This window comes from Pseudoalteromonas sp. NCIMB 1079, assembly GCF_040567695.1.
GTDB classification, from domain to species: Bacteria; Pseudomonadota; Gammaproteobacteria; order Enterobacterales; family Alteromonadaceae; genus Pseudoalteromonas; species Pseudoalteromonas distincta.
The window spans coordinates 576,714-786,964 of sequence record NZ_JBEWZA010000002.1; the positions used below are offsets into that span (position 1 = coordinate 576,714).

176 protein-coding genes, 3 rRNA genes and 12 pseudogenes (1 of these 191 only partly in view) are annotated in these 210,251 nt (G+C 39.2%); 88 read left to right on the forward strand and 103 right to left on the reverse strand.

Translation table 11 applies throughout. The features are described from left to right. On the reverse strand, nt 1–83 hold the 5' portion of the coding sequence (locus ABX891_RS19255) for a hydrolase (RefSeq protein WP_354630405.1). Its footprint begins 469 nt before the window's first position; 83 of the gene's 552 nt are visible here — the first part of the coding sequence; the start codon lies at nt 81–83; its stop codon lies off the left edge, out of view. 166 nt (nt 84–249) lie between these two features. Between ABX891_RS19255 and ABX891_RS19260 the strand changes: the two genes are divergently transcribed. Beyond that, nucleotides 250–4,749 carry an EAL domain-containing protein gene (locus ABX891_RS19260; RefSeq protein WP_354630406.1) on the forward strand — a complete coding sequence of 1,500 codons (4,500 nt, stop codon included), beginning with the start codon at nt 250–252 and terminating at the stop codon, nt 4,747–4,749. A 59-nt stretch (nt 4,750–4,808) separates the two neighbouring features. On the opposite strand, the gene ABX891_RS19265 is transcribed toward ABX891_RS19260, so the two are convergent. Beyond that, on the reverse strand, nt 4,809–5,702 hold the full coding sequence (locus tag ABX891_RS19265) for a cation diffusion facilitator family transporter (RefSeq protein ID WP_354630407.1): 894 nt from the start codon (nt 5,700–5,702) through the stop codon (nt 4,809–4,811). A gap of 382 nt (nt 5,703–6,084) precedes the next feature. Between ABX891_RS19265 and ABX891_RS19270 the strand changes: the two are divergent. The 3 genes and pseudogenes from ABX891_RS19270 (at nt 6,085) to ABX891_RS19280 (ending at nt 9,082) form a co-directional block, all read left to right on the forward strand. Continuing rightward, nucleotides 6,085–7,523 (forward strand): annotated as a pseudogene (locus tag ABX891_RS19270) (diguanylate cyclase domain-containing protein). A gap of 128 nt (nt 7,524–7,651) precedes the next feature. Beyond that, a complete protein-coding gene (locus ABX891_RS19275; RefSeq protein WP_354630408.1) occupies nt 7,652–8,605 on the forward strand; it encodes an SPFH domain-containing protein in 954 nt (317 codons plus the stop codon). Nucleotides 8,606–8,626: 21 nt separating this feature from the next. Beyond that, on the forward strand, nt 8,627–9,082 hold the full coding sequence (locus ABX891_RS19280; RefSeq protein ID WP_024605673.1) for an NfeD family protein: 456 nt from the start codon (nt 8,627–8,629) through the stop codon (nt 9,080–9,082). A gap of 20 nt (nt 9,083–9,102) precedes the next feature. Here ABX891_RS19280 and ABX891_RS19285 read toward each other — a convergent pair whose 3' ends face one another. Continuing rightward, nucleotides 9,103–9,975, reverse strand: a complete 873-nt coding sequence (locus tag ABX891_RS19285) for an SMP-30/gluconolactonase/LRE family protein (RefSeq protein WP_354630409.1) — start codon at nt 9,973–9,975, stop codon at nt 9,103–9,105. 167 nt (nt 9,976–10,142) lie between these two features. Here ABX891_RS19285 and ABX891_RS19290 point away from each other — a divergent pair, with 167 nt between their 5' ends. Next, nucleotides 10,143–10,979, forward strand: coding sequence for a patatin-like phospholipase family protein (locus tag ABX891_RS19290; protein ID WP_354630410.1), 837 nt, complete (start codon nt 10,143–10,145; stop codon nt 10,977–10,979). 9 nt (nt 10,980–10,988) lie between these two features. On the opposite strand, the gene ABX891_RS19295 is transcribed toward ABX891_RS19290, so the two are convergent. From ABX891_RS19295 to ABX891_RS19305, 3 genes are read right to left on the reverse strand one after another with little or no spacing between them, the layout of a single operon-like run. Then, entirely contained in the window at nt 10,989–11,234 is a 246-nt protein-coding gene (locus ABX891_RS19295) for a hypothetical protein (protein WP_007581829.1), read from the reverse strand. Then, nucleotides 11,231–12,826 carry a PepSY-associated TM helix domain-containing protein gene (locus ABX891_RS19300; protein ID WP_354630411.1) on the reverse strand — a complete coding sequence of 532 codons (1,596 nt, stop codon included), beginning with the start codon at nt 12,824–12,826 and terminating at the stop codon, nt 11,231–11,233. The genes ABX891_RS19295 and ABX891_RS19300 overlap by 4 nt, the downstream gene beginning before the upstream one ends. Then, complete coding sequence (locus tag ABX891_RS19305; protein WP_024600574.1) at nt 12,823–13,110, reverse strand: hypothetical protein; 288 nt, start codon at nt 13,108–13,110, stop codon at nt 12,823–12,825. Before ABX891_RS19305 ends, ABX891_RS19300 begins: the two co-directional genes overlap by 4 nt. A 236-nt stretch (nt 13,111–13,346) precedes the next feature. Between ABX891_RS19305 and ABX891_RS19310 the strand changes: the two genes are divergently transcribed. The 4 genes from ABX891_RS19310 to ABX891_RS19325 all read left to right on the forward strand — a co-directional run bounded on the left by ABX891_RS19310 (nt 13,347) and on the right by ABX891_RS19325 (nt 18,078). Continuing rightward, the gene (locus ABX891_RS19310) at nt 13,347–14,042 is read left to right on the forward strand and encodes an undecaprenyl-diphosphate phosphatase (RefSeq protein ID WP_354630412.1); all 696 of its coding nucleotides are present in this window, start codon (nt 13,347–13,349) and stop codon (nt 14,040–14,042) included. A gap of 71 nt (nt 14,043–14,113) precedes the next feature. Continuing rightward, nucleotides 14,114–15,082, forward strand: a complete 969-nt coding sequence (locus ABX891_RS19315; protein ID WP_354629755.1) for an IS30 family transposase — start codon at nt 14,114–14,116, stop codon at nt 15,080–15,082. Between the two features lie 342 nt (nt 15,083–15,424). After that, nucleotides 15,425–15,646 (forward strand): hypothetical protein, encoded by a 222-nt coding sequence (locus tag ABX891_RS19320; RefSeq protein WP_007581825.1) that lies wholly within the window; start codon nt 15,425–15,427, stop codon nt 15,644–15,646. A gap of 410 nt (nt 15,647–16,056) precedes the next feature. After that, on the forward strand, nt 16,057–18,078 hold the full coding sequence (locus ABX891_RS19325) for a hybrid sensor histidine kinase/response regulator (RefSeq protein ID WP_354630413.1): 2,022 nt from the start codon (nt 16,057–16,059) through the stop codon (nt 18,076–18,078). A 416-nt stretch (nt 18,079–18,494) separates the two neighbouring features. On the opposite strand, the gene ahpF is transcribed toward ABX891_RS19325, so the two are convergent. Both ahpF and ahpC read right to left on the reverse strand, forming a co-directional pair. Beyond that, nucleotides 18,495–20,069, reverse strand: coding sequence for an alkyl hydroperoxide reductase subunit F (gene ahpF / locus ABX891_RS19330; RefSeq protein WP_354630414.1), 1,575 nt, complete (start codon nt 20,067–20,069; stop codon nt 18,495–18,497). Nucleotides 20,070–20,223: 154 nt separating this feature from the next. Continuing rightward, nucleotides 20,224–20,793, reverse strand: coding sequence for an alkyl hydroperoxide reductase subunit C (gene ahpC, locus ABX891_RS19335; RefSeq protein ID WP_007581822.1), 570 nt, complete (start codon nt 20,791–20,793; stop codon nt 20,224–20,226). A 282-nt stretch (nt 20,794–21,075) separates the two neighbouring features. Here ahpC and ABX891_RS19340 point away from each other — a divergent pair, with 282 nt between their 5' ends. The 3 genes from ABX891_RS19340 to ABX891_RS19350 all read left to right on the forward strand — a co-directional run bounded on the left by ABX891_RS19340 (nt 21,076) and on the right by ABX891_RS19350 (nt 22,783). Further along, nucleotides 21,076–21,495, forward strand: a complete 420-nt coding sequence (locus ABX891_RS19340; RefSeq protein WP_165725021.1) for a DUF3429 domain-containing protein — start codon at nt 21,076–21,078, stop codon at nt 21,493–21,495. Between the two features lie 67 nt (nt 21,496–21,562). Then, nucleotides 21,563–21,964 carry a hypothetical protein gene (locus tag ABX891_RS19345; RefSeq protein ID WP_354630415.1) on the forward strand — a complete coding sequence of 134 codons (402 nt, stop codon included), beginning with the start codon at nt 21,563–21,565 and terminating at the stop codon, nt 21,962–21,964. Nucleotides 21,965–21,967: 3 nt separating this feature from the next. Further along, nucleotides 21,968–22,783 (forward strand): class I SAM-dependent methyltransferase, encoded by an 816-nt coding sequence (locus ABX891_RS19350; protein ID WP_165723378.1) that lies wholly within the window; start codon nt 21,968–21,970, stop codon nt 22,781–22,783. 27 nt (nt 22,784–22,810) lie between these two features. Here ABX891_RS19350 and ABX891_RS19355 read toward each other — a convergent pair whose 3' ends face one another. After that, complete coding sequence (locus tag ABX891_RS19355; RefSeq protein ID WP_354630416.1) at nt 22,811–24,415, reverse strand: GMC family oxidoreductase; 1,605 nt, start codon at nt 24,413–24,415, stop codon at nt 22,811–22,813. 102 nt (nt 24,416–24,517) lie between these two features. On the opposite strand from ABX891_RS19355, the gene ABX891_RS19360 reads away from it, so the two are divergent. The 4 genes from ABX891_RS19360 (at nt 24,518) to ABX891_RS19375 (ending at nt 28,818) form a co-directional block, all read left to right on the forward strand. Beyond that, a complete protein-coding gene (locus ABX891_RS19360) occupies nt 24,518–25,528 on the forward strand; it encodes an AraC family transcriptional regulator (protein WP_354630417.1) in 1,011 nt (336 codons plus the stop codon). Nucleotides 25,529–25,565: 37 nt separating this feature from the next. Next, nucleotides 25,566–26,552, forward strand: a complete 987-nt coding sequence (locus ABX891_RS19365; RefSeq protein ID WP_354630418.1) for a Gfo/Idh/MocA family protein — start codon at nt 25,566–25,568, stop codon at nt 26,550–26,552. Nucleotides 26,553–26,978: 426 nt separating this feature from the next. Then, nucleotides 26,979–27,722, forward strand: coding sequence for a FadR/GntR family transcriptional regulator (locus ABX891_RS19370; RefSeq protein WP_002960591.1), 744 nt, complete (start codon nt 26,979–26,981; stop codon nt 27,720–27,722). 232 nt (nt 27,723–27,954) lie between these two features. Next, complete coding sequence (locus tag ABX891_RS19375) at nt 27,955–28,818, forward strand: EamA family transporter (RefSeq protein ID WP_165723380.1); 864 nt, start codon at nt 27,955–27,957, stop codon at nt 28,816–28,818. An 81-nt stretch (nt 28,819–28,899) separates the two neighbouring features. Here the strand turns inward: ABX891_RS19375 and ABX891_RS19380 are convergent, their stop codons facing one another. Further along, nucleotides 28,900–30,096 carry an MFS transporter gene (locus ABX891_RS19380; RefSeq protein ID WP_354630419.1) on the reverse strand — a complete coding sequence of 399 codons (1,197 nt, stop codon included), beginning with the start codon at nt 30,094–30,096 and terminating at the stop codon, nt 28,900–28,902. A gap of 73 nt (nt 30,097–30,169) precedes the next feature. Beyond that, nucleotides 30,170–31,264 (reverse strand): NADH:flavin oxidoreductase/NADH oxidase, encoded by a 1,095-nt coding sequence (locus tag ABX891_RS19385; RefSeq protein ID WP_354630420.1) that lies wholly within the window; start codon nt 31,262–31,264, stop codon nt 30,170–30,172. A gap of 475 nt (nt 31,265–31,739) precedes the next feature. On the opposite strand from ABX891_RS19385, the gene ABX891_RS19390 reads away from it, so the two are divergent. Beyond that, nucleotides 31,740–34,157 carry a TonB-dependent receptor gene (locus ABX891_RS19390; protein WP_354630421.1) on the forward strand — a complete coding sequence of 806 codons (2,418 nt, stop codon included), beginning with the start codon at nt 31,740–31,742 and terminating at the stop codon, nt 34,155–34,157. A 103-nt stretch (nt 34,158–34,260) separates the two neighbouring features. Further along, complete coding sequence (locus ABX891_RS19395; protein ID WP_354630422.1) at nt 34,261–35,844, forward strand: tetratricopeptide repeat-containing sulfotransferase family protein; 1,584 nt, start codon at nt 34,261–34,263, stop codon at nt 35,842–35,844. Nucleotides 35,845–35,931: 87 nt separating this feature from the next. Here ABX891_RS19395 and ABX891_RS19400 read toward each other — a convergent pair whose 3' ends face one another. From ABX891_RS19400 to ABX891_RS19410, 3 genes are all read right to left on the reverse strand, one after another. After that, nucleotides 35,932–36,834, reverse strand: a complete 903-nt coding sequence (locus ABX891_RS19400; RefSeq protein WP_354630423.1) for a TIR domain-containing protein — start codon at nt 36,832–36,834, stop codon at nt 35,932–35,934. Nucleotides 36,835–36,986: 152 nt separating this feature from the next. Further along, the gene (locus tag ABX891_RS19405; protein WP_354630424.1) at nt 36,987–37,721 is read right to left on the reverse strand and encodes a PaeR7I family type II restriction endonuclease; all 735 of its coding nucleotides are present in this window, start codon (nt 37,719–37,721) and stop codon (nt 36,987–36,989) included. After that, nucleotides 37,722–39,380: an Eco57I restriction-modification methylase domain-containing protein gene (locus ABX891_RS19410; RefSeq protein ID WP_354630425.1), complete on the reverse strand. Its 1,659-nt coding sequence runs from the start codon at nt 39,378–39,380 to the stop codon at nt 37,722–37,724. A 415-nt stretch (nt 39,381–39,795) separates the two neighbouring features. On the opposite strand from ABX891_RS19410, the gene ABX891_RS19415 reads away from it, so the two are divergent. After that, the gene (locus tag ABX891_RS19415) at nt 39,796–40,419 is read left to right on the forward strand and encodes a tyrosine-type recombinase/integrase (protein WP_309167998.1); all 624 of its coding nucleotides are present in this window, start codon (nt 39,796–39,798) and stop codon (nt 40,417–40,419) included. Between the two features lie 85 nt (nt 40,420–40,504). Here the strand turns inward: ABX891_RS19415 and ABX891_RS19420 are convergent, their stop codons facing one another. From ABX891_RS19420 to ABX891_RS19435, 4 genes are all read right to left on the reverse strand, one after another. Beyond that, nucleotides 40,505–40,987, reverse strand: a complete 483-nt coding sequence (locus ABX891_RS19420; protein WP_010552961.1) for a hypothetical protein — start codon at nt 40,985–40,987, stop codon at nt 40,505–40,507. Then, nucleotides 40,987–41,709 (reverse strand): hypothetical protein, encoded by a 723-nt coding sequence (locus tag ABX891_RS19425; protein WP_354630426.1) that lies wholly within the window; start codon nt 41,707–41,709, stop codon nt 40,987–40,989. Before ABX891_RS19425 ends, ABX891_RS19420 begins: the two co-directional genes overlap by 1 nt. A gap of 307 nt (nt 41,710–42,016) precedes the next feature. Further along, nucleotides 42,017–42,562, reverse strand: a complete 546-nt coding sequence (locus ABX891_RS19430; protein WP_165742590.1) for a DUF7010 family protein — start codon at nt 42,560–42,562, stop codon at nt 42,017–42,019. 55 nt (nt 42,563–42,617) lie between these two features. Continuing rightward, the gene (locus ABX891_RS19435) at nt 42,618–43,022 is read right to left on the reverse strand and encodes a hypothetical protein (RefSeq protein WP_007375644.1); all 405 of its coding nucleotides are present in this window, start codon (nt 43,020–43,022) and stop codon (nt 42,618–42,620) included. Between the two features lie 255 nt (nt 43,023–43,277). On the opposite strand from ABX891_RS19435, the gene uvrA reads away from it, so the two are divergent. Beyond that, nucleotides 43,278–45,830, forward strand: coding sequence for an excinuclease ABC subunit UvrA (gene uvrA / locus ABX891_RS19440; RefSeq protein WP_165742592.1), 2,553 nt, complete (start codon nt 43,278–43,280; stop codon nt 45,828–45,830). A 120-nt stretch (nt 45,831–45,950) separates the two neighbouring features. Here the strand turns inward: uvrA and ABX891_RS19445 are convergent, their stop codons facing one another. Then, a complete protein-coding gene (locus tag ABX891_RS19445; protein WP_354630427.1) occupies nt 45,951–46,838 on the reverse strand; it encodes a haloalkane dehalogenase in 888 nt (295 codons plus the stop codon). 180 nt (nt 46,839–47,018) lie between these two features. On the opposite strand from ABX891_RS19445, the gene ABX891_RS19450 reads away from it, so the two are divergent. Beyond that, on the forward strand, nt 47,019–47,531 hold the full coding sequence (locus ABX891_RS19450) for a MarR family winged helix-turn-helix transcriptional regulator (RefSeq protein ID WP_024605653.1): 513 nt from the start codon (nt 47,019–47,021) through the stop codon (nt 47,529–47,531). Between the two features lie 72 nt (nt 47,532–47,603). Here ABX891_RS19450 and ABX891_RS19455 read toward each other — a convergent pair whose 3' ends face one another. The 12 genes from ABX891_RS19455 to ABX891_RS19510 form a co-directional block, all read right to left on the reverse strand. Then, nucleotides 47,604–48,095, reverse strand: coding sequence for a DUF2798 domain-containing protein (locus tag ABX891_RS19455; protein ID WP_354630428.1), 492 nt, complete (start codon nt 48,093–48,095; stop codon nt 47,604–47,606). Between the two features lie 284 nt (nt 48,096–48,379). Beyond that, on the reverse strand, nt 48,380–48,850 hold the full coding sequence (locus ABX891_RS19460) for a DUF4234 domain-containing protein (protein WP_149593161.1): 471 nt from the start codon (nt 48,848–48,850) through the stop codon (nt 48,380–48,382). Nucleotides 48,851–48,983: 133 nt separating this feature from the next. Further along, the gene (locus ABX891_RS19465; protein ID WP_309169290.1) at nt 48,984–49,553 is read right to left on the reverse strand and encodes a hypothetical protein; all 570 of its coding nucleotides are present in this window, start codon (nt 49,551–49,553) and stop codon (nt 48,984–48,986) included. Between the two features lies 1 nt (nt 49,554). Further along, nucleotides 49,555–50,772, reverse strand: a complete 1,218-nt coding sequence (locus tag ABX891_RS19470) for a murein transglycosylase domain-containing protein (RefSeq protein ID WP_309169291.1) — start codon at nt 50,770–50,772, stop codon at nt 49,555–49,557. A 19-nt stretch (nt 50,773–50,791) separates the two neighbouring features. Beyond that, the gene (locus tag ABX891_RS19475; protein ID WP_354630429.1) at nt 50,792–51,505 is read right to left on the reverse strand and encodes a hypothetical protein; all 714 of its coding nucleotides are present in this window, start codon (nt 51,503–51,505) and stop codon (nt 50,792–50,794) included. Then, nucleotides 51,505–52,800, reverse strand: a complete 1,296-nt coding sequence (locus ABX891_RS19480; RefSeq protein ID WP_149593165.1) for a hypothetical protein — start codon at nt 52,798–52,800, stop codon at nt 51,505–51,507. Before ABX891_RS19480 ends, ABX891_RS19475 begins: the two co-directional genes overlap by 1 nt. A 9-nt stretch (nt 52,801–52,809) precedes the next feature. After that, nucleotides 52,810–54,177, reverse strand: a complete 1,368-nt coding sequence (locus tag ABX891_RS19485) for a hypothetical protein (protein ID WP_354630430.1) — start codon at nt 54,175–54,177, stop codon at nt 52,810–52,812. Next, nucleotides 54,174–55,304, reverse strand: coding sequence for a hypothetical protein (locus ABX891_RS19490; protein ID WP_354630431.1), 1,131 nt, complete (start codon nt 55,302–55,304; stop codon nt 54,174–54,176). Before ABX891_RS19490 ends, ABX891_RS19485 begins: the two co-directional genes overlap by 4 nt. An 8-nt stretch (nt 55,305–55,312) precedes the next feature. Next, the gene (locus ABX891_RS19495) at nt 55,313–56,215 is read right to left on the reverse strand and encodes an LPP20 family lipoprotein (RefSeq protein WP_354630432.1); all 903 of its coding nucleotides are present in this window, start codon (nt 56,213–56,215) and stop codon (nt 55,313–55,315) included. After that, on the reverse strand, nt 56,215–56,943 hold the full coding sequence (locus ABX891_RS19500) for a hypothetical protein (RefSeq protein ID WP_149593168.1): 729 nt from the start codon (nt 56,941–56,943) through the stop codon (nt 56,215–56,217). The genes ABX891_RS19495 and ABX891_RS19500 overlap by 1 nt, the downstream gene beginning before the upstream one ends. Before the next feature lie 303 nt (nt 56,944–57,246). Beyond that, nucleotides 57,247–57,864 carry a LysE family translocator gene (locus ABX891_RS19505; RefSeq protein ID WP_338411068.1) on the reverse strand — a complete coding sequence of 206 codons (618 nt, stop codon included), beginning with the start codon at nt 57,862–57,864 and terminating at the stop codon, nt 57,247–57,249. Between the two features lie 71 nt (nt 57,865–57,935). Continuing rightward, complete coding sequence (locus tag ABX891_RS19510; protein ID WP_354630433.1) at nt 57,936–60,398, reverse strand: S9 family peptidase; 2,463 nt, start codon at nt 60,396–60,398, stop codon at nt 57,936–57,938. Between the two features lie 166 nt (nt 60,399–60,564). On the opposite strand from ABX891_RS19510, the gene ABX891_RS19515 reads away from it, so the two are divergent. The 3 genes from ABX891_RS19515 (at nt 60,565) to ABX891_RS19525 (ending at nt 64,129) form a co-directional block, all read left to right on the forward strand. After that, nucleotides 60,565–61,560, forward strand: coding sequence for a LacI family DNA-binding transcriptional regulator (locus ABX891_RS19515; protein WP_354630434.1), 996 nt, complete (start codon nt 60,565–60,567; stop codon nt 61,558–61,560). Beyond that, a complete protein-coding gene (locus ABX891_RS19520; RefSeq protein WP_354630435.1) occupies nt 61,557–62,786 on the forward strand; it encodes a glycosyltransferase in 1,230 nt (409 codons plus the stop codon). Before ABX891_RS19515 ends, ABX891_RS19520 begins: the two co-directional genes overlap by 4 nt. A gap of 116 nt (nt 62,787–62,902) precedes the next feature. Continuing rightward, entirely contained in the window at nt 62,903–64,129 is a 1,227-nt protein-coding gene (locus tag ABX891_RS19525; protein ID WP_002960134.1) for a threonine/serine exporter family protein, read from the forward strand. 107 nt (nt 64,130–64,236) lie between these two features. Here ABX891_RS19525 and ABX891_RS19530 read toward each other — a convergent pair whose 3' ends face one another. Together ABX891_RS19530 and poxB are read right to left on the reverse strand one after the other, a co-directional pair. Continuing rightward, nucleotides 64,237–64,566, reverse strand: coding sequence for a hypothetical protein (locus ABX891_RS19530; RefSeq protein WP_354630436.1), 330 nt, complete (start codon nt 64,564–64,566; stop codon nt 64,237–64,239). Nucleotides 64,567–64,825: 259 nt separating this feature from the next. Continuing rightward, nucleotides 64,826–66,550 (reverse strand): ubiquinone-dependent pyruvate dehydrogenase, encoded by a 1,725-nt coding sequence (gene poxB, locus ABX891_RS19535; RefSeq protein ID WP_354630437.1) that lies wholly within the window; start codon nt 66,548–66,550, stop codon nt 64,826–64,828. A gap of 321 nt (nt 66,551–66,871) precedes the next feature. Here poxB and ABX891_RS19540 point away from each other — a divergent pair, with 321 nt between their 5' ends. Then, nucleotides 66,872–68,527, forward strand: coding sequence for an RluA family pseudouridine synthase (locus tag ABX891_RS19540; RefSeq protein WP_354630438.1), 1,656 nt, complete (start codon nt 66,872–66,874; stop codon nt 68,525–68,527). Nucleotides 68,528–68,705: 178 nt separating this feature from the next. After that, nucleotides 68,706–70,625 (forward strand): tetratricopeptide repeat-containing diguanylate cyclase, encoded by a 1,920-nt coding sequence (locus ABX891_RS19545; RefSeq protein ID WP_354630439.1) that lies wholly within the window; start codon nt 68,706–68,708, stop codon nt 70,623–70,625. Nucleotides 70,626–70,661: 36 nt separating this feature from the next. On the opposite strand, the gene ABX891_RS19550 is transcribed toward ABX891_RS19545, so the two are convergent. The 3 genes from ABX891_RS19550 to ABX891_RS19560 all read right to left on the reverse strand — a co-directional run bounded on the left by ABX891_RS19550 (nt 70,662) and on the right by ABX891_RS19560 (nt 71,477). Continuing rightward, nucleotides 70,662–70,880, reverse strand: coding sequence for a DUF6500 family protein (locus ABX891_RS19550; protein ID WP_149603545.1), 219 nt, complete (start codon nt 70,878–70,880; stop codon nt 70,662–70,664). A gap of 29 nt (nt 70,881–70,909) precedes the next feature. Further along, nucleotides 70,910–71,164 (reverse strand): hypothetical protein, encoded by a 255-nt coding sequence (locus tag ABX891_RS19555; RefSeq protein WP_354630440.1) that lies wholly within the window; start codon nt 71,162–71,164, stop codon nt 70,910–70,912. A gap of 76 nt (nt 71,165–71,240) precedes the next feature. Beyond that, a complete protein-coding gene (locus tag ABX891_RS19560; RefSeq protein WP_354630441.1) occupies nt 71,241–71,477 on the reverse strand; it encodes a hypothetical protein in 237 nt (78 codons plus the stop codon). Between the two features lie 331 nt (nt 71,478–71,808). Here ABX891_RS19560 and ABX891_RS19565 point away from each other — a divergent pair, with 331 nt between their 5' ends. Next, on the forward strand, nt 71,809–72,234 hold the full coding sequence (locus ABX891_RS19565) for a hemerythrin domain-containing protein (protein WP_002960122.1): 426 nt from the start codon (nt 71,809–71,811) through the stop codon (nt 72,232–72,234). A gap of 94 nt (nt 72,235–72,328) precedes the next feature. Here ABX891_RS19565 and ABX891_RS19570 read toward each other — a convergent pair whose 3' ends face one another. Further along, nucleotides 72,329–72,742: a hypothetical protein gene (locus tag ABX891_RS19570; RefSeq protein ID WP_002960120.1), complete on the reverse strand. Its 414-nt coding sequence runs from the start codon at nt 72,740–72,742 to the stop codon at nt 72,329–72,331. A gap of 418 nt (nt 72,743–73,160) precedes the next feature. Between ABX891_RS19570 and ABX891_RS19575 the strand changes: the two genes are divergently transcribed. The 9 genes and pseudogenes from ABX891_RS19575 to ABX891_RS20590 form a co-directional block, all read left to right on the forward strand. Beyond that, nucleotides 73,161–75,521 carry a TonB-dependent receptor gene (locus ABX891_RS19575; protein WP_354630442.1) on the forward strand — a complete coding sequence of 787 codons (2,361 nt, stop codon included), beginning with the start codon at nt 73,161–73,163 and terminating at the stop codon, nt 75,519–75,521. 24 nt (nt 75,522–75,545) lie between these two features. Beyond that, a complete protein-coding gene (locus ABX891_RS19580; RefSeq protein WP_354630443.1) occupies nt 75,546–77,699 on the forward strand; it encodes a dihydrolipoyl dehydrogenase family protein in 2,154 nt (717 codons plus the stop codon). Between the two features lie 2 nt (nt 77,700–77,701). Further along, a complete protein-coding gene (locus ABX891_RS19585; protein WP_294119819.1) occupies nt 77,702–78,520 on the forward strand; it encodes a DUF547 domain-containing protein in 819 nt (272 codons plus the stop codon). Continuing rightward, complete coding sequence (locus ABX891_RS19590) at nt 78,507–79,805, forward strand: ABC transporter substrate-binding protein (RefSeq protein ID WP_024605642.1); 1,299 nt, start codon at nt 78,507–78,509, stop codon at nt 79,803–79,805. The genes ABX891_RS19585 and ABX891_RS19590 overlap by 14 nt, the downstream gene beginning before the upstream one ends. Then, nucleotides 79,802–81,556: an ABC transporter permease gene (locus ABX891_RS19595; protein ID WP_354630444.1), complete on the forward strand. Its 1,755-nt coding sequence runs from the start codon at nt 79,802–79,804 to the stop codon at nt 81,554–81,556. The genes ABX891_RS19590 and ABX891_RS19595 overlap by 4 nt, the downstream gene beginning before the upstream one ends. Nucleotides 81,557–81,627: 71 nt before the next feature. Then, complete coding sequence (locus tag ABX891_RS19600) at nt 81,628–82,266, forward strand: ATP-binding cassette domain-containing protein (RefSeq protein WP_354630445.1); 639 nt, start codon at nt 81,628–81,630, stop codon at nt 82,264–82,266. Between the two features lie 32 nt (nt 82,267–82,298). Further along, nucleotides 82,299–82,943 (forward strand): CDP-alcohol phosphatidyltransferase family protein, encoded by a 645-nt coding sequence (locus tag ABX891_RS19605; protein ID WP_354630446.1) that lies wholly within the window; start codon nt 82,299–82,301, stop codon nt 82,941–82,943. After that, nucleotides 82,936–83,727, forward strand: coding sequence for a sterol desaturase family protein (locus tag ABX891_RS19610; protein ID WP_354630447.1), 792 nt, complete (start codon nt 82,936–82,938; stop codon nt 83,725–83,727). Before ABX891_RS19605 ends, ABX891_RS19610 begins: the two co-directional genes overlap by 8 nt. 233 nt (nt 83,728–83,960) lie before the next feature. After that, nucleotides 83,961–84,107, forward strand: a pseudogene (locus tag ABX891_RS20590) (IS110 family transposase); the annotation flags it as partial. 28 nt (nt 84,108–84,135) lie between these two features. Here ABX891_RS20590 and ABX891_RS19615 read toward each other — a convergent pair. From ABX891_RS19615 to ABX891_RS19640, 6 genes and pseudogenes are all read right to left on the reverse strand, one after another. Continuing rightward, nucleotides 84,136–84,843: a TOPRIM nucleotidyl transferase/hydrolase domain-containing protein gene (locus ABX891_RS19615; protein WP_354630448.1), complete on the reverse strand. Its 708-nt coding sequence runs from the start codon at nt 84,841–84,843 to the stop codon at nt 84,136–84,138. Nucleotides 84,844–84,928: 85 nt separating this feature from the next. Beyond that, nucleotides 84,929–85,510, reverse strand: a complete 582-nt coding sequence (locus ABX891_RS19620) for a hypothetical protein (RefSeq protein ID WP_011329854.1) — start codon at nt 85,508–85,510, stop codon at nt 84,929–84,931. 16 nt (nt 85,511–85,526) lie between these two features. Further along, on the reverse strand, nt 85,527–86,096 hold the full coding sequence (locus tag ABX891_RS19625; RefSeq protein ID WP_354630449.1) for a hypothetical protein: 570 nt from the start codon (nt 86,094–86,096) through the stop codon (nt 85,527–85,529). Nucleotides 86,097–86,267: 171 nt separating this feature from the next. Further along, nucleotides 86,268–87,236 carry an IS30 family transposase gene (locus ABX891_RS19630; protein ID WP_354630450.1) on the reverse strand — a complete coding sequence of 323 codons (969 nt, stop codon included), beginning with the start codon at nt 87,234–87,236 and terminating at the stop codon, nt 86,268–86,270. A gap of 174 nt (nt 87,237–87,410) precedes the next feature. Continuing rightward, a pseudogene (locus tag ABX891_RS19635) lies at nt 87,411–87,539 on the reverse strand (transposase); the annotation flags it as partial. Nucleotides 87,540–87,747: 208 nt separating this feature from the next. Next, nucleotides 87,748–88,720, reverse strand: a pseudogene (locus tag ABX891_RS19640) (transposase). A 79-nt stretch (nt 88,721–88,799) separates the two neighbouring features. On the opposite strand from ABX891_RS19640, the pseudogene ABX891_RS20595 reads away from it, so the two are divergent. Next, a pseudogene (locus ABX891_RS20595) lies at nt 88,800–89,048 on the forward strand (IS110 family transposase); the annotation flags it as partial. A 32-nt stretch (nt 89,049–89,080) separates the two neighbouring features. Here ABX891_RS20595 and ABX891_RS19645 read toward each other — a convergent pair. Continuing rightward, entirely contained in the window at nt 89,081–90,001 is a 921-nt protein-coding gene (locus tag ABX891_RS19645; RefSeq protein WP_354630451.1) for a hypothetical protein, read from the reverse strand. A 436-nt stretch (nt 90,002–90,437) separates the two neighbouring features. Further along, nucleotides 90,438–91,958: an acetaldehyde dehydrogenase ExaC gene (gene exaC / locus ABX891_RS19650; protein WP_010553624.1), complete on the reverse strand. Its 1,521-nt coding sequence runs from the start codon at nt 91,956–91,958 to the stop codon at nt 90,438–90,440. A gap of 185 nt (nt 91,959–92,143) precedes the next feature. Between exaC and ABX891_RS19655 the strand changes: the two genes are divergently transcribed. Then, nucleotides 92,144–93,046 carry an AraC family transcriptional regulator gene (locus ABX891_RS19655; RefSeq protein ID WP_182683772.1) on the forward strand — a complete coding sequence of 301 codons (903 nt, stop codon included), beginning with the start codon at nt 92,144–92,146 and terminating at the stop codon, nt 93,044–93,046. A 110-nt stretch (nt 93,047–93,156) separates the two neighbouring features. Here ABX891_RS19655 and ABX891_RS19660 read toward each other — a convergent pair. The 4 genes and pseudogenes from ABX891_RS19660 to ABX891_RS19670 form a co-directional block, all read right to left on the reverse strand. Beyond that, nucleotides 93,157–94,077 (reverse strand): annotated as a pseudogene (locus ABX891_RS19660) (carbohydrate porin); the annotation flags it as partial. Continuing rightward, nucleotides 94,071–94,232, reverse strand: a pseudogene (locus ABX891_RS20600) (carbohydrate porin); the annotation flags it as partial. The pseudogenes ABX891_RS19660 and ABX891_RS20600, both read right to left, overlap by 7 nt. Before the next feature lie 70 nt (nt 94,233–94,302). Next, nucleotides 94,303–94,476: a hypothetical protein gene (locus ABX891_RS19665; protein ID WP_354630452.1), complete on the reverse strand. Its 174-nt coding sequence runs from the start codon at nt 94,474–94,476 to the stop codon at nt 94,303–94,305. Nucleotides 94,477–95,165: 689 nt separating this feature from the next. Further along, on the reverse strand, nt 95,166–95,561 hold the full coding sequence (locus tag ABX891_RS19670) for a hypothetical protein (protein WP_354630453.1): 396 nt from the start codon (nt 95,559–95,561) through the stop codon (nt 95,166–95,168). A gap of 188 nt (nt 95,562–95,749) precedes the next feature. On the opposite strand from ABX891_RS19670, the gene ABX891_RS19675 reads away from it, so the two are divergent. Then, a complete protein-coding gene (locus tag ABX891_RS19675) occupies nt 95,750–96,970 on the forward strand; it encodes a M24 family metallopeptidase (RefSeq protein ID WP_011329847.1) in 1,221 nt (406 codons plus the stop codon). Between the two features lie 82 nt (nt 96,971–97,052). Here ABX891_RS19675 and ABX891_RS19680 read toward each other — a convergent pair whose 3' ends face one another. Beyond that, entirely contained in the window at nt 97,053–97,928 is an 876-nt protein-coding gene (locus ABX891_RS19680) for a DMT family transporter (protein ID WP_010553617.1), read from the reverse strand. A 97-nt stretch (nt 97,929–98,025) separates the two neighbouring features. Here ABX891_RS19680 and ABX891_RS19685 point away from each other — a divergent pair, with 97 nt between their 5' ends. After that, the gene (locus tag ABX891_RS19685; protein ID WP_010553616.1) at nt 98,026–98,925 is read left to right on the forward strand and encodes a LysR family transcriptional regulator; all 900 of its coding nucleotides are present in this window, start codon (nt 98,026–98,028) and stop codon (nt 98,923–98,925) included. 114 nt (nt 98,926–99,039) lie between these two features. Then, nucleotides 99,040–100,071: a LacI family DNA-binding transcriptional regulator gene (locus tag ABX891_RS19690; RefSeq protein ID WP_354630454.1), complete on the forward strand. Its 1,032-nt coding sequence runs from the start codon at nt 99,040–99,042 to the stop codon at nt 100,069–100,071. A gap of 95 nt (nt 100,072–100,166) precedes the next feature. Here the strand turns inward: ABX891_RS19690 and gtfA are convergent, their stop codons facing one another. Beyond that, entirely contained in the window at nt 100,167–101,639 is a 1,473-nt protein-coding gene (gene gtfA / locus ABX891_RS19695; RefSeq protein ID WP_354630455.1) for a sucrose phosphorylase, read from the reverse strand. Between the two features lie 176 nt (nt 101,640–101,815). On the opposite strand from gtfA, the gene ABX891_RS19700 reads away from it, so the two are divergent. The 3 genes from ABX891_RS19700 (at nt 101,816) to ABX891_RS19710 (ending at nt 106,664) form a co-directional block, all read left to right on the forward strand. Continuing rightward, complete coding sequence (locus ABX891_RS19700) at nt 101,816–103,042, forward strand: MFS transporter (protein WP_024597775.1); 1,227 nt, start codon at nt 101,816–101,818, stop codon at nt 103,040–103,042. A gap of 170 nt (nt 103,043–103,212) precedes the next feature. Beyond that, entirely contained in the window at nt 103,213–105,603 is a 2,391-nt protein-coding gene (locus ABX891_RS19705; RefSeq protein WP_165743775.1) for a TonB-dependent receptor, read from the forward strand. A 113-nt stretch (nt 105,604–105,716) separates the two neighbouring features. Further along, the gene (locus ABX891_RS19710; protein WP_010553611.1) at nt 105,717–106,664 is read left to right on the forward strand and encodes a carbohydrate kinase family protein; all 948 of its coding nucleotides are present in this window, start codon (nt 105,717–105,719) and stop codon (nt 106,662–106,664) included. 38 nt (nt 106,665–106,702) lie between these two features. Here the strand turns inward: ABX891_RS19710 and ABX891_RS19715 are convergent, their stop codons facing one another. From ABX891_RS19715 to ABX891_RS19730, 4 genes and pseudogenes are all read right to left on the reverse strand, one after another. Further along, a complete protein-coding gene (locus ABX891_RS19715; protein WP_354630456.1) occupies nt 106,703–107,161 on the reverse strand; it encodes a nuclear transport factor 2 family protein in 459 nt (152 codons plus the stop codon). A 157-nt stretch (nt 107,162–107,318) separates the two neighbouring features. After that, nucleotides 107,319–107,698 (reverse strand): annotated as a pseudogene (locus tag ABX891_RS19720) (SpoIIAA family protein). 98 nt (nt 107,699–107,796) lie between these two features. Beyond that, the gene (locus tag ABX891_RS19725) at nt 107,797–108,489 is read right to left on the reverse strand and encodes a cupin domain-containing protein (RefSeq protein ID WP_354630457.1); all 693 of its coding nucleotides are present in this window, start codon (nt 108,487–108,489) and stop codon (nt 107,797–107,799) included. Nucleotides 108,490–108,538: 49 nt separating this feature from the next. Further along, nucleotides 108,539–109,159 (reverse strand): glutathione S-transferase family protein, encoded by a 621-nt coding sequence (locus ABX891_RS19730; RefSeq protein WP_354630458.1) that lies wholly within the window; start codon nt 109,157–109,159, stop codon nt 108,539–108,541. A gap of 387 nt (nt 109,160–109,546) precedes the next feature. Here ABX891_RS19730 and ABX891_RS19735 point away from each other — a divergent pair, with 387 nt between their 5' ends. Further along, nucleotides 109,547–110,065, forward strand: coding sequence for a TetR/AcrR family transcriptional regulator (locus ABX891_RS19735; protein WP_024597781.1), 519 nt, complete (start codon nt 109,547–109,549; stop codon nt 110,063–110,065). An 87-nt stretch (nt 110,066–110,152) separates the two neighbouring features. Here ABX891_RS19735 and ABX891_RS19740 read toward each other — a convergent pair whose 3' ends face one another. The 6 genes from ABX891_RS19740 to ABX891_RS19765 form a co-directional block, all read right to left on the reverse strand. After that, a complete protein-coding gene (locus ABX891_RS19740) occupies nt 110,153–111,622 on the reverse strand; it encodes a carbon starvation CstA family protein (protein WP_010553606.1) in 1,470 nt (489 codons plus the stop codon). A gap of 258 nt (nt 111,623–111,880) precedes the next feature. Beyond that, nucleotides 111,881–112,798 (reverse strand): carbohydrate kinase family protein, encoded by a 918-nt coding sequence (locus ABX891_RS19745; RefSeq protein WP_354630459.1) that lies wholly within the window; start codon nt 112,796–112,798, stop codon nt 111,881–111,883. A 2-nt stretch (nt 112,799–112,800) separates the two neighbouring features. Continuing rightward, nucleotides 112,801–114,324, reverse strand: coding sequence for a mannitol dehydrogenase family protein (locus ABX891_RS19750; protein ID WP_354630460.1), 1,524 nt, complete (start codon nt 114,322–114,324; stop codon nt 112,801–112,803). A gap of 60 nt (nt 114,325–114,384) precedes the next feature. Further along, a complete protein-coding gene (locus ABX891_RS19755; RefSeq protein ID WP_354630461.1) occupies nt 114,385–116,106 on the reverse strand; it encodes a purine-cytosine permease family protein in 1,722 nt (573 codons plus the stop codon). A gap of 61 nt (nt 116,107–116,167) precedes the next feature. Continuing rightward, complete coding sequence (locus tag ABX891_RS19760) at nt 116,168–116,353, reverse strand: hypothetical protein (protein ID WP_354630462.1); 186 nt, start codon at nt 116,351–116,353, stop codon at nt 116,168–116,170. A gap of 34 nt (nt 116,354–116,387) precedes the next feature. After that, a complete protein-coding gene (locus ABX891_RS19765) occupies nt 116,388–117,062 on the reverse strand; it encodes an HAD family hydrolase (RefSeq protein ID WP_354630463.1) in 675 nt (224 codons plus the stop codon). A gap of 427 nt (nt 117,063–117,489) precedes the next feature. Here ABX891_RS19765 and ABX891_RS19770 point away from each other — a divergent pair, with 427 nt between their 5' ends. Together ABX891_RS19770 and ABX891_RS19775 are read left to right on the forward strand one after the other, a co-directional pair. Then, entirely contained in the window at nt 117,490–119,016 is a 1,527-nt protein-coding gene (locus tag ABX891_RS19770; RefSeq protein ID WP_354630464.1) for a catalase, read from the forward strand. A gap of 99 nt (nt 119,017–119,115) precedes the next feature. Beyond that, complete coding sequence (locus tag ABX891_RS19775) at nt 119,116–119,631, forward strand: ankyrin repeat domain-containing protein (RefSeq protein ID WP_010553600.1); 516 nt, start codon at nt 119,116–119,118, stop codon at nt 119,629–119,631. Nucleotides 119,632–119,731: 100 nt separating this feature from the next. Here the strand turns inward: ABX891_RS19775 and ABX891_RS20605 are convergent, their stop codons facing one another. Together ABX891_RS20605 and ABX891_RS19780 are read right to left on the reverse strand one after the other, a co-directional pair. Beyond that, the gene (locus tag ABX891_RS20605) at nt 119,732–120,349 is read right to left on the reverse strand and encodes a TonB-dependent receptor domain-containing protein (RefSeq protein WP_502936062.1); all 618 of its coding nucleotides are present in this window, start codon (nt 120,347–120,349) and stop codon (nt 119,732–119,734) included. Further along, nucleotides 120,322–121,779 (reverse strand): TonB-dependent receptor plug domain-containing protein, encoded by a 1,458-nt coding sequence (locus tag ABX891_RS19780; RefSeq protein ID WP_502936059.1) that lies wholly within the window; start codon nt 121,777–121,779, stop codon nt 120,322–120,324. Before ABX891_RS19780 ends, ABX891_RS20605 begins: the two co-directional genes overlap by 28 nt. A gap of 674 nt (nt 121,780–122,453) precedes the next feature. On the opposite strand from ABX891_RS19780, the gene ABX891_RS19785 reads away from it, so the two are divergent. Next, nucleotides 122,454–124,010 carry a PepSY-associated TM helix domain-containing protein gene (locus tag ABX891_RS19785; RefSeq protein WP_354630465.1) on the forward strand — a complete coding sequence of 519 codons (1,557 nt, stop codon included), beginning with the start codon at nt 122,454–122,456 and terminating at the stop codon, nt 124,008–124,010. Nucleotides 124,011–124,093: 83 nt separating this feature from the next. Here ABX891_RS19785 and yddG read toward each other — a convergent pair whose 3' ends face one another. Beyond that, nucleotides 124,094–125,002, reverse strand: a complete 909-nt coding sequence (gene yddG / locus ABX891_RS19790; protein WP_354630466.1) for an aromatic amino acid DMT transporter YddG — start codon at nt 125,000–125,002, stop codon at nt 124,094–124,096. Nucleotides 125,003–125,447: 445 nt separating this feature from the next. Between yddG and ABX891_RS19795 the strand changes: the two genes are divergently transcribed. From ABX891_RS19795 to ABX891_RS19825, 7 genes are all read left to right on the forward strand, one after another. After that, nucleotides 125,448–126,101, forward strand: a complete 654-nt coding sequence (locus tag ABX891_RS19795) for a TetR/AcrR family transcriptional regulator (RefSeq protein WP_004334664.1) — start codon at nt 125,448–125,450, stop codon at nt 126,099–126,101. Between the two features lie 3 nt (nt 126,102–126,104). Further along, nucleotides 126,105–126,587: a putative 4-hydroxy-4-methyl-2-oxoglutarate aldolase gene (locus ABX891_RS19800; protein ID WP_010553594.1), complete on the forward strand. Its 483-nt coding sequence runs from the start codon at nt 126,105–126,107 to the stop codon at nt 126,585–126,587. 406 nt (nt 126,588–126,993) lie between these two features. Further along, nucleotides 126,994–128,196 carry an amidase family protein gene (locus ABX891_RS19805; protein WP_354630467.1) on the forward strand — a complete coding sequence of 401 codons (1,203 nt, stop codon included), beginning with the start codon at nt 126,994–126,996 and terminating at the stop codon, nt 128,194–128,196. Further along, the gene (locus tag ABX891_RS19810; RefSeq protein WP_010553592.1) at nt 128,193–129,794 is read left to right on the forward strand and encodes a gamma-glutamyltransferase family protein; all 1,602 of its coding nucleotides are present in this window, start codon (nt 128,193–128,195) and stop codon (nt 129,792–129,794) included. The genes ABX891_RS19805 and ABX891_RS19810 overlap by 4 nt, the downstream gene beginning before the upstream one ends. Continuing rightward, nucleotides 129,782–130,606: a sulfite exporter TauE/SafE family protein gene (locus ABX891_RS19815; protein WP_010553591.1), complete on the forward strand. Its 825-nt coding sequence runs from the start codon at nt 129,782–129,784 to the stop codon at nt 130,604–130,606. The genes ABX891_RS19810 and ABX891_RS19815 overlap by 13 nt, the downstream gene beginning before the upstream one ends. Nucleotides 130,607–130,609: 3 nt before the next feature. Then, nucleotides 130,610–131,839 (forward strand): pyridoxal-phosphate-dependent aminotransferase family protein, encoded by a 1,230-nt coding sequence (locus tag ABX891_RS19820; protein ID WP_354630468.1) that lies wholly within the window; start codon nt 130,610–130,612, stop codon nt 131,837–131,839. A 14-nt stretch (nt 131,840–131,853) separates the two neighbouring features. Next, complete coding sequence (locus ABX891_RS19825) at nt 131,854–133,137, forward strand: allantoate amidohydrolase (protein WP_354630469.1); 1,284 nt, start codon at nt 131,854–131,856, stop codon at nt 133,135–133,137. Nucleotides 133,138–133,264: 127 nt separating this feature from the next. On the opposite strand, the gene ABX891_RS19830 is transcribed toward ABX891_RS19825, so the two are convergent. The 5 genes from ABX891_RS19830 to ABX891_RS19850 all read right to left on the reverse strand — a co-directional run bounded on the left by ABX891_RS19830 (nt 133,265) and on the right by ABX891_RS19850 (nt 137,453). Next, entirely contained in the window at nt 133,265–133,567 is a 303-nt protein-coding gene (locus ABX891_RS19830; protein ID WP_024596154.1) for a hypothetical protein, read from the reverse strand. Nucleotides 133,568–133,610: 43 nt separating this feature from the next. After that, a complete protein-coding gene (locus ABX891_RS19835; RefSeq protein WP_309169335.1) occupies nt 133,611–133,859 on the reverse strand; it encodes a DUF1272 domain-containing protein in 249 nt (82 codons plus the stop codon). Then, a complete protein-coding gene (locus tag ABX891_RS19840; protein WP_169060732.1) occupies nt 133,853–134,215 on the reverse strand; it encodes a 2OG-Fe(II) oxygenase in 363 nt (120 codons plus the stop codon). The genes ABX891_RS19835 and ABX891_RS19840 overlap by 7 nt, the downstream gene beginning before the upstream one ends. A gap of 344 nt (nt 134,216–134,559) precedes the next feature. Further along, a complete protein-coding gene (locus ABX891_RS19845; RefSeq protein WP_010553585.1) occupies nt 134,560–135,747 on the reverse strand; it encodes a hypothetical protein in 1,188 nt (395 codons plus the stop codon). A gap of 167 nt (nt 135,748–135,914) precedes the next feature. Next, nucleotides 135,915–137,453 carry an OpgD/OpgG family glucan biosynthesis protein gene (locus ABX891_RS19850; protein WP_354630470.1) on the reverse strand — a complete coding sequence of 513 codons (1,539 nt, stop codon included), beginning with the start codon at nt 137,451–137,453 and terminating at the stop codon, nt 135,915–135,917. A gap of 335 nt (nt 137,454–137,788) precedes the next feature. Here ABX891_RS19850 and ABX891_RS19855 point away from each other — a divergent pair, with 335 nt between their 5' ends. Both ABX891_RS19855 and ABX891_RS19860 read left to right on the forward strand, forming a co-directional pair. After that, complete coding sequence (locus tag ABX891_RS19855) at nt 137,789–139,255, forward strand: DASS family sodium-coupled anion symporter (RefSeq protein WP_354630471.1); 1,467 nt, start codon at nt 137,789–137,791, stop codon at nt 139,253–139,255. 97 nt (nt 139,256–139,352) lie between these two features. Further along, complete coding sequence (locus ABX891_RS19860; protein WP_333298475.1) at nt 139,353–139,787, forward strand: GNAT family N-acetyltransferase; 435 nt, start codon at nt 139,353–139,355, stop codon at nt 139,785–139,787. Nucleotides 139,788–139,789: 2 nt separating this feature from the next. Here the strand turns inward: ABX891_RS19860 and ABX891_RS19865 are convergent, their stop codons facing one another. Next, nucleotides 139,790–140,425: a trimeric intracellular cation channel family protein gene (locus ABX891_RS19865; RefSeq protein WP_096794333.1), complete on the reverse strand. Its 636-nt coding sequence runs from the start codon at nt 140,423–140,425 to the stop codon at nt 139,790–139,792. Between the two features lie 710 nt (nt 140,426–141,135). Between ABX891_RS19865 and xdhA the strand changes: the two genes are divergently transcribed. The 8 genes from xdhA to puuE are packed head-to-tail and all read left to right on the forward strand — an operon-like array spanning nt 141,136 to nt 150,206. Then, nucleotides 141,136–142,635, forward strand: a complete 1,500-nt coding sequence (gene xdhA / locus ABX891_RS19870; protein ID WP_354630472.1) for a xanthine dehydrogenase small subunit — start codon at nt 141,136–141,138, stop codon at nt 142,633–142,635. Next, on the forward strand, nt 142,622–144,961 hold the full coding sequence (gene xdhB / locus ABX891_RS19875; RefSeq protein ID WP_354630473.1) for a xanthine dehydrogenase molybdopterin binding subunit: 2,340 nt from the start codon (nt 142,622–142,624) through the stop codon (nt 144,959–144,961). Before xdhA ends, xdhB begins: the two co-directional genes overlap by 14 nt. Further along, complete coding sequence (xdhC, locus tag ABX891_RS19880; RefSeq protein WP_354630474.1) at nt 144,954–145,844, forward strand: xanthine dehydrogenase accessory protein XdhC; 891 nt, start codon at nt 144,954–144,956, stop codon at nt 145,842–145,844. Before xdhB ends, xdhC begins: the two co-directional genes overlap by 8 nt. Beyond that, a complete protein-coding gene (uraD, locus tag ABX891_RS19885; RefSeq protein WP_309169344.1) occupies nt 145,841–146,341 on the forward strand; it encodes a 2-oxo-4-hydroxy-4-carboxy-5-ureidoimidazoline decarboxylase in 501 nt (166 codons plus the stop codon). The genes xdhC and uraD overlap by 4 nt, the downstream gene beginning before the upstream one ends. Beyond that, nucleotides 146,338–146,688 carry a hydroxyisourate hydrolase gene (gene uraH, locus ABX891_RS19890; protein ID WP_354630475.1) on the forward strand — a complete coding sequence of 117 codons (351 nt, stop codon included), beginning with the start codon at nt 146,338–146,340 and terminating at the stop codon, nt 146,686–146,688. Before uraD ends, uraH begins: the two co-directional genes overlap by 4 nt. 2 nt (nt 146,689–146,690) lie before the next feature. Then, complete coding sequence (gene guaD / locus ABX891_RS19895; RefSeq protein ID WP_354630476.1) at nt 146,691–148,055, forward strand: guanine deaminase; 1,365 nt, start codon at nt 146,691–146,693, stop codon at nt 148,053–148,055. 5 nt (nt 148,056–148,060) lie between these two features. Next, nucleotides 148,061–149,272 (forward strand): urate hydroxylase PuuD, encoded by a 1,212-nt coding sequence (locus ABX891_RS19900; protein ID WP_354630477.1) that lies wholly within the window; start codon nt 148,061–148,063, stop codon nt 149,270–149,272. A gap of 1 nt (nt 149,273) precedes the next feature. Continuing rightward, nucleotides 149,274–150,206, forward strand: coding sequence for an allantoinase PuuE (gene puuE / locus ABX891_RS19905; protein WP_354630478.1), 933 nt, complete (start codon nt 149,274–149,276; stop codon nt 150,204–150,206). An 82-nt stretch (nt 150,207–150,288) separates the two neighbouring features. Here puuE and ABX891_RS19910 read toward each other — a convergent pair whose 3' ends face one another. From ABX891_RS19910 to ABX891_RS19935, 6 genes are all read right to left on the reverse strand, one after another. Further along, complete coding sequence (locus ABX891_RS19910; protein ID WP_354630479.1) at nt 150,289–150,978, reverse strand: response regulator transcription factor; 690 nt, start codon at nt 150,976–150,978, stop codon at nt 150,289–150,291. A gap of 249 nt (nt 150,979–151,227) precedes the next feature. Next, the gene (locus ABX891_RS19915) at nt 151,228–151,749 is read right to left on the reverse strand and encodes a hypothetical protein (protein WP_039486600.1); all 522 of its coding nucleotides are present in this window, start codon (nt 151,747–151,749) and stop codon (nt 151,228–151,230) included. A gap of 56 nt (nt 151,750–151,805) precedes the next feature. Beyond that, the gene (locus ABX891_RS19920) at nt 151,806–153,344 is read right to left on the reverse strand and encodes an EAL domain-containing protein (protein ID WP_354630480.1); all 1,539 of its coding nucleotides are present in this window, start codon (nt 153,342–153,344) and stop codon (nt 151,806–151,808) included. A gap of 78 nt (nt 153,345–153,422) precedes the next feature. Next, nucleotides 153,423–154,058 carry an SGNH/GDSL hydrolase family protein gene (locus tag ABX891_RS19925; protein WP_354630512.1) on the reverse strand — a complete coding sequence of 212 codons (636 nt, stop codon included), beginning with the start codon at nt 154,056–154,058 and terminating at the stop codon, nt 153,423–153,425. Between the two features lie 8 nt (nt 154,059–154,066). Then, nucleotides 154,067–154,579 carry a DsrE family protein gene (locus ABX891_RS19930; RefSeq protein WP_354630481.1) on the reverse strand — a complete coding sequence of 171 codons (513 nt, stop codon included), beginning with the start codon at nt 154,577–154,579 and terminating at the stop codon, nt 154,067–154,069. A gap of 65 nt (nt 154,580–154,644) precedes the next feature. Next, a complete protein-coding gene (locus ABX891_RS19935) occupies nt 154,645–155,118 on the reverse strand; it encodes a flavodoxin family protein (RefSeq protein ID WP_354630482.1) in 474 nt (157 codons plus the stop codon). Between the two features lie 77 nt (nt 155,119–155,195). Between ABX891_RS19935 and soxR the strand changes: the two genes are divergently transcribed. The 3 genes from soxR (at nt 155,196) to ABX891_RS19950 (ending at nt 157,816) form a co-directional block, all read left to right on the forward strand. Further along, nucleotides 155,196–155,678, forward strand: a complete 483-nt coding sequence (gene soxR / locus ABX891_RS19940) for a redox-sensitive transcriptional activator SoxR (RefSeq protein ID WP_354630483.1) — start codon at nt 155,196–155,198, stop codon at nt 155,676–155,678. Nucleotides 155,679–156,099: 421 nt separating this feature from the next. Then, nucleotides 156,100–156,714, forward strand: a complete 615-nt coding sequence (locus tag ABX891_RS19945; protein ID WP_354630484.1) for a hypothetical protein — start codon at nt 156,100–156,102, stop codon at nt 156,712–156,714. Nucleotides 156,715–156,730: 16 nt separating this feature from the next. Next, nucleotides 156,731–157,816 (forward strand): rhomboid family intramembrane serine protease, encoded by a 1,086-nt coding sequence (locus ABX891_RS19950; protein ID WP_354630485.1) that lies wholly within the window; start codon nt 156,731–156,733, stop codon nt 157,814–157,816. Between the two features lie 213 nt (nt 157,817–158,029). Here the strand turns inward: ABX891_RS19950 and ABX891_RS19955 are convergent, their stop codons facing one another. Together ABX891_RS19955 and ABX891_RS19960 are read right to left on the reverse strand one after the other, a co-directional pair. Continuing rightward, a complete protein-coding gene (locus ABX891_RS19955) occupies nt 158,030–158,548 on the reverse strand; it encodes a DUF6795 domain-containing protein (protein WP_029751869.1) in 519 nt (172 codons plus the stop codon). Nucleotides 158,549–158,573: 25 nt separating this feature from the next. Next, the gene (locus ABX891_RS19960) at nt 158,574–158,957 is read right to left on the reverse strand and encodes a DUF1294 domain-containing protein (protein ID WP_024605276.1); all 384 of its coding nucleotides are present in this window, start codon (nt 158,955–158,957) and stop codon (nt 158,574–158,576) included. Between the two features lie 51 nt (nt 158,958–159,008). On the opposite strand from ABX891_RS19960, the gene ABX891_RS19965 reads away from it, so the two are divergent. Beyond that, a complete protein-coding gene (locus ABX891_RS19965) occupies nt 159,009–159,539 on the forward strand; it encodes a hypothetical protein (RefSeq protein WP_024605275.1) in 531 nt (176 codons plus the stop codon). A gap of 62 nt (nt 159,540–159,601) precedes the next feature. On the opposite strand, the gene ABX891_RS19970 is transcribed toward ABX891_RS19965, so the two are convergent. Further along, nucleotides 159,602–160,144: a carboxymuconolactone decarboxylase family protein gene (locus ABX891_RS19970; RefSeq protein WP_024605274.1), complete on the reverse strand. Its 543-nt coding sequence runs from the start codon at nt 160,142–160,144 to the stop codon at nt 159,602–159,604. 112 nt (nt 160,145–160,256) lie between these two features. On the opposite strand from ABX891_RS19970, the gene ABX891_RS19975 reads away from it, so the two are divergent. Continuing rightward, on the forward strand, nt 160,257–160,844 hold the full coding sequence (locus ABX891_RS19975) for a TetR/AcrR family transcriptional regulator (protein ID WP_354630486.1): 588 nt from the start codon (nt 160,257–160,259) through the stop codon (nt 160,842–160,844). Between the two features lie 102 nt (nt 160,845–160,946). Here the strand turns inward: ABX891_RS19975 and ABX891_RS19980 are convergent, their stop codons facing one another. The 5 genes from ABX891_RS19980 to ABX891_RS20000 all read right to left on the reverse strand — a co-directional run bounded on the left by ABX891_RS19980 (nt 160,947) and on the right by ABX891_RS20000 (nt 166,409). Then, the gene (locus ABX891_RS19980) at nt 160,947–163,067 is read right to left on the reverse strand and encodes a methyl-accepting chemotaxis protein (protein ID WP_354630487.1); all 2,121 of its coding nucleotides are present in this window, start codon (nt 163,065–163,067) and stop codon (nt 160,947–160,949) included. Nucleotides 163,068–163,174: 107 nt separating this feature from the next. After that, nucleotides 163,175–164,392 carry an organoarsenical effux MFS transporter ArsJ gene (gene arsJ / locus ABX891_RS19985; protein WP_354630488.1) on the reverse strand — a complete coding sequence of 406 codons (1,218 nt, stop codon included), beginning with the start codon at nt 164,390–164,392 and terminating at the stop codon, nt 163,175–163,177. Nucleotides 164,393–164,416: 24 nt separating this feature from the next. After that, nucleotides 164,417–165,427 carry an ArsJ-associated glyceraldehyde-3-phosphate dehydrogenase gene (locus ABX891_RS19990; protein WP_282115242.1) on the reverse strand — a complete coding sequence of 337 codons (1,011 nt, stop codon included), beginning with the start codon at nt 165,425–165,427 and terminating at the stop codon, nt 164,417–164,419. A 32-nt stretch (nt 165,428–165,459) separates the two neighbouring features. After that, a complete protein-coding gene (locus ABX891_RS19995; RefSeq protein ID WP_024594484.1) occupies nt 165,460–165,816 on the reverse strand; it encodes a metalloregulator ArsR/SmtB family transcription factor in 357 nt (118 codons plus the stop codon). A gap of 164 nt (nt 165,817–165,980) precedes the next feature. Then, nucleotides 165,981–166,409: an organic hydroperoxide resistance protein gene (locus tag ABX891_RS20000; RefSeq protein ID WP_354630489.1), complete on the reverse strand. Its 429-nt coding sequence runs from the start codon at nt 166,407–166,409 to the stop codon at nt 165,981–165,983. 129 nt (nt 166,410–166,538) lie between these two features. Between ABX891_RS20000 and ABX891_RS20005 the strand changes: the two genes are divergently transcribed. Further along, nucleotides 166,539–166,985 carry a MarR family winged helix-turn-helix transcriptional regulator gene (locus ABX891_RS20005; protein WP_354630490.1) on the forward strand — a complete coding sequence of 149 codons (447 nt, stop codon included), beginning with the start codon at nt 166,539–166,541 and terminating at the stop codon, nt 166,983–166,985. Here ABX891_RS20005 and ABX891_RS20010 read toward each other — a convergent pair. Then, nucleotides 166,982–167,881 (reverse strand): LysR family transcriptional regulator, encoded by a 900-nt coding sequence (locus tag ABX891_RS20010; RefSeq protein ID WP_354630491.1) that lies wholly within the window; start codon nt 167,879–167,881, stop codon nt 166,982–166,984. The two genes, ABX891_RS20005 and ABX891_RS20010, sit on opposite strands and share 4 nt — an antisense overlap. 117 nt (nt 167,882–167,998) lie before the next feature. Between ABX891_RS20010 and ABX891_RS20015 the strand changes: the two genes are divergently transcribed. From ABX891_RS20015 to astB, 3 genes are all read left to right on the forward strand, one after another. Then, nucleotides 167,999–169,009: a zinc-binding alcohol dehydrogenase family protein gene (locus tag ABX891_RS20015; protein WP_354630492.1), complete on the forward strand. Its 1,011-nt coding sequence runs from the start codon at nt 167,999–168,001 to the stop codon at nt 169,007–169,009. 1 nt (nt 169,010) lies between these two features. Next, nucleotides 169,011–170,117, forward strand: a complete 1,107-nt coding sequence (locus ABX891_RS20020; protein ID WP_354630493.1) for an L-dopachrome tautomerase-related protein — start codon at nt 169,011–169,013, stop codon at nt 170,115–170,117. A gap of 636 nt (nt 170,118–170,753) precedes the next feature. Beyond that, the gene (gene astB, locus ABX891_RS20025; protein WP_004334492.1) at nt 170,754–172,100 is read left to right on the forward strand and encodes an N-succinylarginine dihydrolase; all 1,347 of its coding nucleotides are present in this window, start codon (nt 170,754–170,756) and stop codon (nt 172,098–172,100) included. 81 nt (nt 172,101–172,181) lie between these two features. Here astB and ABX891_RS20030 read toward each other — a convergent pair whose 3' ends face one another. Further along, nucleotides 172,182–173,036: a mechanosensitive ion channel family protein gene (locus ABX891_RS20030; RefSeq protein WP_354630494.1), complete on the reverse strand. Its 855-nt coding sequence runs from the start codon at nt 173,034–173,036 to the stop codon at nt 172,182–172,184. A 274-nt stretch (nt 173,037–173,310) separates the two neighbouring features. Between ABX891_RS20030 and ABX891_RS20035 the strand changes: the two genes are divergently transcribed. Continuing rightward, nucleotides 173,311–173,991 carry an SDR family oxidoreductase gene (locus tag ABX891_RS20035; protein ID WP_024591546.1) on the forward strand — a complete coding sequence of 227 codons (681 nt, stop codon included), beginning with the start codon at nt 173,311–173,313 and terminating at the stop codon, nt 173,989–173,991. Nucleotides 173,992–174,134: 143 nt separating this feature from the next. On the opposite strand, the gene ABX891_RS20040 is transcribed toward ABX891_RS20035, so the two are convergent. After that, on the reverse strand, nt 174,135–175,202 hold the full coding sequence (locus ABX891_RS20040) for a hypothetical protein (RefSeq protein WP_354630495.1): 1,068 nt from the start codon (nt 175,200–175,202) through the stop codon (nt 174,135–174,137). Beyond that, the gene (locus ABX891_RS20045; RefSeq protein WP_354630496.1) at nt 175,166–175,456 is read right to left on the reverse strand and encodes a hypothetical protein; all 291 of its coding nucleotides are present in this window, start codon (nt 175,454–175,456) and stop codon (nt 175,166–175,168) included. The genes ABX891_RS20040 and ABX891_RS20045 overlap by 37 nt, the downstream gene beginning before the upstream one ends. A 414-nt stretch (nt 175,457–175,870) precedes the next feature. On the opposite strand from ABX891_RS20045, the gene ABX891_RS20050 reads away from it, so the two are divergent. Beyond that, complete coding sequence (locus ABX891_RS20050) at nt 175,871–177,184, forward strand: M20/M25/M40 family metallo-hydrolase (RefSeq protein WP_354630497.1); 1,314 nt, start codon at nt 175,871–175,873, stop codon at nt 177,182–177,184. 64 nt (nt 177,185–177,248) lie between these two features. Here the strand turns inward: ABX891_RS20050 and ABX891_RS20055 are convergent, their stop codons facing one another. The 5 genes from ABX891_RS20055 to ABX891_RS20075 form a co-directional block, all read right to left on the reverse strand. Beyond that, the gene (locus tag ABX891_RS20055; RefSeq protein WP_354630498.1) at nt 177,249–178,046 is read right to left on the reverse strand and encodes a response regulator transcription factor; all 798 of its coding nucleotides are present in this window, start codon (nt 178,044–178,046) and stop codon (nt 177,249–177,251) included. Between the two features lie 118 nt (nt 178,047–178,164). Then, on the reverse strand, nt 178,165–178,881 hold the full coding sequence (locus ABX891_RS20060; protein ID WP_354630499.1) for an SIR2 family NAD-dependent protein deacylase: 717 nt from the start codon (nt 178,879–178,881) through the stop codon (nt 178,165–178,167). Beyond that, nucleotides 178,878–179,894 carry a Kelch repeat-containing protein gene (locus ABX891_RS20065; RefSeq protein WP_354630500.1) on the reverse strand — a complete coding sequence of 339 codons (1,017 nt, stop codon included), beginning with the start codon at nt 179,892–179,894 and terminating at the stop codon, nt 178,878–178,880. Before ABX891_RS20065 ends, ABX891_RS20060 begins: the two co-directional genes overlap by 4 nt. Before the next feature lie 74 nt (nt 179,895–179,968). Next, nucleotides 179,969–180,187, reverse strand: a complete 219-nt coding sequence (locus ABX891_RS20070) for an NAD(P)-dependent oxidoreductase (RefSeq protein ID WP_024605256.1) — start codon at nt 180,185–180,187, stop codon at nt 179,969–179,971. A gap of 149 nt (nt 180,188–180,336) precedes the next feature. Next, complete coding sequence (locus tag ABX891_RS20075) at nt 180,337–181,212, reverse strand: diguanylate cyclase domain-containing protein (RefSeq protein WP_354630501.1); 876 nt, start codon at nt 181,210–181,212, stop codon at nt 180,337–180,339. A gap of 480 nt (nt 181,213–181,692) precedes the next feature. On the opposite strand from ABX891_RS20075, the pseudogene ABX891_RS20080 reads away from it, so the two are divergent. From ABX891_RS20080 to ABX891_RS20100, 5 genes and pseudogenes are all read left to right on the forward strand, one after another. Next, nucleotides 181,693–182,922, forward strand: a pseudogene (locus ABX891_RS20080) (TonB-dependent receptor plug domain-containing protein); the annotation flags it as partial. A 92-nt stretch (nt 182,923–183,014) separates the two neighbouring features. After that, the gene (locus ABX891_RS20085) at nt 183,015–184,286 is read left to right on the forward strand and encodes an IS4 family transposase (RefSeq protein ID WP_309167444.1); all 1,272 of its coding nucleotides are present in this window, start codon (nt 183,015–183,017) and stop codon (nt 184,284–184,286) included. A 45-nt stretch (nt 184,287–184,331) separates the two neighbouring features. Continuing rightward, a pseudogene (locus ABX891_RS20090) lies at nt 184,332–185,165 on the forward strand (TonB-dependent receptor domain-containing protein); the annotation flags it as partial. Nucleotides 185,166–185,174: 9 nt separating this feature from the next. Further along, nucleotides 185,175–185,701, forward strand: a pseudogene (locus ABX891_RS20095) (YfiR family protein). Between the two features lie 4 nt (nt 185,702–185,705). Continuing rightward, nucleotides 185,706–187,727: pseudogene (locus ABX891_RS20100) on the forward strand (putative bifunctional diguanylate cyclase/phosphodiesterase). Nucleotides 187,728–187,980: 253 nt separating this feature from the next. On the opposite strand, the gene ABX891_RS20105 reads toward ABX891_RS20100, so the two are convergent. The 7 genes from ABX891_RS20105 to ABX891_RS20135 all read right to left on the reverse strand — a co-directional run bounded on the left by ABX891_RS20105 (nt 187,981) and on the right by ABX891_RS20135 (nt 199,223). Next, nucleotides 187,981–188,616, reverse strand: coding sequence for a methyltransferase family protein (locus tag ABX891_RS20105; protein ID WP_354630502.1), 636 nt, complete (start codon nt 188,614–188,616; stop codon nt 187,981–187,983). 386 nt (nt 188,617–189,002) lie between these two features. Continuing rightward, nucleotides 189,003–189,117, reverse strand: a 5S ribosomal RNA gene (gene rrf, locus ABX891_RS20110). A gap of 211 nt (nt 189,118–189,328) precedes the next feature. After that, a 23S ribosomal RNA gene (locus ABX891_RS20115) occupies nt 189,329–192,218 on the reverse strand. A gap of 298 nt (nt 192,219–192,516) precedes the next feature. After that, nucleotides 192,517–194,052 (reverse strand): 16S ribosomal RNA (locus tag ABX891_RS20120). Together the 16S, 23S and 5S rRNA genes form the textbook arrangement of a ribosomal RNA operon. A 671-nt stretch (nt 194,053–194,723) precedes the next feature. After that, the gene (locus ABX891_RS20125) at nt 194,724–197,651 is read right to left on the reverse strand and encodes a TonB-dependent receptor (protein ID WP_354630503.1); all 2,928 of its coding nucleotides are present in this window, start codon (nt 197,649–197,651) and stop codon (nt 194,724–194,726) included. Nucleotides 197,652–198,046: 395 nt separating this feature from the next. Next, nucleotides 198,047–198,760 carry a metallophosphoesterase gene (locus ABX891_RS20130; protein ID WP_354630148.1) on the reverse strand — a complete coding sequence of 238 codons (714 nt, stop codon included), beginning with the start codon at nt 198,758–198,760 and terminating at the stop codon, nt 198,047–198,049. A 214-nt stretch (nt 198,761–198,974) separates the two neighbouring features. After that, nucleotides 198,975–199,223 carry a YfhL family 4Fe-4S dicluster ferredoxin gene (locus tag ABX891_RS20135; RefSeq protein WP_024595039.1) on the reverse strand — a complete coding sequence of 83 codons (249 nt, stop codon included), beginning with the start codon at nt 199,221–199,223 and terminating at the stop codon, nt 198,975–198,977. A gap of 260 nt (nt 199,224–199,483) precedes the next feature. On the opposite strand from ABX891_RS20135, the gene ABX891_RS20140 reads away from it, so the two are divergent. From ABX891_RS20140 to ABX891_RS20155, 4 genes are all read left to right on the forward strand, one after another. Further along, nucleotides 199,484–200,776, forward strand: a complete 1,293-nt coding sequence (locus ABX891_RS20140) for a tyrosine-type recombinase/integrase (protein WP_354630149.1) — start codon at nt 199,484–199,486, stop codon at nt 200,774–200,776. Then, nucleotides 200,710–201,156, forward strand: a complete 447-nt coding sequence (locus ABX891_RS20145; protein ID WP_354630150.1) for a hypothetical protein — start codon at nt 200,710–200,712, stop codon at nt 201,154–201,156. The genes ABX891_RS20140 and ABX891_RS20145 overlap by 67 nt, the downstream gene beginning before the upstream one ends. A 123-nt stretch (nt 201,157–201,279) precedes the next feature. Continuing rightward, nucleotides 201,280–202,137: a site-specific integrase gene (locus ABX891_RS20150; protein ID WP_354630151.1), complete on the forward strand. Its 858-nt coding sequence runs from the start codon at nt 201,280–201,282 to the stop codon at nt 202,135–202,137. A gap of 58 nt (nt 202,138–202,195) precedes the next feature. Beyond that, nucleotides 202,196–202,843 (forward strand): hypothetical protein, encoded by a 648-nt coding sequence (locus ABX891_RS20155; protein WP_354630152.1) that lies wholly within the window; start codon nt 202,196–202,198, stop codon nt 202,841–202,843. Between the two features lie 41 nt (nt 202,844–202,884). On the opposite strand, the gene ABX891_RS20160 is transcribed toward ABX891_RS20155, so the two are convergent. The 3 genes from ABX891_RS20160 to ABX891_RS20170 all read right to left on the reverse strand — a co-directional run bounded on the left by ABX891_RS20160 (nt 202,885) and on the right by ABX891_RS20170 (nt 206,502). Next, nucleotides 202,885–203,973 (reverse strand): cell division protein FtsZ, encoded by a 1,089-nt coding sequence (locus ABX891_RS20160; protein WP_354630153.1) that lies wholly within the window; start codon nt 203,971–203,973, stop codon nt 202,885–202,887. Between the two features lie 78 nt (nt 203,974–204,051). Then, the gene (locus ABX891_RS20165; RefSeq protein WP_309169383.1) at nt 204,052–205,026 is read right to left on the reverse strand and encodes a helix-turn-helix transcriptional regulator; all 975 of its coding nucleotides are present in this window, start codon (nt 205,024–205,026) and stop codon (nt 204,052–204,054) included. A gap of 339 nt (nt 205,027–205,365) precedes the next feature. Further along, complete coding sequence (locus tag ABX891_RS20170) at nt 205,366–206,502, reverse strand: hypothetical protein (RefSeq protein ID WP_354630154.1); 1,137 nt, start codon at nt 206,500–206,502, stop codon at nt 205,366–205,368. Nucleotides 206,503–207,872: 1,370 nt separating this feature from the next. Between ABX891_RS20170 and ABX891_RS20610 the strand changes: the two genes are divergently transcribed. From ABX891_RS20610 to ABX891_RS20185, 3 genes are all read left to right on the forward strand, one after another. Then, a complete protein-coding gene (locus ABX891_RS20610; protein WP_502936063.1) occupies nt 207,873–207,995 on the forward strand; it encodes a hypothetical protein in 123 nt (40 codons plus the stop codon). 281 nt (nt 207,996–208,276) lie between these two features. Beyond that, nucleotides 208,277–208,486: a HipA N-terminal domain-containing protein gene (locus ABX891_RS20180; RefSeq protein ID WP_354630504.1), complete on the forward strand. Its 210-nt coding sequence runs from the start codon at nt 208,277–208,279 to the stop codon at nt 208,484–208,486. 400 nt (nt 208,487–208,886) lie between these two features. After that, complete coding sequence (locus ABX891_RS20185; protein ID WP_354630505.1) at nt 208,887–209,285, forward strand: HipA domain-containing protein; 399 nt, start codon at nt 208,887–208,889, stop codon at nt 209,283–209,285. The last annotated feature ends 966 nt before the right edge of the window (nt 209,286–210,251 follow it).

The window sequence follows — 210,251 nt, forward strand, 5'->3', positions numbered from 1 at the left end:
TCTTTAATTGCAGGAGCAAGCAACTCTTGTAAGTCTATTATTAATAACACGCTATTTTTTGCATCAATATTAGATAAAACCACTATACTCTCCTTATGAACATTAACTGTTATCTATATAGATTAGCTCACTATTTGAAAATAGAGCTTTTAACTTTACGTATATTATTTGTAATTAAAAAATAAAAACTTATGCTATATTTACTATCTAGCTAAGTATCATCCTATCCTCCACTGAGAGTGTTTATAAGTGCGTTTGAGCAAACTTTTTTTTCATATCACTATTGTTTTTTTGCTATGCATTCAAAGCACTTTTGCATCACAAAACTATGCTCAACAATTACAACGAATTTCTACTGACGAAGGCCTATCACAAAGTTACGTTTTGCAGACTCAAGAGGATGATATTGGTTATATTTGGATAGCAACCCAACAGGGTTTAAACCGTTTTGATGGATATAATGTAAAAACTTTTAGTGGCGGCTTTGGCCTAGATAAACACTATATTTATGCATTATTTAAAGCCGAAGACGGAAAAATCATTGTCTCAACAGACCTTTCTGGTGCTTATATAATAGATCCCCTCACTTTAAAAACCGAAAAAATCTATTCTGGTCAAATAGATAAAGAACAAAAAATGTTCTCTCCGATCTCTGCAATGACTCAGCAACAAGGTACTTTTTACTTCGCCATAGATGCCCAAATATATACATTTGATGAGACGAGTAAACGCTTCACATTTAAGCTAATCCTGCCAAATAAAGGTGACTACATTCGGTCATTAACAATATATAAAAACACTTTATATATTGGTACAAATGATGGTTTATACACTGCAAATATAGATAATTCAGAACTTGTAAAAATACCTCTTCATCCCCCTGAAAAAAATACGATAGATAATGTAAACGTCAAATTCTTAAGTGTTGATAATGAATTAGGATTACTTGTTGGTACTGTTGAAGGCATGTATCAATTAGCATTCGATAATAACAAAAATATATCTGCAGCAAATATTACAACTTTAATCCCTGATTATAATATATGGGATTATGCCAATACTGTTTACGGGGAGTTTGTAGCAACCCAAAGTGGATTGTTCAGTTATCACCGCGAAACCAAAGAACTAGAATTCGTATTAAATTATGAAAAAAGTAAGTTTAATATTAATGAAAACTCAATAAACGATCTAATGGTTGATAAGTCCGGCGTACTTTGGCTCGCATCTAGAACCCAGGGCGTGTTTACATGGCCAATTAAAACCCGACGGTTTAAACACATTACTTTACCCGGTAACAATACTATTCATGCCACCTACCAAGACAAAAATAATATTATTTGGTTAGGAACAGAAGATGGAATTGCACGGTACGACAAAGCAACAAATAAAAGTGATGTATATCTAAGCTCAACCGACTCAAAAGCAATATACGGGGCATCTGCCGTTTATGATATTTTTGCGTCTTCAATTGGTGATAATCAATTCCTTTGGCTTGTTACTTTCGATGGTTTTAAACTGTTTGATAAACAAACGGGTAAAATTATTGAAAATAAAGACACAGAAAAAGATGTAATTAACCAATCCAACTTATTTGGCTTTGCCCAGTTATCTGCAGACACATATGCATTTATGTCGGATGATAATTTTTATGTTTTTAATGAAACAACAGGAAAAACAAGAATTATTAAGGGGCTCAAAGAGCAAGTTGACCCTTTATTTTCTTATGCTTTTTATAAACCCCTCGACACACATCCTGAAGAGTTTGTACTTGGCACATCAAAAAGCTTCCTTAGGTACAACGAAAAAACGAAAACTTTAACGACTATATTTCAGTCTTTTAATCCTAAAGAAGATATTTTTTACACTGTAGAAAACTTTTACTTAGACTCAAAACGAAATATTTTATGGTTGGCAACCACCCACGAAGGCTTGCTTGGTGTTGACCCAGTTACTTATGAGAGAAAACACTACATAGGATTAAAAAATTCATTTAATACTGACTCTATCTATTCGTTACTTCCTGATAAAAACGGCTTTTTATGGGCAAGTACCGACAATGGTTTATATCAAATAAGCCTAGATACACTCAATGTGGTGAGTTATTCAGTAAAAGACGGGTTGAATATAAACCAATTTACTCCTATAGCAGCAACAACATTAAATGATGACCGGTTAATTTTTGGTAGCAATGCCGGAGCTCTACTGTTTAACCCTTTAGACTTTGATGAAAAAGAATTATTTAAAAAAAATAATGTAGCGATTACCGATATAAACCTTTTTACCAAAGAGCTCAATTATTACCCTCATAAATACCTTAGCCAACCACTTGATCTCAGTTATGAAGACATGGGCCTTACAGTTAGTTTTTCTAACTTTTCTTACCCTAATATTGATAAAGCATATTATAAAGTAATCCTTTCAGGGCCTACGTCTCTTACATATGAAGATTTACAATCTAATCAAGTGTTTTTCACAAAGCTTCAACCTGGTAATTACTCACTAAAAATATCAGCACATAATCGTGATGGTATTATTACAAGCGAGCCTACAACACTTAATATCAACGTGGCGTATGCTCCTTGGAGATCGCCCATTCCTATAGCCGCCTACATTATTTTAATTCTTGGGGTGTTATTTTTTATTTTTTGGCAGTATCGCAGCCGCCGAGTAGCAATTAAACAAGCCCATAGAGCGACTATTCATTCGCAAAAGCAAACAGAACTCGCGCTTAAAAATAACAAAAGTGGCGTGTGGGATTATAATTTTAAAGATGCTTCCGTAAGTACGCTCAGAGGAAGTGAATTAGGCTATACAGGCTTGCCTGTACGCGTACACATAGAACAATTTTTAGCGCTTATACACCCAGATGACCGACGTCGTTTTGAAAACCAATGGGAAAACTACTTCAAGTACAAAAAACAACAAAACTGGCAAGCAACTTATCGTCTACAGCATAAAAATGGGCATTGGTTATGGTATCAAGATACAGGGCAAGTTATATACGATCCTCAAACAAATGAGCCTCTATATGTTTCTGGCATATATACCAATATCACCGAGCAACGAGCTAATGAGCAACAAGCAAAAATTTTAGGTGAAGCGTTTAGCCAAATAAACGATTGGTTACTTATACTCGATAAGCGTTTAATGCCATTTTCTGCGAACAATAGTTTTATTGAAACATTTTCAAACGAGCAAACGGCCACCAAAATTAGCCCTAAATTGTTTATTAAAGCAATTGGTAAAGATAAGTGCAGAGAGTTTGCTAGTATTTTAAAAAAATTAAAACCAACAGAAAACTGGCAAAGTGATGTTTATATAAGAACAGCAAAAAGTAACGAACATCCAATACATATAAGTGCCACAGCTGTAACAAAAGACACTGCAAGTTACTATGTGATTGTTATTACAGATTTAACTGAACAAAAACGTGCTGAAAACGAACTGCGCTATTTGGCTAATTTTGACCCTCTAACACATCTACCTAATCGTAGTTTAATGTATCAAAACATTGAAAAGGCGATTAAATATGCCGATAAAAACAATACCCAATGCGCATTATTATTTATTGATTTAGATAAGTTCAAACCTGTTAACGACTCTTTTGGCCACGCAGTTGGCGATAAGCTACTTTGTAATATTACCCAAAGAGTAAACGGTATGCTTGGCGTAAACGCAAAACTTGGCCGTCAAAGTGGTGATGAATTTTTAGTGCTGATTCAAAATATAAAATCGCTTCAGTCTCTTCGCGATACAGTAAGAAAAATTAGTAATGAGTTAGCTAATAAAGTAATTATTGAAGACTTCTCTATTAATATTTCAGCCAGTATTGGCGTCGCTTTATACCCATTCGATGCTGTAACCACCGATATAATTATCCGTAATGCCGATGTTGCGATGATGCACGCTAAACAAGGCGGGAGAAACGACTTTAAGTTTTTTAGCGATGAAATGAATGAGCTGATAAAACAAAAGTTACTGCTCGAAAATGATTTAAAAGATGCAGTAAAAGACAACCGATTTTTTAATCACTATCAGTCCATTATCGACATAGAAGAAAAAACAATAAATGGCGTGGAATTACTCATGCGCTGGAAAAATGAAGGACAGTTGGTATCGCCAGCACTTTTTATACCGGTAGCAGAAGAAACTGGTTTAATAGAACTCCTTACTGAGCAAGCATTGCAACGAGCTCTTATTGAAATTGCACCTATACTCAGCGCAAACCCATTGTTTTATATATCTTTAAACTTATCGCCTAAACACATTTTAAAAACAAACATAACCCAGCGGCTGATGTCTATATTAGCTGACTCTCAAGTTCATCCAAGACAATTAAGACTTGAAATAACAGAGAGTATTTTACTAGAAGATAAACTCAAAGCAGCCAAGCAGCTACAAAACTTAAAAGCTGCTGGGTTTAAATTACTACTTGATGATTTTGGTACTGGTTACTCGTCACTCACCTACTTGAGCCAATTTCCTATTAATGTTATTAAAATAGATCAAAGCTTTGTAAACAGTATTGGTATAGATAAAGGGGATGAGTCAATTATTAAGACCATTCTTTTATTGGCCGAAAACCTAGATCTTTACTGTATTGCAGAAGGAGTAGAAACGCGCGAACAGATGATCTTTTTAGCCGAGGTTGGCTGCCATGTATTACAGGGTTATTACTTTGCAAGGCCAATGGATGCTAAAGACTTACGTAAAAGCGATTGTTTTAGCAATATCATTGATTTGATTTGATTTAAAACATTAAAAGCGTGCTAATCATTATTACACGCTTTTATATTAATTAAATGCTACTAATGGATATGATGGCATTCATGGCTTTCAATTTGTAATACACAATTACGTACATTAAATTTTTCGGCTAACAATTGCTCTACCTTCATACGACACGCTTCATCATGTTTTTCAATCGTACAATGTTGTTTAAGGACAACGTGTGCGCCTACTACAATACCATTATACTTGCGCGTTACAGTGACGTTATGGACATTATGAACATGCTCCATATCTGTAATCTCACTTTCAATATCTGCTACTTTAGGGAGTTTGGCCTTATTTAAGCGTAAACCTTTTATACAACTAATAATGACCTTAACACCGGTAAACAACACGAAAGAGGCGATTAACATGCTCGATAAAATATCGATAACAACCCAGCCCGTAAAATATATAAGAATACCAGCCACAAATGTCGATACGGTAGAAATCAAATCAAAGAATGAATGTAAAAATACCGCGTAAACATTAATACTCGCTTTGCGGCCTTTATATAAAACCCATGCAGCAGCACCATGAAACAAAAAACCAATAGCAGCAATAACCGACATTAAATAACTATTAATAGCCAGCTCATTTCCTTCATGCTGGTGTACATAGCGCTCACCACCTTCATACAAAATAATTAAACTGATTGCTAGGTATAAAAACCCGTTCACTAGGCCACCAAAAAGCTCGGCTCGTTGATGGCCATCGTTATAGGTTTTGGCAAAATGAATAGCGAGACTTGATGCTATCAGTGCGATGAATAACGAGCTATTGTGAACAAACAAATGCCCCGCATCAGCAAGAACAGCAAGCGAATTAGAATAATAAGCACCTATAACCTGAATTACCATAAACGAACACGTAATTGCTAGCGCAATGAGTAACCGACGACGAGAAGCTTGGTGTGTAGTGATTTCTGTCATGAAATGCTTGAATAACCTATACTTAAAGTGCAAATAAGCCAAAGATGGCTTAGAGTAGAAATGGGTAATGATATACAGTATCAATTATAATACGTACCGCCATCAAACGCACTAAAAACTTAGTAAATCAAAAAAAATGTGCTAATAATTAGTAGGGCTTGTTGAACTTCGGTGGTTGAATTTGCAGTAGTATTTTTGGTTTTGAGGCAAGGCAGAGTCTATGTAGTGTAGCTATTCCCCATAAATAGGCGATAACGCAGCATAAATACCAAGCATGAGCTGCCCTTGAGCTCGATCTAAGGAAGATTAACACGCCCAAGTAAAAACAATAAAAATACAATAGATAACAATTTAATTGTGGCTTAAACACATGGAGAGTTGAGTGAGTAATAACCTATCAAATGAAATATGGCGAAACTTGGAGTTACTGCCGTTTTGTGTATTACTTTATGATGCCAATGAAAATATATTTAAAGTTAACAGCCAAGCACAGAGCTTGTTTGGCTTAAGAAATAAATCACATTTTAATAAATTGATTTTTCACACATCACTTTGACCAATCATCACAGTAAAAAAGAACTATTAGTCGAGGAGCTATTCTTTGATTATTTCACTGCAAATAACCAATGCCAGTTTGTTTTATCAAAACAGGTATCTAAATTGCTACTCAATGTAAAATTTGCAAAATTACCTAACTCAAGCTCCATTATTATAATCGATGTATTGAATAATAATGTAGATGAACAATATGATTTTGATAATATTATTTCGAACATATCAACTGACTTAATTGATATTCAAAACGACGACGTTGCTAAGCATATCAACTACGCATTAAAAGCTATTGGTACCGTTTGCCACGCAGATAGAAGTTATCTTTTTAAGTTTGCCGAGGATGGTAAAACTATAAATAACACCCACGAATGGGTCAATAATGATATACAAGCATTTAAAGAGGACTTACAAAACCTTCCGAAAAGCGATCTCCCATATTTTTTTAGTTTGATGGCACGTACTCACTTATTTAGAGTTAACGATGTAACGTCGTTACCCATTCAAGCAATGAGCGAAAAAACAATTTTCCAGCGACAAAAAATAAAATCAGTACTTTGCATTGGTCTACGTTATGACAAAGAGCTCGTTGGCTTTATAGGCTGTGATTGCGTTGTTCAAAAGCGAAACTGGACTGATTTAGACCTTATTCGCCTAAGGTTAGTAGGTGAAATGCTTGCTAATGCTTTCAAAAATTTAAATTATAAGCAAGAGCTTCAACAAACTCAGCAGCAACTCATTAACGCCAACCAAAAACTCAATAAGCAAGTCAATACTGATGGCCTTACAAACATTGCTAATAGACGCTGTTTTGATCAGACTTTAAAATGCGAAATTAAGCGCTGTGCACGTAATAAGGAACCCATTAGTTTAATTATGTGTGATATTGATTTTTTTAAGCGTTATAACGATAACTATGGGCATCAGCTTGGCGATGAAGTGCTAAAGCGAGTGGCCAAAGCGCTACACAATATTTGTAAACGGGAAGGTGATCTAACAGCTCGTTTCGGGGGTGAAGAATTTGCGATAGTTTTACCTGCAGTCGACACAGAACACTGTCAAAGGTTTGCTGTTCTTATTCAGGAAAAAATCGCAGAACTCGCAATTGAACATAACTTTTCAACTGTCAGTAAATACCTCACTTTAAGCATTGGGTTTTATAGTTTCATACCCAATCACAAAACAAAACCCAAAGAGGTTATAACTAACGCCGACATAGCTCTTTATAACGCAAAAGAAACAGGTAGAAATAAAATAGCTAGTTTTTAAAAACCGACTAAGGTGGCGCACTGCAGTGAGTTTTAGTGGTTTAAAGTTCTCTGTAGTGATAATCTATACACGCTGAAATTATAAACAATACAACTACTCAGCGTTTAATTATTATAAGGAATGTTTAAATGGATCCAGTCACACAAATTCTCAATATAGTTTTTACTGTTGAGGCTTTTTTACTTGTTTTTGTTATCGTGCTTTTAAAAAGTAGCGTTAAATTTGTACCACAAAACCGCGCCTGGTTAATCGAACGTTTTGGTAAATACCAATCAACTAAAGAAGCCGGCCTTAACTTTATTATTCCATTTATTGATAGAATCTCGGCTGATCGTAGCTTAAAAGAACAAGCTCAAGATGTACCATCGCAGTCAGCTATCACTAAAGATAACATCTCACTTATAGTTGATGGTGTACTGTACTTTAGGGTACTAGACCCGTACAAAGCAACGTATGGCGTTGACGACTATACATTTGCAGTTGTACAACTTTCGCAAACAACAATGCGTTCAGAATTAGGTAAAATGGAGCTTGATAAAACATTTGAAGAGCGTGATTTACTTAATACCAACATTGTTGCAGCTATAAACCAGGCATCTGAGCCTTGGGGTATTCAAGTACTTCGCTACGAAATTAAAGATATTGTGCCGCCTAACTCTATTATGGAAGCGATGGAAGCACAAATGAAAGCTGAGCGTGTTAAACGAGCTCAAATTTTAGAGTCAGAAGGTGATCGCCAAGCAAATATCAACGTTGCTGAAGGTAAAAAACAAGCACAAGTACTTGCTGCTGAAGCCGACAAAGCCGAGCAAATTTTACGCGCTGAAGGTGAAGCAACAGCTATTACTACGGTTGCAGAAGCACAAGCAAATGCACTTATTAAAATAGGTGAAGCTGCAGATACAGAGCAAGGTCAAAAAGCAATTCAGTTAGATTTAGCAACTAAAGCAATCGCGGCTAAAGAAGCGATTGCTCGTGAATCATCAATTGTATTACTGCCAGACAACGCGACAGATGCAAGCTCAATGGTTGCCCAAGGTATGGCAATCATTAATAGCTTAAATAAAAAGCATCTGGGTTAATAACTAAATAAAGAGGTTTGTATGGATTTTATTACGCAAAATTTACCGCAAACACTTATGGTACTTGGTATTGTTGCTTTAATAATAGAAGTAGCAGTACTTGGCCTTTCTACATTTATTTTGTTGTTTTTTGGATTATCGTTATTCCTTACAGGATTATTAATGAGTTTTGGTATTTTACCTGACTCATTAGCAACAGCCCTTTGGAGTAATGCAGTTGTAACAGCGGGCTTAGCCGTTGCACTTTGGAAACCATTAAAACAAATGCAAAATCGCGTAGATAAGAAGCAAGTGAATAGTGATTTTGCTGAACTTACTTTTGTACTTACTAGCGATGTAACAGAACAAGGTTTAACTACACATCAATATTCAGGTATTAGCTGGAAACTCAAAAGTGAGCAACCAATTAGCGCCGGTACTGAGGTTTTAGTAACCAAAAAAGAAGTGGGTGTTATGTGGGTTAAGCCTAAAAGCTAACCATCACTGTAAATTACAAGTCACAGTAAAACGGGCGGCTCAAACTGCCCTTTTTTTATACCGGAGATCTGAAATACAGCGCCTTGTTCACTAACAGTATTATTAATCGCTTCATCAAATGCCGATGTCACAAGTAGTAACTCAGCATTTTCACCACCGAAGGCGGTGCACGTCGGTTTTAATGCACAAAGCTCTATTGTTTTAATTAGCTCACCGTCTGGGGATAAACACATAACACATCCCATTCCCCAAACAGCTAGCCACAAATTGCCTAATTTATCGGTTACGCAGCCATCGGGGTCAACATCAGTATTATTAAATTGATAAAAAACACGTGGCTCAGCGCAAGGCTCACCAGTTTTCTCATCCAAATCTAATACATAAATGCAACTCGTTAAAGAGTCGCAGTAATAACCGCGTAAACGGGACTTATCAAAACACAATCCATTTGGGATACTCAAACCACTTACAACGGCTTTAAGCTGGTTTTTATAATTACGGTATATTTTACCATCCCCTTTTTTAGCATTTACATCCATTGTACTTAACCAAAAGCCACCCCATGGATCAGCACGGCCGTCGTTTGAACGTCGATTTAGCTGTGTATTTTCAATACTAAGGATAAGATGGCGAGTGCTTGAATTAATATGGTATTTGTATATACCAGTACTTGTACCTAGCAATAAGTGCTGCTCATCAATCCACGCTATTGCACTGAGCGTATCGGGCATATTCACGGTTTTTAGTTGGCTTTTGCTGTGTATATTTTTGCTTAAAAGTAATTTTTTATTTATATCGACCCAAAAAAAAGTGTTCAGCATAGGATGCCAAAGAGGACTTTCTGCAAGCTGACTCTGTGTGCTTTCAAAAATGGTTACGCTAGGATCAAACATAAGTAATTATTCTTTATTATTAACAAAGCCTTGTAATACTAAACCTTACCAGAAAACAGTGAATTTCGCGATGTGTACCCGGCTTTAATTTTTTATCATCTTCAGTAATCTCTATCGCATTTTTTAGACTGAGTTGATAACATCAAATTTCATAAAAAGGATTGCCCATGAACAACAATAATAAAAACACACTCGTCGTTGAAGGCGGTGCAATGCGCGGTATATTTGCCGCAGGTGTGCTTGATGAGTTTTTAAAACAGCAATATCAGCCGTTTGAACGCTATTTTGGTGTTTCAGCCGGGGCAACTAATATAGCCGCATTTTTATGCAGACAACCAATGCGAAATTATAAAGTGATTACTGACTACTCATGCCGTCCTGAATTTATTAATTTAGCGCGCTTTATTAAAGGTGGTCATTTATTTGATTTAGATTGGTTATGGCAAGAAACTATTCGCGAAATACGCCTTCATACGGAGGTCTTTGAGCAAACTCCACACGAGTTTTATATTGTATCTACGGCAATCGAATCAGGCAAAGCACACTATTTAAAGGCCACCAGCGCCGATATGGTGCATCAATTAAAAGCATCATGCGCTATACCCATTGCATATCGTGACTACCCTATTATTAATGACATAGCGATGACCGATGGCGGTGTTGCTGATTCAATTCCGGTAATAAAAGCTTACGAAATGGGTGCACGCGAAATCACCGTTATTTTGTCTCAATGTTTAGGCTATCGTAAAAAACCAAGTAAGGCACCTTGGCTCACTAAAAAAATGTATAAAAACTATCCCGCATTAATTCAAACGACCTTAAACAGGGCTGATTTTTATAATAAGTCTATCGATTTTATTATGAATCCACCTAATGACTGCAAAATCAATATCATTGCACCACCGGCTAATTTTAAAGTTGGGCGTACCACTAAAAAGTTTGAAATACTTAATAGTGGTTACAACATGGGAGTTGATACTGCTAAGGTCTTTTTAGCTAAATAACTGCATTATTTAACCTAATAATTGCGGTGCTTTACCCGCAATAACTGCGGTTAGTAAACCAGCTAACATAGCTCCCACAACGGTGCATATTGCACCGCCTAAAATACCGTAAACACTCATAAAACATATCAGTGCTAAACCAAATAGCAGTGCACTTAAAAATGTTTTAGTCGCTAATGTAAGTGTGTTTTTTCGTAGGTTGAGCATCATGAGTAGTAAACTTACCATCGCAATTGTAATTAGTAGCTCGTTCATACGGGTTGTACCTCAATTTGTAATTTTTGTGTGTTTTTTATTTTTAAGGCAACAAACATACACACGATACCCACCACCATAAAGCTTATATCTACTACCGCGACAAGCGAGCTATTAAGGTTAATAACATTGCTAACGCCAAGTAAAATATTAAGTGGCAGCACCAAAGCAAGCGAAGCGCCGCATAGTAAAAGTGTCAGCTTAAAATAGTTTTTATAACCTATGGGCAATACACTTAATAGTAACCATGCCAACCACGTATAAAAAAACACGGGTCCAAAAAAGCTATTTTGCGCCACACCAACAACGCTATAATTAAGTAAAACTTGCACAGGAAATAGCACAAAGCTTGCTAATACCAAACCGCCACAACTGCCAATAATAAAACGATTCCAGCGTGCATATGCCTGCATACTCAGTGAAGGGCTACTGCCACGTGTGCGCTTTGTTAGCCACATCATCATGCCCGAAATAGGTAAAAGCGCAGTACTTAAGCCAAGCAATACCCAAAGTAATTTTACAAACACTCCTGCAAAGTTCCCAAAGTGCAGCGGAAACATCAACTCAATTACTTTTATCGAAACACCTGAAATATCACCAAAACTACTCATCGACTGCACAAACTCACCATTGCCCTGATAATGCAGTAACTGAGAAGCAACAGCCTCGCCACCTAACAAACGCAAATATACCTGCGCATTCGCATCGTTATGCGCCATTATTGTGACATCCCTAATTATTGCTTCAGGGTAACGACTATGAGCATGCTCTAAAATAGTGTCTATTTTTGTAGGTTGCTTAATGTGGCTAACTACAGGCTCAGGAATAGCGGTAAACGTTTCTATTAACTTATCTTGATCGCCACCAAAGCTCACAAACGCAGCAGCTGGTAATAAAATAACGGTCGCAAGCCCTAAAAATGATCCTGTAAAACCAATTACAATATTAAATACGCTGCCCCAAATACCTATGACCTTATGAGCATCGCTGACTGCAATATCTAATCCTTTATCTCGCCTAAACGTAAAGAGCTCTTTTATCAATTTACGATGAATAAACAAGCCTGTCACTGCACTTACTAAAAGTGTTAAACCTAAAAAACCAGTAAGAATTAACCCAATTGGTCGCCCTAAATGCAAATCTGCATGAAACTGACCTATGTAGGTTGGCGCATCTGTTTTTTTATTAGCGTAAAACTCTTTACTAGGCCCATAGTAAGTATTTTCCAGCGCCAAAGTATCCGGATGAAACTGGAATACTCTGGCCACCTCTTGATCATAGTTTTCATCGCCATGGTGGGATTCAAATACCAACGTTAATAAATGAAAGTTATGTCCACTTGGTAAAAACACATGAATGTTTTCGCCAAATTCACTAGGCACCTGTTTATGGTATTCGTTTACTAGTCGATTAATTTGCGCGCTGGCAACGTGTTGGCTAGATTGTAGCTCTGGATTTGCCCATATTTTTAACTCAGGTCGCGACAGAACTGCTAACGCCCCACTAAATGCAACAATAAATAGCAGTACAGCAGTAATAATTCCTACCCAGCTATGTAATAAAAATAGCTTTTTTAACGTAATCGACTTCATCCCTGCCCCTGCGTTAACGCCCAAAAACTCAATAAACCATGTAATACACACAATGCAATCATTACTACAAAAGGTTGCCATACTTTTTGCGCCAAATACGCATAAATAAACAACGCAGTCCAAATAACAGGAAAGAGTAAAATAGGCAGTAATATTTGTTCATTCATTTGAAACGGTAAATAGGTTGTCATACCCGGAATCATTATTACCGCTGTAACTAGCGCTAATACACACGCAATTAAGTGCCTTCGCCGTGTAGCTGTAAACGTTTTTTTATTATTCATTATTCGCTCAATAAATTTGCCCAAACATATACAAAACAGTACATGCAAATGATAACGATTGTCATTATATTGTGCATTTACTGCTTAATGCAATTTATTAAACACATTAAGTCTAAAAATACTGTTGGTTTGCTTTAAGAGCTTTTATGCTACGCCTCGCAATTTAGGTACGCAGTAATGCGTCATTTCAGTTAAGCCGAGTTCGGGCTTTTTAATTTTTCAGGAAGCAGTAAACCGTGGATATAATTAACGCGATTATTTTAGGTATTATTGAAGGTATAACAGAATTTTTACCCATATCATCAACCGGGCACTTAATTGTAGCGTCAAAGTGGTTAGGCATTGAATCAACAGACGCTAATCTCGCCTTCGAAGTAATTATTCAACTTGCCGCCATTTTAGCGGTACTAGCTAACTATAAAGACAAGTTTAGCCCTAAACATTTTAATTTATGGATTAAAGTTGCCATTGCATTTATTCCTTTGGGTATTATTGGTTTTATATTTAGTGATGTAATAAAAACACTGTTTAGCGTACCTGTAGTAGGTGTTATGTTTATTGTAGGCGGTGTGATTTTTTTACTATTAGAGCGCAGTTATAAAGAGACTCACTGCACAACTACCGATGTAACCCAAGTTACTTATAAACAAGCACTTTGGATTGGCGTAGCACAAGTATTTGCGTTAATTCCAGGGACTAGTCGTGCTGGGAGCTCTATTGTTGGTGCCATGTTGTGTGGTTTAAACCGAAAAACCAGCGCTGAATTTTCATTTTTACTTGGTTTACCTGTACTTGCAGCAGCCTCAGGGTACGACTTACTTAAACATTACCAACTGTTTAGCTTAGATGACCTAACTGCCCTTGCTGTGGGTTTTTTAACGTCTTTTATAGTTGCTTATTTTACTACCTGGATTCAAATTGTAAGTGCATAACTTGTTTTGGGTAGATTAAGTGGTCAGTTGCTCATAAGCTAACTGCTTTTTCTCCGGCAAGAGATTTTACAATGAGACATTACAAACAACTGACCTATGCGCAAAGATGCCAGATCGCCGTTCTAAAGAAAAGTGGTTTTACGCAACAAAGTATTGCTGAGCTAACTAATTTATCGCAATCTACGATTTCAAGAGAGCTTTCTAGAAATACAGGTAAGCGAGGTTACAGACACAAACAAGCTCATGAGCGGGCTTTGTTTCGCCGAAGAAGTGTAAGAAAACCGCTTAAGATGACACCTGAAATGATGGCTTTAATTACCCAGAAGCTTAATGAGAAGTGGAGCCCTGAACAGATAACGGGATGGTTGCGTAAAGAAAGTGAACGGTCTGTCAGCCATGAATGCATTTATCTGTATATCTGGGAAGATAAAAAAGCAGGTGGTGAGTTATACCTACATCTGCGCCGACACGGTAAGAAATATCACAAGCGCAGTCATGGTAAAACAAACCGAGGGCAAATAAAAAATCGCGTTAGCATTGAAGAACGCCCACAAATAGTTGATGAGAAAGGTCGTATCGGAGATTGGGAAATAGATACCGTCATAGGTAAAGGTCATCGAGGCACCCTTGTTACCATTGTAGAGCGGGTCACCCAATTCACTGTATCAACGCAGGTGGCAGGCAAAACAGCACAAGCCGTCACTGCGGCGACGATAGAACTATTAAGGCCATATAGGTCAGCGCTTCATAGCATCACGGCTGACAATGGAAAAGAGTTCGCTTATCACGAGCAAATCACAGAGGCTTTATGTGTTCCTGTTTATTTTGCTCACCCTTATCACTCATGGGAGCGCGGATTGAATGAAAACACGAATGGATTACTACGCCAGTATTGGCCGAAGAGCACAGATTTTAAGGCGGTAACACCAGCGCAGGTTATACCAGTACTTGAGCAACTTAATAATCGTCCGAGGAAGACACTTGGATTTGAAACGCCTGCAAAATTGATGCAGGATCACTTGGCGGCTAAAGCCGCCTAAACGTTATGCACTTCAGATTTGAATCCGCGCTATTAAACTATTCATACGCTTTCTAGAAAATTTCACTTTTGTTAGTTTTGGTCTTTACCGAATCGTATTTGGTGTTATTTTACTAACTAACCTGAATTCTGGTTAAGAGATTTAAAAACACTATAAATAATAACGATATTTAAGTCTGTTTCTCTCTAGCTAGAAATTTTTGGTGAAAACAAGGCGAATTTACGCGTCAATAGCTGGTCTATTGCAAGGAAATTCAACGCAGTTAGCGCTAAAAATAGCTGCTTGAGATAGATTTATTATCCAGAACTCAGGTTAGCTATAGCCTACACATAAGAGAATATTATGAGCGAAAAAATAAACGAAGAAGCACTCCACGCCCTAAAAATAGCTTTTACTTACATGCCTAAAGCGATTGAGGTGACAAAGTATGAATATGGCGAGCGCTACCAAAGCGTACTTGATCACATTGAAGCGGTACGTGAAACACTGCTTATTAACGATGTTGACCCAGAGGAAGTAGGCGGCGATATCAACCCGCAATATACCCCAAATTCAACGTATTAAAAGTATACCGCTGAGTATTATATGCTCGGCGGCATGTTGCGCTATATACAAGGGCCTGTTTATCTTTCGAGGTTAAATTTACAGCAGACTGTTTGGTATTTAGGCAAGGCAGAGCCTATTTAGTGTGGTTATTCCCCATAAATAGGCGATAACGCAGCATAAATGCCAAACATGCGTTGCCCTTTGGGTTCTGCCTAGGGACAATTTTTAATCCTGAAAGGTCAACAGGCCCTACTACTATTAATAAACCACTAACTTAGTTCATAAAAACATAAGGTTATAAAATTTAATACGTATCAATTTTAGTTATTAGTAATTAAAACTGCTAAACTGGATTTTAAACTAATACCAATGCCCTAATTGGCCTATGTATTATATAAATTGAACAAAAGCTTACGGGGTGTTTTCTTTTGAATTTTTTACGATGTTTTCACGATATAGTTTCTAATCAATCTCTTGATTTTGAAAATAAAATTAATAAGCTCTTAGTGTTTGGGTTAGAAGTATTTGACCTTGAGCTAGGTATTATTAGTAAAGTAGATGAAAACAGCTACACCGTTTTATATGCCAAAACCCCTGACAACTCACTTTTACCCGGTACCGTGTTTGAATTACAAGGCACCTATTGCGTACATACGCTCGCTGCTGGCTCTGCACTTGCCTTTCATAAAGCATCTCAAAGTGCAATTGCAAACCACCCCTGTTATATAAACTTTCAGTTAGAGTCTTATATTGGCGCGCCAATAAAAATTGGTGATAAAATATTTGGCACCGTTAACTTTTCATCCGCAAAAGACTCCCTCGCTTTTAACGATGATGCTTATGACTACATCGAATTATTTGCACAATGGCTTGGATCGGAATTTGCTCGCACCCAAGCTAAAGAACAACTCATAAAAAATAGTAATACTTTATTAAAGTTAGAGCACATTGCAAATATAGGCACGTGGGAAGTTGATCTAATCTCCGATAAAATTACCTGGAGTGAGCAAACCTACCTCATACATGAGGTAGATGAACAATTTCAACCGCAAATGAATTCTGCAATCGAGTTTTATAAAAAAGGCCCAAGTCGTGAAGGCATTACTCGCGCGGTAGAATTAGCCATAGAAAAAGGCAAAAAATGGAATTTAGAACTAGAAGTAGTAACCGCTAAAAATAAACACTTATGGGTGGCTACCTTTGGTGAGGCCGAATTTGATGAAGGCCGATGCGTGCGGTTATTTGGCACCTGCCAAGATGTAACCGAATCAGTAATGCTACGAGAAGAGCTTAAACAAAAGCAAGCTCAAGCAGAGCGCCTACTTGAAGACAGAAGCATGCTATTTGCTAAAATCAGCCACGAATTAAGAACCCCACTCAATGGTATTACAGGTATGCTTACAACATTAATCGACGAGCATAGTGAAGAAGTGCGTGCCGAAAAAATTAAAATCGCACTTAGAAGCGCCGATATTTTACTCAGTATAATTAACGAAGTTCTCGATTTTTCTAAAATTAATCATGGTGAGCTAAAGCTTGAACCTACTGACTTTTTACTAAAAACAATTTTTACCGATTTAACTTCTTTGTATACACCTCTATTTAAAAACACGCATGTAACGCTACAAGTAAATAATACAATTGATGACAACTGCTGGGCGTTTAGCGACAACACACGCCTTAGCCAAATAACCTCTAACTTACTAAGCAATGCGCTGAAATTTACTGAGAATGGTTCAGTTACACTAAACACAAACCTTTCTAAAATAAAAAATAAGCTAATTTTAAATATTGATGTGTCTGATACCGGCCGAGGAATGAGTAAAGGCTTTTTAGAATCACTGTTTTCTCCTTTTTCTCAAGAAATTGATGCTAAAAATTCAAAAGGTGGCACAGGCCTTGGCCTTGCAATAGTAAAAGAACTTGTTGAATATATGGGCGGTAAAATAAAGGTAAAAAGTACACCTAATAAAGGCACTACGTTTTTAGTAAATATTCCTATTGAGAAAGGGACAGAACAAAAACAAGAAAGTCTTAAATCAACGTTAGATATCAACGGCAGTGAACTATCAGTGCTTGTAGTAGATGATAACGACATTAATAGGTTGGTACTTCATGCCTCTTTGGGCAAGCTTAATATTAAAGCAGACTCAGCAGTAGATGGCCAAGGTGCAGTATTAAAATGTCGTCAAAAGCATTATGACCTTATTTTTATGGACTGCATAATGCCCATCCTCGATGGATTTGAAGCAACTAAGCAACTTAGATCAGAAAACATCTGCTCGCATGAAAAAACTTACATAGTAGCAATAACAGCTAACACCTCATCACAAGACAAACTTGCATGTAAACAAGCCGGTATGGATATGTTTATATCAAAACCTTTTAAACTACCCATACTTGAAAAAGCAGTTATTAACGCGCTTGAGCATACCGCTAAAGTTAGCTAACGTTTGTAGTCAACTGATTGGTTAAATAAGGATATAAAATTAAAAACATAATTAGAACTATATTACTAACAGTACTTATTGTTGCAGTATTTAAAGGCGTTTCCACTGGGCAATGGAGTTCATCAATAACAATAGTTATCGTATCAGGCGTATTGCTGTTAGTTACATTTATCAGTGCTAAGTCATCACGTGGATCATCAGTTTATACTGGCAGTGACTCACCAGTTTCCTCTAGCAGTAACTCAGCGCACTCTCACACAAATTGTAGCGGCGGTGATTCTGGTGGTGGGTGCGATTAAATCGTGTGCTAATTCTTAAGCATTAAAAAAGCCGCCTTTGGAGAAGGGCGGCTTGGGTTAACAAACAGCTATGGGTGTAGCCTTGCTGTTATATCAAGAGAGTTTTTACTAATTACATTAAGCAGCGCTTTGATCAGCTTCTTCAGAGTGACGAATTAAATAATCAAATGCGCCTAAGCTTGCTGTTGCACCACTGCCCATTGCAATAATAATTTGTTTAAACGGAGTATTGGTTGCATCCCCCGCGCCGTATATGCCTGGTAATGAAGTTGCGCCTTTAGCATCAATCAGTATTTCACCAAATTTGCTTAATTCAAGGTCGCTGTCTTTTAACCATTCGGTATTTGGTATTAAGCCTATTTGTACAAATATACCGGCAAGTTCAAGCTCTTTGCTCTCTCCCGACACTCTATCTGTGTACATTAAGCCAGTTACTTTTTTACCATCACCAAGTACTTCGGTAGTTTGTGCACTTTTGATAATAGTAATATTAGCCATGCTTTTAGCTTTACGAATAAGCACTTCATCAGCACGTAGTGTGTCTGCAAATTCAAGTACCGTAACACTTTGCACAATATTAGCTAAATCGATTGCTGCTTCTATACCTGAATTACCACCGCCAATTACGGCAACAGGTTTACCTTTAAATAAAGGGCCATCACAATGTGGGCAATATGCCACACCATGGCCGCGATATTCTTGCTCCCCTGGTACGTTCATTTCGCGCCAGCGTGCACCAGTGGCAAGTACGAGCGACTTAGCTTTAAGTACTGCGCCATTTTCTAGCGTGATTTCGTAACCATTGTTATAACCAAGTGCCGCTGCACGCTGATTATGCATTACATCTACATCGTATTCTTTAACGTGCTCTTCAAGCTGAGCAACCAATTTAGGACCTTCAGTCGCTTTAATCGAAATAAAGTTTTCTATTGCTAATGTATCGGCAACTTGTCCACCAAATCTATCAGCCACAATGCCTGTATTTAACCCTTTTCGTGCTGAGTAAATTGCAGCCGACGCGCCCGCTGGGCCGCCACCAACTACCAGTACATCAAACTCGTCTTTTTCGCTTAGTGCTGCTGCTTGTTTAGCAGCCCCTTTGCTATCTACTTTATTAAGTATGTCAGTAAGGCTTAGTGCACCTTGGCTAAATGGTTCGCCATTTAAATATACAGCCGGTACAGCTAAAATATTTCGCTCTTCTACTTCATCTTGAAATAGTGCACCGTCAATCATGGTGGCTTTAATATTACTGTTTGTTGCTGCCATAGTGTTAAGTGCTTGCACTACTTGCGGACACGTTTGGCAACTTAAACTTATATATACTTCAAAGTTAAGTTCTTGAGTAAGCGATTGTATTTGTTCAATGTCTTCGCTTTTAGCTTTACTTGCGTGTCCGCCAGTATGTAAAAGTGCTAGCACTAAACTTGTGAATTCGTGGCCCATAGGTACGCCTGCAAACGTAATATGGGTATTTTTAATAGGTGAATGTACAACCATTGACGGGCGACGCGCGCTTGTATCTGGGTTGTTTATTACCGTAAATTTATCGCTCAGTGAAGCTAAATCGTTCGCTAAACTTTCTACTTCTGCTGATTTTTTGCTGTCATCCAAGGCAATAAGCAGCTCAACAGGTTGAGTCAGCGATTCAAAATGGCTTTTTAATTGATTTTTTATGTTGTTATCTAACATGGCTTAACCCTTTTAGGAAAATTTAAACAGCAAGCCTCCCATGCCAAATAATGCATGTGCTTAAACAAGTATATTGATATAGGAGGCACCAACAAACGGATGTTCGTTGATTTAAGGGCAGTTACCTGCCCTTATAGTAGGAATAAATCTATACTTAGATTTTACCAACTAGGTCTAGTGAAGGTGCAAGTGTGTCTTCACCTGGCTGCCAAGATGCAGGACAAACTTCACCGTCGTGAGTTGCAATGTATTGTGCAGCTTGTACTTTACGAACAAGTTCTTTAGCGCTACGGCCAATACCTAAATCGTGAGTTTCAATAATTTTAATTTCGCCTTCTGGGTTCATTACAAATGTACCGCGAAGTGCTAAGCCTTCTTCTTCAATCATTACGCCAAAGCTACGAGTAATACGTCCTGTTGGGTCGCCAATCATTGGGTAAGTAATTTTACCAATTGTGTCTGACGTATCGTGCCATGCTTTGTGAGTGAAGTGAGTGTCAGTAGATACTGAGTAAACTTCTACGCCCATTTCTTGAAGTTGTGCGTAATAATCTGCAACATCACCAAGTTCAGTAGGACATACAAATGTAAAGTCTGCTGGGTAAAAGAAGAAGATTGACCATTTACCTAGAACATCTTTTTCAGACAATTCTACAAAGTCACCGTTGTGGTAAGCGGTTGCATTGAATGGTTGTAATTTAGTATTGATTAATGAAGTGCTCATGGTATTTCCTCATCTATATTTAATGTATTTAAAAAGTAATCAACGCTCTCGTTTAAAACGACCTTCTGCGTTGGCTTGGTTAATACAATAAGGCTAATGGATAATTAAATAAAATTGATTGTTTAGATTAAAACAATCGGTTTTTTGGATTGAACTATATAATCATTGTTATCGTAAGCATTATTTGGATTGTAAACGCTGGCGAATTATTAAGATCGCTAATCGCAATACTGCTACAATAGCCGCGCTTCAAATAAGTCATTAAATATAAGGCACGCCGTAATGGAAAAATTTTTTAACCACATACAACTAGGTTACTTAGGCTTAATCCCGTTTTTAGGGTGTGTGGGTTGGCCACTTATGTTTGGCAGTAATAGCCTTAACTTAGAGTTTTTTACTTTTTACAGTATCGCCATTTTAGCATTTATGGCAGGTAGCTTGTGGCGCGCCGGAGAGCAAAGCTATAGCAATGCAATTAAAGCGGTATTACCTGTTATCCCAGTTCCATTTTTATCATTTTTACCTGTAGAGTGGGCACTGGCTTGGCTAGGTGCTAGTTTTTGGTTAGTACTTATATTTGAAAAAGCCACGCCGCAATGGCAAACCTATCATAAAGATTATCAAAAAATGCGTGTAGTACTTACCTCTGTTGTGTTTGTTTGTCATATCCTTACTATTGGTATGAGTATTTACCCTAAATAGCAGCTGTAAACTTAAATATTGCGTGGTAATAAGGTAATATCCGCGCACTGCTATTTGAGGACACACCATGATTGACCAACTACGCCAACAACTCGATGAACTTGGCGAAAACTACGTAGAAAAAAACGCTGCATTTAAAATCAAAGTGATCCCATTTTTTTGTGCTATTCGCATTAAAAAAGATCATAAAAGCGAAGGTCGTTTAAGCTTTTATTCAAGTCAATTACTCGAAATATTATTAGTCGTCTTATTTTTGCTATTCGGTTTAACACTGTACGATACAGATGCAGGGTTCACTCACGGCCCTATTCATATTGCCTTTGCTATTTTAATTACCTTTAATCTTATTATTAAACAAATCGCAATCGAAGGATTAAAAACCAGACTTGCGTTTCATCGTTTACTAGCAAAAGACTCACAAACAAATAGCGATATAAATAATACTGCTACACACATAAACGCTAAATAAAATATGTATTTAAATCCTCAATGGCGAATACTCACCGTAGGCGATGGCGATTTATCGTTTTCGAACGCTATTTACACCCATCTATCGCCAAAAGTTTTGGTTGCATCCACTTACGATGACCAAACTACTATTGAGCAAAAGTACCAGCACAATGCACTTAGCAACTTAAAAGCGCATAACGTTGAGGTACTTAATAGTTTTGATGTAACAAACCCTGCATGTTGGCAAGCTCTAAGTGAAAACCAGCACAGCTTTGATGTGGTTATTTTTCAGTTTCCGCTTATACCTGCATTTGTTGGCCGTGAAGCATTTGAAAACAACACGCGCCAAACCAGTATGAACGTATTAAACCGCGCTTTACTGCACCAATTTATTAAATACGCTAACGAATACGCGCTTGATAAAAATGGGCCAATGCTTTGTTACATCACCTCAAAGGATGTAAAACCTTATCGTGAGTGGAATATAGAAGGGAGTTTAAATAACGGTTTAACCGCAGATTATTTAGGCCAAATCCCATTTGATATTAGCCATTTTGAAGGTTATAAAATTCGTAATGTTGACCGCGATAAACACGTTAAAGACACAAGCGGCATAACTTACGTTTTCAGCCCAAAAAGTCTCGATAAACATACTAGCGAATTAAGCTCACGCCTTACAAAGCCTGCATACTTAACATCTAACCATTGCCCCCTATGCCGCGTTGGGCCTTATGTGGCAAGCGAGGACGAAGCCAAGCATCTAAACGCTAAAAAGCATCAGCAAATGCTACATCTTGAAAGCGATTGGCAACAATGGCTAAATGAGTTTTATCGCTAATTAATAGCCCTACTACAGTTTATTTAATTACACGTTTTCGTGTTTAATTAAATCAGCCGCTTTTTCAGCAATCGCAATTACCGGCGCATTTGTGTTGCCGGTAATAATAGTAGGCATAATCGACGCATCAACTACGCGTAAGTTACTCACCCCGTGTACTCGTAAATTAGTATCTACCACTGCCATTGAGTCTTGCCCCATTTTACATGTCCCTACTGGGTGATACTCGGTATCTGCAGTTTGGCGTATAAACTCAATTAGCTGCTCATCATTATTTATATCAAGCGGGTAGAGCATTTTACCGCGTATGTTATCAAAAGCGTTGCTTTGCATAATAGCGAGTGTTTTTTTAAGGCCTGCAAGCATTACAGTTAAATCATCTGGGTGGCTTAAATAATTAGGGTCTATAAGCGGTGCACTACGCGGGTTGTTATCGGCTAATGTAATAGTACCTCGGCTTTTGGGGCGCATAATACTGCTGTGTATACTGTAACCATGCCCAGTGTGTAATTTACGACTATGATCGTCCACCAGCCCAATTACAAATTCTAGCTGCACATCGGGCGCTGGCGAGCCTTCAAATAATTTAATAAACGCGTGCGACTCTGCAAAATTACTGGTTAATCGCCCTTCTCGTTTACTAAACCAGTTAACGCATCCTTTTAAAATGCTGGCAATGCCAAGCGGGCTTATACCAAATGTGCCTTTACTTGTTTTTGATTTATAAAGTGGCACTACCGTTAAGTGATCCTGTAAATTAGCGCCAACACCTTCAAGTACGTGCTGAACCTTAATGTTATGTGCACTTAACTGCTCTTTTGGGCCAATACCCGAAAGCATTAATATTTGCGGCGAATTAATAGAGCCAGCACTGAGTATTACCTCTTTTTTAGCACGTAAATTAATAACCTCCTTATTACGCCCTATTTGCACGCCTTGCGTTATCTTATTAGCTATATTTATTTTATTAACGTGGCTATGGGTTAATACCGTTAAATTCGGGCGGTTTAAATGCGGTGTTAAATATGCTTTTGCTGCACTACAACGCTCGCCATTGTGCTGAGTTACCTGCGATAAACGCGCGCCGCTTTGCTCTTTACCATTTATATCGTCGCTTAAATTAACGCCCTGCTCAGCACAGGCATTTAAAAAATATTGGTTTACATTGCTTGGGTTACTTAGCTCTTGTATATGTAGCGGGCCTTTTATTCCGTGCAGCTCATTATTTATAAACGCTTTATTGTTCTCAGCTTTAATAAAGTACGGGAGTAAACTCTCAAAATCCCATCCCGTATTGCCATTAGCAGCCCATTGGTCGTAATCGTATTTGTTACCGCGAATATAAACCATTGCATTGGTAGAGCTTGACCCACCCAATACTTTGCCGCGCGGCACAAAACCACAGCGGTTATTAAGCTCTTTTTGTGGCACCGTATTGTAATGCCAGCTATTTATGCCATAAGGCACACTCGCTGCTATGCCAGCTGGCATTTGCACAAATGCACTTTTATCGCTGCCGCCAGCTTCAATTAAACACACACTGACATTTTCATCCTCAGACAATCGCGATGCCATAACGCAGCCGCCACTGCCTGCGCCAATCACAATGTAATCAAATGTTGTATTGTTCATGGTGTACCTTAATAAAAGTTTTAAACGGCCTTAACAGTAATAGTGCATAGAAAAACCCAATAAAACTTGATATTTTTAGACATCACTTATTTGGGGTTAACCATGAGCAGCCTAATCAGAGCCACGTCATTACAAGGTATAGACACGCTAATTAGCGAATTTGGCGGCGATCCGCATGAAATAATGCAAAGCTGTAATATTAGTAACGTTGACTTTAAAAATCTCGACAACCAATATTTACCTTATCGAGATTACGCTGAGCTTTTAGAATACTGTGCTTGTAAGTTCAATTGCTCTAGTTTTGGCCTTAAGCTCGCAAGTAGACAAAACTTTGATATTTTAGGACATATTGCAATAGCTGCCAAAAGTAGTACTAATTTAGGTGATGCACTTAATTGGGTTATTAAATACCTTCACTTACACAGCCCTGCACTTAGCTTAAATTCGCACCCTTTAGAGAATGATAAAAGCTTGTTTTTATCATTCGAAATTAATTTAAAACCATTACCGCACATAAACCAAGTCATTGAGCTAACCATTGGTTTAGCATTAGCTGTTATTAAAAAGCTGAGTAATAACCGCTGCAAACCAATTAATATATTTTTGCCAAAAAAGTTAAGTACTAATACTCGTGCCTATAACACTTACTTTGGTTGTAACGTTATAGAGCATCGCAACAGCGCTGGCATTGTAATCTCAAAAAGTGATTTAACTCTTGAGCTTGAACACCCTAAACTAAATAAAGTACAAGCAGCGCTAAACTTCTTGGCAAAAAACAAAGAACACACACAACCGTTGCCCAACCAAGTTAGTGCGCTAATTAGGCCTATGCTTCCTATTTATCAATGTAGTAACCAAACTATTTCAGCTGCGCTGGGTATGCACCCGCGTACTCTGCATCGAGAACTTATCAAACATAATACGAGTTTTGTAAAACTAAAAGATGCCACTCGCCGCGCTTTAGCTGCACACTATTTAGCGCAAAACCAATTTACAATCTCAACCATATCTGAGCTTTTAGGATATCAGGAGCAAGCAACACTAAGTGTTAATGTTAAACGCTGGTTTGGATGTTCTCCTCGAGCATATAGAACTAAAAAAATGTTAAACTAAATACTCTTATTATTTTTATTTAAGCTAAGGAGTGAGCATGAACTTTGTTATTGTTGGCACCAATTTTATTAGCGACACATTGTTAGCCGCTGCAAATACGTTAAACGATTTTAATTTATATGGGGTGTGCTCGCGCGCAGTATCTAGCGGCGAAGCATTTTTAGCCAAACACCCACAAAATGCACAAGCAAAAATTTTCACCTCAATCGAGCAAGTTTGCCAAGATCAAAATGTCGATGCTGTCTACATAGCCGCCCCTAATAGCTTACACAAACAATATGCCGTTATGTGTCTAGAAGCGGGTAAACATGTCCTTGGCGAAAAACCATCAGCTGCCAATTCTAAAGAGCTTGCAAGCATTATAGCTACAGCAAAAAAGCATCAGCGCCTTTACATGGAAGCCATGATGACCACTCACTTGCCTAACTATGAACAGCTACAACAGGCAATAGTAAAAATTGGCACACCACGTAAATATATTGGCCAGTACAGCCAATACTCATCGCGTTACGATAAGTATAAAAATGGAGAACGCCCAAACACATTTTTACCCGAGTTTGCAAATGGTGCTTTAGTTGATTTAGGGATTTACCCGCTGTATTTATTAATTGCACTTTGGGGGGCACCAAAAAGCGTGAGTGCCAGTGGCGTATTGCTCGATACTGGTGTAGATGGTGCGGGCGATGTATTACTAAACTATGCAGATAAACAAGCCGTTATTAGTTACTCCAAAATATCGCAAGGCGACAACATAACCGAAATACAAGGCGAGCTTGGGCGCATACGTATAGAAGCCGTATCGCAACTTAAAAAAGTGGAATTTATTGCTAATAATGGTGATGTAGAGATTATATCCCAGCCGTTTGATGAGCACTTTATGAAATACGAAGTTGAGCATTTCATGTCATTAGTGAAGCAAAATATCCTTGAGTCACCTGTTAATACGCACATTTTAGCCAGTAACGTAATGAGCGTTCTTGATGAAGCGCGCAAACAGCTTGGGGTTGTGTACCCTAACGACTAATTAAATAAAATATGGGCGTTAACCAACGACAGCTAACGCCCAGAAGAAAGCTTAAATAGCTCTCGTACAATGACACATTTTACAAAACACTTTAAAATAGCGATCCCCATCCATGGGCAATCAAATACTTCTACAACAAACTTAACACTGACAACCCAACTCGGTTTATTACCAATATTTATTACTCAATAACCTTAAATCTAACCTAACACATAAAAACATTACCAATCAAGCTGGCCAATTACATTATTTTAAACTAAATTGGTGATACAAGAATGCAACCGTTGGTGTATAGTGGTTTTAACCCTAACATCGCGTTAGAATTTTGACATAATAGTGAATTTTAAGGTAACCTCTGATATTAACAGTTGGTTTTGACTTATAGGCCCCAGAGGCCATTATTCCTTAAGGTAATGAAGGTAAAGTATGGGTAATCGTCGCTTATTTTGGCGCATAGTTGATAAAATTGAGTCTTTAATAAATCAAGGCGAATTTTCTGCTGGGAGTCGTTTACCACCTGAACGTGAACTTGCAGAAATGTTTGATGTAAGCCGCCCTACCATTAGAGAAGCTATTATCGCATTAGAAGTACGTGGCCGAGTTGAAGTTAAAACTGGCTCTGGTGTTTACGTAGTAGAACAAAAAAATGCATCTATAAAATCAAAAGAGATCAGTGCATTTGAACTTACTCAAGCTCGCGCATTAATTGAAGGCGAAATTGCCGCTTTAGCTGCTCAAAGCATTACAGAAGAAGAACTAGAGCAACTAAATAAAACATTAATTGCTATGGAAAAAGGCCTGTATGTTGAGCAAGCCGACCGTGAGTTTCACGAAATTATAGCTAGAGCAACGCGCAATAAAGCACTTGAATTTGCAGTGTCTAACTTGTGGGATTTACGTTTAACAAACCCACAAATTGTTGCTGACTATGGCAGTGTGTGTAAAAACAATAACGAATGCGTTATGGACGAACACACCGCTATTTATACAGCCCTAAAGTCGCATGATGCAAATGCAGCGCGCAGTGCAATGCACAAACATTTTAACCGCTTAATTAATGCTTTATTTGACGCTGTAGAATCGCGTGCACTTGAAGAAATTAAACGCAAAAATGATGAAAAACGAGGCCTCTACTCGCTTGATGGCTTAGTTAATAAAAGTGCCCACTAAGGCCTTTTAACCAACTGATTAAAGTTAGTAAACGCCTGTTTGCTAACTTTACCTCTTACTTTATTTACCTTCCCTATTTAATATACTTTTTATTGCACTATTTTTGGTCGCAAACACTTACCTATAAATTTAAAAAAAGATACTATGCCGCCATTAATATCGGAGGGGTTTAGCTTTTATACTCCCTGCATTACATAACTAATTGATAGAGTTACTCAACTCAAGGAAAATAATGCATTCATCTACGAAAGAACTCTTACTCGCTGTTTTTTGTATATTGCTCGCTATGGTAACTATCCAATCTGGTGCCTCGCTTGCCAAGCAACTCTTCCCTATTGTAGGCCCTGAAGGGACTACTGCACTGCGTTTAGGTTTTTCTGCCACTATTTTATGCCTGATTTTTAAACCGTGGAAACACTTACCTGCCGCAGGCCAACGATTTCCTATTTTAATTTACGGCCTGAGCCTCGGCGGTATGAACATTTTGTTTTATTACGCCATAGAGCGTATTCCACTGGGTATTGGCGTTGCACTTGAATTTACCGGCCCATTAGCAGTTGCATTATTTTCATCGCGCCGTAAGCGTGATCTATTTTGGGTAGGCTGTGCTATTGCGGGCATTTTATTATTACTGCCTGATATGAAAGGCCAAGAAAGCCTAGATCCGGTTGGCGTTATATTGGCGCTTGCCGCTGGTGCATGTTGGGCAGGTTATATTCTTTTTGGTAAAAAAACCGGTAATCAAGGCTCTGGTGGTGCAACTGTGGCTATGGGTATGACTATTTCGGCCATTGTACTTGTGCCCTATGGCGGAATTTTGCAAGCCTCTTCATTCAGTTGGGATATTATTCCGTTAGGTATTGCTATTGCAGTACTCTCAAGCGCCCTGCCGTATACCCTAGAAATGATCACTTTGCGTAATATGTCGTCGCAAGGCTTTAGTATTATGATGAGTTTAGAGCCCGCAATTGCAGCATTAGCCGGATTACTCATATTAGGCGAACTATTGTCTATTTGGCAGTGGCTGGCAATATTACTGGTAATTATTGCCTCTGTTGGTAGCTCGTTTTCAAACGCAAAAAAACAGACTACTTAGTTAACTACCAAATAACCTAAATAATCTAAATAAAGTCACCACGCAACATGGTGACTTTATTATGTTGTATCCGGTAATTTTTTAACTCACAGCCTTACTTGGCTTTTTAGTTGTAACCAAATAGCCAATCAACGAAATAAGCGGCATGCCCGTCGCGACCAGAGCAATACCTGTCCACCCGCACGCTTCATATAATGGGCTGGCAATAAGCGAGCCTACTGCGCCACCTACAAATATACTCGTCATGTAAATAGCGTTTAAACGCGCACGGCTTTGCGGCTCTAGTGCATACACTGCACGTTGACCCAATACCATATTGGCCTGCACAGCAAAATCAATAAATACACCGGTTAATGCCAATACTATAATGCCGTAAGGTAGCTCAAATAAACTTGGTAAAAAGCACACTGCTGCAATTACTTTGGCCAGTAACGATACCTGATGTGTATAGCCTTTATCTGCCAAGCGACCAACAATGGGGGCAGCTACAGCACCTGCCGCACCCACTAATGCAAACAATGCTATTTCTGATTGCGATAAACCATACTCACGGGCAAGCACAACCGGTACGCTCGTCCAAAATAAACTGAACGATGCAAACATTAATGCTTGAAAAAGTGAACGTTGGCGCAGCACTGGTTGGCTAATCATTAACTGTTTAAGCGATTTTAATAACTTAAAATACGTTGTTTTATGGGTAGGTTGCCTGCTTGGAATAGCACAATAAATCACGCCTGCAATAAACACCATACACCCTGCTGCAAAGTAAAATACAGCACGCCAACCAAAGTGATCGGCTATTAAGCTCGATATTGGCCTTGCAAGCAAAATACCTAACAGCAAACCTGCCATAATATTACCAAGCACCTGTCCGCGTTTTTCATCCGACGATAAATGCGCAGCAAGCGGAATAAGAACCTGAACAGACACCGAGCTTATACCTATCATCAAACATAAAATAAGCATTACATTAGGTGAATCAGCCAATGCCGTACCCACTAAACTTAAAAACGACACAGCGAGCGTTATAAGCATTAAGCGTTTGTTTTCTATTAAGTCAGCTAAAGGCACTAAAAAAAACAAACCTAAGGCATAACCTATTTGTGTAAGCGATACGATAAGGCTGGCACTATGCGAGCTTAACCCCACCTCTGGTGCTAGTAACTCAATGATAGGTTGAGCGTAGTAAATATTGGCAACAATAAGGCCGCAGCACAAAGCAATAATAGTGACGAGTGTATTGCTAAGTGGTTGTGGTGAAACGCCTGTTTGGGTCATGTGTATCCTACTTTACAAAAATAATAAAACCCAACCAGCAAACGCTGATTGGGTTTTTACAAAAAACTAAACTTTACTTAATTGGGGATGGCTGCCCATGTGGGCTTGAGCGTAAATACTGTTTAGGTGCAGTCACTGTAGCACCAAGCTCTGCAGCAACATGCCACGGCCAATGCGGGTTATATAAAATACCACGCGCAAGTGCTACGCCATCGGCTTGCTGCTCACTAATAATATCTTCGGCTTGTTGCGCCTCAGTGATTAAACCAACGGCTATTACAGGCATTTTAACAACGTTTTTTATCGCTGTTGCAAATGGCACCTGAAAATTAGGTTTTACTGGTATTTGTTGCTCAGGGCTTAAACCCGCCGTACTTACATGAATAAAATCACAGCCGAGTTCATCAAGCGCTTTACTAAGCACTATCGATTGCTCTAAATCCCAGCCGCCTTCAACCCAATCGGTTGCCGAGATACGCACACCCACTGCTTTTTCACTTGGGAATACCGCGCGTACTGCTTTAAATACCTCAAGCAATAAGCGCATTCTGTTTTCTAGGCTACCACCGTAGTTGTCATCGCGCTTGTTTGAAAGTGGCGACAAAAACTGGTGTAACAGGTAACCGTGCGCACCATGTAGCTCGATTAAATCAAGGCCGAGTTCATCAGCGCGTTTAGCTGCACTGACAAAGTCTTCAATTAGTGAGTCAATATCGGATTGGCTCATTGCTTTTGGTACTGGGCTGTTAGCGTCGTACGCAATTGCCGAAGGGGCGAGCGTTTGCCAGCCATTAACATCATCAGGTGCAATGGCATCGCCACCGTCCCATGGTTTTTCAGTTGATGCTTTGCGCCCAGCATGCGCTAACTGAATACCAATAGGCATAGGGCTGTATTGCCTTACTGCTTTTAGGCTTTTGTCTAGTGCTTGTTGAGTTTCGTTATTCCAAAGCCCTAAATCGCCATAGCTAATACGCCCTTCTGGGTTTACTGCTGTTGCTTCTAAAATAAGTAATCCTGCACCACTTAAACTCAATTGGCCCAAATGAATAGTATGCCAATCGCTAGCAGCGCCATTGTTTGCTGAATACTGGCACATGGGTGCAATAATAATACGGTTATCTAACGTTACTTGCCCAAGTGATAAAGGCGAAAATAGTTGGCTCATTGTTAATCCTTAAAAACACGCACAAAAAAGTGCGAACAAAACAAAAAAAAGAATACGAAGCGGCAATCAAACACGCTCACTCAATAACTTACACAGTTACTTATAATTCCGACTTAACACTCTTAATGGGGATAAAAATATACTTTAATAGTGCTGATAAAAGCATAACTAATAACATTATAAACTATCAATTTTAATGTAATAATTTGTTTAACGAGCACATCATAAAGCCATTTTTAAAAAATGAATGACTATTTACCTTTAAACAAGAGTGCGATTTTTAACCTAGCTGTACCTAATAGGACTAAGCTATTGCTTATATTGCCTATTAACTAAATACCCCCCACAAACAAAATATATTTATTCTATAAAAGTGAATTAAAATTCAATTTAAATATTCCAAGCTACTTCACTCCCTGATAAACTGCTAACTTAATTTACTAATGTAAAACATTTGAACCGGGGATCACTTTTTATGTTTAAACCAAGCTTGTTAACCTTGGCTATTTCGAGCGCTGTTTCTAGCGTATTTTTATTGCCTAATGCCGCACTTGCTCAAGAAGAAGTTGCAGCTAAAAACAAATCACTCGAAGTAATCGAAGTTACAGCAACAAGGCGCAGCGGCTCTGTGCAAAATGCACCGCTAAATATTACAGCCCTTGATGCAGATATTATGAAAGATCAAAATATCAATGAGCTTGCCGATGTAGCGCGCTGGGTACCTGGTTTAACAATTACCGATCAAGGTGGTCGCTCAGGCTCGCCTATTATTGTTCGTGGTTTAAATACCAATTCATCTGGTCCATCATCAGATGGCGGCACGGTATCTACTTACATTAACGAAATTCCGGTTTCGGTAGATATGCGCCTAGTAGATATTGAGCGTGTTGAAGTATTAATTGGGCCACAAGGCACCTTATATGGTGCAGGCACATTAGGCGGTGCAATTCGTTACATGCTTAAACAACCTGAGCTTGATTTTACATCGCTTGAAGTTTACGGCGACCTGTTTCAAACAAAAGAAAGTGACTCTCTAGGTGGCGAAGGTGGTTTTATATTTAACCTTCCTATTATCGAAGATAAATTAGCGGTACGCGCCAGCTTAAATGTATATGAAGATCCGGGTTTTATCGATTACGGCTATGTAGTACGTGAACCTGGCGTATCGTTGCCAGATCCAGATTGGAGCGACAGCTCAGCAGTTAATAACAACCTTAAAAATGTAAAAGACGCCAACGGCGAAACCACCACAACAGGTCGTATTTCCGTACGCTTTAAACCAAATGAATCGTTTGAAGGTACGCTAAACTACTTTTACCAAAACCAAGACAGCGAAGGCCGCTCGATTGTTCATTACAACAGCCTTAATGCAAACAACGGTTTAAGCGACGTAATAGGTAAATACGAATCGGCTTATCGCTTTGAAGAGCCGCGCGAGAAAAAAGATCAATTACTAAGCCTCGAACTAAAAGCCGACCTAGGTTTTGCAGAGCTAGTATCGGCAACCGGTATTTCGAGCTTTGATGCCGACGGTCAACGCGATCAAACAGACTTACTAATTCGTCTTGATTACGGTTATGAAGAGTTTCCTTCGTTTTCAACGTTTACCCGTGAAATTGACGAAGAAGATACCTTTACTCAAGAAATTCGCTTAGTGTCGCAAGGCGACAGCGACTTTAACTGGATTGTGGGTGGCTTTTACAACAAAACAGAAACCGAAGCATCAAGCCGAGAGTTTACCCCTGGGTTTGACCAATTCGCTATCGATAACTTTGGTGGCGAGCAGCTAAGACCTGACTCATTAGAATACTTAGAGCTTACAAAAAGTACCGTCACTGAGTCTGCACTATTTGGTGAAGTTGGCTACCAAGTTACCGACAAATTAGATGTGACCATTGGTGCCCGTTTTTACAAATACGATATAGAGTCGCAAGCGGCTTTTGACTTTCCTCTAGCCAATACATTGTATGGTGGAGTAGATCCTGACAAAATTACCGTTGCATACGAAAAAGACGAAGCAGGCGATAACGGTAACTTATTTAAATTTAATGCTAAATACCAGTTCACTGACTCAGTAATGGGCTATGTAACAGTAAGCGAAGGCTTTAGAATTGGCGGTTCAAACGGTTTAGTGTCTTGCCCTGATCCAATTGTTGAGGATCAACAAACAGGTTGTGGTAAACCTGACGAATTATTATATGAAGCCGACACCACAACAAACTACGAGCTAGGCTTTAAAAGTACATGGTTTAGAAGCCAGCTACACTTTAACGCCGCGTTATTTAACGTAGATTGGGATGATGCACAAATTACAGGCGCTACAGATATAGGTCAATTAACGTACCTTTCAAACGCAGGCAGCGCTAATGCAAGAGGGGTAGAAATTTCAACCCGTGCTATTTTATCTGACTCGTTTTCAGTTTACGCAACCTATGCTTACACAAAAGCAGAGCTAACATCAGACGCACCATTTTTGTTTAATGCCGATGGTACCGATGGCGCAGAAGACGGCGACCGTTTACCAGGCTCACCTGAAAATCAATTTTCTATGGGTGTAAACTATCAAACAGACGTGTTTAACGACAAAACGCTTGATATTAACTACGGTTTAACCGCGCAAAGCGACGTGCTTTCAAGAGTAGGGCTTCGTGATAACGGCGAAACACTACCAGGTTACAGCTTAAGTAATATATCAGCTAAATTAACAGCTGATGCATGGTCAACTACGCTATATGTTGATAACCTATTCAACAAATACGCGGTTACATCCGTTCGTCGTTCAGATGAAGACATAACATCAGCTAATGGCGCCGACATACAACGTAACTACGGCCATTACATTAATCGCCCGCTTACGGTAGGTGTTAAATTTAACTACAAATTTGAAATATAATTTAAGCGACTTTTAAACAGTCTCACTTTTTAAATACTGTTTTAAGGCTCAAATTTATTTGAGCCTTTTTATTTTCTTTTACAAAATAATAATTACCAAAACCATGCAGCCAAATTTAAAGCAACTTCATCAAAGCGCAATACACTCCCTAAACCAAGGTAAAATAGAGCAAGCACACAAAGCCCTAGTGGAGTTAGTGACACTCAAACCAGACTTTGCTGATGGGTATTTTTTGTTAGCTATGGTTAATTTAACTGTTGGGCAAATACACAAAGCAATAAAGCTCATCGAAAAAGCCCTTACCCTTGGCCAAAGTATTGAATACACCGCGCAACTTGCTAAATGTTACGCACTTACTGGCGAATTACAAAAAGCAAAAAACACCGCACTATCGGTGCCATTAAAGCAAATAACTAAAGCCCTTGATGCCGACACACTCGGCGTTGCACTTACTCAAGCAGGCATTCACGAACACGCACTTAACTACTTTGAGCGCGCTATTACACTGGCTACAGCGGCTAACAAAGCTCAACCTCCGTTTTATTATAACTACGGTGTAAGCGCTAAGTTTTTAGGGCTATTTGATAAAGCCCAACACGCTTTTGAAAATGCCATAGCGCTTAACCCGCTGCACCACCAAAGTCATTTTGCATTAAGTGATTTAACTAAAGTAAGCAAGCAAAACAATCATATTGAGCGCTTAAAAACCGTAGCTGAGCAAATCACTCATCCCGATGCAAAACTACACATTGGCCACGCACTTGCAAAAGAGTACCAAGACATAGGTAAGTTTGATGATGCGTTTAAAAGCCTAGAGCAAGGTAAGGCGGCTAAACGTGCTATGCAGCCGTTTGATCATAAAAGCTCAACCGCATTATTTGAACACATTAAACATTTAAGTGAGCAGCATAAACACGCGCTTACACAAGGTAACCCAACGGCAGAGCCTATTTTTGTATTAGGTATGCCCCGCTCTGGCACCACATTGGTTGAGCGTATTTTATCGAGCCACAGCGACGTACAATCGGCCGGAGAATTACAAGACTTTGGCCTAAGCGTTAAAAAGTTAAGCCAGACTCAAACACCGCATGTACTCGATACTCAAACTCTCACTCAAGCGTATGAGCTTGATTTTAATCAGCTTGGGACAACTTATTTAAACGCGACTCGCGTAATAACAGGCAGCCATAAACACTTTATTGATAAGCTCCCGTTTAACTTTTTTTATATCGATTTAATAACCAAAGCACTGCCAAACGCCAAAATAATTTGTATGCTGCGCGATCCAATGGACACCTGTATTGGCAACTATCGCCAATTATTTACCATTAATAACCCCTACTACGCGTACTCGCTCGACTTACTCGACACAGCAAAATTTTACAGCCGTTTTTACAAACTAATGCAGCACTTTAGTACCCTGCACAGCAATATAAAATTAGTAAAATACGAAGAATTAGTCGCACAGCCCGAGCAACAAATTAAAGAGTTAGTCAGCTTTTGTAACTTAGAGTGGCAGGAGCAATGTATAGATTTTCACTTAAACACCGCACCGGTTTCTACAGCAAGTAAAATGCAAGTACGCCAACCACTTAACAATAAAGCAATTGGGCGCTGGAAAGCATTTAAGCCACATACTAATAAAGCAGTGGAGTACCTTTTAAAACAAGGTATTAGTATTGAGTAAGGGTTTTATAGCTGGGAGTTAAATGAGTGGACTTAGGGGGTAGTCCGCTTTGTGCCATAAGCGGACTGTCGTAACCTTAGACTCTTGTTAGCTACCATTTACACTAAACCCCGCACTAATTAATTCAGCATCTAGTTCATTTTTCCAATTACCCGCAGCATCCATAGATACATATACAACACCACTAATATCATTTGGTGTTTCTACGGTTCCTTTAACAAGTGCAGCAACTCTTGAACGAGATAATTTAGCTATTAAATACCCATGCTCAAAAACTACGTTTTGCCTTGCACGCCATTTATAAGTTAAAGAATCTCTTTTTGCTCCGATATCGCATTCAGTATACAAAACAATACCGAATCCAACGTTACTGTAATGATCGATTTTCTCTATTATCGTTCTACCACCACTAGCTTGAAGGTGAAGAATTATAGGTTCAAGCCCCTTAGATTCAACATAAGCTTTCACATCATTTTTGGCGTGTTCATCATGCCCATGAACGATAAAAACTTGATCTTTATTAAATTCAGAACCATCAGTTGGTGGTTTATTTGGTGCGATAAATTCAGGTACTTCAACTTCACTGGTGTCATCTAGTTTATTTTCAGATAGAGCTCGGTATAAATCTGTATTTTTAACCGCCCAATGAGTTCTATAAAATTCGAAATCATCAATTCCTAATTCAAGGGCTAACTTTTCAATGTCAGCAGGAGGTATAACACCAATACTTTGATCTCTTTCAAAAGTTATGCGGTAGTCTCTGCCCGAGCCTGTTATGTTTACTATTTTGGCGATAAAGGCACCATCGGCATAGTGCTCTTGCATAAAAAGAGCAGGAAAACTTTTAATTTCACGTACTGCATCAGGATTGAGAACCCGATATCTCATTTGAGTTTCAGAATCGGTATATTCCAAAAATCGTGACGAAGATACGACAACTTCATTTTCAGAGTCCGACGGACCAACATATCCTATTATCAGGTTATACATAACTTTCCTTGGTAGCTAACGCCTAAATCAGGTGCGCCGAAGGCGTCACCTGGACTTTCTTGTTATGTGCGATTATAAAAAATATGGGTTTGCTAGCTAATATGTGTAGTTAGCATTTTTCAAATACCACCTTTCATTATGGTTGATCTATATCAGCCATAACTTGCAATAAGGCGACAGTGATTATCCAATTTTGTTAGAAATGTGTTAATACTCGTTTGAGGCGTCAAGTTCCTATATTGTCCTGTAATTGACTGAGATTGATCGGCAATAATTAGTGCTGCTGCCGTGTAAATGTTTTTTAAAACCAATTTTTTACAAAGCAAGTCATATCGTTCTAAGTATGAAACTCCCTGAACTCTAGGATAAATACCCAATGCATTGGGTCGATAAGTTGTACCTCTAATCGTTTCATCTGCAAGAAAGCCAGGCATTACTGGAAAGTGGTTCATATTAATAGATGGAAAGTTACGACTAGCTACAGAATCTTCTACTAGAATCAGGTAGCCTGTAAATATTTCAGCATCAGTTCCAAAAGCTCCTTCTTCGATAGCGGTGTGGAGATCAGTGCCGCTACCAAGAACTTCTTCTGTCCTGTTATTAAAGTTATTCCCAATTGATCCAACTTGAGATTTCAATTCAATAGCTGCAACTAAACGCCCCCTAGAAACGGCGACCACATCCCAGGACTTATGGGGTCTAAAATATCCAGGTAGTTGGGAAGCCTGCTTATTTGTGTGTATTTGTACCTCAGGTATTCCTGAGTGCAAAATAACTGAGTTAATGACTTCAATAAATCCATCTAAAGTTTTTCCACCAAGAACCCCTTGCCCTCCAGATCTAACATTCCAGAAGTTTCTAACCGCATTATTTATCATATTCGACATTTAGTACCCTAGTATCTGTTTTTCACTTTCAGAAAAATTATACAGCGAAAAAACAATTTTCTTAGCCTCTGAAAGATCACCAACTACAGCAGCATTTTCTAGCCGAAGTCTGGTTGTTATGGAAATATTTTTCCATTGTGGTAAACGAATTTTCCTCAAATGTTGCGCTTGAAATCTTAAATTTCCACCTGAAACCTTTGTTGAATATACAGAAACAAACAACTGCCCTAAACCTGATAGGAGAACTGCTTGCAACGCCCTTAAGCTCCAAGATTTTGAACATATATAATAGATTGAGTTATTAGGATGAAATCCTTCACTATATATTACAGTTAGTTGTGATTTTATATCTGGTATTAACAATTTAGCTTTATCAGCACGTTCAGGATATACGCGATCAATAGTTTTAAACCATGCATCCGGTTGCTTTTTAGCAATGTGTCTAGACTTTAGTACCTCGGAATGTATTTCTAGGTATGATTGTAGTTTTGGAAAGCGTTCTAAGTCAATAACACCATTTTCGTCGTAAGTATTAATAAGAAACTGTTGTGCATCTCGGTGATATCCGTCCTTTAGATCTCCAGCCTTCACCATAGGGATTTTACGGCACTGCTCAATATCAAGATTGCCATCTACAACATATACTTTATTATTTCCAGTCGCAGCACCAATGTAAATTTTACAACCAGTATCTTCGATTAATGGAAACTCACTTTCTAATCTATTGATTAACTTTAACTCATCGGGCGAGCCAAACATCCAAGGTTTATCAGAGTTCACAACATCTTTTCTTACAATAGCGCCTTCGAAGTCAACGATATTTCTATTTAATGATCTAGCTACCAAATTAGAGAATAATTCATCAATGTTTGGATTATGAATGATGATGGTTTGTTTATTGCTTTGCTTGGAGATTTGCGTTATTGCTGGGTATGTAAGTACCTCTGCTTTAAAAGCATTTTGCCCATACAAATCGACAAATAGATCAAGTTGATATGAATTGGAAATATATTTTCTCAGGGATGATCCATATCTGTTTTTCGTCCATCGATCTGTACAAATAAAAGAAAGAACACCTTTATTATTGAGTAAGGATAAGGATTTTTCAAAGAATGCAATATAAATATCTGCTCTTTCTTTCATCGTAGAAAATGTTTTTCTATATGCTTTAAGCAGATCTACAGGTATGTTTTCAATTCTGATGTAGGGAGGGTTCCCGATAACATGTGTAAAACGGGACTGCTTTTCCTCAAGTAAAAAGTCAGTATTTTTATACCATTGCTCAACAAGTTCTTTGGAGTCTTCAAAGCTGAAGGTAGAATTTAATATCTCAAGCGTTTTTCTTTTGGCGTTTGAAATATTCTCACTTGAAATGTCATAGGCTGTGACTAATGAATTGAATCTACCGCCATTTACAATCCCGTTTAATGATGCTTTTTTGCAAAGCTCTTTAGCTATTGCTAATACGAAATCACCTTGACCACAAGATGGCTCTAATATTTTTGTTTCCGTAAGCAGTATGGCTTGATCAATTCCTGAGGTCTTAATCATAAAATCAACGATGTTTGGTTTGGTAAATACCTCACCCTTTTCAGCTCCAGAATCACCCCAAGCTAATGCGCATTTAGTTAACAACTCGTTTTCGCTTAAAATATTCACTGGTTCTGCTTAAGCCTTAAATAAATGGTGGGAAATTTTATCATAAAATCCCCATAAATTAGATTTGGCATAAATATATTATGCTGAAGTGATAAGTGGGTGTTACATTATTGCACTCGACAGATGCTCGTTTATCCGAGGAAGCACATAACATCTTTGTCAGGGGCCTCTTTCCCTATGTAGTGCGAAGACATCCTTATTTAGTTAACTTATATTAATAGCAAATACTATAAGTTATTGCCAACTATAAATATTACTCTTCCTCCGGCCTATATAAACATGTAAAAAAGAAGAAAGTTTTCTCTTATTCTTACTAAGTTAATGACAACTTCCCTAGGTGACGGCTTATCGCTCATACCCGAATTGTTTTGTAGCGAGCTAAGCTTAAAACTCCATAAACACCGGAGTACAACTAATGCACCAGTTAACTATATATCAGCCTAAAGAGCCTTGGAATAAAAATAAGCTTGTAGGACAAAAGTTACCTCTAAAATTACAGCAAATATGGGCTATCCGAATACGACTGGAACTTTTTCATAAAATAAGAGATCTAGCGCTATTCAACCTAGCCATAGATAGCAAACTAAGAGGGTGTGATTTAGTATCACTAAAAGTTAATGACATTGCACATGGTAAAACAATCCAATCACGGGCAATAGTCGTTCAAAAAAAGACTGGTATGCCTGTTCAATTTGAAATTACTGGAAACACAAGGAAATCAATTATGGCGCTCATAGAGCAATTTACTCTCAGTTCTTATGATTACTTGTTTAAGTCACGAATTCATTCCTCTGAACATCTTTCAACCCGTCAATATGGACGCATAGTTGATTCTTGGGTCACCTCAATTGGGTTAGATAAGACTCAATATGGCACTCATTCTATGAGACGTACTAAACCATCGCTAATTTACAAAAAAACTAAAAATTTAAGAGCCTGTCAGCTTCTACTTGGCCATAGAAAACTAGAGAGCACTGTCAGATACTTGGGAATAGAAGTTGATGATGCGTTAGAAGTATCAGAACAGATCGATGCTTAAGTATGAACCAATGCCAGACCTGAAGTAAGCGTCTGGCATTGGTTTCTAAAAAAATGTTAATCCACGTTACTTTGTTCTAAGAAAATTATAATGGAGCTGTATCAATATTGATTTGATAAGGCTTACTGACAAACTCAGCCATTTTTATACACTCCTTAACTGCAAATCCTCGTCCTTTGTAGTTTGCGAAAGCAATATGAGTATTATCAGTTAACACTGCATATAATCTATAGTCATGTGTGTAGCCTTTTCTAGGTATAGCTTTAAAGCCTTTAATATCTGATAGTTTATACACACGTTTAAAAATAGTATATAAACTACTCGACTTTAATTCTAAGGTTTGCTTTGCGAGATCAAAACGACATACATAGCCACCAAACAGACCACTCCACCCTAGCCAGCATATAAACCCAGATACCCATATCGGTAATGATTTTGCTTCATCAGAATTGAACACATTAATTAGTCCGATAAATAAAAAGAAACCACACAACAAAACTAGCAATAATCTAGTTAACCTTGGTTGTCGATAAATAGCTAGCTCACTAGATAGTTCTTTAAAATACATTACAGCACTCCGTATTTAACTAAGCCCGCAATGGCTGTAAAAACAAAAAATGGCAGGGATAGTTTTATTAGCGATTTGCGATTCCATATTTCAATGAAAACAGGATCTTCACTATTAAAATCTACATCTTCCAGATGAGATTTTGAATTAGCTTTTTTAGTACCATGAGTAATTTGAGGTGAGCTATATAATTCACTTTGAGCAAACTTTATCGGTGTTTTATTTGGCCAATCCGATATGGATTCAACAGCAGTAGTATTATATTTTGTATTTAAAAACGAAATGAACATCTTAGCATCTGTATACTGTTTAAATTCATATAACTGATCAACAAACTTAATTTGATAAGGGCCTTGCGCGCCTATACTACTCAATTCAAATGATAGTGTATCAAACGATGTAACAACTTTACTTCTTTGAAAGCAACCCCATAATGCGGTTTTTAAATTAAGCTGTTTTTCTGTCACGTTAAACTCTAAACGGCTCTTTCGACCAAAAAGCAATATAGATATACTTAAAAAGAAGCTTGCAGAAGTCGCGAAGAAAATACTTTCCCCTCCTTCGCTTGCAACTGTCATCACAATGCTGATAATTCCAGGAATAAGCATAATAAACGCAAAAATTTTGCTTGTCATTTCGCGTCTTGAGGGCATTGATGTATTACCACTTTGATCTGTTTTGAGGACTTTTTTTATAAGCTTGGATAGATTGTTATATTCCATTACTTCAACCTTAAAATTAATTATTACCTTATTTACATTAACATAAAGTAGCTAAGTAAACCTTATCTCACGATACTCATATCGCTCCTTATACAGGAGCAAAATTATTATTTACAAGACAACAGTTAATCCAAGTCAGGAAAACCTTAAATGCATTTGATATAAAAAGATGACCGTCCGGTTATCGCTCTAAGCCGACTAATGGATACATGCAATTTGCAAATACTCAATACTTTAAAAGCCTTTGCTTTATACCAAGCTGAAGGGTAACTCCAGCAGCACATTATTTTGTGATTATAGGGGCTTATTATTCTGTTTTTAAAACCATACCTTTCGATTGGGCAAATATCACTAGCGCAAATACTATTTCGGTTATCCCGCCAATAAAGGCGCCGATTACAAAATTGGCATTTAATACAATACACAACATGCCAAAAAACATAAGCGAAGCACCTAAAATCCAGTACACTTTCATGCCATATAAAGTGTTGAAAACTAAATAGCGAACACCAATTATCATCAGCATTATTGAATAAAACCATTCAGCTTGAAGTTTTGCTACGTAAAACGCTAAAAACAAACCAACAAATAAAATAATAGTGCTTTCTAAGGCCAATTTACCTAATGGGTTTTTAGGGTCATGATTGCCAGAGCGTTTAAGAGCTTTTGAAAGTAGCATGGCTAAAGGATGTATAAACATACCACCAAAAAACAAAGTAAGCATACTCGATTGATTTGAATGCAGTAATGCGACAAAGCCAGCTATACACCAAACCAAGCCAGACACTAATACACCGGTTCCACCACCGAAGTATGCGAGGTTCATATTTTGTTGCGCATCTTCAAACTTCATAAAAACCCTTAATTTTAGAAATATCCCTAATTTAATATTATCGCATCGTTATTAGTTACAAATCGTTACTCGAATACACACTTAAAATAGGGAATTTATAATCGGCAAACGATACAGTTACCGATTGTGTTTCGTTGCCTTTGAAACCGAGTTTAAATTCCATTGGCATGAATCGGCTGCCGTCAGCAAAAAGTGCAAGTAAGTGCTCCTCGCCTAATTCTCGATTGCCCGACGATAAGTTAGTTAGCGTTATAACAGCCCAGCGTTCGCCCTCTTCATTGCTCATTAATACATAATTAACGATTTTAAAATCCCCTTTTTTAGGGGTTATGTTGCTATCGTTTGCAAACGATAAGTGCATGCTATTTGGTACTGCACGGTCAACATTTAGCGCTTTAATAGAGTCGGCTTGGGTTGCCCACGAAAGCACCAATAAAATGATCACTAAGGCTTTATTCACTGTTAGTTCCTTTTTATCACCAAGTAGAATACCTAGTAAATTACATAACAATAACTGTTTAAATTATATTCGCATTCCATACCTATTATGTAAACAAACAATCATCGCAATTTTACCCAGCGCTTTGGCTGCGCCGCTGCAGACTAAGCGCTCATTCAGTTTGCTTGCGCTACTTTAGGGTAATAACGAGTGATAAGAGTAAATAATTAAAGCTAACTTAAAGTAAAAAGCGCGATTAAACAGGAGTATAAACGTATGGCAAGCACACATAAAAACTCAACAATGGATTTATCTGATCCCAGTAATAGCATTCAAGTAAGAGGGGCACGCGTTCACAACTTAAAAAATGTAGACGTTGATTTACCTCGTAACGCATTGGTTGTTTTTACAGGAATATCGGGCTCTGGAAAGTCGTCGCTTGCGTTTGGAACGCTGTTTGCTGAGTCGCAGCACCGTTATCTTGATTCAGTATCGCCTTACGCCCGAAGGTTGATAGATCAAGTTGATGAGCCCGATGTTGATTCTATTGAAGGGCTACCGCCTGCCGTTGCTTTGCAGCAGCAACGCGGCGCACCGTCGGTTCGCTCATCCGTTGGCAGCATAACAACTATTTCTAACGCGCTACGTATGCTTTACTCACGCGCAGGTGAATACCCAAAAGACCAAGGTATACTTTATGCTGATGCGTTTTCGCCGAATACGCCACAAGGTGCGTGCCCAGAATGCTCAGGAATAGGCCGAGTGTTTGAAGTAACCGAAAAGCTACTTGTGCCAGACGATACAAAAACTATTCGCCAGCGCGCCATTGAAGCGTGGCCACCAGCATGGCAAGGTAAAAACCTAAGCCGTATTCTTACTTCCCTTGGTTATGACATAGACACACCTTGGAACAAACTTTCTAAAAAAGCACGGGATTGGATTTTATTTACCGACGAAACACCTACTGTGCCGGTATACCCAGATTACACCTATGAGCAAACACAGAATGCGATAAAAAATAACGAAGATCCAAGCTACATGGGAACTTTTTCAAGCGCTAAACGCTTTGTTTTACAGTCTTTTGCTACTACCCAAAGCCCGCGTACTAAAAAGCGCGTATCGCAGTTTATGCAAATATCGCAGTGCCCTACTTGCCAAGGTAAAAAATTAAAACAAGCATCGTTAAGTGTTAAATTTGCAGGGCTCGATATTGGCGAGCTATCTCAACTTACATTAAACGAACTTGCTAAAAAGCTAAGTAACGCCGCCAGCACCAAAGTAAATAAGAATACAAAAAATCCAGAGCAAGCCATTGTTACGCAGCGCATTGCCAGTGACATTCTCACTCGTATTGAAGCACTAACCATGCTTGGTTTAGGGTACTTGTCGCTTGAGCGTACAACGCCAACGCTCTCACCCGGAGAACTACAACGATTGCGACTTGCCACACAAATTCGCTCTAAATTATTTGGGGTGGTTTACGTGCTAGATGAACCTTCAGCGGGTTTACACCCTGCCGACACACAAGCACTTTTAAAAGCGCTCGACGAGTTAATAGCGGCTGGCAATTCTGTATTTGTTGTTGAGCACGATGTTAGCGTTGTTAAACATGCCGATTGGATTGTTGATGTAGGCCCTGATGCAGGTGTGCATGGTGGCGACATTATTTACAGCGGCCCTGTTGAAGGGTTAAGCAAAGTAAAAAATTCGCACACTGCCCGCCACCTTTTTGCTAAAAATGTCAGTCAAGAGTCTACTCAAAACAGCGCGCAAAAAAAGGAGCAAAGGCAGCCAAAAGCGTGGTTAAAATTAGCTGATATTGAGCGTAACAATCTTAAAAAACTCAATGCAGAATTTCCATTGGGTGTTATGACAACCGTTACTGGGGTTTCGGGCTCTGGTAAATCAAGCCTAGTAAGCCAAGCACTAGTAGAGCTTGTTTACGAAGCACTTGGGCAAAAAATAATAACGGAAGCGCCAACCGACGAAGCCGACTTACTCGAACAGGAGCTGCAAACACACACCAGCGGAAAAATCATTGAAGGTATAAATAATATAAGCCGCCTAATTACCGTAAATCAAAAAGCGATTGGCCGTACCCCTCGTTCAAACTTAGCTACCTACACGGGTTTGTTTGATCACGTGCGTAAACTATTTGCTTCAACCCAAAAAGCAAAAGAGCGCCGTTACGATGCCGGTCGTTTTTCGTTTAATGTAGCTAAAGGCCGTTGTAAAAACTGTGAAGGCGTTGGCTTTGTAAGTATAGAACTGCTGTTTTTACCAAGCGTTTACTCACCTTGCCAAGTGTGTCATGGCAAACGTTATAACGAGCAAACACTTGAGGTTACATATCGTGATAAAAACATAAGCGATATCCTTAATTTAACGGTTGAAGCGGCGCATACCTTTTTTGAAAACGAACCTGCAATACTGCGAGCACTCGATGCACTTATGCAAGTAGGTCTTGGGTATTTACGTTTAGGGCAACCTGCAACTGAGCTTTCTGGCGGTGAAGCGCAACGTATTAAATTAGCCACCGAGCTGCAACGTGCGCAGCGCGGCAACACGCTTTATGTTCTTGATGAACCAACCACAGGGCTGCATCCATCTGATGTATCAATGTTAATGTCACAGTTAAATAAATTAGTTGATGCTGGCAATACCGTTATTATGGTTGAACACGATATGCAAGTAGCCCGTAATAGTGACTGGGTAATTGATGTAGGCCCTGGTGCTGGTGAAGAAGGCGGCTTAATTGTAGCGCAAGGTTCACCCGAAAAAGTGGCAAGCGTAAAGGCGAGTAAAACCGCACCATTTTTACTTAAATAGTTAATAGATGACGCTTTTAGTTGTATAAAAGCGTCATCTATATATGGTAGTTAACGCTGAAAATAACAGCTTGAGATAGATTAATTATCCAAAGTTCAGGTTTACTAATACATCCCGTTTTTATCTTGGTAACCAATCTGAAATAGCTTTACCTATTTCGTGCGGTGAATCTTCTTGAATATAGTGAATACCGCTTACGGTTACCTCAGTTAGGTTTGGCCATGTGCGCACAAAATCTCTTGCGTAACCAACTAAAAATGCACCCGGTTCAGCATTAATAAATAGCTTTGGAATATCGTGAGAGTTAGCTAAATAGCTCGCATAGCTTTTAACTAAAGCCACGGTATCGGCAGGCTCTCCAGCAATGGGCAGTTGGCGAGGCCCTGCTAAAATTGCACGGCGATCTTCTCCTGCATTTATAAAGGGTCTGCGATACTCATCATGCTCTGCTTGAGTTAATTTGCGTGCAATGGTCGCTGGTAATATTGTTTCAATAAAAAAGTTGTCATCAAGCACCATTTTTTCACCCTCAGCTGAGCGCATAGTGCCAATAGGGCCGTGCAAATCTTTAGGAAAATCGTCCCATGTTGGAAAGTCAGTAACAATTGCTTCCATAAACGCAATTGCTTTTACAGCATCACGATGTGTATTAGCCCAGTTAAAACCAACGCCTGAACCCCAATCGTGCAGCACCAAGGTAACGTTATTATTTACACCCAACGCTTCTAAAAGTGCAAATGTGTATTTGCTGTTTTCAGCAAGTGAGTAGCTGCCTTCATGGGTGTTATCTAACTTTTGTGAATCTCCTAATCCAATCATATCGATAGCAATTAAACGCCCTTTTCCTTGCAAATAGGGCATAACGTTTCGCCAAAGGAAGCTAGATGTAGGGTTACCATGTAAAAATACAATAGGATCACCTTCGCCTTCATCTATATAAGCCATTTTTTTATCTAATACAGTTTTAAACTTTTTTGCATAACGTAATGTTTCTGAATTATTCTTCATTTAATTATATCGCTTTATTTAACTGATGAGCTGGCGGTAAATCCTCGCTCATCTAATTTGTGTAATATTCGAAGTAGATTAACTAATTTCGAGTTAATATACATGACTGAGTCACACAATAAATGAAAGCGCTTAATTTGTCACTATATTTATATGATCGAATCACATATAATTAAATTTATGAAAAATGAAAAATATATATCAAATTTAATCGGCACGTTTGCTACTTCTGTTTCTAATGACATTGAAAAACAGATTGCCGAATTAGGCGGGCGAAGCCTAAGCCACGAAGCGGCACTGGTCACTATTTACAATCATCCTAATGAAACCATTGATGTACTAAGCAAGGTTTTAGGCTTAACGCATTCTGGTGCAGTTAGATTAATAAATACACTTGAAAAAGAAGAACTTGTAGAAAGGCGAAAGTCAGTAAAAGATGCCCGCTCTGTTGTTTTATGCGTAACGGATAAAGGCAGCCAAAGAGTTGAACTAGTACTAGGCAGCAGAGAAACAGCCACCTCTAAAATACTAAACAACTTTAATGATGAACAAAAACAAAGCTTTTTAAGTTTGATAGAAATAGCACTTGGCAGCCTAACAACCGAGCAGGTAGAAGCACGTAAAATATGCAAATTATGTAACGAAGGTGTATGCCGTAAACAAGGCTGCCCGGTAGAAAACTCAATTAAGTAACTAATTACTTCATGCATCTGCCCACTATAAACGTATTAAATTATTTGCTTTAATACGTTAGCGCTCAAAGTGTTAGCTTTTTAAAAAGCGTTCTATTTTAGGTTTTACCGTAACCGACATTATCAGCATTATAGTTAAACCTATTGGTAATGCGGCTAATAACCCTTCAGCCCATCCAGTTACAAATACACGCATATCTGCATAGCCAATATTATTAGTAGCGGTAACAAACGCCATCACCGACTCCATGATCAGCGCCATAAAAACACTAATAACTAAATTACGTTTTAGCTCGCTACTAGTAGGCAATAACTTATTAACTAGCTTGTGCATTAAGGTCATCATTACAAAACCAATAGGCGCCATAACCAATACTGCACTTATAAATGAGGTAAACCAATCTATATAAAAATGCTCTGTAACACCCACATTCACATGAGTCATAATGCCAGTTAGAGTACCGCCAATTAAGGTAATAATACTCACCATAACCAGTATTTTATAAATTACAGGTGTGTTTTTAGGCTCAACCATTACTGGGTTTGCTGATACGGGTGTACTCATTATTGGGCATGCCTTAAGCGTTAAATAGATGACAAAATCAACTACAACAAATTAATTGATAACGTCAACTAATTTCAAATTCCCAAATAGTAGTTTTATTTAAAAAATGAGGAGTAACTAAATGCTAAAAAAGTAATTTCTTATGGGGCTAAATAAGAATGGTAGGGGTCCTGCTAGCTAATGCTAGAACAATTACTTTAAGTGATAAAGTTAATACATTAATTGGCTAGCAAACAGTTGGTTATATTTTACTAAAACCAACTGTTAAATTACGAAAATATTATTTATAAATTATCAGCTTTAGGTTCTTGCCCTGATAATATTTGTTGTTTTCTCTGAGCTTCTGGTAAATCATTAATACAATAATTGATGTAATAAATAGTTAAAAAGAAAGTATAAATACCATTCATTCTAAGATCCACTTTATGTTCTGTTAGTGCGTATTCTTGTAAAGCACTTTTTGCACGGAATGCCCAAATAATATATAGGACCCAAGATGCAATAGTAAGTAAACCAGAAATAACATCCAAAGACTCCTCACCGGTACCCACCAAAGCACCACCAAGCCCCACGCACACAGCTAACCAAATCAGAAATGTATTGTCAGCTATCTTTTTAGAGGTTAATTTCTCTAGCTTTGGTGTATTTATAAACATCCATATAATTGCATAAATACCAGCGGTAACAAATGTAAGAAGTACTAAATTCAAAGTTTTAGTGTTGATGTTGTCTTTTAATTCCGTGATAGATGACATTATGTCTCCTTGTTTTACTACGATTGAATTAGGACTAATGATAAATATTAGCCCTATAAAATTTATTAATCTGATTTATATTTATTATCATTTTAAATATTAGAATTTAGCTTTTAATATTTAACTCAATAAGTTACTTATTTAAATTTTCTAACTCTTTTTCAAGATCTTTCATCGCTTTTTGGGCTTTAAACTCTTCGTAAAGCGCTTCTCGTGAACTTGGGTCTAAACGCTTACCAGATTGAGCGACTAGGTTATTAAATGTTTCTTGTGTATTGCTCATTACAACAAATGTACAAAGCTGCTTTACACCGTCTAATTTAGCAAAGGCAACTTCTTGTGGAATAGCGCCCACAAGGCTTTGCTGCGCAACCTGCTTACTTACTTGCTCAAAAGTTCCACCAACGTTTAGCTCATCATTACTTTGCGCTTTACGTTGATATAGCTTGTCCATAACGCTTGCTTTAACTTGTATTTGCTGTGATAAATCGGCGCGAGCTGCTGCAATTGCTTGCGCTCTATCGGTAGACATACTGCCCGACCAAGGAACGCATGACGACGACGCTAAACCTTTATCAGACACAGGCAATAACACCCAGCTTGGTACTGAATCGTTTTTTGCCAATGGCGCAGATTGCGTGTTTTCAGTGCTTGAACACGCACCTAAAGCTAAAGCAGCTATAACTGGTAATAATTTTTTCATTTTAAATTCCTTTCAATTGCTTTTGATAATAAGCGGTGCGTTTAACCACTTTTTGTAAATAATTTCGGGTTTCTTGCGCAGGTAAGTTGTTAACCATTAAGGTATAAATTTTCTCTGCAGGCATTGAATTAGCAGCAATACTTGCCTGGTTAAGTGATTTAGAACCACTTAACGTTTTGGCTACGTTACCTGGGCCAGTATTATAAGCTGCAATACTCATATAAATTCTTGATTGCTCATTACGTACATTTTTAAAGTAACGACTACTTAAAATATGCACATAAGTACTCCCTGCCTCTACGTTATTATCAGCCTGAAATAAGTACTCAGGACTAAGTAATAGCGGTTTACCTTGCAAAAAGTTGCTCACATCTTTACCCGCTGAAGTAGGCACTATTTGCATTAAACCAAAAGCAGGAATTGGCGAACGGGCAAGCGGGTTAAAGCTTGATTCAGTGTGTATAATTGCCAATAATAATGCGGGATCTAAGTTATAACGTTTAGCTTGCTGTTGAACTTCTGGTAGGTAACGCTTTGCTTGATTCGAAAGTGTATTATCGGGCAATTTATAGCTAATTGTTACTCTGTTTTTTTGTTTAGTTATAACAGGTGCCTTGGCAGTGAGCACCTGCTCTACAATCTCTGTAGAGAGCACTGTTTGCTCGGCTATTTTTTTAGGTTGAATCGTTGTTGGTGACTTACTTTGCTCAATTTTTCTATTTAAAGGCTTACCCGTTGAGGTAAAACTTTTGCTGTTTATTGTGTTATTAGCCGCAATATAAACCGGATCATTTGAAAGTGTTTTATCTACTGTTACTTGTGAAAGCTCATTTAATTGATCTTTTGCATATTCAACAGCTTGTTCGTCGTTTTGGCTATTTAATAACTCAACTACAACTTCACCACTTTCAAAATTCACACTGGTGCGTTTATTTAAATCATCACTGTATTTTACCCACACTTTTGAGCTTGGCAGGTTTGGGTCTTGCCACTTTTCGGTTACTTGTTTTAAATATGCACTTTGCGCATCATGCCAGGCACTTACAAACGCTTCAAATTCTTGCTTTTGCTGTTGCTCGTACTGGCTAAACTCACTTTGCTGCGCTTTTAAAAAAGCCTCAAATTCGGCTTCTTCACTTGTTTGAGCTAAGCTATTTAAGCTAAGTGTTAGACAAGCTAACGCGCTAATTTTTAGTCGTATTTTAACTTTTGAGTGCATTTTTTATATCCCTATAAAATTAAAAATAACTACTTAAATCATCAGCAGATAGATTATCAAACTCAGTTTGAGCGGATAAATTTAAACGCTTACAGTCTATGCTTTCGCATTGCTGAGTTAGCGAAATAACTTGTTTATAACGCTCATTAACAAACCACGTTTGTGCAACAGAGGCTTTAGCTTCATCGAGTTTTAACTCACTCGCTTTTAAATATTTATCGAGATAGCTCAAACGTTGCTCCTCTGGCGACAGAACAGCGGCTAATGCTACTGCATCAGACATTGTTGTAGGGTGATTCAATGCAACTTGTAATAAAGGGCGTAAGTTTGCTTTATCTTTTTGGCTACCTACTTGCCAAGCAGCTCTAACGGCAAGTCCAGCTTCGTTTATATCTTGCGCAGCAGGTGTTACAACGCCAGTACAAGTTAACCATTCCTGCTGTTTTTCTTGCTTATAGTCCATAATTTCAGCGTCAATAAAGCTTACCGACTCTGGCAAAGCTATATTGAGCTTTTTAGCTAAAGTATTTTTAATAATACTGCGCTGTGGCAGGGTCAATGCATTTCGACATGCCTGCTCAAGCGCATTTTTTGCACTCGATTTTAACGCCATTACTCGGGCGTATTGACCATTAGTCTGACTTTTAAAAAAAGCAGTTTGTTGTTCAATTGTTTGCTCTGAGTCGAAAGTGGCCGAAGCCACCAACGAAAGCGCTAAAATAGGTGCTAGCATTAAAGTTCCTTTTCGCTCGCTACTTTACCTGATGCACCCTGAGGGTTAGCCGCTTTTTCGTTTAACCCACCGTGTGCTTTTATTTTGTGGCCGTGGTGACTTACACCGTTAACAGTTTGGCCATTATTACCTTCCATCTCTTTAGCTGCTTTGCGTGCTGTAGCTTCTAAGCTTGGCGCATAAACAGCTACGCTGTACTGCCAAAATCCATCATCACTTGCAAAGCTTTTAACACTTACACCCGGTGGTAATTTACCTTTTGCAACGGTTGAGTACTCATCAGACGTTTTTAATTGATTCAAAAATGTACTTCGGTCTTCTTCTAAAATTTCTACTTGTTGTGGGTCGTTTAAATTAGGATCTTCATACTCAAATTGCTTTGTACCTTCCATTTGCTTTTCGTCAAAGCTACCTTGCCAATACACTTTTTCGCCTTGGATAGTGGCAAGCAACGCAGAACGCGCGCGAGTTTGCGATTGTGATTTAGCAACGCCTTTAAGCTTGCGAGCAACATTGCTATTTCTATTTTGACGAGCAATTGCAGACCCATAACCTAAAACGATAACTTCACCAGTATCAGCATTAGTAAGTACTTTGGCGCCAACAGGTGGTAAAACACCACTCTTAACATCACTTATTACTTGTTGAAAAATTACATTGGGCTCAGTAGTTACTGCTACAGCACCACGATTACCTTTAATTTGTGAACGTGTTTTAGGAGTCGATATTAAACTTACGCGTACACCTTTCTCACCAATATTGTCGTACACGTCATAAGTAACAAAACCCGCTAACGAACCCGATACAGACTCTGTACACGCTTCCATCATATTAGTTTGTTCGTTTGCCGTACCTTCAACGCCCGTATCTATAACATCCATTCTTGCAGACACTACATTGCTACATTGATGTTCAACACCTTTCATATTTTCAATTAATTGTTTTTTCGCAATTAAATAAGCTTGATTATAAGCACCACGTTTAGACAGCAACGTCGCATTCATATTTTCGTAGGTGTTATAACTTGCACTACCAATAGATAAAATACCGGTGCCGCTGCCAACCTGAATCATTTTAATACCGTCTTCGTTGTCATCCATCAGTGCCTGATGAGCAACAGCAACTGCAACGTTTGTATCTTTTGCAACCACTACATCGCCAGAAACCTGTGCTTGTTCAGCACCCGCTACTTGCGCGCCAGGGCGAGCTGGGATCATATCTGTTAAGCTAAATTCTTCCGCTGCGATTGCAGGCATAGCTAAAACCATTGCTAATGTTAATATTTTTAATTTCATCATCTATCCTTATTTGTACCTGAGTGTAAAATCGTCTTCGACTGTAATTTTTGAAAGGTTTTTTGCTGTTATTGTTATGAGCGCCTGATCGAGCGCATGAGCAAGTTCACCGGTATTACCTTTAAATCTAAGGCTGGCTACAGTATATTTTTGCTGTTTATGTATAGATACATCACTTACTCCACCTAACGTACTTAATACATCATGCAATTTTTCTGGTTGCGTTAGCTTATTGCTTGGCAGCATGATTTCACGAACCAACCCCCCTCTTGCAACAACTTGAGTAAATGCATTATTAAGCGTGTTATGAAGTGCCTTTGATTGTGACTCACTCGCCAAATGTACTGCCATTAAATCTTTTTCTACGAAAGAGTCATTAGGCAACGACATAAATGAAGGGTCGTTTTTCCACTGACCATAAATGTTTCCAGCTAAATCTCTAACATCAGCACTTAAATAAAGCTGTCTATTATTGCCCCGCTTAATCACTTCAGATTTTGCATAAATAACTAAACTAGCCGCGTTACCAACTTCAATACCTTGCTCGTTTAGCCAAACTTTCAGCTCTGTTTTTAATGGCTCTGGCGCAATAACTTGTACTCTAGGCGAACCAATCATGCTCAGTAATTTAGATGCTTTTTGAATGAGAGGTGCTTTCTCTACAACAGCCAAAACGGTGACTTCCACACCTCCATTTTGCAGTTCTTTGGTTTGCAGCGTTTGCCACTCTTTAACAAGCCCTTCACTATGACTCGAAAGTTGTTGCCCTATTAGCTCTTGCATATTTGTTGATTCGGTTCCATCAACAATATTCATACTCATGCTTGATGATTGAGTATGCTGCTGAGTAAGCCACACACCTACAACTTGCGATACAGCACGTTGCAGAGCATCTTGCTCTGCAATCGTCAGTGCTGTTTTACCTTCTTTTTTCCAGCCTTGGCCTATTACTGTCACACTAATATTTTGAGTGGTTTGCTGCCAGTTTTGCTCTTGCGGCTCTCCTAACTCTTGCGGGTTAAGGCTTACAGTCATGCAAGTGTCGTTACCACTAAGCGTAGGCGTTGAGTAATTTAAAGGAACGGCACCAGCACTCAAACCTTCCATCATCGTAGTGCGTTGCTGCTCATATAAGCTGGCGGCATCATCATCTAAACTTGTTGTTAAATGTTGCTGCGCACTTTGGGTTGTTAGGCTTTTATTACCTTTAATAAAACTTATAAGCTCAGCACTAGCCTGTGCTTTTGCACCCGAAATAGCCGTACTACCTCGTCCATATGCACATGCCTGAGTTTGTAGCGTACCATCAGACAATACATCCACTTGAGCTTGCGCACTCAAAGAACATAATGCTAATAAGCCAAGCTTTTTTATCATGTACGATTCTCCAAAAAGTCAGCTGGTGTACCTACAGAAACAGCAAATATTTTTGTACCATTTGATGGGCGATAAATTCCATTTTCGGCTTTATTTTTAACATCATCAGCCATATCAGAATCTTTCCAGCGGATAATTTCGCCCTGGGCACTGTTAATAGAAGGGTTTACATTTGCAACGCCAATTGGCTCAACGAATCCAGCTTCATAGCTAAAAACTATCATTGTTTCATTAGGTAATACACCCGCATTTTGGCCTCGGTCTAAACTGATTTTACTACCCTTAATGCCTAATACTTGTGCTGTTGCAGGCATTTCACTCAACATACGAGTAAGTAAAATATCAATACCACGCGATCCCATGTCACTAAGTACTGCATTTACATGAGCACTTTGATCAAAGTGAAAACCCGCAGCGTATCGTCCGCTTACGGTTGTAAATTTTAACTCCGAGCGATCGCGTATATCTTCAGATTTAACGCGAATCTTTCCTAAATTAGGATGCGACAGCTTTTCACGTGTTTGCGGATTTATCACACCGGTTGTTAGCTCTAATGTGTAATCGGCCCAATCTGTAATCGCGCCTTCAGTTTTTAGTGTTCTTAATGAATCAATTTTCACGACAAAATCGGGGATTAATGCTTTCACTTCGGCACGTTTGGCCGCTGTTTTTACGCCTTGCTGTTGTAAAATTAATTGCTGCTCTTTTGAAATAGCTTCGTCATCACGGGTTACTATTCTGAAGCGATTAATACCTGCAAATTGATTTTCAAGCATGAGTAATAAATTTTTATTATCAAATTCACGCATCGCATCAACACCAATACCACTGCCACTCACGCCAGCTAAGTCAAAGTACATACGTACAATCGGTTTTTTAAGTGGGCAGCTGTCGGTTTCATTATTTACATCGAACGTACAACGCTCTAAGCCTTGTGTATCAAAATAAGCTGGCATAGTTATATCTGCATCGTTAAATATGTATACACTTTTAGCTATAACAGCATTTGAAGCAGTATTACTCACATTACCCTGCTGAGTAGAACGACCTTGCTGTGGTGTAGAATTACAACCAGCTAATAAGGCGAGTGTTAGTGCAGATAGAGCTAATTTTTTTACTAATTTCATTGCTATTCCTAAATATCAAACAGCCACTGGCTAGCAGGCGCTTTAAGTTGATGTACTAAATTATTGGTTGCTTTTTGCTTTGCATTTTCTTGTGTTGCAGCGCTTTCTTGCGCAACAAGATCCTGTTGCAATAACACTTTAAAAGGGGTTGAACTGCGCGTAAGCGCTAGAGTTAAAATAGCTTTAGCAGAGTATTTATTATTAGATTTAGCATACTGCCAGCGTATTTGAGGGCGCACCCATAAGCGTGTACCGCCGTTATGAGGGAGTGCATTATTGAGTGCAGATTTAATCTCGCTAATGTTATTAGCGCCTATCACATCGCAAGAAACAGCATTTAATGCCTTTGCTTGCTCAGTTAATAAATTATTTAAAGTCGATTGAATAAATAGCTTAGGCCCGGAAAGGTGCTCTAATACTGCTAATTTTTTTGTCGCAACATTAAGTTCGCCACTATTTTTAAGCGCCCAAATAAAGCGTTGTTCAGTGTTATTTTTTGGCGCAAAAATGCGAGATAATTTTGATAAATCAGATTTAAGATTTTTCACTAAAATCGATTTTTTAACACCCATTTTTAAAGCAAATAAGTTATTTTGCTCAAGCGCATCAAGCTCTTCTAGCCCAGTCAACGTAAACGGTAAGCTAGTTAAAGTAGTTGCTTGTTCAAAATAGTTGCTTGATTGGTTATCTTGCTTTGTTAGCTTTTGTGTTTGCTGCGTACTTGCATCAACACTTAATTGAGTGATAATATCGGCTAAAGCCGCTTGCTTTGCAGCTAAGCGACTTTCACCTATACCAACCGCAGTGATATATTCATCACTTTTTTGCGGTTGGGTTACCCAATCAGGCCAATTTTGAGCAGAACAACTAAAAGCACATGCTATTAAAAAAGCAAAAATGCTTGTTTTCATTAGCCTTTCGCTTCTTGCTCAAGTTGTAGCTCATTTATAGCAGTTATTGTTGCTTGCTCAAGCTCTATAATGTCGTTTGCTTCAAGTGCTAACGCAAGTTGATCTTTTGCTTTAATAAGCGCGGTGCCTATATCTTTAGAATCATCTTCTTTTGCAGAATCTGTATTTTCTTCGTCGCTAGATAACCAACTAGTCACGTATTTACCACCTACATTTATAGCGGTCGCTTGAGCAACTGCTGTACTATATTGACTTAAAATATAAGCAGACTTAGCAATTTCGACAGTTAAATCAGTCGCAAGTGCAACATTTTGCTGATAAATTCCTTCATTTGCTAAGTTATAAGCTGCGATTTTATGACCAATTTCTTCATCTTTATTTTTTGCACCGGCATCAAATTCAGCAATAGCTGCTTGAAGCTGTTCTGGTGTAGATTTTTGATGGGCATACAAAAAGGCTTGTACATCACGGTAGTTATCTGTTTGAGTGCGGTATTCGCCCATAACTTTGCGCTGACGTTCAAGTATAATTGCAGACATATTTAAAAATTCGTCAATACCGACTTGAACTGTTACCGGGTGAAAATAACCTAAAGTATCCATCCGAGTTGTTAACTCAGCAACAGCTGCATTTCGGTCTAAATTAGCAGAAGTATTAGTGTCAGTTGTTGAAACACAACCAGCAAAAAGAGGTGCAAAAATAAGTGCAGATAGAATAGCTTTTTTCATGGGGTAATTCCTTGTACGTTCAAAAGGCAAGAAAGCACAAAGCTAAGCCGTTGACTTAATTCATTCTTCCTTGAGTATGTAACTAGAATTATCGAATTTATAAAAAAATGCAACACAAAAAAATAAAGAAAACTTAATTACTCATAAAAAAAAGCAACAAATGTAACCACAGCAAGGTGTTCAGCTTAGGTTAATACTTTTGGCTCATTTTTGTATAATAGCTCTATTTACTTAATTTGAGGTTAAAAAACCCCCTGATCTGTGCAAATATTGACCAGCCATATTTGTCATCAACCTTAATAATTAGCCCAATGCTAACCACACGCCCACTATAGCCATTAAACTACCAGCAATACGGTTCATCCATTTAATATTATCACCACGGCTTAAAAATAAACGTAAGCTTTTACCGCCTGTTGCGTAAGCTAACATACTTAAAAACTCGGTGGTCATTATAACGCCAAGCAATACTAAAAGCTGAGGGGCTACAGCATGCTCAACACTTATAAAGGGTGGCAGTAGTGAAATCATAAACGCCCACCCTTTAGGGTTAGCAATTGCGGTTACAAAACCTTGCGTAAATAACGATTTCCTACTTACGTCACTTGGTTTTGAGGTATCGACCGACATTTTTCCTTTGGCTCGCCACATGTTAACGCCAATATAAATTAAGTACGCACCGCCTACCCACTTTAAAATAGCGAACGCTTCAGGGTAATTTAGCATTACGCTTGCAACACCTAATACCGCAGCTATGGCAACACTTGCAACACCTAACAGCTCGCCTATCATCATCCATAATGTGCGGCGCACGCCAATGCTCATACCGAGTGTCATGGCAAGGGTCATACACATACCAGGCGTTATCGACACAAAAAAGAACGTAGGAATAAAAACCGCAAGTGCTGCTACATCAATCATTAATTTACTCTCATGTTAAAAGCAAAAGCGCGGCTATAAGTAGCCGCGCTGTTACTTACTCATTTTTATTACTATTGCCCAGCACTTACCACGGGTTCAGTAATAACCTCTACTGGCTCTGCTGTATCATTTAACAAATACTTATCTAACCACTGTTCTTGTTCCCACAACACATGTAATAAGCTTTTACGCGCACGGTAACCATGTGCTTCATAAGGGAGCATTACTAAGCGAGCATCTTTACCTAAACCTTTTAGGGCTGCATACATGCGCTCACTTTGCATTGGGAAGGTTCCTGAATTAGGATCTTCTTGACCGTGGATCATTAACATTGGTTCGTTAATTTTTTCAGCGTGAAAAAACGGCGACATATTAGCGTACACACTTTGTGCTTGCCAAAAATCACGCTCTTCTCCTTGAAAACCAAACGGCGTTAATGTGCGGTTATACGCGCCACTGCGGGCAATACCTGTTTTAAATAAATCGCTATGCGCCAATAAGTTAGCAACCATAAATGCACCATACGAGTGCCCTGCTATGGCAATTTTGTTTTTATCGGCAATGCCTTTTTTAACTAATACATCAACAGCTGCTTGCGCACTTGATACTAACTGCTTTCTAAAGTTATCGTTTGGCTCGCTGCCATCAATACCCACTATTGGCATTTTAGGGTCGTCAAACACAGCAATCCCTTTAGCAAGGTAAGGCATTGGGCCCCAATAACCAATGTAGGTAAACGCATAAGGCGATTCGCGAACTTGCGATGCTACGGCTTTATCTTTGTATTCAAGTGGGTAAGCCCACATAAGTACCGGTAACGGGCCTTGTGTTTTATCGTACCCTGGTGGTAAATAAAGCGTGCCCGAAAGCTCAACACCGTCGTCGCGTTTATAACGTAATTGCTCTTTAGTTACGCCTTTAAATGCAGGGTACGGGTGCTCAAATGTCGTTAATTGCGTTAACGTGTCGTTATCTAAATCACGTATAAAAAAGTTAGGTTGCTCAGTTTTAGATTCGCGAATAGTAATAAAGCGCTCACCTTCGTCATCAAGTAGTGCACGAACACGCTCATAGTATGGCGCTTCTGATTGCCATAAACGCTTGCTGCTATTTGTTTTAACATCGTACCTATCTAAAAACGGCACATTACCTTGCTCTGAAGCACCATTACCGCGCAGGTAAATATAACGCCCGCCTACAATTTTAATTACGTTTGCGCCTAAATCGTTGCGCTCGTAAATTGCATTACCTGGGTCTTTATACGCATCGTTGTAACTACGCTCTGAAAATAAAACGCGGTTTCTGTCGGCATTTCGTGGCTGTACAACAAAGGTGCGTACTTGGCGATCGCTAAAGCGCCAGTCTGTCAGCATGGCTACGTTTTCGTTGCCCCACTCCATTCCCGCATAACGGCGCTCTACTTTGGCAAATAATTTGGGCTCGCGTTTAAATGGTGCACGTAAGCTGTAAACATAATCATGATGCTCAACGTCGGTTTTCATGTCGCCGCCATCTTGTGCTTCTGCCCAAATAACTTCAGCGCCTTGATCGGCTCGCCATTCAAAATCACGACGGCCAGTGCGTACACTGTCGTAACCTTGTGGAATATTATCGGCAAGTGGCTGTTTTGCCAGCTCTGCTAATGCATAGCCGCGCATGCCCCATATTTGCCATGTGCTTGCAAAGCGGCTATAAGGCACTTGATACGAAAACGGCTCATTAATACCGGCAACTAAAATATTGGTAGAATCAGGTGATACCGAAAACGATTTAAATAAAGAAGGGCTACCTATTGCTTGAGTATTGCCATCAAGCGTTATGTAAGCCAATTGCCCTTGGCCGTAAAACTTAAACTGTGATTCATCATACGGGCTGGTTAATAAATTTTGGTAAGTACGTGCTGGTGCTTTTTCGCCAGTACTTTGTTGAATAACAGGCACTACATTTTGGCTGTTATTTTCAAGCCTCGGTTTACCAAAATTAACAGCAAGATTTGCAACAATGGCGCTGCTATCTGGCAGCCATTTATATGGTGAGGCAGTTAGTACCGAATTTAACGCAGCACTAGTTAACTCTTTTGCTTGTTTGGTTTCAACGCTGTAAAGCCATAAGTTGGCTTGGGTTGGTTGCTCAACAACAAAGGCTAAATATTTACTATTAGATGACCATTTAGGTGAGCGGATAATGCCATTAGGTAAGTTGTTAATGCTAATAACCGACCCGCTTTGAACATGCTTTAGCTCCACGGCACTAAATTTGGCACTCACACGAGAGCGCGAAAAATTAGCGGGGTTTAGCTTAATACCAGCAAGCTTAAGCTCTTCTTTTGCAAGTTCATCAAGGGTTACTACACGTTTGCGCTCAAAAAGCGCTAGCCACTGGCCATCGCTCGATAAGTAACTAGTGGGTGCTAACTTAGCGTCAACCAATGCTGCAAGTTCAGGTGATGGGGTTTGATAGCCCTGCTCGGCGTAACTTGTTGGCACCAATGCCGCACAACAAATAAAGGCAACTAACAGCCTAAAAGCGCTCATGTTTTTATCCTTTTGTTATTTTTTACTCTTATAGGCGTATATAAACACGTTTTGCTTTGTTCATAAAGTATTAAGGTAAGTTAAACACCTCTAAAAGATGACTTAATAGTGCTGATTAAGCTAAACTACAGCGCTATTTATTCACCACTGCGGTACTTAAAATACAATGCATAACAAAGCCAAATCAGTCACCATTTTTGATGTTGCAGAGCGTGCTGGTGTATCAAAATCAACCGTATCGTTGGTACTTACCCAAAGCGATAAAGTGGGCAATAAAAGTAAACAAAAAATACTCAAAGCGATAGATGAGCTAGGGTACGTTTATAATCGTGATGCCGCTGCTATGCGCTCAAAACGCTCTAACTTAGTGGCCATAGTAATAAATGATTTAACTAACCCAGCTATGGCACACCTTGCTACCAGCTTACAACTTTTGTTAAACGACAATGGCTTACAAGCCATGATTGTAAGTAGTAATAATAGTCTTGAGCTACAAGCAAACGCAGTTAAAAACTTAAAAGAATACAACGCGGCTGCATTTATTATTTGCCCCGTTGCTAATACTTGCCCCAAATGGCTGGATGCGCTCAGCGCGCAACACAAAGTAATTACCTTAATGAGCGAAGTGCCCTTTAGCGCAGCTCCGTGTGTATTACCCGACTATAAAAAAGCCAGCCACGTAGCCAGTATGCATTTACTCGCACAAGGCGTGACAAACATAGCATTTATAGGCAATGAACTTACTTTAAGTGATTCACAAGCACTGCAAAGTGGCTTTAATACCGCATGCGCGCAGCACAGCATTACTCCATTAGCACCCATTGACTGCGCAGTAAACACAGCCCTTAGCGCTAAAAATGCATTTATAGAAGCATATAAACACAACCCCACATTAAACGCAGTGGTGTGTGCAAACGATATTATTGCTCAAGGTGTTATTGCCGCTATTAACTCATTAACTCATCACTGTATTAAAGTAGTGAGTTGCCACCACATTCCTAATAGCGCGGTTATAAATAATCACTTAACAACCGTGGCTATTAATACAACTGATATAGCTAAGCGGTGCCTTTTAATACTGCAAGAGCTACTACAAAATACAGCCCCGCCAGTAAAAACACTGGTAAATGTAAACTTACAAATTAGAGATTCTAGCCAATGAAAAAAGTGCTGGTAATTGGCTACGTATGGCCAGAGCCAAATTCGTCTGCTGCGGGAACGCACATGATGTCGTTATTAAATGCATTTAGAGCGCAAAACTGGGACGTTGAATTTGCAACGCCCGCGCAGCGCACCGACCACATGGTAAACCTTGACGACTTTGGTATAACCAGCCAAAGCATTGCACTAAACTGCGACAGCTTTGACGAATACGTTAAAGCTTATAACCCAGACATAGTCATGTTTGACCGTTTTATGATGGAAGAGCAATTTGGCTGGCGCGTCGATAAACATTGCCCAAATGCGATTAAAATTTTAGATACCGAAGATTTACAATGTTTGCGTAACGCTCGCCACGAAGCGCACAAAGGTGAGCGCGAGTTTACAACCAGCGATTTACACTCAGACATAGCAAAACGCGAAATTGCCGCTATTTTACGCTGCGACCTAAGCTTAATTATTTCAAGTTATGAAATGAGCCTGCTAAACAGTGTATTTAAAATAGAGCCGAGCTTATTACACCATTTACCATTTATGGTCGATTTAAGCTCATTACCTACAAGTACAAAAACGTTTGAGCAGCGCCAGCACTTTATGACCATAGGTAACTTTAGACACGCGCCAAACTGGGATGCTGTACTTTACTTACAAAAAATATGGCCACTTATTCGCAAGCAACTCCCAAAAGCAGAACTACATATTTATGGCTCCTACCCACCACCAAAAGCCACGGCACTAAATAACCCTAAAACAGGGTTTTTAATAAAAGGCTGGGCCGATAATGCGTTTGATGTAATGCAAAGCGCACGCGTATGTTTAGCACCACTGCGTTTTGGTGCAGGGATTAAAGGTAAATTACTTGAAGCCATGATTATGCAAACACCCAGCGTTACCACTAATATTGGCGCAGAGGGCATGCATAACGATTTACCATGGCCTGGTAAAATAGCCAACACCGCCGACGATTTTGCCAATGCTGCTGTTGAAATGTACACCAATCAAAATGACTTTGAACAAGCGCAGCAAGATGGCAACACGCTCCTTAATACGCTTTACGATAAAGCACAATTGAGCACGGTGTTAATTAAAAAAATCGATTCAATAAGTAGCGATTTAGAGGCTCATCGCGAAAAAAACTTCATAGGCCAAATGCTCAAACATCATACAATGCGCAGCACTCAATACATGTCGCAATGGATAGCTGAAAAAAATAAAAAATTAGATTAAAAATGACTAGACACACACCAATTAGTGTTTAAAATCGCGCCCATCAAACGTGGGCAGTTTTAGCTGTATTGTCTATATTTTTAGCTTAGTTATCGCAATATTTGGTCCAAAAAGATTTGAAAACTGCAACCTTTACAGAAAAACGCAAATTTATCGTTAAATTGGGTAAAATGCTTCACAAGTATGGTACGCCTGCTTACCGCCTAGAAGCACACCTAATGGAAGTGGCTACATATTTAGGGCTTAAATCGTCGTTTGTTATGTCGCCAACTTCGGTAACGTTTGTTATTTGGACTGATGGCCACGAAGACGAGTACACCCACGTTGCGCGTGTAGACCCTGGCGATCACGATTTAGGCTCACTTGCCGACACCGACGATCTTGTAAACCAAATGCTTGACGACAAGCTAACTTTACAAGAAGTTGACGCCCAGCTAGATGCTATCTACGACATGCCAAACCCATACAATAAACTTGTTACGGGCGTTGCCTTTGCAACTTCTGGTGGTGCGTTTGCCATGTTAATGGGTACTAGCTGGACTGATGTTATTTGGTCATCGCTTCTTACTTTAGTTGTTTATTTGTTTGTGCTTTGGTCTGGGCGCTCAAAACGCGTAGCCCATATGCTTGAGCCATTGGTAGCCATAATATCGGCAATACTTGCATGTGCAGTAAGCGTGTATATAACACCTGAAATAAACATACGCTTGGTGGTACTTTCGGCCATTATTGTATTTATACCCGGTTTAGCACTTGCGCTTGGCTTAGCAGAGCTTGCAGCGCGGCATTTAGTGTCGGGTACAGCAAGAGTCATGGACTCGTTTATGCTGTTATTTAAACTCTATTTTGGCGGTTTTATTGGCATAGGCATTGGCTTTGCACTCTTTGGGCAAGCTGACTTTGTACAACCTGAACCATTACCAAAGTGGACAGCATGGCTCGCCATATTTTTACTTTGTAGCAGCTTAATCGTTATTTTTAGAACCAAACTTAAGCACGCTGTTTGGTCTATTGCATCAGGGTTTATAGCCTATGGCACCAGTATTGGCTCGGCTATGTACCTTGATTACACGTTAGGTACGTTTGTAGGTGCTTTATCGGTGGGTATATTTAGTAACTTGTTTAACCGTGTTGCTAATGCGCCGGCCTCTATTGTGGCCATGCAAGGCTTAATTGTATTAGTACCAGGTAGCAAAACCTATATTGGCTTAAACTCACTCATTGAAGGCCAAGATTTTATATACGCAGAGCATATAGGCCAGCAAACGTTTTTAATATTTATGTCGCTTGTTGCAGGGCTAATATTTGCAAACGTGGCTCTTCCGCCTAAAAAGAGTTTGTAAGTGATACTGAGCGCTCGCTTTACTTTAATTGAGTAAAGCGAGTAAAACGTTAAACTAAAAACAACTACCAAGTAGCAATTGAGGCCAATGCTAAGTGTTTTAGCTTATTACATTGCACTTGAGTCAAACTCAAAAACCTCATAGTAATCACAAAAAACTAGCCAAGGTAGGGTAAGCGCTGTTTCTTGATCCCAGCAAATTGTTACTGTTTGCGAATCATTTACTAAGCCCTTTAACCATTGGCGTGTTAACTCACTCCCTTCTGTGGAGTCGAATCTTTTTGCTCCGACCGGAAAGTTAATAGGTGTAGTAGCAATTAATGCTCTTGCTTGATCTTCGCTCAACGGAATAAGTTTATTTAGTGTATCTTTAGAAAAATTACCATAGGATGAGCTAATCCAGCGCCATGCTAAAGAAAAGTCTTCAATTTTAATCAACGCTCTATACCTACTTTTATAAACACGTAATTGACCTTATAGGTTATTACTATTACCTACTCTATACAAACTTCATGTTATTTTACTTTTAGTTCAACAAGTTACAAGAGAGCACTATGGTTTATTAATATTTAAGAAAGTATGTCAGACGTTTTTTACATTACGTGAAAGGTATACATTTTCAATAAGCAAATAATAGAGGACATTATTGCTTTATACTTCCCTATTGAGCCAAAATACTCAATAGGGAAGTAACTAACTAGCGTGACCAGTTAGTTTTGGCAAGCTCTACAATCTCGTTTCCTTTGCCGTTTATTAACGCCTTCATCATGTAAACACTAAAGCCTTTTGCTTGCTCTAATTTGATTTGCGGCGGCATTGAAAGCTCTTGTTTTGCGGTATCGACTTCTAAAACAACAGGTCCTGAGTGATTCATCATCTCATTCATTGCCGATGGTAATTTTTCAGGGTCATCCACATGAATCCCTTTTAAGCCGCAGGCCTGTGCAATGTTAGCAAAACTTAGGTTTTCTAAATCGGTATCGCTTGATAAAAACCCACTGGCTTTCATTTCCATAGCCACAAAACTGAGTGAACGATTATTATAAACAACAATCTTTATTGGTAAATTAAGCTGCTTAAGTGAGATTAAATCCCCCATTAACATCGAAAAGCCACCATCGCCACACATTGCAATGACTTGGCGATCTCTATCAACAGATTGAACCCCCATTGCCTGCGACATCGCATTTGCCATAGAGCCATGATTAAACGATCCAATTAAGCGCCGCTTACCATTCATTGATAAATAACGCGCAGCCCACACTGTTGGCGTACCTACGTCACAAGTAAAAACAGCATCGTCAGCCGCTTGCTCGTTGAGTAACCGTGTTAGGTATTGCGGGTGAATTAAATTTTGCGAGGTTTTGCCGCTGGCTAGTTCATCGAGATCTTGTCGAGACTCTTTGTAATTTTTAACACATTTTTGTAAGTGCGAACTTGTACGCTCACCTTTAATATAATCAAGCAGTGTGGTCACTGAATTTTTAGTATCCCCTAACACGCCACAGTCAATTTGCACGTGTCGCCCGAGTGACGCAGCTTGATTATCAATTTGTAATATGGTGGTATTTTCGGGGTAAAAAGCACGATAAGGAAAACTAGTACCAATCATAAGTAACGTATCGGCTTCTTGCATTGCATGATAGCCCGACGCAAAGCCAATAAATCCGGTCATACCAACATCGTAAGGATTATCGTATTCAATAAATTCTTTACCGCGCATGGCATGCACAATTGGCGCTTGTAGTTTTTCGGCTAGCGCAACAATTTCGTCGTGGGCATCCTTACAACCAGCACCACACAATAAGGTTACTTTTTTACTTTTATTAAGATGAGTCGCCATTGCTTCAATATCAGATAAAGCGGGGGTATACGTTGCTGGCTTTGGCACGTTCCATTTTGGTTTGATAGCTTTAGGCATATCTTTTAATGCAATGTCGCCAGGTAGCACAAGTACACTCACGCCTTTGTTTAGTATTGCTTGTCGCATTGCGGTTTCTAGCAGGTACGGCATTTGCTCAGGGCTCGACACCATTTCACAATACACACTGCATTCTTTAAATAATTCTTGCGGATGGGTTTCTTGAAAATAACTACTACCAATTTCAGATGAAGGAATATGTGCGGCAATTGCTAATACTGGTACATTATTGCGCTGACAATCAAATAAGCCATTAATTAAATGAAGGTTACCTGGCCCGCAAGAACCCGCACACACCGCAAGCTCGCCTGATAAATGGGCTTCGCCACCAGCCGCAAATGCGGCAGCTTCTTCATGTCGCGTACCTAACCATTCAATTGTTCCCATTTTTCGCAGACTTTCACTAATGCCGTTAAGTGAATCGCCAGTTACTCCCCAAATACGTTTTACGCCAGCTTGTTCAAGGGTTTTAGTAATAAAACTTGCGATATTTTGACTCATAATATAGAACTCCTAAATATTCAGTTATTCTGTAAATTGATTTTTCGTCTCTGATCTATCAGGTAAGTCATCGTTTCGAAATGCGCTCAATTATTGAGAATCGATAAGCTTAAGTATTTTGATAATGATAGATATATTACTACTGAGACTTTACTAACAAACGAGACTCCTAGGTTTGCTGCGACCCCATACTGATACATAAAACATGAATGTCCGCTTTAAAGTGTTTATGAATATGCGGGTGCGAGATTTTTAGTGGCTTAACTATGAATATGTTATTATGCGCTCAATTATTTTACTGAATGCTTTTCTCTTACTTCTATGTCAAATTCTGCTTCTTGCTTTACATTATTTTCTCAAAATATTGATGCTCTCGCGCTTCCTGAAAAGTTTACTTTCCCTTTTTATTACGAGCCGCAACCATTAGCTGTAGCAGCCACTAAACAATTACAGCAACAACTTGAAACGTTAACCCATTTAAAAGCAGAAAATGCAGGTAAAATGTTTGGGGTTTTAGTGGTGCAAAATGCTAAGCAACAATTAGGCTTTTTAAGCGCTTATTCGGGGCAAATTGAAGGTGATAAAGGCAATATTAGCTTTGTGCCGCCTGTTTCTAGCATGCAACTTCAAGACGATACCTATTTGGCTCAAAGTAAAATAATTAACGATATTAATGCTCAAATTGAGCAATTAGAAAATAGTGAACAACTGCTTGAAGTTAATAGCAAACTTGATGATGCAACACAGAGCTACCAGCAAGCGTTATTAGCTCAACAGGCGGTAATGCAAGCCGGTCGTCAGCAAAGAAAAATACAACGTACTGAAGGCAAATTAGAGCTTAGCGAAAGTGATTTTGAGCAGTTAAAAAATAAGCTTGCAGGGCAAAGCATCGTAGAAAAAAAGCAACTGCTGGCACTTAAAGCCTATTGGCAAAATATAATCGAGTCACTGCAGCAAACACACATCAATATTTCTGATGAAATTACTCATTTAAAAAAACGCCGTAAAACGCTTTCTAAAAGCTTACAAAAAAAACTATTTGCACAGTACCAATTTTTAAATGCAAATGGTGAAACTACAGATTTAAATGCTATTTTTGCAGCATTACCTGAGCACACTCCTCCTTCGGGTGCTGGCGATTGTGCAGCGCCTAAATTATTACAATACGCCTATAAACATGACTTAAAGCCACTTGCTATGGCAGAGTTTTGGTGGGGAGCAGCACCTAAATCAGCAATTAGGCAGCATAAAAACTACTACCCTTCTTGTTACAGTAAATGCCAACCAATACTTGGGCACATGCTAAAGGGTTTAGATGTTGAAGATAACCCGCTACTTATCAACCCAGCTCAGGGTAAAGATTTAAATATTGTTTATAAAGATGACGACTTACTTGTGGTAAATAAGCCCGCTGAGTTTTTATCGGTACCTGGCGTTAATATTGATGACTCAGTTTATATGCGCATAAAAACGCAGTTTCCAGAGGCATCAGGCCCACTAATTGTACACAGATTAGATATGTCGACTTCTGGGTTATTGATGATTGCGCTTAATAAACGCGTGCACAAAGCACTGCAAAAGCAGTTTATTGAACGCACCATAGATAAACGTTATGTCGCATTAGTTAATGGCAACGTAGCTGAGGATAGCGGAGTGATTGATTTACCCTTAGTGCTCGACTTTGATGATAAACCGCGCCAAATGGTGTGTTACACACACGGTAAGCCATCACTTACTACCTGGCAGGTTTTAGAGCGTAACAACAATATTACCCGATTACAGTTATACCCTAAAACAGGGCGAACTCATCAATTAAGAGTGCATTGTGCGCACAGCTTAGGTTTAAACATGCCAATTATAGGCGACACACATTACGGGCAAAAAGCCGAACGATTACATTTACATGCAGAATACTTAGCATTTACTCACCCTATTACGCTTAAACGATTAGAGTTTGAAGTAGCTGCTGATTTTTAATAAAACACATAACAACAGCGACTATATTATACAATGTGTTTGTTTTTATTAATTAAATTGATATCGTTTGTGGTCTTATTTTTTCAATGAGAAGTATAAAAAAGCTGTTCAAACCCAAGTTTATTAAGCACTGTGAATAAGTATTTCAATAATAAAAATAAATCAGCAAAGGATTAACATGGCTAACAATACACAAATAAAGATTTTAGGTAATACTTTATGGGCAAAGTATATTGTTCTCCTTTTATTTTTACTTTTTAGTAAACTTGCCTCTGCTAACGGCGTTTCATTAAATGCAACTTCACATGCGCTAGACTTTGACACGACTCAAACTCTCATCAATAACATAAAACTAAATGAATTAGACTATCTTCAAAATGGAGACAAACTCACTCAAGCGTTTAAAATAAGCAAAGATCAAAATTGGGAAAAACTTCATTTAGAAGCGGCCGCTTTGTACGCGGAGTTACTTTTTAGACAAGAAAAATACGCAGCGTTAAATACTCACTTATCTTATTACTTAAAGAACAAAGAGTTACCAAACCAAAAAAGTGTACATTTATTATTTCTCGAATCACAACTCAAGTCTCTAGCGAGGGATGCAAACCCAGCTCCAGCACACACGCTAGCCACAAAATTAGAAGAGAGCTTGCAACAGCATTCATCTAAAGAAAAAATTATTATTTTACGAGCACTTGCTTACTATTACACCGATACAGACGCATTGAAAAAGACCCTAAATGTTGCACTAGAGGGGCTAGAATTAGCATTAAAAGATGACGATTCAGCATCTCAGGGATACTTTTTTAGAAAAATAGCCGATGCATATAATTATCTAAACGAAAAAGACAAAGCCATATATTATGCAAAAAAAGCGGTTGCGGCATATGAGCAAACACAAGATGGGCTTTTTACTGCAAAAGCATATTGGAGTTTAGGCAATATATTGCTCGAGATAAAAAAACCTAAAGATGCCTTAATATACCTAGACAAAGCATTGTTCTACTTTAAAAAAGCTAATATGCAAAAAGGCTTAACCTTTGCCCAATACTCAATTGCTAGTATTGAGTACTTACAAGCAAACTACGATAAAGCTTTAACTTTAACTAAAGAAAACATTGAACTTGCTCGTTCTGCTGGTGTACACGACATGCAACTCGCATCGCTCATTTTGTTAGCTGACATATATATAAAACTAGATTTACTTGATCAAGCAAATGAAGCAAACGATGAGGTATTTTTAAACTTAGATAAATTCAGCCGCAGTATTTATAAAGCCGATTTTTTAAGTAAACGCTATGAGCTAAAGCGACGCCTTAACTACACTGACGAGGCTTTTGAAGCAATTGAACAAAAGCTCCTTTATACAAAAAAACACTACGAAGCTACCAGTGAAAATAATATAAAAACACTACAGGTGCAGTTTGAAGTAAAAGAAAAAGAAGAAAAAATACAGCAACTAGAGTACGCAAAAGACATTAGTGAACTACAAGCTAAAGAAGAGTACCAACAAAAAATAATTTGGCGACTTAGCGCTGCTATTGCATTTATTTTAGTGATTGCTTCATTATTTTTATTTTATCGGCAAGCTCGACAACGTCAAAAATATCACGATATTTCATTAACAGATTATCTAACAAATTGCCCTAATCGCAGAGGAATAATGCGCGCAGCAGAAGCAAAGCTTGGTGAAGGTAAAATGACTATAGCGATTATTGACTTAGACTACTTTAAAAAAGTTAACGACCAATTTGGTCACGATGTTGGAGATTTAGTTCTTATTTCCTTTGCAAAGGCTGCAAAAGAAACACTAAGTGGTGATCATCAGTTTGGCCGCTACGGCGGCGAAGAATGGTTGTTTGCACTAAATTCGGTTGACGAACTAGCTATTCGAGATATATTTGACCAGCTAGCCACTAGGTTTACCGAGCATTGTAGTAATATAAAAGACCTTCCTAGTGATACAAAAATCACTTTTAGTGTTGGAGCCTCTGTAAGTAACCCTTTAAAAAGCACACTAGATGTTCTTATTAAGCATGCAGATAAATTACTTTATAAAGCAAAAGAAAACGGAAGAAACCAAGTCGTTGTTGATTAGATAAATACAGCTAAAAGTACTTGCTCAGTTAATTGACTAAAGTCCATCTGTAACCATCTGTTTAATTTTATGTGCTTTTACAAAATGATCTAATTTATGGGTGTGTATCCACCAAGTAGCAGCTTCCATAAGTAGCTCTGGGTCGTCGTTTTTATTAGCAAAAAATGCATAAAAAGAAAGCCCTACATTTTCGCCTTTAACTGCTATTTTTTTATCGCACACGGTAATTATTTTTGCTCTTAGTTCTTCCCTCATACATACCTTATTTAATTATATTTTTACTATTAAAATACGCCATTTAAAAAGCTAACGATTAGCTGTAAAAGGCTTCTATCAACCAAGCCATGATTCTCAAGCTCTTTATTAGGCGTATTTACTTTTGCAGCTTTGCAGTTATTATCTAATGTCTCATTTTTACGTGTATCGGTTTCGTATGAAATATCTGCTTGTTCCATACATTTTGCCGAGCCTGCGTAAGGCTGCGCCGCACAAGCGCTTAGTAATAAAAAAAGTGGAATTGCTATCAACAATTGCTTCATAACCCATCCTATTTTTACGCAACTTATTTACTTTAAATTACAGCTGCAAGTTAGCCTATTTACTTTTCTACCACCATTACAAAAAATTCAAAAAAGAACGTACCGATGGCATCAAAAAAGTGTCATTTTTTTCATCCTTTTTAATTTGTGCGCTAATGCATTGATTATCAACCTGTGAGCTTGTTTGAGCGCCATTTCGATCAACCATTTCAGCCTCTTCAATGCATAAGTTAGGGTCAGAACGCGGGGCTGTACTACATGCACTCAGTAAAGCGCACAGTAGTAATGCGGCGACGGGGCTTTTTATGTTCATCCTTAAACTATCCTATTAAGTTAACGTGCTACCTGCATTTATGTGTGAGGGTAATATATGGGTTGTACCCAAATAACACTGACACTTTATCACTGCTATAAAATAAACAACCAGTAAATATTTGTAAGGTTCTGTAGGAATTTATACTCACTTTTATAATTGAACTACGCAAAAGCCTGAAATTATTGCATTCATATCACTGTAAAATTTACAGTGATAGCAGCCTAAAAATAAAAAACCAATATAAATTCATTAAAATACAATAATTTAATATTTGGCATTTAGTTTGCTAGTTAATGATATAAGCAAATAAATTGTAAAAGGACTAGTTATGAATATTTTTGAAGCACTACGTCACGACCATGATAAACAACGAAAATTGGTAGATGCGCTTATTCAAACACACGGCGACACAGAGCAGCGCCACAAGCTAATGGATGAGCTAAAAACAGAATTAGAAGATCACGCAAAATTTGAAGAACGTTACTTTTATAACCCACTTATGTTTGATGACTTAACTCATGAAAAAGCGCGCCACAGCGTAGCTGAACATCACGAAATTGATGAATTAATTGAACAACTTGAAGATACCGAAATGAGCTCGTCTGCATGGTTAGTTGCAGCTAAAAAGCTACACCATTTGGTACATCATCATTTAAGTGAAGAAGAACACGAAGTGTTTCAATTAGCGGGTAAAGCACTTACCGAAGGGCAAAAAGAGAGCCTTGCTGAGCAATACAACGACGCAATGCATTAGTTGCATAACATGCAAACCGACTTCCACACACTCCCTGTGTACTTATTGGTTATAAGCCTTATGGCTTATAACCAATTTTTTTGCATGTACTTTATTACTTTACAGTAAATTTCACGTCTTGATCGCGTAATAAGTAAAGTGCAAAACACGCAGCCCACATTGGCCATGCAGTAAAGAATAATAAGTTATTAAAGCCATCTATGTACTGGTTGTAAGAAGAAAGCGTAGATAAGCCATGCATTACAAAAATGATACCGTACGTTATACGCTTTTTAATACCTGCTAAAAATGCTAAAACAAGCACTAACTGCACCGCACCAATAATGTAAGCCACTATATCTGTAGAGCCACTAATACCGTAAAAATGTTCAAAAATACGTGCGCTATGCCCAGGATTAACAAACTTATCGAATGTCCACATAACCATTACAATAAACACGCCTAAACGCAAAGATAAAAGTGACCACTGCAAACGGTTTTGCACATCAGAATTCATTGAACCTGTCATAAAATTTCCTTAAATGAATATTAATAAACGTAGAAGTAAGCTAGACCGTATAAGTTATTTTTTATTTCAAAAATTTTTAATTAAATTCATTAGTTAAGCCATACAGTACTAAAAGTGAAGCTTATTTAAGTAATTTAAAAATGCTGCATAAAAGTTAACTCTTTTAAAATGTTAGCAGGTTGAAAGTAGTCTATAATTAATAAATCCTATTAAAAGCAAACATTTACATTCACTCTAATACAATCGCCCTATTAATGTTTTATCGACTAATAAAACAATACTACTTAATTACCAACTTTGTAATGCATCTGTTTTGTTATGTTCTAAAAAACAAAAAGAATCAAAATTTTACTGAAAGTTATTTTTAATCCTTTCGGTCTTTATCGCCAACAACATTTTAACCGTAGAGAGAAAACGTTTGAAACACGCATATTTAGCACTTTCCCTAGCCACCATATTAAATACACCACTTAATGCTTTTGCAGCCGAAGAATCAAAAACAGCAAAAGAAGACGCAATTGAGCGTATTGAAGTGGCAGGCCAAGTTATTAAATCTCAAGGTCTTTCGGTTAAAAATGCCACTGTAGACGGCCCTTTTGGCGACAACTTAGCTCTACAAGATATAGCCCGATCAGTAACACCAATTTCAAGCGAGTTAATAGAACAACTCAATATTACGACTTTACAAGATGTACTTGCAGTAAGTCCTAATACCTATTCAGCCAGTGGTTTTGGCGCACCTAGTTTACCTACTATTCGTGGGCAACTAGGTGAGCTTTTCCAAGATGGTACACGCCGCCAAGCAGGTAATAATGGCTTTGGTGTGCCGTTATCGTTCAACTCCATAGAACAAATAGATGTAGTAAAAGGCGCGCCACCGGTATTATTTGGTTCAAGCCAACGCAACGGTGGTTTTGTAAACTTACATTCTAAAAAAGCATCAACTGACGACAGTAAAGGCAAAGCAACGGTATCTGCAGGAAGATGGGATCAGTACAGTGTTTTAGTTGATTACAGTGCACCTATAGTAAAAGACAAAGTAGGTTTTAGAGTAAGCGCTGAACACATTGATAACGGCAGTTACTACGACTTTTCGGGCACGAAAAGCGACAGCCTATTTGCAGCACTTAGGGTGTTACCTGATGACAAGAGCAGCTGGGATATTAACTTTGAGTTATACCAAGTTGAATTTACCGATAACGCAGGTATTAACCGCCCTACTCAAGCCTTAATTGATGATGGCCTTTATATTACCGGCCAAGGCGTGCAAGCCAATGGCAGTACAGTACCGGCAGCAGGTTCAATAATCTCACCAACTGGGCAAGTAAAAATAGACCGTAGTACAGTACTTACCGACCCTGACAATCAAAACGAAGCCACTACTTATTTACTACACAGTATTTATAAGCGTGAACTTTCAAACAACGCATCAATAAAAAACATTACGTATTTTCAGCACTTACAACGCGAAGAAATTGCACAAAATAGCTTTGTTGAAATTATAGATGGTGCCGATACCGCGCAAAACCGTACCGAACTGACTTACCAATGGAGTAACGAACAGCAAACAATTTTTGCTTTTGATGTGCGTTACAACCGCGTGCTAGGCTACAGCCAATTTACAACAGAAGCCGACTTACCTATTGATTTAACTGGCCCAATTTCAAATCGCCGTATTCCTTTAACTGATGCACAACAAGCGCGTTTAATTGAAATTAGTCCAGGTGTATTTGTATCCCCTGGTGGTCAATACGATATTAATAACGATGGCAGCGGCGACTTTAACTTATCAGACACTACCGATTCGCGCTCATGGCAAACGGGTTTTGCTATTCAGCAAGATTCTGATTGGACAGATAAGTTTCATACAAGTGTTGGTTACCGCATAGATTTTTATGACGTAGACGCGCACGACCCAATAGCACCAGAGGGTGAAATTGCAGCTCGCGATAGCATTAACGATAAGCTACATTCTGGGCAAATAAGCTTTAACTACCGATTAAACAGTGATTACACCACTTATGGTGCAGCAAGTTACAACGAAGCCACATCAAATAGCATGGCTGGCGGCACGTCTCTTGGTGGCGACAACACGATTAGCGCACAAAACTTTTCAACCGAAAATACTTTAGTTGAATTTGGTTTAAAGTACGCACCAACCGACAGTGATTGGTACGCCGATGGAGCAGTATTCAGCCAACGTCGTAGTTTACGTAATCGCGATGGTAGCAATACCGGCATTCGTACTACCGGCTTTGAAAGCCAAGTATTTTATGATGCTTACCCTTATTGGCTAAGTGCTGGCTACAGCTATATTGATGCTCGCTACGATAATTCTGCAAGTAGCCAAGACTCAGCACAAGTAGCCGATGCATTTGACAACTCACGCCCTGATATTATTGCAGGCACCAGTGTTGGCGCACCTAGCTTTACCGCGTTTGCACCTTCAAACCGCCAAGTTCAGGGCATCCCTGAGCAATCTTTTAGCTTTAACGGAAATTATTCAATTAATTCGAAATGGCAAACGGGTTTTTCAGGTCTATATACAAAGAGTTACCCATTAGACTTTTTGGCGACAGTAAAAATTCGTGATCAGTACACACTAAACGTAAATACTAGCTATGCTTTTACGCCTAGTACCAAGTTACGATTAGATGTGAACAACGTAACGAATCAAAAAAACTGGCGCCCAGTATTTGAAGGCGGTTACTTTGGTGCAACTTTAGCTTTTCCTGAGTTGCCAATAAACGCCAAGCTGACGCTTACGCATAATTTTTAAAGACAAGTTTGAAAGAGAGAGAACATGATTAAAAAAATACTTTTGTTATTAATTGCAGCGGTCGCCATCGGCCTGTTCTTTCATTTTGATTTGCACCAACTACTTACGCTTGAGGGCTTAAAAGGCTCGATGGATCAGTTTAGCCAATATAAAGCGCAATCTCCGCTATTAATAATTGGCGGATTCTTTTTATTGTATGTGGTGGTTACTGCATTGTCTTTACCGGGCGCGGCTATTTTAACACTGGCAGCGGGTGCTTTATTTGGCTTAGTTGAAGGCTTATTGGTTGCATCGTTTGCATCAACCATAGGTGCTACATTGGCCTTTTTAGTATCACGTTACTTATTGCGCGACACCATTAAAAAGCGCTTTCCTGATCGTTTAGCAGCCATTGATGCAGGCGTTGAAAAAGAAGGCGGCTTTTACTTATTTACGTTGCGTTTAGTGCCGGTGTTTCCGTTCTTTTTAATCAACTTGTTAATGGGCGTAACAGCCATCAAGTCATGGACTTTTTACTGGGTAAGCCAAGTGGGTATGCTAGCCGGTACATTTGTATTTGTTAATGCAGGTACGCAGCTTGCTCAAATAGAGAGCTTATCTGGAATTTTATCATTCAACTTAATCTTATCATTCGCTTTATTGGGTATATTCCCATTCATTGCTAAGGGAATCTTAAACGTGTTTAAAAAACGTCGCGTATACAAAAACTACACTAAGCCTAAAAAATTCGACCGTAACATGATTGTTATTGGTGCAGGCGCAGGTGGTTTGGTAACAAGTTATATAGCCGCTGCTGTTAAAGCAAAAGTAACCCTTATTGAAGCGGGCGAAATGGGTGGAGACTGTTTAAACTATGGTTGTGTTCCAAGTAAAGCAGTCATTAAAAGCGCTAAAATTGCAGAACAAATTCGCCATGGTGAAAACTACGGCCTAGAAAATGCGACACCGCAGTTTTCGTTCAAAAAAGTAATGGCACGTGTACATAAAGTTATTGCCGATGTAGCACCGCACGACAGCGTTGAGCGTTACACCAACCTAGGCGTAGATGTTGTAAAAGGTTACGGTAAATTAATAGACCCGTGGACTGTAGAAATTAAACTTAACGACGGTGGCACGCAAACACTCACCGCTCGTACTATTGTGATTGCCACTGGCGCGCGCCCATTTGTACCGCCACTACCTGGTATTGAAGAAACTGGCTATGTAACAAGCGATACGTTGTGGAATAAATTTGCAGAGCTAGATGAGGCACCTAAGAAACTTGTAGTACTTGGTGGTGGTCCAATTGGTAGCGAATTAGCACAAAGCTTTGCACGTTTAGGTTCAAGCGTTACGCAAATTGAAATGGCGGAGCGCATCATGATCAAAGAAGATCTTGAAGTGTCTACTTTTGCTCACGAAGCGTTAACCGAAAGTGGCGTTAATATTTTAACATCGCACCAAGCACTACGCTGTGAAGCTCGCGATGGTAAAAAATATATTGTTGTTAAACATAACGACAAAGAAATAGATATTGAATACGACGAGCTATTATGTGCCGTTGGTAGAAGTGCACGCCTTAAAGGTTACGGTCTTGAAGAGCTAGGCATTGAAACAAACCGCACAGTAGTAACTAACGAATACCTAGAAACACTGTACCCTAATATTTTTGCAGCAGGCGATATTGTAGGTCCATACCAGTTTACACATGTGGCAGCTCATCAGGGTTGGTACGCAGCGGTAAATGGCTTATTTGGTCACCTTAAAAAGTTTAAAGTAGATTACCGTGTTATTCCGTGGACTACGTTTATTGACCCAGAAGTAGCACGTGTTGGCTTAAACGAGCAAGACGCAAAAGACAAAGGCATAGATTACGAAATTACTCGCTTTGAATTTGAAGAGCTAGACCGTGCAATTACCGACAGCGCTACAAAAGGCTTTATTAAAGTGATTACACCCAAAGGCAAAGACAAAATATTGGGTGTTACTGTAGTATCTGAACACGCTGGCGATTTAATTGCTGAGTTTGTACTGGCAATGAAACACGGCTTAGGTCTTAACAAAATACTCGGTACTATACACAGCTACCCTACTTGGGCTGAAGGAAACAAATACGCAGCAGGTGAGTGGAAACGCGCTCATGCACCTGAAAAAGTGCTTAACTTGCTTGAAAAATACCACACTTGGCGTCGAGGTTAATTATGTTTAAAACACCTCTAAAAGCATTGCTACTTGGTTCGGCTTTAGTTGTAACATCGTTTGCAACATCATTTTCGACCCAAGCCCAAAACATGCACGATAGCTGGAATGCATTATTAAATAAGCATGTTGTAGCGATTAACCATAATCACAGCACAGAGGTTGATTACGCAGCCATAAAACGTGAGCATGCACAGCTAAAAACGTATTTAGATTCGTTAAGTGCTGTAACACAAAACGAGTTTGACGCGTGGGAAAAGCCTAAGCAACTCGCTTTTTTAATTAATGCGTATAATGCGTGGACTGTTGAACTTATATTGACTAAGTACCCAAACCTTAAATCAATAAAAGACTTAGGCAGCTTTTTTAGCTCACCATGGAGCAAAGAGTTTGTGCCACTACTGGGTAAAACTCGCAGCCTTGATGACATAGAGCACGGTTTAATTCGTGGCAGCGGTAAATATAACGATCCACGCATTCATTTTGCTGTAAATTGTGCAAGTATTGGTTGCCCTGCGCTGCGCGGGGAGGCATTCACAGCTACTGAACTAGAGAGCCAATTGCAACAGCAAACGGTGCGTTTTTTATCTGATACAACACGTAATTTTGCGCAGGAAAATACGCTAAATATCTCCTCTATATTTAAGTGGTACGGTGATGACTTTGAACAAGGCTTTAACGGGGCAAATACCTTACAGCAGTTTTTTTTGCAATATAGCGATGCACTTAAACTAGTACCCGCTCAGCAAAAAGCGCTTAAAAATAATGACATGAAAGTAAAATTTTTAGACTACAGCTGGGATTTAAATGCACGCCAGTAAGTTTTGGCAAACAACTACGCGATACAGTGTTTACTGTGTCGCGTTTTGCGTTTGCTTAATAACAAGCTTAAGTACTTTTGCTAATAACAGCGCTCATAATATGAGTAAAGAACGACTCACTCGCTGGGAAAATATTGAAACGCTTGGTAATAACCAAAGCGTGTACTTTTATGCCTGGGGCGGCGACGCGCAAATAAATGCCTATATTCAATGGGCTGCCCAGCAAGTTAAAACTCAATATAATATTAACTTAGTCCATGTAAAGCTCAGCGACACCAGCGAAGCAGTAAGCCGTGTGTTGGCCGAAAAATCAGCACATAATAATGACCAAGGCAGTGTTGATCTGGTATGGATAAACGGCGCTAACTTTGCCACTATGAGCGAGCACGCATTGTTGTTAAAACAGTGGGCAAATAAACTGCCACACTTTGCATACACAGATCCCGCTAATAACCCTGCTGTTAATTTTGACTTTGGCATACCCACAAACGGTATGGAAGCACCGTGGGGGCAAGCATCGCTCACCTTTTATTACGACAGCCTTGCAATAAATGAACAAACAAACAATAAACGCCCTACTACATTAAACGAATTATTAAACTGGAGCACACAAAACCCTGGTCGCTTTAGTTACCCAAAGCCGCCTGACTTTTTAGGTATGAGTTTTTTAAAGTACGCCTTAGTTGTGCTGCATAAGCACAGCAGCGAAAACATTAAAGCGCAGTTAAACCAACCAGCTACCGCTTTAAATACTGCACAAGTGCTAAATCCGTTATGGGACTTTTTAGATAAACTACACCCAACGCTTTGGCGTGGTGGCACTCATTTTATGCAAAGTGGTGCTCAAATGCGCCGCTTAGTAGACGATACCGAGCTGAGTTTAGCCTTTACTTTTTCAGCACCTGAAGTACCCGCAGCTGTAAAACGCTATGATTTACCAAACAGCATTCGCAGTTACGCAATGAGTGATGGCAGTTTAAGTAATACCCATTTTGTGGCAATCCCTTACAATGCAAGCCACCAGCAAAGTGCGCAATTAGTGGCTAATTTTTTACTCAGCCCTGAGGCGCAAGCTCAAAAACAAAAAGCGCATATATGGGGCGATAAAAGCGTACTTATTCAATCAACGTTAACGCCTGATCAGCAAGCCTTATTTAAAACAGCTAAACCACATCCAAGTGCACTGCCTTTAAACAGTATTAAACGCACATTGAGCGAACCTCATCCAAGCTGGGTAAACGCCATTATGCAAGGTTGGCAAACTCGTTATGGAGTAAGCCAATGAGTGTTATTTCAAAAAGTGTACCGATTAATACCAAAGCAACAACGCAGTGCAGCACCGATATGTTTACGCGCATTGTAAAATTTAGCCCGCGATTTTTACTCGCTTTACTTATACTACCCGTACTTGGTGGCTTAATTAGCGTATTGCTGCCTGCCTTTGGTTATGCGCCCGTACTTGAGCAAACAACGTTTAGCTTGCAAGGTTTTAACGCCCTTTGGCAAACACCCGGCCTTACCCAAATGGTTACCTTAAGCGTTGCTACGGGCTTAATAAGTACTCTGCTTGCATTTATCATTACCTTAATGATTTTAGCTGCGTTTTTTAATAGCCCGTGGCTTAACCGAATTCAGCGTTTATTGAGCCCTATATTAGTGATACCTCATGCCGCCGCGGCTATTGCAGTAGGGTTTTTAATTGCCCCTTCAGGTATGATTTCACGCTTAGCGTCGCCTTGGTTAAGCGGCTGGGAACTTGCGCCAAACGGCCTGTTTCCGCATGATTCGTTCGGTATTAGTATTATTTTAGGCTTAACACTCAAAGAGCTTCCCTTTTTATTACTAATGGCACTGGGCGTACTTACTCAACCTGAGCTTGGCAAAAAATTACGCCAACAACATAAGGTTGCGCTTAACTTGGGTTATTGCCCAATGACCGCCTTTTTTAAAGTAATACTGCCAAGCCTTTATCCGCTGCTGCGCTTACCGCTTTTAGCCGTGTTGGCTTATGCAAGTGCCAGTGTAGAAATGCCACTCATTTTAGGCCCAAATACACCACCAACGTTGGCCGTTGCAATAATGCATTGGTTTAACGATGTTGATTTAAACCTGCGTATTAAAGCCTCTGCAGGTGCTTTATTACAACTGGCTGTTACAGGCGGTTTGTTAGCCCTTTGGCTTGGCGCAGAAAAGGCCGTAAATGTGTTATTTAGCGACTCTCTCACTAATGGGGTGCGCGAATACGGCGGATTTTATTGGCAAAAAATAACGGTAGTACTCACCGCATTAGTAATTAGCTTTATACTATTGTCGCTTATTGGTTTAGTTATGTGGTCGGTTGCAGGTTTTTGGCGCTTTCCAGATGCAATGCCTGAGCAATTTACACTACTGCATTTTAAAAGTGCGCTAATGCAAATGGGCAGTCCGCTTTTTAATACCCTAGCAATCGGTTTAGTAACCACACTATTTGCCATTATTCTTACTTTATTGTGTTTAGAATCAGAGCAGTTGAGTGACAAACCTATTTCTCGTTTTACCAGTTTAATTATTTATTTACCGTTATTAGTACCCAGTATTGCCTTTTTGTTTGGGCTAGTATGGATACAACAATTGGTAAATAACCAAGCCGCATTTTTTAATGTGGTACTTACGCATTTACTGTTTGTGTTGCCTTATGTATTTTTGTCACTCGTGAGCAGTTATAGGCGCTTAGATCCTCGTTTTGCTCATGTTGCAGCAAGCCTAGGCGCAGCGCCATGCAAGGTGTTTTTTAAAGTAAAACTACCTCAGTTGTTTGCCCCGATTTTAATTGCAGCCGCACTGGGCTTAGCAATTAGTTTTGGACAATACCTCCCCACGCTTTTAGCTGGCGGCGGGCGCATAGCCACAATAACAACCGAAGCCGTTACGCTTGCCAATGGCGCAAGCAGACGCACCAGTGCCGTGTACGCTATTATGCAAATGGCGTTGCCGCTTATTGGATTTATAGTTGCATGGGGTTTACCTAAATATTTTTTTAAAAGCGCACGTGTCTAAAAGTAAGCAAGTTTAAAAGTGCACATATTTAAAGCACCCATGTTTAACACTATCAGGGTTAAGGTTTTTTAATGCAGTCATCGTTACAGATTAAAAATTGTCAGCTTTATCGCCAAAATGAGCTGTTACTTAGCTTAAACGAGCAAGTTAATGGCGGTGAAATACTCACTATTATGGGCCCATCAGGCAGTGGTAAATCAAGCTTACTAAATTGGCTTACGGGTACTTTACCCAGTGGCTTTAAGGCCAATGGTGAGGCGTGGCTTAATGGTCAAAATATCGACAACACCCCTCCACACTTGCGCCATATTGGAGTGCTTTATCAAGACGCTTTATTGTTTTCGCATTTAACTGTTGCTGGTAACATTGCCTTTGCAATGCCTAAAGGTAATAAAAAACAACGCCTTGAAAAAATAGAACACGCACTTGAGCAAGTTGGTCTTAAAGACATGGGTAATCGTCACCCCGACAATTTATCGGGTGGGCAACAAGCCCGTGTTGCATTATTACGTATGCTGCTGAGCGAACCTAAAGCTATTTTACTCGACGAACCCTTTAGCAAACTCGACACCCAACTGCGTGTTGATACACGCGAACTCGTGTTTAGCCAAATACGCGATCATAAGCTACCTGCAATTATGGTAACCCACGATCATAGTGATGCCGACGCTGCAAATGGCAAACTCATAACTTTAAATAGCACACTTTAATTCGTGGCTTTAATACGCATAAGGCAATAAACATGCTAGACAAATTTATCACCCCTGTAATTAAGCCACTTTTAACACCTGTGGTTATGCTTATGCATAAACGCGGTATAACCGCCGATCAGCTAACCGTGGTAGGCTTTTTAGTTGGCTTATTAGCCGTGCCATTACTGGCGTTTGAAATATGGTACGAGGCATTAGTTGTCATTGTTTTAAATCGAATTTTAGATGGACTTGATGGCGCATTAGCACGCTATGCAAACCAAAGTTCAAGCGCAGGTGGCTTTTTAGACATCACACTCGACTTTTTATTTTACGCGGCTATTCCGCTTGGCTTTATTTTGGCAAACCCCGAGCAAAACGCCATTGCCGGTGCGGTATTACTGGCCACTTTTATAGGCACAAGTTCAAGCTTTCTAGCCTTTGCCATAGCCGCTGAAAAGTTTAAACTCGAAAAGCCGCAATTTAAATACAAAAGCTTTTATTACTTAAATGGCTTAACCGAAGGCACAGAAACAATAGCGCTATTTATAGCCTTTTGTATTTGGCCGCAGCACTTTGCCCTCCTCGCTGGCATATTTGCTTTTGCCTGTGCCATTACCATATTTACCCGTATACATGGCGGCTACCACACACTTAAACAGCAAGAAGCCAATGAGGTTATAAATAATAATGACTAACGAAGTTTGGTGGCGACTCGGTTGCTTTTTTAGCATTTTAGTCATAATGATGCTGCTTGAATGGCGACAGCCCGCAAGGCAATCGCCCATTAAAAGCAGCACTCGCTGGTTTGCAAATTTTGGCTTAGTGTTTGCCTCATCTATCATTGCGCGCTTAGCCGTACCACTTGGTTTAACCGCAGTAGCACTTTACAATCATGAGCACAGCATTGGCTTATTTAACCAACTAGCCATACCTAGCATAGTAACCATAGTGCTAAGCCTTGTACTGCTCGATATACTCATTTATTGGCAGCATAGATTGTTTCATAAAGTGCCACTATTATGGCGTTTGCACCGCGTACACCACGCCGATGCGCATGTAGATACCAGTACAGGCCTGCGCTTTCACCCCATCGAAATTGTGCTTAGTATAGTTATAAAACTTATTGCAGTTACTGCACTTGGCGTACCCGCCATTGCCGTACTTATATTTGAAATCGCGTTAAATGGACTCGCCTTGTTTAACCATGCAAACATACGCCTACCAAACGCCATTGAAAAGCCACTACGCCTGATATTAATGACGCAAATACTGCACCGCATTCACCACAGTAAAGTAGTGAGTGAAACAAATTCAAACTATGGCTTTAGTGTAATTTGGTGGGACAAACTTTTTGGCAGCTATAAAAGTGAGGCCAAAAAAGCCGACGCAGAAATAGATATAGGTTTGGTTGAATACCCAAGCGCAAAGCAAAACGCCTCGCTTTGGGGGTTACTCATCATGCCGTTTAAAAACAAGTAAAAACAACTATATTGCACTTTACACAATGACAATCTACTTAAAAGCCCTTTGATGTAGGTTGGTTTAAATAAAATACTCCATGAATACGCCAGGTTAAAACTTTAAGGCGTCTGTTTAATTTCTAAATTTTTAAGGCAAACATTTGTAGAATGGGCAGGCTTTACTATTTGTTATTCGTTTTGGGAAAAGCTTATTATCGGCAGCAAGAAACCTAAAGAAAACCCCATAATACCATCATCAGATCATTAGCATTTAAGTGGATAAGAATACTATTTAGGTGCTGGAAAACACATACGCCCTACGATGAATCGACTTACTTAACCGCATTGAAAAGTAAGGGATCACCGCTGTTAAAATTTGCGGTGGAAAGTGAGCTTTAGTGCTTGCTGTCCATCTCAGGGCGTGTTGTTATATTTTTACTTTTACTGGATTTTGAGTTCGTATTTGTTGAATTAAATCTGCCAGTTTTACATATGTATCTGGTTCCGGAGTACAGGACACTGCCATATTCTCCGCTATTTCAGGCTTAGATAAAGTATATATCGACAACCCTTGAGCCTTTAAGAATTTTACAATCTGAGCATAAAACGGCTTAGTTTTGTCGAATACATTAATAAAGCTTTGTTTGGAAATCTGAGGGTTAGCTTTTAAAAAGTTCGTTTCAAAACATGCATCAATAAAGTCACAAGACTTAAAAGACTCTTCAAAGGAACCGCCTTGTAACCCATTTGATAAAGTAACTGTCGGTGTACAAGGAACTTTGAACAAATGAACGTTACTTGGCAAAGTGTTTTTTGCTGGAACTTTAGATGGGTCGTCATTGTCAAAAGTAAAAATCATTGGGCGATCGTGGCTCAATGTTTGGTTCATTATTCTGATTACATGCTTTAAATTACCTATACCATTGTAATTAGCGATAACGACACCGTAGTCAGAAAAGTTAATCCCTAAACCTTCTTCCAACAAAATCCTAAAAGCGCCTTCTTCACTTTCTCCTTCAACAAATAAATATATGCACTGTTCCAGTGCTGACTCTCTACTTGCTGCATCCCATCGCATCTCTTCACAAAGTTGGTCTTGAATTACACCATATTGAATTCTTTCGAAATCTGACATACTTCACCTAAAAATATAACGCCTCATTCAGAGGCAATAAAATGGCTGAATTTTACTAGTCGTCCACCTCAGGGCGTGTTGTTAGTTACCACTCCAGTCCATTGATAATATAACCGAAATAACCTTGTTCACCGATGACATTTATATTTTTATTTCTAACTTTCATCAATGATGATTTATCATAGTACCATCTAACAGAGTGTTTATTATTGCTATCTAAGTCTAAAAAAGTGAGGCGAGTACACTCATATTCATAATCACTACCACAACTCTCAACCTTACTTAAATGGTACTCTTTTGACCAATATTCATTCACAGAATAATAAGCCCATAATTTGATTGGAGCACCGATAGCAGCCCAAATCCAACCATATACTAAAACAGGTAAAAAAATCATACCTAACGTTGAGCGAAATTTACCTTGGTCTTCAAATTGATGTTTCATTTGTTGTTGATAGTGACTACAGCTTTTATATTTCCTATACGAGAAGGCAAAGAATATAATACTTAATATGCCTGCCAATACTGGGATTAGCTTATATACCAAGAAGTCATATATTGAATTTGAAATAAAAGGAGGATCAACATTTTCGTCCCAAATTAAGAATATGATGGGCAAAAAGAATATTCCTAATGTGAATACAAGTGCTAAATGAGTTCGATTCATGATGGTAACTAACGCCTCAAGAACCGGCGGCAGCTTTATCGCCGTCCGCGTTGCTTGACTTGTTATGTGATGTTGGAACGTGGCCGATACGAATTAGGTTAATGGTTGTACCTGCAATATAATATGCCAGTACCGCCAGCAAGAATAGAATTATTTGGAACCCTGAAAGCACCCAGTGAACGGAAGTAGACAGAAAAACAAGGATTGTACTAATAAGAGAAAGCACAAGGCCGATAATAATTAACCTAGATATAATGACCATACCTTTTTTAGGTACATTCATTTTATGAGAAACACAAATACCACATGCCATTTCATGTATTGCTAGCACAAAGAAAGTAAAGGCCGATGCTGAAAATGCCACACCGGTTAATATTTTCTCCCAGCCACCTTGATAAAAAGATAGCCCAAGATAAATTGAAATAAGACCAATACCTTTCAAACATTTCCATTGGTAGGATTTAACCACTTCCATATAATCAGAGCCAAACTCTTTAGTTGATTGTTTAACGCTGCTGAAATAAGCGAATACAACTATAAATGGAAGTGTAAATACCATAATTTCAATTAATAGATCATTGTTCATCGATGATTCCTTTCACATAACGAGCCTGTAGATTAACTCGTTTTTTTATTTGCTTTTATTGATAAACAAACCATAGCTGAGTTCCTATTTTGGTTCAATCGATTACTTATTTTATGCAGAATATAAAGTGGGAGTTTGATGTCGCGGATTCAAATCTGAAGTGCATAACGTTTAGGCGGCTTTAGCCGCCAAGTGATCCTGCATCAATTTTGCAGGCGTTTCAAATCCAAGTGTCTTCCTCGGACGATTATTAAGTTGCTCCAGTACTGGTATAACTTGCGCTGGTGTTACCGCCTTAAAATCGGTGCTCTTCGGCCAATACTGACGTAGTAATCCATTCGTGTTTTCATTCAATCCGCGCTCCCATGAGTGATAAGGGTGAGCAAAATAAACAGGAACACTTAAAGCCTCTGTGATTTGCTCGTGATAAGCGAACTCTTTTCCATTGTCAGCCGTGATGCTATGAAGCGCTGACCTATATGGCCTTAATAGCTCTATCGTCGCCGCAGTGACGGCTTGTGCTGTTTTGCCTGCCACCTGAGTTGATACAGTGAATTGGGTGACCCGCTCTACAATGGTAACAAGGGCGCCTCGATGACCTTTGCCTATGACGGTATCTATTTCCCAATCTCCGATACGACCTTTCTCATCAACTATTTGTGGGCGCTCTTCAATGCTAACGCGATTTTTTATTTGCCCTCGGTTTGTTTTACCATGACTGCGCTTGTGATATTTCTTACCGTGTCGGCGCAGATGTAGGTATAACTCACCACCTGCTTTTTTATCTTCCCGGATATACAGATAAATGCATTCATGGCTGACAGACAGTTCACTTTCTTTGCGTAACCATCCCGTTATTTGTTCAGGACTCCACTTCTCATTAAGCTTCTGGGTAATTAAAGCTATCATTTCAGGTGTCATCTTAAGCGGTTTTCTTACACTTCTTCGGCGAAACAAAGCCCGCTCATGAGCTTGTTTGTGTCTGTAACCTCGCTTACCTGTATTTCTAGAAAGCTCTCTTGAAATCGTAGATTGCGATAAATTAGTTAGCTCAGCAATACTTTGTTGCGTAAAACCGCTTTTCTTTAGAACGGCGATCTGGCATCTTTGCGCATAGGTCAGTTGTTTGTAATGTCTCATTGTAAAATCTCTTGCCGGAGAAAAAGCAGTTAGTTTATGAGCAACTGACCACTTAATCTAGCCAAAACAAGTTATGCACTTACAATTTGAATCTAGGTGTTGTTTTAATTGGCATTTTGGAAGGTATTACTGGTGTTTAAGTGGCTTTATTGAGGTTAAAAAGGCTTACCCCTCTTAATGCATCGTGTTTTGTAGCTTTTCTATATTATGAACAAGGCAATACAGTTGCCATTGCGCATTCACTTTCAGTTGACCCCGTAAGGTCAATTTATTCATCCCTTTATTCACTGTAATGTTGCCAAAAAAATAACATGACACTCACTCTAATTATTAATCGCTTTAACTTCTACTAAGGTAAATATCGTTTGGCTTAAAGTGTCCTAAATATTGAAGATACTTCGACTTATTCAAATAACGCTGTATTTACCTACTTATTACTCATTTTTAGGCATGCGAAATACTGTGCTTTCACAGTGAAGGGAAATAACGGGTAACTTTTTGAAGTAACGCTTTAAGCCAGTAGTTTTTCGCAGTTACTAACGTTGGCGCGCCGCTTTCTGTTTAGGTGTTCGCAGTATCCTTCGTGCGACGCTGGGCGACCTACTGCACCATGAAATACACGACTAAATTGTGTGGTGAGTTTTAGCCAGTTTTCGGGGTAATGTTGACTCTTTGTAACAGGGGTAAAGTGGTACTCTCAATATGGCCTTTCTTGCCTTCGCGTATACAACGTCCAGTTAATTCTACTAGTTCAAGGTAAGATTTAAGCGCAAAGGGTAATCCTTTTGCCATTTGCTTTTTTGGTTTACCTGAAAAGCGCAGGAGTTGCTTCGGTTGCTTACCCGCAGTGGCACTTTCAATGCGTATTTTTACACTGGTATGCTCTGATGTTTCTGGTGTTGTTGCTGCCTTTGCTCTTATTGGGTTTAAATCAACATATGCCATACAGGCGATTAATGCGGCTTCATCTAAGAGGGCTTGTGATTTAAAACGTCCCTCCCAAAACCGTCCGGTACAGTTATCTTCTTTATTAGCTCTGCGCGCAATGTCTTCATTTAATAAGCGCATAACCAACTGATATTAGCTAAGCGTTCTCGGTATTCAATGATTGTTTCATTTAGAAAGAGCCATTCAATTTTACTTAGCTCTTCGCCTTGCAGGTATTTGTTAGTGAGTACAGTGCCTTTACAAAGCCTGTGCCACCGCTGAATAATGGCTTTATCGGTTAGTCGCTTGGCTTTTTTATCATCAACATAGAGTACTAAGTGGGTGTGATTACTCATTACTGCATATGCGCACACATCGATACAAAATACGTTAGCGAGGGCAAGTAACTTGCTTTCAACCCACCCTCTGCGATGTTCATACGATTGATTAGTAAAGTTGTCTACGCCGCATAAAAATGCACGGCGTACACAGCGCGAAATACAGTGATAGTATTTTGTATCGACCAAACTAACCTGACGTTTTCTTGCGATAGCCATGTGACACTTATTGCACTAACCAGAGCTTAGTTAATTACACTGATATTACAAATATTAGGATGGGTGTCTGTTTAATTTATTTTTAAGGCAAAAATTTGTAGAATGGGCAGGCTTTTCTATTCGTTATTCATTTTGGGCTAAAGCTTATTATGAGCAACAAAAAGCCAAGGGTAAGCCGCACAACAGCATTATTAGATCACTGGCATTTAAATGGATAAGGATTGTATTTAGATGTTGGGAAACGAATACACCCTACGATGAATCGACGTATTTAGAAGCATTAAAACGCAGAGGCTCACCACTTTTAAAATTTGCAATTAATAGCTAAATTTTACTAGTCGTCCACCTCAGGGCGTGTTGTTATATTTCTGTAATTTCCAATAAATCAAGACTACTAGGCCTAAAGTTAATAAAGACCTTATCTTTTATTTCTAAATGTGGAGCACAGTACACGTATATTTTATAACGGCTACCAAATTTATTAATAAGGTTATCAATACTCTGTTTAATTGGTCGCTTAAATCTATATGTTTCATAGTCATTTTTTTTGATGAAAATTGAAATATACACGGGAGCCGTTTTAAATTTAGCTTTGTCAATAAGATCTATTTTTATGTCGCCATTTTTTAATTTAAAAATTTTTAATATAGTACCCCAGTAAATACTTTTATTAGTTGGAACCTCAGAGTAATCAGTAAAACTTTGAAATTTTAAGTGTTTAAATAACTCACCATAAGTTCTTAATTTTTCTTCTGATGATAGATACCTTTTGTATAAAAGACTTTCCGATTTATATGTATGGTATCGACTTATTACATGCCCTATATGATAAAAATTTGAACCTGAAAGATTAACTTCTTTTCCTATTTGATTACTATTTTTACGAGTTACAATTTCAATGCCTTCATGATTTGGTGTAGCGCGCTTTTCTACAAAATGGTTATTAGGGCGAGATATAAATAAAGTATCAGGTTCATGCTTATCTTTTTCTTGTTCGGTCGTTTCACTTTCCGAACCAAGATCAACAGAATTTTGATATTCTGTCTTATATATCTGACATTCTGAAGAGTGCTCTTCAACAGTTCTAAAATATGGATCTACTTTTCTTTGTCCTAGTGGCTTATCCATGTTCGCACAAGTAATTAATGCAGAGCATTTTTCATCAATACATATAAATTTTCGTTTATCTGAAATAGTCCTCTGTATAAATAAACGGGACGCTTCTTCGGCAGTTAACGACTCACCTGTTTCAAGACTTAAAGCTTTACTTAAAGATGACACGAATCCTCCTTGAAGAAATATAACAGCTTATTGAACACCACTTTGGGGGTTTATAACACCCCAAAACGGCGTATATTACATAGCTTAATAGTTCCATCAAACAACTCTAATGTAAACAAGTAATTACGTGTGTTATAAAATTGCCCTTGTTTAAATACCTCAGAACGACTTTTAATAATGTTATCCGACAAAGCCGCAACTATTGTCAATTTATACAGTTATTAATTATAAGATTTAGCTTGTATGAAACACCCTTTTGTAACACTGAAAAAAGAACACATATATAATAAAAACATGCAAAAAACACGATTGCTGCTAGGAGCGTTTACGCGGTTGAGTCGTTTTAAATTAATTAAACCAATGTACAAAAAAGCGCTGCAAATATGCAGCGCTGTCATTACTTAACGGTTGTTGTATTTAAGTTTAAACTTTTTGATTAAAAGAAGCCGAGCGGATCTTCGCTATAGCTTACTAATAGATTTTTAGTTTGTTGGTAGTGACCCAGTGCGAGTTTGTGGTTTTCGCGACCAATACCTGACTTTTTATAACCGCCAAACGCGGCGTGGGCCGGATACATGTGGTAGCAGTTAGTCCATACACGGCCTGCCTCAATTTTACGCCCCATACGATACGCTTGGTTCATGTTGCGGCTCCATACACCGGCGCCTAAACCAAATTCAGAGCTATTGGCAAGTGCCAACGCTTCGGCTTCGTCTTTAAAGGTCGACATTGAAATAACCGGGCCAAAAATCTCTTCTTGGAATACCCGCATGTCGTTGGTGCCTTTTAATAGCGTAGGCTGAATGTAATATCCGCCGTTAAGCTCATCGCTTAACTGCTCTACGTTACCACCGGTAAGTACTTCGGCGCCTTCTTTTTTACCAATTTCGATGTAGCTTAATATTTTATCGAATTGCGCTTTAGACGCCTGCGCACCTACCATGGTTTCGGTATCTAGTGGGTTACCGCGTTTAATTTGTGCTGTACGCTGTAAAATGCGTTCAATAAATTGCTCGTAAATATCTTCTTGAATAAATAGTCGCGATGGGCAAGTACATACTTCACCTTGGTTAAAGTAGGCCAGTATTGCGCCCTCTATTGCTTTAGATAAAAACGCGTCGTCTTTGTCCATTACATCGCTAAAGAAAATATTGGGTGACTTACCACCTAGCTCTACCGTTGATGGAATTATGTTTTCGGCGGCGCATTTTAAAATATGTGAACCCACTGGGGTAGACCCCGTAAAGGCGATTTTAGCAATACGGGTGTTGGTAGCCAGGGCTTCACCTGCTTCTTTACCAAAGCCATTAACTACGTTGAGTACGCCTGCTGGCAGTAAGTCGCCAATCACTTCCATTAACACTAAAATAGAGGCAGGGGTTTGCTCTGCCGGTTTTAGTATTACACAGTTGCCCGCAGCTAAGGCTGGGGCTAGCTTCCACGCTGCCATTAGTATTGGGAAGTTCCACGGAATTATTTGCCCAACTACACCTAACGGTTCATTAAAATGATAGGCAACGGTAGTTTCATCAATTTCACTAATACCGCCCTCTTGTGAGCGCAGGCAACCTGCAAAATAACGAAAGTGATCGGCGGCTAATGGAATATCGGCCGCGAGTGTTTCGCGAATTGCCTTGCCGTTGTCCCACGTTTCGGCAACTGCAAGTAACTCTAAGTTTTGTTCAATACGGTCGGCTATTTTTAGTAATACGTTACTACGATCGGTAACCGATGTAGTGCCCCACTGCGCTTTTACTGCATGGGCTTTGTCGAGCGCAAGCTCAATGTCGTCTTTGTCGGAGCGCGCTACTTTGCAAAACACTTTGCCGTTTACAGGGCTAATATTTTCAAAGTACTGGCCGTTTACTGGCTTTACCCATTCTCCACCAATGTAGTTTTCGTATTGCGCTTTAAAGGTAATTAGTGCATCTTTTTCGCCTGGATTTGCATAAATCATAGTGACACTCTCTTGTTGTTATTAGCTAAAAGTCGAGCTATTAAATAAGTCTTTTTGCTTTATATTTAATCAAGTGCTGTTTTATAATTAATCAGCATTGATTGACATTAGACTATCAAACACTTAAAAGCATGTATTGCTGTCCACAAAAGTTGTCTATGAGTCCAGATTTAAAAGGGATTAAAATGCATACTCCGCAATTAAATAAGCAACGTCAGCAATTAAAGGTGCTAATTGAAAATAAAGTGACCTTTGCTGCCGATAATAGCGAGCTAAGTATTTACGATACTTATCAAAATGCGCAAAAAGTAGCTTTGCATTCAAAAGAATTACTTTTTTGCGCCATGCTTAGTGGTAAAAAGGTAATGCATGTAGAGAGCTGCCAATATCATAAGGCATTTTTACCTCACGAATCCTTTGTGTTAGCACCAGAGCAAGGGGTATTAATTGACTTTGAACAAGCATCTTTAAACGCGCCTACTACCTGCCTTGCCATAGAAATAAGTACAGATAAAATAACGCAGGTGGCTAATGCACTCAATATTGAGCAACGCTTTGCCAGCGATGACTTATTTGCCTATACACCGCAGCTGGTACATAGCCAACATAATAGCCAAACCCAACAACTTTTAGCGCGTATGGTGCATTTATTTAGTGAGCCCGACGAGCAACGAGGTTATTTAATCGACTTATCGTTAAACGAGCTTATTACCCGTTTGCTACAGCAGCAAAGTCGAGATTTATTACTAAAACATGGCAATAATCCGCAGCTTAAAACACCGGTAAATAATGCTTTGCAATACATAGAAGAGCACTTAAATGAGGCATTGGATATAGAGAGGCTGTGTAAAATTGCCTGCATGAGTCGCAGCAAGTTTTATCAACAATTTAAGTTGGCGTTTGGTACGAGCCCAGCACTGTGGCAACAGCAACTTAGGCTTAAAAAAGCCTATAGTAAATTGTTACAGGGGCGCACGGTTAGCCAAGCGTGTTATGAGCTGGGTTTTAATTGCCCTAGCCATTTTAGCCGATTATTTAAACAAGCCTATGGCGTACCACCAGCAAGCATTGCCAAAAAAAATCATTAAGTGGTGGTTTAGATTAATTTTATAGCGAGGTTAATTAACGTTTCGTAGGCACTAAATGCGCCTACGAAACTTATTTTATTGTATTTTTTATGGCGCATTAATACTGCGTATTAAAACCAAATTTCAACCTGAGCGCCTACAACTAAGGCACTTTCGTCGCCCTCTTTGCCTGCAACACTTAACCCAGACTCTTGCCCAGCAGCCTTATTCCAATCAAAGTTACTTAGATAAAAGCGTAACGATGGACGCGACCAATACTCGGTAGAGTCGGCTGTTGCTTGTAATGCTAGCGCATATTTCATGAGTGTTTGCTCATCATTTTCAATGCCGTTTGTTTTGGTTTGATAAGCGTTATAACCCAATTCACCAAGCACACTCCAATGTGGCGATATTGAATAATGCGGGCGCACACCAACACTTTTTAGGGTGTGGTAATCAGATGATTTTTCGTACATTACCATGTAATCTAGTTTAAATTTTTCGGTAATATCAATTAAGCCATTATTAAAAATACGAAAGCCACTTGAGCTGCTATCTGCCGCATAATCAAAGCTTCCGCCATCAGTACCGGCAGCGCCTGGGTTTTGCGCCATGGCGCCGGTACCATATTGAATCACTGTTTTTTGATCAACATTGCCTAACTGCTTTTGCCATTGCACTGTAAACGTTCTACCATCGGTAAGCCCTGCTTCATCAATTGCATCATTTACAAATAAGTTTTGCAGTGCAAATACCACTTTACCCGCATCGCCTACATCCATTTCATAGCGTACGTCGGCCATAAAGTTTTGATAGTTAGTATCTGCAGTGGCTTTGTTACCTGTAAGTTCGCCCTCGCCACCATAAGTGATGGCAGCAAGATGCAGCTTATCGGTTTCATTTACCGTAATGTCGGACACACCCACGCCGTTACCCGAGCTTTGCATATATTTGTAATCTAATATATGTACGCTACCAACTGCCTTATCGTAATAATATCTGCGGCCAATCCATAGCGTACCATTATCGAGTAAGTTGTCTGTTTCTACATAAGCTGCCTTGAGCGTCTAGACCACTCCTCCGTTGCGGTTGGATCTCTTGAATCCCCGGCAAAGTCCATCATAAATACGGCTTTAAAATTAACCCCATTTAGCTGCTGTTTTTTAGTCAGCTGAAACTCGCTGTAGTCTCTGCATTCGTTACCTAAGCGATAATAAACCCCATCATTTTAGGGTAGTTTAGTGAATAACAAGAGCCATTATTTTTACTGCCACTCCCTATAATGGTGTTTGTACCTGAGCGAAATACCCATTAAATTCAAACCCATTATCCAATTCTTGCTTAGCTTTAGCCTCATCCTGAGCTTGCATTTCATTATTAATTAACTGTTTAACGTATGCAATATCTTCATCCGATAAACCAGCGGAGCGCTCTGCTGCGTGAACACTCATTGTAGCTGCGCATCATATTGAAAGTAGTGATAAAGAGGGTTTAATTCGTTTGTTATATTTCATGTTTACCATAGTCGTTGTGGGGTTACATTAAATGTATTTGCAGCGCTATTTAATTAAAATGCAGCCGTAATTTAGCTAAGCAGTGCTGGTTGCTAGCTACAAATACGAAATTAGTTACTTTTAAAGATGGAGTTTTTAGTTAACTTTGTGTCAGTAAAAATTAAAGGCATAAAGCCGTTAACTTTAAGCTAACTATTTTGGCGCTAATAATGATCAGCTACGATAACTCGTAGTAAATGAGCTGTGATCAGTAATAACCAATTTGAAAAGGATTTTATCCAACCACTGGGGTTATTCAATATAGCAAACAGCGATAGCATAAGATTTTACAGGGGTCACAAACCATTGATTAAAAAAGGAAAACACAAAGTAAACATAACAAAAACACAGAGGAAACAATGAGCCCACTTACTTACATTTCAGCGTGAAAAACCACCGCGCAATAATTAAACTAATGACGAGTTTTTTGATTATCTGCGCAACTGTAAAATTAATCTGGTAGCTGTAAAACGAGTGTTAGGATGAAATAAAAGAAGAGTAAACAGAGTAATAAAACGCATGGTAAGCTCCCTCAAAAGCGCTGCACTTAAACGCTATTAAGGGATAACAAGGGGATTTAAATCAAGCTAAATCAAACTAAAATAACTAAAAGCACATAAACTAATACCGGCTAATAACCATACTAATCCGTAGCTTTGCCAAAGTATTGCGTTATTATAAACCTGCTGCGGGTTATTTTTGTCAACTAACAGTGTGCAGGTTTTACCTTGTTTAAAGCGGGTAAACATTTTTTCACGATATTCCACTAATACACTGTGCACTTGCCCATCAAAACGAAAACTCACTAGCATAGTTGGCTGATGCAACATTTCGGGTGCTGTTATTTGATTATTTGCCACGGCAGTTATTTGTTCTACCACACAAACCCGCCAGTGGTGTTTACTTACTTTACATTTTAACCAGCGTACAAATGGCAAAGTGCCAATTATTATAAATAAAACCCCCAACCACAACAGAGCCATACACCCACCTTTGTTTTTATTTTTATAGTTTACTAACAACATACGCAGCAATCAAACTGCCTAGCACTTAGATTAATATAGCGCATTGGCTTTATTAAATACATGCTCAGATTACAAAGTTTTACCGCAAGCAACTTGCAGTTAACCTGCCGCACAAGCACAATAGCCGCATAAAAGAGGAGATCATTATGACCACAATTGGTATTGGCACCCAAACCAAAGAACAAGCACTCGCTAGCTTAAGCAATATGACCAGCGATTTAACCCCTATTCAACCGGCAGAATATTTATCTCGTATAGCCAAAGCGCAAACGTATATGCAAAACAATGGCATTGATGCCATTTATTTAAATGCAGGTACTAACCTCGCCTATTTTACCGGTATGCGTTGGTATGCAAGTGAGCGTTTAGTTGGCGCAATTTTGCCTGCTAAAGGTGAAGTGCAATACATAGCTCCTTATTTTGAAATTGGCTCACTCAATGGTTTTAAAGTAATTGACGGGCCAATCCGTGGCTGGCAAGAGCATCAAAACCCATATCAGTTATTTGTTAATATATTAACGGAAATGGGTATTGCGGCTAATGGCACTATTGGTATTGACGAAAGCGCGCAGTTCTTTATTTTTGATGGTATTAATAAAGCGCAAACGGGCTTAAATTTAGTGAATGCTCAACCTGTTACAGCACATTGTAGAATGCATAAATCAGCCAATGAGCTGGCGTTAATGCAACGCGCTATGGATATGACCTTAGTGGTTCACCAAGCTACGGCAAGCATGCTGCACGAGGGTATTAGTACCACTGAAGTTGAAGAGTTTATAAAGCTAGCGCATCAAAAAGTAGGCGCGCCGGGTAACTACTTTTGTATCGTGTTATTTGGGCTTGCAACGTCATTTCCGCATGGGGTAAAAGATCCGCAAATCCTAAAAAAAGGCGACATGGTACTTATTGATACTGGCTGTAAAGTACATGATTACTTATCTGATATTACCCGCACTTATGTGTTTGGTGAAGCAACTGATCGCCAACGTCAATTTTGGAATAATGAAAAAGCAGCACAAATTGCAGCTTTCAATGCAGCAAAAATTGGCGTGCCATGTGAAGACGTAGATACAGCTGCGCGCAGCTACTTAGCTGAGCAAGGTTTAGGCCCTGATTATCAGACACCTGGTTGCCCGCACCGTACAGGCCACGGCATTGGTTTAGATATTCACGAATGGCCTTATTTGGTAGGCGGTAATAAAACGCCACTAGCCGCTGGCATGTGTTTTAGTAACGAGCCAATGCTGGTTATACCGGATGAATTTGGGGTGCGCTTAGAAGATCATTTTTATATGACCGACAGTGGTGCAAAATGGTTTACCGAGCCTAGCCACAGTATTGACGACCCGTTTGGTTTACAAAAGTAATATAAGCGAAAATTAACTTATATTTGTTTATTTGGCTTAAACGACTATTTACTACTGCGCAGTACACACCACGCGCAGTAGTTTATTTTGTGAGTTGACGTTTAACCAATCGCTGTTTGTTTTTTTGTACGTTAGCCAACCATACTAAGGGTAAAATAATTAACGATGCGCCAATTATTAAGCCAAGTGTAGGTACTTCGCCAAACCAAAATAACCCAACAACGACAGCCGCCACTAAGCCACTATATTCAGCGCTAGCAACTTGGCTCGATTCGATTTTGCTATAAACATACACGCAAATTCCCGCATAAATTAAAATAAACAGTGTAGAGCCAAACGCAGTAATAAGTGCGGCCCAATGCCATGGCTCGTTTTCCCACAGCGCCAAACCCAATCCCACAGGCATACCTACTAAATTGGTAAGTAACAAGGTTTGCATAATACTATGATGCTTAGGTAACTTTCGTATTAGTACATTATTTATTGCTAGTGTAATTGCGACTACAAGTGCAAATATAGCCGCCCAATTAATGTCGGTAGGCTGAATAACAATAAGTACCCCTATAAAGCCAATAACAGCCACAGCTATGCTGCTTTTTGTGAGCTGTTCACGAAATATCATTACTGCTAAAGGCAGCATTAATAAAGGCGCTGCATAAAAAATAGCGTTAGCGGTTGCAAGCGGTAAAGCTTTTAGCGCAAACACCATAAATATAATACCAAATAACCATACATGTCCGCGTACCGCATGCCATTTTAAACCGGCAAATAAATGTTTTTTATTCGCCGACAAACAAAACGGGAGCAAAATTAATACTGCGGTAAGTTGGCGCATAAATACAAACTGAAACGTGGGGCTTTCTGCTGGTAAAGTTTTGATTATAGCATCAGAAAAAACCGCAATAATATTACCCACCACAAGTAATGTCATGCCTAAGCCAACCGATATTTTTTGCATTGTTACTCCGTGCCCGCAAATTAAAAACGCTAGCATAGAGCAATTCGTTTAATTATGTATAATGATTAAAATACTTTTAGTATGAGTTTAACTAATAATGAAATTACCCCCATTACGTGCTGTTCAGTGTTTTGAATCTGTAGCGCGATTAAATAGTTTTTCTAAAGCAGCTGAACACCTTAATGTGACGCAAAGTGCCGTGAGCCATCAGGTTAAATTACTAGAGCAATATTTAAACGAGCCGCTATTTAACCGCAGTGGTCGTAGCTTTTCGTTAACCGACGCGGGCAATCGTTACTATCAAGAAGTGAGTCATTCATTAACCAGTTTAGCCTCTGCCACACAAAAAATACGTTACGGCGAGCCTGGGCATATTCGTTTAGCACTTTATAGCTCATTAGCTGTTAAGTGGTTAATACCGCGATTAGAAAGCTTTAAACATGACTCGCCAGATATCGACTTAACTTTAAATATGATTGTAGATGAGGCGGATTTTAGCGACCGTGTTGCCGATTGTTTTATTACCACAACGCCACCTAAAGGTGAGTTTGTCAGCTTATTTTTATTTGCAGAAAAGCTTTACCCTGCTTGTGGCAAAGGCATGTGGCAGCAATTAAAAAATCAATCGCTGCCCAATGAATTATGGAAGCACCCGCTGTTGTCGGTGCAGTATGATGAGTCAGAGCAACGTAGCACCAATGACTGGCAGCAATGGTGTAAAAGCGGCGGCTTTGAGCTACCTAAAAACGTAAGAGTTAATCACTTTAGTCACGTTATACTAGCCGCAGAAGCTGCGCGTTATAATTTAGGTATTACGCTTATTGATGCGTTTTTTATTGCCTCACAGCACGATAACCACTTAGTTAAGTTGCCACTGCATGGAGTTGAAACCGGCTGTAAATTTTATTTTGTATATAAAAAATCGCGAGCAAAACAAACCGATATTATTACCCTAAGCCGCTGGCTAAAAGCCCAGTGGGCCGAGGTTAAAAAATAAAATGAAAGTATTAAGTCATCATACTTCATGCCAGTTTATAGCTATAACTATTATTTGATTTTATACTATCTCTATTAATTTAAGCACAGTCTTTTTAAAGGATAATCATAACTCATGAGAAAACCGGCCCACTGGACCTTAAAAAGTATCGCTCTAGAATTAGGTGTGTCTAATGCTACGGTTTCTAATGCGTTTAATCGCCCTGATCAGCTATCGGCTAAACGCCGAGAAGATATTCTTGCAGCGTGTAAAACTTTGGGCTATTACGGGCCTAATAAGGCCGCGCAATCATTGCGTAATGGCACATTTAATATTGTCGCTTTAGTACTGCCCGATAGTGTGGAATACATGGTGTCGGACCCTGTAGCTAGTAGCTTTATGCGCGGTGTTACCTCAGTGCTTGAAAAAAACGGCATTAATGTTTTATTGTTTTCAGGTAATAGCGATACCCTTAATAACATAGTCGACTTTGTAGATGGCTTTATTTGTTATGGCCGCCCTCGTAATAACGCGTTAGTTGAGCAGTTAAAAACTGTGTCTAAACATGTAGTGACAATTGATTTTGATATTGCTCGCAATGCCTCTGTAAATATTAATAACGAGCAAGCAAGTTACGAAATAGCTAAACACGTACTGCATAATCAAAACGATAAAGTGGCTATATTAGGCCTTAGATTACTTGATGAAAACGTATTGTGCCGGGTGTATGAGCATCACGAATTTGAAACCGGACAATCTATTTCGCATCAACGTTTACGTGGTTATCAACGCGCTTTAAGCGAGGCAAATATTACGGTAGCTGACGATCGTATTTGGAACATTCCTGAAAGTAGCGAACGTTTTGCCAATATTGCTGCAAAAGAAGTACTTAGTGCATCACCGCGTCCTAACGTTATAATTTGTATGAGTGATTTAATTGCCCTTGCCACAATGCGAGAAGCAATAAAACAAGGCATAAAAATAGGTGAAGAACTGCGTATTGTGGGCTTTGATGGTATTGATGAAGCAGCCCGGTTTGTACCTCGTCTCACCACCATTCATCAAAACAGCCAAGAAAAAGGCGTTATAGCCGCTGAATTATTTATTTCTAAAGAAGAAAAAACTCAGGAAGTCAGTTACGAATTAGAGATTGGTGCCAGTAGTTAGCTTACAAACCTTGTAATAGTTTTATGTGTTAAAAAGCCAAACTTAAGTAGCTTGGCTTTTGCTTTACATGACGTTTGTAAATTACTCTTTTAACATTAAGCTAAAAATGAATTTAAGTTAATCGTTTTTTCTTCATCACCGTTTACTTGCGTAATAAGTGCATGGCGTAATTTAAAATCAACAGTAAGTGAAATAGTTTGCTCATCTAGTTGCCACGATAAACAACACATACTGCCTTCACCTTGGGCACTAAATTCACCTGCAAATGCAGGGTGTGAATTGCGAATTTTAATTAATTCAATTAAACCTTTTACTACAGGCTTATTTAAGGCTTTATCGATTATATTTGCATCTAAATATGGGCGGTTAATATCACGGCCAACATTTGTATTTGTCAGTAATTCCATATCGTTTTCGCAAGCAAATAGGCCGCCGTAATACACTTGTGGTACACCTGGTGCAAAAAATTGAATTGCACGCGACAGTAAGTAATCAAAGTCTTTAGCGCCTAATGCGTTGTAGTACGTACAGTTAACTTGATATAAGTCGACATTACTCGCCGCAGCGCCCGTAGCTTGGCGGCTTTGGTTGTTACTGTTGGCGTGCATTGTTTCGACTAGGTTATCAATCTGCTGTGCATTTAATAGCCCTGGTTTGTCGCCCATTGGACCTGCGTCAATAATGCCAATACCGTCATGTGTATCAAGTACAGTTAAGCAATTACGTGGCGAAATTTGTAACCATTTGAGCAGTGCATCTACATCGTTGTTAAATAAGCTGTGTAAAATAAGCGGTGGTAACGCAAAGTCGTAAACCATATTTACGCGTTTTGCCACTTCTACCTGAGTTTGATAATGGCTATGAATTTCTGCAATGGTTTCCATGCCTAAATCGTTTGCTTGCTTAGATAAGTTATCTAGGTAGCCAAACGTTTCATCAAGCATAAAGCAGTTAGTGCCAGCTTGCTTAATAGCGTAACCCGCCGCATCTAAACGAATAATATTTACATTGTTAGCCGAAAATTTAGTGAGTACGTTATTTAAATACGCAACACCGGCTTCTACTTTTACGTTTATATCAATTTGGTTATCGGTAAAAGTGGTCCAGAAGTCATACGTTTGACCATCACCACATTTCATTGGGGTAAAGCAACTACCAGGACGTGGGCGGTAAATTGCTTTTTGCTCAGCTTCGCTCATACCATTTGGAAATACATCATCTTTGGTTAAAAACAAATCCCAAAATTCTGATTGCTTACCTTTAGCTAATACATCTTGAAACTGAAAAGACTGCGCCGATACATGGTTAACAATTAGGTCAGCCATTAAGTCGAGATCTTTACCTAATACTTGTATGTCTTCCCAAGTGCCTATTCTAGAATCAACTTCACTATGATCAATAGGGTCAAAGCCAGCATCGCTGCCATCAATAGGATTGTAAAATGGCAATAAGTGCACACCACCAAATACGCCTTTTAAAGGGCCGTTTAAAAGTGTGGTTAGCGCGCCTATATTTTGGCCAGTGATTCGATCAGCATATGTGATCAATTGAACTTTATTCTTCATCATTGTGTGATTACCATGTTGAAACTTAATCGATTAAGATATATCTTTAACTAGCGAGTAAGAATTTACAAGTAATTTTTAATAATTTTACATACAAATTTCGTGTCTCACGTAATACTACAGTAAGCAACTAACTGACTTACGAAGTATTAATAGAGAATTTAACGAGGAATAAACACATGACAAAATCACACACACACGTAAGCAGCGACCCACTGCAACAAATACGCTGGCTTACATACATGATGTTTTTTATGTTTGCCATGACCTCTGACGCAGTCGGCATGATAATCCCCGAACTTATAAAAGATTTCGGTTTGAGCATGACTCAAGCTAGTGCATTTCATTACGCCCCCATGGCATTAATAGCCTTTAGTGGATTATTTTTAGGTTTTTTAGCTGACAGCCTTGGCCGTAAAAAAACCATTATGCTGGGTTTATTAATATTTTCTGCTAGTTGTTTTTTATTTGCATTTAGCACCAGTTTTACCTTCTTTTTAGTATTGCTTTGCTGCATAGGTCTGGCCATTGGTTTATTTAAAACCGGCGCACTGGCATTGCTTGGCGATATTTCACATAGTAACGACGACCATACTAAAACCATGAACAAGGTTGAGGGATTTTTTGGCATTGGCGCTATTGTAGGCCCTGCCCTAGTTGGTGTTTTATTAGTGCAAAACGTAAGTTGGACATACCTGTATATTACTGCGGGCGTAATGTGTTTAATACTTGCTTTATTAGCATGGCGCGCAGACTACCCTGACGTGGTTAAAACAACTGAAAAGCCTGCTTCGCTTGCCACTACCCTGAAAATGGTAAAAAACCCTTATGCACTTGGCTTTTCTTTAGCCATTGCACTGTATGTAGCGACTGAAGTGGCTATTTATGTATGGATGCCAACGCTATTAAAAGACTACACAGGCTCTTGGCCGCTCCTTGCCACTTATGCACTTACTATATTTTTTATACTACGTGCTGCAGGTCGCTTTATTGCCGTATGGTTACTAAACCGTTATAGCTGGCAAGGTGTTATGGCTTATTTAAGCTTAGGCATTGCGCTTTGTTATGTGGGTACACTTATTGGTGGTGTTGACTGGGCTGTAGGGTTACTACCTCTTTCAGGTTTATTTATGTCTATGGTTTATCCAACTTTAAACTCTAAAGGTATATCGTGTTTCCCTGCTGAGCGCCATGGAGCCGTAGCCGGCGTTATATTGTTTTTTACCGCATTATCGGCTGCTTTAGCTCCTTTATTTATGGGTATGATCAGCGATTACTTTGGCCATGTGCGCTATGGCTTTTACTTAGCAACAGGGTTTGCCGTGATTTTATTTGTAGCTATGTTGTTCAATTATTTACGCGACCCATCAATGAGTGCTTTACAAGAAAGTAACCCAACAGCTTAATAAACTTGTATTTCAATACAATAAAAACACCTTAAAAATCAAAATATAAATAATAAAAGAACAAATTAAACACAAAATGATTTGCTTATTGTAAAATATTTGTTATTTTTACTTAATCGATTAAGTGAAAATAACAAATCCTACTGGGATCAACACAACGAGGCGTTCACATGACAACACACAATACACCTTTATATTTAATCAGCGCTTTAGCACTTGCCGTAAGTCAAGGCGTTAACGCACAAGAAACAGACCAAGCAACACCTGAAGCATCACAAAACAAAGGTCTTGAAACAATAGTTGTAACCGGCGTACCACGTCGAACAACAATCATGGCTTCAAGCGTTTCAGTTAGTAGCGTATCACTTGAACAAGTTCAGGTGTCTACTCCTCGCTCAACAGCCGAGGCTTTTAGAATCATTCCTGGTATTCGTGCAGAATCGACAGGTGGCGAAGGTAATGCAAATATTGCTGTTCGTGGTTTACCTGTAGCATCAGGCGGTGCTAAATTTCTACAATTACAAGAAGATGGGTTACCTGTAATGCAATACGGTGACATCGCTTTTGGTAATTCTGATATTTTTATGCGATTAGATAATACGGTGCAAACAATTGAATCGATTCGTGGTGGCTCAGCATCTACTGCAGCAAGTAATGCACCTGGTGGCATTATTAACTTTATCTCTAAAAATGGCGAAAACGAATCTGGCAGTGTGTCTACAACACTAGGCTTAGATTACGACAGCGTTCGTACAGACTTTGAATACGGCACTTACTTAACCGATAGCGTGCGTTTTCATGTTGGTGGTTTTGTTCGACAAGGCGAAGGCCCGCGCGAAACAGGTTACACGTCTAATAAAGGTGGCCAAATTAAAGCTAACCTTACAAAAGATTTTGAAAATGGCTACGTTCGCCTTTATTACAAACACTTAGACGATAAGAGTGTTGGCTACCTTCCTATGCCAATGTACTCAAATGGTGACTCTATTGCTGGCTTTGATGCGCAGTCAGACACCCCTCACTCAGCGTTATTTACTAAAACAGTGCGCTTAAATGGTGAAAACCAAATTAGCAGCGGCGATATCCGTGATGGTATGAATCCAAAGGTTGACTCTGTTGGTTTTGAAGCTGTATTTGATTTAGATAACGATTGGCGTATTGAAAACCGTTTCCGTAAGTCATCAATTAGCGGTAACTTTAATTCACCTTTCACAGAACAAGTCGGTAGTGCAACATCAATAGCTGAAAGCATTGGTGGCGCAGGTGCAACCTTGAGTAACGCGAACACCGGTGAAGCGTTTAACGATGGTTTAGCAATGAAGATGGTGACATTTGATGTCACAATGAATGACTTCGGCTCTATAGTTAATGACTTTAAATTAACTAAATCGTTCGACGATGATACCAGCCTTACATTTGGTTACTATGCATCTACGCAAAACATTGCTATGTCGTGGTTATGGAATTCTTACGTAATGGAGCTCAAGGGTGACAATGCTGCATTATTAAATGTAACAGGTGCCGATGGCACTGAGTTATCTGAAAACGGTTTATACGCCTACAGTGCATTTGGTAACTGTTGTCAACGTGATTACGATACAGAATACGATACTCGCGCCCCTTACGTAGCATTTTCGACTAAGCTAGGTGATGTCAGTATTGATGCAAGTGCTCGCTACGATAGCGGTGAAGCTCGCGGAACATACGCAGGTGCAGTGACTTCAACAGTAGATATGAACCGCGACGGTGTGATCTCTGTGCCGGAACAAAATGTTGCTGGAATTGATACTGCAAACGCAAGCCCAGTAAACTATGACTGGAACTATTCGTCTTATTCAATTGGTGCTAATTACCAAATTGACCCAAGCCTTGCCACGTTTGCACGTATAAGTAAGGGCGGGCGAGCAAACGCCGACCGACTTTTATTTGGTAAAGTACGCGCCGACGGCTCTGTTGCAAAAGAAGACGCTGTTGATGAAGTGAACCAATTTGAGTTTGGTGTTAAAAAGCGCTTTGATTCATTATCAGTGTTTGCTACTGCGTTTTTTGCCGAAACTGAAGAGCAAAACTTTGAAGCAACATCACAAACATTTTTTGACCGTGAATACGAAGCAAAAGGGATCGAAATAGAATCTACTTACTTTATTGATGCATGGGATTTCCGTGGTAATTTAACCTGGACCGACGCAGAAATAGCCAAAGACGCACTTGCTCCTGAGGTAGTAGGTAATACACCGCGTCGTCAAGCTGATTTAATTTATTCATTAATGGCACGTTATAACTATGAGCAAGGCTCTGCTGGCCTTAGCTTTATTGGTACTACCGATGCATATGCACAAGATAATAACGACCTTAAACTTGACGGTTACACACAAGTAAATGGCTTTGTAAGTTATGACTTATCTGAAAACCTTAACATTGCCCTTAATGTAAATAACCTCTTCGATACAGTAGGTATTACAGAAGCCGAAGAAGGCTCAGTACCTGAAAACAACATTATTCGTGCCCGTGCTATTAACGGCCGCACAACGTCGGTAACTTTAAAATACGCTTTTAACTAAATGTGTGTATTGCGCTGCAGTGAGTAATCACTGTAGCGCCTTTTAAAGAATGAATAATTAACACCCTTCACGTTTTTTAGCCTAGCCTTGCTAGGCTTTTTAGGATATTCCAAATGACCAAACTTCTGTGCTTAGGCGAGCTATTAATTGATATGCTGCCACAAGATGCTAATAACTCTGCCTATTTACCTATACCAGGTGGCGCACCTGCCAATGTAGCTGTTGGCTATGCAAAACTCGGAGGTGAAGCTTCATTTTGTGGTGGTAGAGGGGACGATCATTTTGCCAATCAATTAAGTAATGCATTAGCGCAATACAATGTAAATACAGACTATTTATTTACCATTGCAGGCTCACAAACCGCTATGGTTATAGTAAGCCTTGATGAAACCGGCGAGCGTAGTTTTGGCTTTTATCGCCATAACACAGCCGATGTACTATTAACCCCGGCGCATTTAACGCATATAAATTGGCAAGAAATAAGCACACTACACTTTTGTTCAAACACATTAACCGAATCAGCAATTGCCAACACAACAGTTAAAGCGCTAGAACTTGCAAAAGCGAATAATAAGCTCGTCAGTTTTGATGTAAATTTACGCTACAGCTTGTGGGAAAACACAAGCGATATAGCAAGCAATGTAAAAGCTTGTTACACCTATTGTGACATAGTAAAACTCTCGCGTGATGAGCTTAATTTTTTAGCTCAGCATAGTGATACAACGAGCGATGATTACATTCAAACGCTATTAAATACCGGAGTAAAACTGGTGTTTTTAACCGATGGGCCAGAGCCTGCCAAGGTTTACCACAGCGCATTTACACTTAACGAATCTGCACCAAAAATAAACGCCGTAGATACAACAAGCGCAGGGGATGCATTTATAGCGGGGGTTTTATACTACTTAAATAACTTAGGAAGTGATTTACCACTAGCAGATAAACTAAATGATAAAGCGAGCGTAAAAGACGCCCTGCACTTTGCTCTTAAATGTGGTTCTAAAGCGTGTTTAGCAAAAGGGGCATTTCCGGCATTACCTGTACTGGCTGATGTACTTTAAATGATTAAAGCCCCATATTACGGGGCTTTAAATCAGAGTTATATCTGTTGCTTTATAAAGGTGACACCTTTAGGTATTTCATCTTGAGGTAACCGAGTAGAGTGCATTTGCGATAACAACCATTTATCGCCCACTTTTGATACAACAACGCTTTCTAACCAATAAATATCAATACTTCTTTCGGTGTTTTTAATATTGGCTTTATTCCAGTAATTAATAAAAGCAACATCACCCACTACACGCGAATTTATAACACTAAAATAATTAGTTCTTATAAAGTCAGAAGGCTTAACAACATTTATAAAGTCATTAATAGTCCACACTTCACCGTGCTCTAAAAGTAAAAATGAATCATCAACGGCTGCACGCATTTGCGTGTGATCAACGTTAGAAACAGCCAAAAAAAGATCGCTCACCGGCGTGAATATGTTGTTATCTTTTGCATGTATTGATGTAGAAAATATCAGGAATGTAATAAAGGTAAGTACTTGTTTCATTGTTTTTATAATGTGTAGTTTGCTCAATAATAATGAGTGTATTTTAATAGAGCAGTATTAACAATTGAAATAAACCGAATGTAACTACCTAACAATGTTACCCATAGAGCAAAAAAGCACTCTATAAGAGTGCTTTAATTTAATTTTTTCAATCAAGCTATTCATCTAGCCAATCTATGGCTGCGGTAGCATTTTCAAAGTACTGAACCTCACCCGAGATAAACCAGTTACCTATTTTTGCCATTCGAGCTTGCCACTCTTTATTACCGTAAATAGCTACTTTTTTAAATTCTTTAGAGTGCTTAACACCTAACTTGAGGTCGTCCCACGCTGCGCGTAATTCCCAACCTTCAAGTTCGCTACCATCTATTAAGGCGTTTACAACTGGGTGCTTAACTTCGCCAAGAGCTGAATTTATCATTGGGGTAATTATTTTGTAGTCGTCGTGAGTAAGCGTACCAACGGCTTTAAGTTTTAAAAAAAACTCTCTCCTGCACGTTCAAGACCAATCGATAAACCATGTGTTGTGTGTACCATTACTGCTCTCCTTAAATAGGCTGAGCGGTAAAAGTACACCTTCTAAAATTAATTAGTCCTGAACTAAATCAATAAACAACCTCAAATAAACGACTCAGTTACGCATTTTTTACGCGAGATATCTGGTTTTCTACATCAGTTAAATGGCCCGTTTTAAGCCATACTTTTGCACCATTAATTCCCGCTTTAACGTTAACGGAGCTATTAATAGGCACTCTTAACCAACTGTTTTTTACAAGGGTATCGGCTTGCTCTTCCAATGAGCCTTCAAGTACTAGCAGCTCTGCTCCACCTTTTGCGCTTATAACCATGCAGGCATTGGGCTCAAAGTGCAACAAGCATACCTCTTCAAAGTCATCTTTGTATAAAGGGGTTACGGCTACATTGTTAAAACTAGGATGCGCCGTACTTTGCATCAAGTCTGTTTGCAAACGCACGTGCGTTCGATCCTCTGGCTGAAACTGCCATAACTTTACAAATATAACGCAGCCATTTTCAGACCCCGGTTTGTGCTTTGATTGCGGTGGATTACGGATATAAGAACCTGCCTCAAAGTCACCGTGTTCATCTTGAAATACCCCTTCAAGCACAACAAACTCTTCTCCGCCCGTATGTACATGCGGCGAAAATTCACTACCAGGTGCATAACGTACAATGGTCGTTGCGCGAGCAACTTCGTCGCCCACTCTATCGAGCGCTCGCCTATCAACGCCCGCCATTGGCGATGCAACCCACGGGAGCGTTTCGCTATGTACCACAACTCGTTTACTAAAATCGGCAGCAATTTTCATATTTGGCTCCTAACCGTAACTCCACTTAAATTTTAAACTAACAACCTAATTAACCAGCAACACTTGGGCGTTTTGCCATTTTTTCTTGCCATGCAACTAAATGGGTAAGCTCATTCGGGATTACTATTTGGGCAAATCCAGCAAATACCAGCCCAGCATACAATGTAATGTCAGCAATACTAAACTGCTCACCAGCAACAAACGTCGATTGCGCCAATACATCATTAAAATAGCTAAACCCTTGGCGTGCTTTTTCGCCTTGTTTTTCACCCCAAGCCACATTTTGATACGTTTCAAGCTCTGGACCTAAGCCATCAGTTGCATGATGAAAGTAAGTTGCCACAGCGTCAAGCACCATAGATTCTGCGCGCTTTTGCATCATGTTAATTACTGCACGCTCTTTTGCGGTTTCACCCATTAAAGATGGGCCTTCAAATGTGGTATCAATATACTCAGTAATAGCGGTACTTTCTGATATAAACGTGCCGTCATCTAGCTCTAATACTGGCACACCTGCTAATGGGTTTTTAGCTAAAAAGGCTTTTGTTCTGTGTTCACCATTTAATAAGTCAACAGGTACAAACTCAACATTCGCAGTGGCATTTTTTTCAGCTAAAGCGATACGAACACGAAGTGGATTTGGAAAGTTTTCTACATCATAAATTTTCATAGCAATCTCTACCTTTATTGTTTAGAAGTGAATTAACGGCAAACCTACCTACCGATAGGTAATTTATAATGTTAAACCAAATTTAAGTCAACGTTTAAATTATTCTAATTTATAGGATTTAACTTAATTCGTAATAAAATTAGGGGGTTGCTTAAAAGTAAAAACGCTTGTAAATAACTACCTACTGGTCGATAATTTTACTATACCAATTGCATTAAATAAGTGATTTATTATTGCGCTAAGAAAATAGCGCAATAACAAGGCGAGAATTATGAGATATAGTTGTTCTATATGAATAATTTTTAACGCAGTTAGTGAGTTGTTTAATGCGATACAATGATCATGTTTTAATAAAATTGGTATTACTGCAGATAGGAAATATTCAAAATGAGTAAAAAAGAAGCTTTATTAAAAGCAGCTGAAAACAAGGTGCGCCTTGGCGGATACAGTAATTTTAGTTTTAGAGAGCTCGCCAGCGAAGTTGGAATTAAGAGCGCCAGTGTGCACTATCACTTTCCGACTAAGGCCGATTTAGGTGCTGAGCTTGCTCATCAATATACTAATTCTTTTTTAGCTGCGTTAGGCGAGCCAAGCGAGCTTAAAGCAAGCGGTAAAAATCCTATTGATGTGTACACTCAGCTTTTTAGAAGTGCATTAGTAACCGATCGTAAAATGTGTTTATGTGGTTTGCTAGGAGCCGAAAGCGATAGCCTTCCAGATAAAGTACGCCTTGAAGTAAAACGTTTTTTTAATCAAAATCTAACATGGCTTAGCGCTGCGCACTTAGCTAATGGTGAACTCAACCCTACTAAAGCGGCTATTCAAACAGTGAGCTTGCTTGAGGGCGCTATGATGATAAGCAAAACGCTCGACGATAACAGTTACTTTGAACTTGCAACTCAGTAATACCTAAATTTAGTACACAAAAAAAGCGAGCTATTCATTATGAATAGCTCGCTTTTTTAATGCTTGAAATAACTTATGTGATTATTATTAAACCGCTGTTGGTTTAACTTTATGCTTAGAGTGCACAATAGCTAAAACAATTAAGCCAATAACTGTTACTACAGCGCCAATAGGTTTACCTAAATCACTTGATAAGTTAAGGCCAATTGCGGCAGTACCAATATAAGAAACCGTTACCGCAGTTGCTATAACAGCAGGAACACTGGCAATCCAATGGAATGTACCACGGTCAAACAGGTACTTAGTGGCAAGCCATAATACGCTTGTAGAAAGCAGCATGTTTGAAAATGCAAAGTAGCGCCAAATTAATGAAAAATCGAGTTTCGTCATAAAGTAAGCAATAGTAAGTATAGGTACAGCCACTAATAAGCGATTACGTAAACTTTGCGGAATATTAAACGCATCAACAACTGTTAAACGTAGTGAGCGGAACGCTGTATCACCAGAAGTAATTGGGAAAACGGCTACTGCAATAATTGCCATTATACCGCCAAATACACCTAAGTAACTGTTAGCTACATGGTTTACAACTAAACCTGGACCACCTTGGTCAAGCAATGCCTTTAAGCCCGCGTAACCATCTGGGAACGCTGCAATACCAGCAAGTGCCCATACACAACCTACAATACCTTCACACATCATAGCGCCGTAGTAAACTGGACGTACGTATTTTTCGTTAGTTAAACAACGCGCAATAATTGGCGCTTGAGTAGAGTGAAAACCACTAATAGCACCACAGGTAATTGTTATAAATAACAATGGCCATGTTGGTAATCCATCTGGGTTTGGCTCTAAAAAGTCATGTGCGTGGTCAGCTTCAAAGTAAGCTAAAAAGTCACTTGGTACCGGTAAGTGCGGCGCATTAATAAGTAATGAAATAGCAATTGCCACTGTCATTACAATCATTAGCGCACCAAAAATTGGGTAAAACTTAGTGATAATTTTATCAATTGGTAGCAAGGTAGCTAAAAAGTAATACGCTAAAATAGCGAGTACCCAAAAGGTATTATTTGCCAGTATTGTACCTTCAAAAAAATCAAGGTTACTTAGCAAACCTGCAGGGCTCATAATAAATACTACACCTACAAAAAACAGTAGCATGGCAGTAAATACAAGCATAAAGCCTTTAAATACGACGTTGTAATAATGGCCTGCGATTTCTGGTAGGCTTTTACCGTCTTCTTTTATACTCATTACACCTGAGAAGAAGTCGTGTACAGCGCCACCTAAAACATTACCAAGTACAATCCATACTAGTGCAACTGGTCCGTATAAAGCACCTAAAATTGGGCCAAATATTGGACCTACGCCAGCAATGTTTAAAAACTGAATTAAAAATGCTCGTACAGGGTGAATAGCTACGTAATCAACACCTTCGCTAAAGCGTTTTTGTGGTGTGTCAGCAGTTGAATCCAAACCGGCTTGTTTTTCAACAAATGGGCTGTAAAACTTATAGCCCAGTATTAAAATAGTGAGGCAGATAAAAAAGATGATCATAAAGCACGTTTCTCTTTTTGTATTTTAGTTATAGAGCGCATTGTGTGTCGCCCCGCCTTTTCAATCCGTGAATAATCGACGAACGATAACAAAGCTTTAACCCTCAAACAATAAGACGTTTAGCTAATACAATAATCAATATAAGCCACTATTTACGCAACCTGCGCACTTAACACTCACTTATCGCCTGCGTCTTATTTTAGGCACAAAAAAAGCGGTTAAACTTTTACGTATAACCGCTTTCACACACAATGTTTTTTAAAGTGGGTTCATAAACTCACTAATTTGTTCATGCGTTAAAGTAGGTGTTGCACCAGAACTTTCGGCGACCATTGCTCCAACGGCACATGCAAAGTCAACGGCATATTGCGCGTCGTCGTTGCTACAAAGCTGATAAATTAACGAACCTAAAAACGAATCCCCTGCGCCAACAGTGTCAATTACGCTAATTAAATAACCTGAATTATAAAAATTTTCGCCTTTGATTGTTAATAAAGCACCGTGGCTGCCTTTGGTTACACATAAGTAATCGGTATTTGTTTGCTGTGCTATAAACGCTAAATTTTGTTCAAGCGAATGAAACTTACAACCCATCGCTTTTGCAATTTCGTATAGCTCTTCATCGTTTAACTTAATAAAGTCTGCTTTATTCATTAAATCTACAAGTGTTTCTAGCTTGTAATGCGGTGCACGTAGATTTACGTCAAATACCTTAAAGTTTGCTACATCAACTAGTTGATTTAACGTTGCTAAAGACGCTTCGCTTCGCCCAATTAGGCTGCCAAATACAAATACATCGCTACTTTTAACTTTACTAAGTAACTCATCGGTAAGCGCTATATTATCCCACGCAGTATCTGCCACTATTTCATAACTTGCAGAGCCACCACTGTCGAGCGTTACCTCAACCGTGCTAGTTTTTTTGTCACTATTAATAGCAATGTATTCGCAGCTTACGCCTTTGCTAGTAATTTCGCCTAGTAACTCAGCGCCTAACTCGTCGTTACCAACAGCGCTGATCATGTCGGCGTTTATGCCCAGTGAGTTAATACGCACACACATATTAAGTGGCGCGCCACCTAAGCGTTTACCTGAATCAAAACAATCCCACAGTACTTCGCCAAAACAGCTAACACTTACGTTTTCGCCTGATTTATGATTAATTAAAATGCTCATAATTAGTTACTCTTTTGATCAAGTACAGCCTGCATAATGGCTTTAATTTTACTATTAGGTGCATACAACGCAGCAATCGACTTTTTATATTCAGCAGTAAACGTTTCGTTATGCTCAAGCTTACCAAACAAGCTCGTTAACTTTAAAAATGCAATCGGGCTAGTTTGAGTCTCTTGCGCGTAAGAATTAAGCTCTTTGTGCATCGCATCTTGAATTTCAAGTTGCTCGCCGTTTTCACTTAAACCTTTATCGCTGTATAAACACCAAGTAGCAATAACAAGCGTTGCCAGTGAAACATCTCGACCTTGTACTAGGTTTTCGTTAATTGTGGCAATTAAAAACTTAGGCAGTTTAGCTGAGCTTTCACTACAGATACGCGCTAGGCTGTCTTTAATATTAGGATTAGCAAAACGCTCTATTAACGTATCTTTGTAACTTTCAAGGTCAATGCCTTCAAGTGGTTCAAGATTTGGCGTTACTTCTTTATCCATAAAAGCACGTAGGTATGTGGCAAATAATTCATCCGATACCGTTTCGTCAATAGTGCCATAGCCATGGATTGAACCTAATAAACCAAGTACAGAATGCCCAGCATTTAGTAAACGTATTTTCATGGTTTCATAAGGCGTTACATCAGTAACAAACTGTGCACCAACAACATCCCAATTTGGACGAGAGTCACTAAATGTGTCCTCTATTACCCATTGTGTAAACGACTCACAGGTAATTGGCCACTCGTCGCTAACACCATATGCATCAACCACGTAATCAATATCACTCTTTTTAGATACTGGTGTAATACGGTCAACCATCGCATTTGGAAACGATACGTTTTGCTCAATCCACTCACTTAAGTCTTTGTCTTGCTCTGTAGCAAAGGCTAAAAGCATTTTGCGTGTTACGTTACCGTTGTGCTGAATGTTATCGCACGACTGTACTGTAAACGCGCCTAGGCCTTGCTCTTTACGCAATTTTAACGCAGCAGTAATGTAACCAAACGCTGTAATTGGATCGTTCGGGTTATTAATGTCGTTAATAATATCTGGATTACTGTAATCAAACTCGCCCGTTGCAGGGTTAAAGTTGTAACCGCCTTCGGTAATAGTAAGCGACACAATTTTAGTATCGCTGTGCGCTAGCTTATTGATTACCGCTTGTTTGCCCTCTGGAGCAAACAAAAAGTCGATCATTGAGCCAATTACTTTGTTATCTATTGTACCGTCTGGGTGTCTAACAGTAAGCGTGTAAAGGTAATCTTGCTGCTTTAAAATATCACGCAGACCACGGTTACCCTCTAAAAGGCCAACACCACATATACCCCATTGCTCAGAGCCCGGAGTTTTTAAAAGCTCGTTAACATATACCGCTTGGTGAGCACGATGAAAGCCGCCTACACCAATATGAACAATCCCCGCTTTAACGGCGCTACGGTCGTAACTTGGTGTGTCAACATGGCTTGGTAATTGAGCCAAGCTCTGTTGGTTTAGCCCTGTAACAAGAGCGTTTGTGTGTTGATGTTGCGTCATGGTGCGACCTTACTAAACAAAAATAAAATATAAATTACGATACTGTATTACGATAAGTAATTACGATGCTGTATTGAGTACTTTATGGCGTTTTAACGACCAGTACGCAGTAACAAAATAAATAACAGTACAAATAAAACAGGCTATTTCGAATTGCGATTTATTAGCGCTGTACATACTCATAGTTTCACTGAAAAACATCACTTGGCTGGCAAATATAAAAATAATAACCAGTGAAACCGTAGAAACCGCGTTAAGTACTTTGGTAAATACAGAGCTGTCAATTACTGGCTTTGGAATGTCTTTAGCCTCAGCTGCTTGATATTCTTTAATATCACGTTGCTCTTGCTTTTCTGCTGCAATTTCTTGTGTGTAATCGTCACCAGCGCCGTATTTTTTAGCTAAAAGCGTGTAAACAACAATGGTGAAAATCCATGTAGGAATAAACAAGTAGTAAAACGACATTACATCAATTGCGTTTAAGCCAAAGCCAAGCACAAGTGCTAACGCCCAAGATGCTATAGCCGGTACGCTGCGGGTAATATTTTTATATTTAGCCCAATAACGTGTTAAACCAATTTTAGGAAATAACACATGCTCAGCAAACACAATGCCGCCTACTGGTACAACTAATAAGCCTGCGTAGGTAAGTAGTGGAAGCATTTGAGAAAATACAAATGGGAAACACGCAATAATTACGGTTACAACACCTACAATAGCGGTGGTGCGTTCACGTGATTGATTAACAAATATAGATTGCGCTGCAAGACCTGCACGGTAAAGGTTTGCGTTAGCTGTAGTCCAACCGGCAATAATTACAATAACAAAGCCAGTCCAACCTAATGCATGGTATGCAACATCGCCCGGATCAAGTGATGAAATAGTTGTTTTAAGTAATACCGCAACACCTGCGCCCATAATACCGGCAGAGATCCACGCTAAGTAATGACCAAAAAACATGCCCACACCAGAAAACAAACCATAGCTTTTGCGTTTAGCAAATCTAAAAATAGCCATGTCGATTAAACCAAAGTGAGTTATTGAGTTAGCAGCCCATGCAAAGCCAATCACTTCTAATAGGCCAATGCCCTTTTCACTATCGGCATTGGTGCCCGTCCATATGGAGGAGTCGCCTATGGTCATAAAGTCGCTAAAGCTAGTTAAAGAGGTAGAACCTAATACGTGATTTGAAAGCTCAGGAAATAACGCGAACGAGCCTGCAATAAATATAACAAATAGCCACGGCGCACACAGCTTTGAAAAGTCAGCAACCGTCGAAAAGCCATACATCGCAACAAATACAACAATAGAGCCAACAGCTAAAACAATGGCTACAAACCAAAAGCTATTTGGATACCAATCAAGTTGCGCAGGTATATCAAACAAAAACCGCACGGCGGTGGAGGATACCGTGATCATCGCGGCCGATATAATACTAAAAATAACCACGTTAGCCCAGTTATAGAGCTTGGTCATTGAGTTACCAGCAATTTTGTTTAAGTAGTTATATAAACTTAAGCGGGTTTCTACTGCAATCGGTGCAGTAATCAGCCACCAAGAACACATTGCTAACAGGTTACCTATTAATAAACCAAGTAGAATATCGATGGTTGAAGCGCCTAATGCAACAAACGTTGCACCAATAACAAATTCAGTAGCCGCAACATGTTCGCCAGCATATAGCCCTGCAAAATGTTTCCAGCCGTGAAGCTTATTATTAGCAACAGGAAGTTGCTCTTCGTTTACATCTTTAAATGTTTGTGTGTGTGGACTCGTTGCCATGGTATTTCCTATTGTTAACAGCAAAGCATTTGATACCAATCTGCATAACTATTTGAATAATTTAACGAGTTAAATAAACCCCATATTCAAGCAGATTGGTATAGTACCTAAATACTTTGCCTTTTATAATTTGGCTTATAAACGCATGATGTTTTGCCATGTTTTGTTTTATTTTTAGTAAAGCAAAACCATCTACATTTACATTTTGCGTTTGCTTGCCTGTCAGTGTGTAAGGCGAACAAATCACGTTAAAAACTTTGTTTATTTAAAAAGCTGCGTGTTTACTGCTTTTTAAGTGCAGGGTATGCACTAAAAAAATCTTGCCAATGCGTTAAATGATCAACATTTGGGTAAGCACTGTGTACATGATTAACAGAGCCTTGCATATGTTGCCCACCGCTGTAATGCAGTACTTGCATATTGGCGTCAATTCCTGCATTTACGCCGGCTTTACTGTCTTCAATTACTAAGCAATGCTCTGGCTTTACACCCATTCGCTTAGCTGCATGTAAAAATAAATCAGGCGCTGGTTTACCACGCTTAACTTCGCTGCTGGTAAAAACCGTATCGCTAAAGTACTTACTTAAACTCACTACGCTCAACGCTTTTGCGGTGCGTGCTGGGCTGCTGCTAGTAGCTATACAAATAGGCACAGCTAAATTGTTAAGTACGTCTTCTATACCATCAGTCGTGGTTAGTCCGGTTTCAAATTCGTTTAATAGTGCCTCGCGGTAGTCACTTTCAAAGCTTTCAGGAAGAGTGACATTAAATGCATCCGCTATTTTTTGGCTTACTGTTTTAAAGTTGCAGCCTAAAAAGTGTTGCTGTACATAAGCGCGTTCAATCTCAACGCCTTTTTCAACAAGCATATTAATGAGTACTTGTGCGCTTAAAATTTCGCTATCAATAACAACGCCATCACAATCAAATATCACTAGCTCAATATTAGTATTCATCTTGTCACCTTATTCAAACTGTTTGATTTAGCTAATTTAAGCATAACGAGTTAAGCGCGATTAATATTGTGCAACTTTTTAGCACAATCCAACTATGGGCATAAGCCCATAGGATGAGCATATTCCCTTTATTGCGCGAGTATGTCAACACACTGTAAGTATAAAACGCACCAACGTGGTGAAAATACCGCCAGATAAAACTAAAAACCCTTGTATTTAATAAATTTTATAAAAGCATATTGTGACTAAGGTCGTAGTAAAAAAATTACATTAATGTAAAAAGTGTATCTGCAAATTCATTTCATCTGTTTTACAAATCACATCAATCTAATTAATCAGTTTTACCGAAGTTAATAAAGTTAATACTATCGTTAACAGATTAACAGCCTGCACCACTGCCGGCACTTTTAAATAGATGAGGTCGACAATGAATACTCAAATAAACAAAACAAAATTAACACTAACTGCACTGGCACTTGCAATGGCATTACCGGCAAGCGCAGCAACAACTCTTACTAAAGATAACGGCGCAGCTGTTGGCGACAACCAAAATTCAATTACTGCTGGCGAACGTGGCAGTGTATTACTAGAAGACGTGCAACTAATTCAAAAACTGCAACGCTTTGCACGTGAGCGTATTCCTGAGCGTGTTGTGCATGCTCGTGGTACGGGTGCTTATGGTGTATTTGTGGCATCAAAAAGTTTAGATGATTTAACCATGGCAGCACCTTTTACCGAGGTCGGTAAAGAAACTGACGTTTTTGTACGTTTTTCATCGGTAATTCACTCAAAAGGTAGCCCAGAAACACTGCGCGACCCACGTGGCTTTGCGATTAAATTTTACACCGATCAAGGTAACTGGGATTTAGTGGGCCTTAACTTACCGGTGTTTTTTATTCGTGATGCAATTAAATTTCCAGATATGATCCATTCATTAAAGCCATCACCTGTAGATAACATTCAAGATCCTAACCGTGTTTTTGACTTTTTTTCATACGAACCAGGCTCTACTCACATGTTAACGTGGGTTTATAGCGACTACGGCACACCAGCAAGCTTACGTAAAATGGATGGTTGGGGTGTACACTCTTATAAAATGATCAATAAATCGGGCGATGTTAAGTACGTTAAATTTCATTGGGTAAGTAAACAAGGCATTGAGAATTTAAATGCAAAAGAAGTCGCTGAAGTTCAAGGCCAAGACTTTCAACATTTAACGCGTGATTTATACAGCGAAGTAAATAAAGGTAACTTCCCAGAATGGGATCTATACATTAAAACGCTTGATCCGTCGCAGCTTGACGACTTTGATTACAACCCATTAGATGCAACAAAAATGTGGTTAGGTGTAAAAGAAGTGAAGGCAGGTACATTAACGCTTAATCGCATGCCAACTAACTTTTTTCAGTCAACAGAACAAGTAGCAATGGCACCGTCTAACATTATTGCGGGTATTGAACCCTCAGAAGATAAGTTATTACAAGGGCGTGTATTTTCATACGCAGATACGCAAATGTATCGCCTTGGTGCTAACCATCAACAGTTGCCAATTAACCGTGCAAAAGTTGAAGTGGTTAACTACAACCAAGACGGCGCAATGAACTATGGTAATACTCAAAGCAACGTAAACTATCAACCAAGCCAAGAAAACGTAGCTGAAAACCCAATTGCCCGTAGAAGTAATACAGAGCTTAAAGGTTTTGTACAACAAGCCGCCATTAAAAAGCAGCAAAACTTTGCGCAAGCAGGTGTTTTATACCGTGGTTTTAGCAAGCAAGAACGTACAAACCTAATTAATAACCTAGCAGGCGATTTACGCAAAGTGCAAAACAGCAGTGTTAAACACAAAATGCTTAGTCACTTTTACAAAGCTGATAGCGAGTACGGTACACGCTTAACTAAAGCTGTAAACGGCGATATTAAAATGGTTAAACAACTAGCCGCTAACTTATAAGCAACTAGTTAAAAGCAATTAGTCCCAACTAAATAGCTATTTAAACCACAACCATGAGGAAGGAATAAACCCCTTCCTCTTTTATAAGAGACAATTGTTATGCGTAATTTATTAATTATAGTCGCTCTACTGCTAAGCTTTACCAGTAGCGTTTACGCTCAAAATACATCAGATACACAAACACCCAGTACGCAATCTGAAACCCAACATTCTGCAAAAACACAATACGAGAGTTTATTTGCTTATTACTTTGCCGCAGCACGTACAAACGACACCGCTGTAATAGAGCAATTTGTAGATGCTGGTATTCCTATCGACAGCTACAACAATAAAGGCTACACCGCGTTAATGATTGCTACTTACCATGGTAATAAAAACACGGTCAACACACTTTTACACTTAGGCGCTAATGCCTGTCTAGAAGATAACCGTGGCAACACAGCGCTAATGGCCGCTATTTTTAGAGGTGAATTTAGTATAGCTAAAACACTCGTATCACTTGATTGCGACAACGCGCATCAAAACAAAGCTGGTCAAACAGCCGAGCAATTTGCACAAACATTTGGTCAACAAAAAGTTATAGAGTTACTAGCGCAGGTAAATAATGCAAAATAATCTGCACGCAACAAAAAGCCCTAAAATAATAGGGCTACTTTGTTTATTAAAATTTACTGCTTAATTTTAATAGTCATCCTCATTATTTAATTAATGCACGTTAAAAACGATACGTTACTGAAGCACCTAACGTTTGAGGATTCACTACCGCAACATAACCTGTTGGGTAGGGACCACTTGCAGGTTCAACTGACGTAAATGCTTCTTCATCTAATGCATTATTAATAAAAGCACTCACCAACCAATGATCGCTGTTATAGCTTATTGTTGCACGCGTAATTGTATAACCTCCGGCAACACGCTCTTCTGTATTAGTTAAATCTCCATAGTAATCGTCTACATAATTAGCGCTCACATTTAACTTTAAGCTATCTGTAAACCAATGCGATAACCCTAAACTTGCAGTTAGCTCTGGTGCTGAGTTTAATTCGTTACCTACTGCATCTGAATAAGTCGCTGATTCATCTATTTTAGTTTTTAACAAACCTAGCCCTGCATGTAACTGCCATTGATCATCTAACATGCTATATGCTTCAAGCTCTAAGCCATAGCTATGTGCATCGTCAATATTAGTGATTTTTCGACTTGAGCTTAAGGCTTGATAACCATTAAAGTTATTGTAAAAAATATTAGCACTAATATTTAAATCACCATTATTTAGTACGCTACGCGAGCCTACTTCATAGGTATTTACTGATTCTGCTCGTAGTAATAATATTCTTGTGCAGCAAAATCTAAGGCACCACCACCAGCGTTATAACCACGGCGAGCACTTGCCGATAAGGTAGTGTTGTCAGTTACTTTATATTGAACAGCTACCGTAGGTAGTTTTATCGTATTAGAATTATCTAATTGCTCAACTAATCTGCTGCCACCAAAAGCCATATCAAAATTACGAAGTTGTTCTTCACGCTCAACTCGCAGCCCCGCTGTTAACGTAAGCTCATTTGTTAACTCAAAGCTTGTTTCGCCATAAATTGCTTTAGAGTCACTACTATCGTCACCAAAATAATTGGTTGCACCAACGCTTTTAAAGTCTTGTTCACGGTCAAAATAAGCAATACCTACAAAGCCCGAATAAAAATCACTATTTAAGCCAAAGTTTAATTTACTATCAATTGTGATATTTTTTTCATCCATAGAAATATCAGACTCCGCACTGGCAAGTGCCTCATATGCTTCAAAGCCCCATTCATAATCCATATATGCGAGTAGTATATCGAACGAAAAGTTATCATTTATTTTATAATCAATATTTACCTGAGTCGTGTCTGACTGGGTATCCATATCGCGCTGAAATAAAGGCACATAATCAAACGGTTCATCACCTTCAAAGTACTTACGACCTGTATTACCCTCTTCACTGTAGGTAGAGTAAGTTAGCTGTACAGCTAAATCTGTTGTTGGGGTATACAGTAATTTTGCACGCGTACTACTGGTATTAAGCTGATTTAAGTTTTTATCTGTTGGATTGGTTTCATGTATCGTTGGGTTGCTAAAGGTTTCACCATATACATATTGAGTAGACAAACGAAATGCTAGTACATCTTCAATCAAAGCCCCCGAAACAACAGCGGCTGTATCAAGGTAACTATCTTGATTTCTATACCCAACGCGTACAGCACCTTCAAAATCTTGTGTTGGTGCTTTGGTTGTCATATAAACTGCACCACCAATGCTATTACGACCATTGCTAGTTGACTGCGGTCCACGGTATACCGCTATTTGATCTATATCCCACAAACCTGTATCACCGGTTAAATCAGCTACAAATGGCTGACTTACACCATCAACAAGCGTTGATACTCTTGCTTTAGAGCCTCCACTAAATGAGTTAAAACCTGTTGCACCACCATTACCCGACACACCGCGCATATCTGGCACGGCTCCAGTAAGTACCACTACATTTGCCATTTCTGCCAAAGCTTCTGAAACCGAACCTAGTTGTCCATTTTCTAATAGTGACTTATCTACCACTGCAACCGATGTAATCGTATCTTTGAGTGACCTTTCGATTTTTTCGCCTGTTACAATAATTGTATCTATTGATTCTCGACTTGTTTCATCAGCAAATGCATTGCTTTGAGCCAATAACAAAGAGCTTGTAATCAGTAGTGAAAGTTTATTAAGCTTAAATGAAGCTACCACAGTTATTTCCTTTTATGGATAGTTGTTTTATTTTTCGGAAAAATAGCACAAACATACACTTGTTGCAATTGAGTTTAATTATCATTTAGAATAGCAATATCATTAACAAGTATTTTAATTTATGTTGCAACTTACCCTTTCTCTTATTTTATTTACTGCTACATCCCTGTTTTATCTTAGTAACCGCCACCAACGGCTACTAAGCAAACCCATTAATAAAAGTTGGCGCAAGCTCGCATTTATCCTTTTTGTTATTGCAATACCATTAGCCTTATATGCTTTTTCTAATGCGGCAGCCGTATTTTTTATCATTTTAATGATAATGCTCGCTTTAATAATAATTCCGCTCGTAAGCCTGATTAAACACAAGGAAGTAAAATAATGTCATCTGCACAAAGGCAAAAAATAAAACCAACTTGGCTTGGTAAAAGTTTGGCTGGTTGTTTTTTAGGGCTAGCGCTAGCGTTTATTCTCGTTGCTTTTTTTGCATGGTACGGAGCGGGAGGCATAGATGCGCCCGACAAAGTGCAAATTAATATGTGGATGATACCCATTTTATGGTTAACTATTTTTAGCTTCACCTACCTGTTTAGTTCAGCAAAAAATGCTTGGCTGACACTTGGGGGCTTAAATATAACGCTATATAGTTTATTTATAATTTTAAGGAATTGGCTATGAGAGTAAGAGCCGATATTTTGCGTACCTACCAAGGCGTGCATACATGGACAGGAATAATTGCAGGTTTAGTACTTTTTATAGGTTTTTATGCTGGTAGTTTAACCATGTTTAAACACGAATTAGCACAGTGGGCAAACCCCGCCAGTGCACCAGTGACTAAACCACAAACTAACAATCACCAAACATTAGTTGATCAAGCAATAGCTAAGTACCCTGAGCAAATGGGTAATGGTTTTTCTCTCGATTTATTAACAAATCAAGCGCCACTATCTTGGTATAGCCAAGGTAAAGAACGCGGAATGAAACTTGATAATCAATTACAGGTACTCTATCTAAACCAACAAAATAATCTTGTAATACAGCAACAAAGTGAGAATAAACTTGCAGATTTAATAGATTACTTACATCGAACCGCAGGGTTTGCAGGCGAAATTGGGCACGACCAATCAGGCGTATATATACTCGGTATAGCATCTGCGCTGTACTTTTTAGCATTGGTATCTGGCGTAATTATTTTACTACCCACGCTTGTAAAAACCTTTTTTGCGATTCGAAAAGAAAAAGGTGCCAGTCGCTTTTGGCTCGATAGTCATAATTTAGTTGGAATCGCCAGTTTGCCTTTTCATTTAATTATAGCGTTTACTGTGGTGGTATTTGCATTTCATGATCTAATTTATGATGGTCTATCAGCATTTTATGGCGATAAATCCTTTTTTCAACGACCTGCCCCAGCAGCACATAATTATCATATTGCAAACTTACCAAGCATAAATAAACAGCTCCTAGCGGCAAAAAACTACGCTCCAGGTTATGAGCCAATTCATATTTCATTTAGTCGTTTAAATACAAACAGTCCGACAGCAACATTAAAAATGAGTAATAACAGCGCTGTCGTTCGCGGACCTGATACCGACTACTTATTCTTACACCCCTATACATTAGAAGTACTTAACTCAAGCTATCCGCAAGGAGATGATGGTGTTTGGGGTAATATAGTAGGAAGTTTCTTTTCACTTCACTTTGGTACTTATGGAGGTGAATGGGGACGTTGGGGGTATTTTGTTATGGGACTACTTGGCGCATTCTTATTTTACTCTGGTAACTTATTATGGCTAGACAAGCGCTTTAAACAAGATGCCAACAAACGAAGTACACGATTTATGGCAAATTTAACAATTGGTGTTTGCTTTGGGTCAATGATTGCAGTGGTTGCCACTTTATTACAAGCTAAATGGACTAACCAATATATGGGTAACGCAAATTACAGCTATCTCTATAGTTACTATTTGGTATTTTTTGCCTTTGTTGCTTATACCTTTTTTAAAGGAACTCACCACGCTAGCTATTGGGGCTTAATGGGTATTACACTTTTATCTGCTGGAATGGGGGTTTCAACACTTATACAGGCTTTATTAGCTGATGATTTTTTAAAATATTATCAAAGCGGTTTTGTTGATATTAGCGCTGCAGTATTTGCATTAATATTTTATTATTGTGCAAAAAAAGTTAGAAATAAATCAGTAAGCTATGCCGTTATACCTGCAAAATTATAAAGAAAAACTTAATGAGGCGTATTGCACGCCTCATTAAAGGTATAAATTTAGATTTAAAATATAAAAACATTAACTAACGTAGATTAGTTTACTGTGCGTTTAGGCTTTTCTCGCGTTACAAAGTAGCAAATTAGCGAGCCCACTGTTACCAGTACAACCCCTTGCCAAAACGAAGCACTCAGCGTAATAGATAAATACAACGCCGAAATAATACTAGAAAATACCGGTGTAAAGTATGAAAGCGTACCCAAAAGCATTAAGTTACCGCCAATAATAGCTTGATTCCACAGTGCATAACCGCTCCCCACTACTACACCGGCTAATAGCAATGTTATGCTTGAGCTGAGTGAAAACGTTAATGGCGCTTCATTACTAAAACCATATTGCGCCCACAAACTCATTGCCGTAACAGTAAAAAATAACGTAATGGCATTTTTACCATTACTCAGTTTTTGCGTAACTACGCAATAAATAGCCCATATAAACGCTGCAGCTAATGCCATTAAATAAGTAGCAGGATTATCAGCAAAGTTAGTAACAAGCGTATCGAGAGACATTTCTTGATCGCCTGTAATACACCAAGCAACGCCTAAAAAAGCAATGATCATGCTTGGGTAAACCCAGAAACTTACTTTTTTACGACCAATAATAATAGAGAGCAGTATAGTCAGCGTGGGCCATAAATAATTAATAACCGCCATTTCCATTGCCTGATGACGGCTATTTGCCATACCAATAGAAAGCGCCAAACAAATTTCGTACGATACAAATAATAAAGTACCTATTACCAAGTAACGTTTTGAAAACCCACTAAACTTGGGCACTCCCATAACCAAAATTAAAAATATCGCACTGACAGAATACATAGCCGCCGCACCACCAATAGGGCTAAACAACTCAGAAATATCCCGTAGTAATGCAACTAAGCAACTCCACAGTAATATGGCCGCGACTCCATATAGTGTGTATTTATTTTTGCTTAAAAACCCCATATTCAACCTAAAGTACTACTCGTAAATTTGAAACTAAACTAACAGTAATTATTTAATTAAACAATAAGGGTCTGTTGATCTTTCAAGGTTAAATTTGCAGCAGTCTGTTTGGTATTTAGGCAAGGCAGAGCCTATATAGTGTGGTTATTCCCCATTAATGGGCGATAACGTAGCATTAATGCCAAACAGGCGCTGCCCAAAGGGTTCTTCCTAGGGGCTACTTACTCTTTGTTGCTCGGTTTTTACTTAGCCCACTAGGTTACAAATCTCGCGCCGCGATTAAATAGCCCCTAGTTTGAACAAATTTTAATCCGCAAAGTTCAACAGACCCTAAAGTTAATAGCTTAAACCTCTCGTTTGTTTTTAGCATTCACCCTTTTTAGTAATTGACCTTTTGGTCAGTAAAGCTACAATCAATCAATACGTTAAACACGCAAACTTTATAATGACCACACAAATAAAGCCAAATAAAAAAGAAGTCACACGCGAGAAAAACCAAAAACTAATTTTAGATGCCGCCGAGCAATTGTTTTCGCAATTAGGTTACGACGGAGCAAGTATGAGCATGGTTGCTAAAGAAGCGCAGGTGCCAAAAGCTAATATTTTGTATTACTTTAAAAGTAAGGATGGTCTGTACGAATCTGTGATTGACCGCATAATAGCTAATTGGAACTTAGGGCTTGATAACGTCACAATTAACGACGATCCAGCTACCGTGCTTTATAACTATATTAAAAGCAAAGTAATACTGGCCGTAAATCAGCCAATGCAATCTCGCTTATTTGCTAGTGAAATACTGCGCGGTGCCCCTTATTTACAAAACTACTTTAGAACCAATACCCGCCCTTGGGTTAAACAAAAGGTTGATGTACTTCAAGCATGGATGGACGCAGATAAAATGGATAAGGTTGACCCCTACCATTTGCTCTTTACTATTTGGTCTACCACGCAATATTACGCCGACTTTCAGGCTGAGGTTTTACTCGTAATGAACAAATTAGAGTACGACGAAACCGATGTGGCACAAATTACGCAATCAATTGCCCACATAATTTTAAAAGGTATTGGTCTTAAAATACCTGAGCAAAGTGAGACTTAACCCATGATACCCTTTACTACACCCGATTTATTTGACGATCATCGCGATAACGTGCAAGTAGCAGACAGCGGCCTTTACCACTTTGGTAAAAAAACCACGTTTTATGGCAAAGTAGTTACCGTTACCTGCCCAGAAGATAACTCTTTTGCCGCCGATATATTGCATGAAAATGGTGAAGGTAAAGTATTGGTTATAAACGGGTTTGCGAGCAAACGCTTTGCGTTTATAGGCGATATTATGGCTGAGCGTGCCTTAAGTAATGGCTGGGAAGGCGTAATAATAAATGGCTGTTGCCGAGATATAGAAATACTTGCCACGATGAACTTACCTGTAATGGCGCTAGGCTCTACACCACGTAGTACCTTAAAGCGCGGCTTTGGTGATAAAAACCAAGCTATTACCATGCTTAGCACCACCATAGAACCTAACGATTGGGTTTACGCCGATATTAACGGTTTAATCATCAGTAAAACGCCCCTTATTTAGCACTCAAAACCATATAAATAAAGACCAACTTGGTGCATCTGCGCACCAAATTGGTTTGTTTTAGCTCATTTTAGTGTCACTATTTTTATAGCCCACACTTACAAATCTCATACAACCCACTAAATCCTGACCAGTTGGACAGGATTTTAATTTATGGCATTCCTCTTGCTTAGTCTAAGCACTATAAAATCAAAACTACCGATTAAAAAGCACAGCTTTAGCAATTGCATTAAATTAGTGATCTATTATAACGAGAAGAAAATGACGCAGTGAGTGCGCTATTTAATCCGATAAAATGATCATGTTTTTAATAAAATTGGTATTCATAATAATAACCAGCCCGCTTTTTAATCACTCTTAACTTAATAAGTAAGTACTTGGTCAGTTTTATAATAATGAGCTGCAAATGAGTGATAAAAAAAACAACAAAGGTATATTTTGCAATCACGGTCCTACCCTGTGGCAAACAAACCACTCTGGAGTGCTTGCAAACAATCGCTTAGCTGTAAAAGATGTATTTGCAGTAAAGGGCGAGCGTAACAGCGCAGGCAACCCAAACTGGTTTAAAACAGCTAAACCGGCTAAAAATACGGCAAGCTCGGTTAATAAGCTCATGACCGCTGGTTGTAACTTTATAGGCTTTACCCATACTGACGAACTGGCTTATAGCTTAGAGGGTAGTAATATACATTATGGCGCTGCGCAAAATCCTAAATTAAAAGGGCATGCTTGCGGTGGTTCGAGTATGGGGTCTGCTGCTGCAGTTGCTGCTAACTTAGCTGATATTGGCTTAGGCACCGACACCGGCGGCTCAATTAGAATACCCGCCAGCTATTGTGGTTTATATGGCATAAGGCCAAGCCATAACGTGATTGAAAAAGACGGCCTAATACCGTTGGCTCCCCCTTTTGATACCATAGGTTGGCTTACCCAAAGCGCCGAGCTATTAAGCAGCGTTGGCGATATATTATTACCACAACAAGCTATTAATAAAGTAAATACGCTGGTTATTTGCGAAGCACTATTTGAACTCGTTGACCCTGCTTTACAAGCCCCACTTAAACAATTGCTTGAAAAAACCAAGCCTAATTTTAAGCACCATAAAGAATTTGAACTACCTAACAGCAACTTATTAAATGAACTTGCTGATAGTTTTAGAGTACTGCAAGGGCGAGCAATCGCAAAAACGCATAAAGATTGGCTTCAATTGCCGGGGCAACTTCCCCAGTTTGCTCCTGCAATTGCGGCACGTTTTAATATGGCGCTTGCCCTAACTGTTCAAGAAGAACAAGAAGCACTAAAAGTACAAACCCAATGGCAAACACTAATAGCTAAAAACCTAAATACAAACAGCTGTTTATTTTTGCCAACCACCCCCACAACCGCACCTAAATTAGGCGCCGACACAAGCGCCTTACGCATGCAAATTATTACGCTTTCGGCAATTGCAGGGCTTAGTGGCTCAGCGCAAGTGCATTTACCGCTGGCTGATTTAGCAAATGATCATCCGTATGGTTTTTCATTAATGATGAGCCACGGTAACGATAAAAGCCTACTTGCTTGCGTTAAGCACCTAGGTGCACACTTTAAACAGGACACACCGGCATGACCACACACAACATTGCATTTACCGCGTCTCATTTTTCGGCAACAGAGGCGGGTATAAATATACTAAAACAAGGCGGTACAGCTACCGAGGCTATGGTAGCGGCTGCCGCTGCGATTAGCGTTGTATATCCACATATGAACTCAATTGGTGGCGACAGCTTTTGGCTTATCGATAACCCAAGCCAAAAAACGCCTACCGCTATTGACGCCTGCGGCCGCGCAGCAACTAATACAACGGCGTATAACTCGCTCACGCAAATACCAGAGCGCGGCGGATTAAGCGCACTAACTCAAGCGGGTACAATTCGCGGTTGGCAAAAGGCGCTTGAACTAGATGAGCATGCGGCACTACCACTGTCAAAAATTTTAGCACCTGCTATTGAACTTGCTCGCGAGGGTTTTACCGTTACAAAAAGCTTGCAAGCAGGCTGCGAAAAGCTAGCCACTGCTAACAATACCAATGACGCGTTTAAAAACCTCTACATACCCAATGGCAAGCCCTTACAAGCAGGCCAGCATTTTAAAAACCCTAAACTTGCAGCAACGTTTGAATACCTAGCAAAGCATGGTTTAAACGCATTTTATGAAGGCGCACTTGCCAACTCATTTGCCGCCGACTTAGCAAAAGCAGGCAGCTCAATTACCGCAGGTGACATTGCAAATACTAAAGCCGAGGTAGTTACTGCGCTAAATGCAAACCTCAGTGGTATTGATTGCTACAACTTACCCGCGCCAACACAGGGCGTGCATTCACTACAAATAATTGGTGCCGTAAATAAGTTAAAGCATTTAGCTAAAACCGATGCCGACTGGACGCACTTAATTGTTGAGGCAACTAAACAAAGCTTTACCCATCGCCCTACCCTTTGGGCTGACCCTGATGTGTTAGGGGATGATTATAAAAACGCACTAACCGATAATCGCTTAAGCGAACTTGCTAACAATATTGATATGAGTAAAGCCAAAAAATGGCCATTTAACGCAGAGCCTGGCGATACTGTGTGGATGGCAGCCAGAGATAAAAACGGGCAATTAGTCAGCTTTATTCAAAGTATTTACTGGGAATTTGGCAGCGGAATATTAATGAGTGAAGGCGGCTTTGTGTGGAATAACCGTGGTTTAAGCTTTAGTTTAAACAATGAAGATATTGATGCGAGTAACAATATTAACGCCCTTGCTCCTAATAAAAAGCCCGCTCATACACTTAACCCAGCACTGGCAAAGTTTAGCGATGGTCGTCGACTTGCTTACGGAACAATGGGCGGTGAAGGGCAGCCACAAACTCAAGCCGCTGTTTTTGCAGGCTACGCGTGGCGAAATAAATCAATAAAACAAGCAATTAGCGACCCTCGTTGGTTACTTGGACGCACATGGGGCGATACGAGTACAAATTTAAAAATTGAAAAAGAGTTAGTTTTTCATATAGAACATGAATTAAATCAACGTGACCACGATTGGGTAAGCGTTGATAATAATAACGAAATGATGGGGCACGCTGGGGCTATTTTAGATACACCTACAAGCCTTGAAGCTGCAACAGATCCTCGTTCAGATGGACGTGCAACAGTAACTACAGCAGGAACACAATGTCAGAAATAATAAACCAATGGCCAATAGTAGCGGCCTTAATAGCAACCGGTATTTTTGCTGGTATTTTAGCAGGACTTTTTGGTGTAGGCGGCGGTATTGTTATCGTACCTGTGCTGTATTTTTTACTGCAAGGTTTTGGCGTAAGCCCAGAGTCGGCAATGATGATAGCCACCGCTACATCACTTGCAACCATAGTACCTACTTCGCTCTCATCTATTCGCTCGCATCATAGCAAAGGGAATATTGACCTTGCGCTAATAAAATACTGGGCACCATTTATTTTAGTTATGGCCGTTGTAGGCAGCTACTTAGCGCACTCAATACGCGGTAATGCACTGGTACTTATGTTTGCCTGTATTGCTATTTTAGTCAGTTTAAACATGTTATTTAGAGCCGGCGCACCCGCGCTTGTAAAACAACTGCCAGGTAAATTTGGTCAAGGCGTTATGGCAAGTATTGTAGGTGGTTTGTCGGTAATGATTGGCATAGGTGGCGGCACTATTGGCGTACCTATGCTAAACGCATTTAATGTACGCGCCCATGTTGCAGTAGGTACTGCGGCCGTTTTTGGTTTGTTGATTGCGCTACCTGGCGTTATTACCTTATTAAGTATTGGCACAACGCCAACCGATGCTCCCCTAGGTACGTGGGGGTTGGTTAACCTCCCTGCCTTTTTTCTTATTATTCCGCTGACTATTTTATTTGCGCCTATTGGCGTAAAAATTGGTAGCAAGCTGGATCAAAAACAACTAAAACGCGCTTTTGCCGTTGTCTTAATGATAACCGGCATACGCATGCTTATTCAGACTCTGGGAGCCTAAAATATGTTTAATAACACGCAAGTTCAAACCTTAAACCCACCACAGCGTTTATTAATGGGACCAGGCCCAATTAATGCCGACCCTCGTGTTTTACGTGCTATGTCGGCGCAGCTTATAGGCCAATACGACCCAGTAATGACCGGTTTTATGAACGAAACCATGGCACGTTACCGCGAAATTTTTAAAACTAAAAACGAATGGACCATGCTAATAGATGGCACATCGCGCGCAGGGATTGAAGCCGTATTATGCTCAATTTTACGCCCAGGCGATAAAGTACTTGTGCCAATTATGGGGCGCTTTGGCCACCTACTTGCTGAAATAGCAGAACGCGTTGGCGCAAAGGTGCACACAATAGAAGTACCGTGGGGCGAAGTGTTTACGCCAGAGCAAATCGAAAAAGCCATTGTTGATGTAAAACCCCATATACTTGCTATGGTACAAGGCGATACATCCACCACCATGAACCAACCTCTTGAGCATATTGGCGATATTTGCCAAAAGCACGATGTACTATTTTATTGCGATGCCACCGCCTCTATTGTGGGTAACGAACTTCCTGCCGATGAATGGAAACTCGATGCACTTTCGGTTGGTCTGCAAAAGTGTTTAGGCGGTCCTTCTGGGTCTGCGCCATTAACGCTTAGCGACAAATGCGCCGAGTGGATCCAAAAACGTAAAAAGGTAGAAGCAGGTATTCGCACAGCGGAGCATACCGACGGCACAGAGCCCTTTGTACGCTCAAACTATTTTGATTTAGGCATGATCATGAATTACTGGGGAGAGGAGCGCCTAAATCATCATACCGAAGCCACCAGCATGCTGTACTGCGCCTCAGAATGCGCCCGCATAGTAATTGAAGAAGGCGTGGATAACTGCGTAGCGCGCCACAAATTACATGGCGATGCCATGCTAACAGGCATTCAAGCGCTCGGCTTAAATGTATTTGGTGATTTAACACATAAAATGAACAACGTACTGGGTGTGTATATACCCGAGGGCATTAATGCCGATCACGTACGCGGACAAATGCTAACCGATTTCGGAATAGAAATTGGCACCTCGTTTGGACCATTGCATGGAAAAATTTGGCGTATTGGCACTATGGGCTACAACGCCCGAAAAGATACCGTATTACAAACACTTGCAAGCTTAGACGCTTGCCTACATGCTAACGGTTACAAAGGCCCTAAAGGCGAAGCCGCCATTGCCGCCCTTGCTCACTATAAATAAAAAAAGGATTTAGCATGACGATTGTAAGCCCACAACACAGCCCTTTATTAGATAAAGAGCTTGCTGATGAATACGCAACACGCGCTTTATCTCGCTGTAAAACCCTCAGCGCACTATCGCAAATGCAAGGCGGTATTCACCGCGTGTACTTATCAAAAGAGCACAAAGAGTGTAACGCCGTTACTGCATCGTGGATAGTTGAGGCAGGCATGCAATCGTGGCAAGACGAAGTGGGCAACCTTTGGGGGCGGCTTAAATCATCAAACCCACATGCTAAACGTTTAATTATAGGATCGCACCTCGACACAGTACCAAACGCAGGTGCGTTTGATGGTATTTTAGGTGTACTGCTGGGGATAGAAATTGCAGCGCTTGCACATAAGTTAAAGCTAGACCTGCCCTTTCATTTAGATGTAGTGGGCTTTTGCGATGAAGAAGGCACCCGCTTTGCCACAACTTTAATTGGCTCAAAAGCCCTCGCTAACGAATTTGATCCACAGTGGCTAAACATTAAAGACACAAACGGCATAACTATGCGCCAAGCCATGCTCGACTTTGGCCTAAACCCTAACGACTACGCAAAGGCCGCACTAAACAAAAACGAATTACTAGGTTACTGGGAAACTCATATTGAACAAGGTCCTGTACTCGAATCGGTTAATCAGGCGTTAGGGGTTGTAACTGCAATCGCAGGAGCAAAACGCGCCATGCTTACCCTAACAGGGCAAAGCGGTCATGCGGGTACAACCCCTATGAATTTACGTCAGGATTCGTTAGCAGGCTGCGCAGAATTAGTAACCGAAATTGAAAAACTAGCAAGTAATGCTAAAAATGGCGAAGTTGCCACCGTAGGGCAAATACAGTCTCGCCCTGGGGCTACAAACGTGATTGCAGGTAAAACGACCATTAGCCTAGACGCACGTGCACAAAGCGACACCGATCTCGCTAACTTACTAAGCGCCATACAAAGCAGCGCACAATCTATAGCAAGCAAACGCAATTTAACGCTTGATTGGCAATGGACGCATGCCGCCGATGCCGTAGCGTGCGACACTAAAATTCAGCATTTGTTTTCAAGCGCATGTAAACTCAATAACCAAGCATCGCCTTCACTTGCCTCAGGCGCAGGGCACGATGCAATGGCAATCGCTCCAATTTGCCCCGTTGGAATGTTGTTTATACGCAGCCCTGGCGGTATAAGCCATCACCCAGCAGAAGCGGTTATCGACAGCGATGTAACAAAGGCACTCAGTGTAATGTACAGCGCGCTTTTACTTTATGTGAAAGAGTGTCAGTGATTTAAGGTAATCGAGTAAACCAAGTATATTAACTTGGTATGCTTAGGGGCTTAAACCTCCTTAAAGTCATTTGGAGATTATTACTGAAGGCAGGTAAATGCAGGAATATACGTTATTTAAAGTAGCTTTATCGGGCTGCCCTTTGCTCTTTTAGGCTAAGGCGTTTATGTGAGCTATATACATGTTGAATGTTTGTACCATTAACCAAATATGCATCCATTTCGACGGTAATTAAACCCGATAATGGCTTGATTTCTAGAACACCCAACTCACCTAAATTTGCAGATAGTAAAGTATTATTCCTAATAGCTAACAAAGTTTTGTCAGTATCTCGTAAGTCACCATTTACATATAATTTAGCACCACTAAACCAAGTGTTAATTATTTTAACTTTGATTGACTTAACAGTAAATTCAAAGGATTTTCTCATCAGATCTCCATACCCAGAAATGTAATTATTATACTTTATGTTTTTATGTGTTTGGCGAACAAGCACTTTCTTTTAATACCCGTTTAGTCGATGCTGGGTAATTTTTTAGTGCAGCCAAAGGGCGAATTGGCCGCTGAACCAAATTACCTGAGCAGTTTGGGCACACGTTATTTAATACCGTTTGAGCACAGCCAAAACAAAATGTGCATTCAAATGAACAAATAAAAGCCTCTGTGGACTGTGCAGGTAGATTCTTATCACAACATTCACAATTAGGTCTTAAATCTAGCATTTAGCGCTCCCTTTTATCCACCCAATGCTGAGTAAATATCGATTACCTTTTATAACTTTTGATACCTGATGCTCACTTACATCAGGGCGGAATAGCTTAACCCGCTTTGTTTCAAATATCGGATCACTGCAAATAAACTCACCACCCAAATCTGCTTTTTTCAGTACTATATTCAATCGATAGTGTTTACCAGATTCAACTTTGTCTGTGTGTGGTGCTATTTCACTTCCTTGTGGGAATTTAAGCAAATATGTATCAAATTTAATTGGCCACGTAGCACCACAAATCAACATTTTATCGTAGCCTGATTTTTGTCGGCCTCGCTCCCAACAAAATAATTTACTCAAAAAAAACATACAATCCCTCGAAACAGCTAACAAGCTGCAGGTTAACTCGTTTTTTATTTTTATTGGTAAATAAACCATAGCCGAGTTCATATTTTGGTTCAATCGTTTACTGTATTTTACGTAAAATACAAAAAGTGTTCGGTGTTGTTTAAATTAGTATTTTAGAAGGGAACACTGGTGTTTGAGTGACTTTATTGAGGTACTAAGGGCTTATCTTTCTTAATACATCGCGTTTTGCAGCTTTTCTACATTATGAACAAGGCAATACAGTTGCCGCAGCGTAAAGAAACAGATAAACAGGACAGCCATTCTAACTTAATGAAAAAACTTAGGCTGGCGTCACTGTTAATTCATCAAAAATTGAACATGTTTTCCAGAGCCGCCTCTAAAGACATGGGCATATGACGTTTATTCATAATTCGGTTGTTAAGCTCTTCTTTAAGTGATTTAACCGTAGTGCAATACTCTAAACGTTTAGCAATTTCATCACATTCATTATTTAGCGCCGCTAAATGGTTTACAAAATTATCTTTAATTTGCGCTTTACTACGACCATTAAACTTACGCCACACAATTGTATATTGGTCATTACTTTCTTTTTGTTGCCGATGCTGTTCATTTAGCTCGATTATTTTATTTTGCAGTAACGGAATTAAGTTTGCTTTGGTTTCTTCGTCAAAATCGACATCGTCGTCAAAATGGCTTATGTAAAGTTGTAATAAAGTAAAACCGTCTTTCTCTTTTCGAGCTTGTACTAACTGTTGCATTAGTTCGTGTTTTTCTGCTTTTTTTGCAAGATCAGATTCTTTATCTGGATGCAACTTAGATGCTAAACGTTTATACATTTTGTTTAGCTGCGAGCCTTTAAATAACTTTTCTAATTTTGAGTTGTTTTTTTGTTGTTTAATTTCATCGCGATCAAATCGCTCGTGTTGGTCAAAAAAGTCATCCCAATCTTCATCTTGTTCATAGTGCATATTATCTGCACTAAACGCTTCATCATCTTTCTCCTCACCAAAACCTTGCTCGTCAAGGTGCTTATAAAGCAATGAAGGATCAGCTGTTATTTCTCTCAGTTCGTCATCTGTTAATTCTAAACCGGGGAAATCTTGCTGTAACATATTACGTAATATGTTTAACTCTGAAGAAGGGATTGTACTAACCGTATCTTGGTTATACTTATTTAGGTAAGATTGAAAAACTTGAGACACTTCCTCAACATTCAACTCGCCAATGAATGGATGTTCTGACAAATAATCTAAATCTTCATTTATCCAATCCACAAGTTCATTACGCTGTTCAATAGTTAAGCTTTTACGTTGGATAAACTTACTAAAATGAATAATTTGTTCTGCAATCATTTGAGCTTGAATTTGCTCATGGTGCTCTACTTGTTCTTGAAATTGAGAAAACAGGATCTGCTTTTTAATATCAAAGTTTGCGTTACGCTTAGTATGTTTTTCAATTCGCTGCCATAAACGCTCTAATTCAGAAGGCGTTTTAGTCGCCGCTTGTTGCTTTACATTTTTTAAAAATGTCATATTAAGTTCCACTAAAATTTGTATCCATTACTTTTTATGCACGTAATTTGTATGCTTGAATTATAAATTTAATTAAAGCATACATAAAGCCAAGCATTAAAAAGAACAAGGATAAAAAGCGCCTGAGTTCATTTAAGAACAATATGCTAAACAGTTACTTTAAGGTCTTATTTAATCGTTACCTTTGCATCACTTACCCATGTCTCAGTTATAGCTTCATCATTTTTATCAACTAAATACGCGCGTATGTTCACCGGATTGTTGTTAGCTTGTTTGTAGTCAAACGCTAATCGCCATTGGTTTGTACCAACTACCGGATAAGCGCCAATTGGCTCTAGTATTTCGCCGTTACTGGCTTCAACTATAGATTTTATACCACTTTTGCTATCTAAGCCTTTAAATACTGGACCTTCAAAATCAATCACCATTTTGTTAACGCCTTCAGGGATTGGCTGGCCGGGAATTCCGCCTAAGCCTTGGCGAGTATTTACAACGCTTGCAAGCATTTTTGATTTTGGATCGAGTGGACGCCACTCAATATCATAAGAAAAGGTAAACTCATCACCTTTGCGCGCCTCTTTTTCAGGCACCCAATAGGCAACAATATTGTCGAACGTTTCATCTTTTGTAGGAATTTCTATTAACTGAACTGCGCCTTTGCCCCAATCGTCAGTAGGTTTTATCCACGCTGATGAACGCTTATTGTAAAATACGCCGTCGTCCTGGTAGTTATTAAAGTCACGGTCTCTTTGGATTAAACCAAACCCTTTTGGGTTCTCATCAATAAAGCTATTGGTCGACACCGACTGAGGATTATTTAATGGGCGCCAAACGTATTGACCCGATCCTGTGTGAATCGCAAGGCCATCGCTATCGTGAATTTCTGGGCGCCAATCTTTAGCTTCTGTTTTATCTTTTTGTGAGTACCAATACATACTGGTTAACGGTGCTACGCCTAAGCGTTCAACATCGGCGCGCATATACAAATTAGCCGTTACAGAGGTAATATGGCCTTTGGCTTCTTTGTTATCTTTACTTAAACCAAATCGATAAGCACCAGTGATAGAAGGCCCTTCAAGCAATGCCCAAACAGACACGCTTTCACCTTTTTTCTCTGCGGGGCCAATCCAAAATGCAGAAAAGCGCGGAAATTCTTCTGCCTGATTCATACCCGTATTAATTGCAATACCTCGAGCCGACAGTCCATATTGCCCCTCTGGCCCGTCGGTACGAAAATAAGACGCACCTAAAAAAGATATCCAATCTGGTTTCATATCTGGGCGCATTATTCTAAAACCTGCAAATCCAAACCCTTCTGGGAGATCGTGAGCTGGGCTGTCATCAGGCATATCAAAAACGTCATTACTAAAAGGTACATTTTGTACCTGATTTTTATCGTCTCTGATGTAAATACTTACTGGCTCAGGAAAATATCGACCAGGATAAAATAATTGTACAGGTGCCTTTTTTCCACTTGGATATAAAGTTTCATCTTCTTTAAAACGTATTTTCCAATGTTCGTCATACGTAATTTTATCGATTAACTCCGGCGCTGGCACCTTAGTTGGCGTATAGGGCTTTTCGGCTGAGGCTTTTGCCAGCGCTTTTAAGTCTTCGAATGAAAACTGCGTTTTATCTACTGCTTCTGTCGCGTAAGACGACATCGAAGTGCTAAAAATAATTGCGATAAATAACTTTAATTTCATAAAAAGAATATCCAATAAATTGAGTCAAATAAAAATGGGAACGCTGCACGAACGTATTTTTAACTTAAAGTTCTGTATGGATATTACGTCACGCAATATGAACTAGCGTTTACTAAAGTATTGTTATTTGACTCTTAGTTAATTTGTTTTTAGGGCGGTGCGTTTGATGATCAATCACTTTAGTTTATAGTTTATTTCCTCTTTATTAATAAAATTAAATAAGTCTAATATTCATATGATGTGCGTCATCTTTTTTATTATTAAATGAAGTAGAATAACGTTGCCTTTTCAATAAACAGAATGCATGCATTTCTAAAACTTAGGGACATTTTTTAATGAAGGGTACTGATATTCGAGTTACCTCTGGACTGATTTCTATAGCCATTGTTTTACTACTTTGGTTTGCTGTACCGCCTCCGCAAGGTGTTACCGAAAACGCATGGCATTTGCTCGCTTTATTTATTGGTACTGTAGTTGCCATTATTGGTAAAGCAATGCCTATTGGCGCCATTGCTATTTTAGCTATTACTTCTGTTGCGTTAACCGGCGTAACTAATGACAGCCCATCTGGCGCTATTAAAGATGCATTAAGTGGCTTTTCAAATTCATTAATTTGGTTGATTGGTATTGCTATTATTATTTCTCGGGGTTTAGCTAAAACTGGCTTGGGAAATCGTATTGGCTATAATTTTATTTCTCTTTTTGGTAAAAAAACAGTTGGTATTGGCTATGCACTCGCACTTTCTGAACTTGTTATAGCGCCTGTAACGCCAAGCAATACCGCGCGAGGCGGCGCTATTATTCACCCAATTATGAAGTCGATAGCAACAAGCTTTGGCTCGTCCCCAGAGGAAGGCACCTCTCGTAAAATTGGCCACTACCTTGCTTTAGTGAGCTACCATATAAACCCTATTACATCAGCTATGTTTATTACCGCCACGGCTCCTAACCCGCTAATTGTAAAGCTTATTGCAGATGCTACTGGTGCAAATATTAGTATTACTTGGAGTACGTGGGCGCTGGCAGCGCTTGTTCCTGGTTTGCTATGTATTGCCCTTGTGCCTTTGGTTGTTTATGCCATTTACCCACCTGAAGTTAAAAGTACGCCCGACGCTAAAACCTACGCAGAATCTAAATTAACTGAAATGGGCCCAATGAGTTATGGCGAAAAAATAATGGTGGGTGTTTTTGCTATGCTGCTTGTTTTATGGGCCGGCGTACCTGCAATGATTTTAGGGGCTGACTACGCAGTTAATACAACCGCAGTGGCTTTTTTGGGTCTGTCGGTTTTATTAGTGACTGGTGTATTAAGCTGGGACGATGTACTTAAAGAAAAGTCTGCGTGGGATACCGTTATTTGGTTTTCAGCATTAGTAATGATGGCCACTTTTTTAAATAAACTAGGTTTGGTAACGTGGTTTTCAACACTTGTTGAGAGCAATATTGCGCAACTAGGCTTTGACTGGATTGTATCGGCTATTATATTGGTAGCTGTGTATTTTTATGCTCATTACTTTTTTGCCAGTACCACAGCACATATTACTGCTATGTTTGCCGCATTTTACGCCGCAGGTTTAGCGCTTGGCGCTCCGCCTTTATTTTTAGGTTTACTGTTAGCTGGCGCTTCATCACTCATGATGTCGTTAACGCATTACGCAACAGGCACATCACCCATAGTGTTTGGCTCAGGCTATGTATCGTTAAAAGACTGGTGGGTAATGGGCCTTATAATGAGCGTTATTAATTTAAGTGTATGGGGAATTATTGGCGGGCTTTGGTGGAAAGCACTTGGGTATTGGTAGTCTTGCCTTTGTTAGTTTGGCTTGCACATTTAATACTGCGCACTTATTTTAGTTCGTTCTACAAATATAAACATTGAGGCTGTTGCAAGGGAGCACTATGGTTTTTAAATTTATAAAGGCAGCATATTCAGACCGAGACTACTTATTAAGCCTCAGAAAACTGACTATGATTGAACACTTAGAAAATGCCGGGTTATTTTTAACAGATCAACAGCATGTTTTAAGGCTTAATGATCAATATGACTGCTCCCATCTTATAGTTATAAATGAGGTACCAATTGGTACTTTAAAATACCAAACACACGCTCAACACGTTGAGATAATGCAATTACAAATACATCCATTGCACCAAAACAAAGGGTATGGGAAAGCGGTTATTGAACAAGTTATTACAAATGCGCAGTCAAAACCCATTAAACTCACAGTGCTTAAAAACAACCCAGCATTAGGACTTTATAAGCGGCTGGGTTTTACTATAACGGATGAGGATAATTACGAGTACCACATGCAAACGCGGGCTATTCGTAGCTAAAATTAGTCGCTTTGATCTCTGAAGTCTTTTTTTCTGAAGATAGTTAAATGCCAACCCCAATGCAAAGAGCCTAATCTTAAAAAGATAGTCGTGAAAAATGATCCTAAAATACACCAAATGTAATCTACATTAAGGCTAAATAAAGCGGCATAAACTGCACCACCCGCTAAACATGCAGAGGCGTAAGGTTCGCTGCGCATAACAGTTGGTACCTCACGGCAAATTACGTCACGTATTAAACCACCAAATATACCTGTAGTGATACCCATGGTAATTGCGACCACCATGCCTGATCCATTAATGAGTGCTTTTTCTATCCCCATAATATTAAATAGCGCCATACCCACAGCGTCTACCAATAAAAAGTAGTAGTTATTAACGCGCGGTAAGTATCGAATAAATGCAATTGTTGCTATAACGGCCCCGTAGGTCGAATATAGATACTGTGGGGTAGCAATCCAAAATACCGGTTTGTTTAAAAGTATATCTCTGAGGGTACCGCCTCCTAATGCTGTAACGGTTGCAACCACTACTACGCCAAAGCCACTAATGTTTTTTTCATACCCAAGCAATGCCCCTGCAACAGCAAAAAATGCAACACCGAGTAACCCTAGTACCATAAAGTATTCAGCAGTCATGGTAATTCCTTTTTAAAGTTTATTAGGAGTTGTATCAACTTACGTGCCAAAAAAACACCTCTCAAAAGTTGAATTAACTTTGAAAAATACATTTAAAAACAACGCTGTAATTCACACTGAATGCAGTTTGAGGTTAGGTTTTATGAAAAGTAATATTTGAGAAGGTAATTATTTTAAAAGTAGGTATTTTTTACACGTTGTTTATAAGTAGGCCCATAAATTAAGCTAGCGCTATTTATCCACTCAAAATAAGCAAGATAGCCTACAAAAATTGACTCAAAGATTAATAGGCTAATACCTATCCAACTTGCAAAGTTACATAAAAAATAACGCTGACACCTACCCTAATTTTTCATTGTTGATTGGTATTATACGGCCATTAAAAAAACATGTCCCTTTGGTCAGGTTTAACCACACCACAAAGCATTTTCATTAACGTGCTTTTACCAGCCCTATTTTCCCCTTTAGATTTAAATAATAAAAGCATTCGCTTCACCGTGCCTTATTTTTAAGGCTACTCCGTTATTACCTATACCTCGACAATTTAACCCAACCGCCCTTAACTGACCAAGCGGTCAACAATGGCATAGTAACTGCAATAAGCTAATTAAAGATTAAAAAGTATTTTTGTTACCCGTGCGCAAACAACAAGAAAAAACATACGCCAAGCCTTTATGTATCAGGGCTTTATAAAAATTAAGGGGGTCTGTGTGATTCAATTTTTATTAAATAACACGCCAATTGAAGTACAAGAATGCTCGCCAAGTCTCACCATTTTGGACTGGCTACGCACCAAAAAAGGGAAAGTGGGCACCAAAGAAGGGTGTGCAACTGGCGACTGTGGCGCGTGCACAATTTTAGTGGGTGAAGAGCGTATAAATGCAAACGGGCAAACTAGTTGGCAATACAAAACAATGAACAGCTGTTTATTGTTATTAGGTAATGCGCATGCAAAACATATAGTAACGGTAGAGGCTGTTACTACTGGTTTATACCCAAACTTAACCGATTTACACCCCGTACAACGTGCACTCGTTGAGTGCCATGGTTCGCAATGTGGTTTTTGCACGCCCGGTATAATAATGAGTTTGTTGGCTCTTTATATTAATGAACCAACGTACCCTGGTAAAAAAACGGTTATTCATGCACTTGGCGGTAACTTATGCCGTTGTACAGGTTATAGCCCTATATTACTTGCAGCCGAAAAAGCCTATAGCTATGAACGTAAAGCTGAACCGTACTCAGCAATGGCCGCTCAATTTAAAGCATCACTTAATACGCAATATGATGACGATATTCCATTTTTAAAAAATGGTCCTCGCAAATTTTACTTACCACAAACGGCCCAGCAACTTGTTGAGCTAAAAGCGCTTTATCCTTATGCACATTTAGTTGCTGGTGGCACCGACTTTGCCATTGAGCTTAGCCAAAACATGCTCTTACCAGATGTAATTATCGCCCTTAGCCAAGTAAAGGAGCTTTGCACCTTAGCAGATAATAACGGTGAGCTACACATTGGTGCAGCGCTACCTTATAGCCAATTTGTTGAGGCATTTTATAACCATTACCCAGAGTCAAAAGAGCTATTTGAACGCTTAGGATCAAGCCAAGTACGTAACAGCGGCACACTAGGTGGCAGCATAGGGAATGCCTCTCCGATTGGCGATCCCGCTCCACTTTTAATCGCTCTTAATGCATCAATGGATTTATTAAGCAGCGCTGGTTCGCGCACTATTAAAGTTGCCGACTACTTTATTGATTACAAAAAAACAGTTCTTAAAAGCGATGAAGTAATTAGTAAGTTCACCATCCCAAAGCGCCCAGAGTCGCTAAAACTGGCCTGTCATAAAATATCAAAACGCTTTGAAGACGATATATCTACCGTGTGTTTGGTGCTTGCTATAGAGCATTCACAAAACATGATTACTCAAGCCCGCTGCGCTATGGGCGGTATGGCAGCTATTCCTAAGCGCGCGCAGCATATTGAGCAAAAGCTGGTATCTCAATCATTACAAGTAAGTAGTTTTATAGACGCAGCAACGGCTATTAACGATGACTTTACGCCCATGAGCGATGTAAGAAGCAGTGCGCATTACCGCACTACGGTAAGCAAAAACTTATTACAACGCATTGGTATTGAGTTTTGTGAGCCGCAAGCACGCAACAATAACAACATTGCCATTACGAGGATCTCACATGCGTCACTTTGAAATGGATAAACTAAAAGCCCAAGGTGGTAGCGTTGGGCAATCTAAATATCACGAAAGCGCTATTAAACAAGTTTGTGGCAGTGCAAATTTTGCCGACGATAACCCTGAGCCTTACGGCTGCCTGCATGCCTACCCAGTGCTCGCCCCTGTTACAAGCGGCTTTATTAAATCAATTGATACAAGTCTCACACTGGCAGTTGAAGGAGTTAAACGTATTTTATCGGCCGAAGATGCTCCGGGTAAATTAGATATTGGCCCGGTATTTCCAGGTGATGTACTGCTGACCAGTCATGAAATTCAATACCACGGACAACCTGTGTTGGTAGTAGTTGCCGACACCTATGAAATAGCGCGCCGCGCTGCACGTTTGGTGGTTATAGGGTGCGAGCAAACTACTCCAATACTTGATATTAAAGAAGCCATTAGCAAAGAGCATTGGGTAAGGCCGCCGCATTCACTTAACCGTGGTAACAGCGAAAACGCCATTAATAACGCAGCCCACCAGCTTAAAGGCGAAATAAGCATAGGCGGGCAAGAGCACTTTTATTTAGAAGGCCAAATAGCGCTGGCGCAACCTGATAACGACGGGGGCATTCATGTTCAGTGCTCAACGCAACACCCTACTGAGGTGCAGCACTTAGTTGCTAAAATTTTAAAAAAGCCATTTAGCTTTGTAAACGTAGAAACCCGCCGTATGGGCGGTGCTTTTGGCGGAAAAGAAACCCAAGGCGCACCATGGGCATGCCTTGCAGCCCTTGCGGTTTACCACCTTGGCTGCGCAGTAAAAATTCGCCTAGCCCGTAGCGACGATTTTAAATTAACCGGTAAACGCCACCCGTTTTATAATCACTATCATGTTGGTTTTGACGAAAATGGTTTAATAGAAGGTGCCGACATTACCGTAAACGGATTTTGTGGCTACTCGCCTGATTTATCGGATGCAATTGTAGACCGCGCCATGTTTCATGCCGATAACGCCTACTACTACCCAGCCGCCACAATTAAGGGTAATCGCTGTAAAGTGAATACCGTAAGCCATACCGCATTTAGAGGATTTGGTGGCCCGCAAGGCATGATTATGGGCGAGCTAATAATGGACGATATAGCAGCTAAATTAGGTAAAGATCCGCTTGAGATCCGAAAACTCAATTTATATAAAAAAGGCCGCGATACCACGCCGTACCATCAAACCGTAGAGCAACATATTTTAATAGATATGATTGCTCAACTTGAGCAGTCGGGTGACTACTGGGCACGTAAAGAGGCTATTAAAGCATTTAACGTATCGTCACCTATTATAAAAAAAGGCCTTGCAATGACGCCGGTTAAATACGGTATTTCGTTTACCGTACAACACTTAAACCAAGCTGGTGCATTAGTACATGTATATAGCGATGGCTCTATACATTTAAACCACGGCGGCACCGAAATGGGCCAAGGGCTAAACACCAAAATTGCGCAAATTGTAGCCCATGGTTTTGGGGTCGATTTTAACGCGGTAAGTATTAGCGCTACGCGTACCGACAAAGTACCAAACACTTCGCCAACAGCGGCCTCAAGCGGTACCGACTTAAACGGTATGGCGGCGCTAAATGCAGTAAACACAATAAAAGAGCGCTTAATAAACTTTATTACCGAGCACTTTGAAGTAGACAGCCAAAGTATTACATTTAAAGATAACCTCATTACTTTTAGTAAAGGGGAAATTAGCTTTAGCGAACTTGCAAACCTTGCTTACATGAACCGTATATCGCTTTCATCAACGGGTTATTACGCCACACCAAAAATTCATTACGATAGAGCTAAAGGCGAAGGCCGCCCATTTTTTTACTACGCACACGGCGTAGCACTGAGTGAAGTAGAAGTAGATACGCTTACGGGCGAAAACACAGTAACCCGCGTTGACATACTGCACGATGTAGGTAGTTCAATTAATCCAGCACTTGATATAGGGCAAATTGAAGGCGCCTTTGTACAAGGTATGGGCTGGCTAACAACCGAAGACTTACAATGGAATGATAAAGGCCAGCTTGCAAGCTTTGGCCCAGCCAACTACAAAATACCAGCCATTGGCGATACCCCGGCCGAATTTAACGTCAATCTTTATAACTCAGCAAATCCAGAAACCACCGTATTTAGATCAAAAGCCGTAGGCGAGCCGCCATTTATGTTGGCCTTTAGTGTATGGAGCGCTATTCGTAATGCAATAAGCAGTGTGGCTGATTACAAATACACAGCCCCACTGGATACACCCGCAACCCCAGAGCGAGTATTGAGTGCAATTGAGCAAACCGCTAGTTGGTTTAAGGAGCATCAACATGACTAATTTAAATGAGTCGTTTCAGGGTTTTCATACTCAAAACTGGGCGCAGGCTATAAACGAGCACGAACAAAGCGGCACTAATTATGTAATTGCCACGGTACTTGGCACCAATGGCTCAACCCCACGTGGTACAGGCTCAAAAATGGTAATAAGCGGCGAGCATATTTACGACACCCTTGGCGGTGGCCACCTTGAATACGTAGTAATAGAAAAAGCTCGCGAACTACTTTCCAAAGGCGAAGCCTCCCAAGTAATTGAGCAATTTAACCTAGGTGCAAATTTAGGCCAGTGCTGCGGCGGGGCTGCCACCGTTATGCTTGAATGCATGCAATGCAAGCGCTTTACCTTAGACATTTATGGCGCAGGCCACGTAGCACAGGCGCTTATTGGTATATTGGCACAACTACCTATGCGCATACGCTGGATAGATAGCCGCGCCGATGTATTCCCACAGGCTATTCCAAATAACGTAGTAAAAGTGGTTGATGAAGAACCAACAGAGCAAGTAAAACGTGCGCCTAAAGCTAACAATTACTTAATATTAACCCATAACCACCAGCTCGACTTTGCACTCACCCAAGCCATTATTAAACGCGCCGATGCCAATTGGCTTGGTGTAATTGGCTCTGACACTAAAGCCAAACGCTTTAAGCAGCGCCTAGCACATCGCGATTTTACAGCCGTTCAAATACAGCAAATGACCTGCCCTGTTGGGCTTAATAACATTACGGGCAAATTACCAATGGAAGTGGCTATTTCGATTAGTGGACAGCTAATTGGCCTTTATCAGGCTATGCAAACCCAAGCGAAAAAACGCCAAGGCTTGCAATGGCGCACACTAAAAAATGCATTAATTAGCACCACGCAGGAGGAAGTAGACGCATGAGCAGTTTACAAATAAATTCGCTAAATGATGCACAAGTAAAACAAGCACTTGAGCATTGCTGCGCGGCCCCTAACTGGGTGGCGGGCATGGTAAAAGCAATGCCATTTAAAAGTGCTCAGCAGCTGTTTGAATGCGCACAAAGCACATGGGATAACCTTGGCGAAAGCGACTATTTAGCTGCCTTTGAAGGCCACCCGCAAATAGGCGACTTATCAACCCTTAGCAAAAAATACGCTGCTACCGCACAAAAAGCGGGGCATGAGCAATCGGGTATGAGCAAAGCAAACGAAGCCGTACTTACCAAAATGATTGCCCTCAATAAAGAGTACCTGAACAAGTTTGGCTTTATTTTTATTGTGTGCGCCACCGGTAAAACGGCCGAACAAATGCTCGAACTCATAGAGCAGCGCATACACAACACCCGCAGTACAGAGCTAAATATAGCCGCGGGCGAACAAGCCAAAATAACAAAAATAAGATTGGAGTCACTGCTATGAATAAAGGTATGAGCAAAAGCCCTATAACCACCCACATACTTGATACCAGCACCGGAAAACCAGCAGCAAACGTTGCTGTTAAGCTATTTAAACTTACAAATAACGAATGGGTACAACTAACCCAAGGCAAAACAGATTCCGATGGGCGTATTACCGACTGGCTAAATACAGAAGTAGAATTTGCAACTTATAAGCTAGTATTTGATTTAGATAGTTATTACCAAAACCAACCTACCCCTGCGTTTTACCCAGAGGCGCAAATAACGTTTAGATTACAAGATACTAAACATCATCATATCCCATTGTTGCTTAGCCCGTTTGGCTACTCTACATACAGAGGTAGCTAATAATGAGCACGCAAAACAATAATAACTTAACAGTAGTTTGTGCCGATATACTCGACTTTATTGACGACCCTGCCATTGCTGGCGAAAGCGCCCATCGTTTTTTTGAAAAAGGCGCATTAGTTATCAAGCACGGCAAAGTAGTTAAACTTGGTTACGAGCAAGACATATTACCTACGCTTGATAAATCAGCGCGTGTTATCCGCCACGATGGCAAACTGGTTATGCCTGGTATGATTGACACCCACATACACTTACCACAAACCGAAATGGTGGGGGCGTACGGCGAGCAACTGCTAAGTTGGCTAACCGAGTATGCGTTTCCGACAGAGAAAAAATTCACGTGTAAGCATTATTCAAAAGAGATCTCTAATCGCTTTTTAGACGAGCTGCTGCGTAATGGCACAACCACTGCCCTTGTATTTGGCACTGTGCATCCGCAATCGGTTGATGCGTTTTTTAAAGAATCACAAAAACGCAATTTACGCATGATTGCCGGTAAAGTAATGATGGATCGTAACTGCCCTGACGACTTATCTGATTGCGCGCAAACAAGCTATGACGAATCTAAAGCCCTCATCGAAAAATGGCACAATGTTGATAGGTTAAGCTACGCAGTTACACCACGCTTTGCTCCTACATCAACCCCTGAGCAACTTCAAAAATGTACTCAGTTGCTTGAAGAATACCCAGACACCTACCTGCATACACACTTATCTGAAAACAAAGACGAGTGCGAATGGGTAAAAGGGCTATTTCCAGAGTTTGATGATTACTTAGGCGTGTACGAGCAAGCAAAAATGGTACGTAAACGCTCAGTATTTGCCCATAGTATTCATTTATCTGAGCGCGAGCTATGCTGCCTTGCAGATAACAATGCGGCAATATCGCACTGCCCTACCTCAAACCTATTTTTAGGATCAGGACTTTTAAATTTAAAAGCCTGTGAAGAGCACGGTATAAACGTAGGCATGGGTACCGATGTAGGCGCAGGAACAAGCTTTTCTATGTTACAAACAGGTAACGAAGCGTACAAAATTCAGCAATTACAAGGTCAAAAGTTTTCAGCATTTAAAGGGTTGTATTTAGCAACACTCGGCGGTGCTAGAGCGCTCGATTTAGAAGGGACAATTGGTAATTTTGAAGCCGGTTGTGAAGCCGATTTTATTGTAATGGATTGTTCAGCAACCCCATTTTTAAAATTTAGAATACAGCATGCCAAAACCCTACATGAAAAACTGTTTGCAATGATGATGTTAGGCGACGACCGCTGCGTTGAGCAAACCTACATTATGGGTAAAAGTGTGTATAAGCGCGATGATAACAATCAATTTTCAGACACCCGCTCACCGGTATTAGAAGAGGCTTAACCGTTATGGAAAACTATTTATTTGAGCTTGCTCATTTAGTACTGCGTTATTTTCATGTTATTGCTGGTATAGCCTGGATTGGCGCTTCATTTTATTTTGCATGGCTTGATAACAACCTACAAACACCACCGCAGTGGAAAATAGATAAAGGCATAAAAGGCGATTTATGGGCCGTTCACGGTGGTGGCTTTTACGAAGTGGCTAAGTATCAAAATGGCCCTGAACAAATGCCTCACACCCTGCATTGGTTTAAGTGGGAAGCCTACACAACGTGGATCACCGGTATATTACTATTTAGCTTACTTTATTATGTTGGCGCCGATGTGTATTTAATTGATAACAGCAAAAGTGAGCTAAGTAAATTTGCCGCTATTGGCGCATCACTTGGTTTTATTGGCTTAGGCTATGGTGTTTATCGTTTATTGTGTAAAACCCCACTGGTCGAAAACGGCAAAGTGTTTATTGCTGTAGTTATTGGTTTATTAGCTCTGTGGACTTTTGGGGTTGATCAATTATTTAGCGACCGCGCTGTGTATATTCATGTAGGTGCACTTATAGGCACGTGTATGGTGGGTAATGTGTATCACATTATTATGTCAGGCCAACGCTACATGGTAAGTGAAGTAGAAGCTGGTAGAATCCCTGATTCAGCGCCAGGTTTAAAGGCAAAGCTGTGTTCTATTCATAATAACTACGCCACATTACCTGTAGTATTTATTATGCTTAGCAATCACTTTCCTTACACGTATAGCCACAACTTTGGCTGGCTTATTTTAATTGCGCTGTTTGGTATTGGTATGTGGATACGCCATTACTTTAATTTAAAGCATCAAGGCGTTAATAAGCCCTCAGTACTTGTAAGCAGTATTGCAGCTTTTTTTGTCCTTATGCTAGCCATAGCCCCTTGGCCTAGTACACCAACAAATGCAGGCGAAAGCGCGCCTTTACAAGCAAGTATTACCGACGCACAAGCGTGGGATATAATTAGCAAACACTGTACACAGTGCCACAGCGAAACACCTACCTCTGAGCTTTTTCAAACCGCGCCGCTAGGCTTTAAACTCGACTCTATTAGAGATGTAAAAAAATCCAGCACGCTTATTCATACTCGCGCGGTTATAACCAAAGATATGCCACTGGCCAATATGACCAAAATGACAGACACAGAGCGCGAAACGCTCGGGTCTTGGCTCACAGCACTTAAAAAGGAGCAATAAAATGAGCGAGCAATTTAAAAACTACCCGCGCGATTTAATTGGTTATGGCTCACAAGTACCCCATGCAAATTGGCCTAATAAAGCCCGCATTGCTGTACAAGTGGTATTAAATTACGAAGAAGGCGGTGAAAACAGTGTATTACATGGTGATGCAGCGGCCGAAACATTTTTATCTGAAATAGTCTGTGCCCCGCATGTAGAAGACCGCCATATAAGCATGGAGTCCATTTACGAATATGGCTCCCGAGCGGGGGTATGGCGTTTACTTAAACTCTTTAAAAAATACGATATACCGGTCACCATTTTTGCTGTGGCAATGGCCTTTGAGCGCCATCCCGATGTAGCTAAAGCTTTTGTTGATGCAGAGCACGAAATAGCAAGCCATGGCCTGCGCTGGATTAATTATCAACATATAGATAAGCAAACCGAGCGCGAGCACATGCAAAAGGCCATTGAGATCATTCAAACGCTTACCGGTAAAAAGCCCAAAGGCTGGTACACAGGGCGCACAAGCCCTAACACAGCAGCCCTTGTGGTAGAAAATGGCTCGTTTTTATATGATGCCGACGATTACAGCGACGACCTACCTTTTTACAGTATTAAAGAAGGTAAACCACAGTTAATAGTGCCCTACACGCTTGATGTAAACGACATGCGCTTTGCTGCCGTGCAGGGTTTTAATGCCGGCGATCAGTTTTATAATTATTTAAAAGATGCCTTTGATACGCTTTATGAAGAAGGTGACCCAGAAGGTGAAAACACCCCAAAAATGATGTCGATAGGTTTGCATTGCCGCTTAATTGGCAGACCAGGAAGAATAAAAGCATTAGCACGGTTTTTAGAATATGCTCGCTCGCACGATCAGGTTTGGTTTGCCACGCGTGAGCAAATAGCCGAGCACTGGCTTAAAACCCATCCGTATAAAAAAGCATAGTTTATATTTTTTTAAAACATAAAAAAGCCCAGCAATGCTGGGCTTAAAGTCACTTTAGGAGTAGTGAAATTTATTCAAAAAACTATTTCCCCATTGGCAGCAAAACAGATATGTAACGCTGCGCCCAATTAGCAAGCTCCACCCTGTTGCGTGAGCTAGTTTTTTTAAACGCACTGGATAAATGTGTTTTTACAGTGTGGTCGCTAATGTTAAGTTTATCAGCGATTGTATTGTTACTTGCACCCTGTGCAATTAAATGAATAACAGACTTTTCCCGCTTTGTTAAATGCTCGTAATAGTCCTGCTTTAATTCAATGTCGCCGTGTAGATTATTAAATGACGTTGCCACGGCTAAAATGTCGTTAAAAGCTTTTGAAATTACTTTACGCGTAAACCAAAGCTCGCCAGTATCAACACGAATTAACCCTTTAAAAATATCTTCTGGCGCATCTGATTTATAAAAAACACCATTAAAATGGTTAAGCAATAAGTTTTGCTCGCACACATCTTCTTTATCAACATTAAAGATAACAACGCTATAGTGTTTAGCTAAACAAATAAGGTCTGCGGGAATGAGATCTTGCCATTTACTTTTAGCACCATCTATTAAAAATAAATCATAATTTGCACGCAACTCTATTTTAGGCAAAACATCATCCATTTTAATATCACCAAACAGGGCTTGTAGTGTCCTTAAAATAGTGGCGTAGTTATGTAAATGAAAAGAGGATTGAAATGTTGTTTTTACAAATACCGAGTTTTTATGGGGCATAAATTTCGTCCTTGAAACATTTACACTACATTACCTAAACCAAATACAACTTACAATGAGATTTTGGTATTAAAATAAAGTTATCGCTTCTCACCCTAAAACAGATAAAAACCTATTAAATCAATATATAACCTACATTGCCTTTGTTTTTACAATTGCTTTTGTAAGATAAATAACAGATCGGATTAGTAGTTTAGTAATTCTTAAAACCTTAAATATACATTGTCGTAAACTAAGCTTTAGGGGTAATTATTCTATTGTCTCTTTTAATTTATTTAACGCATCAACCGAAAAACCTCGATCATAAAAGTATAAAATTTCGCCGCTGCTATTTATAAGTACCACACGAGAGTTATTTGGGCTTTGATTACCTGTAAACTTTTGAACTGTCTCGCCATCTTTATAAATAGTGATTACCCCACCCCATAATTCTTTAGGGATGCCTTTGCGCATACCGCTGTCTATAAATGTGCTAAACATACGTGGTGCCATGCCGGCAATGGTTGGTAGTTCGTATGTAGGGAGCGTTACGCCCGCCATATCTAAACCAATTAACCAACGGTCTATATCAAACTGGCTGTCTTGCTTGTACCCAATGAGCAGTAGTGTTTTATCTGCTTTAAAATCACTAGGTATAGTCACCATACTTTGCTCTAAGCTTTCGCCACTAATGCTTGGAAACTGCTTACCTGTTAATTGCTGGTTTGGGTACTGTGTAGTACATGCGCTAAGTAGTAAAAGTGCAAAAGCACTTAATGTTAATTTGATCATAATAAACCTAATATTTATAAATTTCATACCGATACGTTTAGTATGGCAGCTGAGATCTAAAAATGCTGACTAGTTATATAATTTTTAAATTTAGACGCAGTCATGGGCTTACCGTACTTCCAGCCTTGTCCGTAATGCACACCCGCTGTTTTTAAAATGGCCTCTTGCTCAGTGGTTTCAATTCCTTCTGCTACACAGGTATAATTAAACTTATGCACAAGTTCCATAATATTTGGGATCATAGAGGCTTTTAAGCCCTCAGTTGCTATATCTTGAACAAACGTACGGTCAATTTTAAGTTGATGAAAACTCAAATTTTGTAAGTTTCTTAAATTCGAATAACCCGTACCAAAGTCATCTAATGATAAGTTAAATCCCGATTCAACCAAGGTTCTAAAATGAGCATGCGCGATGCTTGTATCAAGGTATTCGTCTTCAGTTATCTCTAAACAAATAATAAAGCGTGAATTGGTAAGCTCTGTAATTTGTGGTAACAACAATACGTTACCCAGCTCTACATCACACGGAAATATATTAAGCGACACTTTAAAGCCTTCAGGCAATACCTCTATAGAAGTTAACTCTTTGATTGTGGTGGCAATCATGGCCTCAGTAAAAGTCCAGGTTAAATTGTTTTTTCTAATAACCGGAATAAACTCATCTGGAAATAAAACACCGTACTTATCTTCAAAACGGGCAAGTACCTCGCAACCAATCAGCTTGCCACTTTGCAAACAAATAATAGGCTGGTAAGTCCAATAAAATGATCCCTTTTTGAGTCCTTTACGAGTACGCTGATTAATAGAGCGACGAGCAGCAATTCTTGCATTTACCATTAGCGCACTCGATACACCAGCTAAGCAGGTTAAAATTAAGGAGATGATTAATAAAAAGTGGTTATTAGAAAAGAACTGACTCCAAGGCAAATGCACTGCTGCGCAGTAGTTCTCATTTTCAGTACTACAAGCAACACCCGTTTCATACGGTAAATAGCTGTCGCCACTTATTTTACTATAAGTGCCTTTTGTACCTGCTAAATGATGCAGTTCCTCGGAGTCTCTATATACAACTTCCCAATTTTTGGACCCAATACTCGCAGAGTTGAATGCCTTTGACTCCATGATCAGGTTAAAATTACCTTGGCGAACGATTACCACCTCCATAGGACGTCCGGTAAATAATAATAAATACAACTGCGGCTCAAAACGTACACGTACATCCTCATCTTTACGGATATAGTCAGGCTCAAGGTCGTTTATAACACTGCTTAGCAAACCAGCCCCAGTTGTACACATTAACTGGTTACCAATAAAAAAACCGATATCAATCACATATTGTGAATCAAATAAAGCACGCCGCATTTCAAGCAATGTAGTTTCATTGCACTGCTTGAAACCAAACTTATTAAGAGGTGTAAGCACACTGCGACGCTCTAATACAGCAGAGTCAACATGTTTAAGAATGTGTTTAGTATCGGCATTGATTTGAGTAGTGAGTTCTTGCGCTGCAAAATAGAGCAAAATGAGACAGCCAGTTATAAAAACTAACACCCCTGTTAGAACGGCTATAATCGATTTTTTTTGGTACTTTTCCATAGCATCCTGAGATTGTTAATTTATATCACTAATTTATTAGATGATTGCATAAGTCGCATTAAATTCACACAGATAGATTCAACAATTATTGAGTGAGTTTTGAACCAATTGCGCTATTTTAAAGCCTATTGCCAAATGTTGGTTATCATCAAAATGAATCCCATCACCATCTGTTATGTTAATAAACGAATTAAAATCAATAAAAGCACACTTATTATTAGCTGCAACGCTTTTAAATGCACTAGAGAGCTCTGTTACTTTTGTATCAGCCTCTTCATAAATACGTGAATACTGCCCGGTAATTCTTATTTTAGGTGGGCTAGCAATAATAATCTTAGGGGATTTTAAAGTACTACCTTGCTGATAATAAAAGTGTATTGAGTTAATTAAATCATTCAAGCCATCTGCTATTAAACTAGGTGTTAAATTAAAACGTTTTTTAAGATCGTTTGTACCAAGAGCTATAATAATAAAGTCGAGATCATGCTTATCCAAATAAGGTTTTAAATAGCTAACACCATTGAGCACACCGTCAAACGGGGGATTATGCACTAAAGTGCGATTAGGTTGCCCTGCCTCTATTACGTTAAAGCCAAACCCTAAGTGTTTATTTAAAAGTGATGTCCAACGGGTATTTTCATCAAAACGTTTACCCGTTACAGGGTTTAAGCCCCATGTGTTTGAATCCCCAAAGCAGAGAATGTTTTTTATTATTTGAGTCATTAAAATGGATTGAGCGTATAGCCTTGTTGTTGAAGTTGTGCGTGAGCGGTCATAGCTGAAAGCGACATCTTTACACCCTCAATTAAAAGCGCTGGCGTTACTTTAAAGTGAGTAGCAGATTGCCCGCAAACATACACTTTAGTGTTGTTTGCTAGTAGCTGCTCAATTAACGCTCGATTTTTATTGTCAGCGTTAAAGCGTTTTTTATATTCGCTATTAGCTAACACATCAACACTTGCGCTGCCGTGCACAACTAATGCAAGTTGTATGTTTTCAGGCTTTACGCCATGCGCCACATGCATGTTAATAAAACGCGCTAGCGAATTTATTGAATTATTTTGCGCGCCTTTTTCAGCGCCACCAGCAACATCAAATGCTATTTTAAATACCGTAGCGTCATTAATTTCATCATGCTCGGGTACATTGTAATAATTACCATACCCCTTAATTGGTTGCTCTGTAGCATATATTAAAGGGCTAAAAAGCAGCACTAACAATAGTAAATATTTCATAAAACAGTCCTGTGTTTTTTAAGATTATTACTAAAATACCAGAGACAACCAAAAAAGGCTGCAATTTAAGCAACCTTTTGGGTACTTTTATGGCTGTGGTTAATAAACTGCATACCTAAATAACTAAACGTATTTTTAAACTGCTCTACAAAACAGGCGGGGGCTTCACTTGATGACGCATTAGAAAGCACTGAAAAATGCTTACTACGTAAACTACGAAGCTTAGGTTTTAATACTTCATCGTCCATATAATCGGTTATTCTATCGATAAATAATTTCATTTGTACCGTGGTGCTGTACCAATAAACAGGAGACGCAAACACCCAATGATCATATTTTAAAAGTGCTTCAAACACAGCGTAAAAATCATCATTTTTATAGTTTTTGTTATAGCAATACGGCGCAATTTTATAATCATCTAAGCATATTACACGCACATTATTTTGCTCTGCAAATCCATTAACGTGCGCCTGTGTATTACCATTTTTGCGTGCGCTTGAATAAATAATAACAGTGCTACGCTCAAGTTTTTGTTGCATTTAGTTTGCTCCTTTTTTAATGTTGAAAGAAGCTTAAAACCTCAAGTTATATTGAGGTCAAACGGAAATTAAAAATAATGCCAATAGATCAAAAAAAACTAACAGAGGCCAACTTAACCGTGGGTTATGTAGCAAAGCGTAGCGGCGTAAAAGTATCAACCCTGCATTTTTATGAAACCAAAGGACTAATACGTAGCTGGCGAAATGGCGGCAATCAACGCCGCTATAAAAAAGATGTACTGCGCCGTATAGCGGTAATAAAAGCCGCACAAGCAATGGGAATAACCCTTGATGAAATTAAACAAACACTGGCCACATTGCCTGATCAGCGCACACCCACACAAAAAGACTGGACAGCCCTTTCAAGACAATGGCAAGCTCAGCTGGACGAGCGAATAGCGTATATGCAGCGCCTGCGAGATAAGGTAGACAGCTGTATAGGATGTGGCTGTTTATCACTGAAAAGCTGCCCTATTTATAATAAAGACGACCATTTAGGCAAAACACAAAACGGTGCAGTATTTTTAAATTCAAAGGTTGAAAGTATTTTTCAAGAATGACCTTTGTTATATATATTTAAAATCAAAACTACTTAGCCATAACATAGTATTATCAATTTTATATATACCAATATACTTACCTCATGAGCAAAACATAGCTTTTCTAGCACAGTATTCTTATTTGCTTTAACTGTTAAATGAGGGAGAGCCATGGCTGCTTGTTTTATTTTTAATCACAAAGTAATCAATTGAAACCTTTAACGGTTTTGATATGGGGATTTTAGTAGTTGTGCACTTAAAGTATAATTACTAAAGATTCATTACCCACTCTCCTTAGGAAATGAGTAAAGTTTACGTCTGCATGTACATGCAGGTCGAAACGTAAAAAAGTATATTCAATACGGATAGTAGCATTGCAACTGGTTAATTTTTAAGTATTCTTGTGCGCTTAAAAAGGAAGCAATATTCAAAGAGCAAGCTGTTGGAACCAACTAATCCCACCCCTGACAACAATACAAAACCACCTGTAGTTACTCAGAAACTCACTCAAGCCCTTAAAACGGTCGATCATAAAGAGCTCAAAAGTACTGGTTTTTGGTTAAATCAATTTTTTATGGTTATTTCTACCGTATTTGGTGTTTATTTGGCTGCTCAAAGCGGTTTAGAACAAGCGCTTAAGTTCGATTCATTTAGCAAAATGGAAGATAACTACTATTTGCGTACATCGCTCTATGACGAAGTTAATGATAACGCAAATACGGTAGCTAAGTATGCAGAACGCTTAGCGAAGAGCCCGCCAAAATCAGAAATGGAATTTTTTAAACCCACACTTGAGCAGTACATATGGAAAACCATGCAGTTTTCGCCTACTACGCTTGAAATACCAAGTGAATTTTTGACTAAAATACGTCGGTTTTATTCTCGAGCTGATTTTATCATTAATGCCGCAATAGAAAGAAAAATGTCTGCTAAGCAGGCTTCTATCGAATTAGCAAAAATAACAGACTCAATTAAAACTCAAACGCTACCCGCACTAAAAAATAGCGCTAAACCATTAAAAATGGAATTACAGCAGAATGACATTTCTGTTGGTTAGTTAAAGGAGCTAGAAAATGCCAACTAAGAGCTGCCCACATTGTAAAGACCATCCATTAGAAGTAACCAATTATCAAGGCGAAGAAATAGATATTTGCTGTGAATGCGGTGGCTTATGGTTCGAAAAAAATGAAGTAAATCGGATGATTTCCGAAATAAATGAAGGCCCTGAAGGTGATAAATTTGAAACTCACTTTGGTGAACTATTAGGAATTTCTGAGCTTGACTGCCCTGATTGTAAAAAAAGCTTGGAACGTTTTCACTTACTTGAGGCTTTTCATACCGAAATAGATGTTTGTAGACACTGCGATGGCACATGGATTGATAAAGATGAGCTTGAAAGTATTGAAAATAGCCCTGAAATAAAAGCGAGTTTAGGCGAGCTAAATCAAAAAGTAAGTTGGAAAACTTACTTGTTCCAATTTTTAACGCAAATGCCTGTTGAATATAATATTCAGCCACAAAAGACCCCCTGGGTAACTCGCGGTCTTATTGTCTTAAACACACTGATTTTTGCACTTTACTTTTTAAACCCGAGCTCATTTAGCTACGTCATTGATAACTTTGCCATGACACCTGCAGATTTAAGTAAAGGTAATGAGCTATGGACTGTATTAACTTGCGTATTTTTACATGGTTCAATAATGCATTTAGTTGGCAATATGTACTTTTTATACATCGTTGGCGATAACTTAGAAGACGTGTTAGGTCATAAACGCTTTTTGTTGTGGTATTTAGTCTGTGGACTTCTAGCATCGTTTGCAAGCTACATTGTAAGCCCAATGTCTACAATTCCAGGTGTGGGCGCAAGTGGCGCTATAGCCGGTTTATTTGGCATGTATTTAATGTGGTTCAGACACGCAAGCCTTACTTTTATGTTTGTAATTTATCAGAAGAAACTTTCTGCGGTATGTTTTTTTGCTATTTGGTTAGGATTTAACATTTTTGGTGCAGTAACAGGCCCTGATGGCATTGATTATGGTGCGCATATTGGGGGCTTTATAGCTGGACTAATTATTGGTTATATTTTGAAAAGTAAAATATTAGAGCAAAACCCTATAATTCGTTTACTAAACCAAAAAGAAGCACAGTTAAAACGTTAATCGTCATATTAAAGCCACTAATAGATGAACATTAGTGGCTTTATAAAACTTCTCACTAATTTCTATAACTTATACCAATCCGCAATAATACTTAATCATTTTGCGGGGCTAAACGTGTCGCTACCTGCGTTAAAAAATTCTCATTTAGAACAACTAAATAGCGAATTTTTTGCCTAGCTATCAACACGTTTTTCCGCCCTCAAAATAGACCACTTAATTAAGCGAATTGGTATTACAACGCGTATAGACTGTATAAAATTGACCCGTATTTTTTATCGGTATATCGTACGTTCTAGCCTCTTCACTAAGTTCGCATTCAAAGTTATTTAATATATCAGACATCAGTGCTTGCTCTTCGGTGAACTGTATTGTGGTATACCACAAGATTGAATCTTCATCTTTTTTGTTTTCAATATAAATACTCTGTAGCAAAGAGCTATTAAAAAACATGTTTGAAGGCTTTGAACTGCGTATTGTTTTATTATCGAAATAAAAGTAACCATTGTTATCACTTATAGCTTCATCAATATAAGTATCACCGTAAATCAGCTCTCTTGTTACTTTAACGCCCTGTTGGGGTTCACCATTATTTAATAGTCTGCCTTTTACAGGCAACGATAACGTAACGTCTTGTTTATTAAAGAACCCAAACATGTCTGCACATCCTTGCATTGGTATTAATAAAAATAAAATAAGCGTTAAAGTCACGCCAGCCGATCTTGTATTGGTCATAAAAAGTCCTTTTCCTATTTATACTTTAACCTAACAATAAATCTGGAAAATAAATAGCGACAATACTGCATCCTACATTAATTAAAATACATAACCACAACACAATAATAAAACGTCGCTTTTGCGATTTATGACGAAGTAATTGTTGAGCAAGTAATGCTCCCGGCCATCCTCCAAATAATGCAAGTAGTTGCAATGTACGCTCTGGCGTGCGGTTTACTTTTGTATGTGAAGAACGCTTAGATTGTCGCTTATCCCATGCGTACATTAAAAAAGTTATAGCACTTAATACACTTATATAACCAGGTACATATATCGGTATATAAACAGGTAAGTATTGCAGTGGGTAAGCTAACCAAATGGCAGCTAAATAAAGCAATGAGAACGTGATTAATATTTTCTTTATCAATTAATTATCACCTATACTTGGCATTGGTATTACAAAAACAAGAGCCAAATTATGACATATTTTAAAGCGATATTCTTAGTCTTATGCTTATTAACATTTAGTAGCTATGCATCCGATACATCCACCAACCTTGATAAAGAACTTGCCGTATTTAAGCCCTATTTAGGTACTTGGCAGGCTGACTTTGAAGTACCTGAAGGTGCTAAAAAAATACAAGATGTTGGCCGTTGGGAGCGTGCTTTAAACGGTAAAGCGATACATACCAAGCACTCTATTAATGAAGGTGAGTATGGCGGCGAGTCGATGATTTTTTACGACAGTAAAAAAGAGTCTTTGGTATTTTACTACTTCACTACCGCTGGATTTTACACAAAAGGCACTATGAAAGTACTCAGCCCTACTCAATTTGTAGCCTATGAAGACGTAACTGGTAGCCAAGATGGTATTACAAAGGTTAAATCGATGAGTGAACTAAAAGACGATAAGTTTCTTGTATCGACCTCTTATTTAAAAAAGGGTGAGTGGACAAAGTCCGAACAACGTATTTATACACGCAGTACAAAATCGGTTAAATTTAAATAGCCGCGATTTATAAACACAAAAAAGGCAGCCTAGGCTGCCTTTTGTCATTTATAAAACCGTATTTATTTTACGTATTTTTTAAATGGCGCGTCTACTGGTGTATCAGCAAGGTGATTAGTGTAGTTGCTCATTACTTTTTGAGACAAGCCTACAATAATTTCAAGTAGCTGTTGCTTAGCGTAACCTGCTGCAAAGAATTTTTCGATTTGCTCATCGCTGATCACGCCACGTTCACGTGTCATTGCGAGTGTAGTTTCACGAAGAGTTTCTAGCTTAGGGTTTTCAAGTGGTGTTTTGTTTACAAGTGCATCAACAACACCTTGGTCAACTTTCATTGCCGCTGCAATACCACTGTGTGCAGGAACACAGTAATGACATGCGTGCTCAACGTTAATTGATTGCCATACTACTGTTAGTTCTTCTGCATTGAATGATGTTTTTTGAAAAAGCTCATGCAGTACTTGGTAACCTTTAAGTAATCTTGGTGCTTCAGCCATTACTGCATGTAAGTTAGGAAGCATACCAAATGCTGCTACTGAATCAGCTAGTAACGGTTTTGCTTCTTCTGGTGCGTTTTCTTGAGTGTATAAAGTAAATTCGGCCATGGTTAGCTCCTAATAATTAATAGTTTTAAGTAACTTCGAGACACATAGCATTTGATTTTGAGCGACCGTTCAAGTTAAAATTGAGCAAATGTTCAAATTGATTGAGAATGATATGGCTAATAAGGTTAAATTTGAACGCGATAATGTAGTTCGCGTTGCTAGCCAGCTATTTTGGCAAAAAGGTTTTCATGCAACCTCAACGCGTGACTTACAAGAAGCCGTTAATATGCGCCCGGGTAGTATTTACTCTGCGTTTGGCTCTAAAGAAGGTCTATATTGCGAATCGCTGAAAGATTACACCGTACAAATGAAAACCCAAATAGAAGGGTTTTTATCAAATGCCGATACAGTACTTGGTGGATTACGTGCGTTTGTTGAAAACGTGGTAATTAAAACAAAAGATTGCAGTCCAAGCGCTATTTGTATGCTAGTTAAAGCAAACAGCGAGTTTGCAGAAAAAGATTCAAACCTGTATGAACTAAGCTTAGATTTAACGGCTCAATTTGAAGCTTATTTAACGCAATTATTTACCCAAGCAATAAACAAAGGTGAGTTAAGTAACACGTTGACCGCTATTGAATATGCGCGCTTTTTTCAAGTGCAATTTACAGGTTTACGCGGTTATTTTAATCGTCCTAATGTAGAGCAATTTGCTGAGCCAATGATCAACCAAATGTTTATGTTGATTAAAAAGTTATAAATAGCAGTTATCGAGCATTCTCAACAAGTTATATTTATTCTACTAAATAAAATGGCCAGTATTAACTGGCCATTTTTTTGTGCTTAAAGCTTAATTTGTAAGTTACGTTTTAAGCTTATTTAGTTCATTATCTTGCTGGGCAACAAGTGCATTAAGCGCTTCGCTGCTATCCCCCGCCTGTGCAGATAAATCAGCCAGTTGCGAAGCAGCATCAGATATAAGCGTTAAGTTACGATTTATCTCTTCTGTTACCGAACTTTGCTCTTCAGCAGCAGTTGCAATATGCGTAATTTGATTGGTTATTTCATCAACTTTAACAACAACACTGTGCAGAGCATCAAAAGCTACCGATGTTTCATCAACGGCATTTTGTGCACGTACTACGCCTTTTTCAATAACGGTAGATGCGTTACCTACTTCAGATAATAAACTATCAATTAACTGGCTTATGTCATCTGTTGATGAACGCGTTTTAGAAGCAAGTGCACGTACTTCATCAGCAACAACGGCAAAGCCTCGCCCATGCTCACCTGCGCGCGCAGCTTCAATAGCAGCGTTAAGTGCAAGTAAATTTGTTTGTTCTGAAATAGTACGAATTACATCTAATATTTGCGTAATGTCTTTACTACGCGAAGCAACTTTTTCAACTGCTTGGTTTGCTTCTTTAATTTCTTCAGACATCGTTTTAACTTGTGTCATCGCTGACGATAAGCTCGACTCACTGCTTACTACCAAGCTATTTATTTCATCGGCTTGTTGGGCTGATTGCTCTGATGCTCTGGCGACTTCGAGTGCTGTTGCGCTCATTTCGTTCATAGCCGTTACCACACTTTCAATTTCTTGAAATTGAGATTGAACATTATGCTTAGTATCAATAGCGATGTGTTGTGCTATTTCGCCTTGCTGTTTAGTTTGCTCAGACACCGCTTTTAGTTCAGAAATTAAATCACGTAGTTTTGCTAAAAATCGATTAAACCCACCAGCTAATGCAATAAGTTCTGCGTGGCTATCAACATGCAATGTATGCGTTAAATCACCCTCAGAACTTGCGAGGTTATCAACCCGCTGTTGAATTTGTTGTAGCGGCGCTATTACACCTGCAATTACTAATTTCATAATAACAAAAGCAACCACAGCAATTATTAAGCCTGTAATTAAAATAATAAACCCGAGTGATGCTGCTGTTTCTTGCATGTTTTTTTCTAGCGCTTCAGGCCCTGCAAGTGCTAGGTCTGTAGGTACTTCTATGATTAATGACCACTGAGTGTTTGCTAGTTTTATATCAATTGGATAATTTACTAAATATTCACTATTTGTTTTAAAAATACCGCTTTGCCCTTTAGACTTTTCAATATCATTAAATATAGTAGAACTAACAGCCTCTTTAATTGGGCGCCCTAATTTAGATTTATAATGACTGCTGCCTACAACTAAACCTAAATCACTTAATAAGGTTACTTTAGCTTGACCATTGTAAAGCTGCTTAGAAAGCTGCTCAGTCATTACTTGAAAGGTTGGTAGAGTTAAATCAACGCCTGCTAAACCAATAAACTGGCCTGACTTTAAAATAGGCACGGTTAACGAAGTTAGCATTACCGAATCGCCCGATGGGATTTCGTATAAATACGGTTCCATAATACAAGGCTTAAGTGTGTCTTTTGCGCACAAATACCACTGCGCTTCGCGAATACCAAACTCATTAAGCGTTGTTATGTATTTATCGGCGGCATTCGCTACTTTTTGCTGTTCAATTATGCCTTTTTGATCGCGAGTTATGTATACCTCTAACGTACCAGCACTATCTACTGAATGCTTATACCCTTGTTGATATTGAGAGTCTTGCCCATCAAAAGCGTTTGGTTCAAATTGAGAATAAATAGATGATAAGAGAGTGTTTTGTTCTAAAACCGCTTTATTTATACTGACAACTGTATCTCGGTCTAAAGTGCTTTGTTTTGCTGCATCGCCAAGTAATGCCGCTAATGAATAAGGAACACGGTAAGCTTCATTAATAAAGCCAGCAATTTTTTCTCCGTATCCAGCCGCATGAGCATTAAGCTTTTCTTCTACTTCTACAATAATGTACTCTTCGGATTTGGTCGCTAACTGCTTATTACTTGATGATAACTGCCACCACAAAATGCCTGATAGCACTAGTACAGTTATAAATATACTACCGACACTTAGCCAGAGTAACTTTTTTGCTAACGATATTTCTCGCATTCATCACACCCTTTAAATTAAAACTACTGATACAGTTTAGTAGATCTAATCAATGAAGCTATGAATATCGTTAAACAAATTGAATTTAATACAATACGTTGAGTTTTTTAAAGTTTAGCCAAACGTGCCGTTGTAATTGAGGCTGCAATTAATAAACATACACTTACCCATAAACACGCACTAAGCCCATATACTTGAAAAACCCAGCCAGAAAGCACCGTACCAAGCAAACGCCCTATCGCATTGGCCATATAATAAAAGCCAACGTCGAGCGACACCCCATCGTTTTTAGCAAAACTTACTATTAAGTAACTATGCAGCGATGAATTTACAGCAAATACACCACCAAAAATAAGTAAGCCGATTACAAGCGTAAAATGTACCGCTACATCAAATTGCATCAACAACGCTAAAATGCCAGTTACGCCACTTAATAGAGCAACCCACCAATACGCTTTTTTGACTGAATGTGAGTTTGAATCACTTTGCCCTGTTATACGCGGTGCTTGCGACTGCACCAATCCATACGCAATTACCCACAAAGCCATAAAGCCGCTTACCCACCAGTGATCCCAGTTAAACTGAGCGGCTAAGTAAACAGGTAGTGCAACTACAAACCATACATCGCGCGCTGCAAACAAGCATAAACGCGCTGCGCTAAGTAAGTTAATTGCCCGCGATTTAGAAAATAATTCTTTAAACTTAGGTTTGTTTTTAGCTTTACCAATATCGCCTTTTAAAAAAATTAAACTAATAACCCACGCAACACTAAGTAAAATAATTAGACTTATTAATGCCCCCACAAAACCAAATACAGTTAGTAATAAGCCGCCTAAAAAAAAGCCCACCCCTTTTAAAGCATTTTTAGAGCCCGTAAGTATGGCAATCCATTTATATAATTGGCTTTGCCCTGCATCGTTTTGCGGTACTAAATACTTAATGGCGCTCTTTGCACTCATTTTATTTAAGTCTTTTGCTATGCCACTCAGTGCTTGCGCTGCCATAACATAGGCAACGGTTAGCCAATCCCCAGGCACGCAAAGCATAGCTAAAGCTACAAGCTGCAGCCCAAGCCCTACATTCATGGTTTTGTTTAACCCTAAATATGCCCCAAGCCATCCACCTACTAAATTGGTGATTACGCCAAAAATTTCATAAAACAAAAACAACATGGCTATCGCAAATGCGCCATATCCCAACTGATGAAAGTACAGCACCACCAGCATGCGCAGTGCACCATCAGTTAAAGTAAATGCCCAGTAATTACCGGTAATTATTAAATATTGTTTTATAGAACTTGGTAAATTAGCTAACTGCGCAAGCATGAATTTAAACCTTTTTAAACGAGATTAAACCACATCACTTTGTGCAACTTTAAGCATTAGCTCAGCCGTACGATTTGCATAACCCCACTCGTTATCATACCAAGCATATAATTTAAGCTGAGTATTGTTAATTACCATAGTTGAAAGCGCGTCTATGGTGCAGCTACGTGGATCTGTTTTATAATCTATAGATACAAGCGGTCTTTCTTCGTAGCCTAAAATGTCTTTTAGCTCGTTATTTGCAGCATTTTTAAACCAAGTGTTTACTTCATCTTGTGTAACACCGCGCTCAAGTTCAAAAACACAATCAGTAATGGATGCGTTAGTAAGAGGTACACGCACAGCATGGCCGTTTAATTTCCCCTTAAGCTCAGGGAAAATATGCGTAATAGCCGTTGCACTACCGGTTGTAGTAGGAATTAAACTAGTACCGCACGAACGCGCACGGCGTAAATCTTTATGAGGGGCATCAATAATCGTTTGGGTATTAGTAATGTCGTGAATAGTAGTCATTGAGCCGTGTTTAATGCCCACTTTTTCTTGGAGTACTTTTACTATTGGCGCTAAACAGTTAGTTGTGCAAGAAGCAGCTGTAACAATTTTATGCTCACTTGGGTTATATAGGTCATCGTTTACACCCATTACTACATTTAAAATACCGTCTTCTTTTACTGGTGCTGTTACCACAACACGCTTAACACCTTGCGCTAAATATTGATTTAACAGCTCAGTGGTTTTCATTTTACCGCTGGCTTCTATTACTACATCGCAATCTGACCAATCAGTTTCATTTATGGTTTTGTTGTTGGTAACTGCAATCGTGTGTTTACCCACACTAAAGCTATTATCATCACTAGTAACCTGCTGCGCTAAGCGTCCGTGTACTGAGTCAAACTCAATTAAATGTGCGTGTGTTTTAGCATCGCCCGCTACATCATTTACTTTAATAAACTCTATTTCTGGCCAATCAACTGCTGCACGCAGTGTTAAACGCCCCATACGGCCAAAACCGTTAATACCTACTTTAATAGTCATAATTAAATACCTTTAATAAGTTAATTTATTAGTTAGTTACAACAGCTAGCCGCACGTTCAGGGCGATTACCCATAGCGTTTAAGCGCGTTAAATCGTTTTTGTAAAATAAAGGGTTAGCATTGAGCGTTTGCGTTAATACATTTTTAGCCCACTCTGGCAGTGCTTTATTAATACTGTAGTACACCCATTGATTTTGTTTACGGTCGCTTAATAATCCGCATTGTCTTAACTGCGCTAAATGGCGAGATACCTTAGGTTGGCTTAATTTAAGTGCAGCAACAAGCTCGCATACACACAGCTCTTCTTCGTGGCTAATTAGCAGCATTGCTTTTAAACGTGTATCGTCCGCTAGGCATTTATAAAATTGAAGTGGGTTGAATTGTTCCATACTGTCCTCACTGTGCTTATGCATACACAATAAAACAAAATAACAACATATGGAATAGTGAATATACGTTTTATCGTATATTTAATTTTTATGCCTTAAACGCAAAAAAGCACACAACGACTAATTGTCGTTGTGTGCTTTTATAACTTTTCTTTATTTAGTTATTAAATAACTGAAAGCTCTACTTCAATATTGCCACGTGTTGCGTTTGAATATGGGCATACTTGGTGTGCTTTATCTACAAGCGTTTGCGCTGCAGCTTTATCCATATCACCTAGTGATACAGCTAGTTTTACCGCAATACCAAAACCGCCTTCAATAGCACCAATAGATACTTGTGAGTCAATATGCGTGTCGCTTGGTAAATCTATTTTTTCGCTACCCGCTACAAATTTAAGTGCGCCAATAAAACATGCTGCATAACCTGCGGCAAATAACTGCTCTGGGTTAGTGCCTTGTCCGTCGTCTCCGCCTAAACCTTTAGGTGTTGATAGTTTTACATCTAAACGGCCATCATCAGATTTAGCTACGCCTTCGCGGCCGCCAGTTGCAGTTGCTTTTGCTGTGTAAGCTACGTTTTGTAATACATTCATAATGAACTCCAAAGTTTAAAATAGGGTGTTAATTTAGTTTGTGTGCAAAATAATAGAACAAGTAATTAGAGATTGCAAATACTTTGCATGCAAATTAAAATAGCATGTATTGAAATAAAGGATAACGTTATGCCGTTTGAGCAATTAAAGTTAAAAAATCAGTTATGTCATCGTTTATACATGGCATCTAACAGCATTGCGCGTGCGTATCGCGAGCCTTTAAACGCGCTAAATTTAACTTACCCGCAATACGTAGTAATGATGGCATTGTGGGAGCAAGACGAAATAACAATTGCAGAGCTAATAGATAAAACCGCTATTGATGGCGGCGCTATGACCCAAATACTCAAAAAAATGACCGAAAAGTCTCTGCTAGCAGTAATTAAAGACGAACACGATAAGCGTAAACGCCTAATTCAGCTTACCCAAAGTGGACAAGCCCTTAAAAACGGAGCCGCTGATATTCCAAAAAATATATTATGTAAGTTTGAAAGTGTAGACCCCACACAAGCCACACAGCTTATGCAGCTGCTCGATTTAGTAGTAAATGATTTAAATACTAAGACTATTACTTAGCCCACTAATATTGCTATTTTTTGCTGAATAAAATCTCTAAATGCGGTGATAACCGGGGTCATTTGGCGTCTATCAGCGTACATCATGTATAGCGGTAGTGGATCGCTTTGCCAGTCAGGGCATAAATGTACAAGCTCACCACTAGCCAAAGTTTCTATTACATCTAAATACGATTTATAGGCAATTCCTTTACCTTCAATAGCCCAGCGCCTCACCATTTCTCCATCGTTAACTATGTGTTGGCAATTTAGCTGCACTTTTTGCACCGCGCCACTTTTATAAAAACGCCACTCTTTAAATACTTCGCCAAAGCGCATAAAAGTAATTGTTGTGTGATCGGCTAAATTTAGTGGATGAGTTAAAAGCCCATGTTTGGCAATATAATCAGGAGACGCCACTAAAACACGCGCATTATTTAAATATAAAGGAATAGCAATAAGCTGTGAATCTTTTGGAACACCAAAGCGCAGCGCAATATCTATTGATTGGCTGTAAATGTCGCTTACTTCGTCACTTAAATGCAGCTTTAGTTTTATATGCGGGTATTGCACTAAAAACTCATTTAGCCAAAGGCTTAACTTATTGCGCCCTAAATCACATGGCGCCGACACCTGTAAAGTACCGTTAACCTGCCCTGCTGATATTTGTACTGCTGCAACGCCTTGTTGCAATAGCGCAAGCGAATCTTTGGCATAACTTAAAAACTGATCCCCCGCCACACTCAAGCGTAAGCTGCGGGTAGAGCGAATAAACAACACGTTTCCTAAGTCTTTTTCTAGCCGTTTAATGGCTGCACTTACCGCTGCTGGGGTTTGCGCGTTTTGCCGTGCGGCTTCAGAAATGCTGGCGCAACTCGCTACATCTATAAAAGTTTGAATATCGTTAAATGATCGCATATTTTCAATTTAAATTTGAAAGTGCTTTAGTTTTTCATGTCTTTTTCTATTTTTCAACTGCGCTATAGTACAAACATATAAAAAATACATACACATAAATATTCATCAGGAATCGCTATGAAAGCATTTGGTTACATCCAAAACTCCAAAACCCTCAGCTCTGAGTCAATTAAAGTTATTGAGCTTGATACCCCAACTGCCACCGGACACGACTTACTTATTGAAGTGAATGCTATTTCGGTAAATCCGGTAGATACAAAAATACGTGCAAATGTAGCGCCTGAGCAAGGTTACAAAGTATTAGGTTGGGATGGCGTAGGCATAGTAAAAGCTGTTGGCAAGTCGGTTTCGTTATTTAATATTGGGGATCGTGTATTTTACGCTGGCGATTTATCGCGGCAAGGCAGTAATGCGCAATTTCAATTAGTTGATGAACGTATTGTAGGACGTGCACCTAAAACATTAACCGATGCTCAAGCCGCAGCGCTTCCACTAACCAGTATTACCGCTTACGAAATGCTGTTTGACCGCTTGCAAGTGCCTAAAAATAAGCAAAATACCCAGCAATCTATTTTAGTCATTGGCGCCGCAGGTGGCGTTGGCTCTATTTTAGTACAGCTTGCCAAGCAGCTTACTGGGCTAAACGTGGTAGGTACGGCATCGCGCGATCAAAGCGTAACCTGGCTTAAAGAATTAGGTGCCGATCATGTACTCGATCATTCTAAAAACTTAAACGAGCAGCGCAAAGAACTGGGGTTAGCTGAGTTCGATTACGTTATTGGCTTAACCCACACCGACCAATACCAAGACCAAATAGTTGAATGTATAAAACCCCAAGGTAAATTTGCGCTAATAGACGACCCTACATCGTTCGATATTTTAAAATTTAAACGTAAATGTATATCTGTACACTGGGAATTTATGTTTACCCGCTCATTATTTACTACAACCGATATAACAGCGCAGCACACCTTACTTAATGAAATTAGTGAACTAATAGATGCGGGCACACTTAAAACCACGCTAGGCCAGCACTTAGGTACTATTAACGCTGTAAACCTATACAAAGCACATCAAATTTTAGAATCGCATACATCACGCGGCAAACTTGTTTTAGAAGGCTTTTAAAATGACCCATATTAAAAAATTACTATTAGCAGCGGCGTGTAGCACGGCACTTTTAGGTAGCAACGCTGTATCAGCTAACACCGCTGGCCAAAATGCTGATTTAAAAACAGTAGCCACATTTGATGCGCAGCACCCACCGGGCAACATTGCTATTACCCCATCAGGCAGAAAGTTTTTATCTGTGCATGGCTTTTTTGGCCAAAAGCAAAAAGTTATGGAGCTTTTAAGCGATGGTACAACTAAGCCCTACCCTAATGAAGAATGGGCATACGCGTACAATAACGGTAAAGGTTTTTACGACGTACTTGGCATAAATGTATCAAGCGATGGCGTTTTATGGATGCTTGATACTTCAGGGCCCGATCACGCTGGGCGCTTAGTAGGTTGGGATACAAACAAAGAGCAACTGCACAAAATTATTTATCTGGCTAAACCGACCATTACCGACACCTCGTTTTTAAACGATTTAGTCATCGATAATAAACATGGCGTTGTATACATTGCCGACACAGCCCAAGGCAGCCAAGCCGCTATTATTACGGTAAACCTTAAAACAGGTGTTGCACGCAGAGTATTACAAAATAGCCATTACACCACAGCCGAAAATATCGATATGGTTATTGATGGGCGCACAATGAGCCTTGGCGGACAACCTGCCCGCTTAGGTGTTAACCCTATTACGCTTGACCCTAACGAAGACTGGCTTTACTTTGGCTCTATGTCGGGCACGTCGGTTTACCGCATTGCCACCAGCGATATAAATAACGAGAGCCTTTCGGCTAAAGCGCTTGAAGACAAAGTTACGCGTTACGGCACTAAGCCAATTTCAGACGGTATTATTGTTGATGGCGGCGGTAACGTATATGTAACCGACATAACTAATGGCGCAATTGGCGTAGTTAAACCCACTGGCGACTACGAAGTATTATTTAAAGACGAACGTTTGAGCTGGCCTGATGGTTTTAGTTACGGAGCGGATCATAAAATATACTTTACCGTTGACGATTTACATAATTCGCCTGTACTTAATAATGGCAAAAATCAAAGCCACGGTAAGTTTAAAGTAATGTCGTTCGAGCCTTTAGTAAAAGGAAAAGTAGGCCGCTAATTTACTTTTTAAGCGAGTACATTTTTAAAAAGCCTTGCATATTTAAGTAACCCAATAGTTGCAGGGCTTTTTATTAAAAACACACCACATTGGTGCATATTTTAAAAATACTTCACCGCTTTGGTGCTAATGCTTTAGTACGTATTTACACTTAAATACTAAACACCTGATTTCTATTCATAAAATATTCAAGTTAATGTTGGCATACTTTTTTCTATAAACTGATGTGTTCAGTGAAAATACCAAGGAAAAACCATGTTCAACTTATACCATACCCTTTACCTTTTATGGCGTTTAGACATTAGCGTTTGGCAAGTTAATGATCCAACAAATACCCGCACTACCGCTGATAAAGAACGCGCCTATGTTAAGTAACATCGTATTGTGTAAAGGCTTGGCATAAAGCTTAAATGTATAAACCTACTTTAGGCTAAGCTTTTGCATACTATGAAATTTATGCGTACATTTTAATTAAACTTCAAATTAATCATTCAATATAAAAACAACTCCTTTGTAATAAACTCCATATTTAAAAACCTCGAAAAAATTAGTAAAAACACTGCGTTTATAACTTTGCAAGCAGCCCTATTGCGTTGTATTGTTGCACCCTATTGAAAATTTTTAGTTGGAACGTGTATGCACGCTTTGGAAGTTAATTTTGATGGCTTAGTTGGCCCTACTCACAACTACGCTGGTTTATCGTATGGTAATGTTGCCTCGTTAAATAACGCAGCAAGCTTTTCAAATCCTCAAGAGGCAGTGCTTCAAGGCCTTGAAAAAATGAAAGCCATGCACGACAAAGGCCTAACTCAAGGTGTATTTGCCCCTCATGCGCGCCCCGACTTAAACGTACTGCGCCGCTTAGGCTTTACCGGTAATGATGCACAAGTAATTCATAAAGCATTTAAAGCAGACCCAATTTTATTACGCGCGTGTTATTCAGCGTCTGCAATGTGGACAGCCAATGCCGCTACGGTATCGCCATCTCCTGATACAACCGACGGCAAAGTACATTTTACTTCAGCTAATTTAAATAATAAGTTTCATCGTTCATTAGAGCCTGCAACCACTACACGCTTATTAAAAGCGATGTTTAATAACGACAAATACTTTGCGCACCATACCCATTTGCCAGACCAAGGCTTTTTTGGCGACGAAGGTGCAGCAAACCATACTCGTTTTTGTGACAGCCACGGCGAGCAAGGCCTTGAAATGTTTGTATTTGGTGCCAGCGCGTTTAACAGCCAATTACCAAAACCAGCTAAGTTTCCTGCAAGGCAAACACTCGAAGCCTCAGAAGCAATTTGTCGCTTACATAACTTAAAAGATTCAAGCCAAATTTTACTACAGCAAAATCCAGACGTAATAGACCAAGGCGTGTTTCATAACGATGTAATTGCAGTAGGTAACGCCAATGTATTACTGTGCCACCAGCAAGCATTTTTAAACCAAGCTTTGGCACTGCAAGATATTCGCGAAGCGTATGTGGGCAATAAAGAATTTTATATTATTGAAGTACCAACCGATAAAGTAAGCATTACCGATGCTGTAAGTAGTTACTTATTTAATAGCCAGCTAGTGAGCCTTGAAGATGGTTCAATGCTGTTAGTTGCACCACAAGAATGTAAACGCAACAGCGCGGTTAACGCCTACATTGAAGAAATGATTATGGCTGATAACCCAGTAAACCAAGTACAGTTTTTTGATTTACGCCAAAGTATGCAAAATGGCGGCGGCCCAGCTTGCTTGCGTTTACGTGTAGCCCTTAACGAGCAAGAACTTGCTGCAGTAAACCCAGAGGTTATTTTAACTGATACTAAATACACACAACTGTGTGACTGGGCAAAACGTAACTACCGCGACAAATTAGGTGCAAGTGACTTTGCAGACTCAGCCCTACTCACCGAAAGCTACCAAGCACTTGATGAGCTAACGCAGCTACTAAATTTAGGCTCAGTGTACGACTTTCAATTAGAAGGTTAATACCTCAGCCTATACAAAGGCTTATACGAAAATAGCGAGCCAAGGCTCGCTATTTTTATTTGTGTTTATGCTAATACATATTTAAGTATCTTTGTTAACAGTTATTGCCGACGCCATAGACTCAGATATATGCAGCGTACGCTGCGGAAACGGAATACTCAGCCCAGCGCCTTCAATTGCTTCTTTAACACGTTTATTTAAATCCCACACGGTTTGCCAATAATCACCATTAACAGCCCATGCACGTAATTGAATGTTCACTGCGCTTTCGCCTATTGATGTCACCATTACTTTAGGTGCAGGCTCTGCGAGTAATCGGCTCTCTGATGCAGCTAATTCTTTAAGTACATTTAAGCCAACGTCAATAGAGTCGGCATACGAAATACCCACCACTATATCCATTCGTCTTTTGCCATTACGGGTAAAGTTTTTAATATTGCCACCCCACACTTTGCCGTTAGGCGATGCGATATAAAGGCCGTCGGTGGTTTTAAAAATAGTGGTAAACAGGTTTATTTCACTCACAGTACCTAGTGTGCCACTGGCATCAACAAAATCGCCTATTTTAAAAGGTCTAAGTATTAGCAGCATAATACCCGCAGCAATATTGCTCAGCGTATTTTTAAGGGCTAAACCAATCGCTAAACCAGCAGCACCCATTAGCGCAATTAAGCTTGCCGTATTAACACCAAAAATATCTAAAATAAATAGCCCACCAATTATATAAACTAAATAACCAGCAATACTCGATAAAAGAGGAAGCAGCGTACTATCCACTTTTTTTAATGGCGATTTAGAGTCTTTAATCGCTTTTTTAACCGAGCGTGCAATTAAGGCACTCGCAATTAAAATCACCAACGCTAAAATCACTTTGTAACCTAAAGTGATGATTGTTTCTGAATGGCTTTGCCAAAACGCTAAAAGTTTATCTTTCATGTTTGTTCCGATAAATGTGGCTGAAACTCAGCAAAATAATGGTTAAATCTAATAAAACCGACTTCAAAAGAAGTGGCGCGAGTATATAGAATAAAAAATTTAAACCTATCTTTTTTAATCACTTATTTCAATTTTAATAACGGCCTAAAAAACATGATGATTGAAGTACAAAACACAGCTATTTATCGCTAATTTATAGCGACTATTCAATGTAGGTTAATCGTTTATTGTTATGGTGATTTTAAGTTTTTAACGTTCATTAAAGAGGTTATATATGGCAAAAGAAAAAATAGTACTCATAACCGGCGCTTCTAGTGGCATTGGTGAAGCAACGGCAAAAACCTTAGTAAACAACGGTCATAAAGTTATATTAACCGCCCGCAGAGAAGAGCAACTTAACCAACTTGTTGCCGAACTAGGATCAGATAACGCACTGAGCGTAGCCGCAGATGCAACCGACTTTACCGCGCTTGAAAACGTAGTTACCAAAGGCATTGAAAAGTTTGGCCGATTAGATGTAGCCTTTGCTAACGCAGGTATGGGTGTTTCAACCGCTGGCACCGAAAAAGGTGATCCGGATGAGTGGTCAACTATGATCGACATAAACATTAAAGCCCTACTGTGGACTGCAAAATTAACACTGCCGCATTTACGCCAAAACAAAGGTCACTTTATATTAACCAGCTCTGCCGCTGGTCGTAAGCCAATTGGTGGCTCTATTTACGGTGCAACTAAATGGTTTGCTTATGGCTTTGGACAAAACTTAGCTGAGGAAATGAGCGAGTGGAACGGCCGCTGCACAACCATAGCACCAGGCATGGTAAACACCCCATTTTTTGATGAAGCTAAACCCGACAAACTCGACCCACAAGATGTAGCCGACGCCGTACTGTTTGCTATTGAAGCAAACCAGCGCAACAGCGTACGCGAGATTTATTTAATGCCAACTAATTAAATGTAGCTTGGTAGATTTTGGGCTGTCAGGTTTAATGCTAATGGCGTTAAACCTGATGGTTACCAGTGCTTAGTTTGGGTTAGATGTTAGTGGGCAAGAATTAAGTAAAGGTAATTAGCATTTAAAAGTCTTGTTAGCTGTAATTAGCGTATAAACTGATCATAAGCTGTTTTTACACCGCTAGGAACGCTAGAAGCGTCAATTAAATTGAGCAATGATTTGAAGTTTCTTTTACAACTAGAGTAATTGCGAATTCTACGTCCTAAAGGATTCGAATTATCTCCTGCGCTTCGAATTAAGGTGGCAATCTCTCTAGGAGAAAAACCTTGGATTATTTTGTTGTAATATGAAACTGCATTATTAGCAACGCCATAACCATTTCCAGTGCGACAAGAACCGACTGTTTGTACGAACTGTTCCTGCACTGTTTCTGGGATTGCACCTTGTTGAGATAATTCAAGTAAGCGTTCTGCAAAAGGAGCTTCATTGTAAAAGTTATTCATTCCATTATGCGCATTCCACAACCGGTCAATGGCACGTGAAAAAACAGTATGTTGCTCGGACTCATTTAAAATGCCTAACAGCCCTAACTTTTCAAAAAACTGCAATGATGCAACATGCTTATCTTCTAGACCTTTTGCAACATATTCAGAGTGATTGTTAATCAGTTCCGATCTTACAGTAGACGTTAGTTGATCCTTTAATCCGTGGCATATATCAAGTGAGTTTAAACGTGAAGGTTCTGGTGTAGCAGGATCACAATATATTCCATGAACCATATTAAGTAACATCTGTCGCTGAGCATCATGAGTTTCCTGTAACCTTTCAATCCATATGTTGCATTGATTAAGGTTAAACCTAGGTCCTTTAACAGCAGAAATAAAAGAACCAATATCAACACCTTTTGGTGAAGATGAATCTGCTAAAGCATACCTAACACAACGATTTAAGAATGTTGTAAATTCACGATCATTAACCGTTCCCATTGTTGGGTGAGCGGCAGAAAAATTATTCCTAACGTCACGGCATTGATCTAAGAAAAAGAAACCGTCCTCATTAATAATATTAAGTTTTAAACACAGCTCTAATAATCTACTATCTTGTAATTCTGATAAGTGCCTTTCTTCGAAGTCACTTTGTTGAATTTGAGCAACTACAGCTAGTCCAAAATTTCTTATTTTTGGCGTAACTGTAAAATTGCAGCATTCCAAGCATAATTCATTGCACCGTCAAATAACCCAGTACTTACAGCAACACACATTCTAGCTATAAGCTCACCACGTAAATCGTTTGGGATTTCCCTTAACTCACGAGGTAGGTCTTTCCATGCATATTCAATTTCCTCACTACTTGCCAGTACATTTCTAGGAATCCCCAATGAGGCTGTTAACTCGGCTAATGCAGGTAAAACTGTTGTAGGTAACGATGGGAGTTGAAGTTCTTCTTTTACGATTAAACCTGACATTTATAATCCTTGTACCGATATTTCCATTACAGCTAACAATTTAGCCTACAACATTTGTCGCATTACAAACCAACAAATGCCCATACATTACAATGATTTTATCCTAGCTATAAAATAAACATATGTAAACAGTTAGTTAGCTTCCCTTACCTTTTCTAAATGCAGCAAAACCCCAAAATGGTGGAGATCAGTAATATCAGATAAATCGTTGTTTAGTTATACCCGTTGATTATTAATTAACAGGTTATATTTAAATACCTGTGTTTAAACCAATAACGCGTTCACTCTATAACCCTTAAACCTGTAACTCGTTATTACTTATAAAATTAGTTGAAAATCGCAATCTACTTCTATTGAATACTCTGGATTTTTACTTCATATTAAATATTCTTATTTCTCACTTATTATACTGTTATGTCATTTTTAAAATTTAGCCATGCACTTATCCTCACACTTGCTAGTACCCTACCGCTTACAAGCCATGCTGCGCTTGATAAAAATGAGCGTGAAATAGTAAAACAGGTCGATAAAAACATTCCCCAAGCACTTAAAGAAATAGAGCAAGCCGTAAATATTAATAGCGGTTCGCTTAATATTGAAGGTGTAAAAAAAGTAGGTGCGCTGACAAGCGAGCAGCTCAAAGCCATTGGTTTTAAAGTTGAATGGCTTGATGGCAGTGCGTTTAACCGCGCAGGGCATGTATTAGCAACCCATGAGAGTAATGATCCCGATGCAATAAAAATACTGATGATCGGCCATCTAGATACGGTATTTGCCAAAAACGATAACTTTACTACCTACAAACAGCTTGATGCCGATACAGCCAGTGGCCCAGGCGTTGCCGATATGAAAGGTGGCAACACGATAATAATTACCGCACTTAAAAGCTTACAAGCCCTTAATTTACTCGAAAATGTAAGCATAAAAGTATTACTGACTGGCGATGAAGAAAGCAGCGGTCGCCCGCTTAGCTTATCTAAACAAGCTATTGTTGATGCAGCAATTTGGGCTGACGTAGCGCTTGGCTATGAAAATGGCGATAACAATATAAAAACAGCTATGGCGGCGCGCCGTGGTTATACCGGTTGGACGCTAAATGTAACGGCAAATGCAGCGCATTCGTCACAAATATTTAGCGAAAGCGTTGGTTATGGCGCTATTTACGAAGCATCACGCATTTTAAATGATTTTAGAGAGCAACTTGCCACGCAACCTAATTTAACATTTAACCCAGGGCTTATTGTAGGTGGTACAAATGCCGACTACGACAGTGCTAATTCGTCAGCAACGGCGTTTGGTAAAAGTAATGTAATAGCACAAACCGTGCATGTAGCAGGTGATTTACGCGCACTATCGCCAAAGCAATTCGAAAACGCAAAAAGATCAATGCAACTCATTGCTAACAACAGTTTAAATGGCAGTAAAGCAGAGCTTATTTTTGAAGACGGTTACCCGCCAATGGCATTAACTGATGGCAATAAAAAGCTATTAGAATTATACAGCGACGCAAGCCACGATTTAGGCTTCAACAAAGTAGTAGCCGCCAACCCTCGCAACGCAGGTGCAGCTGATATTTCGTTTGCGGCAAACCATGTTGATATGGCACTTGATGGTTTAGGTTTGATGGGCAGCGGCGCGCACACTAAAAACGAAACAGCCGATTTAACCAGCCTTGATAAAAACATTAAAAAAACGGCATTACTCATTTATAGATTAGGAAAACTGTAATAGTAAATGTATTTTAAAGATGAGCGTAGGCCAAATAATAACCGTCCTACGCTTGTACTTACTTTTAAGACATTATTTTATACAGTAATTCTCGCACTGTGGCCGGTTCAAACGGTTTATCACAAATAGCATCAACTCCCGCTTGAGCTATATTTGCTAGGTGCGTTTCGTTTGCCTCTGAGCTCACCATTAAAATAGGAATATGCGAGTAACTATTTGAGCTTCTAACGGTTTCTGTTAGTTCTCGTCCGTCCATTTCTGGCATATTGTAGTCGGTTACAATTAAGTCAAACGATTGGTTATTTAAGTGCTCAATAGCTTCTTTACCGTTTTCAGCTTCTACCGGTGCTGGTATTCCCATCCCCGCAAGTACGCGTATTATGTGTTTACGCGCAAAGCGGCTGTCGTCTACCACTAAAACTCGCAGCAGCGTTACGTCAAAATGATCAAGTTCTACTTCTTCTTCGCTTATAATATCGAGGGTTGCTTTGAGTGCGCGGGTAATGGCTTTTGCGCTAAAAGGCTTAGGCAAAATAGCTAGCACACCCGATTGGCGCAATTGCTCAAGGTATTTTTTATTACGCTCGCTCGATATAAGCATAAAAGGTTGATGCTCGGTGATAGGGTTTGATCTTATTTCTTGCAATAGTGAGTCGGCTGTCCCGTCAGATAAATACATAGAGCTTATAACTAGATCAGGGTGATAACTTGCCAATAAGCTAAGCGCTTGTGTTTGTGTAGATGCAGTTTCAACTTGTTTTACACCACTTTCTAAAAGCGATTTTATTATTATTTTTTGCTGAACCTCTGAAGGCTCTACAAGTAAAATAGACAAGTTTGCTATTGCAGTTAAGTCGCTCATTCAGATCTCTTTAGTATTGTTATAATCAGGATAATAACATTTTTGACTCGTTAATATTATATAAAGAGATTGTAATATTTAAGAAAACATTACCAACCCCTTTAAAATATAGCACTTATTAATTAGATTGAATGTAATCTAATGCATTCATTTTTTTATATGTGACGTTAGCGTGCAAAATATGTGCAGGTTCAGGGTCAACCACTTCAACAGGAATGTCGTAATTTCGGGCTATTTCAATTGCCATTTGCGTAATATTGACGCTAAACGAGGTGCCCATAAATACAATTTTATCGGCGTTGAGTATACGCTGTTGTGCTTGTGTTATTCTGTAAAGCTCGGTGTAGTATTCGTCAAATAATAAAACAAAGGGCTTAAATGAATGGTTTAGCTCAGGCGTTTGGTTTCGAATATTAAATAGCTCAAAAAGAGACTCTTGCAGGCGGCTTTGGTCTACGCTATCCCACGGGGTGGCAAGTGGCATGACAGGCTCACCTTGCTCATGAAATAAGGTCATTTGATCAAGCCTGCCGTGTATCGCTATGTAATTTTTGTTACCCGCTTTGCCATCAAGCCCATCTATGTTTTGAGTAATTAGGTTTTTGTCACTTAGCCAATGGTGTACGTCGTTTGGGCCATGGTTGCGATACGTTGCAAAGCGATGGTAATACCATGCTAAAAACTCTTTTGGGGCGTTTTGGTACATTGCGCGCGTTGCCATTTCCATAGGCGTATAATTTTTACTGCCAATGGTCCAATAACCATCCTCCCCTCTAAAGGTGGGAATACCACTGGCTGCGCTGACTCCCGCTCCTGTAATATAAAGAGTGTTCACTTTTCAACCTCGTAACCGAGTACGTTAGCGCTTACTTGCTGACTGTTATCAATGCCGCCAATTCGATATAAAACCCCACTGTACTCAAGTAAACCACGATGATCCATGCTCTTTACTTCAACTGGGGATAAAATCTGCCATTCGTTTTTTTCGATACTAAAGCGCCAAACATGATCACTTGCTGGTGCAGGTTTGCCGTCGTAACCTATTGCGCTGTAGTTATATGGGTTATTAGAGCCTGCCATCATATAAATATTGCCATTATAGCTGGTGGCTGCCATTCGATAGTGAGCGCTACCCGTTGGATGTGGCAAGGTACGCCAATCTATTTTTTGTGGATTAGTTGAATCTATTGTGCCTTTTAAGCACTGTGCTACACCTGCAAACGAGCGACGCGAATCAGGATTAGCTTGTGTTTTAACGCCATCACAAATAACAATGGTGTTACCACTAATAGCAGCGGCTTGGCCAAATACAGGCTCACCTAAAAATGGCGAGGCTTGTTGCCATGTATTATTTTGCGTGTCGTATACTTGTACTAAGTTTACGTTGCCGTCGTTATGCCAACCACTTATTAGATAAATGTAACGCGCTTTGTAGCTCAGCGCGACGCTATCGTCTACGGGTACTGGCATACTCGCAAGATGAGTGTAGGTATCTTTTATTACGTCGTACCTATATACGTCGGGGCTTGAAACTTCAGTATGATCCTCTGCTACCGTATAGCCGCCAAACACATAAGCGTACTCGCCTAAACCGACTGCGGTGCTCGCTAAGCGTCCTTTTAATGGCAAGCTTGAAGGCACACCAGTTTTAGATTGCCACTGTGAATCGCCAACTTTAAGCGCCCACACTTTGTTATGCACTGACGAGTATTGTTTATCGCGCCCCAGCCCCATAAAGCTTAAAAAGTAGGGCTGATTTTTAACAATAACTTTAGCCACAGCATTATTTGCAACTGGCTCTGGTAAAGCAGGAAGGCTTGCTAACGCAAGAGAAAAAAGAAGGCTCATTAGGCAAATAATTTAATAAGAATTAATACGCTCAGATTAAATTATTTTAGCCTTGTGAGCCAGTATTGTTATATCTAAATAATCAAACGCTTTTGATTAGTAACCATATAGTAGGCAATACTAATATGGTTACTAACGTGCGCCGCATTTTGCGCTTCATCAACCATTGCGGTTGTATAATCAGTGACAGATACCTTGCTTTCGCCTGCATCATTAGTAAAAAATGTATTACTGCCTATACGGTAATTGCCTTCATTATCAACCAGGCATAGCTTGTGCAGTTCATTTATCAAGGAACTACCTACAAACTGCTGTAAGAGCATTTATAGATTTTTAACGCAGCACTGGAAAACCGCTATTAAAAATGTGGCGCTAAGCAATGTATTGTAGTAAAGGGCGTTGTGAAGGTAAGTTGTCTAAGGTGGTAGTTCAGCATAATTTTTTAAGGTAAATAGGTTACGTTATCTAAGCCTTGTTGTTTATTTTTGTACATAGCTTGATCAGCATATTTTATAAGTTCGTGATCTGTTTGGCCGTGCTCTGGGTAGTTTGCAATGCCAATACTGGGGGAAATATTTAGTAGTACATCATCTAACTTAAAGACAGCTTTAAACTCAGTGAGGACTTTATTTTTTATTCTGACGGTTTCGTGGCTAGAACTTAAGTTATCTAAAATAATTAAAAATTCGTCTCCGCCTAAACGCCCTACTGTGTCGTAATGCCTAACCGACGCTGAGAGCCTTTTTGCTATAGCACATAAAAGCTTATCGCCAGTTTCGTGTCCGTGGGTGTCGTTTACTGCTTTAAAGCCATTTATGTCTATAAACAGTAAAGAAAAAAATGTGTTGTTTGTAGTTGCACTAATAATTACTTTTTCAAATCGCTCCATCAATAAAGAGCGATTAGGCAAACCAGTTAACACATCGTGCCGAGCCATGTAATGGAGCTGCTCTTCCATTACTTTTCGCTCAGTTATATCGTGCGCAACTGCAATTCTTACTTGATGTTGCTCTGACCAACGAACAGACCATAATATATGGACTATTTGACCATCTTTTCTCATCCAGCGGTTTTCGAAGCGAGGGTTTACCGTTTCGCCAGACAATAGCGAAGTTACGGCGTTATGCGTTTTGTAATGATCACCTTCGTAAACATAGTTAATCATCTTTTTGCCTACAACTTCGTCGGCCGTATAACCAAAAATTTGCTCAAATGCTGCGCTTACAAAAACAAATGTGCCTTGTTTATCTACCACACAAACGGCATCAAGCATTAAATCGAGTACTGCTTCTACATTAATTAATTCATTTTTTATCATACTTTGGTGCCTTTAAAGCAAAACCAAGCAAATTTAAGTATTCTATATAGCTTTAACAAAAGCAAAGATAATTAAACCACAATCGCAGATAACACAGGGCTAGGTATAAATTGTGCCCATATAATTAATATTGCTTTAAGAAGCATGACACGAAAAAGTTAAGATTAAATATTTAATAACCATAAATACTTTGAAGTTATTCTGAAATAGACTAAATTTTAAGTTGTATATAAACATATAGCTATCAGCTATTTACATTTTACTGACTCTTTAATAAATATACTTATAAAGTTCATTTAACTATATTTTTACAGTTCAATTGGGCGAAATTAGACCTTTTAACTACTACAAAATTAGCTACCTTGATTTAATCTCATTTATGCTTTTACACTGTTAATGTATGTTAATATTGTGTGATATCACATGTATTGCAAAAACAAAGACTGTTTTTGATTTTTTGATTGCGCAGGAGACTTTTGGGTGAAAATATCACAACGTTTGTTTTGGCCATTACTTTTTGTTTGCCCTCTCTTAACGGCCGAGCCGTTTGAAGATGAAGACCTCGATCTTGATGCTTTAATGGGCATGGATGTACAAGCAACTTCTGCGATGAAAAGAGCACAATCAGCATTTGATACCGCTTCATCTATTTATGTATTAAGTAAAGAACAAATTACTAACTCTGGTGCTACATCAGTACCTGAAGCACTGAAAATGGTGCCTGGTTTAATTGTACGTCAGCTCGATAACAATCAATGGGCTATTTCATCAAGAGGTATTGCCTCTCGATTTTCTAGCAAACTATTGGTTATGATTGACGGACAAAGCTTATATACTCCAAATTTTGCAGCAGTTTATTGGGAAACACTCAATGTTCCTTTGTATGACATTGAACGCATTGAAGTAAGACGCGGACAAGGCGGATTACTTTAGGGTAGTAACGCAAATAATGACGTGATTAATATCATTACTAAAAACAGTATTGATACTCGCGGTGGATACGCAAACGTAACAACTGGTAATCAAATAAATGTTGATGCAAATCTTCGTTACGGTGGTGATATAAGTAACATAGGCAGCTACCGTGTGTATGGTCATGTAAAAGATGCGAATGAATCAAAAAAAGGGATCTTACTCGCACCTAACGATACAACTAAACAAAATTCTTTAGGTTTTCGGGCTGACTTTACCCCTAATGATGAGTGGTCTGCGCTACTTCAGGGGGACGTTACTCACTCAACACTTGGTCAAAACTACCGAGGTGTTATAGATGAAACCAACGAAAACATTTCATTCTCAGATGATTTAAAGCGAACAGACTCACGCATAATGGCGCGCCTTGAAAACAGAGTGTCGCCCGATGCCAATCAAATGCTACAAATTTCTTGGCTGAAACAAAATGGTTCCCAAGATTATATTAAAGAAGATTTTGAATCGATAGATATTGATTATCAAATGAACTTTATATACCAATCTCTACAGCTAGATTGGGGATTAAACTACCGGTATAACTCTATCTCTTTCGCAGAAAGTGTATTTTTAAATAGCGATAAAAACTTTGAGAACCTCAAACAGTTTGGTGCACTTGTTCAAGCTCAATACAATGTGACGCCCGATACACTCGATTTTATTATTGGTACTAAGCTTGATCATAACGATTTAACAGGCTGGGAAAATCAACCGTCAGCAAGGCTTATATACAAGCCAGTCATAGGTAAGATCTTAAGAAATTGAGTTGAAGCTCAATTCATGATCAAATGGTTGTTACCACACAAACCACAGAATCAAGAAAAGAGCTTCAAATGAATGCTAACATTTTTATTAATAAGTTAAAAAGTATCCTAAGTGAAAAAAAACTGAACCGACTTGGTAAACAAGTAGCATTTACTAAAAGAGAAAGAAATATTACCGCATTTCATATGGTTGTTAGTCTTGTTGCTGCGCTTGGGGATAAAAAAACGATCTATTTATCCGAAATATTAAGAGTTTATAACCAGCTAACAGGGCAGTCTATTAAGTATAAGCCTTTTCATAACCAGTTAGTTAAACCTGAACTAGCTGAACTAATGCGAGAGGTAACAAATAGAGTTTTTAATTGTTGGATAAATGATGCGCTTAAGTACACTAAAAAAGATTTGTTCAAGTTTGAGAATATTTTAATTCAGGACGGTAGCTCTATTATGCTTCATCGTTCTTTAAAAGATGTTTTTCCTGGGCGATTTTCAAATACGTGTCCAGCAGCCATTGAATTGCATGCTACTTTAAATTTAACGCAAGGTTGCTTTGAAAAAGCAGGTATAACACCAGACAGTTACTCTGAACGTGAAGAACTTCCAACATTTAAAGAGTTGAAAGGACAGTTGTTACTTGCTGATAGAGGATATTATTCAGGTAGTTATATTCATGAATTAGATAAAGCAGGAGGATTTTACGTATTAAGAGCGAAGGGATTAAAAGCAGTCAGAGTACATAATGCTTTTAAGCAAAATGGACAGGAATTAACAGGAAGTCATTCCCCAAAGTTATGTGAATTGCTTCCCGAATTACCTAAAAATGATCTTATTGATATGAATGTTAGCATAAAAAACAAGCTAACAAGAGTCGTTGGGTATTGGTCAAAAAAAGAAAAACAATATACATTTTTAGTCACTAATTTATCTATTGATGAATTTACAGCGACTGAAATAGGCAAATTATATAGGTTACGCTGGCAGGTTGAATTACTTTTTAAGGAGTGTAAGTCTTATAATAATTTACGCGGCTTTCAAACATCAAACGCAACCTTACAAGAGGCGCTAATTTATGTAAGTTTAATAGTAACCACGCTTAAAAGATTTTTAACTGGCTGTATTGAAAAGATATTTAAAACTGAAATGTCTACAATGACAGTAGCAAAAACAACGGGTGTTTGGTGGATTGCCATATTAACAGCGATTATTAGGAAGCATAGGAAAGGATTGTTAAATGCAGTTAATGGAGCATTTGACTTTCTGAGGAAAAATGCAGCTAGGGCACACCCCAAACGCGATCGAAAAACAGGAGTATTTCAGTATGGGGTAGAGCCAAATTTTTAAGGCTGTACTTAATGTTTTTCTTAAGTACCTACCTATGACAAGCCAGTAGATAACCACCTTACTTGGGGTGCTATATCGCGAAGTGTACGTACACCAACATTGATTGAATTTAACGACAACTTTAAAGTTAATGGTACAGAAATTAAAGATCTTACCGGTTTAAGCTCTGGCTTTGGACAAATAGACGACTATCGAATTGCAACCTACCTAAATGGTAACGACAAAGTTAAATCTGAAAACTATCTATCTTATGAGTTAGGCTACCGTTTTACTGCTAACGATTGGTCATTGGATCTTTCTACTTATTATACCGATGCTAATAACGTAGCGGTTATTGATATGAATACACATGCTGAACAATTCACTCCTATACTTGAATTATTTCTAGCAGGGAGAATCCCAGAAGTATTTCAAGCACTAACAATGACTCGCATAGATTTAGACTTTGCATCTGTAGCAGACACGACCACTAAAGGGTTCGACCTAGTTGTATCGTGGCAACCTGTTGATAATCTCAATACTGAGTTTGGTTATAGTTACACCGATTATAACTACGATTTACCTCCTCGAGTAGAGCCCGCAATCGGCTATGACTCTAAAAACAGGCAGTTATTTGCAAAAGCCGATTATTCTTTTTTAACCAACCATAATGTGTTTGCGACATTGCGCGCAATAAACTCAAACGCATATAACACTGATAATTACACAACGTTAGATGTTAGTTGGAATTGGCAAGCAACACCTGTCTGGTCTACTGCAATTTCGGGTAAAAACCTCTTTGCAGGTTCACATATTGAGTACAATAATACGCGCGAAACCTATACATTACCAAACTATATTGATGAATGTATTACATTTACAATTTCAGCAAATTTCTAAGTTAATTAGATGATTAAATTAAGAAGTTTAATTCACAGTAGCTTAATAACGTTGACACTTCTTAGTGCCAGCGTTTGTGCTGTTGAAAAAGAATACATGCTAAAAGCAGGCTTCTTATATAACTTTGCACGTTTGGACACTGGGATTATCATTTAGAATCTCTTAATGAATTTATTATTTGTAGCCCTGATAAATACTTTATTGATGCGGCTAACAACGCTTTAAAAAGTCGCACTATAAAAAACTTACCTCTATACAATAAATTAATCACTCTTGATGAAGTAACAACCTCGGCGTGTAACATGCTATTTATTACCTCTGATACATTTATCGAATGGCAAAACGTAACACCTTTAGAGCTGAAAAACGTTATGCTCATTGGTGAAACAGACACATTTATTGAAAATGGCGGTCATATTAGGTTTTTTCTTTCCAGTGGTAAAATTCGCTTTGAAATTGCTCCGAAACAGCTTAAAGATGCAGGCATTACTATGAGCTCAAAAGTGCTACGCCTTGCCCGCGTTGTAGATAGGTAGTGCAATGAAAAAACTATTTGCATTAAATACGATGAGCAAAAAATTACTATTAATCTTAATGAGTGTTGCACTTGTATCAACCGCGACAGTAACCATTGTATTTAGTGCTTATGAAATAACTAGCGCTAAAGAGGAACAAATAGAAAGCTTGGGCTCTCTGTCAAAAATGCTTTCACCGAATATAACTACAGCACTTATGTTTGATGATTTAGATGCAGTGCAAGAGCTTATAAACCCAATACTTATACGATCAGATGTTATTAGTATAATGGTAACAAGTATGACTGGTGAGGAAATTGTTATTGCGCAATCCGAAGATGAAGATATGGAGCAAAGTATTGAAGTAAGTACACCCCTTCAGCTCGATATGCATGATTACGGTATATTAAAAATACGCGCTAACAACAGCTACATTCAAGACAGAATTACTTTTTACTTTAAATTTATAATGATTTTGATGGTATTCACCTTTGCCATCAGCCTAATTTTATCTCTTTTATTAAGGCGTCGCTTTTTAAACCCTATTTTATATTTAGCTGAAACAGCAAATAAAATAACCACATCACATGATTATAGCTTACGCGCTAAACAGCTATCACAAGATGAAGTAGGACAATTAACCTCTTGTTTTAATGCGATGTTATACAACATTGAGCAAAGAGAAAATTCATTAGAAAACCAAGTTAGACTGCGTACTAATGAACTTGAAAATGCGAATATTCAGTTGCAACAATATGCCTACCAAGATGGATTAACCGACTTACCGAACAGGCGTTATTTTTACGAAAAACTACAAAGCTTAGTAAGTATTAAGGGAATGAAGTTCGCCCTTATATTCATAGATTTGGATGGCTTTAAAGAAGTAAATGACAGCCTAGGTCACGACTACGGTGATTTACTCTTACACCAAGTAGCAACAAGACTGCAAAGTTGTATAACGACTAAAGATACAGTCGCACGTTTAGGTGGTGACGAATTTACATTAATTTTAGAGGGTGTAAATAGTCCTGATGAAGCATCAAAAGTTGCCGAAGCAGTAAACAGCAGCTTAATGCAGAGCATTAAAGTAAAAAAAGAGACAGTCTATGTTACCGCAAGCATAGGTTTAACATTTTTCCCTTCTGATGGTTTAACAGTAGAAGAGCTCGTTAGACGCGCTGACCAAGCAATGTATTTATCTAAAAATAAAGGGCGGAATCGCTATGAATTTTTCTCTTATGCTATAGAAGAAAAAGCCACAGAAAAGCGTCGTCTCATAGAGGAAATACGCACTGCAATTGTTAAAAACCAATTTGAATTATTTTACCAACCTATATTTTCAATTGACGGGAAATCAGTACCAAAAGCTGAAGCTCTAATTCGTTGGAATCACCCTGAACGAGGCCTAATAGGGCCAAATGAATTTATACCTGTCGCTGAAAAAAACGGATTAATAAACGATATCGGCCAATGGGTAAAATCTCAAGCAATTCAAGATACCGTCCAATTCAATGTTTTAAGTGAAAAGACAATTCAAGTCAGTGTAAATACATCACCTCTTGAAATTGACCGTGCTGGTTGCTGGGTGGATGAATGGATTGTAGCAAGTAAAAAGTATCAACTACCTGCAAACACAATTTTAATTGAAGTCACTGAAAATACTTTAATGGATCCCGACTCGTCAATACAACGACAATTAAAACGCTTAAGCACTATTAATATAGATATTGCGATAGACGACTTTGGTGTTGGTTATTCTTCTTTGGCGTATTTACAACGCTTAGATATAGATATTTTAAAAATAGATCGCTAATTTATCAACGATATAGAATCAAACGATAATAGTATTGCTCTCGTGAAAGCTATTATCACTATGGCTCACAATCTAGACGTAATGGTGGTTGCTGAAGGAGTTGAGACACAAAAACAGTATGACCTATTAAAGCAGCTTGCTTGTGATTATATTCAAGGCTACATTTTTTCAAAGGCAATTACTAAACAAGAGTTTATGGAAAAGTATATAATACCAATCCGCAATAATACTTAATCATTTTGCGGGGCTAAACGGGTCGCTACCTGTGTTAAAAAATTCTCATTTAGAACAACTAAATAGCAATTTTTTTGCCTAGCTATCAACACGTTTTCCATCCTCAAAATAGATCACTTAATTAAGCGAATTGGTATAAAACAAAAAGAAGTGATCTCATTTATGTCTATCATGCTAGATTTTAGCAAGCCAATACAGAACACTTCTTTACTTTTTGCCTTAAAAATCCATGTATTTAAAGCTCAATCCCAAGCTATAACCAGCGAGGGACTAGTTGTTTATACTCTTTATATTGTGTAGAAAAACGATGAGCTAAATGAGCCTCCTCAACTAATGTTTGTCTATATATAGCTGTAAAACCAATAACTAAACAGATCAAACTAAATATACTAGGTAAGGCTAAAAAGAACCCCACCTGTGCAGCTACAACGCCTAAATACATCGGATTCCTAGAGTATTCATATAATCCTGATGTTTTAAGTTCATGTGGTCCCTTAGGATCAATTCCTGAACGCCAAAGTGCTGCCATATGAAAATGTACAAACATCGTTAAAATAAAGCCTGCGGTCAATAATACATCGCCAAATAATACGCCTGGCCACCCATTGAGTATTGGGAATAGCCCAAGGTAGCTATCTAACTCAGGTACAAACACTCTAATTACACATACAAACCAAATAGCAGCCCTGAAAAATTTAAAAACCATATGGTTCCACCAACTAGTACAAAATTTATCACCGGGATAAATAACGCCTGATGGTGTATTTCGATTTTTATAAATAATTCTAAATGTATAAAATCCGGCAACAAAAGTATAAAAAATAGCTAAGTAAACTCGGGTAAATTCAACTAGCGATGCAGAGTCATCTACAAATGTTTGATAAGGCATTTAAGTTACAGCTCACAATCATTATTGGTAGTAATTTTAAAACAACTAAGCCAATAGATTTAGTTATAAGATCATGAAATCATATTAGTATTCATTGCCCTCATAAACAAGCTAAGTCTGTGGTTAGTTAACGAGTTATAATGAACTAATCAAACTAATTTATAAATTCTGTTTGATACTTCACCTAAACAACTGCTTACACAAACCGAAAAAGTAAATTCGGTAGTTCACAATTTTGTTTTTATACCAACTCGCTTAATTAAGTGATCTATTTTTCCGCCCTACTCGATGGTGTTGGTATGAGTGTATGTTAATTGCGCGTATTTCACTTTTCTGAAGACGTAAAAAAGCCCGACTATTTCTAGTCGGGCTCTCTACAATTTGAAGCCTGGTAATGTCCTACTTTCACATAGCAAATGCTACACTATCATCGGCGCTGTTTCGTTTCACTACTGAGTTCGGCATGGAGTCAGGTGGGTCCAAAACGCTATTGTCACCAAGCAAATTAGGTGCAAAGAATCAATGACAAGCACGTAGTGCTACCATTTTCTTTGCGCAAGGTGCCTCAATGTTAACGCTACGCGCTAAGAGTCACCTCTTGAATTTGGAAAATATCTGATAATATTTTTTAAGTCGTTCTAAGTAATGTCTACTTTAGTTATATTAACTTCTTCGCTTGTTTCACTATCACATAAAACGCGTTTGGCGTTGTATGGTTAAGCCTCACGGGTAATTAGTACAAGTTAGCTTAATGGCTCACACCACTTCCACATCTTGCCTATCAACGTTGTAGTCTTCAACGGCCCTTCAGAGACTTTAAAAGTCTAGTGAGAACTCATCTCGAGGCCTGCTTCGCGCTTAGATGCTTTCAGCGCTTATCAGTTCCGAACGTAGCTACCGGGCAATGCCATTGGCATGACAACCCGAACACCAGCGGTTCGTTCACTCCGGTCCTCTCGTACTAGGAGCAACCCCTCTCAATTCTCAAACGCCCACGGCAGATAGGGACCGAACTGTCTCACGACGTTCTAAACCCAGCTCGCGTACCACTTTAAATGGCGAACAGCCATACCCTTGGGACCGACTTCAGCCCCAGGATGTGATGAGCCGACATCGAGGTGCCAAACACCGCCGTCGATATGAACTCTTGGGCGGTATCAGCCTGTTATCCCCGGAGTACCTTTTATCCGTTGAGCGATGGCCCTTCCATTCAGAACCACCGGATCACTATGACCTACTTTCGTACCTGCTCGACGTGTCTGTCTCGCAGTTAAGCTGGCTTCTACCATTACACTAACCGTACGATGTCCGACCGTACTTAGCCAACCTTCGTGCTCCTCCGTTACTCTTTAGGAGGAGACCGCCCCAGTCAAACTACCCACCAGGCACTGTCCGTAACCCCGATTCAGGGGCCAACGTTAGAACATCAAAACTACAAGGGTGGTATTTCAAGGACGACTCCACAACAACTAGCGTCGCTGCTTCAAAGTCTCCCACCTATCCTACACATGTAGGTTCAATGTTCAGTGCCAAGCTGTAGTAAAGGTTCACGGGGTCTTTCCGTCTAGCCGCGGGTACACAGCATCTTCACTGCGATTTCAATTTCACTGAGTCTCGGGTGGAGACAGCGTGGCCATGGTTACACCATTCGTGCAGGTCGGAACTTACCCGACAAGGAATTTCGCTACCTTAGGACCGTTATAGTTACGGCCGCCGTTTACCGGGGCTTCGATCAAGAGCTTCTCCCTAAGGATAACCCCATCAATTAACCTTCCGGCACCGGGCAGGTGTCACACCGTATACGTCATCTTGCGATTTTGCACAGTGCTGTGTTTTTAATAAACAGTCCCAGCCACCTGGTCACTGCGGCTCCCGTCCGCTTAGAGAGCAAGTCTCATCACAGATAGGAGCGTACCTTCTCCCGAAGTTACGGTACGATTTTGCCTAGTTCCTTCACCCGAGTTCTCTCAAGCGCCTTAGTATTCTCTACCTGACCACCTGTGTCGGTTTGGGGTACGATTCCATATAATCTGAAGCTTAGAGGCTTTTCCTGGAAGTATGGCATCAACAACTTCATCACCGTGGTGACTCGTCTCGTGTCTCAGTCTTAATAGCAACCCGGATTTACCTAAGTCACCAACCTACTCACTTTCACATGGACTACCAACGCCATGCTTGTTTAGCCTGCTCCGTCCCCCCATCGCAATTATATCGAGTACAGAAATATTAATCTGTTTCCCATCGACTACGCCTTTCGGCCTCGCCTTAGGGGTCGACTTACCCTACCCTGATTAACATGGGATAGGAACCCTTGGTCTTCCGGCGTGGGAGTTTTTCACTCCCATTATCGTTACTCATGTCAGCATTCGCACTTCTGATACGTCCAGCATACCTCCCGGTACACCTTCAACCGCTTACAGAACGCTCCCCTACCACTCAGAATAAATTCTGAATCCGCAGCTTCGGTGCATAGTTTAGCCCCGTTACATCTTCCGCGCAGACCGACTCGACCAGTGAGCTATTACGCTTTCTTTAAAGGATGGCTGCTTCTAAGCCAACCTCCTGGCTGTCTGGGCCTTTCCACATCGTTTCCCACTTAACTATGACTTTGGGACCTTAGCTGGCGGTCTGGGTTGTTTCCCTCTTCACGACGGACGTTAGCACCCGCCGTGTGTCTCCCGGATATTACTTTACGGTATTCGGAGTTTGCAAAGGGTTGGTAAGTCGGGATGACCCCCTAGCCTTAACAGTGCTCTACCCCCGTAAGTATTCGTCCGAGGCTCTACCTAAATAGATTTCGGGGAGAACCAGCTATCTCCCGGTTTGATTAGCCTTTCACTCCTAGCCACAGGTCATCCCCTAACTTTTCAACGTTAGTGGGTTCGGTCCTCCAGTTGATGTTACTCAACCTTCAACCTGCCCATGGCTAGATCACCGGGTTTCGGGTCTATACCTTGCAACTAGTCGCCCAGTTAAGACTCGGTTTCCCTACGGCTACCCTATTCGGTTAACCTCGCTACAAAATATAAGTCGCTGACCCATTATACAAAAGGTACGCAGTCACCCAACAAGTGGGCTCCTACTGCTTGTACGTACACGGTTTCAGGTTCTATTTCACTCCCCTCACAGGGGTTCTTTTCGCCTTTCCCTCACGGTACTGGTTCACTATCGGTCAGTTGGGAGTATTTAGCCTTAGATGATGGTCCACCTATATTCAGTCAAAGTTTCACGTGCTCCGACCTACTCGATTTCACTTAAAATGTCTTTTCATGTACGGGACTATCACCCTGTATCGTGGCACTTTCCAGAGCCTTCCATTAACACATAATAAGCTTAAGGGCTGTTCCGATTTCGCTCGCCGCTACTTTCGGAATCTCGGTTGATTTCTTTTCCTACGGGTACTTAGATGTTTCAGTTCTCCGCGTTCGCCTCGTTAACCTATGTATTCAGTTAACGATACCTGCAAGCAGGTGGGTTTCCCCATTCGGAAATCCTAGTCTCAAGCGCTTTTTACTAGCTTGACTAGGCTTATCGCAAGTTAATACGTCCTTCATCGCCTCCAACTGCCAAGGCATCCACCGTGTACGCTTAGTCACTTAACCATACAACCCAAACGGGTCTTTGTTTTGTGACAGTTTAACTTCGCCAGAAGTCAATATTGAATACTAAAGTAGATACCAATCAATCAACTCCTAAGAGTTAATTAAATGGCACTGAATGGTACTGCTACCATTCTTTTTTTACTTTTGAAAACTCTTGATAAATACAATGTATCTATCAGAATTTTATTATCAGCTTTTCCAAATTTTTAAAGAGCATATTAATTAGTTATCCCGAAGGACACGCACTAATTAACAATCATCTGTGTGGACACTACGAACAAATAAGTTCTAAATCGTATAAGGAGGTGATCCAGCCCCAGGTTCCCCTAGGGCTACCTTGTTACGACTTCACCCCAGTCATGAATCACTCCGTGGTAAACGTCCTCCCGAGGGTTAGACTATCTACTTCTGGAGCAACCCACTCCCATGGTGTGACGGGCGGTGTGTACAAGGCCCGGGAACGTATTCACCGCGTCATTCTGATACGCGATTACTAGCGATTCCGACTTCATGGAGTCGAGTTGCAGACTCCAATCCGGACTACGACGCACTTTAAGTGATTCGCTTACTCTCGCGAGTTCGCAGCACTCTGTATGCGCCATTGTAGCACGTGTGTAGCCCTACACGTAAGGGCCATGATGACTTGACGTCGTCCCCACCTTCCTCCGGTTTATCACCGGCAGTCTCCTTAGAGTTCTCAGCATTACCTGCTAGCAACTAAGGATAGGGGTTGCGCTCGTTGCGGGACTTAACCCAACATCTCACAACACGAGCTGACGACAGCCATGCAGCACCTGTATCAGAGTTCCCGAAGGCACCAAACCATCTCTGGTAAGTTCTCTGTATGTCAAGTGTAGGTAAGGTTCTTCGCGTTGCATCGAATTAAACCACATGCTCCACCGCTTGTGCGGGCCCCCGTCAATTCATTTGAGTTTTAACCTTGCGGCCGTACTCCCCAGGCGGTCTACTTAATGCGTTAGCTTTGAAAAACAGAACCGAGGCTCCGAGCTTCTAGTAGACATCGTTTACGGCGTGGACTACCGGGGTATCTAATCCCGTTTGCTCCCCACGCTTTCGTACATGAGCGTCAGTGTTGACCCAGGTGGCTGCCTTCGCCATCGGTATTCCTTCAGATCTCTACGCATTTCACCGCTACACCTGAAATTCTACCACCCTCTATCACACTCTAGCTTGCCAGTTCGAAATGCAGTTCCCAGGTTGAGCCCGGGGCTTTCACATCTCGCTTAACAAACCGCCTGCGTACGCTTTACGCCCAGTAATTCCGATTAACGCTCGCACCCTCCGTATTACCGCGGCTGCTGGCACGGAGTTAGCCGGTGCTTCTTCTGTCAGTAACGTCACAGCTAGCAGGTATTAACTACTAACCTTTCCTCCTGACTGAAAGTGCTTTACAACCCGAAGGCCTTCTTCACACACGCGGCATGGCTGCATCAGGCTTGCGCCCATTGTGCAATATTCCCCACTGCTGCCTCCCGTAGGAGTCTGGGCCGTGTCTCAGTCCCAGTGTGGCTGATCATCCTCTCAAACCAGCTAGGGATCGTCGCCTTGGTGAGCCATTACCTCACCAACTAGCTAATCCCACTTGGGCCAATCTAAAGGCGAGAGCCGAAGCCCCCTTTGGTCCGTAGACATTATGCGGTATTAGCAGTCGTTTCCAACTGTTGTCCCCCACCTCAAGGCATGTTCCCAAGCATTACTCACCCGTCCGCCGCTCGTCAGCAAAGTAGCAAGCTACTTTCTGTTACCGCTCGACTTGCATGTGTTAGGCCTGCCGCCAGCGTTCAATCTGAGCCATGATCAAACTCTTCAATTAAAAAGTTTTATGTCTTTCGACAGCTCAATGAATTCTGAATTTTTGTTTTTGTTGCCAAAAACGAATTGACTGTGCGTTATTATTTTCACTTTTAAAAAAGTAAAATCAAAACAGCTCAAGGCTGAATCTTTTAATAACATATGGTCACTCAGTTTCAATTGAGACTCTAATTTGTTTGCCTCGCTACCTAAGTAGCGTTGGCTGTTAGAACTCAATCTGTACGAGTGCCCACACAGATGATTGCTTTATATTGTTAAAGAACGTTTTGAGTCGCTTTAGCGTCTCAAGGGGTGCGAATAATATACCCTTTATTTTTCGAGTCAACACTTAGTTTTAAACTTTCTTTTTGGAAGATTTAAAACCGAAGTTTTATTTAACACCCTGAGTTGTTCGTGCCTCGCTATGCGTTGGCGTTTCCCGTCTCAGTGGGGTCGCATTATAGGGAGATTCGAGCGGGGGTCAATGTTTTATTTCAGCTTTTTGACAATTAAATGAATTTAGTATGAAAGCTATACAAATAAAGGGCTGCAGAGCTTTTTTTGCCTATTAAACAACCAACATATGAGCAGTTAAACTATCTGCATAGATAAAACTACAATATTAGGTGCTGTTAGGCTAAGCCAACTACATTTTTTAGTTGGCGTTTAATAAAGTATTACGTATGCAGTTAATTAAAAACTATAATTAAAGCCTGCGTAATAGCGTCGCCCTGAATAGCTTGAGTTAAGTAATCGTGCATCTGTATCATCACCTAAACGCGTTACCGATTCCGACTTAGTTAAATTAATAACAGCAGCTGTTAAGCTTAGCCCTTCATACAAATTAACCGATGCATTAACATCAACTTGCTCGTACGGATCTTGATATACATTTAAACCACTATTAAGGCCTAATACTGTTTCGCCGCGCTTATTATAAGAAGCACGTACATTAAAATAACCTCCTTCATAATAAACAGAGGTGTTGTACTGATACTTTGCACTACCTATTAAGGCCGACTGACCAAATTCTTCACCATTAATTGTTACATCTGCTTTATTGGTTTTGTTATAGGTGTAGTTTGCATAAAAACCAAAGCCATTATCAAACGCATGCTGGATAAATACTTCCGCGCCTTTAGATACTGCATCGGTACCATTACCTACAGTACTGTACGGAGCTATATTAATGGTTCCTGCATCTACTATATTATTTTTACCGGCAAAGTTTTGCTCTACATCAATTACCAGTGGCACAACAAAGTTATCTACTTTCTTATGAAAAAGTGCCAATCCAACCGCAGAACCCTTTGCATAATAATACTCAATAGATAAGTCAGCCTGCACCGATTCAAATGGCTTTAAGTTTTTATTACCACCACTGCCGCTAAAACCTGGCTGTTCATTAAATGCAGCTCTATCATTTGCCCATTCATCCGATACAAACGTAATACGCTGCTGCGCACCTAAATCGCTATAGTCAGGACGAGATATTACTTTTGCTATTGCCCCACGAATAACTAAATCGTCAGTTGCATCCCACGCTATATTAAAGCTTGGTAGTATTTGAGTGTCTTCGTTTTGCTGAGTGACTAATTGATAGTCTTCTACAAAGCGTGCGTCACCAGTTACTGGCTCGCCTGTTTCGTCATTTGTGTGATCTAATTGATAGGTATATAAGTCAGTAGATGAAGTAAGTGTTTTTGTTTGCACAACACGCACGCCCAAATTACCTCTTACTTCACTAAATTCAAAATCGCCTTGTATATAAAAAGCAGATATCTTCTCTTCAATGTCGTAAACAAAGTTATCTTCAATGCGTGTATAAGGTACATAGTTAGCAGTGACCATATCGCGGTATTTGTCCCAGTCGATACTTGGCATTTGGTTTATATCAAAACCCCCTACTATATTACTCTCACTTGTAAATACATTTTGAGCTAATGGCATTCCACCATTCCACTGGTAGCTATCAAAACGCGTAATACCTTGCTCGCTTGCTTCGCCTGCAGCTATATCAAAATTAGGATCTAAAAAGAAGGTATTGCCAGTTTCACGATGAAGCGTGGAGTTACGATATTTGACACCGGTTCTAATTGTTTTTAAAAAGCCCCAATCAACATAAAGATCCACATCAGCTTGGTAATAATCTTCTTCTAACTCACTGCGTACAAAACTTGAGTTTGAAGAGCCCGCATCACGACCGCCTCCAATTCCACTTTGCAAGTTAGCTAGTGTATTAGGGTCAATATTAAGTGATACATTATTTTGGTTGAGTGACCAGCCTGCCGTTTGAGCAGCATTTTGAATAGCAGTGGCGTTTTCGCCCGCGTTTGAACTTTTATATGCAGCTTCCCAGCTTTCTTCCGGCCCCCCTTCTGATTTTGTATTACCCACAACAAAACGCGCTTTAAAATTATCGCCTTCATAAGTTAAATTAAAATCAAAGGTATCGGAGGTGGATTCTTCACGTACATAACTGCCGCGCATCCACGGAAACTGCATATCACTTTCAATACCGCTTGCCATCGCATCGTATTGCATACCTGTAACAATACTTCCCGACTCATCAAGATTTACATCAGTTAAAAAATCAGAATTTAAAGACCACTCAGGTATATCAATCACAGATTCAGTTCTGTCTTGGCCGAGTGTAAAGCCAAAGTAATTAAATCCAAGCTCTAAACGATTTGTTGGTCGCCACTGTGTACTAACTTGAATTCCTTCGCGCTCACGTTTTTCGTTAAGAACTGAGCCTCGCACAACTTGTGGAAACCAAACGCCATCGTAACTGTTGCCGTTTGCATCATTAATAGTATCCCAACCATTATTGTTATTAACTGCGTTACCGTTTATGTCTGTAGGTTGTCCACCGCCAGTGTAGCGCCATACATTTGCATCAGTTCCTCCCGAAAGTGTCCTGTTTGTGCGTTCCTGATACGTATAGCCAACTAATACACCAAAGTCTTCGTCGTCGTTTTTCCATGAATATAAACCCGTAAACTGTGGTTCGTATTCTTTTGTAACATCAGCGTAAGTACTCTCTACATTAAATACACCCGAGTTTGCATCCATACTCAAAGGCTTTCGGCTATGCATTAATACAGTACCACCAACCCCTCCTTCATCTAAGCGTGCCTCTGGCGATTTATAAACCTCTACACTTTCAATCATCGAAGACGGTAACAAAGCATAATCAAACGAACGCGAAGGCTCTCCCGGAGAAGACGCAATAAAATTACCATTAAGCTGTGTAAAGGTAAGTTCTGACGATAAACCACGAATACTGACAGATGAACCTTCTCCACCATCACGCTCAATTACCACACCGGGTACACGCTGAAGAGAGTCTGCTACATTTTTATCAGGGAATTTTCCAATATCTTCAGCGGTAATTGCATCAACCACAGAGCCAGACATACGTTTTACATCTAAGTTTTCGGCCATGCTTGAACGGATACCACGTACTTCTATTACTTCTATATCTTTTGTGTGCTGCGAGTTTTCGTTTTCTTGCGCTGCAAAAGCACACGTAGAACCCAAAGCAGAAAAAATTGATACATAAAGTGATGACTTACAAAACGTTGAAAAAGGGAAAGGGTATATACTTACTACTATCATGTGAGAGGCTGTTCCATTTAAATCTGCTCATAAAACTAAAGCGAGAAGTTAGTCCTTTTACGCAAATTATTCACGTAATGGCAAAAATTGTTCCCAATTCTACACAGCCAAACTTAACCGTTTGTTAACCAAAAATATAAAATCGAGTGGATCCTCTTTTAACTGTATTTATACCTATTAAATGAAAGCTAAAACCCAGCCCACACATCAAAGCCGCTCTCAATTAATAAACTAAGAGCGGCTTTGTTGTATTTAATAGCTTAATAAAATAATTACGGTGCAAAAATCATCATAAAGTGTATACAAAAAAACGAAGGGGATAATTAGGTGTGGTAGTCAGCAGCTTACATTTTAAAAAGCAAAGCTGCCGAATGATATTTAAAAAGTAGAAAACCCTAAAGAGCAGATGACTTTTCAAGTGTAGCAATAACCTCTGAAAGCTCGAGTAATGTCGGCTTTCCACCATAATAATTGGTATCTATATGATAACTATTACCCACCCAAAAAGGTGCTTTAGTTGAGTTATGTCCATGTATTGAAAAGTCGACTCCATGACTTTTAACTACCTTATTTTGTTTAACTACTTCGCGATCCCACAATAAAGATTGCACAATCACCGATTTATCATCAGGGTAATTTTCCCAATCCCACGATTGTGCAAATGTATGAGACAACCCAAATTTATAACCGCGATATTCAAGTACTATTGAAAGAGGTTTAGTTAGTAACTCATCGCACATAACATTGAGCTTTTCACTCGATACCGACTTGTGCCAATTGCCGCCATTGTCAGTCCATAATTTAAAAGCCGCTTTATCATTACTTAATAATGATTCCAACATTAAATGCTCATGATTACCTAATATCATACATGCCCTAATGGCCTGTAAGTATGTAAATAAGTCATATGTTTTATCCCCGCGATCAACAAAATCGCCTAGACAAAACAAAGTGTCTCTTTCAGGGTCAAAATTTACGTTATTAAGTGCGTTTTTTAAGGCCGGTAAATCACCATCAAGATCGCCAATTACAAATACTCGGCACTCATCATTAATAAATATGGCTTGTTTTGAAGATACAGCCTGAATAGCGTTAATACCTATATCCAAAATAGACTCCTATAGAATGCAATCTAAAACTTAGATTAATGCTTGAGTTTATAAAGCCTTAAGGTAACACAATATAGTTGATAATTAATGAAGGTAATAAGATTTGATTGAAACTAAAAATGCATGGCAGAGGACCTTAGCTACAACCTAAATAAGTAATGTAAGTAGTGTTTTTAGCCTAAATTAAAAGCTGCTTAGCAAAATACCTGACGAGTTATTTGCCAGTTACCCGCACAAATTTCTCTGCTAGTTCGTCCAAAGTTTCACGCTTATTCGGATCGGGCTTTATGCAGTCAATAGGGCAAACACTTACGCAAGTAGGTTTATCATAATGCCCTACACACTCTGTACATTTGTTTGCATCTATTTGGTATATTTTAGCGCCCATATAAATAGCCTCATTAGGGCATTCTGGGTCACACATATCGCAGTTAATGCATTTGCTATTTATGAGTAGAGCCATTTTTTAGCCTTTTCAATTAATATCATTATAAAACAAAAAGATAAGTAAAAACAAATGTGTGTAAAGGCTAACTTTTGTGCAGTTCTAGTTTAATAAAAAACCGCTATTTTTCATTAAATCGTAACACAAATTAGTAACACAAATTTTTATTTTTGGGTGTAAATTACAGCCGCGAATTATGCCTATCTTTCTCTGTTGCTTTGTTGATCTTAATCAATAAAAATCGCCGAAAGGCCTTTATTTATATAGGTTTAATCAAAGTGAAAAAATCACTATCAACGCTTACCAAAGCTCAATACACGAAAGCGAAACTAGAATGGAAGCAACTTAAATCGCCATTTTCTATGCAGCACATAAATCGCTGTGTTATTTTGGCCTCTCAAATCATCTTTTTTGAGGAAAAAGAAAAATCAAAACAAGAGGTTAAGAAACAAGATACGAAGCGATTATCGAAATATGAGGCACAACACAATCTTCGTCTTATATTTACCCTATCTGGAACAGTATCTTTTTACTCAGCTTTCCCTAAATCATCTGGCATAGCTAATACCAAGTTAGGTGAAGCACCTGAATTAACAATAGCAAAAGCGCGTAAGCTTACTGATCAAATGAAGTATGGCGTTTTAAATAATCATAATATTAAAACTGTGTTTGATGCATATGAACAAAGCTTAATAGAGCGTCATAACATCGCACCCACTAAATTTGCAGCTTCATCGCTCAGAACATATCAATGCAGAATAAAAAAGCTCAGGCATCATTTTCCGCTTAAGAGAGCGTTCCAGTCTCTTACAGCTGGAGAGTTAGAAAAGATTGTAGATATAATTATAAAAACAGAGTCTAACAACCAAGCAATTGAGCTTTTTGCACAAATTAGAAGAGTATGGCGATTTGCCAAAAACAAATTTAACTCAGGTAAAAACCCAGCTGCTGATATCGATGACTTTTACGTATCTGACCGTGTAGAAAGCCCCCGTCCTTGCCAAGTTTATACAGACTTAGATTCGATAGCTGAATTATGGATAAATCTAGCATCGGCCCCAAATGTACATCAAAAAAATGCTGCGCGATTTATGATTTTGACAGGCATACGCCCTATTAATATTCCACAAATGAAGTGGGAGTGGCTCAATAGTATCGACTTTCCAACCTTAATTACCTTTCCGGCATCTGTTGTTGGGGTTCGTGGAGAAATGAAAAACCAAAAAGAATATAAGCTGCCATTAACCAAGGCCATGCGCACCATTATTTTAGAGCAGAGAGCCTGGATGGAAAATGCATTACCCAACTGTAACCCTGATCATATATTTCTTCAGCCTCGCGATCTTAACAAACCATTTGCTAAAAGGTCGCTGGATAAGATCATTAAAGATTACTCACCTGTTGATGCAGTAAAAGGAGATAAAAGAAATATTGTAATGAAAGGATCTGCAGGTGCATTTTGCACAATGTGCCGAAGTTTTTTAAATCCAACGCAAAAGCGATTATGGTTGCCAACGGCTATCATTTTAAACACGCAGAGGAACTCACAAGACTCGCGCTTCATCACCTAAGAAAAGAGGACGATCCAAACGGCTTAAACTATGATAAATCTGAAGAGCTATTTGGCACTTCAACAAAGCTAAAATTTAATGTATTCAAAATTCATGAAGCAAGTATTTTAAAAAGAGCCAAAGAACTCGAAAGCCAACAACTCAAACTTACAGGTATGCAAAGTAAACAAGCTAAAAACCTAGATGAAAACAACCAAAAGAAAGCCCTGAGAGATAGAATTAAAGCTCATTTAGTTCACAAAGGCAGTTATGTAAACTTCATTAATCAGCCTCTTGGTGATACGGGCAGAGTAGCAAAAGATTTGATCTTAACCGAAGAAGGAAGAGCTGTCGTTGAGAGGTATTTAAGTGACCAAGAAGCTAAAGCAAAAAATAATTAAAAAAAGTTTAATTTCGACTTACCAAAGTTTTTGTAAAAAAAATTAATTTCATATCATTGCCTTATTAGAGCGATACCTCATCAGTTATTTGATGATTTTAACTTTTTTAAGGCTTATATATTAATGGCAACATCAGTATTAAATTCAATAAAACCATGTGAGGTCACGATTAAAAGTCGTGACCTTTGCATGGCTGAATTTAATGCGAATAAGCCTCCATACAATGACAAGTCAATGGAAGAGCTAGCCAGTCTTGCGACTATTATATTGGCGCAAGAAAAAGGAAAAAGACTTTCAAAATATCAACTTAAAGATCAAATAAGAATTGTCTTCCAGAATGATGGCATTATTAAATTTTTTACTCATTTTAAAAAAGAACATGGCATAAAAAATATCAAGCTTGGTGATTCTAATGATATGAGTTTTTCAGCAGCGAAATTAAAAGCGGCTGAAATATACAAAAAGAGCACTTCTAATTACACATTCGAATTTGTAGTATGTAAACAAATAGAAAACTTACAGTCAATAAATAAACATAGCCCTAGCAAGTTAGCTGAAACCACAGTAACAACATACACCTCTTACCTTAATGCAATTCAAAATGCCTTTGGTAAAAATACGTTATTTCAGACTATTACGCCTGAGATAATAGAAGCAACGCTTGACCAACTACTAACAGAGAAAAGTGGCCCGCATGTGGCTAAGCTATTCGAGCAAATGAAAAAACTGTGGGTATTCGCAAAAAATAAATATAATAATGGCACTAATCCATTCCTAGAAATAGACAATAATTATATATCTTCTCGAACGGCGAAGCCTATTCCTTGTAAGGCCTATACTGATATATCTCTTGTTTCTCAGCTATACATAAACCTAAAAACAGCTAAAAATAATACATTAATAAATGCCGTACTACTGATGATGTTTACTGGGCTAAGACCCATAAATATTTTGCAACCTTCATCTATCGTATATAGATGATTTAGATAACCCTAAGTTTTTGACGTTTCCTGAAACAACTCATACCACTCGCGGTGCTATGAAAAACCAAAAAGAGTTTAAAATACAACTTACATCCGAAATGAAAAAAGCGATACAACAAGAATTAAAATTAAACCCAGACATAAACCGCACCTATTTATTCTGCAAGGTTAAAAACGCCTCAAACCCAATAAGTAAAGAGAGTTTAAACCGAACTCTTAAATATCATGCACCAAAGAACATGGTGGCGGCCCCGCGAGATAACATAAATATAAAAGGATCTGCCGGAGCATTTCCAACACTACTGCGCAGCTTTTTAAAATCGCACATGAAAGAAGTGCTAACTAAAAAAATTGGCTCATCAACGATTGCTGAAATTGAGTCTAAAAAAATGCTTCATCACTCTGTTTCAGAGCACGATCCAATGAGTAAACATTATGACCACTCGAATAAATTATATAATACTGATATTAAAGCACTTTATAAAAACTTCTCACTATTTGAGAAGGAAGTACTTAAAGAAGTAAAAATACAGGCTAAGTTAAAAAACAAAACGACACAAAAATCATTTTTTAAATTTGATAATTCAAATACATTTATCGCCAACGTCAAAAGCACAATAAATGCATATTCAACTATCTGGAGTAATATAATCCAGCAAACCCAAAAGCTTAAAAAGAGCCGCCCTTTGCAAATATTAGAGTAGCGCTTACATATTGCTATACAGCGTTGTCGTTATTTACAAACCTATAAAGAGCTTTTACTAGGTGGTGCAGATTGATTTCTTATAAAAGCAGGGATGTCAAAAATATCAGATGGCTTTGGCTTAGTGGCGACTACTTTAGAGCTTGACTCACTTTTAGTGTCATCAAGTACCATTTTAGAACTCGCGCCCGTAGCAATAACCAGTAGCTCATAATTGGTTGCTAAGGTTTCTATTTTTGAAACACCACAAATAACTAACGCATTAGGGCTTACCTGCTGACGTACTGTATCGGTAATGAGGTTGTAACTACCCAGTGAAATTTCATCTTTGCAATTGACTTGTATTATTACACCCGTACTTGATGACATATCAACTTGATTAACCAGCGGATTGTTAAGTGCCCCATCAAGCGCAGTAGTAAGCTCGCTTTCTTCATCGCATTTACCAACACCTAGTACAGCATCTCCCTGGCAATCCATAATTTTAGCAAAGTCATTTAAATCAACGTTTATTAAGCCTTGATGGCAAAGCATATCGATGAGTGATTTTATCAGTGAGTGGAGTATTTGGTTTGAATGTTTAAACGCATCGAATAATCCTATATCGTTACCAAGCACCTCAATCAGTTGATCATTTGGGAGAGTAATAACCGCATTAGCATGCTCTTTAAGCTCATTTAAACCTGCTTGCGCTATATTATTTCTAAACTGCCCTTCACTACTAAATGGTAATGTAGCAACAAATATAATGGGCTTACCTTGCTCACTAGCAAGTTGTGCAATATACGGGCTAGCGCCAGTCCCAGTACCGCCCCCCAACCCTGTTGCACACAGAATTATATCGCAGCCATTAATGAGCGATAAAAGCTGCTCTTTACTCTCTTCTGCCGCTTGTAGTCCAACTTTAGGGTCGGCTCCTGCACCATAACCATGAGTTAGCTCAGCACCTATAAGCACTGCTTCATCACTCTGTGTATGCTCAAGTACTACTTTATCGGTATTAACACTGTACAAGTGCGCCTGATCAGACTCGCGTTGCTCAAAAATACTGTTAAGGGTATTACAACCGCACCCACCAATACCAAATACACCGATTGATAAACCATCATTTTGCTGAATTAATTGAAACATAATCTAATCACTCCTTAACTTTTAAAGGAGCATAACAAATAGGTGCGTCAAAAATTGACGCACCCAAGTTAATTAGCGTTATTGATAGTTACTAGCAGCCGCTTTAAGCTTAGAAATAATTCTTTGTCTCAGCTTTTCCGGCTTAATCACTTCAAGCCAATGTGCACATTTAAGCAACTCATCGGTTAATTGCTCGGTATCAATAGTTTGGTAGGTAAGTAATACGTTTTTTTCATCAATACTTTGCTTGTCAGTCAGCTCACCAAGCTCAATAAATCCTTGATTAACAGCAGAGTGTTTGGGAGCTTTTACAATAAGTTCAATACACTCTTGGTTCATGCATTTATTAATAGCACTGCGCAACGTTTTTAGTTGTTCAGCACTCGGTTCTCTACGATTTTTTTGTAGTACATGTACATTACGAATGCGATAAACCGGCATTTGATAGCATTTATCGTGAAGCGACCCCACCATAAACTCCGCCATCAACACTCCGCCTTGCTCAACTAAGTTATAAAAACTCAATTCAGCAAACTTAAGCCAATGTGCCTCATCGTAAAGTACTCTATAAAGCTCAGTGCTCACTGCACGCTTATGCTTAATCGCATGCTCAATTTGCGCAACTAACTGATTATCAATATTCACTTTTAACGAAGGCTTAGGCAGAGTCGAAAACCACTCAGGCACATGGCCATTAACACGTTTTAGTGCCTGCTCTGCTTTAATATGTACCGACTGCTTAACATCTATGGGGGCCGATTGTGGTAGTAACTGCTCTAGAAGCAAATAATGCTCAGCAACTTCGCTGCTCATAACTTTTGCGTTACCACCTCGCCACTGAGCATTGATAGACCAGCCATAGGGCTTACTGCGGGTATCTTTTTCAAGCCCAAAGCAACCTTGCTCGTAAAGTGATTGCAGGTCACGCTGGAGCATGCGGGTTGATAATTCAACACCTCGCTGTGATAAATCATCTTGTAGCTGTTTGACTGAAATACTTAAAGGGCTGATAGGTATATATTCTAAAAGAGTTAGGTATCGAAAAGGTTTCATTTTTATTAGTCTTACCAGCTAGGACAAAATTATCTAATTTTCATAATGTGTTATTAATATCAATCAATTCAAATATCTAATTAAATTAATACATATCAAATAAACCTCTAATATAAATTTAAAATACTAGTACTTTAGTACATCTCAGATGTCGATTTTAGCTATTATTAAGGGAAATAATATGGGTATTATAATAAAGAAGAGGAAGATCTTCGGCTTTTAGTAATAAAATTTCCCGCATGTCATTTATTTAGAAAGCTAGGTTATTTTAGCTTAATGAATAACCTGCTTCTTTACCTTTTGCTAACTTTACATGTTGCAAAATGGGGTTGTTAAATCCTACTTAGTAACACTTGATTTTGTCACTGTAAGCTCTTCTACTAATTTTATAAATTCGGGTCTCTCAATAAGGTTTTTCTGTAATTCGCTAAACACCCCAAGCACTATATTTACTTGTTCTTGGTGAGTATTGGTACTCTCAAACAGAGGGAGCATTGGCTTTAAAATAATAATTGGGTGCCATTTATTGTGTTTTGCGTTTGGCTCTACAGCCGTATCTATATACTCCCAATCATTAACAAACGATTTAAGTCCCTCTTTAAATTTTTTATAATTCTCTGAATGTTTAATCGTTTCTTGGCCTGTTCGATTAAAGTCAAAAACTAAACATAATTTTAGTTCATTGTTTGTAAAGTTTTTAACCCCGTGATCCGCACCATCGAGTAACACACCACAAAATATTCCAGGAAGCCATTGCCTGCCTTTATCTTTAATCGTAGGGCAAAATTCTAGCCCAACTCTTGACTCAGTTCCTTGGCGCTTAAATACAGGCTCCATTCCTATGCTTTGTAGCGGCCATACTAGTTTTTGAGCCTCTTTGAAGATAGAGTCAACTTGTTCACTAAACTTCACGGCCTCTAAATAATTAGCAATTGAGAAGCGATTCATTGGCGTTTTTGGCCCTAATCCCTCTGATTTTAGTAATGATAAGAAATCTTCGATTGCCCAACTCGCGTGCTCATCATTTATTTTATCAGCCAAAACTATTAAGCATTTATAAATTTCCTCCCAACATAATGCAGCATCAGGCTTTTGAGCGTGCTGAAAAGAAGTAGCGGTTATTAATATTATTTTGTGGTTGTCATAAGTTTTGAGTGCATATTCTCGATAGTTTTGAAGTTGATTTAAATGCAATGGAGAATTAACCTTGTGCTCAAATACAAGCGTGCAATCATGCCAACTAATGACTAGATCAGGGAATTTATTATTAAAATTTTCCTGCGTTGAAATAAAAATATCACCATCGGGCACATTAATTGGTGGTTGCAGTTTGTTATTTATACACTCCAGTACTGCTTGTAAAACTTCTCGGTTACTTCTTAACAGCCAAGCAAACGCTTCTGTTAAAAAGTTTTCTAGTGGATCATTATTTTCTCTAGGGCGGTATTTTCTTAAATTGACTAAAAGGCTTTCCATAATTGCTACCTGTAAAATTGCTCCGCTAACTAACTTAGCAAGTTAGCCTCATTTTCGTATTAAACTAGATTAGAGTTTATTTAACTAATTTGCATGTCGACCAGCAAAGTTAGAGGAAAAGACCCACATAGATGCTTAAAAATCTGTAAGTGCATAATAATTTAAAAGTAATAACGCAATTTAGCATAGAATGCGTCACTTTCAATATTATCAATTAACCTATCAGCTATAATTACCCTAAGTTTCTGGGGGTCTGAGTATTTAACTTCCATTGAATGAGTAAGCGCATTGAAATGTTCTGGGCTAGTAGCATGCAAAATTTCATTTTTTTCATAATCTAAAAAGTACACAAAGAGCCCTAATTCGAATGCGGTGCTAATTCTTGAGCTCCAAAAACGCCCATCGCTACCTCCTTTATGGAGATCTGTAATTAACACCTCCGTGCTCGCGAGTATGTGTTTGACATTACATGATCAGCTACATCTCTAGGGGTATATACCGAATCAAAGCGCGTCATAATACATTTTGTAACTTTTAAGCCTGACTTTTTAGTTATTTTGGTATTTGTTACAGCGATTAAATGAACATTTTGGGTATCATGTTTTAACAATGCGATTTTATTGTCTGATTTTACTAAATCAAAATGCCAAGCTTTTCTAATAGAACTCGCTTTTCATTAGTTGAAATACTGAGGCAGTGAGCCGAATTAACCTCTTTTAAGTTGAGGTTATAATCACTATCAGCTACGTTGCTATTAGGCTCATTTAACGCTAATACAGTTTCAAAATATCATCATAAGGGTTCATAGTCCGAGCCTAATTTAAGCCTACATTTACTGCAACAGACTTTAAGATATTATAATATGATTTTTGGCATTATAAAAATGACGACACTAAAAAAGCGCGCTGGAATTGGGCGCTTTGCTTTTAAGACAAATACACAAGCTAAGAAAGTAAATTAAGTAAAAAAAATACAAAACTTTTGGTATAACCGTCGCCAGTTAAAGTGACCAATAAGTCACTTTAAGGCCCAAAATGCAGCTTAAAGATCCCTAAAAGGCACTTTATGGTGAAAAGTGAAAAACACTAAAATGCGTTTTAATTTTTTACGCTTCTAATTGATTTACACTCTATTGTATAAGGAACCTGAACAAAATTAGCCAGTATCTACTTTGCTTGGCATTAACACGTATCAAACGCTTTACTCGCAACAAAATAGACACTATAGTATCCATTAACCCTATTTAAAATCCACTTTAGATACACACATGTCTTTTTTGAGGTTCTATTATTAATTATTTATTATTAAGCGAAGGTGATGTGCAGCTAGCTTTTGCTGAGCATCTAAAAGAACGCCGCAAAAAAGCAAAGATGTCACGTGAGGCGTTAGCTAAAAAAAGTACGGTACCTGCTTCTACAATAAAAAAGTTTGAGGTTACAGGACTTATTTCATTCAGGCAGCTATTACTTTGTGGCAATCTCTCGACGATTTGACTCGTTTATATGAATTAACAAAAGCGCCAACTCAAGGTAAGAATGCGCCAACGTCAATTGCTCAGGTATTAAACAATGGCCTTTAAACCCATAGAAAAGCTAGAAGTAAAACGTACACTGTCAGACTCAACAGAGTTAATGGTTGGTGTACTTTGCTCAAAATAGACAAGGTGTTTACTTTCATTCGATCAAGGCTATTTAGACACATATGGTAATCTTTCACCATTTTCACTCGCCTTAATAGAGATGTTCAGTTAGCACCCAAAAGCCCACATAATGGATTGCATGGGGTCTTTTCTGATTGTTTACCTGATGGGTGGGGGCTATTACTACAGGATCGTGTATTCAGACAAAATAATATAATGCCTAACTTTGTTACAGCAATGGACCGCTTATCTTTTGTTGGCCATTCGGCTATGGGAGCATTATCGTTTACACCTGAAACTCATTATGATGGCACAAATGACGATGAAGCTGTCTTGCTACATTAGGCCAACAAGCCCAAGCAATATTTGACGGACAAACAGAAGAAGTACTTTCTGCGTTAGTGGCTGCTGGTAGCTCCGGCGGTGCACGCCCAAAAGCCCAAATTTATTTTTCTGACAATAATATACAAGAATGTAGAACAAAACCTAAAACAGGTGATGATGCTTGGGTTAATAAAATTCACATCCAAAAAACCTCGCTTTAGGACATGAGGAAGGGTTATGTGAAGCTGTGTATTTGGATTTAGCTGAACAAGCGGGATTAAACCCTCCCCAGAGATTCTGGTACCCGCCCCAGAAGGGACCGGTGCAAAACAATGGCTTGCCCTAAAACGATTCGATAGGTTTAAATTAAGGGGTAATAAAATGGGCTGCAAACATATGCATAGTGCATGTGGCTTGCTTGATGCTGATTTTTCGCACACCTACATTAGATTATGAAGATTTAATTAAAGCGAGCCGTGTTTTATGCAAATCACCTGCTGCAGGCAATTACAATTTCGTCGGGCTATGTTTAATTTATTTAGCTGTAACCAAGACGACCACAGTAAAAAACTGGGCTTTTTTACAAGAAGATTCTGGTGAGTGGGATTTAGCGCCTTTTTATGATGTCACTTTTAGTCCTCACCCTTTTAATGAGCATGCTACTTCGTTTGCTGGATTTGGAAAAAACCCGCCACTAAAAGCGATTCAAAAGCTAGCCTCTGCTGCTGGTTACGCAAATTGGAAGCAGGTACAAGTTATCATATCTGAAATAGCAGAGATTATTTTAAACTTAAAAACACAGCAAAAGCGCTCGACGTAAATAAGCAAACGATTAGTTTAATAGAGCAACAGCTTGATAATACGTACGCCATAAATAAGCATTTAATAGGCAGTTAATTGTATTAAGCTAATAGTATTGATTTATTTATAACTCTAAAAAGGCAGCGGCAACTTTATTTCTAATTGACATTTCTAATTGACATTTCTAATTGACATTTCTAATTGACATTTCTAATTGACATTTCTAATTGACATTTCTAATGTCTATTTCAATGCCCCTAGCAAACATGACTTCAAACTACGTTTATTCATTTAGCTGATCAGATTGAGTTACGTTATCTACCAGTACTCTTACTTACTTGGCAATCTTATTTAAGCGTTATTAGATTTAAATAATATCGATTCAAAGTTTATGGTAGTTTGTGTTTTAATTTTTTAGTTAATACAATTTGCCTTCTAAGGTTCTTTTTAAGATACTAACCAAGTGCTAACGAGTTACGTAAAATCGTAGCACAAGCTATAGCACGACAAAGTAACGAGCTGTTTTTAAAGACTTTAATTGAAAACCTTATAACTATCGCAGTTAATGCATTTACTATTTATGAGTAGAGCCACTTATAAGCCTCGTTCATTAAAGTCCATATAAAACAAGCAATGAAAAAATAGAGCATTCACTGCTGTATTTTAAATAATATGATTAACAGCGTTAAATTATGCATTTTATTAGCTTTTCTTTGTTGATCTTTATCAATAAAAACCTCGGTCTTCTCTACTTTTAATCTCGAATGAAATTTTAAAGTGCCGCTGTTAATATTGTCTACCTCCTAAATAATAAAGTAGTTCTAATGGCAGCTAGTTATTCTCTTGATGATTTACGTTACTTTTGCACCATAGTAAAACTAGGTAGCTTTAAAAAGCATCCATAAACCTTGGTATGTCATTATCAACTTTAAGCCGTAGAATACGTTTATTAGAGCAAGCCCTTCAATAACATCGTCGTGTCGTG

What these genes read in the sequence shown, in the direction of transcription:
- ABX891_RS19265 (WP_354630407.1), bottom strand. Translation starts at nt 5,702, where the DNA reads ATGACAGAAATCACTACACACCAAGCTTCTCGTCGTCGGTTACTCATT.
- ABX891_RS19275 (WP_354630408.1), top strand. Translation starts at nt 7,652, where the DNA reads ATGGATCCAGTCACACAAATTCTCAATATAGTTTTTACTGTTGAGGCT.
- ABX891_RS19280 (WP_024605673.1), top strand. Translation starts at nt 8,627, where the DNA reads ATGGATTTTATTACGCAAAATTTACCGCAAACACTTATGGTACTTGGT.
- ABX891_RS19285 (WP_354630409.1), bottom strand. Translation starts at nt 9,975, where the DNA reads ATGTTTGATCCTAGCGTAACCATTTTTGAAAGCACACAGAGTCAGCTT.
- ABX891_RS19290 (WP_354630410.1), top strand. Translation starts at nt 10,143, where the DNA reads ATGAACAACAATAATAAAAACACACTCGTCGTTGAAGGCGGTGCAATG.
- ABX891_RS19295 (WP_007581829.1), bottom strand. Translation starts at nt 11,234, where the DNA reads ATGAACGAGCTACTAATTACAATTGCGATGGTAAGTTTACTACTCATG.
- ABX891_RS19300 (WP_354630411.1), bottom strand. Translation starts at nt 12,826, where the DNA reads ATGAAGTCGATTACGTTAAAAAAGCTATTTTTATTACATAGCTGGGTA.
- ABX891_RS19305 (WP_024600574.1), bottom strand. Translation starts at nt 13,110, where the DNA reads ATGAATAATAAAAAAACGTTTACAGCTACACGGCGAAGGCACTTAATT.
- ABX891_RS19315 (WP_354629755.1), top strand. Translation starts at nt 14,114, where the DNA reads ATGAGACATTACAAACAACTGACCTATGCGCAAAGATGCCAGATCGCC.
- ABX891_RS19320 (WP_007581825.1), top strand. Translation starts at nt 15,425, where the DNA reads ATGAGCGAAAAAATAAACGAAGAAGCACTCCACGCCCTAAAAATAGCT.
- ahpF (WP_354630414.1), bottom strand. Translation starts at nt 20,069, where the DNA reads ATGTTAGATAACAACATAAAAAATCAATTAAAAAGCCATTTTGAATCG.
- ahpC (WP_007581822.1), bottom strand. Translation starts at nt 20,793, where the DNA reads ATGAGCACTTCATTAATCAATACTAAATTACAACCATTCAATGCAACC.
- ABX891_RS19340 (WP_165725021.1), top strand. Translation starts at nt 21,076, where the DNA reads ATGGAAAAATTTTTTAACCACATACAACTAGGTTACTTAGGCTTAATC.
- ABX891_RS19345 (WP_354630415.1), top strand. Translation starts at nt 21,563, where the DNA reads ATGATTGACCAACTACGCCAACAACTCGATGAACTTGGCGAAAACTAC.
- ABX891_RS19350 (WP_165723378.1), top strand. Translation starts at nt 21,968, where the DNA reads ATGTATTTAAATCCTCAATGGCGAATACTCACCGTAGGCGATGGCGAT.
- ABX891_RS19355 (WP_354630416.1), bottom strand. Translation starts at nt 24,415, where the DNA reads ATGAACAATACAACATTTGATTACATTGTGATTGGCGCAGGCAGTGGC.
- ABX891_RS19360 (WP_354630417.1), top strand. Translation starts at nt 24,518, where the DNA reads ATGAGCAGCCTAATCAGAGCCACGTCATTACAAGGTATAGACACGCTA.
- ABX891_RS19365 (WP_354630418.1), top strand. Translation starts at nt 25,566, where the DNA reads ATGAACTTTGTTATTGTTGGCACCAATTTTATTAGCGACACATTGTTA.
- ABX891_RS19370 (WP_002960591.1), top strand. Translation starts at nt 26,979, where the DNA reads ATGGGTAATCGTCGCTTATTTTGGCGCATAGTTGATAAAATTGAGTCT.
- ABX891_RS19375 (WP_165723380.1), top strand. Translation starts at nt 27,955, where the DNA reads ATGCATTCATCTACGAAAGAACTCTTACTCGCTGTTTTTTGTATATTG.
- ABX891_RS19380 (WP_354630419.1), bottom strand. Translation starts at nt 30,096, where the DNA reads ATGACCCAAACAGGCGTTTCACCACAACCACTTAGCAATACACTCGTC.
- ABX891_RS19385 (WP_354630420.1), bottom strand. Translation starts at nt 31,264, where the DNA reads ATGAGCCAACTATTTTCGCCTTTATCACTTGGGCAAGTAACGTTAGAT.
- ABX891_RS19390 (WP_354630421.1), top strand. Translation starts at nt 31,740, where the DNA reads ATGTTTAAACCAAGCTTGTTAACCTTGGCTATTTCGAGCGCTGTTTCT.
- ABX891_RS19395 (WP_354630422.1), top strand. Translation starts at nt 34,261, where the DNA reads ATGCAGCCAAATTTAAAGCAACTTCATCAAAGCGCAATACACTCCCTA.
- ABX891_RS19400 (WP_354630423.1), bottom strand. Translation starts at nt 36,834, where the DNA reads ATGTATAACCTGATAATAGGATATGTTGGTCCGTCGGACTCTGAAAAT.
- ABX891_RS19405 (WP_354630424.1), bottom strand. Translation starts at nt 37,721, where the DNA reads ATGTCGAATATGATAAATAATGCGGTTAGAAACTTCTGGAATGTTAGA.
- ABX891_RS19415 (WP_309167998.1), top strand. Translation starts at nt 39,796, where the DNA reads ATGCACCAGTTAACTATATATCAGCCTAAAGAGCCTTGGAATAAAAAT.
- ABX891_RS19420 (WP_010552961.1), bottom strand. Translation starts at nt 40,987, where the DNA reads ATGTATTTTAAAGAACTATCTAGTGAGCTAGCTATTTATCGACAACCA.
- ABX891_RS19425 (WP_354630426.1), bottom strand. Translation starts at nt 41,709, where the DNA reads ATGGAATATAACAATCTATCCAAGCTTATAAAAAAAGTCCTCAAAACA.
- ABX891_RS19430 (WP_165742590.1), bottom strand. Translation starts at nt 42,562, where the DNA reads ATGAAGTTTGAAGATGCGCAACAAAATATGAACCTCGCATACTTCGGT.
- uvrA (WP_165742592.1), top strand. Translation starts at nt 43,278, where the DNA reads ATGGCAAGCACACATAAAAACTCAACAATGGATTTATCTGATCCCAGT.
- ABX891_RS19445 (WP_354630427.1), bottom strand. Translation starts at nt 46,838, where the DNA reads ATGAAGAATAATTCAGAAACATTACGTTATGCAAAAAAGTTTAAAACT.
- ABX891_RS19450 (WP_024605653.1), top strand. Translation starts at nt 47,019, where the DNA reads ATGAAAAATGAAAAATATATATCAAATTTAATCGGCACGTTTGCTACT.
- ABX891_RS19455 (WP_354630428.1), bottom strand. Translation starts at nt 48,095, where the DNA reads ATGAGTACACCCGTATCAGCAAACCCAGTAATGGTTGAGCCTAAAAAC.
- ABX891_RS19460 (WP_149593161.1), bottom strand. Translation starts at nt 48,850, where the DNA reads ATGTCATCTATCACGGAATTAAAAGACAACATCAACACTAAAACTTTG.
- ABX891_RS19465 (WP_309169290.1), bottom strand. Translation starts at nt 49,553, where the DNA reads ATGAAAAAATTATTACCAGTTATAGCTGCTTTAGCTTTAGGTGCGTGT.
- ABX891_RS19470 (WP_309169291.1), bottom strand. Translation starts at nt 50,772, where the DNA reads ATGCACTCAAAAGTTAAAATACGACTAAAAATTAGCGCGTTAGCTTGT.
- ABX891_RS19475 (WP_354630429.1), bottom strand. Translation starts at nt 51,505, where the DNA reads ATGCTAGCACCTATTTTAGCGCTTTCGTTGGTGGCTTCGGCCACTTTC.
- ABX891_RS19480 (WP_149593165.1), bottom strand. Translation starts at nt 52,800, where the DNA reads ATGAAATTAAAAATATTAACATTAGCAATGGTTTTAGCTATGCCTGCA.
- ABX891_RS19485 (WP_354630430.1), bottom strand. Translation starts at nt 54,177, where the DNA reads ATGATAAAAAAGCTTGGCTTATTAGCATTATGTTCTTTGAGTGCGCAA.
- ABX891_RS19490 (WP_354630431.1), bottom strand. Translation starts at nt 55,304, where the DNA reads ATGAAATTAGTAAAAAAATTAGCTCTATCTGCACTAACACTCGCCTTA.
- ABX891_RS19495 (WP_354630432.1), bottom strand. Translation starts at nt 56,215, where the DNA reads ATGAAAACAAGCATTTTTGCTTTTTTAATAGCATGTGCTTTTAGTTGT.
- ABX891_RS19500 (WP_149593168.1), bottom strand. Translation starts at nt 56,943, where the DNA reads ATGAAAAAAGCTATTCTATCTGCACTTATTTTTGCACCTCTTTTTGCT.
- ABX891_RS19505 (WP_338411068.1), bottom strand. Translation starts at nt 57,864, where the DNA reads ATGATTGATGTAGCAGCACTTGCGGTTTTTATTCCTACGTTCTTTTTT.
- ABX891_RS19510 (WP_354630433.1), bottom strand. Translation starts at nt 60,398, where the DNA reads ATGAGCGCTTTTAGGCTGTTAGTTGCCTTTATTTGTTGTGCGGCATTG.
- ABX891_RS19515 (WP_354630434.1), top strand. Translation starts at nt 60,565, where the DNA reads ATGCATAACAAAGCCAAATCAGTCACCATTTTTGATGTTGCAGAGCGT.
- ABX891_RS19520 (WP_354630435.1), top strand. Translation starts at nt 61,557, where the DNA reads ATGAAAAAAGTGCTGGTAATTGGCTACGTATGGCCAGAGCCAAATTCG.
- poxB (WP_354630437.1), bottom strand. Translation starts at nt 66,550, where the DNA reads ATGAGTCAAAATATCGCAAGTTTTATTACTAAAACCCTTGAACAAGCT.
- ABX891_RS19540 (WP_354630438.1), top strand. Translation starts at nt 66,872, where the DNA reads ATGTCAAATTCTGCTTCTTGCTTTACATTATTTTCTCAAAATATTGAT.
- ABX891_RS19545 (WP_354630439.1), top strand. Translation starts at nt 68,706, where the DNA reads ATGGCTAACAATACACAAATAAAGATTTTAGGTAATACTTTATGGGCA.
- ABX891_RS19550 (WP_149603545.1), bottom strand. Translation starts at nt 70,880, where the DNA reads ATGAGGGAAGAACTAAGAGCAAAAATAATTACCGTGTGCGATAAAAAA.
- ABX891_RS19555 (WP_354630440.1), bottom strand. Translation starts at nt 71,164, where the DNA reads ATGAAGCAATTGTTGATAGCAATTCCACTTTTTTTATTACTAAGCGCT.
- ABX891_RS19560 (WP_354630441.1), bottom strand. Translation starts at nt 71,477, where the DNA reads ATGAACATAAAAAGCCCCGTCGCCGCATTACTACTGTGCGCTTTACTG.
- ABX891_RS19565 (WP_002960122.1), top strand. Translation starts at nt 71,809, where the DNA reads ATGAATATTTTTGAAGCACTACGTCACGACCATGATAAACAACGAAAA.
- ABX891_RS19570 (WP_002960120.1), bottom strand. Translation starts at nt 72,742, where the DNA reads ATGACAGGTTCAATGAATTCTGATGTGCAAAACCGTTTGCAGTGGTCA.
- ABX891_RS19580 (WP_354630443.1), top strand. Translation starts at nt 75,546, where the DNA reads ATGATTAAAAAAATACTTTTGTTATTAATTGCAGCGGTCGCCATCGGC.
- ABX891_RS19585 (WP_294119819.1), top strand. Translation starts at nt 77,702, where the DNA reads ATGTTTAAAACACCTCTAAAAGCATTGCTACTTGGTTCGGCTTTAGTT.
- ABX891_RS19590 (WP_024605642.1), top strand. Translation starts at nt 78,507, where the DNA reads ATGCACGCCAGTAAGTTTTGGCAAACAACTACGCGATACAGTGTTTAC.
- ABX891_RS19595 (WP_354630444.1), top strand. Translation starts at nt 79,802, where the DNA reads ATGAGTGTTATTTCAAAAAGTGTACCGATTAATACCAAAGCAACAACG.
- ABX891_RS19600 (WP_354630445.1), top strand. Translation starts at nt 81,628, where the DNA reads ATGCAGTCATCGTTACAGATTAAAAATTGTCAGCTTTATCGCCAAAAT.
- ABX891_RS19605 (WP_354630446.1), top strand. Translation starts at nt 82,299, where the DNA reads ATGCTAGACAAATTTATCACCCCTGTAATTAAGCCACTTTTAACACCT.
- ABX891_RS19610 (WP_354630447.1), top strand. Translation starts at nt 82,936, where the DNA reads ATGACTAACGAAGTTTGGTGGCGACTCGGTTGCTTTTTTAGCATTTTA.
- ABX891_RS19615 (WP_354630448.1), bottom strand. Translation starts at nt 84,843, where the DNA reads ATGTCAGATTTCGAAAGAATTCAATATGGTGTAATTCAAGACCAACTT.
- ABX891_RS19620 (WP_011329854.1), bottom strand. Translation starts at nt 85,510, where the DNA reads ATGAATCGAACTCATTTAGCACTTGTATTCACATTAGGAATATTCTTT.
- ABX891_RS19625 (WP_354630449.1), bottom strand. Translation starts at nt 86,096, where the DNA reads ATGAACAATGATCTATTAATTGAAATTATGGTATTTACACTTCCATTT.
- ABX891_RS19630 (WP_354630450.1), bottom strand. Translation starts at nt 87,236, where the DNA reads ATGAGACATTACAAACAACTGACCTATGCGCAAAGATGCCAGATCGCC.
- exaC (WP_010553624.1), bottom strand. Translation starts at nt 91,958, where the DNA reads ATGATTTATGCAAATCCAGGCGAAAAAGATGCACTAATTACCTTTAAA.
- ABX891_RS19655 (WP_182683772.1), top strand. Translation starts at nt 92,144, where the DNA reads ATGCATACTCCGCAATTAAATAAGCAACGTCAGCAATTAAAGGTGCTA.
- ABX891_RS19665 (WP_354630452.1), bottom strand. Translation starts at nt 94,476, where the DNA reads ATGAGTGTTCACGCAGCAGAGCGCTCCGCTGGTTTATCGGATGAAGAT.
- ABX891_RS19670 (WP_354630453.1), bottom strand. Translation starts at nt 95,561, where the DNA reads ATGGCTCTGTTGTGGTTGGGGGTTTTATTTATAATAATTGGCACTTTG.
- ABX891_RS19675 (WP_011329847.1), top strand. Translation starts at nt 95,750, where the DNA reads ATGACCACAATTGGTATTGGCACCCAAACCAAAGAACAAGCACTCGCT.
- ABX891_RS19680 (WP_010553617.1), bottom strand. Translation starts at nt 97,928, where the DNA reads ATGCAAAAAATATCGGTTGGCTTAGGCATGACATTACTTGTGGTGGGT.
- ABX891_RS19685 (WP_010553616.1), top strand. Translation starts at nt 98,026, where the DNA reads ATGAAATTACCCCCATTACGTGCTGTTCAGTGTTTTGAATCTGTAGCG.
- ABX891_RS19690 (WP_354630454.1), top strand. Translation starts at nt 99,040, where the DNA reads ATGAGAAAACCGGCCCACTGGACCTTAAAAAGTATCGCTCTAGAATTA.
- gtfA (WP_354630455.1), bottom strand. Translation starts at nt 101,639, where the DNA reads ATGATGAAGAATAAAGTTCAATTGATCACATATGCTGATCGAATCACT.
- ABX891_RS19700 (WP_024597775.1), top strand. Translation starts at nt 101,816, where the DNA reads ATGACAAAATCACACACACACGTAAGCAGCGACCCACTGCAACAAATA.
- ABX891_RS19705 (WP_165743775.1), top strand. Translation starts at nt 103,213, where the DNA reads ATGACAACACACAATACACCTTTATATTTAATCAGCGCTTTAGCACTT.
- ABX891_RS19710 (WP_010553611.1), top strand. Translation starts at nt 105,717, where the DNA reads ATGACCAAACTTCTGTGCTTAGGCGAGCTATTAATTGATATGCTGCCA.
- ABX891_RS19715 (WP_354630456.1), bottom strand. Translation starts at nt 107,161, where the DNA reads ATGAAACAAGTACTTACCTTTATTACATTCCTGATATTTTCTACATCA.
- ABX891_RS19725 (WP_354630457.1), bottom strand. Translation starts at nt 108,489, where the DNA reads ATGAAAATTGCTGCCGATTTTAGTAAACGAGTTGTGGTACATAGCGAA.
- ABX891_RS19730 (WP_354630458.1), bottom strand. Translation starts at nt 109,159, where the DNA reads ATGAAAATTTATGATGTAGAAAACTTTCCAAATCCACTTCGTGTTCGT.
- ABX891_RS19735 (WP_024597781.1), top strand. Translation starts at nt 109,547, where the DNA reads ATGAGTAAAAAAGAAGCTTTATTAAAAGCAGCTGAAAACAAGGTGCGC.
- ABX891_RS19740 (WP_010553606.1), bottom strand. Translation starts at nt 111,622, where the DNA reads ATGATCATCTTTTTTATCTGCCTCACTATTTTAATACTGGGCTATAAG.
- ABX891_RS19745 (WP_354630459.1), bottom strand. Translation starts at nt 112,798, where the DNA reads ATGAGCATTTTAATTAATCATAAATCAGGCGAAAACGTAAGTGTTAGC.
- ABX891_RS19750 (WP_354630460.1), bottom strand. Translation starts at nt 114,324, where the DNA reads ATGACGCAACATCAACACACAAACGCTCTTGTTACAGGGCTAAACCAA.
- ABX891_RS19755 (WP_354630461.1), bottom strand. Translation starts at nt 116,106, where the DNA reads ATGGCAACGAGTCCACACACACAAACATTTAAAGATGTAAACGAAGAG.
- ABX891_RS19765 (WP_354630463.1), bottom strand. Translation starts at nt 117,062, where the DNA reads ATGAATACTAATATTGAGCTAGTGATATTTGATTGTGATGGCGTTGTT.
- ABX891_RS19770 (WP_354630464.1), top strand. Translation starts at nt 117,490, where the DNA reads ATGAATACTCAAATAAACAAAACAAAATTAACACTAACTGCACTGGCA.
- ABX891_RS19775 (WP_010553600.1), top strand. Translation starts at nt 119,116, where the DNA reads ATGCGTAATTTATTAATTATAGTCGCTCTACTGCTAAGCTTTACCAGT.
- ABX891_RS19785 (WP_354630465.1), top strand. Translation starts at nt 122,454, where the DNA reads ATGAGAGTAAGAGCCGATATTTTGCGTACCTACCAAGGCGTGCATACA.
- yddG (WP_354630466.1), bottom strand. Translation starts at nt 125,002, where the DNA reads ATGGGGTTTTTAAGCAAAAATAAATACACACTATATGGAGTCGCGGCC.
- ABX891_RS19795 (WP_004334664.1), top strand. Translation starts at nt 125,448, where the DNA reads ATGACCACACAAATAAAGCCAAATAAAAAAGAAGTCACACGCGAGAAA.
- ABX891_RS19800 (WP_010553594.1), top strand. Translation starts at nt 126,105, where the DNA reads ATGATACCCTTTACTACACCCGATTTATTTGACGATCATCGCGATAAC.
- ABX891_RS19805 (WP_354630467.1), top strand. Translation starts at nt 126,994, where the DNA reads ATGAGTGATAAAAAAAACAACAAAGGTATATTTTGCAATCACGGTCCT.
- ABX891_RS19810 (WP_010553592.1), top strand. Translation starts at nt 128,193, where the DNA reads ATGACCACACACAACATTGCATTTACCGCGTCTCATTTTTCGGCAACA.
- ABX891_RS19815 (WP_010553591.1), top strand. Translation starts at nt 129,782, where the DNA reads ATGTCAGAAATAATAAACCAATGGCCAATAGTAGCGGCCTTAATAGCA.
- ABX891_RS19820 (WP_354630468.1), top strand. Translation starts at nt 130,610, where the DNA reads ATGTTTAATAACACGCAAGTTCAAACCTTAAACCCACCACAGCGTTTA.
- ABX891_RS19825 (WP_354630469.1), top strand. Translation starts at nt 131,854, where the DNA reads ATGACGATTGTAAGCCCACAACACAGCCCTTTATTAGATAAAGAGCTT.
- ABX891_RS19830 (WP_024596154.1), bottom strand. Translation starts at nt 133,567, where the DNA reads ATGAGAAAATCCTTTGAATTTACTGTTAAGTCAATCAAAGTTAAAATA.
- ABX891_RS19835 (WP_309169335.1), bottom strand. Translation starts at nt 133,859, where the DNA reads ATGCTAGATTTAAGACCTAATTGTGAATGTTGTGATAAGAATCTACCT.
- ABX891_RS19840 (WP_169060732.1), bottom strand. Translation starts at nt 134,215, where the DNA reads ATGTTTTTTTTGAGTAAATTATTTTGTTGGGAGCGAGGCCGACAAAAA.
- ABX891_RS19845 (WP_010553585.1), bottom strand. Translation starts at nt 135,747, where the DNA reads ATGACATTTTTAAAAAATGTAAAGCAACAAGCGGCGACTAAAACGCCT.
- ABX891_RS19850 (WP_354630470.1), bottom strand. Translation starts at nt 137,453, where the DNA reads ATGAAATTAAAGTTATTTATCGCAATTATTTTTAGCACTTCGATGTCG.
- ABX891_RS19855 (WP_354630471.1), top strand. Translation starts at nt 137,789, where the DNA reads ATGAAGGGTACTGATATTCGAGTTACCTCTGGACTGATTTCTATAGCC.
- ABX891_RS19860 (WP_333298475.1), top strand. Translation starts at nt 139,353, where the DNA reads ATGGTTTTTAAATTTATAAAGGCAGCATATTCAGACCGAGACTACTTA.
- ABX891_RS19865 (WP_096794333.1), bottom strand. Translation starts at nt 140,425, where the DNA reads ATGACTGCTGAATACTTTATGGTACTAGGGTTACTCGGTGTTGCATTT.
- xdhB (WP_354630473.1), top strand. Translation starts at nt 142,622, where the DNA reads ATGCGTCACTTTGAAATGGATAAACTAAAAGCCCAAGGTGGTAGCGTT.
- xdhC (WP_354630474.1), top strand. Translation starts at nt 144,954, where the DNA reads ATGACTAATTTAAATGAGTCGTTTCAGGGTTTTCATACTCAAAACTGG.
- uraD (WP_309169344.1), top strand. Translation starts at nt 145,841, where the DNA reads ATGAGCAGTTTACAAATAAATTCGCTAAATGATGCACAAGTAAAACAA.
- uraH (WP_354630475.1), top strand. Translation starts at nt 146,338, where the DNA reads ATGAATAAAGGTATGAGCAAAAGCCCTATAACCACCCACATACTTGAT.
- guaD (WP_354630476.1), top strand. Translation starts at nt 146,691, where the DNA reads ATGAGCACGCAAAACAATAATAACTTAACAGTAGTTTGTGCCGATATA.
- ABX891_RS19900 (WP_354630477.1), top strand. Translation starts at nt 148,061, where the DNA reads ATGGAAAACTATTTATTTGAGCTTGCTCATTTAGTACTGCGTTATTTT.
- puuE (WP_354630478.1), top strand. Translation starts at nt 149,274, where the DNA reads ATGAGCGAGCAATTTAAAAACTACCCGCGCGATTTAATTGGTTATGGC.
- ABX891_RS19910 (WP_354630479.1), bottom strand. Translation starts at nt 150,978, where the DNA reads ATGCCCCATAAAAACTCGGTATTTGTAAAAACAACATTTCAATCCTCT.
- ABX891_RS19915 (WP_039486600.1), bottom strand. Translation starts at nt 151,749, where the DNA reads ATGATCAAATTAACATTAAGTGCTTTTGCACTTTTACTACTTAGCGCA.
- ABX891_RS19920 (WP_354630480.1), bottom strand. Translation starts at nt 153,344, where the DNA reads ATGGAAAAGTACCAAAAAAAATCGATTATAGCCGTTCTAACAGGGGTG.
- ABX891_RS19930 (WP_354630481.1), bottom strand. Translation starts at nt 154,579, where the DNA reads ATGAAATATTTACTATTGTTAGTGCTGCTTTTTAGCCCTTTAATATAT.
- ABX891_RS19935 (WP_354630482.1), bottom strand. Translation starts at nt 155,118, where the DNA reads ATGCAACAAAAACTTGAGCGTAGCACTGTTATTATTTATTCAAGCGCA.
- soxR (WP_354630483.1), top strand. Translation starts at nt 155,196, where the DNA reads ATGCCAATAGATCAAAAAAAACTAACAGAGGCCAACTTAACCGTGGGT.
- ABX891_RS19950 (WP_354630485.1), top strand. Translation starts at nt 156,731, where the DNA reads ATGCCAACTAAGAGCTGCCCACATTGTAAAGACCATCCATTAGAAGTA.
- ABX891_RS19955 (WP_029751869.1), bottom strand. Translation starts at nt 158,548, where the DNA reads ATGACCAATACAAGATCGGCTGGCGTGACTTTAACGCTTATTTTATTT.
- ABX891_RS19965 (WP_024605275.1), top strand. Translation starts at nt 159,009, where the DNA reads ATGACATATTTTAAAGCGATATTCTTAGTCTTATGCTTATTAACATTT.
- ABX891_RS19970 (WP_024605274.1), bottom strand. Translation starts at nt 160,144, where the DNA reads ATGGCCGAATTTACTTTATACACTCAAGAAAACGCACCAGAAGAAGCA.
- ABX891_RS19975 (WP_354630486.1), top strand. Translation starts at nt 160,257, where the DNA reads ATGGCTAATAAGGTTAAATTTGAACGCGATAATGTAGTTCGCGTTGCT.
- ABX891_RS19980 (WP_354630487.1), bottom strand. Translation starts at nt 163,067, where the DNA reads ATGCGAGAAATATCGTTAGCAAAAAAGTTACTCTGGCTAAGTGTCGGT.
- arsJ (WP_354630488.1), bottom strand. Translation starts at nt 164,392, where the DNA reads ATGCTTGCGCAGTTAGCTAATTTACCAAGTTCTATAAAACAATATTTA.
- ABX891_RS19990 (WP_282115242.1), bottom strand. Translation starts at nt 165,427, where the DNA reads ATGACTATTAAAGTAGGTATTAACGGTTTTGGCCGTATGGGGCGTTTA.
- ABX891_RS19995 (WP_024594484.1), bottom strand. Translation starts at nt 165,816, where the DNA reads ATGGAACAATTCAACCCACTTCAATTTTATAAATGCCTAGCGGACGAT.
- ABX891_RS20000 (WP_354630489.1), bottom strand. Translation starts at nt 166,409, where the DNA reads ATGAATGTATTACAAAACGTAGCTTACACAGCAAAAGCAACTGCAACT.
- ABX891_RS20005 (WP_354630490.1), top strand. Translation starts at nt 166,539, where the DNA reads ATGCCGTTTGAGCAATTAAAGTTAAAAAATCAGTTATGTCATCGTTTA.
- ABX891_RS20010 (WP_354630491.1), bottom strand. Translation starts at nt 167,881, where the DNA reads ATGCGATCATTTAACGATATTCAAACTTTTATAGATGTAGCGAGTTGC.
- ABX891_RS20015 (WP_354630492.1), top strand. Translation starts at nt 167,999, where the DNA reads ATGAAAGCATTTGGTTACATCCAAAACTCCAAAACCCTCAGCTCTGAG.
- ABX891_RS20020 (WP_354630493.1), top strand. Translation starts at nt 169,011, where the DNA reads ATGACCCATATTAAAAAATTACTATTAGCAGCGGCGTGTAGCACGGCA.
- astB (WP_004334492.1), top strand. Translation starts at nt 170,754, where the DNA reads ATGCACGCTTTGGAAGTTAATTTTGATGGCTTAGTTGGCCCTACTCAC.
- ABX891_RS20030 (WP_354630494.1), bottom strand. Translation starts at nt 173,036, where the DNA reads ATGAAAGATAAACTTTTAGCGTTTTGGCAAAGCCATTCAGAAACAATC.
- ABX891_RS20035 (WP_024591546.1), top strand. Translation starts at nt 173,311, where the DNA reads ATGGCAAAAGAAAAAATAGTACTCATAACCGGCGCTTCTAGTGGCATT.
- ABX891_RS20045 (WP_354630496.1), bottom strand. Translation starts at nt 175,456, where the DNA reads ATGTCAGGTTTAATCGTAAAAGAAGAACTTCAACTCCCATCGTTACCT.
- ABX891_RS20050 (WP_354630497.1), top strand. Translation starts at nt 175,871, where the DNA reads ATGTCATTTTTAAAATTTAGCCATGCACTTATCCTCACACTTGCTAGT.
- ABX891_RS20055 (WP_354630498.1), bottom strand. Translation starts at nt 178,046, where the DNA reads ATGAGCGACTTAACTGCAATAGCAAACTTGTCTATTTTACTTGTAGAG.
- ABX891_RS20065 (WP_354630500.1), bottom strand. Translation starts at nt 179,894, where the DNA reads ATGAGCCTTCTTTTTTCTCTTGCGTTAGCAAGCCTTCCTGCTTTACCA.
- ABX891_RS20075 (WP_354630501.1), bottom strand. Translation starts at nt 181,212, where the DNA reads ATGATAAAAAATGAATTAATTAATGTAGAAGCAGTACTCGATTTAATG.
- ABX891_RS20085 (WP_309167444.1), top strand. Translation starts at nt 183,015, where the DNA reads ATGAATGCTAACATTTTTATTAATAAGTTAAAAAGTATCCTAAGTGAA.
- ABX891_RS20105 (WP_354630502.1), bottom strand. Translation starts at nt 188,616, where the DNA reads ATGCCTTATCAAACATTTGTAGATGACTCTGCATCGCTAGTTGAATTT.
- ABX891_RS20125 (WP_354630503.1), bottom strand. Translation starts at nt 197,651, where the DNA reads ATGATAGTAGTAAGTATATACCCTTTCCCTTTTTCAACGTTTTGTAAG.
- ABX891_RS20135 (WP_024595039.1), bottom strand. Translation starts at nt 199,223, where the DNA reads ATGGCTCTACTCATAAATAGCAAATGCATTAACTGCGATATGTGTGAC.
- ABX891_RS20145 (WP_354630150.1), top strand. Translation starts at nt 200,710, where the DNA reads ATGGTTGCCAACGGCTATCATTTTAAACACGCAGAGGAACTCACAAGA.
- ABX891_RS20150 (WP_354630151.1), top strand. Translation starts at nt 201,280, where the DNA reads ATGGCAACATCAGTATTAAATTCAATAAAACCATGTGAGGTCACGATT.
- ABX891_RS20155 (WP_354630152.1), top strand. Translation starts at nt 202,196, where the DNA reads ATGAAAAACCAAAAAGAGTTTAAAATACAACTTACATCCGAAATGAAA.
- ABX891_RS20160 (WP_354630153.1), bottom strand. Translation starts at nt 203,973, where the DNA reads ATGTTTCAATTAATTCAGCAAAATGATGGTTTATCAATCGGTGTATTT.
- ABX891_RS20165 (WP_309169383.1), bottom strand. Translation starts at nt 205,026, where the DNA reads ATGAAACCTTTTCGATACCTAACTCTTTTAGAATATATACCTATCAGC.
- ABX891_RS20170 (WP_354630154.1), bottom strand. Translation starts at nt 206,502, where the DNA reads ATGGAAAGCCTTTTAGTCAATTTAAGAAAATACCGCCCTAGAGAAAAT.
- ABX891_RS20610 (WP_502936063.1), top strand. Translation starts at nt 207,873, where the DNA reads ATGTCACGTGAGGCGTTAGCTAAAAAAAGTACGGTACCTGCTTCTACA.
- ABX891_RS20185 (WP_354630505.1), top strand. Translation starts at nt 208,887, where the DNA reads ATGCTGATTTTTCGCACACCTACATTAGATTATGAAGATTTAATTAAA.